A 221,011-nucleotide genomic window follows, 5' to 3' on the forward strand; every position below is an offset into this window, starting at 1 on the left:
CAGCCCGTCGCCGGCGTCGCTGCCCGGTCGTGTCACGATTTCCATGATTCGATGCTCCTTCCCGCTCGGCCTCTCCCCCGCGGGGAAGGCGAGACCAGTATCGAAGCCGGTCCGCCGCGAGGCGAGTTAATCGGTGAAAAAGCGCACGCTGATCTCGTTAACACGGCGTGCCCGGCAGTGGTGCCGCAGGGTCAACAGGCCGATGAGCGATCGGGGCCTACCGGGGCCTGGCGGCCGTCCCTAGCATCGGTTTCCCCACCACTTCCCTCGGCGGAACCCATGCCCACCACCCTCCCGATCGACACGCCCGACGGCACCTTCCGGGCCCACCTGTCCCGCCCCTCGACAATGCCCGCGCCGGTGGTGGTCGTGCTCCACGAGGTCTACGGCGTCAACGCCGACATGCGCGCGACGTGCGACGGGCTGGCCGAGCGCGGCTACCTGGCCGTGTGCCCGGACCTGCTGTGGCGGCTCGAACCCGGCGTGGACCTCACGGACCGCACCCCGGCCGAGCGGGACAAGGCGGTGTCGCTGTACCAGGCCTTCGACGTCGAGCAGGGCGTGGCCGACGTGCTGCGCACCCTGGAGGCAGCCCGCACGCTGCCCGGGGCAGACGGCCGCGTCGGGCTGCTGGGCTTTTGCCTCGGCGGCCTGCTGGCCCTGCTCACCACCTCACGCACGCGGGTCGATGCCGCGGTCGTGTACTACCCCGGCGGCGCGAACCGGTACCTCGACGACACAGCCCGCATCGACAGCCCGCTGCTCGTGCACCTCGCGCAGGACGACGAGTACATCCCGCTGCCGGCCCGCCAGGACATCTTCGACGCGCTGGAGCGGCGCCCGCGGGTCGAGACGTTCCTCTACCCGGAGTGCCGCCACGCGTTCGCGCGCCGCGGCGGCGAACACCGCGACGAGGCGGCGGCGGCACTCGCGCAGCAGCGCTCGGCGGCCTTCCTGGGGGCGTACCTGGCCTGATTCAGGTGACGTCCAGCCCGCCGTCGACGGTGATCACCTGCCCGGTGACCCAAGCGCCGGCGGGCGAGGCCAGCGTCGCGATCCACGCGGCCACCTCGTCCGGCGTGCCGCGGCGCGCGAGCGGGATGGTCGCGCGCTCCTGGGCCCGCACCTGCTCGGCCTGTTCCTCGCTCAGCTGCATGCGTTCGGTCAGGAAGTCGGTGTCGGTCGGGCCCGCGGCGACCGCGTTGACGCGGATGCCGTCCGGCGCGAACTCGAGCGCCCAGCACTTCGTCATCAGTTCGAGCGCTGCCTTGCTGCCCGCGTAGTGGGACAGCGCCGCCGCGGCCTTGTGGCCGAAGGTGCTCGAGACGTTGACGATGTGGCCCCGGCTGCGCTTGAGGTGCGGCAGCGCGGCGCGCGCGAGCAGCGACGGCCCCACGACGTTGTGTCGAAGATCTCGCGGATGCGCTCCGCGGTCGCGTCGGCCAGCGGCAGGATCGCGCCCGCGCCGGCGTTGTTGACGAGCACGTCGAGGCGGCCGTGCCGCTCGACGGTCTCCTGCACCGTGCGTTCGGCGTCTGCGGCGCGGCCGGCGTCGGCGACGATGAACCCGATGGCCGGATGGTCCGCCGCGGCGGCCTCCAGCGCGGCCTGGCGGCGTCCGGTGATGACCACGCGGGCGCCCTGCGCCGCGAAGCGCCGGGCGGTGGCCCGGCCGATGCCGGCGCCACCGCCGGTGATGAGGACCACGGGGGTGTCGGATGAGGACATGTCGAAGCTCCTTGAAAGGGGGAGCCAGTGTCGACCGCGAACACCCGCCGCATTGGTGCAATTCGGGAAACACGGCGAGCCCCGTCCCATGCCTTCCGCGCCGGAGGGGCGCTTCCTAGCATCGGGTCACCGTTTTCGAGAGGAGACTCCCATGCCGCACCAACCCTTCGCCCTGCCCGCCATCGCACTGCTCTCCGCGGTGCTCTGGACCACCGAACCCGCGACCGCCGCACCGCCCCCGCCGGCGGTCGACGCGCTGATGTCGAAGGCGCTCCCCAACCTGCCCGGCCAGGAGGTGCTGATGCTCACCGTGACGTACCCGCCCGGCGGCGCCGACCCCGTGCACCGCCACGACGCGCACGGCTTCATCTACGTGCTCGAAGGGTCCATCGTGATGGGCGTGAAGGGAGGCAAGGAGGTCACGCTGAAGCCGGGCGAGACCTTCTACGAGGGCCCGGCCGACCTGCACACCGTGGGCCGCAACGCCAGCACCACGAAGCCGGCGAAGTTCCTCGTGTTCCTCGTGAAGAAGCAGGGCGTGGACGCCGTGCTGCCGCCGAACTGACACGCCGGAGGGCCCCGCGATGAAACTCTTCTACATGACGGGGGCCGGTTCGCTCGCCAGCCACGTCGCGCTCGAATGGGCCGGCGCGGACTACGAGGCAGTGGCGCTGCGCCGCTCCGAACTCCAGGCACCCGCGTTCCTCGGCATCAACCCGATGGGCACGGTGCCCGTGCTGGCCGACGGCGACCTGCGGCTCACGGAAAGCATCGCCATCCTCGCGTTCATCGCCGATCGGCATCCGCGGGCCCGGCTCTGGGGCGGGGACGGCAGCGGCGCGCGCGCGCAGACGCTGCAGTGGCTCGCGTTCCTCAACGCCGAGGTGCACAAGGCCTACGGCCCGGTCTTCTACCCCGAACGCCACGGCTTCGGCCTGGTCCCCGACACCCTCGTGGCCGATGCCGGGCGGGAGCGCGTGCGCGAACTGCTGCAGCGCGTGGACGTGCAGCTGGACGGCCGCGAGTGGCTCACCGGCGAACGCACCTGCGCCGACGCGTACCTGTTCGTGATGCTGCGCTGGGCGCTCACCACGAAGGTGGGCCTGTCCGGCTTTCGGAACCTCGGCACGTACCTCCGGCGCCTGCACGACGACGCCGGCGTGCGCCGCGCGCTGTCGATGGAGGCGGGGCCGCGTCCCGTCGTGCCCGCCTCGCCGGCCGCCGCGGTCGCGCTGGTCGGCGAGGTCGTGGGCCCGGTCGAGTACCGCGAAGGCGAGGGCATGGCGATGGAGATCCGCCTCGGCGACGTGCAGATCCTCGCGGGGGAGGTCGACGTCGTGCTGACCTGGTCCGACGAACACTACCGCGGCCAGGCCGCCATGCCGGTCGAGAACTTCTCGCGCTACGTGAGCGCGGGTGCGATCCGCCTCTGACATCCAACGACAGGAGAACCCCATGGCCATCGGCACCGCACGCATCGGTCGCGACCGCTACCGCACCGACATCGACCTCGGCTCCCATCGCCTCGTGGCGGACGAACCCGCCGTGCTCGGCGGCCGGAACGACGGACCCGCGCCGTACGAGCTGCTGCTCGCGAGCCTCGGCGCCTGCACCGCGATCACGCTGCGCATGTACGCCGACCGCAAGGGCTGGCCCATGACGTCGGTGGAGGTCGAGCTGCAATGGCGGCGCGAGGAGGACGGTCCGCGCATCGTCCGCACGCTGCGGCCGCAGGGGCTCGACGCGCAGCAGCGCCAGCGCCTCGTCGACATCGCCGAGCGCACGCCGGTCACGCTCACGCTGATGGGTGGCGTGTCGATCGACACCTTCCTCGCCTGACGCGGGAGCCGTCCATGCCGACCAGCACCTTCTCGTTCGTCAACGGCCAGGGCCGGCGGCTCGCCGGCCGGCTCGAGATGCCCGAGCGCATCTGCCGCGGCTGGGCCGTGCTCGCGCACTGTTTCACGTGTGGCAAGGACAGCCGCTCGGCCGTCGCGATGGGCCGCGGGCTCGCAGCCCAGGGCATCGGCGTGCTGCGCTTCGACTTCTCCGGCATCGGGGACAGCGAGGGCGACGCCGACCAGTCGAGCTTCTCGCTGAACGTGGACGACCTCGTGCAGGCCGCCGCTGCCATGGCCGCGGCGGACATGCCGGTGGCGATGCTGATCGGCCACAGCCTCGGCGGCACCGCCGCGCTGGTGGCGGCCGCGCGCATCCCGTCCGTGCGCGCCGTGGCCACCGTGGGGGCGCCGTTCGACGCGGCCCACCTGCTGCGCCACGTGCCGGACGAGGCGCTGCGACGCATCGGCGCCGACGGCACGGGCCCCGTGCCGCTCGGCGGTTTCGAGGTGCGTGTCGGCCAGGCGTTCATCGACGACGTGCGCACGCACGACACCGAGCACCACCTCGCCGGACTGACGGTGCCGCTGCTCATCCTGCACAGCCCGGTGGACCAGGTGGTGGACATCGACAACGCGAGCCGCATCTTCCTCGCCGCGCGGCATTCGAAGAGCTTCATCTCGCTCGACAAGGCCGACCACCTGCTGCGCGACCGCGCCGACGCCGAACACGCCACGGCCGTGATCGCGGCGTGGGCCGGGCGCTACCTGCCCGAGCCCACTGCGCTGCCGGGCCGGGTGTTCGACGCCGAGGCGGAGGAGACCGGCCTGGGCAAGTTCCAGCTGGCCCTGCAGTCCGGCGGGTCGCGCTGGCTCGCCGACGAACCGACCGCCGTGGGCGGGCTGGGTTCGGGACCGACGCCATACAACCTGCTGTCGTCCGCGCTCGCGGCGTGCACGACGATGACACTTCGCCACTTCGCCGACCTCAAGGGCTGGCCGCTCGAGCGCGTGCGCACCGGGGTCGACCACCGCAAGGTCAAGGACCGCACGCCCCCTGACGAGTTCACGCGCCACATCCGCGTCGAAGGCGAACTGGACGCCAAGCAGCTGGCGGCCCTCGCCGACGTGGCAGCCCGCTGCCCCGTCCACCGCACCCTGGCCCAGGGCGCGACCTTCGCCGCGGTCACGCTGACCCGGGCCGACGGCCGCGGCGAAGGCTGAGGCCGTCAGGCCACGCCGGTGGTCATCGCGACGAGCACGTCCTCCGGGCGCACACCTTCCGGCGAATCGCCCTCCACGTAGGCGAAACGCACCACGCCGTCCGCGCCGACGACGTAGACCGCGGGAATGGGCAGCACCCACAGTCCGTTGCCGTTGAGCACCGGGATGTCGATGCCGTTCGCGGCATAGAGGTCCACCGCGTCGGGCGGCAGCGTGAACGCGATGCCGAAGCCGTTGGCGGCGGCCAGGTCCGGATCGCTGAGGAGGTCGAAGCCGAAGCATTCACCCTGCGGGTCGGGCTGCTGCGGCGACACCGCCACCAGCCTGAAGCCGAGCGCGGCCAGCGCGTCGCGCTGCCGGCGCCAGGCGCGCAGTTGCAGGTCGCAGGTCCGGCACCAGCCCCCGCGGAAGAACAGCATCACGACGGGACCGTCACGCCACAGGTCGGGGAGGCGCACCCGCCCGCCCTGGCGGTCGAGCACATGGCCCGAGGGCGCGCGGTCGCCCGTGCGTCGGGCGTGTTCGCCGACCCCGGTGGAACGCAGAAGTTCGGCGGCCCGGTCGAGACCGGGCCAGGGCATGCTGAGGAGCGTGGGCATCGGGGTTCCTGTCATTCGGACGGACGCTCGACCCCCGGCGCGCGGAAACCGATGCGCAGGTGGCTGTCGTCGCAGAAGGGTTTGTGTTCGCTCGCGCCGCAGCGGCACAGTTCCACCGCTCGCGTGCGTTCGACGATGCGGCCCGTGCCGGAAACGATTTCCAGGGATCCGGCGAGATGCAGCGGGCCATCGGCCAGGGGACGGACGGACACGGGCCCGTCGCGTTGCCCGAGCGCGGTGGTGTTCCCACTCGCGGGTTCGCTGGTGGCCTGGAAACCGTTGTGGCGGTGGCTGTTGTCGCAGAAGGGTTTGTTCTTCGACGCGCCGCAGCGGCACAGCGCGGCGCGGAAGCCCAGCGCGGTGTCGCCCAGTCGCATCGGCGCACGCACCTCGTACGGCCCGTTCTCGCGCAGCGTCACGAGGTTCACCGGCGGTGGCGGCTCCTCCGGCCCGCCATCGAAGCAGCGGTAGTGCAGTGCGCCCGACGGGCACTGGTGGATCACCGCGACGAGGCTCTCGACGGGCGTGGCGCCGGGATGGATCCACGGACCGTCGACGTTCGCGAGGAAGGTGGCCGGCGCACGCGTGACGCAGTAGCGCGCGTGGATGCACCGCGAGCCGTCGAAGCTCACCTCGACCTGGTCGCTTCGTGCGGTCTCCACGGGCGGCATGTCCGGGGGCGGGGTCGGCATCGTCACTCCTTTCGGTCGGGGCCGGGGGCATCGGCCGGGTGCACCACCGCGACGGACGATGGCGGGGTGGACAGGCGCTCGAGCACCGCCGGCGTCTGCTCACCGATCAGCATGCCGAGCAGGCCTACCAGCGCGATGGTGGGCGGCGCGGGCGACCGGATGCCGAACCAGGCATAGATCAGCCCGACCAGCACACCCAGCAGCAGCGACAGCAGGTAGGCGCGCATGGCGGTTCAGCGCCCGCCCAGCGCGTGGGCGCCTTCCTCGTTCACGAGCGCCTGGCGGACGCCCTCGTCGTCGTGCATGCGCACGAAGAACCGCGCGAGGTTGTGCAGGTCGCTGGTGTGCACCCCCTTGGCGCGGGCCCACCGCAGCAGCACGAACAGGTACGGGTCGGCGACGGACCGCTCGCCCACCAGCCACTCGCGGCCTTCGAGCTGGGCATCGAGCCGCTCCAGGTAGTCGCGGATGTGGCCGCGGGCCTTCGTCGCCAGCGCGTCGGCGGCACCGGCATCATCGAGAAAGCGGCCCGGCACGAAGATGGGCTTGAAGGCCTTGTGCACGTCCGAGTTCAGGAACGCGAGCCACCGCATCACGTCGGCACGGCCGCGCGGCGAACCGTCGCCCAGCAGGCCGGCCTCGGGGTGCAGGTCGCCGAGGTAGCCGAGGATCGCGACGTTTTCGGTGAGCGCGAACCCGTCGTCCATCAGCAGCGGCACCGTGCCGCCCGCGTTCATGGCGAGGTAGTCCGGCGACTTGATGCTGTCGCGGCTCATGCGCACGGCCTCGTACGGCCGCGCGATCCATTCGAGCACGATGTGCCCGGCGAGCGAACACGCGCCGGGGAAGTAGAACAGCTTCATGGGAACTCCAGAAGAGGAAGGGTGCCTCCGGACCCGGCGCATCGTCGTGTTGCTGATCGGCCTGTGCGGGGACGCCGCGCCGACGTGGGTTCGTCCCGTGCACGAACGGATGGAAAGTGCACGCCCGTGACAGCCGCCTCGACGACCTGACACCCGTCGTCTTCGTCGCGACGGGCCGGAGGCATGGAACAGGAACCGCCGGTCAGCCCACCTGCGTGGCGAGCCACGCCTGGAAGCGCGCCGCACCGAGGCGCGGCACCGACGTGGCGGCCGGCACCAGCGTGGCGTCGTCCAGCCGGGCGCCGAAGTACAGCGCGCCCTCGTCCGGCACCACGTGGCGCGGATCCTTCTTCGCGGCGAGGTACTGGCCCACGAGTTCGGCGAGGCGGAAGCGTTCCGGTCCGGCGATCTCGACGATGCCGTTGAACGGCGCCGCGACGGCGGCATCGAACATCGCGTCCGCCACGTCGTCCGACGAGATCGGCTGGATCAGCGCGGGCGACAGGCGCACCGACTGGCCTTCGGTCGCCGACTGCGCGATGCCGCCGGCGAACTCGAAGAACTGCGTCGAATGCACGATGGTGTACGGCACGTCCGAGGCCTTGATGAGGTCCTCCTGCGCCTGCTTCGCGCGGAAGTAGCCGCTGGCCTGCAGGCGTTCCGTGCCCACCACGGACAACGCGATGTGGTGGCGCACGCCCGCCTTCTTCTCGGCGGCGAGCAGGTTGCGGCCCGACGTCTGGAAGAAGGACATCACCGCGTCGTCCGCGAAGGACGGCGAGTTGGCGACGTCCACGACGACCTGGGCGCCGGCGAGGGCCGCATCGAGCCCCTCGCCGGTGATCGTGTTGATGCCGGTGTTGGGCGACCCGACGACGACCTCGTGGCCCGCCGCCTGCAGGCGGGCCACGAGCTTCGACCCGATGAGGCCGGTTCCGCCGATGACGACGACTTTCATGGTGAGACTCCTCGTGGAAGGTGGGCGATCAGGCCAGCTGGGCCTTGTCGAGGCCGAACGCGGAGTCCGAGCTGCCCGGCACCGTCTTGAACGCGATGTTGGCGCGGTTCCACGCATTGGCCGCCATCACGACGTACGTGAGGTCGGAGATCTCGGTCTCGGAGAGCTGGCCGCGGACACGTTCGAACAGCTCGTCGGGCACACCTTGCGCGGGCAGCTGGGTCAGGATCTCGGCCCAGGCCAGCGAGGCGCGCTCGCGCGGCACGAACAGCGTGGACTCGCGCCAGGCGGCCAGGTGGTGCAGGCGCAGTTCGCGTTCGCCGTTGATCCGGGCCGACTTGATGTGCATGTCGAGGCAGAACGCGCAGCCGTTGAGCTGGGCGACGCGGATGTCGACGAGGTTGCGGATCTTCTCTTCGATCGAGCAGCTCTTCAGCGCGGCGGAGAACTCGAGGAGCTTCTTCGTGAGTTCCGGGGACTGCTTCATGAAGTTGATGCGTTGGGTCATGGTGGACTCCTGGTTGGGTCGATGGGTTCGGACGTGGCGGTGCAGGACCGGCGTGATGAATCCTAGGGAGGCCGCCTCGTGCCCACTAGACGGCAACACATCAACTCAATGTTGCCCATGAATCACCGATGGTCCCTCGGCGATTGGTGTCCGCGGCTCAACGCAGTGGTCCGGGCGCGGGTCTGGTGACGCGAAGGCGCCCTGCCTACAGTCGTTGCACCCCATCGACCCCGGAGGAACACGCCATGACCGTTCGAATCGACCCCGTGCGCACCGCGTCCGCCACGTGCGGTCCGCAGTACCTGCCGCCGACGCCGCCGCTGGCCGACACGTTCCAGTGGCTGGAAGACGTCGCGCTCCTCGAGATGAGCCACGGCTACCGGGTTCACGGCGGTCTCATCGGCGGGGACGACTTCGCGCAGCGCCTGCGCGCACACCACGACCAGCCCGTCTCCCGGCTCGCGCGGTGGATCGTGGAACGGGAGGTGGTGGCCATCGACTGGCGCGGCGCGATCCTGCTGCCCGCGTTCCAGCTGTCGCGCGGCGACGACGGCATCCGCCCGGTGGTGTCCGGCGTGCTCGCCGAATTGCGCGGCGTGTTCGACGACGCCGAACTCGCGCAGTGGTTCATCCGCCGCAACACCTGGCTCGGCGACGCACGCCCCCTGGACCTGGTCGAGATCGACGAGGACGCGATCGTGGGCGCCGCACGGGCCGACCGGTTCGTGGCGGGCGGCTGAACGCTCCGCTCAAGTCTCGACGCGCACCGAACTCTCGATGCCCTGGCGGACCAGCTTCGCGTACGGGCAGATGCGTTCGGTCTCGCGCACGAGGCGTTCGGCGAGCGTGCGGTCGAGCCCCGGCAGGCGCACGACCAGTTCCGCGGTGAGGCTGTGCCGGCCATCCATCGGGTCGCAACCGAACGCGACGGTCACCGCCACCGACGCACCGTGGAGCTCGATGCCGTGACGTGCCGCCAGCAGGTTCACGGCGCCGTGGAAACACGCACCGTAGCCCGCGGCGAACAGCTGCTCGGGGTTCGTGCCGCCCCCGGGTCCGCCGAGCGCGGGAGGCAGGCGCAGTTCGAGGTCGAGCCCGCCATCCTCCGACCGCACGATGCCGGACGCGCGTCCGTGCGCCGCCTCGCCCCCGGTGACGTTCACCGTCGTGGTGTAGAGCGGCTGGAACTCGGTGCCGCGGTAGGTGTCCAGCAGCGTGGTGGGGGGTGGGCTCAGCTTGGCCATGTCTTCTCTTTCACAAGGCCGCCGGACACTGCAGGTCCAGCGCACGGATGGCCGTCGTCATGTGATCGACGAACACGCGGATGCGCGACGGCAGGTGCTGGCGGCTCAGGTAGCAGATGTAGTGACCGCTGTCGTCCGGCGCGTACTGCGGCATGCAAGACAGCAGCGCCCGGCTGCGCAGCAGCGCGCTGATCTGGTAGGCCGGCATCTGCGCGATGCCCTGCCCGCGCTGCACCGCCTGCAGGACGAGTTCGGCATCGTTGAACGTGAGGCGCGAGGCGGGCGAGACCTTGCGCGTCTCGCCCTGCACCTTGAACTCCCAGTCCCGCGCGCGGCCGGACGCCATGCGGTAGTTGATGCAGTCGTGGTGGACGAGGTCGTCGGGGGTCGCGGGCATGCCGCGCGCCTTCACGTAGTCCGGCGCGGCGCACACATGCATCTGCATCGGCACGATCTGGCGGGCGATCAACTGGCTGTCTTCCAGGCGGCCGTTGCGGAACGCCACGTCGACGCGGTCGGACGTGAAGTCGACCGCGGCGTCGCTCAGCGCGAGGTCCAGCGCGATGTCGGGGTAGCGTGCGTGGAAGCCCTGCAGCAGCGGCGCGACGACCTTGCGCCCGAAGCCGGCGGGTGCGCTGATGCGCAGCGGGCCGCGGGGCGGGCCGTCGCGCAGTTCGCGCAGGTCCTCCAGCGCCTGCGTGATCTGCGCGACGCCCGGATGGCACCGCGCATGGAACAGCTCGCCCTCCCGCGTGAGCGCGAGGCTGCGGGTGGTGCGGCTCAACAGCCGGGTGCCGAGCTGGGTCTCGAGTTTCTGGACACCGCGGCTGACGGCGGAGCGGCCGATGCCGAGCCGGTCACCCGCCTTGGCGAAGCTGCCTTCGGCGACCACGGTCATGAAGGCCACGACCCCGGCATAGCTCGTGGCGAAGCTGGACGCCACGGCGTCGGTCCGGATCGTGGAGGAGAGGGGCGGAGAAGAGGCCGTCATGGACGTTTCGTGCGTGTAGACCCATCAGACGTCCAGGACGCGGGCGTTGTGACAGCGCCGGCGAAAGAAGTCCCGCCGCACCCTCGGCGCCAGTGTCGCGGCGGTGGGGTGAGGCCGGTGTTGCCTTTGGCGCCGCGCACTGTTGACCGCCACGCACCAATCGCCCGATTGCTTCGCGCGGGTCAACACACCGGCGACGTTCCGAGGTCTGGTTGCCGCGAGGGGCCGTTCCTAACATGAATCTCGACACCCCCGCTCCGGACTGCAGGCCTTCGCGGGACCGTCAACCCCCTTCACTCAGGAATCGACCTCATGAACGCAATCGGCATCGAACCCACGGACGGCCCCGCACGCCGGACCCTGCTCATCGGCGGCGGCGCAGCCGCGCTCACCGCCGCCTCGACGGCCATGTCGCCGGCCCGCGCCGCGAAGGCCGGCGGCCCGGGCAAGCAGCAGCCGCAAGGCGGCTCGCCCTACGTCACGACGAAGGACGGCGTGCAGCTGTACGTCAAGGACTGGGGCCCGCGCGACGGCCAGCCCATCGTCTTCAGCCACGGCTGGCCGCTCAGCTCGGACAGCTGGGACGGGCAGATGAAGTTCCTCGCCGACCAGGGCTACCGCGTGGTCGCGCACGATCGCCGGGGCCACGGCCGCTCGAGCCAGCCGTGGGACGGCCACGACATGGACCACTATGCCGACGACCTCGCCGCGGTGGTCGACGCGCTGAAGCTGCCCCGCGCCATCCACGTGGGCTTCTCGACCGGTGGGGGCGAGGTCACGCGCTACATCGGGCGCCACGGCACGAAGCGGGTCGCCAAGGTCGTGCTGGTGTCGGCCGTGCCGCCGCTGATGGTCAAGGGCCCGACCAACCCGAACGGCGTGCCCGTCGAGGTGTTCGACGGCACGCGCACCGCGCTCGAGGCCAACCGCTCGCAGCTCTTCCGCGACATCCCGAGCGGCCCGTTCTACGGCTTCAACCGTCCGGGCGCGAAACCGTCGCAAGGCCTGATCGACAGCTGGTGGATGCAGGGCATGCAGGGCAGCCACAAGGCCACGTTCGATTCGATCAAGGCGTTCTCGGAGACCGACTTCCGCGACGACCTGAAGAAGTTCGACGTGCCGACGCTCGTGGTCCACGGCGACGACGACCAGATCGTGCCGATCGACGTGTCCGGCCGCCTGACCGCGACCCTCGTGAAAGGCGCGAAGCTGATCGTCTACCCCGGCGCACCGCACGGCCTCACGCAGACGCACATGGACCGCCTGAACGCGGACCTGCTCGCGTTCATCCGCGGCTGACGCCCCACCGGCGGCCGGACCGTCCGGCCGCCGCCTCGTTCCCCCATCCGAAGGATCCATCCCATGTTCCGCATCGTCATGTCCTCGCTCCTGGTGCTCCTGAGCCTCATCGCCATCGCCGGTCCGGCCCGCTCGGCCGGCCCCGCGGGTTCCCGTCCCACCGTGGTGCTCGTCCACGGCGCCTTCGCCGACGCGTCCAGCTGGAACGCCGTCGCCACCCGCCTGGTCCACGCCGGCTACCCCGTGGTCGCGGTGGCCAACCCCTTGCGCGGGGTGGCTCACGACGCGAGCTACACGGCACGCGTGCTCGACGCCATCCAGGGCCCCGTCGTGCTCGTGGGCCATTCGTACGGCGGTTCCGTGATCAGCACGGCCGCGGTCGACAAGCCGCAGGTCAAGGCCCTGGTGTTCGTTTCGGCCTTCGCACCCGAAGCGGGCGAAAGCGCCGCCACGCTGTCGAACAAGTTCCCGGGCAGCACGCTGGGCCAGGCCCTCGCCGCACCGGTGCCGCAGGAGGCCGGCGTGGCCGACCTCTACATCCGCACGGACAAGTTCTGGCAGCAGTTCGCCGCCGACGTGCCCCAGGCGGAGGCCGTGCTGATGGCCGTGGGCCAGCGCCCCATCACCGACGCGGCCCTCGGCGAGGCGAACACGGGCACGGCGTGGAAGACCGTGCCGTCCTGGTTCGTCTACGGCACCGGCGACCGCAACATCCCGCCCGCGGCGCTCGCGTGGATGGCCGAGCGCGCGCAGTCGAAGCGCACCGTCGCGATCCCCGGCGCGTCCCACGTGCCGCAGGTGAGCCACGCCCGCGAAGTGGCGGCCCTGATCGAGGCAGCCGCCCGCTGAAAGCCCATGCGCACCACCTCCTTCATTCCCGTGGACCTCCACCCACCGGAGGAAACCGCCCACGGCCTGCAGCAGACGCTCACGCTGGCCGGTCGCATCCTGCTGGCGTGGATCTTCCTCAGCTCCGGCCTGGAGAAGCTCGGCGCGCTGCAAGGCACCGCCGAGGCGATCGCCTCGACCGGGCTGCCGCTCGAGTTTCCGCTCGCGGTGCTCGTGGCGGTGTTCGAGGTGACGGCCGCCGCCGCCCTCGTGGTCGGCTGGTACACCCGCGCAGCGGCACTGGCGCTCGCGCTCTTCACCGTTGCCGCGAGCTTCCTCTTCCATGCGTACTGGCAGGTCCCGCCCGCGCAGCAGCACGTGCAGCAGCTGCTGTTCCTGAAGAACCTCGCCATCACCGGCGGGCTCCTGTCCGTGGGCGCCTTCGGCCCCGGCGGCTGGAGTGTCGACGCGCGGCGGGCCCGATAGCATGCCGGCCACCGCCCCCCTCGAACTCACGCCCGGACTGCCGGTGCGCGAGCTCTGCCAGCCGCGCCGCTACGTCGGCACGGTGGCCGACGTCGCGCCCAGCGGGCCGCACCGCGTGCTGCGCTTCTCGGTCGCCTGCTTCGACGGGCGTGCGCTGTGCCTCTGGGTGTCGTGCGCGGTGCTCGAAGGGGAGCGCGGGCGGCAGCTGTCCCGCGCGATCCACGGACCGCGCGGGAACCGGCTGGCGATCGGGTTTCGGGGCCGCTTCGGCGACCTCCTGCATCCCACGCGCCTGACCGCCGACATCCACGACGCCGACGACATCTGGGTGCACGCCGCGGACGACCTCGAATCGCCGCTTCCCTGACCCTTCTCCGATCGAACACCATGATCCAGCATCCGGCCTCGCGGCCGCGTCTTGCCGGCGCGCTGCTGTGCGCGTTCGCCGCCTCGGCCCAGGCCGGGGACCTCTGCCCACGCACTGGAGACCGTTCCGCGTGGTGTCCGTCCGCCGTGTTCGGCCAGGTCGGCCTGGGCCAGGATGTCGCCGCCGTGGTGGCCGGTGCCACGTGGGCCTGGCGCTGGACCCGCGCGTTCGACGTGGGCGAGGCAACCGGCCACTGGGAGGCGTCGTTCGGGCGCTGGGAGGGACTCGGTGCCAACGGCGGTTCCGCGTGGGTGACCCAGCTCGGCGTGACACCCGTGCTGCGCCTGCACCCGAAGGCCTGGGAGCACGGCCTGTTCGCCGAGGTCGGCATTGGCGTGAACCTGCTCGCGCCCGTCTACCGCAGCGAGGACAAGCAGTTCAGCACCGTTTTCAACTTCGGCGACCACCTCGCGGTGGGCCGGCGGTTCCCGAGCGGCGCCGAGCTGTCCCTGCGGATCCAGCACTTCTCCAACGCGGGGATCCGGCATCCGAACCCGGGCGAGAACTTCGTGCAGGTGCGGTATGCGTGGCCGCTCAACCGATCAGCAACGCCTCGTACTCGCCCCTGAACTGCTGCAGCGAACTCGCCACCACCGTCACCGCTCCGTCGACGAGGCCGCAGCGCCCGCTGCCGGGCAGCAGGCCGCAGAGGTTCTCGAGCGCGGCGAGGTCGGCGCGCACGCCGCGGCCGGTGTCGATGCGGTTGAGCAGCCGGGTGAGCTGGTAGGTGCCGCCCTTGCACGGGGGGCACTGGCCGCACGAGCCGTGCGAGAAGAAGTCGACGTACTCGGCGACCTTGCGGACGATGCTCGTGCCCTCGGACACGACGATCATCGCGCCGGTGCCCAGTCGCGAGCCGCGGGCGCGCACCGATTCGAAGTCGAGGGCGACGTCGAGGTGGTTTTTCGTGAGCAGCGTGTTCGACGGGCCGCCCGTGAACACCGCCTTGAACGCCCGGCCCATCAGCAAACCGCCGCCGTGGTCGAACACGAGCGCGTCGAGGCGGGTGCCCATCGGCAGTTCGTACAGGCCGGGACGCAGCACGTCGCCCGACAGCGAGTAGAGCTTGGTGCCGCTCGCGTCGCCCAGGCCCAGGTTCCGGTACCACGCGGCGCCGTGGCGCAGGATGCCGGGCACGTGGGCGAAGGTCTCGGTGTTGTTCACCAGGGTGGGTTTGCCGTGGACGCCACTCTGCGCGGGATAGGGCGGCTTGCGGCGCGGGAACGGGAAGCCGCCCTCGACCGTCGAGATCACCGCGGTCTCCTCGCCGCCGATGTAGAGGCCCGAGCTGGGGACGAGTTCCAGCGACAGCGAGCCCCCGATCGCGGCTTCGACCGGGGCGAGGTGCCCGAGGTCCCGCCATTGCCGCACGGCCTCGCCCACGGCGGCGATGGCCTGCTTCTCGTGGGGGTTGACGTACAGCACCACGTGGTTCGCCCCGGTGGCCACCGCCGCGATGAGCGCGCCTTCGATCACCGCGTGCGGCGTGTGTTCGAGCAGGAACCGGTCCTTGAACGTGCCGGGTTCGTCCTCGTTGCCGTTGCAGATCACGTACTTGTCCCCCGCGGGCCCGGCGGCCACCGGCGCCCACTTGCGGTGGGTGGGGAAACCGGCGCCGCCCATGCCGCGCAGGTCCGCGTCGGCGATCAGCGGGACGATGGCCCGCGGGTCGCGCGCGGCGTTGGCGAGTCCTTCGCCACCGCCCAGCGCGAGCCAGGCCGCGAGGTCGGCGCCGACCCGCGCCTCCGGTTTCATCAGCACCTGGTTCAACGTGGGGTCCATCGCATGCCCCTCAGCGAATGCCGCCGACGCCATGGGCCGGCATGCCGGCGCCCAGGCCGGCATCGGCGCCCAGGTCGAAGTGGGCGTAGGTGGGGAAAAGCTGGGGCGCCTTGACGTCGAGCGGCAGGCCCGCCAGCGTGAGTTCGCGCTGCCAGGCGTGCACGTGGCCGATGCCGGCCCGGCCCCACAGCGTGCCGCCGTCCGCCGGCTGCGCCGCGGCCGCGGCGCCGGCGCGGCGGCCCACGCTGACGATGTCGAGCAGCGCGTTGCCCATCAGCCGGTTGCGGCCGTGGATGCCGCCGGCGAGTTCGCCCACGGCGTAGAGGCCCGGCGTGCCGGTGGCGCCGTGCCGGTCGATGGCGACACCGCCGTTCTGGTAGTGCAGCGTGGGATACACGAGGAAGGGCTCTTGCGCCGCGTCGTGGCCGCACTTCTTCGCGAGGTGGCGGAGCGTCACGAGGCGCTTGGCCAGGATGCCGGGGTTCGCCTTTTCGAGCGACGGTGTGTCGAGGAAGACCCCGACCTGGCCACCCCGCTCGATGCCCCGGCCCTCCGCGCACTCGCGCAGGATCGCGGCGGCCACCACGTCGCGCGGCTGCAGTTCGTCGACGAAACGTTCGCCCTCGCCGTTGATCAGCGTGGCGCCGGCGGACCGCGCCGCCTCCGAGATCAGGCCGCCCGCGAGGTGGCGGGGGTACGCGATGCCGGTCGGGTGGTACTGGAACGAGTCGAGCTCGCGCAGGCGCGCGCCGATGCGGTAGGCCAGCACGAGGCCGTCGCCGGTGGCGCCGTAGTGGTTGGACGTGGGGAACTGGTTCAGGTGCAGCCGGCCGGCGCCGCCGGTGGCCATGATCACCGAACGCGCGCGGACCAAGACGAAGCAGCGCCACTCGAGGTTGTAGACCACGGCCCCGGCGCAGCGGCCATGGTCGTCGGACAGCAGCTCGACGACGGGGCAGCGGTTCCACAGCGTGATGCCCGGCTCCAGCTCGACCGCCTCGCGCAGCACCCGCATCATCTCGAGGCCGGTGTAGTCGCGGTACGAGAGGATGCGCGCGGCCGTCGCGCCGCCCGGCTTCTTCCGCAGCAGCTTGCCGCCCAGCGGCCGGTCGTCGTCCTCCAGGTCGAACATCATGCCCAGCTCGATGAGCCAGCGGATGACGGCGGGGCCATCCATCGCCATCTGGGCCACCAGCTCCGGCTCGCCGCAGAAGTGGCCGGCCCGCAGCGTGTCCTCGAAGTGGCGCTGGGGGCTGTCGTCCGCGCCCACCGCCGCCTGGATGCCCCCCTCGGCCATCACGGTGTTGCTGTCGCCCAGGCGCAGCTTCGTCGCGAGGATCACGCGCGCGCCGTCCTTCGCGGCCGTGAGCGCCGCCGCGCAGCCGCCGCCCCCGCCGCCGATGACGAGCACGTCGGTGGTCACCAGCTGGGCGCCGGCGATGTGGACGTCGTCGATCAGCGCGTTGGCCTGCAGGTGGGCCGCGAAGTCGGGTTGGCAGGGGTCGCCGCGGTTCACCCCGACGGCGAGGCTGACCCGCGCGCGCGGCCCGTGGTCGGGGTGGTAGCCCTTGAGCAGGTCGGGGACGGACACCTCGTCCGCGCGCTTCGGCGGGGTCGCGCCCACCTGCCAGCGCTGGCGCGCGAGGTCGTAGGGAATGCCGGAGGCCATGGTGCCGCCCGCTCAGACCGGCGGACGCGCACCGGGCGCGTCGAAGTCGATCGCCGGTTCGCCGCGTTCGATCTCCTGCAGCCGGCGCAGCAGGTCCGACGGGCGCAGCGAGCGCGAGGCGAGCATGCGCCGCACGAAGAGCCCGAGGTGGTTGGGCCGGATGTGTTCGGGACAGGCCAGCGTGCACAGGTTGCACATCACGCATTCGTCGAACACGTGGGCGGACGCGGCCATCTCGCCGGCCACGGCCTGGTTCACGCCGCGCTGCACGTCGAGCCCCTTCGGACAGGCGCGGTCGCAGCCGCCGCAGTGGCGGCAGTGCTCGGCCTCGGGGAACACCTCGCCGATGCGGGCGAGCGCGTCCCAGCTGTCGCCCAGCTCGTCCATGCGGTAGCGGTGGCGGGCGGCCGGGGTGAAGTACTCGAGGAAGGCGACCTGCATGCCCTCTTCCACGAGGGTCTCGCAGGCGAGCGCCGTGCGCACCTCGGAGTCCCCGGTGCGCCGCACCAGCACCCGGCACGAGCCGCAGACCCCCTGGCCCATGCAGCCCACGCCTTCGACCAGCGTCTGCCCCGCGGCCACCATGGCCTGCAGGATCGAACTGGTGGCCGGCACCTGCAGTGGGCAGCCTTCGACACTCAGCTGGACGATCGGATCGCTCATGCGCCCTCCCTCGTGATCACCAGAACCCGAGCACCTTCCACCACGCGCCACCGATGAAGGTGAAGACGAGCAGTTCCAGCACGCTCATGATGAAGCCGACGCGCCACCACACGCCCAGGGTCACGTAGCCGCTGCCGAACACGATCGGCGAGGTGCCGGTGGCGTAGTGGGTCAGCGTCATCATGATGGTGGAGCCAGCCACCATCATCAGCACGAAGAGGCCCACGTACTCGGGCGGCAGCAGGTGCACGCCCACGGTCAGGAAGGCGAGCATCATCGCGCTGACGTGGGCCGTGGTGCTGGCGAACAGGTAGTGCGAGTAGACGAAGGCCAGCACGAGGATGGCCGCGGTGCCGCCCCAGCCGATGCCGCTGGCGGCGATGGTGTCGCGCATGCCCTCGGAGAACCACTTGATGACCCCGAGCTTGTTCAGCTGCTCGGCCAGCATCACGAGGGCGCCGAACCAGATCAGCGTGTCCCAGGCCGCCTTCTCGGACAGCACGTCGTCCCAGTCGATGGTGCCGGTGATGATCAGCGCGAACACGCCGAGGAAGGCGACCACGGTGGGGTCGAGGTTCCAGGCCGGGCCGAAGATCATCTCCGGGACGTTCGCCCACAGCACCAGCAGCAGCCCGAAGGTGCCCATCATCACCTTCTCCTTCGGTGACACGGGGCCCATGCGCTTCAGTTCGCCGCGGGCGTAGTCGATGGCGTCGGGGGTCTGCTTGAGCTCCGGCGGCGACAGCAGGTAGATCACGAGCGGCATCGCCAGCAGGCACAGCAGGCCGGGCACCACCATGCACAGCGCCCAGGTGGTCCAGGTGAGGCTGATGTTCGAGTTGGTGGCCTTGGCCACGTAGTCGATCACCAGCGGGTTCGGGGCCGTGGCGGTGACGAACATGCCCGAGGTGATGGTGTTCGCGTGATAGTTCACCAGCGCCAGGTACGTGCCGACCTTGCCTTCGGTGCCCTTTTCGGGATCCGAGTCGAACGCGTTCGCGATCGACTTCATGATGGGGTGCACGATGCCGCCGCCGCGGGACGTGTTGCTGGGCGTGAACGGGGCCAGCACCAGGTCGCAGATGGCCAGGCCGTAGCCGATGCCCACCGTGCGCTTGCCCAGCACCGAGATGAACATCAGGCCCATGCGCTGGCCGAGGCCGGTCTTCTTGAGGCCGCGGGAGATCAGGATGGCCGCGACGATCAGCCAGATGAGCGGGCTGTCGAAGCTGCTGAGCGCGTCGGCGATCGCGCCCTTGGAGGTGTTGGACGTCACCTCCGCCAGCGAGACGATGACGATGGCCATCAGTGCCATCACGCCGATGGGCATCACCTTCAGGATGATGGCGACGATGGTGGTCAGGAAGATCGCGACCAGCGTCCACGCCTCGGGCTTGAGCCCCTCCGGCGCGGGGATCAGCAGCAGCACGACGAGCACCACCGTCGTGATGATGGCCGGGATCAGGCGGAAGGGCACCGCCCCGTTGAAGTAGCGGAACATCGCCGTCAGTTTCGCGAGCATCCGGGGCTCCTCTTCGCGCGTGGATGCCGGATCTTGCGACTTGCGGGAGGGTGCCGCAACTGCACCTTCGGGCAATTCCCGGGGGGCGGACACCCGTGCGGTCAGCGCCCCTTCGCCCGTGCGCCCAGCACGTTGAGGAGCCCGCCGGTCGCGATCGTCAGGATGCCCAGGACCGACAACGGGCCAGGCACCTCGCCGAAGAGGACGAAACCCAGCACCACGGCCCAGACGAGGTGGGTGTACGTGAACGGCGCCGCGGTGGCCGGGCTGATGTGCTCGAAGGCCTTGATGAGCAGGAAATGGCCGAGGCCGGTCGTGAGGCCGAGGCCCACCATCAGCGGCACGTGCCCCGGATCGGGCATCACCCAGCTCGGCTGCCAGGTGAAGGTCGTCACCACCAGGCCCACCGAACCGAGGATGAAGTGCGTGGTCAGCGGATGTTCCGCGCCGACGAAGCGGCGGGTCATGATCTGATAGAGGCTGTAGCACACCGCCGAACCCAGCGGGAACAGCATGCCGGCGTTCATCCCCGCACCGGGCCGGACGATCAGCAGGACCCCGGTGAAGCCGGCGAGCACGGCGATCCATGAACGCAGCGGCACACGCTCCTTCAGCAGCGGCGCGGACAAGGCCGTCACCAGCAGCGGCGCCAGGAAGTTGATGGCCGTGGCCTCGGCGAGGCGGATGTACTTCAGCCCGTTCATGAACAGGAAGGTCACGGCCACGAGCAGCAGGGCCCGCAGGACCTGCGCGACCGGCTGGGACGTCTTGACGAGGCGCAGCCCCATCGCCGGCCCGAACACCACGAGCATGAGGCCCGCGTGGGTGGCGTACCGAACCCACAGCAGTTCGGTCACGGGGTACGTGCCGGCCAGGTGCTTCGAGAGCGCGTCGTAGGTGGCGAAACACACCATCGCCGCCAGGACACACAGCGTGGCCCGCGTGCGGGGGGCGAGGCCCGCCGGGAGTGCCTCCGGCCGGCTGCTCACTGCCAGATCCTGTAGACCCAGAACGCCTCGTCGTCGCGCGTGCGCCGGCGCAGCTCGTCGGGTGCGAAGCCCGTGATGCGCTTCGATTCCCGGCACATGTGCGACTGGTCCGCGTACCCGGACTCCACCGCGAGCTCGGCCATGTTGACGGCCTGGTGCTGCGGCGCCGCGAGCCCGTCGAGGAAGGCCCGCTCCGCGCGGCTGATGCCCCGCAGCGAGCGCAGGGGCTGCCCGGTCCACTCCTTGATGCGCCGCTCGACCTGCCGCGCGCTGCGGCCGAGGCCGGACGTGGCGGCGCGCATGGCGATGGCCTGCGTCCAGTCGTGGTACCGGCGGCCCGGAGCGGACGTCTCGGGGCGAGCGGCCTGCCACAGCGGGTCGAGGAAGTCTTCGAGCAGGGCGACGCGCGTGTCGTCGTCCGGCGCGGCCAGCACGTCGCGGCACATCCGGCACCAGGCCTCGGGGAGCAACTCGTGCGCGTCGGCGAAGCGGTTGACGAGGTCGGCGGGTTGCACGCCCGTCAACGCGCGGAACGCATCGGGCATCAGCATGAGCATCATCCCGTGGCCAGGACCCGGGTTCCACGACAGCGAGGGCCGGTCGAACGGCCCCGCGACGACGATGCGCGAGAGCGGCGCGGCCACCGCGGGGCCACGCGGCGCGGCCGAGAACGGCTGCACGTGGCACTCGCCCTCGAAGAACCAGCTGATGCTGCACAGCGGCGTCAGCGGGAAGTAGTTGTACCGGGCCTCGTCGGGGAGGTCGATGCCGGTGGTATCGCGGCTGAAGACGGCCCGGACACAGGACGCCAGGGACACCCGGGGCAGCCAGAGACGATTCACCGCGTCGGACAGGGGCACGGAACGTTCCATGGTCGGAGTCTAGGGCCTCGTCCGGACCTCGCATGTCGAAAACGTTCAAGACGGCCGCCGCCGCACACGCCGAACATCGGCGGCATGGACACCCATGCCACCACCTCCATCGCGCCCCCGCCCTCCCGCGACGGCCGCCCGCCGGGCCCGTCCTCGCGGTGGTTCGGCCTGCCCCTGCTGGCCGAGCTCCAGCGGGACTACCTCGGGTTCACCAGCCAGCTCCGGGCGCAGTACGGCGACCTGAGCTACGCGCGGGTCGCCTTCGAACACGCCTACGACGTGTTCTCCCCGGAACTCGTGCGCGAACTGCTCGTGGCGAACGCGGACGGGCTGAAGCGCTGGGAGCGCGGCCTCGAGGTGTTCGAGCAGCTGATGGGGCAGAGCGTGCTCGTCACCGAAGGCGAGGTGTGGCAGCGCCAGCGGCGGATGCTGCAGCCCGGCTTCTCGCCCCGGCGCGTGGCCGGCTACGCCGCGCTGATGAGCGATGCGGCCGCGAAGGGCCTCGACGCGGCGCTGCCCGCCGCCTCGCCCGCAGGGCAGGTGGACATGGACAGGCTGTTCACGGGCCTGGCCATGGACGTCATCCTGCGCACGCTGTTCAGCAGCGAGGCGTCCGAAGAATCGGCCCGGGCCGTCGGCGCCGTCCAGGTGGCGAGCGAATTCGCGTTCCGGGAGATGTTCCACCCGATGACCCTGCCCGACTGGCTCCCGCTGCCGGGCAAGGCGGCCAAGCGCCGCGCGCTGCGCACGCTGAGGGACCTCGTCGACGGTCACATCGCCAGGCGGCGCGTCGCGGGAGCGGCGGAACACGACGACCTGCTCGGCATGCTGCTGTCGGCGCGCGAAGAGACGACGGGCGAGGGCCTGTCGGCGCAGGAGGTGCGCGACCAGTGCATGGTCACCTTCCAGGCGGGCCACGAGACCACCGCCACGGCGCTGCTGTGGTGGAGCCGCCTGATCGCCGGCGACGCCGAGGCGCTGGAGGGAGCCCGGCGAGAGGTCGACGAGGTGCTGCAAGGGGAGACGCCCAGCGCCGCCGACATGGCGCGGCTGCCGTGGCTCACCGCGACGCTGAAGGAGGCGATGCGCCTCTACCCGCCCGTCCCCGCGCTGATGTCGCGGCGGACCACGCGGGAGATCCAGCTCGGCGAGTGGCGCATCCCCAAGGGCGCGCTGGTGCGCGTGACGCCGTGGGTCATCCAGCGCGACGGCCGAAGCTTCGAACACCCGGACCGGTTCCTGCCGCAGCGCTTCGCCGCCCCGGACGACAAGGCCCCGCGCGGTGCGTGGCTGCCCTTCGGCACCGGACCGCGGGTGTGCATCGGCCAGCACTTCGCGATGCTGGAGATGACGGTGATCGCGGCGATGCTGCTGCAGCGCTACCAGCTGGGGCTGCCCCAGGGGGCGCCGGCGTGCGAGCCGGTGATGCACGTGACGCTGCGGCCCAGGAACGGGGTCACGCTGAACCTGCGCCGCCGCGGGCCGGCACGCACGGAACGACCATGACCTACCACTTCCAATGCCGATGCGGCCGCGTCCGCGGTCTGCTGAGCCGCCCGGAACTCGCGCTGCGAGGCCTCTGCTACTGCAAGGATTGCCGGGCCTACTCGAACCACCTCGGCACCTCGGCGAAGACACACGACGCCCACGGTGGCGCCGAGTTCATCGCGACCCAGGCCAGGCATGTCCGCCTGTGCGAGGGCACGCGGCACCTTGCGTGCCTGTCCCTTTCCGACAAAGGGCTCTTGCGCTGGTATGCGGCCTGCTGCACCACGCCGATCGGCAACACGCTGAGGAACTGGAAGGTTCCGTACGTCAGCCTGGTCCACACCTGCCTGAAACCCGATCCTGCCGCGTTCGAACGCACCTTCCCGCGGCTGCAGATGCGGGTGAACACGGGCAGTGCCCGGCAGGCGCCGCCCAGGCTCGCCTTCAGGACCTTCGTCTCGCTCGCGGGCTTCGTTCCGGGAATCGTCGTCAGCGGGCTCACCGGCGCCTACAAACCGAATCCGTTCTTCAAGCCGCCGGGCGAGCCGCTGGTTCCGGTGACCGTGCTCTCGACGCAGCAGCGAGACCGCGCCTACCGTGCCGCGTAGGCCCTTGATCCGTATGGGGAACTAGCGCTGCAGCGTGCCGAACGCGTAGCCCAGCTGCACCTGCGTCAGCGCCGCGGCCTGGTCGTCGCTGCGCAGGGTGCGGAACTGGCCCACGCCGGCCCGAATCCTCAGCCCTTCGGTCAGGGCCCATTGCGCCCATGCCTCGAGCTGGGCGACCGCCCCGCCGCCGACCGCGACCCCACCACCACCGGCCGCCCCGACCAGGCCTTCGGCGCCGAGGCGCAGCCCGCCCCACATCGGATCGCTCTGCACGCCGAGGCCGAACAGCCCGAAGGAATACGCCCCCGCCCGGCCGAGCGCGGCGCTGCCCGCCTGCGCGACACCGTAGACGCGCGGCGAGAAGTCGCGGGCCATCACGAAGGCGAGGTGGGTGACCGACTCCTCGGTGCCGTCCTTGAACCGCATTCTCGGGATGTGCATCACGCTGGCCCCGAGCTGTTGCACGCGCACCGTGCCGCCAGCATCCTCGCCGGACGGCAGGGGCACGCGGTCCAGCGGCAGCGCGAGCGCGGCACGCACGAACCGCGCGGTGTACTCGCCGGACGGCGCGTGCGTGACACCCGCGTCCAGCCGCACGGTCGGGCCCCACGGGGTGATCCAGCGCAGGTTCGGTCCGGCGCGCAGCAGCCAGCCGTTGCCGGTGTCGACGTTGCCGCCGCCACCCAGACCCAGGCCGGCCTGGACGCCCGCGCGCAGCCGCGGGGTTCCGAACACGGACCAGTCCTGCCCCACCTGGCCCAGCACTTCCATGTACCCGTCCACGCCCCCCTGCGCCGCACCGGCCGCCTCGATGCCCCACCAGCGCCCATCGGCACCGTACTGCCGGAGATCTGCGCCGGCCTTGCCGACCGCGCCGGTGTAGGGTTTCCCGGACCGGTCGCGGCTCGAGGCGCTCGGGCGTTCGCCACCGGCCGTCAGCGCGATCTCGTCGAAGCCCAGGCCCGTGCGCCGGTCGGCGTGGGCCGACCGGCCCGCGTCGCTGCTGGCATGCCCGGCGAAATCGAGGTACCGGCCCACCGTGACCGCGAGGCCCACGTCGCCCTTCACGTTGCCGCTGGGGAACCGGATCTGGGAGAACCCCACGCCGCCGTACCAGGCGCCGAACCGGGTGCGCAGGGACAGCTCGGGCCGCAGCATCAGCCCGCCGCCGAAGCGCATGTCCTCGCTCGACAGGCCGCCCCCGGCGCCGACGTAGAGGCCGGCGACGACGTTCGTTTCCTCCGAGAGGCGCCAGCGCCGTTGCCCGGTGAACCCCACCGTGAAGATCCCGCCATAGTTGCCCTTGGCCGTGCCGTACACGCCGGGCCCGATGGACCAGGCGTCGTCGATGGCCACCAGGTAGTTCAGGGACGCGAACGCCGTGTGGCCGCCATCGGGCATCACCATGGGGGTCCAGTTGAACTCCAGGGCGGCGGGGCGGACCTCGAGGTTCGATGGCGAGGGGACTGCTTCGGGGGCGGCCAGCGCAGCGGCGGGCAGCAGGGCCACCAGCGTGGCGATGCGACGGATCATTTCTTCGGGGACTTCTTCGGGACGGCCCCGGGGCGGGGATCGACGATTCTGCCGCCGCCCGGCGGGCGCTCGGGACATGGAAACGCCCGATGCGTGCGCAACGCACGAACTCCGCCGGCGCTTGACCCTCAAGCGGCTTGAGGTCCTACCGTGAGGTCCTGGGCGCGTTGCCCCGGAACAGGAGACACGGCATGAGACCTTGGAAGGTGGTGGTGGGTGCGGGAGCAGCATGTGCGGCGTGTTGCGCTGCGCCGCTGCTCGGGGGCGTGGCAGCCTGGGCACTGACCTGGAGCGCGGCGGCCACGGCGCTGGCGTCCCGGGCCGGCGGACTCACGACGCTGGCGGTCCTGCTGCTTGTCGGGGCTGGCCTGGGCGCGGGGTTCCTTGTGTGGCGCCGGCGGAAGCAGCGTGCCGCGGCGGCGAGCGCATGCGGCTGCCCGCCGGGCCGCTGCGGCGCCGCGGGCTAGCATGGCGGCATGACCGCGAAACTCTCCATCGGCTTCGTCGCCCGGCAGACCGGCTGCACGGTGCCCACCATCCGCTACTACGAGGAGATCGGCCTGCTGCCCCCGGCGGGCCGCACCGAGTCGGGACAGCGGCACTACGACGACGCGACGGTTCGCCGCCTCGCGTTCATCCGCCGGTGCCGCGACTTCGGGTTCTCGATCGAGCAGGTCCGCGAACTCGTGGGGCTGGTGGACCAGCCGGACCGGCCCTGCGTCGAGGCGCGCGATATCGCCGCGGGCCACCTGGCGCAGGTGCGCCGAAAGCTCGACGAGTTGAAGGCGCTGGAGGCGAGCCTCGCGGGTTTCGTGGTCAGTTGCGACACGGCGTGTGGGGGAGGAGCGGCCGTCGACTGCACGATCCTCGAGGCGTTGGCATGTCCTCCACCGGCGACCGACGTCGAACCGCGCGCCCGTTGCTGCGCGCCGACTTGACACACCCGGGGCCTGGCGGGGCTCACTCCGAATCCGAGATCGCCATCCGGCCGAAGGCGCAGAAGATCACGAAGTCCGAGTACCCGTGAGCCGATGAAAGCGTCTGCGTCGCGTTGTCCGCGATGTTGTCGTTCTGCACGAAGTGAACGCATTCGTGCAGGGCGACCACCATCTGCTTGCGTGTCCCCACGGGCCCCTCTGCGCCCGCCAGGTACCGCGGGTTGAAGAAGCAGCCGTCGGGGAAGGCCGCGGACGGTGCGGGCTCGCCGGGCTTTCTCGGCGTGGTCAACGTGAAGGCATGCGCTCCGTCGAATTCGGGCACCGGGCCTGCCGGGTCGTGGAACAGCGTGTTCGCCTGGGCCAGGTGCCGGACGGCGCGTTCGTAGACGTCGTCCACCACCCTCAGGAAATCGGCAATCGACTTCACGGCCTGGTTGGTCTGGCCCGGCAGCAGCGGGCTGTTCTTCGGAAACACCGGCAGGCCGAAGCAGGCCCACAAGGCATCGAACGACGGCATGATCCCGGGCGGCAGGGGCAGCGTCGGGTGCGCATGAAACTGCATCATCGCGCCCAGCCGCCGGCGAGCGAGGTTCACGAGGGCTGCCGCGCCGGGAGCCCGCGTCATCGCGACGCCCGCCGGAGACAGGTTCGACGGGGCCGACACCGGCGCGCCGATCAGGGCCGCCCGCGCGCCGGCAGGCGGCAGGGGGCCGTTCGGGCGGCGCCGGTCTCCTGGCACCGAGGCCACCGCCTTCGCCCGGGCCCCCGCGACGTGGACCACCGGCCGGCACTGCCGCTCCTTCTCGACCAAGGCCTTGTCGAGGGCGTCGATGGTCATCTTGCCGACGATGTCGTCGGCCTGCGTCTGGTAGCTGCGGTTGATGATGCGGCGCCTCTTCTTGAACGAATGCACCGCGGCGGCCGTGCTCGGGCCATACCGCTGCAGCCGCCGCTCTTCCGGGACGCAGCGCAGCCCGTCGATGACGAAGAGGGCGTCCTGCACCTTGTTCACGAAGGGCCCCACCGTGCCCTCGGTCAGATGAGCCCGGTCATGGAGCAGGCACTCCTGCAGGCGACGGTCGTCACGGAACATCTCGGATGCGAGGGACATGGCTTCCTCCGATGGGTCGAACCCACAGCACGCGCTGTCAGCGCCGAGGCGCGAGCACGCCAGGAAACTGTAGGCACGCCCGGCCGGCGAGGCATCCCCATTCGTGGGGGCGACTGAAGGGGGTACCGACGGAAAGCCAACGCGGCGAGCACGCACTGCAGACGCTGCATCCGCGAAGGCCGCACGGCCCCTCCGACGGTGGGGTGGCCGCGCGCGCGCCGGGGCGGACAATGGCGGCACCTTGAAGATCTCCCATCGCCTCGTCCTCGCCGCGCTCGGCCTCGTGCTGTCGACCGCAGTCCACTCGTCCCCGCTGGAAACACTCTACGAATCGCAGGACGCGGACGCGTTTTTCGCGTCGGCCGTCCCCGCGGCGGAAGCCGGCGACGCAGAGGCGCTGTTCCTGCTCGGCAAGGCCCACCACACGGGCCAGGGCACGCCGAGGGACCTCGAGCGTGCCGCCGGGTACTACCAGCGCGCGCGGCAGAAGGGTTCGGCCCGGGCGACCCACAACCTGGGCCTGATCGCGCTGGACGACGGCCACAAGACCGAGGCCATCACCCTGTTCCAGGAGGCCTTGAGCGCCGGCCTCAAGCTGCCCACGCTGCGCAACCTCGGCCGTGCGTACGCCCCGGACCACCCCAGCTACCGCGCGCTGCTGCAACGTCCCGTCGAGGCCGCCGGCCGGTCCGGCGATGCCTATGCCGAGGCCTACCGGCTGACGTCGTCGGTGAACGACGCGTTCGACGCGTCGTCCCAGTACTACCGCGCCTGGTTCTTCGCCCGCCACGCGATGCCGCGCGAACACGAGACCTTCGACCACGCGGCCCTGCGCGAACGCGCCGTGCGGTGGCTGCGCATCGGCATGGACGGTGACCTCGCGCCCGCCTGGACCAACTACGGCGTGCTGCTGATGGAGGAGGGCGATTTCGAGGCCGCGCGGCCCGCGCTCGAACGCGGCGCCGCGAAGGGCGTGCCCGTGGCCCATTACCACCTGTCGGGCATGGCACGCAACCGCGACGAGGCCCTGGACCACATGGAGCGCGCCGCGCTGCTGGGCCTGCGCCAGGCGCATCGGCCCGCGCAACAGCAGCTGCAGGACCGCTATCAGGACGAGACCGACCTCGACGTGCTCGCCCGGGCCGTGGAACGCATGGATGCGCTGCGCGAGAAATCCACCGAAACCTTCGTTCCCCGCTCACTGGCGCAGCGCCTCGCCTGGGGCCGGTTCGTCGCCGGTGTCGCGGCCACCGCTGGCGTGCTGCCCGACCGGCCCGTGCGGCTGCGGGCGTGCGGACTCGACCTCGTCCAGGTGTACGGCGACACGTTCAACCTGGGCGCGAACAGCGCGTGGCGGCTGGTCACCTACACCCGGTTCGACGAGGCCACGGAAACCGGCGTGACGGGCCGCGTGGACCCACGCGGCTGCGCGACGAGCGCCGGAGACCTGCCCCCCTCGGTGACCACGGCCTTGCGCGGCGGGGCCGTGCTCGCGCTGCATTTCGTGAACTTCACGCTGCCGCTGGCGGCCACGGTGGAACCGCGGCGGGTCGTGCTGAGCCTGGGGCCTGTGGACGGGCCGCGGCCGGAGTGACCGGCACGAGCCCGTCCGGGTCAGGCCGTCAGGGTTGACCGCGCGCCTCCAACACCCGCAATTTCTCGACCCATCAAGCAGGTGGTGCGACCGGCGATCACGTCACACTGCCCCGATGTCCCTCGCCGTCCTCCACAGCCGCGCCCTCGACGGCCTCGGTGCGCCTGAAGTCACGGTCGAGGTCCATCTTGCCAACGGCCTGCCGCTGTTCACGCTGGTGGGACTCGCCGACACCGAGGTGCGTGAAGCGCGTGAACGCGTGCGGGCCGCACTCATCAACTGTGGACTGACCTTCCCACACAACAAGCGCATCACCGTCAACCTCGCGCCGGCCGACCTGCCGAAAGAGTCGGGGCGGTTCGATCTGCCCATTGCGCTGGGCATCCTCGCCGCCAGCGGGCAGATCGATCTCAAGCGTACCGAGGCATTCGAGTTCGCGGGGGAGTTGTCGCTCGCGGGAGACCTGCGGCCCGTGCGCGGCGCGCTGGCGCTCGCCCTCGCGTTGCGGCGCGGCAGCGGGTCGGGGCGGGCGCTGGTGTTGCCGGTGGACTGCGCGCGCGAGGCCGCGCTGGTGGAGGGGCTCGTGATCCATGGGGCGCGCCATCTGCTCGATGTGGTCGAGGCGTTCCGGCCGGCACCGTCCGACACGTTCGTCGAGGCGCTCGCACGCGCCTCGCCGGAGCCCGTTGTTCCGACCGGCGCCATCCCCGACCTGCGCGAGGTCAAGGGCCAGGCCGGCGCCAAGCGGGCGCTGGAGATTGCCGCGGCCGGCCAGCACAGCCTGCTGATGGTGGGGCCGCCGGGCACCGGCAAGTCGATGCTCGCGTCGCGCTTCGCCGGCCTGCTGCCGCCCATGCCCATCGAGGCCGCGCTCGAATCCGCGGCGCTGCTGAGCCTGCACGGCAGCTTCACGGCCGAACGCTGGCGGCAGCGGCCGTTCAGGGCGCCGCATCACAGTGCGTCGTCGGCGGCGCTGGTCGGGGGCGGGTCACCGCCTCGGCCCGGGGAAATCTCCCTCGCCCACCACGGGGTTCTTTTTCTCGATGAGCTCGTCGAGCTTCGTCGCGATGCCTTGGAGGCACTGCGCGAGCCTCTGGAAACAGGCCGCATCGTGATCTCGCGCGCCGCGCGGCAGGCCGAGTACCCCGCGAGGTTCCAGCTCGTGGCGGCGATGAACCCTTGCCCTTGCGGGCACCACGGCAGTCCGCTGCGCTCCTGCCGCTGCACGCCGGATGCGGTGCAGCGCTACCAGTCGCGCCTGAGCGGTCCGCTGCTCGACCGCATCGACCTGCAGGTGGAGGTGACGGCGGTGCCGCCCGCGGCGCTGGCCGCGGCGCCCGACGGAGAGACCACCGCGACCATCGCGGCCCGGGTGGCGCTTGCGTTCGACGTGGCGGTGGCCCGGCAAGGCGTGCCGAACGCCCGGCTGGAAGGTGACGCGCTCGATGCCCACACGGCGCTGGATGACACGTCGTCCGCCTTCCTGCAGGCGGCCTCGGCGCGCCTGGGTTGGTCGGCACGCACGCACCACCGCGTGCTGCGCATCGCCCGCACCATCGCCGACCTGGCCGGCGAAGCCACGCTGCGCACGCCCCACCTCGCCGAGGCCATCCAGCACCGGCGCGTGCTCAGCGGCGCCTGACCTCCGCGGGCGGCACCAGCGAGCGCCCACCTCGGGTCAGCGACTGACCCGGTGCACGAACATCACACCGCGCAACAGGCCGGACAGCACCACCATGGACTTTCCATGGCCCGCACGACCGGCCCGCCAGCACGGAGCGAACGGTTTTCCGTTCCAATGCGTTTCAGACCGCACGGAAACCCGCCGCCATCGGCACTTCCCCCCAGGTCTGGAACCGTCTCCACCCTGACACAATGCACCGGTTCCGGCATTTTCCGGGCACGTTCCATGCATCGGAAGCCCCCGTCGCGGGCCTCCGCGCTGTTGTTCTTTCTTCCTCTCGTGAACCCGCCGTCCCACCGTTTCCTGACCGCGCTCCTGCTGTTGCCGATGCTCCTGCTGTTGCCGATGCTCCTGCTGCTGGCCGCGGGCACCGCACGCGCGCAGGGCACCGACACGCTGCGCAAGATCAAGGAGACGGGCACCATCAACCTCGGCCACCGCGAGTCGTCGGTGCCGTTCTCCTACTACGACGCGCGCCACCAGGTGGTGGGCTACTCGCACGACCTGATGCTCAAGGTGCTCGACGCCGTGAAGGCCGAGCTGGGCTTGCCCGCGCTGACCATCAAGCTCGTGCCGGTGACGGCGCAGAACCGCATCCCGCTCGTGCAGAACGGGGCCGTCGACCTGGAATGCGGGTCGACGAGCCACACCATCGAACGCGCGCGGCAGGTGGCGTTCTCGGTGTCGATCTTCGTGGTGGGCACGCGGCTGATGACGGGCCGCCACTCGGGCATCCGCGATTTCAACGACCTGCAGGGCCGCAAAGTCGTGATCACCGCCGGCACCACCTCCGATCGCCTGCTGCGCACGTTCAACGAACGCAACGGCGACCGCTTCACCATCGTCACGGCGAAGGACCATGGCGAGTCGTTCCGGCTGCTCGAGATGGGCCAGGTGGACGCCTTCATGCTCGACGACGCGCTGCTCTACGGTGAACGCGCCAAGGCGCAGAAGCCGGAGAACTGGGTGGTGGTGGGCACGCCGATGTCGTCGGAGGTGTACGGCTGCATGCTGCGGCGCGAGGACACCGAACTCAAGCAGATCGTCGACCGCGCGCTCACCCGCCTGATGACCACGGGCGAGGCCCTGCGCATCCACACGAAGTGGTTCCAGCGTCCCATCACGCCGAAGGGCCTCAACCTCAACTGGCCACCGTCGGACGACCTGCTGGAGCTCTACCGCGTGCCGACCGACAAGCCCCGGGGATGATGGACGAGACCCCCGCCGACACGGCGCCCCCTCCCGGCCCCTCCCTCGCCGGGTGGCCGGCCTTGCGCCGCCTGCTGCTCACGCTCGCGATCCTGTGCGTGGTGGTCGGATGCGGCTGGGCGGGCTTCACGGTGGCCGAGCGGCAGGGCATCGCCACGCTGCGCCAGGAATCGAACCACCGGCTCGACCTGTTCTCGTCGGCGGTGGAGGGCGTGATCAACCGGCTCGAGCACGTGCCGGCCACCATCCAGCTGAACCAGGACGTGCTGCAGCTGCTGCGCCACCCGCGCAACACGGGACAGCGCCGCGTCACCAGCGACTACCTGCGCCGCCTGAACGCCCACCTCGGCAGCATGTCGGTGTTCGTGCTCGACGACCGCGGCATCGTGCTCGCGTCCAGCAACGTCGACGTGCCCGACGACAGCCGCGTCGGCGAGGACCTGTCCTTCCGGCCGTACTTCCTCGAGGCGCTGTCGGGCCGCGTGGGGCGCCACTTCGCCATCGGCGTGCACGGCAACGAACCGGGCTACTTCGTCTCGCACCCCATCCGCGACGGCGCGCGCGTGGTGGGCGTGGCCACCATCAAGATCGGCCTGCACGCCATCGACAAGACCTGGGAGATGCTGTCGTCGCAGGCCGTGCTCGCCGACACCAACCAGGTCGTGATCATGTCGTCGCAGCCGGAGTGGCGCTACACCTCGCTCGCCGACCTGACCCTCGACCGGCGCGTGGACCTGCAGCTCTCTCGCCTCTACAACAACCGGCGCATCGACCGCTTCCCGCTCGTCGTGCAGCTGTCCGTCGACGAGGACAGCCAGGTGATCGAAGGCGTGCTGCCCGTGGGCCAGCCTCACCACCACCGCGCGCGCAACCCGGAGATGCTGGTGCTCGGCCGTTCGCTCGACGGCATGGACTGGCGCCTGATGACGTTCACGGACCTGCGTCCCACGCGCCGGCAGGCCGCGGTGTACGGCTTCATGTCGGCGGTGGCCGCGGCCTTCGTCGTGCTGCTGGCCCTCTACCTCGCGCAGCACCGCCGCATCCTGCGCCAGCGCCACCAGGCCAAGCGCATGCTGGAGGAGGTCAACGCCGCGCTCGAACAGAAGGTGGCCAGCCGCACGCAGGACCTCACCGATGCGAACGACCGCCTGCGCAAGGAGGTGGTGGAACGCGAGCGCGCCGAGCTGACGCTGCGCAACGCGCAGGGCGAGCTGGTGCACACCGCGAAGATGGCCATCCTCGGCCAGCTGGCCACCGGCATCACGCACGAGCTGACGCAGCCGCTCGGGGCCATCCGCACGCTCTCCGGCAACGCGTCCGAGTTCCTCAAGCGCGGCGACCTGAACTCGCTCTCGGGCAACCTCGGCATCATCGCGCGCATGGCCGACCAGATGGGCAACATCATCCAGCCGCTCAAGGGCTTCGCACGCAAGTCGTTGCCGGTCGCGGTGACCACCGACATCGCCCATGCGGTCGGCAACGCGCTGTTCCTCTACGGGCCGCGCATGCGCAAGGAGGAGGTCGACGTCGACAACCGCTGCGTCGCCGGCCAGCTGACCGCCTTCTGCGACCCGAACCGCCTGGAGCAGGTGCTGATCAACCTCGTGGGCAACGCCATCGACGCGATGGGCGGCGGGCCGCCGCGCACGCTGACGTTGCAGGCCTCGGCGCTTCCCGACGGCGTGCCGCCGCCCCACCTGCCCGCCGCCGCGTGCCCCACGGGCTGGGTGCGCGTGGACGTGCTCGACACCGGCACCGGCTTCGCCGGCGGCACGGCCGACCACCTCTTCGAACCGTTCTTCACCACGAAGGCCAATGGCCAGGGCCTCGGCCTGGGCCTCGTCATCTCCCGCGACATCGTCCGTGAATTCCACGGCGAGATCGAAGCCGCCGACCGCCCCGAGGGCGGCGCCCGATTCACCCTCTACCTGCCCACCGGCCCGGTGGACCCCGACCATGCTGCCTGACCTCTCCGTCCTCGTCGTCGAAGACGATCCCCACATGCAACTCGGCTGCGTGCAGGCGCTGCAGCTCGCCGGGCTTTCCGTGCGCGCCGTGGACTCGGCCGAAGCCGCCACGCCGCTGATCGCACCCAGCTTCCCCGGCGTCGTCGTCACCGACATGCGCCTGCCGCGTGCGGACGGACTCTCGCTCGTGCGCCACTGCCGCGAGCAGGTCGACGCCGAGCTGCCGGTCATCATGATCACCGGCCACGGCGACGTGAACCTCGCGGTGGAGGCGATGCGCAGCGGCGCGTACGACTTCATCCAGAAGCCCTTCTCGCCCGAGGTGCTGGTGGAGGTGGTGCGCCGCGCGCTCGAGAAGCGCGCCCTCACGCTCGAGGTCGCCGCGCTGCGCCAGGCGCTGTCCGACCGCAACGCCATCGAAGGCAAGCTGGTGGGCCGTTCGGCGCAGATCCAGAAGGTGCGTTCGCTCGTGTCCGAGGTGGCGAACTCGCCCGTCGACGTGCTGATCCACGGCGAGACCGGCACCGGCAAGGAACTCGTGGCCCAGGCCCTGCACGACCTGTCGTGCCGCAAGTCGCGGCCGTTCGTGGCGCTCAACTGCGGCGGCGTGCCCGACAACCTGCTCGACAGCGAACTCTTCGGCCACGAGGCCGGTGCCTTCACCGGCGCGCAGCGCCGCCGCATCGGCAAGATCGAGTACGCCGACGGCGGCACGCTCTTCCTCGACGAAGTCGAGAGCATGCCGATGGCGATGCAGATCAAGCTGCTGCGCGTGCTGCAGGAGCGCAAGATCGAGCGGCTCGGCTCGAACCAGAGCGTGCCGGTGGACGTGCGCGTGGTGGCCGCCACGAAGGACAACCTGCTGCAGCGGGCGCAGCAGAACACGTTCCGCGCCGACCTGTACTACCGGCTGAACGTGGTGAACATCGAGGTGCCGCCGCTGCGCGAACGCCGCGAGGACATCCCGCTGCTGATGGAGCACTTCATGCTGATGGCGTCGAGCCGCTACGGCCGGCCGCATCCGTCGGTGTCGGACGACCAGATGCACCGCCTGATGGCGCACGGCTGGCCGGGCAACGTGCGCGAGCTGCGCAACGTGGCCGACTGCGTGGTGCTGGGCATCGGAAAGGACGGCTTCGGCCTGGAGCCTAGCGCCGATGGGGCCGAGGGCGAGTCCGGGCATTCCCTCACCGAGATGGTGGAGGCCTTCGAACGCGCGCTGATCTCGGTGGAGTTGAGCCGCCACGGCGACAACATCGCCCACAGCGCGAAGGCGTTGCGCATGCCCAAGACCACGCTCAACGACAAGATCCGCAAGTACCGCCTCTTGTGAAAGAGGCCGCCGCCGGATTCCCGATCCGGCGGCCATGACGACCCACGGAATCTCGTGCAGGTTGTCACACCCGAGCAGCAGCCATGCTGCAGTGCCGCACCAGCAGCGGGCACACGGGTCATACCCGTTCTTCCTATGACGGCGGTCATGCCAGCCACGATGCTGCACCGCAATGGACGCAGCCATCTCCCCGCCACGGTGCGCGCCATACCGCGAATTTGAAACTGGCACGGTCGATGCAATTGGTTTCACGTGACGTGGACGAACCGGCCGGTCGGACACGCGCAGCCAGACCCCCATTCGACAACCGCTCGACCTCACAGGAGTACCTGCAGTGAAGTTCCGATGCTCGCCCCGCCTCATCGCACGCCTGGCCCCGCTGCCCGTGGCCATCGCGATGGCCTTCTCGCTGCCCAGCAGCAGCGCCCATGACGAAACCGGCCCGGAAATCTGGTCGGTGCGCATCACCTACACCAGCCCCGACGAACTGGGCAAGCTCACGAAGCTGCTCGACCACCCGTACGTCGACCAGAAGAAGCACGAGGTCACCGCCGAGGTGGGCCCGGACGAACTCGCCAGCCTGAAGGCCATGGGCGCCAACGTCACCATCGACGAGACCGAGACCGCGCGCATCCACGCGTTCGTGACCGGCCGCGCGAAGGACGCCGAGGACCGCAAGGGCATCCTCGGTTGGGTGGGCACGAAGAGCATCGCCAACGGCGCGCACGGCTGCTACCGCACGGTGGAGGAGGTCTACACGACCTTCGACGACCTCGTCGCGAAGTACCCGAAGCTGGCCAAGGTGCAGACGCTCGGCAAGAGCTGGATGGGCGAGCAGCAGGTCATCCCGCCGGTGGGCACCGCGATCCCGGACAACAGCAAGTCGTCGTTCGCGAACCTGCTGATCAAGTACCTGCCGCCGTCGATCGTCACGCGCTTCAACCTGAGCCTGTTCCCCGTCGACCCGAACCCCGTCAAGGTGATCGTCGTCGGCAACTTCGAGAAGCAGGACGCGAAGGCCGAGGCCCCGCCGAACATGGTGTGGACGGGCGGCATCCACGCGCGCGAGTACGCGCCGCAGGAAGTCGGCATGAAGTTCATCGAGTGGCTGCTCGACAACTACGGCAAGGACCCGAACGCCACGATGATGCTGGACACCAACCGGTACCACTTCATCGTGCACAACCCGGACGGCCGCAAGATCGCCGAGCAGGACATCTCGGCCCGCCAGCGCAAGAACACGAACTACGTGACCGCGGCCTGCACCAGCGTCACCGGCGGTGTCACCAACACCCTCAGCTCGGGCGTCGACCTGAACCGCAACTACCCGTTCGGCTGGGCCACCGGCGGCACGGGCGGCTCCGACGGCAACTCGTGCGGCGAAACCTTCCGCGGCACCGGCCCGGCCTCCGAGCCGGAGACCAAGGCCGTGCTGAACTACGTGCGTGGCACCTGGAACCAGGCGGCGTGCAAGTGGGAAGGTGGCGCGCTGCCCGACGGCCGCCCGAAGAACGCGACCTACTGCAACCCCGAGAACCGCGACAACGGCGGCGCGGGTGAGCTCGACTGGCAGACCGGCGCCGACATGAACTACGGCGGCGGCGTGTTCATCGACCTGCACAGCAACGCCCGCGCGGTGCTGTGGCCGTGGGGCGTGGAGCGCACCGAGAACAACAACAACACGCACACGCCGAACAACAAGGGCATGGCGGTCATCGCGCAGCGCCTCGCGTACCACAACAACTACTCGTCGCAGCAGCTCCTCAGCTACAACACCGAGGGCACGACGAAGGACGCCGTCTACGGCTACCTCGGCGCCCCGGCGTACACGGTGGAGATGGGCCGGTCCTTCTACGAGGACTGCGGCGTGTTCGAACGCGAGACGTACCCGGAGAACTTCAACGGCTTCCACTACCTGAGCCGCGTGCTGCGCCGTCCGTACCAGCTGCCGTTCGGCCCGGACACCGTCAACGTGGCCGTGGGCAAGGCCTCGGTGGCCGCCGGCGAGCAGGTGAGCGTCACCGCCACCGTCGACGACAACCGCTACCGCTACTCGAACGCCGGCCAGGCCAACATCCTGCCGCCGCCGTACCCGGTGGTCTACAACGTGAAGTCCGCGATGGCCTACATCGACACGATGCCGTGGGAGCCGGGCGCGAAGGGCATCCCGCTCACGCTCTCGTCGTCCGACCAGGCCAAGTCCGACTTCCCGGACGCGACGAAGACCGTGACCGGCACGATCGACACCACCGGCCTCTCGGCTGGCCGCCACATGGTGTTCGTGCAGGGCGTGAACGACGACGACAAGGCCGGTGCCGTGTCGGCGGCGTTCCTCGACGTCACGGCCCCCACGGCAGCACCCGCGGCCGACGGTGGTGGCGGTGGCTCGATGCGCCTCCTCGACCTCGTCGCGATGCTGCTCGGCGTCGTGGGCCTCGGTGCCGCCGCGCACCGCGCCCGCCGCAGCCGCCGTTGATGCAGGGCGAGACCCGCTCCGCAACGAACCCCATCGAACCCTCCGCGCGGGACACCGTCCCGTGTCCCCGCGCGGCCCAACTTTCCTGGAAGTCCATGATGCGATTCAAACCCCAACCGCTGGTCCTGGCCCTCACCGGCCTTGCGGTCCTGTCCTTCGCCGGCTGTGGTGGCGATGACGACGCGCCCGCCACCGTCACCCCGCCGCCGGCCACCGCCGAGTCGAGCCTCGAAGGTGTCGTCTTCGACGGCCTGCTCGCCAACGCGACCGTCTGCGTCGACCTGAACGAGAACCGCGACTGCGATGCCGGCGAACCGTCGGCCACGACGTCCGCCACGGGCACCTACAAGATCGAGAAGCTGACGGCCGCCCAGGCCACCGGCTTCACGGTGCTCGCGAAGGCCGTGGCCGGCACGACGACGAACGCCGACGCGCCCGTCACCGCCGCCTTCACGCTGGCAGCGCCGGCCGGCAAGGCCGCCACCATCAGCCCGTACACGACCCTGGTCGTGTCCGAGGTCGACGGTGGCCGTGCGCCGAACCGCGCCCAGGCCGAGGAGAACATCCTCAGCAACCTCGTCGGCACCGCCGGCGACGTGGGCGGCCTCACGCTCTACTCGAACTACGCGAGCGACGAGACCGTCGGCACCGTGGCCAAGCGCGACAAGATGGCCGGCCTCGGCCAGCTGCTGACCGTCGCGTTCGCGAAGACGGTCGCCACGTCGGGCCTCACCGGCAAGGAGGGCTTCGGCGCGCTGGGCCAGGCCGCCACGGGCTCGCTGCAGCAGGTGCTGTCGCAGGTCGCGGGCAAACTCGCCGCCGCCGACCGCGACACGCTGTCGGCCGCGCTGCAGGACAGCCTCGTGCCCACCGCGGCCCACCTCGCCGACGTCAAGAACGCCACGGCGAAGACGGCTGCCGCGCCGATCGAAGGCGCGTGGATCAAGACGACGGCGGTGGGTGCGGCCACGCAGAAGGAGTTGTTCCTGTTCGCGGGCGACGGCACCTTCGTGCACCAGATGCTGGACTCGGGCGTCGCGCTCAACACGGCGGACGTCACCACCACGCAGTTCGACAACGGTTTCGGCTACAAGTACGGCCGCTACACGTTCGTCGGCGGCGTGCTGACCACGAGCCTCCTCGAGGCCTCGGAAGCGTCCGGCCCGGGCAGCGGCACGCTGAACAACGTCACCGTCACCGGCAACACGCTGACGGCGGACGGCGGCGTGACGTTCGAACGCGTGACCGGCACGGACCCGCTCGTGGGCGGCTGGGTGCGCCCGAACGGCAGCAACGAGCCCGAGTTCCTGGTGATGTTCGGTGACGGCACCTACGTGCACAGCACCTTCTACTACCAGAACGACCCGCAGACCGGCACGGCGACCTTCTTCGAGACCGCCAAGTCCGCCGGCCTGCGCAAGGGCGCGTACGTGCGCGACACCGCCAACACGAGCGTCGTGAACTTCGGCGACACCACGGTGGTCTTCAACGGCGCGCTCGCGATCCCGAGCGCACCGGGCGTCGCCCACGTGCAGCCGGACGGCAGCCTGTCGATGACGGGCCTGCGCCTCGTCAAGCTCGGCACGGCCGACGGCGCGAAGGCCATCACCGGCCTGTCGGAAGCCACCCGCTCGCGTCTGTGGTCCGGCCGCTACTTCAGCCGCACCGTCAGCATCGGCGGCGTGAACCGCCTGCAGTACGTGTACGTGCGCGGCCCGAACGACGTGCTGACGTTCCTGCAGCCCACCGTGGCCGGCGGCACCGCGGCCTGCGACACGCACCCCGGCGGCACGCCCGCGCCCGACTTCACGTCGGTCGCACCCGGCGACGGCAAGCTCAAGCAGTTCGTCGTGGGCACCAGCACCGCCGCCACGGCCGGCTACGCGCAGCGCCGCCTGAACATCGGCCAGCCGGGCGCCGCCGTCACGTACACGCCGATCGCCAAACCCACCAACACCACCGCGCGTTGCGTGTGGCCCATCTGAGTTCGAACTCCTTTCCCTCACCATGATGAAAACGACCATGAAACGATCGACCCTCGCCCTCGCGGTGCTGTGCGCCGCCCTCGGCACGGCCCATGCGCAGGAGAACGACACCCTGAAGAAGATCAAGGACAGCGGCGCGGCCACGATGGGCGTGCGCGAGTCCTCCGGCGCGCTCTCGTACACGCTCGGCGACGGCAAGTACACGGGCTTCCACGTCGAGATCTGCAACAAGGTCTTCGCCGACGTGCAGAAGCAGCTGGGCCTGTCGAAGCTCGACATCAAGTACCAGCCGGTGACGTCGCAGAACCGCATCCCCCTCATGCAGAACGGCACGGTGGACCTCGAGTGCGGTTCGACGACCAACAACGCCAAGCGCCAGGAAGACGTGGCCTTCGCGCCCACGCTCTACGTGGAGGAGGTGCGCATCGCCGTGAAGGGTGCCTCGGGCATCACGAACATCGAGCAGCTCGCGGGCAAGACGGTGGCCACCACCACCGGCACCACCTCGGTGATGCTGCTCCGCAAGCACCGCCGCGCCAACGGCGTCGAGTTCAAGGAAGTGTTCGGCAAGGACCACGCCGACGCCTTCCTGCTGCTCGAGTCGGGCCGTGCCGATGCGTTCGTGATGGACGGCCAGATCCTCGCCGGCAACATCTCGCGCGCGAAGGCGCCGGGCGACTTCAAGATCGTGGGCGACGTGCTCTCCGTCGAACCCATCGCCATCATGTACCGCAAGAACGACGCGGGCTTCAAGAAGGCGGTGGACGACAGCGTGAAGGCGATGCTCAAGAGCGGCGAAGTGGCCAAGCTCTACGACAAGTGGTTCCTGCAGCCGATCCCGCCGAGCAACACGCGCGTCGGGCTGGCCGCCAGCGAAGCCACGAAGTCGGCGTGGGCGAATCCGAACGACAAGCCGGTCGAGGAATACAAGCAGTAAATCCTCGGCACACCGGACCGCTCCCGCGGTCCGGTGCTCAGGCCGGCGTCAGGTTGCGGCGCCGGCCTTCCCGTTTCCGGGTCAGATGAACCCGAGGTTCGCGTTGAAGTTCTTCAGGTTCGGGAACACGATGTTCAGGTCGGCATCGCTCACGCCGAACCACTTGCCGAGCGTGGCGCCGATCTGGTCCACCGACACGCCGGGCAGGAAACTGCCGGAACCCACCTCGTCGGGCTGGCTCAGGCCCACCTGCGGGAAGCGCCCGTAGATCTCCTTGCCCTTGACCGCACCGCCGTACACGAAGTGGTGCGCCCCCCAGCCGTGGTCGGTGCCGTCGCCGTTCGTGGTGAACGTGCGGCCGAAGTCGGAGCCCGTGAAAAGGGCGACCTTGTCGCGCATGCCGATGGCGGCGAGCGCGGTGTCGAAATAGCCGATGGCGTGCGACAGGCGCGCCATCAGGTCGGCCTGGCCGCGGTTCTGGTTGTCATGGGTGTCGAAACCGCCCATCGACACGAAGAAGACCTGGCGCGTGGCGCCGAGGCCCGCGCGCGCGCCGATGATGCGCGTGACGGTCTGCAGCTGCACCGCGAGGTCGTTGTTCGCGAGCGTGCGCGTGGACGGGCGCATGTACTGCGTGGGCGCCGCCACGGTCGAGGCGGCATACGCCGTCTGGAAGACGGCCTGCGCGTCGATGGAGCGCTTGGTGATCACCGACTGCTCGCGCGCCATCAGGTGCGTGGCGTTGGTCTGCGTGATGATGTTGCGGTAATTCGTGGCCGCCGCGGCGGAACCGAACAGCGTGCCGGTGAGGTTGCCGATGGCGGTGGCGCCGTTGCTGCCCACCTGGTACTGGAACACGTTCTGCCCGGTCATGAAGACGGCGTTGCCGCCGGCCGAGATGCTCGTGAACACCGTGTTGGTGTTGCCGCCGGCCACGAGGTCGCCGAAGCGGCCGCCCCAGCCGATGCGCGCGCCCTCGGGCCCGAGGGCCTGCCACATCGACTGCTGGTCGTTGTGCGAGAACAGCTTGGCCGGGCGCTTCTTCGTGGTGTTGCTCTGGTACTCGGCCTTCGTCATCGGCTGCACGAGCGGGCCGGCGTTGGCGATGATGCCCAGGCGCGCCTGGCCGAACAGCGATTGCATCTCCGTCATCGACGGGTGCAGCGCGAAGGTGCGGGCGTTGTTCTCGGCGAACGCGGTGAAGTTGGGCACCACGGGCAGCACGCCGCCCAGCGCGGCGGGCGATGCCGCGGCCGCCGCGGCATCGGGGGCGGTGCCCGCGGCGCGCAGCGCGATCGGGTCGGTGCCGGTGTTGCGCACGGTGGTGTACGTGTTCCACGACGCCGTGTCGGTGGGCAGCACCATGTTGGCGGAGTCGTTGCCGCCGTAGAGGAAGAGGCACACGATGGCCTTGTAGTCGGCCGTCTGTGCCGCGGCGGTGTTCATCGCCGCGAGGTTCATCGCGAACGGAACACCTGCCGGTCCGACGGAACCGGCGATGAGCGAGGCACGGCGCAGGAACTCCCGGCGGGATGCGTGGTTCATGGTCATGGCGGGTTCCTCGTCACTTCTGGATCAGGTAGTCGGGCGACGCCATCGCGAGCATGAAGGCGATGCGCACGCGGTCGGTCTTGTCGGCCGTCACGTCGGCGGCGTTGGTGGCGGTGGCCTTGCGGATCGTCCGGCCCTCGACGGACGCGACGATCTGCGCACGCAGCGCCTCGGGCATCTGGCCCGACATCAGCAGCAGGTTCACGCGGTCGACCAGCTTCGGCACGTCCTCGGCGAGTTCGATGAACGGCGCCCAGTTCGGCTGCACGTCGCGCGAGGCACTGACGGAGATCCAGCCGCGGATGTAGTTGAGGTAGCCGGCGACGGACACCTCGTTGGTCAGTTGCAGCTCCGGTGCCACGAGGCCGGCCTTCGCGGCGTCGCTGCCCGGCGGGGTGTAGCCGGGGCGGAAGAAGTTGAAGACGGTGGGCGAACGCAGCACGGTCTGGCCGAGGCGGGTCACCGGGTTGTCGGTGTCGTCGATGCCCGTGTAGTTGCCCTTGACCGACGTGGCCTTCGTGGCACGCAGCAGGCTCGAGAGGCGCAGCACGGGCTCGCGCACCTTGCCGGCCGAGTTGCTCATCGCGTCGTACGTGCGGGCCTCGGAATCGAGCAGCACGGCCGTGAACACGGCCTTCATGTCGCCGCGCACGCCCTGGCCGTTGTTGTTGAACGCGTTCGCCACGCGGTTCACATAGGCCGGGCTCGGGTTGCTGGTGACCAGGCGCTGGATCAGCAGCTTGCCGAGGAAGGGGCCGACGTTCGGGTGGTTGTAGAGGGTGTCGAGCGCGACCTTCAGGTCGGCCTCGGCATCCGCCTTCGCGGCCGCGGGGATGGTGACGCCCAGGAACTTCTTCTCGGACACCGAGTGGTAGTTCGCGTAGGCCTGCATCGGCATCCAGTCGCGGTCGGGGTTGGCGTTGCCACCGCCGAAACGCGAGTTGGTGCGATCGGCGAGGTTCGGGCCGGCATACCAGCTCCAGCCGGTGAACACCTTGGCCAGGCCCTGGATGTCCTCGTGCGTGTAGGTCTCGGTGGGCGTGCCGCCCTTGTACGTACCGTCGTTGTTCAGCTCATACAGGCCGATGGAGAACAGCTGCATGATCTCGCGAGCGTAGTTCTCGTCGGGCACACGGCCCTTGCCGTCCTCCTTCTGGTTGCGCAGCATCGTGAGGTACTGGCCCATCACCGGGTGCAGCGTCACGGCCTCGAGCAGGTCGCGGTAGTTGCCGAAGGCCTTCTCGCCCAGCATGTCGTAGAAGGTCGCCACACCGCGGATCTGGCCCGAGACGTTGGAGTCGGCGAAGGACACCACGAAGATCTGCGACAGCGCGAACGCCGCCCGCTGGCGAAGCTGGTCGGGCCCGGTCAGCGCCTGCGTCCAGAACGACTCGCGGAAGTGCGACTGCTGGAGCGTGGAATCGGTGCCCACGAACGTGGCCGCGACGGCGTCGAGGTAGTTGCGGTGCGGGGTCTGCGGCACCGCCAGCTGCTGGCGGACCCACGCGGCCTGGCCGTGCAGGCGGACCCAGTCGATGCTTTCCTGGTTCGGACCGAACGAGGCCTGCGTGAGGAACCTCGCCGAGGCCTCGGCCGTGGGCTGTTCCGCCGGCGGCAGCGCGGCCACCGTCTCGCCCGTGTCTTCCTTCGCGCCGCCGCAGGCGGCCAGCAGCACCAGCAGCGCGGACGCCGCGGCGACCCTCGCCCTGTTCCCCAGATTCTTCGGAAGTGTGTTCACTTCGTGCCCCCTCATGCAAATAACACCCGGATACGGGTGCTTTTGCACGCGAAAGGCGTACCACCGGCGGAACGGCCGTTTTGACGCGTCAGACCGTCAATCCACGGCAGGTGGCGTGTGTCCGGCCGCCAGTTCCTGCGAAGGAACGTGACGAAACCGGTCTGAGATGAGTCGGATTGTTTCGGATGTAAACGGGCCGGACGACCTCAGCGCAAGGACGCGAGCGCCCGCTCCACGCGGTCCACGTCCTGTCCGGTGCGGCGCGCGAAGTCGCGGACCTGGTCGTCGCCGATCTTGCCGACGTTGAAGTAGGCCGACTCGGGATGGGCCAGGTAGAAGCCGCTGACGCTGGCCGCCGGCGTCATGGCCCAGCTTTCGGTGAGGCCCATGCCGATCTCGTCGCACGCGAGCGCGCGGAACATGTCGCCCTTGACCGTGTGGTCGGGGCACGCGGGATAACCCGGAGCCGGGCGGATGCCACGGTACTTCTCGGCGATGAGGGCGTCGGTGTCGAGCTGTTCGTCGGGCGCGTAGCCCCAGAAATCGGTGCGCACGCGCTGGTGCAGGCGCTCGGCGAAGGCCTCGGCGAGGCGATCGGCCAGCGCCTTGAACATGATCGAGCTGTAGTCGTCGTTCGCGTCGAGGAACTGCTTCTCCTTCTTCTCGGCCCCGAGGCCCGCGGTGACCGCGAAGAGGCCCACGTAGTCGGCCTTGCCCGAGGACTTGGGCGCGACGAAGTCGGCGAGGCAGCGGTTCGGGCGCTTCACGCCGTCGACCACCGGCCGCACGGTCTGCATGCGCAGGCCGTGCCAGGTCATCAGCACCTCGCTGCGCGTGTCGTCGGTGTAGATCTCGATGTCGTCGTCGTTGACGGTGTTCGCGGGGTACAGGCCGATCACGCCGTTGGCGGTGAGCCAGCGGCCCTCGATGAGGCGCTTGAGCATCGCGCGCGCGTCGGCGAACACCTTCGTGGCGGCTTCGCCCACCACCTCGTCGGTGAGGATGGCGGGGTACGGGCCCGCGAGGTCCCAGGTCTGGAAGAACGGGCCCCAGTCGATGCTGTCGGCGAGTTCGGCGAGGTCGTAGTTGCGGAACACGCGGCGGCCGGTGAACTTCGGCTTGGCGGGTTCGAACGCGGCCCAGTCGACGGGGGCCTTGTTGGCGCGGGCCTCGTCGAGCGTGACCAGCGGCGTGGCCTTCTTGTTCGCGTGCAGGTCGCGCACGTGGTCGTAGTCGGACTTGAGGTCGGCGATGAACGCGGCGGCCTTCTCGTCGCTCAGCAGGTCGCTGCAGACGCCCACGCTGCGGCTGGCGTCGGGCACGTAGACCACGGGGCCGTCGTAGTGCGGCGAGATCTTCACGGCCGTGTGCACGCGGCTGGTGGTGGCGCCGCCGATCAGCAGTGGCATGCGGCGGTCGCGGAAGTACGGGTCGCGCTGCATCTCGCCGGCCACGTACTGCATCTCCTCGAGGCTCGGCGTGATGAGGCCGGACAGGCCGATGATGTCGGCGCCTTCTTCCTTCGCCTTCGCGAGGATGTCCTGGCACGGGACCATCACGCCCATGTTGACGACCTCGAAGTTGTTGCACTGCAGGACCACCGTGACGATGTTCTTGCCGATGTCGTGCACGTCGCCCTTGACGGTGGCGATGACGATCTTGCCCTTGGCCTTCGCCTCGCCGCCCGCATCGATCAGCTGGCGCTTCTCTTCCTCGATGTAGGGCAGCAGGTGGGCCACGGCCTGCTTCATCACGCGGGCGCTCTTGACCACCTGAGGCAGGAACATCTTGCCCTGGCCGAACAGGTCGCCGACGACGTTCATGCCGTCCATCAGCGGGCCTTCGATCACGTGCAGCGGGCGGCCGCCCTTCGCGACGATGGCCTGGTACACCTCCTCGGTGTCCTCGACGATGAAGTCGTTGATGCCGTGCACGAGGGCGTGGCTCAGGCGTTCGGCGACGGGCTTGGCGCGCCACGCGAACTTCGCGGAGTCGTCCTTCGCGGCGCCCTTGGCGGTCTCGGCGATCTCGATCAGGCGTTCGCTGGGGGTGAGCTTCTCCTCGCCGTCCTTGTAGTTCGGCTGACGGTTCAGCACCACGTCTTCCACACGCTCGCGCAGCACCGGGTCGAGGTTGTCGTAGACGCCCACCATGCCGGCGTTGACGATGCCCATGTCCATGCCCGCCTGGATGGCGTGGTACAGGAACACGGTGTGGATCGCCTCGCGCATCGGGTCGTTGCCGCGGAAGCTGAAGCTGACGTTCGACACGCCACCGCTCACCTTCGCGCCCGGCAGGTTCTGCTTGATCCAGCGCGTGGCCTCGATGAAGTCGACGGCGTAGTTGTCGTGTTCCTCGATGCCCGTGGCGATGGCGAAGATGTTCGGGTCGAAGATGATGTCTTCCGGCGGGAAGCCGATCTCGTCGACGAGGATGCGGTACGCGCGCTCGCAGATCTCGGTCTTGCGGGCGTAGGTGTCGGCCTGGCCCTTCTCGTCGAAGGCCATCACGACGGTGGCCGCGCCGTAGCGGCGGATCAGCTTGGCCTGCTCGCGGAACGGCGCCTCGCCTTCCTTCATCGAGATGGAGTTGACGATGCCCTTGCCCTGGATGCAGCGCAGGCCGGCCTCGATCACGTCCCACTTGGAACTGTCGATCATGATCGGCACGCGCGAGATCTCGGGCTCGCTGGCGATCAGGTTCAGGAAACGCACCATGGACGCCTTGGCGTCGAGCATGGCCTCGTCCATGTTGACGTCGATCACCTGCGCGCCGTTCTCGACCTGCTGGCGGGCCACGCTCAGCGCCTGCTCGAACTCGCCGTTGAGGATCATCCGGGCGAAGGCCTTGGACCCGGTGACGTTGGTGCGCTCGCCGATGTTGACGAACAGGGTGCCTTCGCCGATCAGCACGGGCTCCAGGCCCGACAGTTTCATCGGAGGGGGAACGGCAACGGCAGTGGAAGAGGTCACGGTGTGGGAGCGGGTGAGCTGGGGAACCAGGAGAGAGGGATTTTATCGGCAAGCCGCGTCCCGGGCTCGGTTACAAGGCACGATGCGGAAGACGTTCCAATGGCCCTCCCGGCCTCGATGCCGCCAGAAAGCACAAGACCATGATCCCCGCGACGCTCTCCCCGGTTTCACGACTCGCCCTGCTCTCCACCGTCGGCGCCACGCTCTGGCTCGCCGGCTGCCACTCCGCCCCGCGGAAGGTGCCCGACGCACCGCCGGCCGTCGAGGGCTCCGCCCCCGGCCCGGCCTACGGCAAGCCGGCGCCCGGCGCCGGCTGGTCGCCCACGCTGCAGACCGCCCGCGGCCAGCTCGAGAGCCGCCTGAAGGGCACCGGGGTCACCGTCGACCGGAGTACCGACAACCGCCTGTGGATCACGCTGCCCGGCGACCAGAGCTTCGAGGCCAACCGGTCGGCGCTGAAGCCCGCCGCGCGGTCGGCCCTGGACCAGGTGGCGGTGGTCACCGGCAAGATCCCCAACATGGACGTGCGCATCGTGGGCCACACCGACAGCAAGGGTTCGGTGGCCGCGAACAACGCGCTGTCGCTCGACCGGGCGGCCAGCACGCGCGACTGGCTCGTGGCGCGCGGCTTCTCGCCGGTGCGCATCGCGGTGGCCGGCCGGGGCGCGCAGGACCCCGTGGGGTCCAACGACACCGATGCCGGCCGCGCGGCCAACCGCCGCGTGGAGATCCTGATCGGGGAGCGGACGGCGGCTACGCCGCCGTCGCCAGCAGCTCGCTGAACAACCCGCCGTGCACGCAGCGCGGCTGGTACTTGCCCACGCGGCGCGCGATCTCGGCGATGTGGTCGGGCGTGGTGCCGCAGCAGCCGCCGGCGATGTTCAGGAACCCCGCCTGCGCGAACTCCTCCACGAGGCCGCCGGTGATCTCCGGGGTTTCGTCGAAGCCCGTCTCGCTCATCGGGTTGGGCAGGCCGGCGTTCGGGTAGCAGCTGATGAAGGTGTCACCGGCGGCCTTCGTCAGCTCCTCGATGTACGGGCGCATCAGCGCCGCGCCCAGCGCGCAGTTCAGGCCGATGGCGAGCGGGCGCGCGTGGCGCACGCTGTGCCAGAACGCGGTGACGGTCTGGCCCGACAGGATGCGGCCCGACGCGTCGGTCACGGTGCCCGAGATGATGACCGGCAGGCGTTCGCCCGTGTTTTCCATCAGCTCGTCGAGCGCGAAGATGGCGGCCTTGGCGTTGAGCGTGTCGAAGATGGTTTCGACGAGGAACACGTCGGCGCCGCCTTCCAGCAGGCCTTCGCCCTGCTCGTAATACGCGGCGCGCAGTTCCTCGAAGTGCACGTTGCGCGCGCCCGGGTCGTTCACGTCGGGGCTGATGCTGGCGGTGCGCGGCGTCGGGCCGAGGGCGCCGGCCACGAACCGCGGCTTGTCGGGCGTGCTGTACTTGTCGCAGGCCTCGCGCGCGATGCGCGCGGCCACCACGTTCATCTCGCGGGCCAGCGGCCCGAGGCCGTAGTCGTCCTGGGCCACCGACGTGGCGCCGAACGTGTTGGTCTCGATCAGGTCGGCGCCGGCGGCGAGGTACTGCTCGTGGATCTCGCGGATCACGTCGGGGCGCGTGAACTGCAGCAGTTCGTTGTTGCCCTTGAGGTCCTTCGGGTGGTCGGCGAACCGCGTGCCGCGGTAGTCGGCCTCGCCCAGCTTGTAGCGCTGGATCATGGTGCCCATCGCCCCGTCGAGGATGACGATGCGGTCTTTCATGATGCCGGGCATTGCGGCGGCGCGGGTGAAGGCGGGCAGTTTCATCCCGCCATTGTAGGGAACCGGCCCCGCCCGGCCGCCCGCCGGGGTCACTCCACCCCGCTGCCCGTCCCGCTCACGAGCACCGGGCTGCGGTAGCCGGCCGGCTTGTCGCCCACGGTCGCGCCCCCGTACAGCATGCCCTGCATCGCGTTGGTGAAGAAGTAGTACGGGAAGGGCATCGCGGGGCGGCTCGCCTCGTCGAGGCGGTCCGCCAGGGCCTTCGGCAGCTCGAAGTCGAGCGCGCCGAGGTTGGCGTCCAGTTGCTCGGGGCGGCTCGCGCCGACGATGACCGACGCCACGCCCGGCCGGTTCGCCACCCAGTTCAGCGCCACTTGCGCGGCGGGGCGATCGACCTCGCGGGCCACCTGCTCCAGTGCGTCGACGATGGCCCAGTTGCGCTCGTTCAGGTGCTGGAAGGCCGGGTTGCCGTTGTCCTTCATCGCGGCCAGGCGGCCGTCGGGGTTCGCGTCGCGGCGGTAGCGGCCCGACAGCAGGCCGCTCGCGAGCGGGCTCCACACGGTGATGCATGCCCAGCTCGGTGGCCACGCGCACGTGTTCGTGCTCGATGTTGCGCTCGACCAGCGAGTACTGCAGCTGCAGCGCCGACACCGGCTCGTACCCGCGCCACTCGGCGATCGTCTGCGCCCGCGCCGCGTACCACGCGGGCACGTCGGACAGGCCCACGTGGCGCACCTTGCCGCTGCGCACCAGGTCGTCCATCGTGCGCATCACCTCCTCGGCGGGCGTGATCTGGTCCCAGGCGTGCACGTAGTACACGTCGAGGTAGTCGGTGCCGAGGCGCTTCAGCGAGCCCTCCACCGCGCGCAGCAGGTTCTTGCGGCCGTTGCCGCCGCCGTTGGCATTGCGGTCCCCGAGGTTGAACGTGTACTTGCTGGCGAGCACCACCTGGTCACGGGCCTTCGCGTCGCGGACGAACTCGCCGAGCCAGGCCTCGCTGGTGCCGTTCGTGTAGACATCGGCCGTGTCGATGAAGTTGCCGCCGCGCGCGACGTACGTGTCGAAGATGCGGCGGGCCGCCTCCTTGTCCGACCCCCAGCCCCATTCGGTGCCGAAGGTCATCGCGCCGAGCGACAGGCGGCTCACGCGCAGGCCGGTGCGGCCGAGGGTGTAGTACGGGGTGCTGGCGGTGGTCATCGAAGGCTCCGGGTGGGGTGGGATGACGTGACTGTAGGCACCGGCTTTCCATCGATAAATGCCCATAATCTTCACGAACTCTGAAGAACGGCTTTGCAATGAAACTCACCCAGCTCGACGGCCTGGTGGCCTTCATCACGGTCGCGCAGCGACGCAGCTTCACGGAGGCGGCCGCGGCGCTGGAGGTCACGCCACCGGCCGTGAGCCAGGCGGTGCGGCAGCTCGAGACCCGGCTGGGCGTGCGGCTGCTGAACCGCACCACGCGCAGCGTGAGCCTCACCGAGGCCGGCGAGCGCTACCTCGGGCGCGTGGGGCCCGCGGTGGGCGAACTGCTGTCCGCCACCGACGACCTCGACGCGTGGCGCGGCGGGCCGAGCGGCCGGGTGCGCGTGAACGCGCCCCACATCGTCTACGAGACGCTGCTGCGCCCCGCCACCGCGTCGTTCCTGCAGGCCCACCCCGGCGCGCGGGTGGAGATGCGCATCGAGGACGGCTTCTCCGACATCGTGGAACAGGGCGGCGACCTGGGCGTGCGCCTCGGCGAATCGGTGCAGCGCGACATGGTGGCCGTGGCGCTGACGCCGAAGGAGCGCACCTGCATGGTCGCGTCACCCGCTTACGCGGCGCGGCACGGGCTGCCCGCCACGCTCGACGACCTGCGGCACCACGACTGCATCCGCTACCGCTTCCCGTCGAGCGGGGCCATCTACCGCTGGGAGGTGCGCCGCAACGGCCGGCTGGCCGAGGTGGAGGTGGACGGGCCGCTGACACTGTCGGACAGCCTGAACATGGCCCGCGCCGCGCTGGACGGCCTGGGCATCGCCTACACGTTCGAACGCCAGGTGGCCGGCGACCTCGCCGCGGGCCGGCTGCTGCCGGTGCTGCCGTCGGCATGGCACACCATGCCCGGCTTCCACTTCTACTACCCGAGCCGGCGCCAGATGCCGCCCACGGTGCGGGCGTTCATGGACCACTGCATCGCGTTCAATGCAGCGGCGTCGACAGTGAATCGTCGAACAGCGACGGGCGGAAGTCGAGGGCGCTCGGCCCCTCGTCCTTGATGGCCCAGAGGGTCAGCGCCTTCGCGGACATGGGCTTGGCGAACAGGAAGCCCTGCAGCTCGTCGCAGCCGAGCGTGCGCAGGATCTTCTGCTGCGCCTCGGTCTCCACGCCTTCGGCCACCACCTTCAGGCCGAGGGCCTGAGCGAGCTTGACGACGGCGTCGACGATGGCGCGGGCGTCCGCGCTCGATTCGAGGTCCATCACGAAGCTGCGGTCGATCTTCAGCTCCTCGGCCGCCAGCTGGCGCAGGTAGCTGAGGCTCGAGTAGCCCGTGCCGAAGTCGTCGATCGACAGGTGCACGCCGGCGGCCGAGAGGCGCTCGATCACCTGCAGCGTGGTGCGGGTGTCCTCCATCGCGGCGGACTCGGTGATCTCGCAGGTCAGCAGGCCGGGTTCGACGCGATGGCGGTGCAGCGCGTCGACGATGCGGTCGACGAGGTCTTCCTGGCGCAGCTGGTGCACCGACAGGTTGATGGCCACGCGCATGCGCAGGCCGCCGTCGCGCCAGGTGCGGATCTGCTTGCAGACGTCCTCGATCAGCCAGTTGCCCAGTGCGTTGATGAGGCCGAATTTCTCGGCGAGCGGGATGAAGATGTGCGGCCCGACCATGCCGCGCTGCGGGTGGTGCCACCGCATCAGCGCCTCGGCGCCGGTGATCTGGCCGCTGGGCGCATGGACCTTCGGCTGGTAGTACAGCTCGAGCTCGTGGTGCTGGATCGCACGGCGCAGGTCGCGCAGCAGGTCCACCTGCTCGCGCGCGCCGGCCACCATGCGAGGGTCGAACATGACCTGGTTGCCGCCGCCGTTGCGCTTGGCCGAGTGCATGGCCGCCGCGGCGTGGGGGATCAGCTTGGCCTGGTCGCCGTGGTCCGGGTACATCGCCACGCCCACCGAACACGACATCGTCAGCTCGCGCTGCTCCACCACGCAGGGCTCGTTGAGCGCCTTCATCAGCCGCGCGGCCATGGCCATCGCCTGCGACGGGTCGGGGTGGCCTTCGAGCACCATCAGGAACTCGTCGCCGCCGGCCCGGGCGACGATGTCGCGGGTGCCGGTGAGCGCGCGCAGGCGCTTGCCCATCTCGCACAGGACCGCGTCACCGGCGGCCTGGCCGAGCGACTCGTTGACCGTCTTCAGGCCGTCGAGGTTGATGAACAGCAGCGCCACGCGCTGGGACTGCCGGTCGGCGCGGGTGGTGGCGCGCAGCAGCCACGTCTCGAACATCGCGCGGTTGGGCAGGCCGGTGAGGGGGTCGGTCTGGGCCGCGATCTGCAGTTCCTCGCGGGCGCGGCGCAGCGCGGCCTTGAACTGCGACTCGAGGATCGACGACAGCAGCAGCAGCGCGATGAGGCTCGGCACCGCGAGGGTGGCGAGCGCGAAGAGGGTGTCGCCGCTGACGGTGCCGGCGGCGGCCGGGGACACCGCATCCCACGGCACCGCCACCCAGCGGGTCACGAGGAAGTCGGCGGCGACGATGGCCGTGCCGAGGGGCACCGCGGCGAGCGCCTGCCAGGCCAGCGTGTGGCGCGTGGCCGGCCGGCGGCATCGCGAGAAGACGTACCAGGCGAGGGCCACGCCCGCCACCAGCGGCACCGCGCCGGCGAGCCACGGGCCGGCGTCGTGCCAGTGCAGTCCCGGGTGCAGTTCGACGGCGCCCAGCAACAGCAGCGGCACCGCGCACAGGAAGGTGCCCAGCACCACCGCGCCGGCGATGCCCCGGGCGGGCCGCCGCAGCCGGTCCACGGCCAGCCCGATGCCCAGCAGCGAGCCGATGTAAGCGAGCACCAGCGTTCCGAACACCGACCAGGCGTGGAAGTGCATCACCGCCGGCAGGCCGCTGTGGGCCATCGCGATGAAATGTGCGGCGCACAGGCCCGTGGCCAGTGCCAGCGCCGCGCCAGCGAGCGCACGCATCGCCGTCGGGCGGTGGGCCGACAGCACGCCGCGGGACAGGTCCAGTGCGGCGTACGCGGCGAACAGCGCCAGCCCCCAGGACACCAACCACCATCCCGTGTTGAGGCTCCAATCGATCATTCCCGTTTGCATCTGGGCCTCGGAGTTCTTCTTTATCCGAGGGTCTTCGGCAGATCGCCGCCAGACTTGAGGGCGGATTGGCCGTCAGTGCAGGAAACCGATGTCCCGGCGTTTCCTCACCTCGGGCTTGACGCGGTGTTCGGCCTCCAGCTGGGACAGGAACTCGTCGGGCGTGAACACCTCGCCCAGCACGTCGACCTGGCGCTTGACACTCGCGAAGTCGCCCGCGGCCAGCGCGTCGAGCTGCTGCAGGCGGCGCGACTGCTCGGCCGTGAGCCGCCCGGCGTCCCCGTCGAGGGCCTCGGCCACGAACATCCGCTCGCGCTGCGCGGCCGTCATCGGCAGGAAGCGCACCTTGAACGTGAAGCGGCGCAGCGCCGCCTCGTCCAGTTCGTCGAACAGGTTCGTGGTGCAGATGAAGACGCCCGAGAAGCGCTCCATGCCCTGCAGCATCTCGTTGACCTCGGTGACCTCGTAGTTGCGCTCGGCCATGCGGCGGCTGCGCAGGAAGCTGTCGGCCTCGTCGAGCAGCAGCACGGCCTGCTCGGACTGGGCCTCCTCGAACATGCGGGCCATGTTCTGCTCGGTCTCGCCGACGAACTTGCTCGCGAGGTCGGACGCCTGCCGGATCATCAGCGGGCGCTGCAGCTGCTGGGCGATGTGTTCGGCCAGGGCCGTCTTGCCGGTGCCCGGCGGCCCGTGGAAACACAGCGTGCCGAAGCCCTTGCGGGACAGCGCCTCGACGATGCGCGGCACCTCGAAGCGCGACTCGGTGTTCAGCAGCGACAGGTCGTAGCGCGTGACCACACGCCGCGCGCCGCGCACGCTGGCCGAGCCGAGCGCCTTGTCGGCGTTGCCCAGCTGGCGTTCGATCAACTGCTCGATGGCGCCCGCCTCGGGGCCGTCGGACGTCAGCCGCGCGAACTTGACCGCCGTGCGCACCTGGGCCGGCGTGAGGCCGCGCCGTTCGGCGAGGCGCGCCGCGAAGCCGTCGGACACCTGCACCCCTTCGAGCGCGCGGGTGACGAGCGCCTCGCGGGCCCCGGGCGGCGGCGACTTCAGGTCGAGGTGGTACTGGAAGCGGCGGCGGAACGCGGGGTCGATCTGCTCGATGCGGTTGGTGACCCAGATGACCGGCACGGGGTTCGTCTCGAGGATCTGGTTCACCCACGCCTTGCCGCTGACACTGCCCGAGGGCATGCCGTCGCCGGTGTCCAGCCGCGCCATCAGCTGGGCGGCGTCCGTCGAGATGGGCGGGAAGACGTCCTCGACCTCGTCGAACAGCAGCGCCACCGTGGGGCTGCCCTTGAGGAACACCTGGCTGATCTGCAGCGAGCGGTAGCGGTCGCGGCCGCTCAGGCTGTTGCCGTCGCGGTCGGCGTACTCCACTTCATAGAGTTCCAGGCCGGCGGCCTGCGCGGCCACCTTCGCCAGTTCGGTCTTGCCGGTGCCCGGCGGACCATACAGCAGCACGTTGACCCCCGGCTCGCGGCGTGCCACGGCGTTGCGCAGCAGCGCGGTGAGCACCTTCTGGTCGTCGCCCACGTAGTGGAAGTCGTCGGGCGAAAGTTCGCTGCGCGAGGCGGGGCGGGTGAACACCGCCATCAAGTCGGACGGGCCTTCGTAGTGGCGCATCAGCACCGGGGGCAGCTGCTCGCTGACCTTCATCAGGTCGGCGAGGTCGGTGATGTTGTGCTCGGAGATCAGGTTCTCGACCATGCCCGTGCGCTCGAGCCGCGAGCCGGCCCGCAGCGCCTCGGCCACCTCCTGCTCGTTGACGCCGGCCACCGCGGCGATGGCGGCATAGGCCTCCTGGGCGTTGGACACCTTGAACTCGACGAGCAGCCCGCGCAGGTCGCGCTGGTAGCGGGCGAGCGTGCCGTACAGCAGCAGCGCGCGCTCGGCGGGGTTCAGCTGCAGCAGGCCGGCCAGCGCGTCGATGTTCTTCTCGACGAGCGTGGACTCCTTCTTCAGGCTGCGGTCGAGCCACTCGGCCGTGGTGCCGATGACGGCGAGCAGGTCCTTCGGGGCGTCCTTGATGTATTCGTCGATGTAGAAGAAGAGCGTGCCTTCCTCGTACGGCCCGCCCCAGCCGCCGTGGCGGGCCATGAAGGCGGCGTCGCTCAGGGCCTCGTGGCCCGTCCAGTGTTCGTTGCCACGGCAGCGCAACTTGAGGAACGCGCGCAGGCGCTCGAGCACGCTCACGGGCCACACGAGGTGCCTGGCGGTGAGCGACAGCAGGCTGTTCCAGTCCCGGCGCAGGTTGAAGCGCGCCGCGTGCCGGACCGTGAGGGTCAGCACGAACTGCGAGCACATGCGATCGAGGACCGGCGCCTCCTTCAGGCCGGGAGACAGCACGACACGGGCGTCGAAGCGAGAGGTGGCCATGGGGCAGCTCCGGGATCAACCGTCGGGGACATCTTGGCGCACCGCGCACCAAGGGGCAAGCCCCGATACCGCCGGGCCGCGCCCCGACCATAGCGCAAGGGCCCAATTCCACACGCGGGTCGCCCGCGCGCCTGTGTGGCAATTTCACGCGCCACGCGCGCGACGCACTTTCAGTGCAGGATCACGGGATGCTGCATCAGCGACGTGTACCGCTCGATGTAATCGTCCATCTCCTCTTCGGAGGGGGACGTCTCGATCAGCGCGGTCACCTCGTCCTTGAACGCCTCGGCCATCGCGCCCTCGATGAAGATCTCCTTGCGCGCGAACTTGTCGACGATCTCGAACCCGCCTCGCGAGAGCGGCTCGCCGCCGTGTTGCGCTTCTCCTTCGGGCAGGTCGAACTGCACGACGACGTAGTTGTCAGAGTTGTAGACCATCTGCATGGTGTGTTTCTCCTGGTGGCAACCGGTAGCTCGGGCCGGACATGCAGCTTTCAAGCCCGGAGCCGTCGTCAGGATGGATCCGTCGGCCGGCGCAGAAGTTCAAAGGTTTCGCCCTCCGGCTGGTTGGTCATGCGTGCGCGCACAGGCAGGTGGTGCAGCTGCGGGTCGAGCCAGACTTCCACCAGGGTGTCGTTGACCTTGCGAGGTTCGCGCACCAGCTTGATGGCGGACACCGAAACGCCCCCGATGGGCACGTTTTCGACGCCGATGGCCTTGAATGTCCACACATCGGCGTCACCACGGGCCCCGGTGACGTACATGCTGACGCGCTTGCCGGCGGTCACGCCCTTCGGATCGGCCGCGGCGATGGCGCCGATCTGCACCATCCAGGTGAGGCGGTCCTGGGTGCCGGGCACCAGGGTGTATTCGTTCGAAGGCCCCGAATAGGTGATCTTGCCGGCCGATCGCTGGAAGTTGGCGGCCATCACGGACTTCCCACGCCGCTCGTCGGTGAAACGCACCGGGGCGATGCCGGCATTGTCGAGGATGCCGGTGCTGTCCTGCGTCAGCACCTTGATGCCGGCCACGCGCCCTTCGAGGCGCGCGTGGTAGCGGTTGCCGTCGAGCAACTCCCAGCTGAGTTCACCGTTGCCGCTCCACGGGCCGCGGGTGATGGCATAGCGCAGCACGGTCGAGGGTGGAATTTTCGTGCGGTAGACCGGGGCGTCCGTGGCGGTGGGCTCGGTGATCTTGTGCGGTTCGGCCACGGGCTTCATGCCGGTGGCCCGTTTGGCCGGCGCCACCGGCGTGGCGGGTGTGTCGGCCACCGCCGGCGCGGGGGCAGGAGCGTCGACCACCCGCACCGCGACCGCAGGCGTGCGCGCCGGTGCGGGGGTTTCGGCGTGGGACAGGTTCACGCTGGCGAAGGCCACATGGGCGAGGATCACAGGCACCGACACCGGCAGCAGGCGGCGCCAGCGGGCGGGGGGAAGGGAAGGGGCGAGGTCGTCCATGCATCCACAATACGGGAAACCGAAGCCCTTGCCACGCCCCTCACCATGAAACTCGCCAGTTACAAGGATGGATCCCGCGACGGACAGCTCGTGGTCGTGTCCCGCGACCTCACGACGGCCCACTACGCCAATGGCATCGCGACCCGGCTCCAGCAGGTGCTCGACGACTGGAACTTCCTGTCGCCGCAACTGGAGGAGCTGTCGATCTCGCTGAACCACGGCCGCGCGCGCCACGCCTTCCCGTTCGACCCCGCGATGTGCACGGCGCCGCTGCCCCGGGCCTACCAGTGGGCCGACGGCTCGGCGTACCTGAACCACGTCGAGCTGGTGCGCAAGGCGCGCAACGCGGAGATGCCCGAGAACCTGAAGACGGACCCGCTGATGTACCAGGGCGGCAGCGACGACTTCCTCGGCCCCACCGACCTGATCCACGTGCCCAGCGAACGCATGGGCATCGACTTCGAGGCGGAGATCGCCGTGGTCACCGGCGACGTGACGATGGGCACGCCCGCCGACCGTGCCATCGACGCGGTGCGCCTCGTGATGCTCGTGAACGACGTGAGCCTGCGCCACCTCGTGCCCGGCGAACTCGCGAAGGGTTTCGGCTTCTTCCAGAGCAAGCCGTCCACCGCGTTCGGTCCGGTGGCGGTCACGCCCGACGAGCTGGGCGCCGCGTGGCAGGGCGGGCGCGTGCACCTCCCGGTGCACGTCGCCTGGAACGGCAAGCGCGTGGGCCTCGTGGACGCGGGCCCCGAGATGAGCTTCCACTTCGGCGAGCTGATCGCCCACATGGCCAAGACGCGGAACCTGCGCGCCGGCAGCATCGTGGGCAGCGGCACGGTCAGCAACGCGGACGCGTCGCGCGGCTATGCATGCATCGCCGAGCAGCGCGCCCGCGAGACCATCGCCCACGGCGAGCCGAAGACCGAGTTCATGCGCTTCGGCGACACGGTGCGCATCGAGGTGAAGGGGGCCGACGGCCAGTCGGTGTTCGGCGCCATCGACCAGGCCGTCGCCACCCCCGACTGACCCCGGCTACGCCGTGGCCTCGGCCACGATGGCGGCCACCGCGTCGAACGCCTCCTGCAGCTGGGCCTCGGTGTGCAGGCCGGTGATGAAGAAACGCAGGCGGGCCTGGTGCTTCGGCACCGCCGGGTACACGAGCGGGTGCGCGCAGAGGCCCCGCTGGTACAGCGCAAACGACGTGTGCAGCGTCAGGTCGCGTTCACCGAGGATCACCGGCAGGATCGGCGCGACGTCGGCGGTGCCGATGTCGAGCCCCGCGGCGCGGGCCAGCGACTGCGCCATCTGCACCTTGTCCTGCAGCGCCACCGAACGTTCCGGCTCGCGCTCGAGCACACCGAGGGCCGCCTCGGCCGCGGCCGCGCCCACCGGGGGCAGGGCCGCGCTGTAGACGTAGCCGGGGCAGTTGTAGCGCAGGAACTCCACCAGTTCGCCATTGCCCGCGATGTAGCCGCCGCAGCTCGCGAGGGTCTTCGACAGCGTGCCCATCCACAGGTCCACGTCGGCACGGTCCACGCCCGCGTGTTCACCGATGCCGCGGCCCGTGGCGCCCACGGTGCCGAGGGAATGGGCCTCGTCGACCATCAGGTAGAAGTCGTGGCGGCGCTTGAGCGCGGCGATCTCGCGCAGCGGGCACACGTCGCCGTCCATGCTGTAGGCGCCCTCGACCAGCACCAGCACCTTGCGGTACTTGGGTGCCTCGGTCTCGAGCAGCGCGGCCAGCGCCGCGACGTCGTTGTGCCGGAAGCTCATGCGCGTGGCCCCGGACAGGCGGATGCCCTCCAGCGCGCTCTGGTGCATGTAGGCGTCGTGCAGCACGAGGTCGCGCGGCTCGAACAGGAAGCCGATGGTGCTGGCGTTGGTGCCGAAGCCGCTGTTGAACGTCATCGCGGACTCGGTGCCGAGGAACCGCGCGATGCGCTCGTCGAGCGCGTCGTGCACCGCGGTCTGCCCGCACACCATGCGGCTGGCCGACGCCGAACTGCCGAAGCGGTCCAGCGCGCCGTGCGAAGCGGCCAGCACCTCGGGATGCTGCGTGAGGCCGAGGTAGTCGTAGCTCGAGAAGTTGACGACCGCGCGGCCGTCGACCTCGATCGAGGCCCCGTCGCTGCGGTCACGGCTCAGGAAAAACGTGCCGTCGCGCTGCGGCAGCAGCATCCGGGCGGCGTGTCCCCTCATCGCCGTCATGTCCTGGTTCCAACGGGTCCAACGTGCATTCTTGTAGAGATTCATCGCACGACCTTTTTGTGTCGAAAGAGTGCCTGGCAACATCGCCGCCCCGAGAATGCGTCACCTGGCGTGGCACGTCCTGCAGTCCGTGAAATATTTCGCGAACCATCCCGGACCGGGAACCCCGGAAAACCGGCGACACTCGAACGCGTCCATGTCCGAACTCCCGCACACCCTGAAGATCGCCACCGTCTGGCTGCTCGTCGGCCTCGGGGTGTTCCTCGCGTTCCAGGCGTTCGAGGGGCAGCAGCGCCGGGCCCGCTTCCAGACCACCGGTGACGTGGTCGAGATCCAGCGCGGTCCCGACGGCCACTACCACTGGCCCGGCACCATCAACGGCCACCGGGTCGAGTTCCTGATCGACACCGGTGCCACCGGCACGGCCGTGTCGGCCTCGCTCGCGCGGCAGCTCGGGCTCGTGGCACTCGGCGAGGTGCAGTCCAGCACCGCGGGCGGTGTCGTGACCGGCGAGGTGATGCGGGCCGACGTGGCGCTCAAGGGCGGCGTGCGGGTCGACGACCTGCGCATCGTCGCGCTGCCCGCCCTGGGTGACAACCCGCTGCTGGGCATGGACGTGCTGGGCCGCCTGCGCTGGCAGCAGCACGATGGTGTGCTCACCTTCGACCTCCGCGAACGCCGATGAAGCTCCTCCACCGACTGGTCCCCTGGCTGCTGGCCCTGCTGTTCGCCTTCACGGGCCCGGCCCGCGCCCAGTACACGCTGTGCCCGCCCGCCGCCAAACCGCCCACCGAGGAGCAGCAGGCCACGGGCCTTCGCGAGGCCCGCGACCGCGGCATGCTGTGGCGCGCCACGAAGGACGGCCGCACCTCGTGGCTCTACGGCACCATCCACGTGGGCCGCCTGGCCTGGGCCTTCCCCGGCCCCACCGTGCGCGACGCACTCGGCCGCAGCGACACGCTGGCCCTCGAGCTCGACCCGCAGGACCCGGCCGTGATGGTGAAGATGCAGCGGTACATGGCCCGCGACCCGAAGCTCACGCTGACCCCGGCCCTCGACCGCCGCCTGCGCGCGCAGCTGCAGAAGGCCTGCATGCCGCCGGCCCTGGCCGACCAGATGGCCCCCGAGATGCTCGGCGCCACGCTGACCGTGACGGCCGTGCGCCGCGAGGGCTTCGATGCGCTGTACGGCATCGACTTCTCGCTGGGCCAGGCGGCCCGCGCGCTCGGCAAGCCGGTGCAGTCGCTCGAGACGGTGGAGACGCAGCTCGGTGAATTGATCAGCGACAACGAGGACGACCTGCGCGCCAACATGGCGCAGATGCTCGACGACCTCGAGCAGGGCAACGTGATCCCGCAGATGCTGCGCCTCGCCCGCGCGTGGGAAGCCGGCCGCGACGAGGAGCTGGCGAACTACACCGAATGGTGCCGCTGCGTCGAGACACCGCGCGAGAAGGCCCGGCTGCGGCGCCTCATCGAGGGCCGCAACGCGGGCCTGGCCGACGGCATCGACCGGCTGCACGCGGGCGGCCAGTCGGTGTTCGCGGCGGTGGGCGGGCTCCACCTGGTCGGACCGGAAGGCCTCCCGGCCCTGATGGCCCGCCGCGGCTACACGGTCACCCGCGAGCCGCTGCCCCGCTGAACGCCGGTCAGTCGATCACCAGCTGGTAGGCGCCGGCCGACCCGCCGGTGTACTTCACGCGCACGTAGTACGTGGTCGTGACCGTGCCGGTGTTCTTGTACGACGTGGCGTCCAGCACGCCGAGGCCGGTGTTCGAGCTGCTGGCGAGGGTCGTGCCGCTGGCGCTCAGGATCGCCACGTCGAAGTTGGCCGCCGCGTTCGGCGTGAGCTTCGCGCCGAGCGTGCTGCCGGCCTTGATGGGCACGGCGAACACGTCCACGTCGCTCGTGGCCGACAGCGTCCCGGCGATCGTGTCGCCCTCACGGGCCGACTGGGCCGTGGCGACCGTGTTGTTCGGCTCGACGTCGGGCGTGCCGGCGGGCGGCGTCGAGCCGCCCGCGGCGTCCACTGCGGCGTTCGCGTCGACCAGCCCGCTGCCGCAGCCCGAGCACGTGGCCGGGAACGCGCGCGCGCTCGACTTCAGGCGGCTCGCGACCTCGTCGGGCGTCAGCGCCGGGTTGCGCGACAGCATCAGCGCCACCACCCCCGCCACGTGCGGCGAGGCCATCGACGTGCCCTGGTAGTACGCGTAGCTGTCGCTGCCCGGGCCGCGCGTGCCGCTGTTGAGCGTGGACAGGATGCCGTTCGCGGCGCCCGACGAGGTGTCCCCGCCCGGTGCGGCCACGCTGACCTTCGCGCCGTAGTTCGAGTACGACGCCCGCCCGCCGTTGCGATTCGTGGCCGCCACGGCGATCACGCCGTTGCAGCTGGCGGGCGAGAAGCCCGAGGCGTCCGCGTTGCTGTTGCCGGCGGCCACCACGACCACGGTGCCGCGCGAACGCGCGAGGTTCACGGCGTTCTGCGACGTGGTGTCGCACCCGCCCGAGCCGCCCAGCGAGAGGTTGATGACCCGCGCCGGCGTGGGGTTCGCCGGCACGCCGGAGACGCTGCCCCCGGCCGCCCACACGATGCCGTCGGCGATGTCGGACGTGTAGCCGCCGCAGCGCCCCAGCACCCGCACCGGCAGCACCTTGGCCCGGTACGCCACGCCCGCCACCCCGGTGCCGTTGTTGCTCACCGCCGCGATGGTGCCGGCGACGTGGGTGCCGTGCCAGCTGCTCGTGGTGTCGCGGATCGGGCTCAGGAACCCGCACGCGCCGGCCGTGGCGTAGTCGCCCGGGTCCTGCGCGTTGCTGTCGCGCGCATTGCCGTCGTTGGCGTTGCCGCTGTCCTTGATGAAGTCGTACCCGGGCAGCACGTTGGCGGCCAGGTCGGCGTGCGGGCGGTAGCCGGTGTCGATGACCGCGACCACCACGCCGGCACCGGTGGACTTGTCCCACGCGGAGGGCAGGTTGAGCCCGCCGCGGGCCTCGAAGTAGTGCCACTGCTGGCCGTACTGGGTGTCGTTGGGGGTCGCGAGGGCGTGGAGGATGCGGTCGGGTTCGGCGTACTCGACGCTGCTGTCGCTGCGGGCGATCTCGTTCGAGAGCCGCACGGCCTCGTCGCGGCCGACCCGCCCGTCCAGGCGCATCACGTGGGTGTCGAACGCGCCGACACGCACCCACTGCAGGCGGCGCCCGAACCGGGCCGCCGCGGCTTCGGCGCCGCGGTGCAGCCGGGTGCGCTCGGCGGCCGGGGCCGACCGCGCCGCGCCCGGCACGCCGGGGCGGTAGCGGATGATGAGGCGGTCGGTGCCGTCGTCGTCGGTGGCTCGGGCCGCATCGGCACCACCGGCGAAGGTCGCGCCCGGTGCGACAGCGGCGAGGGCCAGCGCGAGGCCGGCCAGGAGTCTGGAGGTTTGTCTCATGGTGTTGTCCTTGTGGGTTGAACGGCCCGTCGAGGGGCCTGGGGAGCCTGGGGGACGACCCGCCCTCCGGCAATCCGGCCTTGCCCGCTCCCCAGTTCCATCCCGCGCACCATCCGGGCAAGCGCGATTGCCCGACGCGCCACCGGGCGGGTACGATGACCCCAGCCCACGCGTCCGCAGGAGACCCCATGTCCGACACCCCCTCTTTCACCAACCTGGTTCCGGGGTTCGACTTCCTGCAGAACCTCGTCAAGAACGCCGGCTCGGCGATGCCCGCGATGGGCCAGTGGATCGCCCCCACGCTGAACCCCGAGGAACTCGACAAACGCATCGGCGAGCTGCGCACCGTGCAGTTCTGGCTCGAGCAGAACGCCCGCATGCTGGCCGCCACCATCCAGGCGCTGGAGGTGCAGCGCATGACGCTGTCCACGCTCAAGACCATGAACGTGCAGATGGGTGACCTGCGCGATTCGCTGCACGCACGCGCCACCGCCCCCGCACCGGAACCCGCGCCCGAGGCGCCGGCCGCCGAGCCGCCGGCCCCCGAGAAGAAGTCGAGGGCCAAGGCCAGCGCGCCGGAGCCCGGCGCGTCCATGGTCGACCCGGTGCAGTGGTGGGGCGCGCTCACGAAACAGTTCACCCAGCTCGCAACCACCGCGATGCAGGAACCGGCCGGCACGCCCGTGGGCGAACCGGCCAAGGCCGCGCCCGCCAAGGCGGCGCGCAAGACGACCTCCGGCGCCCCGGCGCGCAAGCGCGCGGCGCCGAAGCGCTGACGATGAAACTCTTCGCGCACGCCCACGCCACGCACCCCGACTGGCGCATGGGCCTCGCCCTGGCCGCCGCCCAGATCGACGCCCAGCGGGCGGACCCGTCCGGCACGCACATCGGCGCGCCCACGCTGGGCTGGGTCTACGTCACCGACCACTACGCGCCCCATGCGGCCGCACTGCTCGCCGAACTCGGCGAACGCTGGCCGGGGGTCTCATGGGTCGGCGGGGTCGGGGTCGGCGTCTGCGCGAATGGAGCGGAGTACATCGACGAACCGGCCCTCGTGCTGATGCTGTCCGACCTGCCGCGCGACCAGTTCCGCGTGTTCTCCGGCGCCCGGCCGCTCGGCGGGTTCCACGCCGCCACCGCGCAGGTCCATGCCGACCCGTCCACGCCCGACCTCGGCGAACTCATCCACGAGATGAGCCGGCGGGTGGACACCGGCTACCTCTTCGGCGGGCTGCCGTCGTCGCGCACCCGCAGCGTGCAGGTGGCCGACCGCGTGGTCGAAGGGGGCTTGTCCGGCGTGGCCTTCGGGCCGGGCGTGTCCCTGGTGTCGCGGGTGACGCAGGGGTGCCAGCCGGTCGGGCCGGTGCGTCACGTGACCGCGTCGGACCGCAACCTCGTGCTGGCCCTGGACGGCGAACCCGCGCTCGACGTGCTGCTGCGCGACCTGGGCGTCGACGCCTCGGAGCCGCGCGAGGCGCTGTCCCGGCTGCGCGAGACCCTGGTGGGCCTGAGCGACGGGCGTGACGACGCGCTCGCCCGACCGGGCCAGTTCGGAACCGACACCCGCGTGCGCCACCTGATCGGCATCGACCCGAAGGCGCGCGGCGTGGCCGTCGCCGACGAGATCGAGGCGGGCATGCAGCTCGCGTTCTGCCGCCGCGACGTGGAGGCCGCCCGCCGCGACCTCGTGCGCATCTGCAGCGAGATCCGCGAGGAGGTGGAGCCCGAGACGATGCCGCTCGCCGCGGCCCTCGCGCTGCACGCCGACGCAGCCGAACGCGGCACCCACCCGGCGCGCGGGATCGCCGGTGCGGTGTATGTCAGCTGCACCGGGCGCGGCGGCCCGCACTTCGGCGCGCCGTCGGCCGAACTGGCGCTGATCCGCCACGCGCTCGGTGACGTCCCGCTCGTGGGCTTCTTCGCCGCCGGCGAGATCGCCCGCCGCCACCTCTACGGCTACACGGGGGTGCTGACCGTCTTCACGAACGGGGCGCCCGCGTGACCGCGCCCCCGGCCGACCGCGCGCAGCACCTGGCCCGGGTGGTCGCGGCGCTCGAGCCCCTGCTGCCCGCCCACGCGCTGCTGTGGCAGCGCGAGGACACGGTGCCGTACGAGTGCGACGGCCTCACCGCCTACCGCCAGGTGCCGCTCGCCGTGGCCCTGCCCGAGACCGAGGACCAGGTGGCCGCGGTGCTCAAGGCCTGCCACGGGCTCGGCGTGCCGGTCGTGGCACGCGGCGCCGGCACCGGCCTGAGCGGCGGAGCACTGCCCCATGCGCTCGGGGTCACGCTGAGCCTCGCGCGGTTCAACCGCATCGTCGACGTGGACCCGGTGGCCCGCACGGCCGTCGTGCAGTGCGGCGTGCGCAACCTCGCCATCAGCGAGGCGGCCGCGCCCCACGGTCTCTACTACGCACCCGACCCCAGCAGCCAGATCGCCTGCACCATCGGCGGCAACGTGGCCGAGAACTCCGGCGGCGTGCACTGCCTGAAGTACGGGCTGACACTGCACAACGTGCTGCGCGTGCGCGGCTTCACGGCCGACGGCGAACTCGTCGAGTTCGGCTCCGGCGCCCTCGACTGCCCGGGCCTCGACCTGCTCACGCTGGTGGTGGGCAGCGAGGGCATGCTCGCGGTGATCACCGAGGTCACGGTCAAGCTCGTGCCCCGGCCGGTGGTGGCGCGCTGCATCATGGCGAGCTTCGACGACCTGCGGAAGGCCGGCGCCGCGGTCGCCAACGTGATCGCCGCCGGCATCATCCCCGCCGGACTCGAGATGATGGACAAGCCGATGACGGCCGCCGTGGAGGACTTCGTCCACGCCGGCTACGACCTCGACGCCGCAGCCATCCTGCTGTGCGAGAGCGACGGCACGCCCGAGGAGGTGGCCGAGGAGATCGACCGCATGCTCGAGGTGATGATCACCTCCGGCGCCACGCGGGCCGAGGTGAGCCGGGACGAGGCCCAGCGCCTGCGCTTCTGGAGCGGCCGCAAGAACGCGTTCCCGGCCAGCGGGCGCATGAGCCCCGACTACATGTGCATGGACTCCACCATCCCGCGGCACCGCCTGGCCGACATGCTGCAGGCCATCGCCGGCATGGAGACGAAGTACGGGCTGCGCTGCGCCAACGTGTTCCACGCGGGCGACGGCAACCTGCACCCGCTGATCCTGTACGACGCGAACGACCCCGACCAGCTGCACCGCTGCGAGCTGTTCGGCGCCGACATCCTCGAGACCAGCGTCGCGATGGGCGGCACGGTCACCGGCGAACACGGCGTCGGGGTGGAGAAGCTCTCGTCGATGTGCGTGCAGTTCTCCCCCGCCGAGCGGGAGCGCATGCTCGCGCTGAAGCACGCGTTCGACCCCGAGGGCCTGCTGAACCCCGGCAAGGTCATCCCCACGCTGAACCGCTGCGCCGAGTACGGGAAGATGCACGTGCGCCGCGGCCTGCTGGCGTTCGCCGAGATTCCCCGCTTCTGACCGTGCCGATCTCCCCCGAACTCTCCACCCTGGTCGACCGCGTGCGCGCTGCCCACGCGGACCGCACGCCCCTCGAGGTGCGCGGCGGCGGCACCAAGGCCTTCTACGGCGAAACCCCGTCGGGCCGGGTGCTCGACACCCGTGCGCACACGGGCATCGTGAGCTACCAGCCCACCGAACTCGTCGTGACCGTCGCCTCGGGCACGCGCCTGGCCGAGCTGGAAGCCACACTCGCCGAGAAGGGGCAGGGCCTCGCGTTCGAGCCGCCGGTGTTCGGGCCGGAGGCCACGGTGGGCGGCATGCTCGCGGCCGGCCTGTCGGGCCCGGCCCGGGCGTCGATGGGCGCGGTGCGCGACCACGTGCTCGGCGCCACGCTGCTCGACGGCAGCGGCGAACTCCTGCAGTTCGGCGGCGAGGTGATGAAGAATGTGGCGGGCTACGACGTCTCGCGGGTGCTGGCCGGGTCGCTCGGCACCCTGGGCGTCGTGATCGACGTCTCGCTCAAGGTGCTGCCGCTCGCGCCGGCCACCGCCACCGTGCGCTTCGCGATGGACGAGGCCACGGCCCTCGCGCGGCTGAATGAATGGGGCGGCCGGCCGCTGCCGCTCAATGCCAGCGCCTGGTGGGACGGCACGCTGCTGCTGCGCCTGCGCGGCGCGATGGCGGCAGTGCGCGCGGCCATCGCCCTGTTCAAGGACGCGGGCGGCGAGGTGCTCGAGGCGGGGGCCGGTGCGCCGTTCTGGGACGGGTTGCGCCACCAGACCGACGAGTTCTTCGCGAAGGCCCTGCTGGCGGTGGACCGGGGCGTGCCGCTGTGGCGGGTGTCCGTGCCGCAGACGGCGGCGCCGCTCGGGTTCTCCGGCGAGCAGCTGATCGAATGGCACGGCGGCCAGCGCTGGTGGTGCACCGCCACGCCGCCGGCCCAGGTGCGCCGCGCGGCCGCGGCCGCGGGTGGCCACGCCACGCTGTTCCGGGCGAAGGACAAGTCGCCCGGCGTGTTCACGCCGCTGTCGCCCGGGCTCGCCGCCATCCACCGGCGCATGAAACAGTCGTTCGACCCGGCCGGGATCTTCAATCCCGGGCGCCTGTACCCCGACCTCTAGATCATGCAGATCCACCTGTCCCCCGAGTTCCAGGGCACGGCCGAAGGCCGCGAGGCCGAGTCCATCGTCCGCAACTGCGTGCACTGCGGCTTCTGCACGGCCACCTGTCCCACCTACCAGCTGCTGGGCGACGAACTCGACGGCCCGCGTGGGCGCATCTACCTGATCAAGCAGGTGCTGGAGGGCGAACCGGTTTCGGCCGGCACCCAGCAGCACCTCGACCGCTGCCTGACCTGCCGCAACTGCGAGACCACCTGTCCGTCCGGCGTGCAGTACGGGAACCTGGTGGAGATCGGCCGGCAGGTGGTCGACCGGAAGGTGCCCCGGCCGGCGCGCGAGCGGGCGGTCCGGTGGCTGCTGAAGGAAGGCCTGACGTCGCGGTGGTTCGGGCCCGCGCTGCGCCTGGGCCGGGCGGTGCGCCCGCTGCTGCCCGAGGTGCTGCGGAACAAGGTGCCCGCCGCCGCCACGCCGGCCGGGCGCTGGCCCACGCGCGCCCACCCGCGCAAGGTGCTGCTGCTGGCCGGCTGCGTGCAGCCCGCGATGGCCCCGAACATCCACGGCGCCACGGCCCGGGTGCTCGACATGGCGGGCATCCAGTCGCTCGTCGCGCCGAAGGCGGGCTGCTGCGGCGCCATCCGCTCGCACCTCGGCGACACGGCCGGCGGGCTCGACGACATGCGCCGCAACATCGACGCCTGGTGGCCCCTGATCGACCAGGTCGAGGCGATCGTGATGAACGCGTCCGGGTGCGGGCTCACGGTGAAGGAGTACGGCCACGCGCTGGCCGGCGACCCGGCCTACGCCGACAAGGCCCGGCGCATCGCCGCGAAGACCCGCGACCTGAGCGAATTGCTGCCCGACCTGGTCCCGAAACTGAAGCCCCGGCTGCGCCAGGCGGCGTTGCGCCACTTCGTGTTCCACCCGCCCTGCACGCTGCAGCACGGGCAGCGGCTGCGGGGTGGCGTCGAAGCCCACATGCGGGAAATGGGTTTTAACGTGGACGTCGCACGGCAGGAGCCTCATCTCTGCTGCGGCTCCGCCGGCACCTATTCGGTGCTCCAGCCCGAACTGGCACTGAAACTGCGCGACCGGAAGCTTCAGCAGCTGGAGGCGAGCGGGCCGCAGGCGCTGCTGTCGGCGAACGTCGGATGCATCACCCACCTCCAGGGAGGCACCCATTTGCCGGTGCTGCACTGGGTGGAAGCGCTCGATGAAGCCCTGTTCAGGGTTTCCCCGCCTGGACCGTGACTCACTGATGACGTCAAGCCGAGTGTCGCATCACGCCAACGGTGACGCACCGATATCGTGACACGGCATTCAAGCTGCGCTCCAATGCGTTCTGTCGTGCTGTGAGGCAACCTCTTGCAACACGCCCTCCGGCCCCATCGATCATGGAAAGCCGATTGACCTCAAATAAGTTGGAATGCACACCATGAAAAAATCTCTGCTCGCACTTGCCGCGATCGCCGCTGTCAGCGGTTCCGCATTCGCTCAATCGTCGGTCACGATGTACGGCCAGATCGACCAAGGCGTCGGTCAACAATCTGAAACCGTCAAGAACCGCGAAGTTCTGGCCGGCTCGGCCAACCGCCTCGGCTTCCGCGGCGTGGAAGACCTCGGTGGCGGCCTGAAGGCCTTCTTCGAGTTCCAACACCGCTTCAGCGCCGACACCGGCGTTGCCAACTCCACGTTCTGGGATGGCAAGTCGTTCGTCGGCCTGCAAACCGCCTTCGGCAACGTGTACCTGGGCCGTGAGGACAACCCGGCTTACGCCCTGTCGCAATCCGCTGGTGACCCGTGGGGCACGGACACGGTGGCTCAGAACACCACGATCCTGAACGGCCGTGGCATCGGCACGAACCGCTACGCCAACTCGGTGAACTACCGTGGCACGTTCGGTGGCTTCACCGTCGGCGCCCAGATCGCCGAAGCTGACGGCTCCAAGCGTCAATCGACCGGTGAAGACCGTCCGTGGTCTGTCGCTGGCGTCTACACCGGCGGCCCGATCACCATCGGCTTCGGCTACGAAGACCCGGCCAACACCGACGCCTACTGGGCCACGGTCAACGGCGCCTGGGACTTCAAGGTCGTCAAGCTGATCGGCCTGTACGGCTGGGGCGAAACCGGCGTCGGCACCCCGACCCAAACCGGCGGCAACGTCGGTGGCGGCACGTCCCTCACCACCGTCAACAACGAGCGCAAGGCCTACATCATCGGCCTGACCGCCCCGATCGGCAACGGCGAGCTGAAGGCTTCGTACGGCCAGCTCGACAACAAGAACAAGGTCACGGGCGTGAAGTCGAAGCTCGACAAGCAATTCGGCCTGGGCTACCACTACGCCCTGTCGAAGCGCACGACGATCTACGCTGACTACGTCAACGAAGGCAACGACGCCGTCAAGGCCGCTGGCAGCAACCTGGAAAAGAACGGCTACGACTTCGGCATCAAGCACAAGTTCTAAGCTGGTCTTTCCTCGAGCCGCCCTGGCGGCTCGCGGTTGACGATGAACGCACGCCCGGGCAACCGGTCGTGCGTTTTTTCTTGCCCGCTCGCCGTTCAGGTCGCCATCTGTCGGCAGGCCTCGGCGCAGCGGCGACACGCCTCGGCGCATCGCTGGCAATGGTCCGCCGCATGGCGACCGCATTCCTGGCCGCACGCCTCGCACACCCGGGCGCACACCACGCACAGCGCCGGTGCGGACTCGCTGCCCCGCGCCAGGAAACCGGCCACCGTCTGGCACAGCGCGGCGCAGTCCATGTCGAGGGCGATGCAGCCCGCCATCATCTTCACGTCGGACTCCCCGAGGCAGGCCGCCGCGCAATGGTGGCAAGCGGTGGCGCAGGCGTTGCAGGCCTCGAGGCACGCCTGGTGGGTTTCACGGGACATGGCGAATCTCCTTTTCCCTTTTGCCGGCGGATCCCGGTACGGGTCGTCGGGCAATCGGCGTGCGCAGACGAAAAAAAGCGGCCCGGTTGCCCGGGCCGCTTTGCTGTCGGCGTGTGAACAGGGTGTCGATCAGCGCGGGCCCACCACCGGCAGCGGCGCACCCACTTCGTAGGCGCCCACGTCCGGGGCGCTGCCCGAGTAGCCGCTGTTGATGCCCGGGATCACGACACCCGCGTTCTCGGCGGCCGAGCCGGCCTTGAGGCGCAGATCCGGTGCCGCGTAGGTGCTCATCGCGTTGGACGGCACGGCCACCGTGCTGTTGAACACCGCGAGGCTCACCTGGGTGAAGTTCTTCTCGGTGGTCAGGTTGCGGAACTGCGTGAAGTCGCTGAACGCGGTGGCGCCGAAGCGGCCGGTGAACGAACCCACGGTGGTGCCGATGGCGTCGTAGTTCATGTTCGCGTTGCTGGTCACCAGGTCGGCGATCTGCAGGGCCTTGCCCGTGCCGTTGTTGTAGCCGCCGTACGAACCACCCGGGCCGCCGATGAACAGGTTGTTCCGGCTGTACAGGTTGTTCACCGGGGTGCCGGCGTAGACACCGATGGCATCGCCACCCTTGACCACCGTGTTGTGCAGGAGCACGTCACCGTAGCTGCCGCGGTAGAGCTTGAACGACACGTGGGCGATGTTGTACATCACGTTGCGGATGAAGTACGTCGGACCGCCCAGGCCCGGCTGCGACGACAGGCCGATGAACGCGTTCGTGATGCGGTTGCGCATGATGCGGCAGTTGTGGGCGCAGAAGTCGGCCTCCACCGCATCGTCCGCCGCGATCGACAGGTCGTTGTTCAGGATGTCGATGCTGTACTGGTCCACCGCCTCGTCGTCCTCGAGCAGCGAGATGTTGTCGCGGAAGCCGCTCACCTTGTTGTTCATGATCACGTGGCCCGGGCCCGTGAACTCGATGCCTTCGCCTGTGTTGGCGCCGTTGACGCCCAGGGCGGCCTCGGTCCACGGGGTGGTGCCGGTGATCACGTTGTCGGCGATGTAGGCGTTCTCGGCACGGCCGTAGGCCACCACACCACTGCCGCCACGCACCGACGCCACCGTCTTGATCGTGCTGCGGGTCAGGGCGAAATGGCTGGTGCTGTCGAAGCGCACGGCGCCGTTGACCGTCACCGCGTCGAGCATCACGTACTTGCGTCCGATGAAGTTCAGCTCGCCCGAGAACACGGCGCCCGAGGTGCCGCGGATCACGATGGGCTTGCCGGCGGCGCCGTCGCGGGACATCGTGAAGGCGCTGTAGTTGCCGGCGGCGAGCTGGATCACGTCGCCCGCGGCGGCCGAGGACAGCACGGAGGCGAGCGTCGACGGCGTCGCCGACTTGACCGGCGCGCCGGCCATCGCGGCCGGGACGGCGCGGGTGGCGGCCGTCACGGTGCGCGTGGTGCTGCCGCCGTCGGCGTCGACGAGCGACAGCTCGACTTCGTACGTGGTGGCGGGCTGCAGGTCGAAGATGCTGCCGGAGTGGCGGGTGTTCCACGAGAAGCCCGAGCTGCTGCCGGCCTGGATGCGGCGCAGCGGCATGCCGGTGGTCCAGGTGCTGGTGCCTTGCGGACGATAGCGCACGTTGACGACACCGCTGGCGTTCGCGTCACCCGTGAAGGCCCATTCGACCGTGAGGTTCTGGATCGTCGGGTACGGCGTGGTGATCGCGCCGGGGACCGACACGTCGGCCGCCTTGCCGGTGGACGGCGCGGGCGCCGGTGCGGGCGTCGGGGCCGGTGCCGGCGTGGGCGCGGGGGTCGGGGCGGGCGTGGGAGCCGGCGTCGGCGCGGGGGTGGGCGCGGGGGTGGGCGCGGGGGTGGGCGCCGGGGTCGGGGCCGGCGTGGGCGCAGGCGCCGGGGCCGGAACCGGGGCGGCCGTGCCCGCGAGCGTCGACACGTAGACGACGTTCGAGTGCGCGCTGACGTTGCCGGCGGCATCCACGGCACGGATGCGGAAGGCGTACTGGGTGCTCGCGGCCAGGCCGCTCGCGGTGAAGCTGGTCGACGTGTTCGTGCTGATCTGGACGAAGCTCGTGCAGGCGTTGGCGAGGCAACGCTCGACGCGGTAGCCGGTCACGGCGACGTTGTCGGTGCTGCCGGTCCACGACAGCGAGACCTGCGTGGCCGACAGGGCCTTGCCCGTCAGCGCCGACGGCGTCGACGGGGCGGTCTTGTCGGCGGCGAGCACGCTGTCGCCATCGGCCGGCAGGGCGGCCACGGCGAGCGACGTGGCGCTCGTGCGGCCCGATGCGTCCACGGCCGTCACGGTGTACGAATAGGCGACCCCCGGGGTCAGGCCGGTGTCGCTGAACCGGGTTTCCTCGGTTTCGGCGACTTCGACCTTGGCCGCGCAGTCCGCACCGGTGCAGCGCGACACGATGTACTTGGTGATCCCCTGGTCATCGCTGCTGGGCGACCAGGTCAGGTCGATGCGGGCGCCGGACACCACCGTGGCCACCAGGTTGGTGGGCGTGGTCGGATCCTGGGAATCGGCGACCGGAGCGGGCGAGGGCGAGGCGTTGTCGGCGGGGGCCGGGGCATCCGTCGCCACCTCGGCGCCGGAACCACCACCACCACAGGCCGTCAGCGCGATCACCGCGCTCATGACAGCCAGCTTGTTCAGGATTTCGTTGCGTTGAACCACTTGCAGTACCACCATCTTGAAGAAGAGCCCGAATTAGACGGGCCCCCACGAACAGGGGGGTAAGCACTTGCAAGAAAGGGATTGATACAAAACGGGCCGCGTGATACGGCGATCACGCGGCCCTGCAGTGGCAACAAGCCCCTACAACCCGCCGGAAACGACCGGCTGGCGCGGGTGCAGCATGTCAAGCCGGAGTCAAGACCGATCCGGCCAAACGGTCACCGGACGCGGCCTTCCTTCCAGGCGCCCAGCAACTTTTCGTAGTCAATCGTTTCGCCCTTGGGCTTCTCGTTGGCCAGTTTCTTCCACGGCGCGCCCTTGTCGCTCAGCCACTTGTTGGGATCGCCCTTCGCGTTGAGCTTCGGCGCGCACTGCGCCATGCCCGCGCGCTGCAGGCGGCCCATCACCTGGTCCATCTCCTCGGCGAGGTTGTCCATCGCGGCCTGCGGGGTCTTTTCACCCGTGACGGCCACGGCGACGTTCTTCCACCAGAGCTGCGCGAGCTTCGGGTAGTCGGGCACGTTGTTGCCGGTCGGGGTCCACGCCACCCGGGCCGGGCTGCGGTAGAACTCGATCAGGCCGCCGTACTTGGCCGCGTTCTTGGTGAAGTAGTCGTGGCGGATGTCGCTGTCGCGGATGAAGGTCAGGCCGACGACCGACTTCTTCGCCGACACGGTCTTGCTGGTCACGAACTGGGCGTAGAGCCAGGCGGCGGCCGTGCGGTTGGCGTCGTGGCCCTTGAAGAAGGTCCACGAGCCCACGTCCTGGTAGCCGTTCTGCATGCCCTGCTTCCAGTACGGACCGTTCGGGCCGGGGGCCATGCGCCACTTCGGCGTGCCGTCGGCGTTCACCACTGGCAGGCCCGGCTTGACCATGTCGGCCGTGAAGGCGGTGTACCAGAAGATCTGCTGGGCGATCTGGCCCTGCGCCGGCACCGGGCCGGACTCGCCGAAGGTCATGCCCGTGGCTTCCTTCGGGGCGTACTTCTTCATCCAGTCGACGTACTTGGTGAGTGCGTACACCGCGGCAGGCGAGTTGGTGGCGCCACCGCGCGAAACCGAGGCCCCGACCGGCGTGCACTTGTCGTCGGCGACGCGGATGCCCCATTCGTCCACCGGCAGGCCGTTCGGGATGCCCACGTCGGCGGTGCCGGCCATCGACAGCCACGCGTCGGTGAAGCGCCAGCCGAGCGACGGGTCCTTCTTGCCGTAGTCCATGTGGCCGTAGATGGGCTTGCCGTCGATGGTCTTCACGTCGTTGGTGAAGAACTCGGCGATGTCCTCGTAGGCGCTCCAGTTGAGCGGCACGCCCAGGTCGTAGCCGTACTTGGCCTTGAACTTGTCCTTCAGGTCCTTGCGGGCGAACAGGTCGGCGCGGAACCAGTAGAGGTTGGCGAACTGCTGGTCGGGCAGCTGGTACATCTTCTTGTCGGGCGCCGTGGTGAAGCTGCGGCCGATGAAGTCCTCGATGTCGATGCCCGGGTTGGTGAACTCCTTGCCCGCACCGGTCATGTAGTCGGTGAGGTTCATGATCTTGCCGTACCGGTAGTGCGTGCCGATCAGGTCGGAGTCGGAGATCCACCCGTCGTAGATGCTCTTGCCGGACTGCATCGAGGTCTGGAGCTTTTCAACGACGTCACCTTCCTGGATCAGGTCGTGCTTGACCTTGATGCCGGTGATTTCCTCGAACGCCTTCGCGAGCGTCTTCGACTCGTACTCGTGCGTGGTGATGGTCTCGGACACCACCGAGATCTCCTTCACGCCCTTGGCCTGGAGCTTCTTCGCGGCTTCGATGAACCACTTCATCTCGTCCGCCTGCTTCTCCTTGGACAGCGTGGACGGCTGGAACTCACTGTCGATCCACTTCTTGGCCTCGGCCTCGCCGGCCCAGGACGTCTGGCCGACGGCCAGCAGGGCCGCCGTGATGGCGGCGGCGCGGGCCACCCCGTTCAAGCGCAGTTTCATCTCATCTCTCCTCAGGACTTCCCATGGATCGAGCTGGCACGCGGCTGGGAAGGGTTGACCGGGTGCCTTTTCAAGGAAACGAACTAACCTTTGCGCATCACCAGCGCCAGCAGCGCCATCGACACGACGAAGCTGATCCACACCGACGGCTCCTGCTCGAGCCCGAACCAGCCCACCATCTTTTCGCCGAGGCCCACGAACACGAGGTTCACGTAGGCCGCGAGCAGCAGGCCGATGAACAGCCGGTCGCCGCGCGTGGTGGCCATCGGCAGCCACCCCTTGCGCAGCGTCGTGGGCGACTTGATCTCCCACACCGTCATGCCCACCAGCATCAGCACGATGCAGGTGAAGAACACCGCCACCGGCAGGGTCCACGCCATCCACTCGAACATGTCTCGGACTCCCGTTGTGTCAGACGCGGCCCATCGCGAACCCCTTCGCGATGTAGTGCCGAACGAACCAGATCACCACCGCGCCCGGCACGATGGTCAGCACCCCGGCCGCGGCGAGCACGCCCCAGTCCATGCCGGAGGCCGACACGGTGCGGGTCATCGTGGCCACGATGGGCTTGGCGTTCACGCTCGTGAGCGTGCGCGCCATCAGCAGTTCGACCCAGCTGAACATGAAGCAGAAGAACGCGGCCACGCCCACGCCGGCCTTGATCAGCGGGATGAAGATGGTGAGGAAGAATCGAGGGAACGAGTAGCCGTCGATGTACGCCGTCTCGTCGATCTCGCGCGGCACGCCGCTCATGAAGCCTTCGAGGATCCACACGGCCAGCGGCACGTTGAACAGCAGGTGGGCGAGCGCCACCGCGATGTGCGTGTCCATCATGCCGAGCGTGGTGTAGAGCTGGAAGAACGGCAGCAGGAACACCGCGGGCGGGGTCATGCGGTTCGTCAGCAGCCAGAAGAACACGTGCTTGTCGCCGAGGAAGCTGTAGCGCGAGAACGCATAGGCCGCGGGCAGCGCCACCAGCAGCGAGATCACCGTGTTGATGCCCACGTAGATCAGCGAGTTGATGTAGCCCGAGTACCAGCTCTCGTCGGTGAAGATCGTGCGGTAGTGCTGCAGCGTGAAGTCGTTCGGCCACAGGCTGAACGTGGAGAGGATCTCCTCGTTCGTCTTGAACGACATGTTCACCATCCAGTACACCGGCAGGATCGCGAACACCAGGTACAGCGCGAGGAAGAACACGCGCTTGCGGAACCGCTTATCCATGCTGCACCTCCGCGTCCGACGCCGTGCCAACGCGCTGCATCCAGTTGTAGAGGATGAAACACAGCAGCAGGATGATCAGGAAGTAGATGAGTGAAAACGCCGCCGCCGGCCCGAGGTCGAACTGGCCCACGGCCTTCTGCGTCAGGTACTGCGACAGGAACGTGGTGGCGTTGCCGGGCCCGCCGCCGGTGAGCACGAACGGCTCGGTGTAGATCATGAAGCTGTCCATGAACCGGAGCAGCACCGCGATCATCAGCACGCCGCGCAGCTTGGGCAGCTGGATGAAACGGAACACCGCGAACTTGCTCGCACCGTCGATGCGGGCGGCCTGGTAGTAGGCGTCGGGGATGGCCTGCAGTCCGGCGAAACACAGCAGCGCGACGAGCGGCGTCCAGTGCCACACGTCCATCACCAGCACCGTGAGCCACGCGTCGGCGGCCGAGCCGGTGTAGTTGTAGTCGAGGCCCAGCTTCGCGAGCGCCGCGCCCATCAGGCCGATGTCGGTGCGGCCGTAGATCTGCCAGATGGTGCCCACCACGTTCCATGGAATCAGCAGCGAGATGGCGACGATCACGAGCACCGCCGACGAACGCCAGCCGGTGGCCGGCATCGACAGCGCGAGCGCGATGCCGAGCGGGATCTCGACGGCCAGCACCGCGAGCGAGAAACCGATCTGGCGCAGCAGCGCGCCGTGAAGTTCTTCGTCGCGCATCACGGCGGCGAACCATTCGGTGCCGACGAACACGCGGCGTTCGGGCGAGATGATGTCCTGCACGGAGTAGTTGACGACGGTCATCAGCGGCAGCACCGCCGAGAACGCCACGCACAGCACCACGGGCAGCACCAGCAGCCAGGCTTTCTGGTTGACCGGCTTCATGCGATCAGCTCCTCGTTGCGGTTGTAGAAACAGGTGTGGGTGCCCAGCACGCCGAGCCAGGCGGTGTCGCCCACCTTCGGCGGGTCGGCATCGGGGCCGAGGCGCGCGCGCAGCACCACCTCGCCCGCCTTCGCGGTCACGAGCCAGTAGGTGCCCACGTCCTGCACCATCGACACGACCGCGGGCAACGCGCCCGGGGCGTCGGGCGTGGTGACGGTCACGTACTCGGGCCGCACGCCCAGCTTGAACTCGCCCGCCGAAGCGAGCGCCGCAGGCGCGGGGCCGGCGAGTGGCCGTCCGGCCACCTCGAGCCCGCCCGCCCAGCGCGCCGGCAGGAAGTTCATGCCGGGCGAGCCGATGAAGTGGCCCACGAAGGTGTGCGCGGGCCGCTCGAAGAGCGCGTCGGCCGAACCCACCTGCACCGCGCGGCCGCGGGTCATCACCACCACCTCCTCGGCGAAGGTGAGCGCCTCGACCTGGTCGTGGGTCACGTAGACGAGCGTGAGCTTGAGCTCATGGTGGATCTGCTTGAGCTTGCGCCGCAGCTGCCACTTCAGGTGCGGGTCGATCACGGTCAGCGGCTCGTCGAACAGCACGGCCGACACGTCCTCGCGCACGAGGCCGCGGCCGAGCGAGATCTTCTGCTTCGCGTCGGCGGCGAGGCCCGAGGCGCGGCGGTCGAGCTGGCCGCTCATCTCGAGCATCTCGGCGATCTTCCCCACCCGCTGGCGGATGCGTTCGGGCGCGACACCGCGGTTGCGCAGCGGGAACGCAAGGTTCTCCGCCACGGTCATCGTGTCGTAGATGACCGGGAACTGGAACACCTGCGCGATGTTGCGCTGCTGCGGCGTCTTGCCCGTCACATCGGCGCCGTCGAACGACACGGTGCCCTGCGACGGCGTCACGAGGCCCGAGATGATGTTGAGCAGCGTGGTCTTGCCGCAGCCGGAGGGGCCGAGCAGGGCGTAGGCACCGCCGTCGCGGAAGGTCATCTTCAGCGGCAGCAGCGCGTAGTCCTCGTCCCGCTGCGGGTTCGGGCGGTACGCGTGGGCGAGATCGAGGTCGATGCGGGCCATGTCAGGCGCTCCTCGCGGCCGGGGCGCGCAGCAGCGCGCCCGCGGGATCGAACACGTAGACCTGTGACGGGTTCACGTACAGCGTGATGCCCTCGCCCAGCTCGAAGCGGTGCACGCCGGTCAGCTGGGCGACGAGTTCGCCCTCGGCCGTCTCCACGTGCACGAAGGTGTCGGAGCCCGAGATCTCGGCCAGCTCCACCTTGCCGCGCAGCGCCAGGTCGCCGGGCCGTTCGACCACGCGCAGCGCGCTGGCCCGCAGGCCCACCGTCACGTCGGACGCGGCCAGCCCGGGCACGGGCGCCACTGCGCCCGAAGGCAACGTGACACCGCGGTCGTCCGCACGCGCGGGCACCAGGTTCATCGGCGGGTCGCTGAAGGCGCGTGCGACCCGGATCGACTTCGGCCGATGGAACACCTCGGCCGTGGGTCCGTACTGCAGCAGCTCGCCCGCATCCAGCACCGCGGTGTAGCCGCCCAGCAGCAGCGCCTCGGTGGGTTCGGTGGTGGCGTAGACCACGGTGGAGTCGCCCGCGGCGAAGAGGTGCGTGAGTTCCTCGCGCAGGCCCTCGCGCAGCTTGTAGTCGAGGTTCACGAGCGGTTCGTCGAGCAGCATCAGCGGCGCGTTCTTGGCGAGCGCCCGGGCGAGCGCCACGCGCTGCTGCTGGCCGCCGGAGAGTTCGGACGGCAGGCGCTGCAGGAACGGCGCGATGTGCAACCGCTCGGCGAGCGAACGCACGCGCGCGTCGATGCCATCCTCGCCGCGCAGCTTCAGCGGCGACGCGATGTTGTCGAACACGGTCATCGACGGGTAGTTGATGAACTGCTGGTACACCATTGCGACGTTGCGCTGGCGCACCGGCACGCCGGTGACGTCGACCCCGTCGACCCGCACGGTGCCCTCGCTCGGCTTGTCGAGCCCGGCCATCAGCCGCATCAGGGTGGTCTTGCCGGCCTGGGTCGCGCCCAGCAGCACCGTCACGGCGCGGGGCACGAGGCTCAGGTTCATCGGGTACAGGTAGGGCGTGGGCCCCACCTGCTTGCCGAGGTTTTCCAGGGTCAGTTGCATGTGGACTTCAGGAAGGGGAAATCAGGACGGCCACCGCGCCGCGAACCACTGCGCGACGCGGGTCCGCTGGTCGGGGGTCAGGTGCAGGCCGAGCTTGGAGCGGCGCCAGAGCACGTCGTCGGCGGACCGCGCCCATTCGTGTTCGTGCAGGTAGTCGAGCTCGGCCTCGTAGACGCCCGGGGCGATCTCCTCGCCGAGGCCGCCCGGCCGCACGAGGAAGTCGACGCGCGAACCGTAGGCGCGGGCGTAGCGGTGGCGCAGCGCGGCGGGCCACTCGGGGTGGCGGCGGCCCAGGGCCTCGTCGAAGCGGGCGAAGTCGGTGTCGGGGCGCACGGGCGGGCCGATCCATTCGGACAGGTCGCCGCCGGGCAGCGTGGCCGTCGCGGTCCACGGGCCGGCCGCCACGCCGAGGCTGCGGCACAGCGTGTCGGCAGCTTCCTCGGCCAGCTTGCGGAACGTGGTGATCTTGCCGCCCCACACGGTCAGCAGCGGCGCCGGGCCCGGTTCCAGGTCGAGCTGGTAGTCGCGCGTGACGGCCGAGGCATCGCTCGACTCGTCGCCCAGCAGCGGGCGCACGCCGGCGTAGGTCCATACGACATCGGCCGGGGTCACGGGTTTCGCGAAGTAGCGGCTCGCCTGCTCGCACAGGTAGGCGATCTCGGTGTCGTCGATGCGCGCCTGGCCCACCGGGCCGTGGTGCTCGACGTCGGTGGTGCCGATCAGCGTGAAGTCGCGCTCGTACGGGATCGCGAAGATGATGCGGCGGTCGGGGTTCTGGAAGATGTAGGCGTGGTCGTGCTCGAACAGCTTCGGCACGACGATGTGGCTGCCCTTCACGAGGCGCAGCGTCTTCGAGCCCGCGATGTGCGCATGGGCCTGCAGGAACTGCGCGGCCCACGGGCCGGCCGCGTTGACCAGCGCGCGCGCGCGCACGGTGCGGCGTTCGCCGCTCGCGTTGTCGAGGTCCACCGTCCAGGCGCCGTCGCCACGGCGGGCCTCGACGCAGCGCCAGCCGGTGAGCACCTGCGCACCACGCTGGGCGGCGTCGATGGCGTTGAGCACGACGAGGCGGGCGTCATCGACCCAGCCGTCGGAGTAGACGAAACCGCGGCGGAAGACGGGCTTGAGCGGCTGGCCGGCCACGTGGCGGCGCAGGTCGATGCTGCTGGAGCCGGGCAGCACCTCGCGCTTGGCGAGGTGGTCGTACAGGAACAGGCCGGCGCGGATCATCCACGCCGGGCGCATGCCCGGGTCGTGCGGCATCACGAAGCGCAGCGGCCACATGATGTGCGGCGCGCTGCGCAGCAGCACCTCGCGTTCGCCCAGCGCCTTGCGCACCAGCGAGAACTCGTAGTACTCGAGGTAGCGCAGGCCGCCGTGGATCAGCTTCGTGGAGGACGACGAGGTGTGGGCCGCGAGGTCGTCCTTCTCGCACAGCACGACCTTCAGCCCGCGGCCCGAAAGGTCACGGGCAATGCCGGCGCCATTGATGCCGCCGCCCACGACGAGCACGTCACAGTCGGTCAACGGTGGGTTCAAGCAGGCTCCTCGGGAGGGAAACGGTCGGAAGCGGTGACACCGCGAACGGGCTTGTGCGGTGGATCACGCTCGAACCCGGCCGGATGTTCGGTTTGGGTTCGTTTGTGTTCTTCTTTTTTCTTTTTAGCCCGAATGCGAACATCGCGCAAGGGTGGGAAACCACCTGAGGACACCTGCGCGTTTTGGGTACGCTCGCGTCTTCCGGAAACACCGAATCCGCCTTTCGCATGACCCCGAACCCCCGCCAGGCCCAGTTGATGGACGAGTTGCGCGCCCGCGGATCGATGTCGGTCGAGGCGCTCGCGGACCAGTTCGGCGTCACGCTGCAGACCGTGCGGCGCGACGTGAAGCTGCTCTCCGAGGCCGGGCTGCTCGCCCGCTTCCACGGCGGCGTGCGCCTGCCGAGCTCCACCACCGAGAACATCGCCTACCGCCAGCGCCAGCAGCTCAACGAGTCGGCCAAGCAGCGCATCGCGCGGGCCGTCGCGAAGTCGGTGCCCAACGGGTGTTCGCTGATCATCAACATCGGCACCACCACCGAGGCCATCGCGCGCGAGCTGCTGCACCACAAGGGCCTGCGTGTCATCACGAACAACCTGAACGTGGCGGCCATCCTGTCCGACAACCCCGACTGCGAGGTCATCGTCGCCGGCGGCGTGGTGCGCTCACGCGACCGCGGCATCGTGGGCGAGGTGACGGTCGACTTCATCAGCCAGTTCAAGGTCGACATCGGGCTGATCGGCATCTCGGGCATCGAGGCCGACGGCACGCTGCGCGACTTCGACTACCGCGAGGTGAAGGTGGCGCGCGCCATCCTCGAACACTCGCGCGAGGTGTGGCTCGCCACCGACCACAGCAAGTTCAACCGGCCCGCGATGGTGCAGCTCGCGCGCTTCGACGAGGTGGACATGCTGTTCACCGACGCCCCGCCCCCCGATCCCTTCCCGAAGCTGCTGGCCAACGCCGGCGTCCAGTGCGAGGTCGCCCGATGAAACACCTGCTCGCCCTCGACCAGGGCACCTCCAGCTCCCGCAGCATCGTGTTCGACGAGAACGGCCGCATCGTCGCGATGGCCCAGCGCGAGTTCCGGCAGATCTACCCGCAGCCGGGCTGGGTCGAACACGACCCGCGCGAGCTGTGGGAGACCCAGCTCGCCACCGCGAAGGAAGCGCTCGCGAAGGCCGGCCTCACGGCGCGCGACATCGCCTCGGTGGGCATCACGAACCAGCGCGAGACCACCGTGGTGTGGAACCGCCGCACCGGCGAGCCCATCCACAACGCCATCGTGTGGCAGGACCGCCGCGCCGAACCCACCTGCGCCGCGTTCCGCGAGCAGGGCCTCGAGCCGCTGTTCCGCGAACGCACCGGGCTCATCGTCGACGCGTACTTCTCGGGCACGAAGCTCAAGTGGATCCTCGACCACGTGGCCGGCTCGCGCGAGGCCGCGGCACGTGGCGAACTCGCCTTCGGCACCGTGGATTCGTGGCTGATGTGGCACCTGACGGGCGGGAAGCTGCACGCCACCGACGTCAGCAACGCGTCGCGCACGCTGATGCTGAACGTGCACGACAACACCTGGGACGACGAGTTGCTCGAGGTGCTCGACGTGCCGCGCGAGATGCTGCCGCAGGTGTTCCCGTCGAGCCACGTGTACGGCCACACCGAGGCGCACCTGTTCGGCGAATCGCTGCCCATCGGCGGCGTGGCGGGCGACCAGCAGAGCGCGCTCTTCGGGCAGGCCTGCTTCCGGGCCGGCCTCGCGAAGAACACCTACGGCACCGGCTGCTTCATGCTGATGCACACCGGCGGCAACTTCCAGCAGTCGGCCAACGGCCTGATCACCACGAGCGCGGCGCAGCCCACGGCCACGCCCGAGTTCGCCTTCGAGGGCAGCGTGTTCATCGGCGGCGCCGTGGTGCAGTGGCTGCGCGACGGCCTGCAGGCCATCAAGGGCAGCGGCGAGGTGCAGCGGCTCGCGGAATCGGTGCCCGACAGCGGCGGCGTGATGTTCGTGCCGGCCTTCACCGGCATGGGCGCGCCGTACTGGAAGGCCGATGCCCGCGGCGCCATCGTGGGGCTCACCCGCGGCAGCACCGTGGCCCACATCGCCCGCGCGGCGCTCGAGAGCATCGCGTTCCAGAGTGCGGCGCTGCTGACCGCGATGAGCCGCGACGCGGTCGCCGCCGGCGGCTCGCCCGTCAGCGAACTGCGCGTGGACGGCGGCGCCTGCGTCAACGACCTGCTGATGCAGTTCCAGGCCGACCTGCTGGGCATTCCCGTCGTGCGCCCGAAGGTGATCGAGACCACCGCGCTCGGCGCCGCTTACCTCGCGGGCCTGAGCAGCGGCGTGTGGCACAACCTCGACGAACTGGCCGCCCAGTGGCAGGTGGAGCGCCGCTTCCACCCGGTGATGGCCCGTTCCCGTGCCGAGGAGCTGATGGCGGGCTGGGAACACGCGGTGCGCCAGGCCACGCTCGAATGATCGGTGCAGGCTGCTGACAACACGTTGTCAGCAGCCCCCGCGCAGCATGACCCTCCCGACAACCCGAGGAGGTTTCCATGCAGCACCACACCAACGCCCACGCCGCTCATGCCATCCATGCCCTGCACTGGTTCGAGATCCCGGTGCTCGACCTGGACCGCGCCCAGGACTTCTACGAAACCGTGCTGGGCCTGCCGATGCGGCGCGAAGGCGAGGGCGCCCACTCGATGGCGCTCTTCCCGTTCGAAGGCCAGGGGGTCGGCGGCTGCCTGTCGGTGAGCTGCGACGGCCAGCCGCCCGCGCCGGCCGGCACCGTGGTGTACCTGTCCACGCCGTCGATCGACGAAGTGCTGTCGCGGGTGCCGCAGGCCGGCGGCCGGATCGCTGTCGAGAAGACCGCGCTGCCGGACGACTGGGGCTTCTGCGCCCACATCACCGACACCGAGGGCAACCGGGTCGGGCTCCACTCGCTCGCCTGAAGCGTGATCGGCGCCTCCCACTCATGGCCCGCTTGGCCTCCCCTGCTGGCCGCCGCACAATGGCGCGCCGGACCGTCCTCTTCCGCCCGCCACCCGTTGCCTGCCATGCGCCGTGCCGACCGACTGTTCCAGATCGTCCAGCTGATCCGCGGCCGGCGGCTCAGCACCGCCCAGTTCCTGGCCGAACGGCTGGAGGTGTCGGAGCGCACGGTGTACCGCGACGTGGCCGACCTGATGGCGCAGGGCGTGCCCATCGAGGGGGAAGCGGGCGTGGGCTACCGCATGCGTCCGGGCTTCGACCTGCCGCCGCTGATGTTCACGCATGAGGAAGCCCAGGCGCTGGTCGCGTCGGTGCGCATCGCGCAGCCCCGGCTCGACGAAGCGCTGGCCCGACAGGCCGAGGCCGCGTTGTCGAAGATCCTGGCCGTGCTGCCGGCGCCCGCGCGGGCCGCGGCCGAAAGCCTCGCGGTGTACGCGCCACCGGTGCACTTCGACACCCGCACGCGCGCCCGGCTCGAATCGCTGCGGCTGGCCACCGAGGCGCGCCGGTTCGTCCGCATCAAGTACCTCGACCTGAAGGAGCAGGAGAGCGAACGCACGCTGCGCCCGCTCGGGTGCTTCTACTGGGGCGCGGTGTGGACGCTGGCCGCGTGGTGCGAGCACCGCAACGCGTTCCGCAACTTCCGCATCGACCGCATCCAGCACCTGGAACTGCTCGACGAGACCTTCCGGGACGAACCCGGCAAGACCATGGCCGACCTGTTCCGCAGCATCGACGCCGAGATGCACGAGCGCGACACCGCCACCGACGCCTGAGCAGGGTGGAACGCGCGGTCCGCGGACGGGTTTCGCGGAAGGCCTAGAATCCGCGCCTTCCCTTTGCTGCCGGAGCCTGCCGTGGACCTCAAACTGCCGATCACGATCGTCGATGAACTGACCGAATCCGTCGTGAACTCCACCGGCACCCTGGACCTCGCCAGCGGCGAGATCCACAACGTGCAGTACGAGGACTACGACGTGAAGGCCCAGGGCCTGCCCGCGGAGGCGGAAGACTACGAGTTCACGTCCGGCCTGCTCACCAACGGCAAGCGCGACGTGGAGTTCCGCGTGGAAGTGGACGTGCTGAACGGGAAGTACTCGGTCACGCCGAGCGAGCTGCTGGAGCTCAAGGGGCGGGCGGCGAAGCTGTTCTCGACGAAATGAACGTCGGCGCCGCGCTCACAGCGGCGCGTTGAACCCCACTTCGAACTCGCCCAGGTCGAGTTGGCCGTCATGGTCGGCATCGAGTTGGTCGAACTTCTCGGCGAACACCGGGAACCGGGCCACCTCGGCGCGCGAGAGCTTGCCGTCGTGGTTGGCATCGGCCCGCGTGAAGACGGATTCGGCCGTGAGCCGCTCGCGCGGCGGGGCCGCCTGGGCCGAGGCGGCCATCACGAAACTGGCCAGCGTGACGCGGATCACCTGGCGCGCGGCTTCGCGGATCGACGGGTCGTCGCGGCGGGTGGTGCGGGGCATGGGTGTTTCCTTGTGTCGCGTGGAGAAGCCCCCATTCAACCCGCCCGGCGCCCGCCGGGCCAGACTTTTTGCCCGCCCTTGCCCGCCTTGCAAACTGTTGCGCGCCCCCGGGCGGGGGCGCGGCCCGGTCAGCCGCGGCGGGCCTTCACGGCCTCGCTCAGCACCTGAAGCACGCCGGTCGAGTCATCCCAGCCGATGCAGGCGTCGGTGATGCTCTGGCCGTAGGCGAGCTTCGACGGATCGTCCTTGCCGGCGCTGAACTTCTGCGCCCCGGCGTTGAGGTGGCTCTCGACCATCACGCCGAAGATGCGGCGCGACCCGCCACCCACCTGCGTGGCGATGTCGCGGGCCACGTCGATCTGGCGCTCGTGCTGCTTGCTGCTGTTGGCGTGCGAGCAGTCGACCATCAGCGACGGGCGCAGCTTCGCAGCCTCGAGGTCCTTGCAGGCGGCCTCGACGTGCACCGCGTCGTAGTTGGGCGTCTTGCCGCCGCGCAGGATCACGTGGCAGTCGGGGTTGCCGCTCGTCTCGACGATGGCGACCTGGCCGTTCTTGTGGACGGACAGGAAGTGGTGCGAGCGGGCCGCGGCCTGGATGGCATCGGTGGCGATGCGGATGTTGCCGTCGGTGCCATTCTTGAAGCCGATGGGCGCCGACAGGCCCGACGACAGCTCGCGGTGCACCTGGCTCTCGGTGGTGCGTGCGCCGATGGCGCCCCAGGAGATCAGGTCGCCGATGTACTGCGGCGAGATCACGTCGAGGAACTCGCTGCCGGCCGGCATGCCGAGCTTGTTGATCTCGGTGAGCAGCTGGCGGGCGATGCGCAGACCTTCGTCGATCTTGTAGCTCTCGTCGAGGTACGGGTCGTTGATCAGGCCCTTCCAGCCGACGGTGGTGCGGGGCTTCTCGAAGTACACGCGCATCACGATCTCGAGCGTGCCTTCGTACTTCTTGCGCTCGGCGAGCAGGCGGCGGGCGTATTCGACGGCGGCGACCGGGTCGTGGATGGAGCAGGGGCCCATGATCACGAGCAGGCGGTCATCGGTGCCCGCGATGATGTTCTTGATGCGCTGGCGAGTGTCCGCCACGAGCGTCTCGGCCGGCGTGCCGCGGATCGGGAAGAACCGCACCAGGTGTTCCGGCGGGGGCAGCGGGGTGACGTTGCGGATGCGTTCGTCGTCGGTCTGGCCGGTGCGGTCGGCCGGGGCCGTCCATCCTTCTGCGGCACTGGTGGCTTGGGCATTCATTCGAAAAGGCTCCTTGCTGGGTCGGTCGTCGTGGTGCGTCGGGATGTTCGGGCGAAAAAAAACCGCCGTGGATCCGGCGGTTTTTTGAGTCTGGTGCGTTTCTTCGGGCTACGCGCTTCTCTCTCCGCCGGATGTGGGCAAGATCCAAAAGAAGTAGCCGAAGTAAGAGGCGACGAGACGCATGGGCGTTAATGTAGCACGCAGGTGCTGAGGAAAGTCAAGCCGCTCTTCATGCTGTACCGCCGACGGTCATGCGGTCGATGCGCAGCGTGGGCTGGCCCACGCCCACCGGCACGCTCTGGCCTTCCTTGCCGCACACGCCCACGCCGGTGTCGAGCTTCATGTCGTTGCCGATCATGCTGACGCGGGTGAGGGCGTCGGGGCCGTTGCCGATGATGGTGGCGCCCTTGACGGGATACTGGATCTTGCCGTTCTCGACCCAGAAGGCCTCGGACGCCGAGAACACGAACTTGCCGCTCGTGATGTCGACCTGGCCGCCGCCGAAGTTCGTGGCGTACAGGCCGCGCTTGAGGCCGGAGATGATCTCTTCCTTCGTCTTGTCGCCGCCCAGCATGTACGTGTTGGTCATGCGCGGCATGGGCACGGCGGCGTAGCTTTCGCGGCGGCCGTTGCCGGTGGGTGCGACACCCATCAGGCGGGCGTTCATGGCGTCCTGGATGTAGCCCTTGAGGATGCCGTCCTCGATCAGCACGTTGCGCTGGCTCGCGTTGCCCTCGTCGTCGACGTTGAGCGAGCCGCGGCGGTCGGGGATGGTGCCGTCGTCGAGCACCGTGACCCCCTTGGCGGCCACGCGCTGGCCGATGCGGCCGCTGAACGCGCTGGAGCCCTTGCGGTTGAAGTCGCCCTCGAGGCCGTGGCCGATGGCCTCGTGCAGCAGCACGCCCGGCCAGCCCGGGCCGAGCACCACGCTCATCTCGCCGGCCTTGGCCGGGCGCGCCTCGAGGTTCGTGAGCGCCGCGTTGACCGCGTCGCTGACGTAGCGCTCGATGATGTCCTGCTGGAAGTAGCCGAGGCCGAAGCGGCCACCGCCGCCGCCCGAGCCGATCTCGCGGCGCACCTCGCCGGCGATGGTCTGCTCGGCGATCACGGTGACGGACAGGCGCACGAGCGGGCGCACGTCGGCCGCCAGGGTGCCGTCGGCACGGGCGATCAGCACCACGTCGTATTCGGCGGCCACGCCGGCCATGACCTGCTTGACCCGAGGGTCCTTCGCGCGGGCGAGTTTCTCGACCCGCTCCAGCAGCGCGACCTTCTGCGAGCTGTCGAGCGTGGCGATGGGGTCGGTGGGCGCGTACAGCACGCGGCTGCCGGCCACGCGCGGCGTGGACGGCACCTTGACGGTGGCGCTCTGGCCGGCCGCGGCGATGGTGCGCACCGTGCGGGCCGCGTCGAGCAGCGCCGCCTCGGAGATGTCGTCGGAGTACGCGAATGCCGTCTTCTCGCCGGCGACCGCCCGCACGCCCACACCCTGGTCGATGCCGAAGCTGCCGGACTTGACGATGCCTTCCTCGAGGCTCCAGCCCTCGCTGCGCGTGTACTGGAAGTACAGGTCCGCGTCGTCGATGCGGTGCGCCGCGATCGTGTCGAGGGCCTTCGCCACCGTCGCGTCCGTGAGGCCGAACGGGTCGAGCAGCAGGGACCTGGCGACCGCCAGACGTTCGAGGGTGGGTTCGCGGGAGATCATGGGCCGATTGTAGGAGCGGGTTTCCGTCTTGTGGCGACCGCCCGGAAACACCTTATTACCCGCGCGCTGTCAGCGGGATGGAGCGGTTCGTGCGTTGTGTCACGCATGCTGTCCCGTGTTTCGTCCGTCCCCGACCTCTCGAAAGGACCTTCGATGACCCGCTCCAAGACCCTCGCGGCCGGCGCCGCCCTCGTGTTCGCCACCCTCACGGCCCTGTCCGGCGCCGCCTCGGCCCATGACCGGTACGGGTACGACACCCGCAGCCAGTACCGCAGCGATCGCATCGACGCCCGCCAGTACCGGCAGGCCGCGGCCATCCGCCACGGCATCGTCACCGGCCAGCTGAACCGTCGCGAGGCCCAGCACCTGGTGCGCCAGCAGCGCGAGATCGACCGCGCCGAGGCGTGGGCGCAGGCCGACGGCCACGTGTCCTGGCGCGAGCGCGAACGCATCGAGGCCATGCAGGACCACGCCGGCCGCAGCATCCGCCGCGAACTGGGCGACCACCGCGGCTGGTAGGCGCGTCCTCAGCCGGCCTGCTTCAGTTCGAGCGCCCGGGCGTACAGCGCGTTGCGCGGGGCCCCGCTCAGCTCGGCCGCGAGTCCCACGGCCTGCTTGAGCGGCAGTTCGGCCATCAGCGTCTTCAGCATCGTGTCGTGGGCGGTGTCGCCGTCTTCCGGTGCCACCCCCGGCGCGAGCGCGTGCACCACCACGACGAACTCCCCCCGCGACCGGTTCGGATCGGCCGCGAGCCAGGCCGGTGCGTCCGCCGCGACCAGGGTCTCGACCGACTCGAACTGCTTCGTCAGCTCGCGGCACACCGACAGGCGCCGCGACGGCGCCACGTCGGCCAGCCCCTGCAGCAGCGCGGCGATGCGGTGCGGCGCCTCGAACAGCACCTGGGCCTCCGCGCGGGCGGCCACGGCCTTCAGCGCCAGCGCCCGTTCGTTGCCCTTCGGGGGCAGGAAGCCGGTGAACGCGAAACCGCGGGCCTCGGTGTCACCGGCCACGCACATCGCCGCGAGCGCGCTGCTCGCGCCGGGCACCGGCACCGCGCGGTAACCCGCCGCCTGGCAGGCCGCCACGAGGGCCGCCCCCGGGTCGCTGACGGCCGGCGTGCCGGCGTCGCTCACGTAGGCCACCCGTTCGCCGGCGGCCAGCCGGGCCAGCACGGTGGCCGCGGCCTCCCGTTCGTTGTGCTCGTGCAGCGCGATGAGCGGCTTGTCGAGCCCCAGGTGACGCAGCAGCGGGCTCGTGTGGCGGGTGTCCTCGCAGGCCACCGCATCGACCTTCCACAGGACGTGGATGGCCCTCAGTGTCAGGTCCGCGAGATTCCCGATGGGGGTCGCGACCACGTACAGGGTCGACGCCGGGTAGTGTTGGGTCCCGGCGGCGGCATCGGCGGCTTGCAACAACAGGGACGGGCGGGTCGGGGCATCCATGGCAGGTTTCACGACAAAGGAAGCGGGCGATGAGGGAGAGCGGCGGGCGCTCGACCACCTCGTCCGTCACGGGCTCCGGCTGGTGGCACGGAACTACCGGGTGGCGGCGGGGCCGCGCAGGCACGGCGGCGAAGTGGACCTCATCGTACGCGACCGCGACGGCACCCTGGTCTTCGTCGAGGTGCGGATGCGCCGCAACCCGCGGCACGGCGGTGCGGCCGCCAGCATCGGCGCGTCGAAACAGCGCCGGGTGCGGCTGGCCGCGCGCCATTACCTGCAGTCGTTCGCCACGCCGCCGCCGTGCCGCTTCGACGTCGTGGTGATCGACGGCGGCGCGCTGACGTGGCTGCAGGCTGCCTTCACCGACGAATGAGCCGGCCGCTCAGATCTCCTTGAGCAGCGTCTCCGCGATGCGCACGCTCAGCGCGGCGCCCGTCAGCGTCGGGTTCATGCACGAGCCCGACGGCATCACGCCGGTGCCGGCGATGAACAGGTTCGGGTGGTCGTGCGTGCGGCAATCGCGGTCCACCACCGAGTCCTTCGGGTCGTCGCCCATGATGGTGGTGCCCATGATGTGCTGGCGGTCCTGGTGGTTCGTGTCCATCTTCAGGATGTCGGCGTTCAGCAGGCCGGCCATGCGCGTCAGGTCCTTCACCGCGAAGTCGCGGCCGGCGTTCCAGTAGCCGTTGACGCTGTAGTAGATCTCGGGGACGGGCAGGCCGATGCCATCCTTGTGCGTCTTGCTGGGCACGATGCGGTTCTGCGGCAGCGCCTCGGTCTCCAGGTCCACCGCCACGTTCAGCGAACGCGCGGACTGGCGCCGGATCTCCGCGTCGAGCCGGCTGCCCAGCACGCCCTTGGCCAGCAGCGACGCCGCGATCTGCGAGGTGGGCACGGTGTTGCGGAACTTGGTCTTGTAGCTCGGGATGTCCTTGCGGAACGGGCCGTCGCGGTAGTTCAGGTACACCAGCAGTTCGGTGGGCCCCTGGCCCGGCCAGACGTCCTCGTTCATCATGACGTTCATGCTGATGCCGGTGTGGCCCATCAGGTTGCGCCCCACCTGGTCGGACGAATTGGCGATGCCGTTCGGATACTTCTCCGACGTCGACATCAGCAGCAGCTTCGGCCCCTCGATGGCGTAGGCGGCCAGCACGAAGTGGCGCGCGGTCAGCTGGTGCGAGGTGCCGTCGGGCTTCTTGTAGTGGATGCGGCGGATCTTGCCGTCGTCGCCCGCCTCGATGCGGTACACCACCGCGTTGTCGTACAGCTTCGCGCCGTGGCGCTCGGCCTCGTCGATGTGCATCGAGCCGTCGTACTTCGCGCCGATCGGACACACCGGGTTGCAGTTGTTGTTGCCGCCGCACACCGGCCGGTTGCCATACGGCCGTGTCGCGCGGCCATGGGGCTCGATCACCGGGTTGTAGCCGCCGGGGGCCAGCAGTTCGGCCGCGCGTTTCATGAAGTACGGCTCGTTCAGGCCTTTCATCGGGAACGGCTTGGAGCGCGGCGGCCAGGCCGCGCCGCCGTGGCCGCTCTCGTCCTGCCCGTCGATGCCCGACACCCCGAGCTCGGCCTCGGCCTCGCAGTAGTACGGCTCCAGCTCGTCGTAGCCGAGGGGCCAGTCGCGGCCGCGGCCATACAGCGTGCGGAGCTTGAAGTCGTTCGGGATCATGCGCCACAGCGCCGAGCCGAAGTGCCACGTGGTGCCCCCCACCACGCGCAGGTACTTGGTGGGATAGGGCACCGGACCCACCTGCTTCAGGTAGTCGCCGTACGTGGACGGGATGTGCGGCGGATTCGGGAACGGCGAGCCCGCGCCCTGCGCCTTCATGTTCGCGAGCGACAGCTTGACCGGCGCGTTGCGGAAGGTCTCGACGATGTCGGCGCGGCGCACGCGCGGGCCCGCCTCCATGATGATCACCGACTTGCCGGCCTTGGCCAGCCGGCTCGCGATCAGGCCACCCATCACCCCCGACCCGATCACGATCAGGTCGGCATCGAACTCTTGGCTGCTGCTCATGGCTTCTTTCCGGTGTCAGGGGTGTGTGTGGCGGCGGGCTTCTCGCCCCACGAGTCGGGACCGCCGCCGTACGACGGCACCACCAGCACGTCCTTCGTGGGGCGGTACATCAGGGCCTGCGCATAGGCCACCAGTTCGGTCTCGGCGTCGTCGCCGACGATGCCGAGGTACCACGCGGAAACGATCTGCGTGATCGTCTTGCGCAGCGGCTCGCCCAGGTCGGGGCGGTCCAGCAGTTCGTCGATGCCCGCGGCCCGGCTGTCGGACACGTAGCGCTGCAGCGCGGCCACCGCGTCGCCGAACCGCGGGTCCCGGCGCGCCAGCGCGGCCTGGAAACGGGTGGCGAGGCCTTCCTCGAGCGGCTGGCCGCCCGTCAGGAATTCGGAGAGGCGCAGGAACTCGGCCGGCGACGGCGAGGCCGCGGCGGCATCGGTCACGGCCAGCGAGGCGACCCCGCCGAGCGCGAGGGCCGAGCCCGCCACCGCGGCACTGCCGAGCAGCGTGCGGCGCGAGACGGGGAATCGGACGATCTGGGCGATGACCCGGGTCATGTCGGTCATGGACGGAACTCCAGGGAACCGCGGCGCGACTTCGCACGCACGCGGCGGATCACGAGACAGAGCAGCGCGACGAGCACCACCACGAGGCCAGGGACGATCAGTGGACGCACCTGGGCGAGGAAGGGCGGCGAGCCGCCCGCGCGCAGCACCCGCACGTCGCCGGCGCTCACCTTCACGGCCGGGTTGCCATAGCGGCCCAGCACGTAGTTGCTGACGTCGGCGATCTCCTGGTCGGTCAGGCGGTCGGTGTACGACGCCGCGTCGCCGAAGGCGGGCATGAAGTGGGCGCGGCCCGCCACCGTGCGGTCCACGCCGTGCAGGATGGTCGCGACGAGGTTGTCGGGCCGGTCGGCACCGGTGGCGGTGTTGTGGAACAGCGAGGGGTACTCGCGGTTGCCGGTGCCGCCGCCGTTCTCCTGGTGACACTGGGCACAGCTGCCGCTGAAGACGCGCCAGCCGGCATCGACACCCTCCTTGGCACCCCGCCAGTCGACCTCGGACTTCGACGCCGCGCCGAACCCGAAGCGCGGCGTGCCCTCGCCGCCGCCCACCGGCGGCGTCTGCTTGAGGTACACCGCGATGGCCTTCAGGTCCGGCTCCGGCAGGTGCTGCAGGCTGTGCTCCACCGCCTCGGCCATCGGGCCCGCGGCCTGGGCCTTGCCGGTCACGCGGCCGGTGCGCAGGTACTGCACGAGTTCGGCCTCGGTCCAGGCGCCGATGCCGTGCACCGGGTCCGACGTGATGTTCGGCGCGAACCAGGGGCCGACGGAGCCGCCCGACAGGAAGCCCTTGCCGTCCTGCTCGGCCATCAGCGCGTTGCGCGGCGTGTGGCACGTGCTGCAATGGGCCAGCGCCTGCGCGAGGTAGGCGCCGCGGTTCACCTCGTCCGTCTTCGACGGGTCGGGAACGAAGCGCTCGTCCTTCAGGAACAGGGCGTTCCAGGCGACCATCGACAGCCGGATGTTGAACGGGAAAGGCAGCGATGTCGCGGGAACCTTCTCGTCCACCGGCGCCACGCCGTGCATGAAGTACGCATAGAGCGCGGCCGTGTCGTCGTCGCTCAGCTGCGTGTAGGCCGTGTACGGCATCGCGGGGTAGAGGTGCGCGCCGTCCTTGCGGAGGCCCTGGCGCACGGCGCGGCGGAAGTCCTCCAGCGTGTAGTCGCCGATGCCGGCGGACTTCGACGGCGTGATGTTCGTCGCGACGATGTCGCCGAGGGGCGAGGCGATCGCGTAGCCGCCCGCGAACGGCTTGCCGCCCTTGGGCGCGGTGTGGCACGCCAGGCAGTCGGTCGCCACGGCCAGGCGGCCACCGGCCTCGATGCGCGCGGCGTCGGCCGCCGCGTCCTGCGCCCTGGCGCCCATCGCCCCTGCCACGAGCACGCCCGCCACCAGTGCCGCGCTCCATCCTGTCCTGCGAACCCGCATCTGCCGACCTCTTGCTTCCATGAGGGCGCGATTCTCGATTCGACGAGCGCACGAAGTGAGTGAGGTGTCACATGCCCCACCCGATTGCTCACGTTTACCCTGATTGCTCAACGTAAAGTTGTTGGATATGAGAGGCGCAGCCCATATGTGCGGAGGGCGCACGAACGCCCGGACACGATCTGACCGCGCGCACGGAACCAAGCGCACCCGCCCCATGTCTTAAACTCATGCTCATGCTTGAACAACGCATCCAGCAACAATTCTTCGACAGCGCCGACCTGAAGTACGCCGCGGCGGAAATCCTGTCGCGCCCCATCGCGGACGCGGTGAGCGCCGTCGTGGGCAGCATCACCGGTGGCGGCAAGGTCCTCGCCTGCGGCAACGGCGGCTCCGCCAGCGACGCACAGCACTTCGCCGCCGAGTTCATCGGCCGGTTCGAACGCGAACGGCCTGGGCTCGCCGCCATCGCGCTGACGGTCGACACGTCGATCCTCACCGCCATCGGCAACGACTACGACTTCAACCAGGTCTTCTCGAAGCAGGTGCAGGCCCTCGGCCAGCCCGGCGACGTGCTGCTCGCCATCACCACCAGCGGCAACTCCGCCAACGTGCTGGCCGCGGTCGAGGCCGCCCATGCCAAGGAAATGACCGTCATCGCGCTCACGGGGCGCGGAGGCGGCAAGATGAATCAACATTTGAGCGAGACCGACGTGCACATCTGCGTTCCTCACGAACGCACCGCACGCATCCAGGAGGTCCACATCCTCGCGCTTCACTGCCTGTGCGACGCCGTGGACCTGCAATTGCTCGGAGAACAGGAAAATACATGACGGGAACGTCGTTCCGCCTCGGCGCCATCGCCGCCACGCTCGCCATCGCCACCACCCTTTCCACCCTGTCCGGCTGTGCCGCCATCGTCGTCGGCGGTGCCGTCGTGGGCGGCACCCTCATGGCCACCGACCGCCGCAGCTCCGGCACCCAGGTCGATGACCAGACCATCGAGCTGAAGGCCGGCGGCCGCATCAAGGAAGCCATCGGCGACCGCGGCCACATCAACGTCACCAGCTACAACCGCATCGCGCTGATCACCGGCGAGGTGCCCACCGAGGCCGACCGGGTCGCCGTCGAACAGGCCATCGCCCGCATCGACAACGTGCGCTCCACGGTGAACGAGCTGATGGTCGGCTTCTCGAGTTCGCTCACGGCGCGCTCGAACGACACGCTCGTCTCCACGAAGGTCAAGGCCACGCTCGTGGACGCCGGCGACGTGTCCGCCAGCGCGTTCAAGATCGTCACCGAACGCAACATCGTCTACCTGATGGGCCGCGTGACCGAGGCCGAGGCCAGCCGCGCCGTCGACCTCACCAGCCGCATCAGCGGCGTGCAGAAGGTCGTGCGCGTGTTCGAGATCGTGACCCCCGCCGAGCTGGCAACGCTGCAGCCGCTCGGCCCGCCCACGAACACCGCCAAGCCGGCCAGCAACAAGCCCTGATGGACCCGGCGGGCGCCCGACGCTTCTCCCGGGGGACACCGTTCCGGTTCCCCCGCTGGCTGCTCGCCTGCGTCTTCGCGCTGCTGATCCCCGCCTACACGTTCGCCGCGGTGACCGACCCTCGGCCGCTCGCCGCGGCCACGGCGGATGCCGAGGCGGACGACGCCGCCCCCTCGGCCGTCGACCTCGCCGGCGAACACAGCGACTGCTCCGACGACGCGTCCGACCACGTCGCCGACACCGTCCCGCCCCAGGCCGTCCGCCCCGCGGACCCGCTGCGCCTGACCGTTCCCGGGACACCGCCCCGCGCGCGTTCCCTCGACACCCTCCTGCGGCCTCCCTCGGCCCTTCGCTGACCGGCCCCGCCGGTCACGCCCTCCTTCGCTCCCGCATCGGCCACCGGGCTCCGCCCGTGCGTGGCCGCCTCGCCGTGGCCCCCTCGCCCTGAACGCCCCCATCCATGGAAATCGCCTTACTCCTCGCCCTCATCCTCCTCAACGGCCTGTTCGCCATGTCCGAGATCGCCCTCGTCACGGCCCGGCGCACCCGGCTGCAGAAGGCCCTCGACGAGGGCGACCGCGCGGCGGCCGCCGCCGTGAAGCTCGGCGCCGACCCGACCCGCTTCCTGTCGACCATCCAGATCGGCATCACCTCCATCGGCGTGCTGAACGGCATCGTCGGCGAGGCGGCGCTCGCGGGGCCGCTGTCGGTCTGGCTCGCCAGCCTCGGCGTGCCGGCCGAGTGGGCCGGCTGGGCCGGCACCGGCCTCGTCGTCGTGCTGATCACGTACTTCTCGATCGTGCTCGGCGAGCTGGTGCCCAAGCGCCTCGGCCAGAGCCACCCCGAGGCCGTGGCCCGGCTCGTGGCCCGCCCCATCGACGCGCTGTCGCTCGCGACGAAGCCGTTCGTGAAGCTGCTGTCGGGCTCGACGCAGCTGCTGCTGCGCCTGCTGGGCGTCACCGACCGCAAGACCCCCGAGGTGACCGAGGAGGAGATCCACGCGGTGCTCGCCGAAGGCACGAGCGCCGGTGTCATCGAGTCGCACGAGCACACGATGGTGCGCAACGTGTTCCGCCTCGACGACCGCCAGATCGGTTCGCTGATGGTGCCGCGCGCCGACATCGTGTGCCTCGACACCACGCTCGAGTTCGAGGTGAACCACGCGCGCATCGAGTCGTCGGACCACAACCACTTCCCGGTGGTGCGCGGCGGCCTGCACGACATCGTGGGCGTCGCGAACGCCCGTCAGCTGCTGTCGCGCATGGTGCGCGGCGTGCCGCCCTCGCTCGAGGAGCAACTGCGTCCGCCGCTCTACGTGCCCGAGACCCTGACCGGCATGGAGCTGCTCGACAACTTCCGTTCGTCGGGCGTGCACATGGCCTTCGTGGTCGACGAGTACGGCGAGGTCAAGGGCCTCGTGACCCTGCAGGACCTGGTGGAAGCCATCACCGGCGAGTTCCAGCCCGCCGACGCAGCCGACGCGTGGGCGGTGCAGCGCGAGGATGGCTCGTGGCTGCTCGACGGCCACATCCCCGTGCCCGAGCTGAAGGACCGCCTGCAGCTCGACCGCGTGCCCGAGGAGGAACGCGGCCGTTACCACACGCTCAGCGGCCTGATGATGCTGCTGACGGGCCGCCTGCCGAAGGTGGCGGACACGGTCGATTGGGACGGCTGGCGCTTCGAGATCGTCGACATGGACGGCAAGACCATCGACAAGGTGCTGGCCACGCGCCTGCCGCCGGAGGAGGGCGCCGATGGCGACTGACCGCCTGCGCCGCGCCGCGGCCGTTGCCGCACTGGTGGGGCTCGGTGGCTGCGCCGACGGATACCCGAGCGAGGACCGATCCCTCACCAGTCCGCACGACATGGACAACCCCGAACGCCTGCGCGTGATGAACGAGATCGGCGGCGAAGCCCACCGCGCCCGCCGGTGGACGTACGCGCTGGAGAACGGCTGCACGCTGCGTGTCACCGCATGGCGCGGCCGCGAGCGCGGATCACCGCTGGACGTGGCGCTGTCCACGCCGGCCGCGGCCGAAGTGCGCTTCGACCGCGACGACGACACCTACGGCGTGCGCCTGCAGCCGGACGGCCCGACGCTGCTCGAGGCGAGGCGCTTCGGCACCGCCTCGCAGTTCCTGCTTCTGCTGCGCCTGGTGGCGCGAGACTGCGAGGTCAGGTCAGGCGGCGGATGAGGGAGGACGTGTCATTGCGTCCACCACCGAGCGCCTGCACATCGGCATAGAACTGGTCCACCAGCGCCGTGACCGGCAGCCGCGCCCCGTTGCGCTGCGCCTCGGCGAGCACGAGGCCCAGGTCCTTGCGCATCCAGTCGACCGCGAAGCCGAAGTCGAACTTGCCCTCGACCATCGTGGGGCCGCGGTTGTCCATCTGCCAGCTCTGGGCCGCGCCCTTGCCGATGACGTCGAGCACGGCCTTCATGTCGAGGCCGGCCTTCTGGCCGAACGCGATGGCTTCCGACAGGCCCTGCACGAGGCCGGCGATGCAGATCTGGTTGACCATCTTCGCGAGCTGGCCCGCACCGCTCTCGCCGAGCAGCGTGACGGCCTTCGAGAACGCGAGCGCGATCGGGCGCACCGTGTCGAAGGCCTTCGTGTCGCCGCCGCACATCACGGTCAGCGCGCCATTGATGGCGCCCAGGTTGCCGCCCGACACCGGCGCATCGATGAACTCGAAGCCGCGCTGGCGTGCGACGGCGGACAGCTCGCGCGCGACCTCGGCCGACGCCGTGGTGTGGTCCACGAAGATGCTGCCGGCGGCCATGCCCGCGAAGGCGCCGTCGGCGCCCGTGGTGACGTGGCGCAGGTCGTTGTCGTTGCCCACGCAGGCGAAGACGATGTCGGCGCCCGTGGCGGCGGCCTGCGGCGTGGCGGCGCTCTTGCCACCGTGCTCGGCCACCCATTGGGCGGACTTGGCGGCGGTGCGGTTGTAGACGGTCACCTGGTGGCCGGCGCGCGCGAGGTGGCCGGCCATCGGGTAGCCCATGACGCCGAGGCCCAGGAAGGCCACGCGGCGGGAAGGAACGGGATCGTAGGAGCGGGTGGTCATCAGACGATGGTCAGGTGTTCGGTGCCCGCGGCCAGGTCGGCGTTGCGGGCACGGTTGCTGTGGAGCTTGATCTGCAGGCGCAGGTCGTTGACGGAGTCGGCGTTGCGCAGCGCGTCCTCGTACGTGACGAGCTGGTTCTCGTACAGGTCGAACAGGGCCTGGTCGAAGGTCTGCATGCCCAGCTCGCGCGACTTCTTCATGATCTCCTTGATCTCGCTGACCTCGCCCTTGAAGATCAGGTCGGAGATGAGGGGGGTGTTCAGCAGGATCTCGACCGCGGCGATGCGGCCCTTGCCTTCCTGGCGCGGCAGCAGGCGCTGCGAGATCAGCGACTTCAGGTTCAGCGAGAGGTCCATCAGCAGCTGGGCGCGACGTTCCTCGGGGAAGAAGTTGATGATGCGGTCGAGGGCCTGGTTGGCGCTGTTGGCGTGCAGCGTGGCCATGCACAGGTGGCCCGTCTCGGCGAAGGCCACGGCGTGTTCCATCGTCTCGCGGTCGCGGATCTCACCCATCAGGATGACGTCGGGCGCCTGGCGCAGCGTGTTCTTCAGCGCCTGCTCCCAGCCCTCGGTGTCGAGGCCCACCTCGCGCTGCGTGACGATGCAGTTCTTGTGCGGGTGCACGAACTCGACCGGGTCCTCGATGGTGATGATGTGGCCATACGAGTTCTCGTTGCGGAAGTCCACCATCGCGGCGAGCGACGTGCTCTTGCCGGAGCCGGTGGCACCCACGAAGATCACGAGGCCGCGCTTGGTCATCGTGACGTCCTTGAGCACCTGCGGCAGGTTCAGCGCGTCGATGGTGGGCAGGGTCTGCGGGATGGTCCGCATCACGAGGCCGATGTTGCTCTGCTGCACGAAGGCGTTGACCCGGAAGCGGCCGATGCCCTGCGGCGAGATCGCGAAGTTGCATTCCTTCGTGCGCTCGAACTCGGCGGCCTGCTTGTCGTTCATCACCGCCCGCGCGAGCGCGATGGTGTGCTGCCCGGTGAGGGGTTGCGGCGACACCTTCGTCACCTTGCCGTCCACCTTGATGGCCGGCGGGAAGTCGGCGGTCAGGAAGAGGTCGGACCCGTTGCGCGACACCATCAGGCGCAGCAGGTCGTTGACGAATTTCGATGCCTGGTCTCTTTCCATGGTCGATTCCCTGAAGGGTCAAACGGTCTAGTTGCTGGACAGCAAGGCACTGAGGCGCGCGCTGACCTGGCGCAACCTCAGCGAGAGCCGGCGCGACAGCGAGGCCAGCAAGGCCAGGCCGAGGCGCGGTTCGTTGGTGATCATCTCATCGAGCCGCTGCGCGTCCACGACGGCGAGCGTGCACGGGGTGAGGGTGGTGCAGGCGGAGAAGCGCGCGCCGGCGTCGAGCAGCGACATCTCGCCGAGCATGTCGCCCGCACGCGCCTCGGCCAGCCGCGCGCGGCCGCCCCACGGCTGGATGCGGTCGACCGCGAGGGTGCCCTCGAGCACGATCAGCATGTAGTCGCCCTGCTCGTCCTGGCCGATGACCTCCTGGTCGGGCGGCACGGTGACGAAGTGCAGGTAGCGGCTCATGCGCTGCAGTTCCTCGGGGGACAGCGCGGCCACGTAGCGGTCGGCGCCCCACAGCTTCGCGAACAGCGGTTCGGCGGCGGCGCGATCGAGCGGCTTCGCGCCCACGTCGGGCGCCCGCGCGGCCCACGTGGCCAGCACCTGGCTTTCCTCGCCGCGGTCGACGAACTGGGTCGAGAAGAAGCCCGAGTCGGACGTGGCACTGTCGCGCGGCTGCACGGCCACCGCCTCGGCGGGGCCGCGCTTCAAACGGTCGAACAGTTTCTTCAGCGCCATCTCTCGATCCGATCACTGCAGTCGCACGTGGCGCGTCGTGGCGCGGGTCCGCCCCGGGGTCAGCCGGGGAAGTTCTCCGGCGACTTCGCCTTGCCGCGGGCTTCCGCGGGCGAGATGATGTTGCGGCGCACCAGGTCGACCAGGTTCTGGTCGAGCGTCTGCATGCCCACGCTGTTGCCGGTCTGGATGGACGAATACATCTGCGCGATCTTGTTCTCGCGGATCAGGTTCCGGATCGCGGGCGTGCCGAGCATGATCTCGTGCGCGGCCACGCGGCCGGTGCCGTCCTTGAGCTTGCACAGCGTCTGCGAGATCACCGCGACGAGCGACTCCGACAGCATCGCGCGCACCATGTCCTTCTCGGCCGCGGGGAACACGTCGACGATGCGGTCGACGGTCTTCGCGGCGCTGGACGTGTGCAGCGTGCCGAACACCAGGTGGCCCGTCTCGGCGGCGGTCAGCGCGAGGCGGATGGTCTCCAGGTCGCGCATTTCGCCCACGAGGATGGCGTCCGGGTCTTCACGAAGCGCGGAGCGCAGCGCGTTGGCGAAGCTCAGCGTGTGCGGGCCGACTTCGCGCTGGTTGACCAGGCACTTCTTCGATTCGTGCACGAACTCGATCGGGTCTTCCACGGTCAGCACGTGGCCGTACTCGTTTTCGTTGAGGTGGTTCACCATGCCCGCGAGCGTGGTGGACTTGCCCGAACCCGTGGGGCCGGTGACCAGCACGAGGCCGCGCGGCTTGAGCGACAGCTCGGCGAAGATCTTCGGCGCGTTGAGCTGCTCGAGCGTGAGGATCTTCGACGGAATGGTCCGGAACACCGCACCGGCGCCGCGGTTCTGGTTGAACGCGTTGACGCGGAAGCGGGCGAGACCCTGGATCTCGAACGAGAAGTCGACTTCGAGCGTTTCCTCGTAGGCCTTGCGCTGCGAGTCGTTCATGATGTCGTAGACCATCTCGTGCACCTGCTTGTGCTCGAGGGGGTCGACGTTGATGCGCCGCACGTCGCCGTGCACACGGATCATCGGCGGCAGACCGGCGGAGAGGTGAAGGTCGGAAGCCTTGTTCTTGACCGAAAACGCCAGCAGTTGGGTGATGTCCATGTGTCTTTCGGGGCCCGGGAAGGGTGGCAGCGGAATGCGGTCGCCCGTCCCGATGAGATAGGCTCGCGGGATTATGGCGACGATTGCAGCGAACATACAACAAGTGCACGAGCGCATCGCCCGGGCCTGTGCGGTGGCGCAACGCCCCGTGCAAAGCGTCACGTTGCTAACCGTAAGCAAAACTTACAGCCCGGATGCGGTCCGCGAGGCCATCGCGGCGGGCGAGCGGCGCTTCGGCGAGAACTACGTCCAGGAAGGCCTCGACAAGATCGGCGCCCTCATCGAGTTGCGCGGCGAGCTGGAGTGGCACCTGATCGGCCCGCTGCAGAGCAACAAGACGCGGGTGGTGGCCTCCCAGTTCGACTGGGTGCACACGGTCGACCGGCTGAAGATCGCCGAACGGCTGTCGGACCAGCGCCCGCCCGAACTGCCGCCGATGCAGGTGTGCCTGCAGGTCAACACGAGCGGCGAGGCGACCAAGAGCGGCCTGCTGCCGGCCGACCTGCCCGCCGCAGCGCGTGCGGTGGCGGCGCTGCCGCGGCTGCGGCTGCGCGGGCTGATGGCCATTCCCGAACCTTCGGACGACCCCGACGAACAGCGGGCGGCCCACCGGAAACTTCGCGAACTTCTCGAAACACTCCGGTCGGACGGACTCGACCTCGACACGCTGTCGATGGGCATGACGGCCGACCTGGAGGCGGCGATCCTGGAGGGGTCGACGATGGTGCGGGTGGGCACGGCCATCTTCGGGGCGCGGTCCTCCGCGATGTCTTGAATTTGGTCAGTAAATTGACCAAATCTTCTCGATTTGGTTAATATGTTGACCACATGACCACCCCGATCCTGACCTCGGTCCTCGATCGACAACTGCTCTTGCAGTTGGGCGACCGGCTGAAGCGCCTTCGCGAGGCGCAGGGAATGAGCTCGGTCGAAATGGCCCAGCGTGTGGGCATGACTCGAAACACACTGAGGGCCATCGAGTCGGGCGATCCCGCCCCCTCTTTCGGCAACTATCTGCGGGTCATGTCGATCCTCGGTGTCAGCGGCGATCTGGCGCTTGTGGCCGCCGCCACGATGCAACCCGCACCACCGGGCTCCGCGGCCGCGCGGTCTCGCCATGCACGCCCCGCTGTGCAGGTGTTGATCTCGACCGATTCCTCCCGCCACCAAGCCCAGGACCTCCAGAGTCTGGCCTTGCACGAACACGCCATATCACTGGTGCGGACGAACCCGGATCTGTTGAATCAAGCCCAGGAGACACTGCGCCAGTGGCTGATGAACTCCGCGGACTCCCGCTCCGTCGGGCTGTGGCGCGAGTGGGAGAACATCCTCGAGCACAGGCAATGGCGAAAGGCTCTGGGGCGCACCCGGCGCGCGCAGGAGCTTCGCCAGGCGTCACCGCTGGTCATGGTCCTCCCTGAAAAGACGCGTCAGGCCGTCCTGAAGGACGTGCGCGCCTTGAAGAACGGCGTCGTCCTGGGCGACGTCGACCACGGGGGTGGCACGTGACCCGCGCGGAACTCGAACACATCATTCGAGCAAGCGCCGACATCACCAGGGAATACGAATTCATGATCGTCGGCAGCCAGTCGATCCTCGGATCGAAGCCGAATCCGCCTGCCGTGTTCACCATGTCGGCGGAAGCAGACATTTACCCGCTGAATGCACCGGAGTTGGCTGACGAGATCGACGGAGCCATCGGCGAAGGTTCGAACTTCCACACCACGCACGGATACTACGCACAGGGTGTCGGGCCCGACACCGCCACGCTGCCGGAAGGCTGGCAGGCCAGGGTCTGCAGGGTGCAGAACGAGAACACCAATGGCTTCGTTGGCTACTGTCTCGACGTGCCGGACCTCTTCATGTCGAAGGCGTGGGCTGCTCGCGACAAGGATCGCGACTTCTGCGTCGCGCTGTTCGCACACCAATACGTGGCCCTCGACCAGGTGCTCGAGTTGGTCTCCCTCATGCCCCTCGATGGCAAGCAGCAGATGCAGCTTCGCGCACGCATTCGCCGATGGGCCAAAGTGGCAGAGGTGCCCTAGACACTCGCCTCCACGGGTGTCCACGGCGAACACACCCGCACGACCTCGGCCACCGTGCCCTGGGCCACGCCCGGGAACGCGAAGCCGACCCGGCGGGTCACCGATTGCAGTTCGGGCACGTCGCCCCGCACCACGACGCCGGGGCGCGCCCGGCCGCCGTGCAGCGGCGCGATCGTCACGCCCACGCCGGCGGCCACCAGCCCCATCGCCCACTCCTCGCTGCGCACGCGGGCCCGCACGTCGGGCACCACGTGGTGCTGGGTGAGCCCCGCGTGCCAGTGCGGCGCCAGTTCGCAATGCAGGCGGTCGACGAAGGCCGTGCCGTGCAGGTCGCGCAGGCTCACCTGTTCCTGCACCGCGAGCGGGTGGTCGGGCGGCACCGCGAGCACGTAGCGTTCGTCCCACAGCGGCACGAAGGTGTGGCCCGAGGGCACGCACGACTCCACCGTCAGCTCCACGTCGGCCGGCGACCCATCCCCGGCCGCAACGTCCTGTTCCAGCACCGTGAGTTCGAGCGGGACGAGTTCGCGGCGCAGGTGCCGCAGCAGCCGCGCGACGTGGGCGGTGTCGAGGGCCGGGTGGATGCGCAGCGCGAGGCGCGGCCGGCTGCCCGCATCCTGGAACGACTCGACGATGGCGGACGCGTCGGCCAGCAGCTTGCCGCCCTGGCGATACAGCCGCAGCCCCGCGGCGGTGGGCACGAGGCCCCGCGCCTGGCGCGTGAACAGCACGGTCCCCAGTTCCTCCTCCAACTGCGCGATGGCGTTCGAGATCGCCGGCTGGGTCACGTGGCACTGCCGGGCGGCGGCCACGGTGGAGCGGGTCTCGCAGGCGGCGCAGAAGTAGCGGAGGTTGCGGAGGTGCATGGCGGTCAGGGGCTCAGCGCGGGAAATTTCGGCAGGGTCTCGAGCACGTTTTCGTCGTGCGCGGGCACGATGCGGATCCCGGGGTGGCGCCGCGACAGCTGGTGCAGGTGCGCGATGACGGCGCGGTTGGCGGCCTCGTCGTGGTCCAGCGGCAGCAGGTGGCGCAGCAGCCACGAGCGGTCGGAGGCCTGGGTCACGCCCTCGATCGTCCACGTGACGTCGCCGGTGAAGAGGTACGTCGCGCCCGACGGCAGCCGCAGCAGCAGGCCCGTCTGGCCGGCGGTGTGCCCGCCCATCGGCAGCAGCACCACGCTGCCGTCGCCGAACACGTCGTGGCTGGCGGGGAAGCCGAGCCGCGCGGGCCCGTCGAAGCGCACGTCGTGCCACCGGGTCACGCCGGCGAACTGGCTCGCGAGGAAGGCCGGGGCGTGGCCGTGCGTCGCCCCCTCGCGCTCCTGCGGCGTGACCCACACCTCGGCATCGGGGAAGTCGGCCAGCCCGCTCACGTGGTCCCAGTGCATGTGCGACGGGATGATCGCGCGCACCTGCTTCGGGTCCCAGCCCGCGCGTTCCAGCTGGTCGACCACGGGCAGGTGCCCGGCCCGCTGGTACCCGAACATCACGCGGTGGCGCCAGGCATTGGCGGCGAACTGGGTGTCGACCTGGCGGCCGAGTCCGCTGTCGAACAGCAGCAGGCCCGACGGATGGCGCACGAGCACGGCCGACTGCGACGGCCGACGGTGGACCGTCCAGCGGCCGCGGCCCACGATCAGCGCCTCGGCGGCGCCGTCGGAGACGCCCGTCTGCAGCACGCTGAACGCGAGCCCCGCGGGCGGGTGGGCCGGCGGCAGCGGGTCCGCCAGGCCGGCCGGCTCGGGGCCGAGGGGCACGGGCGTGTCCACCGCGAACAGCGCCACGCCGCCGGCGACCAGCACCGCGGCGAGGGCGAGCAGCCCCCCGCCCAGGCGGCGGGGCCAGCGGCGGGGGCGGTTGGGGACGGGCAATGCGGCGGTGGCGGGCAGGGCCTGGTTCATCGGAGGGGTCCTCGGGTGGATGTGCCCGCAGCGTATTGAACCCCAATCGATATGGGAAATCGCATTTTCTTTGCGATCCCCCATGGTTTCTCTTATAGCTCAGGGCCGCTGGTACCGCCGCTCCTGCGTCACGCCGCCGTAGCCGTAGGCCGCGGCCCGCACGTCGGCCATCTGGACGTACGAGTGGTCGGCCACGCCGCCCAGCAGGCCGCCCATGGTCTCGTGCACCGCGGCGAGGTAGGCGGCCTTCTCGGCCTTCGTGTTGGTCTCGTCGGTGATGGTCACGAGCCAGTGGTAGCTGCGTTCGCCCGAGGCCGACAGCGGCGCCTTCGCGATGAACCAGCGGCGGGCGGGGATGAAGTCGACCACCACCGCGGTGAGCGCCGGGTCCTTGCCGAGCAGGCGGGCGGTGAGGTCGGTCGCGTGTTCGGCCACGCGCGCGGCGAGGGTGTCGTCGGGTTCGCCGGACAGCTGGATGTGCAGGTAGGGCATCTCGGAACTCCGTGGTGGTGAAGGGGACGGATTCACTGTAGGCTGGGGACATTCATCGAACAATCGGATTGATTCGATGGCATTGAGCGGAACATCGAATGAATGACCTCGACCCCCTGTGGCTGCGCAGCTTCGCCGCCATCGCCCGGCATGGCTCGGTGACGGCGGCGGCGCGCGAAGTCCACCGCACGCAGTCGGCCGTCAGCACGCACCTGCGCCAGCTCGAATCGTCGCTGGGCGTGGCCCTCGCCACGCGCAGCACGCGCGCGCTCGCGCTGACGCCCGAGGGCGAACGTTTCCTGCCGCACGCGAAGCAGCTGCTCGCGCTGCAGGACGCGGCACGCGCCGCGGTGACCGGCGCCGCACCACCGCGGCCCTGGCGCATCGGCATCAGCGAGTACTTCCTGCCCGCGCACCTGTCCGGGCTGATGGACCTGCTGCACGAGCACACGCAGCCGGCGCGCATCGAGCTGCTGTGGTCGAGTTCGCAGTCGCTGCGCGCGCTGTGGGCCGCGGGCGAGATGGACCTGGCCGTGATCACCAGCAACGAACCGCTGCCCGGCGCCCGGCTGCTGCGGCGCGAGCCGCTGTCGTGGGTGGCCGCGCCGCGTTTCACCGTGCCGCGCGACGACGCCGTGCCGCTCGTGCTGCTGGGGCCGGGCTGCCCGGTGCGCGAGATCGCGTTGCAGTCCCTGCAGCGCAACGGCCGGCCGCACCACGTGCAGCTGAGCTGTTCGGGCAGCCATGGCGCCGTGGCCGCGATCCGGGCGGGCTGGGGCCTCGGGTGCCTGAACGAATCGGCCATCCCCGGCGACCTGGTGCGCCCGCGGGGCTGGACGTCGCCGGGCAAGCTCTCGTTCTACCTGCAGGCGCGGCCCGGCCTGGAGGCCACGGCCACCGCGTTGAAGCGATGGGCCGGGTCTACACTTGCCGGATGAACACGATCGCATTCATTGGCGGTGGCAACATGGCCAGCGCCGTCATCGGCGGGCTGCTCAAGAGCGGCCGCTCCCCCGCGGACATCCTCGTGCTGGAGCCGAATGCCGACCAGCGGTCGGTGCTGCAGCGCGACCTGGGCGTGATCACGCTCGAAGCGCCGGGGTCGGTGCTGCAGCGGGCCGACGTCGCCGTCTGGGCCGTCAAGCCCCAGGTCTTCAAGGAGGCCGCGGCCCCGGTCGCCCAGCACCTCGGCAAGGCCCTGCAGTTCAGCGTGATGGCCGGCATCCGCAGCGACGCCATCGTGGCCGCGCTCGGCACCGAACGCGTGATCCGCGCGATGCCCAACACGCCCGCGCTGATCGGCCAGGGCATCGCGGGCCTGTACGCCCGGCCCGCCGTGACCCCGCAGGAGCGCAAGAACGCAGACAAGCTGCTGGCCCCCACCGGCCGCACCGTCTGGGTGGACCAGGAAGGCGACCTCGACGCCGTCACGGCGCTGTCGGGCTCCGGCCCCGCCTACGTCTTCTACTTCGTCGAGGCCATGGTGCAGGCCGCGGAAGAGATGGGCCTCACGGCCGAGCAGGGCAAGCAGCTCGCGCTCGCCACGTTCTCGGGTGCCTCGTCGCTGGCCCAGGCCTCGAGCGAACCCCCGTCGGTGCTGCGCGAACGCGTGACGTCCAAGGGTGGCACCACGTACGCCGCGCTCACGTCGATGGAATCGAGCGGCGTGAAGGCCGCGTTCGTGAAGGCGATGAAGGCGGCTCAGCGCCGCGCCGGCGAACTGGGCAACGAGTTCGGCTGAACCGCGGGCCGCTCGAGCACGCTGCGGTTGCGGCCCGCGTGCTTGCCGCGGTACAGCGCCTCGTCGGCGCGGGCCACGGCCTCGGCCAGGGTCTCGTCGGGGCGCCACTGGCTCACGCCCAGGGTCATCGTGACGGGCCGGTCGTCGGGCCACACGCCGTTTTCCATGGCCAGCCGCGCGCGTTCGGACACACGCATCGCCTCCTCCAGGCCCGTCTCGGGCAGCACGACGAGGAACTCCTCGCCGCCCCAGCGGGCCACGGTGTCGCGCTCGCGCACCACCGAGCGCAGCACGCCGGCCATCGCCATCAGCACCTGGTCGCCGGTCTCGTGGCCGCGGCCGTCGTTGATGCGCTTGAAGTGGTCCACGTCGCCCAGCACGAACGACAGCGGCGTGCCTTCCCGGCGCCCGCGCTGGATCTCGTAGTTCGCGACGTCGAGGATGCGCCGGCGGTTGGCGAGCCCCGTCAGCGAGTCCGTGGTGGCGAGCGCGCGCAGGTGGCCTTCCGCGACGCCCACCACGCCGAAGTACACGTGGGCGAGGTAGCCCAGCACGAAAAAGGTGCTGGCCATGTTGAAGAAGCGCACCCAGTCGAGCGCGCCCGCGGCGATGGGCTCCAGCGGCACCGTGCGCCGCGCGGAGATGTCGAGGGCCACGTAGAACACCGCCAGCAGCGTGCCGAGCAGCACGCGGGTGGTGTTCTGCCGCCCGGGGCTCACGAACATCACCGGGACCATCAGCAGCACGTAGTAGTGGAAGCCGCTGTCCCAGCCCAGCACGAGGGTGGCCAGCAGCGAATGGCCCGGAATGGCGACCCAGAGCAGCAGCACCGCGAGGCGGTTGTGCCGACCGCGCAGCAGGCCGTAGATCACGCCCCACAGCGCGGTGAAGGCGAGGTTGCCGAGGGCGAGGCGCGAAGCGCCCATGCCCTGGAACAGCAGCGCGAAGGTGCCGTGGATCGCCCCGGCCACCGGGGCGACACGTGTCAGCACCTGCCAGTACGAACGGCCTCGGAAAGCGATGGAGGCAAGGTGGCCGGCAGCCGGCGAACGCGAGAAGAGCATGAAGCCATCACGTTACAGACTGAAACAACCTGGCGCAAGATCAGCGGAAGGCCAAGTCCGCCAACACGCCTACAAACACCGAAAAACCCAGCCAGTGGTTGCGGGTGAACGCCCGGAAACACCCATCGCGACGGCGTTCCCGGATCAGCGACCAGTGCCAGACGACCTGCGCGGCGGCCCCCGCGAGCCCCGCCAGCGCCCAGGCGCCCAGGCCGGCGCGCCAGCCGGTCCAGCCCCAGATCGCGAGCGCGATCACGTAGAAGGACGTGACACCGATCACGTCGAAGCGGCCGAGCGTGATGGCCGAGGTCTTGATGCCGATCTTCAGGTCGTCGTCGCGGTCGACCATCGCGTATTCGGTGTCGTAGGCCAGCACCCAGAACAGGTTGCCGAGCAGCAGCCACCAGGCCTCGGCCGGCACCTCGCCGCGCACGGCCGCATAGGCCATCGGGATGCCGAAGCTGAACGCCACGCCCAGCACCGCCTGCGGCATCGACAGGAACCGCTTCGTGAACGGGTAGAAGATGCTGATGGCCAGTGCGGCGAAGCTCATCGCGATGGTGAGCCCGTTCGTGGTGAGCACGAGCGCGAAGGCCACCAGCGCCAGCGCGGCGCCGAACACGAGCGCCTCGCGCGTGCTGACGAGCCCGCTCGTCACGGGCCGCTGGGCCGTGCGCTTGACGTGTTTGTCGAAGTCGCGGTCGGCCACGTCGTTCACCGCGCAGCCGGCGCTGCGCATCAGGAAGGTGCCGAGCGTGAACACGGCCACCAGGTGCAGGCCGGGAAAGCCGCCGGCGGCGATCCACAGCGCCGCGAGCGTGGGCCACAGCAGCAGGTAGGTGCCCGCCGGACGGTCCCAGCGAATCAGGTTCAGGTACAGCGACAGGCGGGACGGCGCGGGGGTGGGGGCAGGGGCGGTCATGCTCATCACTGTCCTTTCGTTCAGCCTTCCAGCTGACGCTGGAACACCAGGCCCGCGTGCTCGCGCAGCGCGTGGAACTTGATCTTCGGCCAGTTGGCCTCGATGGCACGCAGTTCCGGCGCGTACTCGACCAGCACCGTGGGCGCGTCCACCGCGTCGTAGGCCACGCGATGCGAGTTGCCGTCGATGAAGCGCTTGAGTTCCTTGTCGCCGCCATCGGCCTCGTCGCAGGTCACCCAGCGGGCCACCTGGAAGCGGCTGGGCATGATGCGGGCCTTGACGCCGTACTCGTGCTCCAGGCGGTGGGCCACCACCTCGAACTGCAGTTGGCCGACCGCGCCCAGCAGCAGCATCGAGCTGGCGACGGGGCGGAACACCTGGATCGCACCTTCCTCGCCCAGCTGCGTGAGGCCGGCGCGCAGCTGCTTGCTGCGCAGCGGGTCGGCCACCTCGACGGTGCGGAACATTTCCGGCGCGAAGAAGGGCAGGCCGGTGAACTGCAGCGACTCGCCCTCGGTCAGCGTGTCGCCGAGCTGCAGCACGCCGTGGTTCGGGATGCCGATGATGTCGCCGGCGAAGGCCTCGTCGAGCAGCTCGCGGCGCTGGCTGAGGAAGCTCACCACGGTGTTGGGCCGCAGCTCCTTGCCCGACCGCACCACCTTCAGGCGCATGCCACGCTCGAAGTGGCCGCTGGCCACGCGCACGAACGCGATGCGGTCGCGGTGCGCGGGGTCCATGTTCGCCTGGATCTTGAAGACGACACCGGTGAACTTCTTTTCGTCGGGTGCCACCTCACGCTGCAGCGACGCGCGCGCGCCCGGCGCGGGCGCCAGGTCGACCAGCGCGTCGAGCACCTCGCGCACGCCGAAGTTGTTGACGGCCGAACCGAAGAACATGGGCGTCTGGCGGCCGGTCAGGAATGCCTCGCTGTCGAAGGCCGGGGCGGCGTCGGTCAGCAGCTCGATCTCGCCCTGGGCCTGCTCGTACGGCATGCCGAACCGTTCGGCGTAGGCCGGGTTGTCCAGGCCGTCGAGGATCTCGTCGTCGTTGTGGTTGCGGTCTTCGCCCGGCGTGAACACGCGCATGCGCTCCTCGCGCAGGTCCATCACGCCGTGGAAGGACTTGCCCATGCCCACCGGCCACGTGAACGGCACGACTTCCATGCCCAGTTCGCGCTCGATCTCGTCCATCAGCGCCAGCGGCTCCTGCACCTCGCGGTCCATCTTGTTGACGAACGTGAGGATGGGGGTGTTGCGCGCCCGGCAGACCTGCAGCAGGCGCCGCGTCTGCGGCTCCACGCCGTTGGCCGCGTCGATCACCATCAGCGCCGCGTCGACCGCCGTCAGCACGCGGTAGGTGTCTTCCGAGAAGTCCTGGTGGCCCGGGGTGTCGAGGAGGTTGATGACGCAGTCGCGGTACTCCATCTGCATCACGCTGGACGCCACCGAGATGCCGCGCTGCTTCTCGATCTCCATCCAGTCGGACGTGGCGTGGCGCGACGCCTTGCGCGCCTTCACGCTGCCGGCGATCTGGATCGCGCCCGAGAACAGCAGCAGCTTCTCCGTGAGCGTGGTCTTGCCCGCGTCAGGGTGGGAGATGATGGCGAAGGTGCGGCGGCGGCGCACCTGGGGCGTGAGTTCGGTCGACATGGAACGGGGACGCGTCAAAACCTTCGATTATCGCGGCCCGCGCGGGAAGCCCCTCCGGGCCTATAGTGCGGGCCGTGGTCATTCGCACAACTTCCCATCCCGATGCCTGAGCTGTACCCCGGGTTCGCCGCCGGCCTGAGCGCGCTGGGTGGCGCCCATCCGCTGCTGGTGGGCGTGCCCGCCGCCCTGCTGGTGCTGTGGTCGCTCGCGCGGTGGGCCGACGACACGTCGCCCACCGTCGTGCGGCGCTGCGCCGGCGTCGCGGTGGTGTTGCTCGGCCTCGGGCTGCTGCTGCGCCTGGGCCTCGCGCTGAACGAACCCCGGCCCATGCTCGCCTGGTGGCAATGGGGCATCGGCCTCCTCGTGCTGCCGCTGTTCATCAAGAGTGCCCGCCTGGGCGGCGTGGCCGCCATGCTGTTCTTCCTGTGCCTGGCCGCGGCGCTGGCCACCGGCGTGGCCTGGGTGGGCGACGTCCGCCTGGCCACCGGCGCCGCGCTGTGGGCCGGCCTCGTGGCCCTCGCCGCCGCGCTCGTGCTGAAGCGCGCGATCCCGCCCCCGCCCGCCCCGCCACCCGTCGAACCCCGGGTGCTGCAGCAGCGGCTCGACACCGACGAGGCCCGCGAGGGCGCCGACAAGTACACCCGCGAATGAACCGCGTCCCGGACGACCAGCTGTTCTCCCGGCGCCGCTTCCCGGTGCTGGGCGCGCGCGGCCGCGCGATGCTGCGCCACCTCGTCGACCACCCGAACGCCCCGGTCTTCCGCGACCTCAGCGGCCACCGCCTGAACTGGCTGGACGTCTGGCGCGCGCGGTGGCGCCACTGGCAGGTGATGACGGCGCAGACCCACTGGCCGGTGGACGCGGCCGACCCGCCGCCCTGGGCCGACGAGTGGGTGCGCCGGCTGGCCGCCACCGTGCCTGCCGCCAAGGGCCTCGCGGGCCGGCCGTGGGCCGGGATTCCGCTCGTCTCGCGGGCCGACCTGGCCTGCGCGCTGCACCTGCACACGCCCGCCGCGCTGCCGGTCGACCGGGTCATCTGTTTCTCCACCAGCGGCACCACCGGCCACCCGCTGAAGGTGCCGTCGCTGCCCTGCGTGGCGGCCGACTACCAGGCCTTCCACGCCCGGGCGCTGCGCCACTTCGGCGTCGAGCTGCAGGCCGGCGCGGGGCGGGTGGGCATCGTGCTGGCCGGGTTCCAGAAGCGCTGCTTCACCTACGTGTCGGTGAACCCGCTGCGCGGCGAATGCGGCCTCGCGAAGCTGAACCTTCACCCCGGCGACTGGAACGACCCGGCCGACCGCGCGAAGTACCTCGACGCGATGGCACCCGAGCTGATCTCGGGCGACCCGATCTCGCTCGCCGAACTGGCCCGCCTGGGCCTCGCCCACCGGCCGCGGGCGCTGCTGTCCACGTCGATGGCGCTGCACGACGGCCTGCGCCGCGCGCTCGAATGGCAGTTCCGCTGCCCGGTGCTCGACCTGTACTCGATGAACGAGGCCGGCCCCATCGGCGTGTTCGACCCGGCGGTGGACGGCTTCGTGCTGTTGCAACCGCACCTGCACGTCGAGATCGTCGACGAGGACGGCCGGCCCCAGCCCTACGGCACCACCGGCGAGATCGTGCTGAGCGGCGGCTTCAACCCCTGCCTGCCGCTGCTGCGCTACCGCACCGGCGACCGCGCGCGGCTCGAGATGAGCCCGCGCGGCCCCGTGCTGCGCGGGCTCGTGGGCCGCTCGCCGGTGCGCTACCGGTCGCCCGACGGGCACTGGGTCAACAACGTCGAGCTGAGCCAGGCGCTGGCGCCGTTCCCCCTTGCGCGGTTCGCGTTCCACCAGCAGGCCGACGGGGCCTTCGTGCTGCGCGTGGACGGCGCCGAACCGCTCGACGAACTCGCCCCGCGCCTGCGCGACGCGGTCGAGGAACGGTTCGGCGAGGCGCTGCCGTTGACGATCGAACCGCTGGAGGCCGACGACAAGCTGCGCCAGTACACGAGCGACCTGCCCGGGCACGCCCCGCATGCCGATGCTTGAGCTGGCCGCGAACGCCGCGGCGACGCTGTCGATCGGCCTGGCGGCCTTCAACCACGTGCTGACCTGGCCCGTGGGCATCGCGGGCTGCGTGCTCTTCGCGTTCGTCTTCCACGGCTCGCAGCTCTACGCCGATGCGCTGCTGCAGCTGTTCTTCATCGCGACCAGCGCAGCCGGATGGTGGCTCTGGCGACGCGGTGGCGAGGAGGTCCCCGTCTCGCGGTCCGCGCCCCGCAGCCTCGTGCTGATGGCCGGCGCGGCGGTGGCGGTCACGGCGGCCTACGGCCTGCTGCTGCACCGCTTCACCGACGCCTACGCCCCGTTCGCCGATTCGGCCGTGCTGGCCTTCAGCGTGGTCGCGCAGTTGCTGCTGATGCGGCGCCGCCTGGAGACCTGGGGCTTCTGGCTGCTGGTCAACACGGTGTCGGTGCCGCTGTTCGCGTCCCGCGGGCTGACGCTCACGGCCGGCCTCTACGCGGTCTACTGGTTCAACGCATGGTTCGGGGCCTGGCGCTGGTGGCGCGAATGGCAACGGGGGCGGGCCGCCCGATGAAGCCCTATCGCCTCGGCCTCGTCATCGGCAAGTTCGCGCCGCTGCACCTCGGGCACCTCGCGCTGATCGACCACGCCAGCTGCCTCAGCGACCGGGTGCTGGTGCTCAGCTGGTCCAACCCCGAGCTGCCGGGCTGCGGGCCGGACCTGCGGCGGCGCTGGCTCGCGGAATGCTGCCCGCAGCACGAGGTGGTCGTGTTCGACGGCGCCGGCGCGCCGCCGAACGACGCGCCCGGCGTCCAGCACCAGCAGCACCTCGCCGGGCTGTTGCGGCAGCTGGACCGCCGTCCCGACGCGATGTTCGCGAGCGAACCATACGTGTTCCCGTGCGCCGCGGTGCTGGCGGAGGCACAGGGCCAGCCGGTGCGGCCGGAGATGTTCGACCCGCGGCGACTGCAGGTGCCCGTCAGTGGCACCCGGGTGCGGGAGCGGCCGGGCGAGATGCTCCGGTGGCTGCCGCCTGCCGTCCGCGCGGACTTCGTCCCGCGGGTCGTGCTGCTGGGCGGGGAGTCGACCGGCAAGACGACGCTGGCCGCGGCCCTCGCCGCGCGGTTCGGCGGGGCGCCGGTCGCCGAGTACGGCCGCGAACGGTGGGAGGCCCAGGGCGGGCACCTGGACGAGGCCGACCTGCTCGCGATCGCCCGCGAACAGGTCCGCCGCGAGGACCTCGCCGCCCGGTCGGCCGATCCGGTGCTCGTGTGCGACACGTCCCCGCTCACGACGTTCGGCTACGCCCACTGGTCCCACGGTCGGGCCGCCCCGGCACTGGCCGGGTTGGCCGCGCGCCGCTACACGCTGTCGGTGCTGTGCGGCGACGAGATCCCGTTCGACCAGGACGGCACTCGGCGGGACGCCGATTTCCGCGCCCGCCAGCAGGCCTGGTACCGGGACCAACTGGCCGCGCGGGGCGACCGGCACCTCGAGGTGCACGGATCGGTCGCGGCCCGCGTTGAGGAAGTCGTGCGCGCACTCGCCGCGCGCTGACTTCCCCGACGCGCCCATGCAGAAACACATCGAGAAGCTCCAGATCCGCCGCCGCCTCGGCCAGCTGGGCCCCGGCCTCATCACGGGTGCCGCCGACGACGACCCGAGCGGCATCGCCACCTACTCGCAGGCCGGCGCGCAGTTCGGCTTCTCGATGCTGTGGACCATGGTGTTCACGCTGCCGCTGATGGTCGCCATCCAGGTGGTCAGCGCCCGCATCGGCTACGTCACCCGGCGCGGTCTCGCCGCCAACATCAAGGACCGTTTCCCCGCCTGGGTGCTGTTCGGCGTGGTGGGCCTGCTGCTCGTGGCCAACACGCTGAACCTCGCGGCCGACATCGCCGCGATGGCCGAGGCGCTGCGGCTGCTGGTGGGCGGTTCGGCCCACGTGTACGCGGTGACCTTCGGCCTCGCCTGCCTCGTGCTGCAGGTGTTCCTGCCGTACGCCACCTACGTGCGCTGGCTCAAGTGGCTGACCCTCGCGCTGCTGTCGTACGTGGCGGTGGCCTTCTCGTTGCGCCTGGACTGGTGGCACGTGGCCGGGTCCATCGTGCACCCGCAACTGCCGGCCGGCAACGAGATGCTGCTGATGGTCGTGGCCCTCTTCGGCACCACGATCAGCCCCTACCTGTTCTTCTGGCAGGCCTCGCAGGAGGTGGAGGACGCGGGCGGCACCGCGCCGCACACGCCCAGCGAGGTGCGCGGGCACCTGCGGCGCATCAAGGCCGACACCGTGATCGGCATGACCTTCTCGAACCTGATCGCGTTTTTCATCATCCTGACCACGGCCGCGACGCTGCACGCGTCCGGCGTGCACGACATCCAGACCTCCGCCCAGGCCGCCGACGCGCTGCGGCCGCTGGCCGGCGAGTTCGCCTACCTGCTGTTCAGCCTGGGCATCATCGGCACAGGCATGCTCGCGGTGCCGGTGCTCGCCGGTTCGGCGGCGTACGCCGTGGCCGAGGCCGCCGGCTGGCACGGCAGCCTGAACCTGCGGCTCGACAAGGGCGAGGGGCGGGGCTTCTACGGCGTGATCGCCGCGGCCACGATCGGCGGCGTGATCCTGTGCTTCACGCCCACCGACCCGGTCAAGGAGCTGTTCTGGTCGGCCGTGCTCAACGGCGTGATCGCCGTGCCCATCATGGTGGTGATGATGCTGCTGGCCACCCGCCGCGACACGATGGGCGAACACGTGATCGGCCGCCGCCTGCGCGCGATGGGCTGGCTGGCCACCGCGGCCATGGCCGCCACCGTGGCGGCGATGTTCGCCACGCTCTGACGGGCCGGCAAAACGAGGGAGAATCGCCGCATGAACGAAGACAAACCCGCACTGCCCGACCGCCTGTCGGTCGACCCGCGCAGCCCCCACCACGTCGCCGCCGTGTTCCAGCACGAGGTGGGCATCCGACTGAACGGCAAGGAACGCCACGACGTCGAGGAATACTGCATCAGCGAAGGCTGGGTGAAGGTCCCCGCCGGCCGCGCCCTCGACCGCAAGGGCCAGCCGCTGATGATGAAGGTCAAGGGCACGGTCGAGGCGTTCTACCGCTGAACGCCTTCCGCGCGGCCGCGGAAGGTGTGAAACCTTCTCAGCGCGGCCGCGTGCGCAACACCGCCACGATCGCGTCGAAGCGCTCGCGCTGGACCGGGGCCAGCCCCGACTGGCCCAGCAGCCGGGCGAAGCCGTCGTCGGCCCCCACCGTGCCCTCGGCCGCCGACTGGCGCGACTCCAGCGCCGCCTTCATCGCCCGCAGCTTCCACTCGCGGCGCGCGGCCTGGAAGGCCTCGGGCGAGGGCATGTCCAGCGCCATCTCCACCTGCAGCAGCCACTGGTCCACCGTGTCGGCGTCGACCGGTGCGGCGGAGCTCGCCCAGCGGTCGGCCAGCGCCCGTTCCCACAGGGTGGGCACGGCCGGCTGGGCGGACCAGGCCTCGTCGAGCGCGGGGGACGCGCCGTCGCGCTCGCGCTGCTCGCACAGCGCGTGGCGGGCCAGCACGGATTCCACCGTCACCTGCCACTTGCGCTGGGCGCTCGCGGCGAGGTGCGACTGGGCGATCTCGCGGGCGTTGCGCCAGGCCACGTCGATGCGGGGCACGTCCTGGCGAGGCACGTCGCCAGCCTGGCGCCACTGGGCGTCGACCTCGGACAGCGTGCGCTTGAGTTCGGCCGCGGGCGTGTCGGCGGTGAGGGCCGCCAGCCGCTCGACGAGCGCCTCGCGGGCCATCAGGTTGGCGCGCAGCACCTCGTCGCGGGCGTTGAAGACGGCCTCGCGCTGGGCGAACACGGCGTCGGTCCCGGCCTTGAAACGGGTCCACAGGCTGTTCTCGGCGCCCCGCGACAACGGCACCGACTTCGCGTGTTCCTGCCATTCGGCCTGCAGGTCGCGCACGCGCGGCACCAGGTCGCGGCCCTGGCCGCTGGCGCCTTCGGCCGCCAGGGCCTGGGCGCGGGCGATCAGCGATTCGCGGCCGCGTTCGGCCTCCTTGCGGGCGGCCTCCAGCGGCACCTCGATGCGGGCCAGCGCGGCGCGCCAGCGGGCGACCAGCGCCTCGCGCGACTTGTGGGGCACGGTGTGTTCGACCGGGCCCAGCTTGCGCCAGGCGGTCTGGAACGTGTCGAGCGCACGCACCTGTTCGCGCCAGCCGGTCTCCTCGGCCGCCGGCGTGGCTTCGAGCACGGCCAGCAGCGCCTCGCGGGCCGCGAGGTTGGCCTGGCGTTCGGCGTCGACCTTGGCCAGGGCTGCGGCCACCGGGCCGTAGGCCGTCTTCAGGGCGGCGTCGAACCGCTGCCACAGCGGCTGGCTGGACGGGCCGCCGGTGCGGTCGAGTTCCTTCCAGCGCTTGCGCAGCGCGTCGATGGTGTCGGCCTGCTGGCGCGGCGCGATCTTCGCGTCGGGCACCTCGGTGGCTGTGGCCAGCGCCTCGGCCTCGGCGACCAGGTCGTCGCGGGCGCGGGCGCCGCCCCATTGCTGCCAGCCCTTCAGGCGGCCGTGTTCGGCCCACAGGCCCTGCAGCCGGCCGCGCTGGGCGGGCGACACGAGGTCGTCGAGGGCGGTGAGTTGCTGGTGGGCCTCGGCGAGGTGCCCTTCGGCCAGCGCGGTCTCGGCCTGGGCCAGCAGGGTGTCGGCACGGGCGATGGCTTCGGGATCGGGTGCGGCCGGCTTCGGGCGCGGCGGCTTGTCCTTCTTTTTCTCGGGAGCGGGGGCCGCCGGGGCACCGCCCTGGCTGCGCCGCCAGACGGCGAAACGCTGCTCCAGCGCCTGGGCCACGCGGTCGTCGCCGATCGGCGGCTGCGTGCGCCAGCGGTCGGTGGCGAGGGCCACCGGGTCGGCCTTCACCGGCTCGGGAGCACCTTCACCCGGCGGTTCCGCCGCAACGTCGGCCGGCGGGGCGGGCTCCGCCACCGGCGCCTCGAACTGGGCCAGCAGCGCGAGGCGGGTCTCGATCTGCGCGGCGGTCAGCCGGCCGCCGCCGAGGGCCTCGACCAGCGCGGGGTCGTCGTGGCCCTGCGGCACACCGGCCTGCAGCGCGGCGGCGGCTTCGGCGGCGGCCGTCAGCACCGACTGGGTTTCGGCGCCCTGCGCCACGGCCAGCGACACGGTCTGCAGGCGTGCGACCGCCTCGCGCGCACCGGCGGTCCAGCGGGTCACGGCGGCCTCGCGTTCGGCGCGGTCGTGCATCAGCGCGGTGAGCTGGGTGGTGAGGGTGCCGAAGCGGGCGATGCTCTCGGGCGCGAGCAGGCTCGCGTCGAGAGCCTTCCAGTCGCGGTCCAGCGCCACGAGGCGGTTGGCGGGGATCACCGCTTCCTGCGCCAGGCCTTCGGCGCTGGCGAGCAGCGCGGCGGCGGCCTCGCGGGCCGAGCGCGTGGCGACGGCGGCGGCCAGGCGCTGCTTGGCGAGGCGGTAGACGCGGCGGTCGTGGGTGCGGAACTCGCGTTCGGCATCCTTCAGCGCGGCTTCGCCGGCCAGGGCCTCGATGGCCGCGACCTTGATGTCCACGGGGGCGCCATCCTCGCGGGCCAGCGCCAGCAGCGCGGCGTCGTCCCCGGAGGCCTGGCCCAGGCGGGCCGCCCATTCGGCGAGGCGCGCCTCGCGTGCCGCGGCCGTTTCGGCAGGCGCCGCCACGGGGGCCGGGGCGGGGGACGGGCGAACGGGGGCCTGCTCGGCGGCGGTTTTTTTCTTGAAGATCCAGTTCAGCATGGTCACGGGTCCTGCATCGGGGAACGGAACCGCACATTTCACCACGTTGGCGCCCGCTTGATCCGTTCGGGCGGTGGGCCAACAATGGCATCACCATGAAGCCACCGCATTTCCCGGTGTCCGCCGGCGCCCTCGCGCTGGGCATCGCGATCGGCCTCGCGCTGCCGCTGGCCGCGCCGCTGTGGCGGTCGGGCCCGACCGACGGCGAGTTGCCCGAGGGTTACGTGGGGGTGCTGGCCGCGCCGGAGGGCAGCACCGGCATCGTGGTGTCGGCCGCGCGCCATGGCCGCGTGCTCGACACGCGGCTGCCCGTGCCGGTGGGCATGCCCGACGGCCGCACGCTGTACCTGTGGGCCATCGAACCGACCGGCGCAGTGTCGCCCGTGGGGCCCGTGCCGCCGCAGGCGGCCGGGCGCATCCCGCTGTCCGACCCGGCCGAATCGGTGTTCGCCACGGCCGTGGGCTTCGGCGTCACGGTGGAGCGCACCGGCGAGTCGCCGGAGAGCCCCGCCGGCGCTTTCGTCTACCGCGGGGTGTGCGGCCGGCTGTGGCGGGCGGCGGCGCCCGCCGCCTGAAGGATCAGGCCAGCACCGCCGCGATGGCCACCGCGGTGGCCTCGACGTTGTGGGTGTTCAGGCCCGCCACGCACATGCGGCCCGAACGCACGAGGTACACGCCGTGTTCCTCGCGCAGGCGGTCCACCTGCTCGGCCGTGAGGCCGGTGTAGCTGAACATGCCGCGCTGGGTGATGAAGTAGCGGAAGTCGCGTCCCGGCAGCTTCGCCGACAACACCTCGTACAGCTTCTGCCGCATCGCGGCGATGCGCACGCGCATCGCGTCGAGTTCGCCGGCCCACTGCGCGTACAGCGCGGGCGTCTGCAGGACCTTGGCGACGATCTGGCCGCCGTGGGTCGGCGGGCTCGAGTAGTTCTTGCGGATGGTGGCCTTCAGCTGACCCAGCACCAGGTCGGCCTCGGCCTTGCTGGGGCACACCACGCTCAGGCCGCCGCAGCGTTCGCCGTACAGCGAGAAGCTCTTCGAGAACGAGCTGGCGCAGAAGAAGCTCACGCCGGCGCCGGCCAGCGCGCGGATCGCGAAGGCGTCCTGCTCGATGCCATCGCCGAAGCCCTGGTAGGCGATGTCGACGTACGGGATCAGCTTGCGGGCGGCGATGACCGGGATCAGGCGGTCCCACTGGGCGGGCGACAGGTCGACGCCGGTGGGGTTGTGGCAGCACGCGTGCAGCAGCACGATGCTCTTCTCCGGCAGCTGCTGCAGCGCGGCCAGCATCTCCTCGAACCGCACGCCGCCCGTGACCGGGTCGTAGTACGGGTAGGTGTTCACGGTGAAGCCGGCGCCCTCGAACATCGCGCGGTGGTTGTCCCACGTCGGGTCGCTGACCCACACGTTGGAATCGGGGAAGTAGCGCTTGAGGAAGTCGCCGCCGACCTTCAGGCCGCCCGAGCCGCCCAGGGTCTGGATGGTGGCGATGCGGCCGCTGGTGACGGCCTCGTGGTTCGCTCCGAACAGCAGGTGCTGCACGGCCTGGCGGTAGTTCGCCGCGCCCTCCATCGGCTGGTACGGGCGGGCGCCGAGGGTCTTGAGCATGCCGCTCTCGGCCTCGTTCACGGCCTTCATCACCGGCAGGCGGCCTTCGTCGTCGAAGTAGATGCCGATGCTCAGGTTGATCTTGTGGGCGCGCGGGTCGCGGCCGAAGGCCTCGTTGAGGGTGAGGATGGGGTCGCCCGCGTAGGCATCGACGTGCTCGAACATGAAATCGGCTCCTGCAAAGAAGCGTCGATTATGTGCCGAGGGCCTTTTCGATGTCGGCGGCGATCTCGCCCGGCTTGTCCATCGACCCGTAGCGCTTGATCACCTGCCCGTCGCGCCCGATCAGGAACTTCGTGAAGTTCCACTTGATGGCCTTCGTGCCGAGGATGCCCGGGGCTTCGGCCGTGAGCCACTTCCAGAGCGGGTGGGCGTCGTCGCCGTTGACGTCGACCTTGGCCATCATCGGGAAGCTGACGCCGTAGTTGACCTGGCAGAACGAGGCGATCTCGTCGTTGGTGCCGGGGTCCTGGTGGCCGAACTGGTTGCTCGGGAACCCCACCACGACGAGGCCCTGATCGCGGTACTGCGACCACAGCTTCTCGAGCCCCTCGAACTGCGGCGTGAAGCCGCAGGCGCTGGCGGTGTTGACCACGAGCAGCACCTTGCCGCGGTGGTCGGCGAGGGCGACCGGCTGTCCGCCGATCGTGGTGGCCTGGAAGTCGAACGCCGAGGTGGAAGCCGAAGCCATGCGCAATCCTTCAGGAAAGTGGGGGGCAGGGCCGGATCGTAGCTTGACGCGGCCCGGGCTTCCCGCCGAACATGACGGTCTCGCCCGCCGGAGAGCTGCCATGACCGAGCGCATCCCCCTGCGCTACACCGTCGCGTTGCTGGGGTTCAGCGACTTCGAGCACAGTGCGCTCGCCTCGTTCTTCCGCCTCGCCGAGGCCCGCACACCCGCCTACGAGGAAACGGGCTCGCTCGACACCGCCGACTTCGTCGTCGTCAACGCCGACCACGCCCCCACGGTGGCCGCCGTGCGCGACGCGGGCCGCCTGCGCGACGCCGTGCTGATCGGCGCCCAGGTCCCGCCCGACGCCGCGGCGCGCCTGCAGCGCCCCATCGCCCCCACGCACATCGTGCGCGAACTCGACGCGCTGCTCGAGCAGCGCCTGGCCCACCTCGACGTGAATGGCGGCCCCCCCGACTGGGTCGCCTCCGAACCCGGCCTGCTGGGCACGGCCGACACCTCGCGCCAGGGCAAGGACGTGCTGGTCGTCGACGACAGCCGCGTCGCGCTGCGTTTCATGCAGGTGCGCCTGCAGCGGCGCGGCTACCGGGTGCACGTGGCGCACACGCCGGAAGAGGCCCTGGAGAGGCTGGGCGCCCAGCCGTTCACGATGGTGTTCCTCGACGTGGCGCTCGGCCCCCGCGCCTCGATGGACGGCCTGGCGCTGTGCCAGCGCATCAAGCAGGGGCGCCTGCCGGCGGGCCACGACGTGCCGAAGGTCGTGATGGTCACCGGGCTGTCGAGTTCGAGCGACCGCGTGCGCGGCGAACTGGCCGGCTGCGACGTCTACCTCGCCAAGCCGCTGATGGAAGAAGACCTCGACGGGGCCCTGCGCGCGCTGGACCCGTCGTCGGCCACCGCGGCCTGAAATCCCCGGCGCGCAGGTCGCCAATTGCGAATGACTCGCATTTGCATGAGAATGGGTTCTCCGCAACGTCGCCTGGAGCCGTCCATGGACGCCCTGACCGAAGAACACCACATGCCGCAGGTCGAAGCCATGCTCGCCGGCACCCTCGCCCTGATGACCGGCTACAGCCAGTTCCTCCAGGCCGAGGCCAACCCGGCTCACCGCATCGGCATGGGCGAGAAGATCACCCGCAACCTCGCGATGCTGGCCGAACACCCGCAGCTGTCGCCCGACTGCCGCTGCGTGCTGTGGCAGCTGCACGAGCGCTGGGCCGTGATGTCCACCTGCACGCTGGACGCGGCCCCGCTGAACCTGGCGCCGCCGGAGGAGGCACTGGTGGCGCCGGCGAGCCGGACGTTGCAGTGAGTTGCGGTGGGTCCCGGCGTTCGCCGGGACGACGGCAATTCAGTGCTTGTCGCTGCGGGCGAGCGCCAGGAGGTGCTCGACTTCATCGCGGTGCACGACCGTGTTCCGCTTGTGCCACCGCCCGATGACCCACATGATGCCGGCCACCACGAGCCCGAACACCGTGATGGCGACGAAGGCCGAGAGCCCGAACTTCGTCATGCCGGCATAGAACGCGCCCAGCGCCAGGATGCAGGCCTGTTCGTTGAAGTTCTGCACCGCGATGGAACGCCCGGCGCCCATCAGGTTGTGCCCGCGGTGCTGCAGCAGCGCGTTCATGGGCACCACGAGGAAGCCGCCCAGCCCGCCCAGCAGGATCAGGAACGGCGCGGCCACCCACGGGCCGTCGATGAAGTTCAGCGCGATCACCAGCAGGCCCATGCCGATGCCCAGCGGGATCGTGGACGTGGCCTGGTCGAGCCGCATCTTCACGGAGGCCACCACGGCCCCGAGCGCCGTGCCCACCACCACCACCCCCACCAGCAACGAGGCCTGGGTGGTGTTGTAGCCGAGCGCGGCCGCGGCCCACGAGAACACGATGATGCGCAGGTTGCCGGCGACACCCCAGAACAGCGTGGTGGTGGCCAGGGAAATCTGGCCCAGCTTGTCGCTCCACAGGCGCGCGTTGCAGGCGGCGAAGTCGCGCACCAGACCCACCGGGCCGTGCGCCAGCGGCTGCAGCGGCGCGTCGGTGCGCGGGATGTAGAGGTTCAGGATGGCCGCGAGGATGTAGATGGCGATCAGCGTGGCGATGGCCGCCTCGGGTGCGGTGTCGATGCCGGTGTTGATCAGCGGCAGGTCGAGGCCCAGCAGGAAGGTGGAGAGCCGCACGCCCACGAGCTGGCCGCCGAGCAGGAGCCCGAGGATGATCGAGCCGATGGTCAGGCCCTCGATCCAGCCGTTGGCCTTCACGAGCTGCGAGTTGGGCAACAGTTCGGTGAGGATGCCGTACTTGGCCGGCGAGTAGGCCGCCGCGCCCAGCCCCACCACGGTGTAGGCGAGCAGCGGGTGAACCCCGACCAGCATCATCCCGCAGCCGACGAGCTTCACGAGGTTCGAATAGAACATCACCTTGCCCTTCGGTATCGCGTCCGCGAACGCGCCGACGAACGGGGCGAGGATCACGTAGAAGAGCGCGAACATGGGGCCGAGGGCGGGCGTCATCCAGGCCGGCGCCCCGGTGGTCTTCAGCAGTTCGATCGCGGCGACCAGCAACGCCTGATCCGCCAGCGAGCTGAAGAACTGCGCCGACATGATGGTGTAGAAACCTTTTTTCATTCGCTCGTGCTGATTCGCCTCGAAGGCTGCCGGGTGTTCCGGTCGATTGTCATGCGGCGGCCGGTCCGCGGGTCCTGGTCCCCCTGCGGCGGCGTTATAGCACGGGCATCCCGCGGCCCACCCACGCGGGACGGCGACAGCGCTGGCAGAATCGACCGCATGCCCCGTCCCATCGAAGCGCTGATCCACACCGACGCCCTGGCGCACAACCTGGTCCGGGCCCGTCGGATGGCGCCCGACGCGAAGGTCTGGGCCGTCGTGAAGGCCGACGCCTACGGCCACCGCATCGCCCATGCCTTCGAGGGTCTGCGCGGTGCCGACGGCTTCGCGCTGCTCGACATCGCCGAGGCCGAACAGCTCCGCAGGCTCGGCTGGCGCGGCCCCATCCTGCTGCTCGAAGGCTGCTTCGACGCCCGGGACCTGGAGGCCTGCTCCCGCCTGAACCTGTGGCACGTGGTGCACCACGAGGCCCAGATCGACTGGCTGGCCCTCCACAAGACCACCTGGCCGCACCACGTGTTCCTGAAGATGAACACCGGCCTGAACCGCCTCGGCTTCACGCCGGCAGCCTTCCGCTCGGCCTGGCTGCGGCTGTCGGGCCTGACGCAGGTGGACGAGATCTCGCTGATGACCCACTTCGCCGAGGCCGACGGCCCGCGCGGGGTGGACCACCAGGTGGCCGCCTTCGAGGCCGCCACCCACGACCTGCCCGGCGAACGGTCGCTGTGCAACAGCGCAGCCACGCTGCGCGAGTCGCCCGCGCGCCCGAACGTGCGCGGCGACTGGGTGCGCCCCGGCATCATGTTGTACGGCGCCTCGCCCGACCACCCCGAGCACGGCATCGCCCACTGGGACCTCCAGCCCACGATGACCCTGCGCACCCGCCTGATCGCCACCCAGGACCTGAAACCGGGCGACGCGGTGGGCTACGGCGGCGCGTTCGTCGCCGACACCCCGATGCGCATCGGCGTGGCCGCCTGCGGCTATGCCGACGGCTACCCGCGCTCGGCCCCCGCCGGCACCCCGGTGCTGGTCGACGGCCGGCGCACGCGCCTGGCCGGGCGGGTGTCGATGGACATGGTCACCGTCGACCTGACGGGCCTGCCCGACGTCGGCCCCGGCTCGGAAGTCACGCTGTGGGGCCGCGGCCCCGGCGGCGTGGTGCTGCCCATCGACGAGGTGGCCCACCCCGCCGGCACCGTGGGCTACGAGCTGATGTGCGCCGTGGCGCCCCGGGTGCCGGTGAGCGCGGTGCCGTGATCGCCATCGACCCGGCCGAGGTGGAGTTCACCGCCATCCGGGCACAGGGGGCGGGCGGGCAGAACGTCAACAAGGTCTCGAGTGCGGTGCACCTGCGCTTCGACATCCGGGCGTCCTCGCTGCCCGAACCCGTGAAGGAACGCCTGCTCGCCCTCAACGACCAGCGCATCACCGCCGACGGCGTGGTGGTCATCAAGGCACAGACGTCCCGCAGCCAGGACATGAACAAGCAGGACGCCCTGGCCCGGCTCACCGAACTGGTGGCCAGTGTCGAGAAGGTGCCGCGCGTGCGGCGGGCGACGAAGCCCACCTACGGCTCGAAACAGCGACGCCTCGAAGGCAAGAGCCAGCGGTCCCAGGTGAAAGCGGGCCGCGGCAAGGTGAGGGAGTGACGGCGGCGGCGACAATGCCCGGATGGCCAAGGACAAATCGATCTACACCTGCACCGACTGCGGTGCCACGAGCCCCAAGTGGCTCGGCAAGTGCCCCGGCTGCGGCGCCTGGAACACGCTGACCGAGTCGGTCGCCGAATCCCCCTCGAAACACCGCTACCAGTCGCTCGCCGCGGCGCAGCCGGTCACCACGCTCTCCGAGATCGAGGCCACCGACGTCGACCGCCAGCCCACCGGCATCGACGAACTCGACCGCGTGCTGGGCGGCGGCATCGTGGCGGGCGGCGTGGTGCTGATCGGCGGCGATCCCGGCATCGGCAAGTCCACGCTGCTGCTGCAGGCGCTCGACACCCTCTCGAAGACGGTGCGCACGCTGTACGTCACGGGCGAGGAATCGGGCGCCCAGGTGGCGCTGCGCTCGCGCCGCCTCGGGCTCGACGGCTCGCAGGTGCGGGTCATCGCCGAGATCCAGCTGGAGAAGATCTCCGCCACCATCGCGGCCGAGCAGCCCGCCGTGTGCGTGATCGACTCCATCCAGACGATGTACAGCGACCAGCTCACCTCCGCCCCCGGCTCGGTGGCCCAGGTGCGCGAATGCGCGGCCCAGCTCACGCGCATCGCGAAGAGTTCGGGCACGGCCATCATCCTCGTGGGCCACGTCACCAAGGAAGGGGCGCTGGCCGGCCCCCGCGTGCTGGAGCACATCGTCGACACCGTGCTCTATTTCGAGGGCGACACCCATTCCAGCTTCCGCCTCGTGCGCGCCATCAAGAACCGCTTCGGCGCGGTCAACGAGATCGGCGTGTTCGCGATGACCGAGAAGGGCTTGAAGGGCGTGGCCAACCCGAGCGCCATCTTCCTGTCCACCCATGGCGACCCCGTCCCGGGCGCCTGCGTGCTCGTCACGCTCGAGGGCACCCGGCCCATGCTCGTGGAGGTGCAGGCCCTGGTCGACAGCGGCGGCCCCAGCCCCCGGCGCCTGAGCGTGGGCCTCGACCGCGACCGGCTCGCGATGATGCTGGCCGTGATGCACCGCCACGCCGGCATCGCCTGCATGGACCAGGACGTGTTCGTCAATGCGGTGGGCGGCGTGCGCATCAGCGAACCGGCGGGCGACCTCGCCGTGATGCTGTCCATCCAGAGCAGCCTGCGCGGCAAGCCGCTGCCCCGGGGGTTCTTCGCCTTCGGCGAGGTGGGCCTGGCCGGGGAGGTGCGGCCGGCCCCCCGCGGCCAGGAGCGCCTGAAGGAAGCCGCCAAGCTCGGCTTCAGCGTCGCGGTGGTGCCGAAGGCCAACGTGCCCAAGAAGCCCATCGAGGGCCTGACCATCTACCCGGTGGAGCGGATCGAGGAGGCGGTGGACCGGGTGCGCGAACTTTGACGTGACCGGCGCCGGGGAAGGGAACCCGGATGACCGGAAACGTGTCGGACGAGATGCGAGTTGTTATCATTCACAACCGGCGTCACGCCGAACCTCCAGTCCCGTCATGCCTTCTCCCCGCCTTTCCGACCTGCCCAACGGTGCCAGCGGCACCGTGGTCGCCGTCAACGCCGGCACCACGCAGGGTGTCGATGCCTCCACCCTGAACCGCCTCGGCGAACTGGGTTTCCTGCCCGGCGAACAGGTGCAGCTGCTGCGCCGCGGCCCGGGCGGCCGCGAGCCGCTCGCGGTGCAGGTGGGTGAAACGCTGTTCGCGCTGCGGCTCGTCGAGGCCCAATGCGTGGAGGTGTCGGTGCCATGACGACCGAAACCCTCCACACCCCGCTGCGCGTCGCCCTCGTCGGCAACCCCAATTGCGGCAAGACCGCGCTGTTCAACCTGCTGACCGGCGCGCGCCAGAAGGTCGCCAACTACGCCGGCGTGACCGTCGAGCGCAAGGTCGGCACCACGAAGCTGCCGAACGGCCGCACCGTCTCGGTCGTCGACCTGCCGGGCGCCTACAGCCTCACGCCGGCCACGCCCGACGAGCAGATCACCCGCGACATCGTCATGGGCCAGCGCCCCGGCGAACCCGCGCCCGATGCCATCGTCGCGGTGGTGGACGCCACCAACCTGCCGATGAACCTGCGCCTGGTGCTCGAGCTGAAGCGCCTCGGCCGGCCCATGATCGTCTCCATCAACATGATGGACGTGGCCCGCAAGCGCGGCCTCGCCATCGACGTCGCCCGCCTGTCGGCCGAACTGGGCGTGCCCGTGGTCGAGACGGTGGCGGTGCAGAGCCACGGCCACGCCGCGCTGCTGAGCCAGCTCGAGCAGCAGGCCTCCTGGCCCACGCCCACCGCGGCCGACCAGCCCGGCTCGTACGCCGACCTGCAGCCCGAGGTGCGCCGACTGCTCGCGCTCGTGGCGCCGGGCGCCCGCCAGTTCAAGCGCTTCAACCACCGCATCGACGCCGTCGTGATGCACCCGGTGTGGGGCATCGCGCTGCTGGCCGTGCTGCTGTTCCTGATGTTCCAGGCGGTGTTCAGCTGGGCCGCGGTCCCGATGGACGCCATCGAGGGCAGCATGAAGTGGCTGGGCGACCAGGTCACCCACCTGATGGCCGAAGGCCCGCTGCGCAGCCTGATCGTCGACGGCATCATCGCCGGCGCGGGCGGGGTGCTGGTGTTCCTCCCGCAGATCCTGATCCTCTTCCTGTTCATCCTCGTGCTGGAAGACTCGGGCTACCTGCCACGTGCCGCGTTCCTGCTCGACACGCTGATGGGCAAGGTGGGCCTCTCCGGCCGCGCGTTCATCCCGCTGCTGTCGAGCTTCGCGTGCGCCATCCCCGGCATCATGGCCGCCCGCACCATCCCGAACTGGCGCGACCGCCTCGCCACCATCATGATCGCGCCGCTGATGACGTGCTCGGCGCGGCTGCCGGTGTACGCGCTGCTGATCGCCTCGTTCGTGCCCGTGCGCGACGTGGGCATCTTCAACCTGCAGGGCCTCACGCTGTTCGGCCTGTACGTGGCCGGCGTGGTGTCGGCCATGGCCGTCGCCTGGGTGCTCAAGCGCTTCCGCAAGAGTGCCAACTACCAGCCGCTGATGCTCGAGCTGCCGCCGTACCGCTGGCCCAACCTGCGCAACCTGGTGATCGGCCTCTGGGAACGCGCCACCATCTTCCTGCGCCGCGTGGGCAGCATCATCTTCGCGCTGATCGTGCTGCTGTGGTTCCTGTCGAACTACCCGGCCCCGCCCGAAGGCGCCACCGAACCGCCCATCGAGTACAGCTACGCCGGCCAGCTGGGCCGCGGCCTCGAGACGGTGTTCAAGCCCATCGGCTTCAACTGGCAGATCTCCATCGCCCTCGTGCCGGGCCTCGCGGCCCGCGAGGTGGCGGTGGGCGCGCTCGGCACGGTGTACGCACTGTCGGGCGACGAGGAAGCGGTGACGCAGTCGCTGCACGAGGTGATCCAGAAGACCTGGTCGCTCGCCACCGCCTTCTCGCTGATCGCCTGGTTCGTCTTCGCGCCGCAGTGCCTCGCCACCCTCGCCGTGGTGCGGCGTGAAACCAACTCCTGGAGGTACCCGCTCATCATGGCGGGCTACCTCTTCGGCCTGGCCTACCTGGCCTCGTTCGTGACGTACCACGTCACGCTGTGGCTCACGGCCTAGCGGCCGGCGCCCCCTCCTGGAAGGAACGGACATGCAGGACCTCCTCGTCGGATTGATCGTCGCCGCGTGCGCGGTGTATGCGGCCTGGGTCCTGATGCCCGCGTCCTGGCGCCGCGCCACGGCGGCGCGGCTGGCCGGCGGCCCGCTGCCGTCCGCCCTGCGCGCGCGGTTCCAGCGGCTGTCGAAGTCGGCCCCGGGCTGCGGGTGCGACGGCTGCGATGCAGGCACACCCCCGGGCGTGCCGAAGAAGGGCGCCGGCGAACAGCCCATCCAGTTCGTCCGCAAGCTGCCCCGCTGATCCTGGCTGCGGGCATCCCGTACGTCCGGCGCGCCCGGCGGGCCCTAACATCGGCCCCATGAATCGTTACGTCGGTTGGATCCTCGCCGCGATCTTCGTGGCCTTCGGGTGGCGCGTGTACGGCTGGCCCGGTGTCGCCATGGCCGCCACGGTGGTGGTGTTCTGGCTGCTGCTGCAGTTCAACCGCACCCTGCGGGTGATGCAGAACGCCGGCCGGGCGCCGGTCGGGCTCGTGCCGAGCGGCGTCATGCTCAACGCGAAGCTCAAGCCCGGCATGACCATGATGGACATCCTGCAGGTCACGAAGAGCCTCGGCAAGGAGCGCCCCGACCTTCCCGACACCTGGGAATGGCACGACCAGGGCGGTGTCACCGTGACCGTCACGCTCCCCGGCGGGAAGCTGCAATCGTGGCATCTGACTCGACCAGAATCGTCGGGCGGAAACGAAGATTCGGGCGGAAGCGCCGCAAGTCCGTAAAATCACGGGTTTTCTTGTTTCACCCGAATCTCAGGAGCCTTGCCATGTCGATGGCCGATCGCGACGGAAAAATCTGGATGGACGGGCAACTGGTCGACTGGCGCGACGCCAAGATCCATGTGCTCACCCACACCCTGCACTACGGCTGCGGCGCCTTCGAAGGCGTCCGGGCGTACAACACGGTGAACGGCACGGCGATCTTCCGCCTGCGCGAGCACACCGAACGCCTCTTCAACAGCGCCAAGATCCTGCGCATGAAGATCCCCTTCACGCTGGAGCAGGTCATGCAGGCCCAGCTCGACGTGGTGCGCGAGAACAAGCTCGAGAGCTGCTACCTCCGCCCGCTGGTCTGGATCGGTGACGAGAAGCTGGGCGTGTCGCCCAAGGGCAACAAGATCCACCTGATGGTGGCGGCCTGGGCCTGGGGCGCGTACCTCGGCGAGGAAGGCCTCAAGCGCGGCATCCGCGTGAAGACGAGCAGCTACACCCGCCACCACGTCAACATCACGATGACGCAGGCGAAGGCCGTCAGCAACTACTCGAACTCCATCCTCGCGAACATGGAAGCCACCGAGGACGGCTACGACGAAGCGCTGCTGCTCGACTCCGCCGGCTTCGTGAGCGAAGGCGCGGGCGAGAACATCTTCATCATCAAGAACGGCGTGGTCTACACGCCCGACCTGTCGGCCGGCGCCCTCAACGGCATCACCCGCAACACCATCCTCGCGATCTGCGCCGACCTGGGCCTGAAGCTCGTGGAAAAGCGCATCACCCGCGACGAGGTCTACATCGCCGACGAAGCGTTCTTCACCGGCACCGCCGCCGAAGTGACGCCCATCCGCGAACTCGACCGCATCGAGATCGGCATCGGCTCGCGCGGCCCCATCACCGAGAAGATCCAGAGCGCCTTCTTCGACATCGTCAACGGCCGCAACGCCAAGTACGGCGAGTGGCTGTCCAAGGTCTGATCGCCATGAGCAAGAACCCCACCGCCAACCAGCCGCCCGTCGAACTGGTCGCGTCCGACCTGATGGGCCCGGGCGTGGTCGCCTGCCCGAACCCGAAGATGACCCTGTGGAGCACCCACCCCAAGGTCTACATCGACGTGGTCACGGCCGGCGAGGGCAAGTGCCCGTACTGCAGCACGGTGTACCGCCTGAAGGCGGGCGAAGTCGTCCACGGCCACCACTGAGATGACCCGCTCGCTGATCATCGCGCCGCAGTGGATCGGCGACGCGGTGATGTCCGAGCCGCTGTGCGCCCGCCTCGCGGCGCGTGGCGAACGCCTCACGGTGGCAGCGCTGCCGTGGGTCGCCCCCGTCTACCACGCGATGCCGCAGGTGGACGAGGTCGTCGAGCTGCCGTTCGCACACGGCCGGCTCGACTGGTCGGGCCGCCGCCAGGTGGCCGCCACGCTGCGCGGCCGGTTCGACACGGCCTACGTGCTGCCCAACTCCATCAAGTCGGCCTTGATTCCCTGGTTCGCCGGCATCCCGCGCCGCGTGGGCTACCAGGGGGAGGGCCGGCCGGTGCTGCTGAACCAGCGCTTCCCGAACCCGGGCGGACGCCCGCCCATGGTCGCGTTCTACAGCGGCCTGGCCGGCAGCCCGCCGGCCGAGGCCGAACGGCCGAAACTCTCCTTCGATGAAGCCCGGCTCGCCACGGTCACCGCCGCGGTCGGGCTGTCACCGCGCGCCTACTTCGCCTTCGCTCCCGGCGCCGAATACGGCCCGGCCAAGTGCTGGCCCGCCAGCCACTACGCCGAACTCGCCCGCTCGCTCCATGCCCGCCACGGCCAGCCCGTGATCCTGCTCGGGTCCGGCAAGGAAGGCGCGCTGTGCGAGGAGATCGCGAGGGCCGCTCCGGGCGCCTGCCAGGTGCTGGCCGGCAAGACCAGGCTGATCGACGCGATGGCCCTGATCGCCGCCGCCCGCGGCGTGGTCAGCAACGACTCGGGCCTGATGCACGTGGCCGCCGCCTTCGGCATTCCCCAGGTGGCCGCGTTCGGCTCCACCAGCCCCGAACACACGCCGCCGCTGAACCCGCGCGCGCGGGTGCTGTGGCTGAAGGAAGAACTGCAGCTCGACTGCGCCCCCTGCTTCGAGCGCACCTGCCGCTTCGGGCACACGCGGTGCCTCACCGAGATGTCGCCGCAACGCGTCGAAGCGGCACTGGAAGACACACTGGCCGGCTAGAGTTCGCCTTGAGAGGCATCCCGCCGGCGCCGGACCCGGCCCCCTTCGTACAATGGCGGCTTCCTTCGAGAGCCACCATGTCCCGCGCGCAAGAATTCATCCTCACGCTGTCCTGTCGCGATGCCAAAGGCATCGTCTACGCCGTGTCGGGCCTGCTGTACCAGGCCGGCTGCAACATCCTCGACTCGCAGCAGTTCGGCGACCTCCCCACCGGGGACGACGGCGCCGCCACCGGCCTGTTCTTCATGCGCGTGCACTTCGAGGCGCCGGCCCACCTCGCCAACGCCGCCACGCTCGACTCGCTGTTCACCAGCGTGCGCGAGCAGTTCGGCCTCAACGCCCAGTTCCACAGCGTGGCGCGCCGCCCGCGCCTGCTGCTGATGGTGAGCCAGCACGGGCACTGCCTCAACGACCTGCTGTACCGCTGGCACTCGGGCCAGCTCGAGGTGGACATCCCCGCCATCGTCTCGAACCACCCGACGTTCGCCGAACTGGCCGACCGCTACGGCATCCCGTTCCACCACTTCCCGCTCGCCGCGGGCGCCTCGCCCGAGGCCAAGCGCATGCAGGAACGCGAGGTCGAGACGCTGGTGACGCAGCACGAGGTGGACCTGGTGGTGCTCGCACGCTACATGCAGATCCTGAGCCCCGAGTTCTGCGGCTTCCTGCGCGGGCGGGCCATCAACATCCACCACAGCTTCCTGCCGAGCTTCAAGGGCGCGAAGCCGTACTTCCAGGCCCACGACCGCGGCGTCAAGCTGATCGGGGCCACCGCGCACTACGTGACGCCCGACCTCGACGAAGGCCCCATCATCGAACAGGACGTGGCGCGCGTGAACCACGCGCTGAGCGCGCAGGACATCACCGCGGTGGGCCGCGACGTCGAGTGCATGGTGCTCGCCCGCGCCGTGCGCTGGCACGTCGAGCACCGCGTGCTGCTCAACGGCCAGAAGACCGTCGTCTTCCACTAGGACATCATGGCCCGCCCCAAACCCCCCGACGCCGCGCTGCTCGCCTCGCCCGACGACATCGAGCACCAGTTCTACGACGCGCTGCAACGCGGCGACATCGAGCGGCTGATGGCCGTGTGGTGCGACGACGACGACATCACGTGCGTGCACCCGGGCGGTCCGCGGGTCATCGGCCACGCGGCCATCCGCGCCGCGTTCGAGGCCATGTTCTCGAACGGCGTGGTCGACGCCCATCCGGAGAAGGTGCGCCGCCAGCAGGGCCCGATGAGCGCGATCCACAGCGTGCTCGAGCGCATCCAGCTGCTGACCGAGGACGGCCCGCAAGTGGGCTGGGTGATCGCCACCAACGTGTACGTCAAGACGGACCTGGGCTGGCGGCTCGCCGCCCACCACGCCAGTCCGGGCACCGAAACGGAACTGCCCGAGATCGGCGAGGCGCCCTCCGTCCTGCACTGAGAGGCTCCCGTGGACAACTACCGCTCACCCGCGTGGCTCGCCGGCGACGGGGAGCTCGGGGGGCACCTGCAGACCATCTGGCCGGCGCTGTTCTCCACGCGCTACCAGGGGCCGCGCCCCGTCTTCCAGCGTGAACGCTGGACCACGCCCGACGGCGACTTCATCGACGTCGACCGCCAGGAGTTGCCCGGCGTCTCACCCGGCACCCCGCCCATCGCGCGGCCGCTGCTCGTGCTGTTCCACGGCCTGGAAGGTTCGTCGGCCAGCCACTACGCCCAGGCCTTCGCGAACTGGTCGCGCGAGAACGGCTGGCGCTTCGCCGTGCCGCACTTCCGTGGCTGCTCGGGCGAGATGAACCTCGCGCCGCGGGCTTACCACTCGGGTGACTACGAGGAGATCGGCTGGATCCTCGACCGCATGCGTGCCGAACACGCCGGCCCGATCGTCGCGGTGGGCGTCTCGCTCGGTGGCAACGCGCTGCTGCGCTGGACGGAGGAGGCGGGAACGGAAGCCTCGCGCAACGTGTCGGCCGTGGCCGGCATCTCGGCCCCGCTCGACCTCGCCGCCGGCGGCGCGGCCATCGGCCGCGGCGTGAACCGCCAGATCTACACGCGCATGTTCCTGAAGACGATGCTGCCGAAGGCGCTGCGCAAGGCCGCGCAGTTCCCGAAGCTGCTGGACGTGCGCACGCTGCGCCAGGTGCGCGACCTCTACCAGTTCGACAACGTCTTCACCGCGCCGCTGCACGGCTTCCGCAACACCGAGGACTACTGGGCGCGGGGCTCGGCCAAGCCGCACCTGCACCGCATCCGCGTGCCGGCGCTCGTGGTCAACGCGCTCAACGACCCGTTCGTGCCGGGGCATTCGCTGCCGCAGCGTGGCGAGGTGGGCGCGTTCGTCACGCTCTGGCAGCCGAAACATGGCGGCCACGTCGGCTTCCCGCGCGGCCGCTGGCCGGGCCACGTGCTGACCTTGCCGGAGCAGGTGATGGGGTGGTTGTCCGGCCATGTGGCGGTGGCCGCGTCCGCGGGCCAGAATGATCCCTCCGTCCCCCCACCAGGAGTTTCGTGATGGACGACATCGTCAAGGCAGCCCTGAAGAAGTGGCCCAACGTCCCCGACTGCTACGGCTGGCTCGCGCTGGACGCGCGCGGCGACTGGTACATGCGTGACGACCGCATCCAGGCCGCCGGCCCGTTCCCACGGGTCAAGGGCAGCCGCATCGTCCACGACAAGCTGCGCGAATTCATCGAACGCAACTACGAGGCCGACGAGGCCGGTGCCTGGTTCTTCCAGAACGGCCCGCAGCGCGTCTACGTCGAACTCGAGGCCGCGCCCCACGTCTGGCGGCTGCACGCCGTGCCGGGCCGCGCGCCCACGCTGCGCAGCCATGCCGGCCGCGATGCGGTGTACGAAGGTGCGTGGCTCGACGAACACGACCGCCTGTTCGTCGCCACCGACATCGGCCTCGGCATCGTGCACACGCTCGACATGGAAACGGCCGCCGACGCGGTGGAGCAGGGGCACTGGTCGCCCGAGACCTCCACCGTCGCCGCACTGGCCGAACGGTTCGGGCACACGCTGAGTCCGCAGGCGGAGCAAAGCGAACGGGTGCGATAGACGCGCATAAAAAAACCGGCCCTCACGGGGCCGGTCTTCCTGGTGACGAACCGCGCGCTTACTGCGCCGCGGACGCCGCCGCCGAAGCGGCATCGGCAGCCACCGGCGCCTTCGGCTCGGCGAACTTGCCACCACCCTGATTCGCCAGGTGAACCACGGCGCGGGCGATCTCGAAGTCGCTGAAGTCGCCGCCACCTTGCGGCGACATGGCGCCCTTGCCCTTGAGGGCGCTGTGCAGCAGACCGTCGAAGCCTTGCGCGAGGCGCGGGCCCCAGGCCGCGGCGTCGCCGATCTTCGGCGCACCGGCCGCGCCGGTGGCGTGGCAGGCGGCGCACTGGGCCGTGAAGACCTGCTCCCCGGTCTTCAGCGTGGAGAGGTCGGAAGCGTCCTTCACCTCGGGCGCGCCGGCCACCGGGGCGATGCGCTTCGCGATGGCTTCGGCCGACATGCCGTCGCTGCCCGCGGCGGGCTTGTTCTCGGCGGCCACGTAGTTGGCCAGCAGGATGATGCCGATGATCGGCACGAGGAAGGCGAATACCACGGCCCAGATGAGCTGCTTCGGCGTCTTGATGGGCCCTTCGTGCGGGGCGTCGTGATCAGATGTCATGTGGACTTCGGCCATGGATTCCTCGACTGCGGGGGATAACCTTGCGCGGGGTGCGTAACCTCGGATTATATGGCGGCCAACCGCCGCCTTGGGAAAGCGTGCCGCGCACTGTTAGAATCGCCGTCTTCGCGTCCGTAGCTCAATGGATAGAGTACTGCCCTCCGAAGGCAGGGGTTGCTGGTTCGATCCCAGCCGGACGCGCCATCTCCCGGAAAAGAATTCGGGGCTCTTAGCTCAGTTGGTAGAGCAGCGGACTCTTAATCCGTAGGTCGAGTGTTCGAGTCACTCAGGGCCCACCACTTCTTCTGAAGAAGCGAAGCCTCCGTCGGCAACGACGGAGGCTTTCTGCTTTCTGCTTTCTGCTTTCAATCCGCCTCCTCCGCGACCTGCATCACGCTTCGCCACGGCGGGTCATCCTCCGGACGACCGTGCACGGTAGGATGCCTCCCAACAAAAATGACGGGGGGAGGGCCTCGTGATCATCGGGATCGACCTGGGAACCACCAACAGCCTGGTGGCGGTCTGGAAAGACGGGCAGTCGGAGCTGATCCGCAACGGTCTGGGCGACGCGCTCACGCCGTCCTGCGTGAGCCTCGACGACGACGGCACGGTGCTGGTCGGCAAGGCCGCGCGCGAGCGGTTGCAGACGCATCCGGACCGCAGCGCGGCGCTCTTCAAGCGGCACATGGGCAGCAACAAGACGCTGCGCCTGGGCAAGCGCGACTTCCGTCCGGAGGAGCTCTCCGCGCTGATCCTCAAGTCGCTGAAAGCCGATGCCGAGGCGGCGCTCGGTGAACCGGTGACCGAAGCGGTCATCACGGTGCCGGCCTACTTCTCCGACGCGCAGCGCAAGGCCACGCGCGCCGCCGGCCAGCTGGCCGGCCTCAAGGTGGACCGGCTGCTGAACGAACCCACCGCGGCGGCGCTCGCCTACGGCATGCACCTGCGCGGCGAGGAAGCGCGCTTCCTCGTCTTCGACCTCGGCGGCGGCACGTTCGACGTGTCCATCCTCGAGCTGTTCGAGGGCGTGATGGAGGTGCGGGCGTCCGCGGGCGACAACTTCCTCGGCGGCGAGGACTTCGTCACGCGCCTGGTCGACCTGTTCTTCGAACGCCTGTCGCTGCCCGAGAAGCTGCGCAAGGACGAGCGCTTCATGCAGCGCGTGCGCGCGTCGGCCGAGACCGCGAAACGCGAACTCAGCTCGTCACCGAAGGCCGCGATGCGGGTCGGGCACGACCAGGCCGAGCACGTGCTGGAGCTCGACGACGCGCTGCTGGAACAGGCCTGCGCGCCGTTGCTCAAGCGCCTGCGCGCGCCCATCGAACGCGCGCTGCGCGACGCCAACCTGCGCAGCAGCGAGCTCGACAACGTGGTGCTCGCGGGCGGTGCGACCCGCATGCCCATCGTGCGCCGCCTCGTGACGATGATGTTCGGCCGCTTCCCCGCCGTGGACCTCAACCCCGACGAGGTGGTGGCGCTGGGCGCGGCCGTGCAGGCCGGCCTGCTGGCCCGCGACGCCGCGCTGAACGAGGTCGTGATGACCGACGTGTCGCCGTACTCGCTCGGCGTGGAAGTGGGCATGCGGCTGGGGCCCGCCAACGTGTCGCAGGGCCACTTCGACCCGGTCATCGAACGCAACAGCCCCGTGCCCATCAGCCGGGTCAAGCAGTACGTGCCCCTGGCCGAAGGCCAGGCCGGGCTCGACCTGCAGATCTACCAGGGCGAGGCACGGCTCGTGCGCGACAACATCCACCTGGGCACCCTGAAGGTGCCGCTGCCGCGCGGGCCGATCCACGAGAGCGCCGTCGACGTGCGCTTCACGTACGACGTCAACGGCCTGCTGCAGGTGGAGGCCACCGTGGGGAAGACGGGGCACACGGCGAGCCTGCTGATCGAAGGCAACCCGGGCCTGCTGTCGGAGCCCGAGATCGCGACCCTGCTCGCCTCGTTGGCCGAACTGAAGATCCACCCCCGGGACCGCCTGGAGAACCGCACGCTGATGGCCCGCGCCGAGCGGCTCTACGAGCAGTACCGCGGTGACGACCGGCAGCGCCTCGGCATGGAGATCCTCAAGTTCGAGCAGCTGCTCGCCACGCAGGACCCCCGCGCCATCGCGCCGGGGCGCCGTGAGTTCGAGGCCCTGATCGACCACCTCGACCGGCACAGCGTCCTCGACGGCGGCCCGGCCTGAGGGCGGCGGACATGCCCTACGTGCCCTCCAGCGTCCGCGCGCTCGGTCTCGACGCGGACGCCGACGAACGTGCCATCCGCCGGGCCTACGCCCAACGGCTGAAGCAGATCGACCCGGCGGCCGACCCCGCCGGCTTCCAGACGCTGCGGGAACACTACGAGGCCGCGCTCGTGTGGGTGAAGCACCGGGCCCGGCACGACGAACTCGCCGAGGTCACCGACGACGGCGGTGCACCACCGCCAGTCGAACTCGCGGATCCGCCGCCTCCGGAGGTCCCCGACGAACCCGCGGCGCCCCAGGCCCCGCCCGGCCAGGAAACAGGCGACCAGGTGTTCGCGGTCTTCGCCGAACGGGCCGCCGCCGGCTTCGAGGACGAGGCGGCGGCGCAAGCCGCGCTGGAACAGGCGCTGGCGGACGATCGCCTCGTCCACCTCGAGGCCCGCACCTGGTTCGAGTGGCGCGTGGTCTGCCTGCTCCTCGACGGCTGGCGTCCGGGCCACGAGTTCCTCTTCGGGCCCGCATGCGCCTGCTTCCATTGGGAAGAGGAGCGCCGCCGCCTCGGCATGTTCGGCCAGGCGGGCGGCCTGCTCGACGCGGCCATCACCGAGAAGCTCACGTTCTTCCGGCAGCCGGCCTACCACTTCGACGTGCAGCGCAAGGCCATCCGCCGGTTGCGGGACAGCAGCCGGCCGTCGACGCGCACGCTGAAGGACGAGATGCCGATGGTCCACATGCTGGTGCAGCGGTATCCGCACTGGCTGCGGCTCATCACGTCGCAGGAGAACATCCGCAACTGGCACCAGTGGTTCGAGGAACTGCCGGCGGCAGAGCGCGACGCCGTGAAGGCGACGGGGGGTTCACCCGCCGCGGCGCCCAGCGAGTCGGGCAGTTCCGTGCCGTGGTACCTGATCCTGCTGCTCGCGTTCCTCGTGATCAAGGTCCTGTCGATGCTGGGCGGATCGTCGCCGCCCCGCTACACCGCGCCCCCCATCACGCACAGCGCACCCGCGGCCCCCGCGTTCTCCCCCGACGGAAAATTCCTGGCGCCCGCATGGCCCGCGACACGGGAGCCGCTGTACAGGCCCGAAGACCTCGTGCAGCCGCCACCCCCACCCCCGCCGGCGAAGAAGCCCGCGACCCGCCCCGAAGCGCCAGCGAAGCTGACGCTGGACGTGCCCCGCAACCGCGTGGAGGAGGAGATGGCCCGGGTGCACGAGATGAGGCTGGGCAAGACGCCGCGCCCCCCGCCACCGGCCTTCCCGCCGACGGACCTCCGGACGTTCCCCACGCACCTGCCCGAGATGGAGCCGCTCCTCCGGCCGCCGCGCACGCTCACCGACGGCAAGGCGGACCTCAGCGGTGGCGGCCGGACCCCACCCTCGGAATCCAGTACGCCAGCTGACCCGCCGCCGCCAGCGCAATGAGCCCCGTGGCGGCGATGCCCGCGCCGAGCGACAGCGTGGCCGCCAGGAACGACAGCAGCGCCGGCCCGCACGAGGACCCGATGTCGGCCATCAGCCGCCACACGCCGAGGAAGTGCGCGCGGCCGGGCCGCGGCGAATGGTCGGCGCCGAGGGTCATCACCATGCCCGAGCCGATGCCGTTGCCGAAACCGAGCACGCCGGCGGCGATCAGCAGCGTCATCGCGCCCTGCGTGAACGGCATCGCCAGCAGGGCCGCGGCCATCGTGACCATCGCCGGCACCGCCACCCAGCGGCGGCCCTTGAGGTCCATCACCTTGCCGGCCGGGTAGAACACGAGCATGTCGATGCCGCCCGCGAGGCCGTAGATCAGCGAGGCCACCGACGGCTCGAGCCCGAGGTGGTCGGCCCACAGCGGGATGATGGCCTGCCGGCTCGCCCGCACCGCGCTCACGAGCATGATGCCGATGCCCAGCGTGACGAAGACGTGGCGGTGGTCGCGCATCGTGGACCACAGCGTGGGCGCCTGCACCACCGGGGCGTCGGTGGCGGGCAGGGCGTGGCTGTCCTCGAGGTCGGGGATGCGCGCGGCGACCAGCCCCGCCAGCACCAGCGCGACGATGCCCACCCCGTACGCGCCCACGAGGCCGAACGTGTGGATCGCGGCCGCCGCGACGAACGGGCCGATGAACAGGCCGATGCGCATCACCCCGCCGAGCGTGGACAGCGCCCGCGCGCGGAACTCGGGCGGCACGGCCTCGGTGAGGTAGCTCTGGCGGGCCAGGCTGAACACGGCCTGCGACATGCCGATCATGAAACTCGCGACGAGGAACACGCCCAGGTGGTCCGTCCACCCGCACAGCGCCATCGCGATGGCGCACCAGACCGCCGCGGCCACGATGGCCCAGCGTTCGCCGCGGCGCATCGTGATGATCGACGCGGGGATGTTGCTCACCATCGAGCCGATGCCGATCAGCATCACGACCAGGGCGGCCACCGGCACCGAGGCGCCCAGGTCGCGGGCCGTGAGCGGAATCACGGGCAGGATGGCCCCTTCACCGATGCCGAACAGCAGCGAGGGCCCGAAGGCCGGGAGCGCGATGCGGCGCAGGGAGAACGAGGGGTCGGAGGAGGCCACGGGGTCGGGAAGGTCGCGATGCGGGCGCCGGTCGTGCGCCGCGTGACGTCCATTGTCCGGCGTCGGCCCGAACCCTGCCGGCGGTGGGTCTTGCGCAACGCCTCCCCCTGTTTGCGGAGGCCACAAACCCGGCACGGCTGCTAGAGTTCAGAAAGCCCTGGCAGCACCAGAAACGGGGCACATCAGGGGGAACTGATGGGCATGTGTTCCGCATGTGGCCGCCCGCGGCCCGACAGCGAGCGATTCTGTCCGCACTGCCAGCCGGCCTTGGCGGCAGGGGCGGTGCCCTCCATGCCCCCGTCGGTCCGTCCTGCGGAATCCCGGAAGCAGGCCACCATCCTCTTCTGCGACGTGTGCGGCTCCACCGCCAGCATCCAGCACCTCGACGTCGAGGAAGCCCGCGACTACCTGCTGCAAGCCACGCAGCTGATGTGCGACGCCGTGGCGGCCTACGGCGGCAACGTGTTCCGCATCGACGGCGACGGCGTGCTGGTCGTGTTCGGCGCGCCGCTGGGCCAGGAGGACCAGGCCCAGCGCGCCTGCCTCGCCGCCGCCGAGATCCAGCGGCGCGCGGCCGCGCGGTCGGCCACCGGCCGCCCGCTCGTCACCCGCGCCGGCATCAATTCGGGCGAGGTCATCGTGTGGCGCGACCCCGGCTCGAACACCGACCGGGTCGACGGCAAGAGCATCCACCTCGCCAAGCGCCTGCAGGAGTTCGCCCGGCCCGGCACCGTCGTGCTGAGCGGCGCGACGCACCGGTTGCTGGCCGGACAGGTCGACGACACGCCCCTCGGCACCCACGAGCTGCGCGACGTGGGCAAGATCGCGCTGTTCGAGCTGTGTGGCACGGCGCAGCATTCGGCCGTCGACCCGCTGGCCCGCCGCCGCCAGCTGGGGCCCTTGGTGGGCCGCCAGCACGCGCTCGACACGCTGGCCCAGGTCGAACGGCAGGTGCGGGCCGGCCGCCTGCGGGTCATCGGCCTGCGGGGCGAGGCCGGCATCGGCAAGTCGCGCGTGGCCTCCGAGTACGCGCAGGCGCTGCGCGACGCCGGCTTCCGGGACCACTGGGTGTGCGGCCGCGCCTACACCACCCACCTGCCGTACGCTGTCATCGCCGAGCTGCTGCACACGCTGATGGGCGTGCCCGACACCGACCCCGCGCACCAGCGCGACGCCGTGCGGGCCATCGTCGCGGGCTGGCCCGCGGACCGGCGCCTGCACTGGGCCGCCGCGGCCGACCTGCTCGACATCGGCGAGCACGACGCGAGCCTCGACGCGATGCCGCCCGCGCAACGCCTGCGCAACATCGTCGAGACCGTGGTCGCCCTCGCGGTCGAACGGGCCGCCGAAGCGCCGCTGCTGATCGTCATCGACGACATCTACCTGGCCGACCGCGAGAGCCTGCGCCTGCTCGAGTCCCTCGCCCGCCGGGTGGAACACCACCGGGTGCTGCTGTGCGCCACCTACCGGCAGGACTTCGTCCACCGCTGGGGTTCCGCGCCGTGGTTCAGCGAACACTGGATCGGGCCGCTCGAGTCCGGCGACATGGTGGACCTCGCCCACGCGCTGCTCGGCGCGGACGCGCGGCTCGGGCCCGTGGTCGACGCCCTCGTCGAACGGGCCGACGGCAACCCGTTCTTCCTCGAGCAGATGGCCATGACCCTCGTCGACGACGGCACGCTCGTCGGCGCGCCCGGCGACTACCACCTGGGCGCCGCCGGCGCCGAGGTGCGTCTGCCGGCCTCGATCGCCGCGGTGATCGGCGCGCGGGTCGACCGCCTGCCCGCCGCGGCGCAGGGCGCCCTCGAGGCCGCGGCCATCGTCGCGCGGCCCATCACCGGGCCGGTGGTGGGTGCGATGCTCGGCATGCCCGCCGACGAGGCGGAGCTGTGCCTCGCCGCCGCGCAGTCGTCCGGCCTGCTGGTGGCGCAGCCGCCGGCCGATCCCGGGGCCTTCCAGCGCTTCGAGTTCCGCCACGCCCTCGTGCAGGACGCCGTCATGGCGACACTGACCCGGCCGCGGCGCAAGGCCCTGCACCGCGCCGCATTCGACGCACTGGCCCGCCACTTCGCCGACCAGCTCGCCGAACAGGCCGCCGTGCTCGCGCACCACGCCTACGACGGCGAAGCCTGGGCCCAGGCCGCGGGCTTCGCGCTGCGGGCGATGGCCCGCGCCATCGCCTGTTCCGCCTACCGCGATGCGCTGCGCCTGTTCACGCAGGGCCTGGACGCCTCGCGCCGCATCGACGACACGACGGGGCGCCTCGCGAGCGAACTCTCGCTGCGCATGAAGGTGCTCGGCGCGCAGCTGCCGCTCGGCCAGACCGACGACATCGTCACCAACCTCGAGCGTGCCGAGGCCATCACGCAGGAACTCGGCGACACGCGCCGCCAGGCCGGCGTGCTGCTGCAGCTCGCGGTGGTGCTGTGGATCAGCGGCTCGTACCGGCACGGCCTCGAGGTGGCGAGCCGCGCCGCGGACACGGCCGCCACCGCCGGCAGCCCGAGCGTGCGCATGGCGGCGATGCAGGCCCGCCTGCTGCTGCATCACGCGCTGGGCCTGTACGACCAGGTGGTCTTCATCGCCCGCCAGATCGAACGCGAGTTCGGCAACGACCAGGGGATGCGCCAGATCATGCCGGGCTGGGCCGTGGTGGCGAACGTGAACCTGCGCACCTTCCTCGCCGACGTGCTGTGGCGCATGGGCCGGCTCGACGAGGCCCAGGCGTCGTGCGACGAGGCCTACCGTGAGCTCGCGTCGCAGGACCACGCCTTCTCGCGCGTGCTGGTCGACTTCGTGCAGGCCGAGGTGTGGATGGCCCAGGACCGCCACGCCGACGCCCTGCTGCTGCTGCGCTCGACGCTGATCTCGTGCCAGTCCAACGACCTCACGAGCATGCTGCCGCCGGTGCTCGCGATCCTCGCCGGCTGCATGGCCGTGTGCGGCCAGCCGGCCGAGGCCGTGACGCTGCTCGAGGACGCCATCGAAGGCAAGCTGCCCGACACGGGCGGCCGCTACAACGCGTACTACTTCCCCAAGTACCTCGCGATCGCGCTCGCACGGGCGAACCGCCTGGACGAGGCGGTGGTCGCCGCGCAACAGGCGAGGGCAGCGGCCGCGAACTTCGAGCAGGCGGGCCACGAGGCCGACGCCCTCGTGATCCTGGCCGAGATCGAGGCCGACGCCGGCCACCTGCGCGAGGCCCATGCGCACTTCGACGCGGCCCTGTCGCTCGTGCGCTCGCGCGGCATCGTGGCGCTCGAGCGGCGCTGCGAGACCGGGCTCGAGCGCACCGCGGTGCTCGAACACCACCTGGCCCACACCGACCACTTCCACGGGAGCGACGATGGCGAATGACGGTCTTCTCCGGCGCATCGGGTACGGCGTCGTCAGCGCGCTCGTGCACCAGCCGGCGCTGCTGCGCTGGGCCGGCGCGGCGATCCGGCGCTCGCCGTTCCTCGAGGGCACGCTGCCCATCGTCGTGCGCGGCACAGCCGCGCGCCGCGTGTTCACGCGGGCGGCCAGCTACTCGAACACGTCGCACGCGCCGAACCTCGTCGCGGGCGAGTTCCTGATCGGCCTGGAAAGCGGCCCGCGGCACGAGGCGGAACGCGAACTCGCCACCCGCCTGCTCGCGACGCCGGACGCCTGCGGAGACAGTGCCGCCCAGGCGGCCCACGCGCGGGCGACGAACCTGCCGCCCTCGTTCGACCTGATCGACGACTACCTCACCCACGTGGCGTGGGCCGGCATGCGGCCCATCTTCCGCGGAGCCGCCGTGGACCTCGAGGAGGCCCCCGCCACGCCCCAGGCGTGGCAGGCGTTCTTCCGCGAGATGCGCTACCCCGGCGCCCACCTGATCGTCGGCGGCCTGGCATCGCGCGCCGTGCAGCTGCGCGCGGAGGTCCACGCGAACGCGTTGCGCCAGCGCGTGCGACGCCACGCCGCCGCGCTGTCCACCGCCTGGGGGCTGCCGAACGACACGCTGCTCGAACGCACCGCGGTCGGCCTGATGTGGGTCGGCCACCCGGCCACGGTGCAGGCCGGTGCGCTGGTGATGCAGGAGCTGCTGCAGCGGCCCGAGGTGTACGGCCCGCTGCACGACCAGGCCCGGCAACTCGACGCGGCGGCCTTCCGCCTCGAGGTGCGCAAGCACGTGATCGAGGCGCTGCGCTTCCGGCCGCCGTTCCCGCTGCTGCTGCGGGACGTGCCGCGCGACACCGCGTACGCGCTCGACGGGGACCGCCGCGTGGCCACCGCCGCAGGCGCGCGGGTCACGCTGATGAGCCCCGCCGCGATGTTCGATCCGGAGGGCAGGGACCCGAAAGCCGTTTGCCCGTTCCATGCCGGCCGGACGGACTTCCCGTCCGGCCCCTACCACCTCGTCTTCGGGCACGGCTCGCGCCACTGCATCGCACAGGACCACGTCGTGGAGATCCTCACGTCGGCCCTCGCCGGGCTGCTCGCGCTGGAGCGGCTCACGTGGGCCGACCTCGCGTGGCGGCGGATGCGCTACGACGGTCCCATCATCAGCCGCATGCGGCTCAAGGTCCGCTGACGCGGCCCCAAGGAAAGGCGCCGATGGTCCGCCATCAAATGCTCTGCATCGTGGCCCCGGTCTCCGCCGGCCAGGCCGACCAGGTGGCTCGCGACCTGGACCCCACCCGCACCACCCCGCTCGGCGACGACTGCAGGGCGCTCTGCGAAACCCTGGGTTTCGTCCACTTCGCCTGCCTCGCCGTGCTGCCGCCGATCGACGGGCGACCCTCGCTGCTGCTGGAGCTGGCCGTCGACCCGGGCCTCGGCCCCGACGCGGTGGTGGACGCCCTCGTGCGCAAGGGCACGCACCTGCTCTGCCGCCTCTTCGACCTCCCGGCGGACCCCGAGGCCCTGCGCAGCTGGCTGTCCAGGCACCTGAGCCCGGCCGACGGCGGCTACATCGGCGTGCGCGACCGGTCGGTGTCTCAGATCCGCGCGGAGGCGAAGCTGTTCGTCGCGGTGCGCACGGCGGTGGCATCGGCACGCACCGGGCTGCTGCGGCAGCAGGAGCCGCCCACGAGCCAGCGACTGGCCCACGCGGCCCGCGGGGTCGTCCAGCATCCCGACCACGCCTTCGCGACCACCCCGTCGCCACGCAGCTTCTGGCGGTCGACGGACCTGTCGACCCCCCTGCGCGTGGCGCTCATCCTGCTGAAGCTGGTCCTGCCCGCGCTGCTCGTGGCGATGTTGCTGGCGGGGGTGCTCGCCACGATCGGCAGCACGGCCATCGCGGCCGGCAGCCTCGTGGTCGGAACGAAAACGGTGCTGGGCCCGCCGGTGTTCCTGTCCTTCGACCGGTATGCCGATTGGGCGCTCGGGTACGTGATCGTCTCGCTCGTGGTGCTGTACGCCGTCACCGCCGCGCTGCGGGCCGGGGTGATCCCCATCGCGAGCGGTTTCCTGGTGGCCGCCGTCGCGCTGTTCGGCTTCCTCGTGCTGCCGTGGGTCCTGCCGGGTTCCGGGGGCTACCTCGACAAGCTGTGGCACTTCGGGGGCGCCATCGGCATCCTCTCGGCCTGGGGCGTCGGGGTGCTGCTGTACGTGGCCGGGGTGGTGCTCGGCGCCCTGGTCCTGGCGGCCGCGGCCCTGCTCGTGGTGCCGCCGCACCTCGGGCCGCCGGTGCTGCTGCCCGTGACGGCCGCGCTGCTGGCGGCGGAGGCCCTCGTGCTGGACGCGCTGCTGGGCTGGCTCGCGCACGGAGAACCCGCCCGGCATGTCCTCGCCCTGGAGGCGCTGGGGCAGGCCGGGCCCCGGGCCCACACGGCCGTGCTGCTCCTGCTGACGCTGTTCCTCGTGATCGCCGCCGTCGTGCTGCGTGTCGTGTGGGTCGGACTGAGCCGCGCGGGCAAGCGCCTGGACGGCTTCAACAAGGTGACGCCGCACGAGACCCCGGCCGTGCAGCAGACGCATCCCAGCATCGAGGCCTGCGAAGCGTCGCTCGCCACCAAGGTGGGCCACATGATCAGCGTGACCGACGTGCGGTCCCGGCTGCACGGCACGGCGCTGCGCCTGCTGATGCGCTTCATCATGTTCCTCGGCGAGTCGTGGTTCACCGAGGCGCGGCTCGGCAACGCCGAGGGCATCAAGTTCGGCCACTGGCACCTCATCGACGGAGGCCGCCGGCTGATCTTCTGCAGCAACTTCGACGGCGAGTTCGGCGCCTACCTCGACGAATTCATCCTCGGCGCCTCCGACGGCATCAACCTCACCTGGCGCTGGACCGAACTGCGCACGCGCGACCCCGCCGCGGAGGGCCAGCCCGGGGTGACCCGCGCACGGCGCTTCCCGCCCACGCGGTGGTTCGCGTTCGGCGGCTGCAAGCACGAGCAGTGGTTCAAGGCCTATGCCCGCGACAGCATGGTGCCGCACCTGTTCCGCTACGAGGCCTACAACCACTCCAACCAGGACATCACCCGCGCCACGCGCCTGCGCGACGCACTGGCGGCCCCGTCGCCAGACCTGCTGCAGGACGACCGGATCATGCGGGCCGCCGAATCATGAACACGCCCCCACGCCAGACCGTCCCCGACCTGCAGGCCCACGCCGGCGACATCCAGGCCATCCTCGGGTCGGGCTTCATGCCGCTGCGCCACGGGGCCTACCGGCTGTACCAGGTGACCGACCGCGGCGCCGCCCGTCGGTGGCTGCGCGCCGTGGTGGACAGCGGCCTCGTCAAGGCGGTCAGCCAGCTCGGCCGCGACGACGCCAACCTCGACCGGCCGCACCATCACGACGAGATCGCGATGCTCGCCTTCTCCCATGCGGGGCTGGCCGCGCTCGGACTCGTCGCGAGCGGTGACTTTCCGTTCCCGACGCCGTTCGTGCGCGGCCCGCGCGCCGGCCGCTGGCCCGACGACGTGCACGTGCTGCTCGCCCACTACCAGGACCGTGCGGGCACGGGCCACCCCCTGCTGAACCCCGAGGCCTCGTCCGGCCTGGCGCTGCGGCAGGAGGTCCTGACCTGCCCGAGCTACATCGGCCCCGGCGGCCGGTCCACCGAACCGTTCGGCTTCCGCGACGGCGTGGCGCAGCCGCAGATCGACGGCCTGCGGCGCCGTCCGCGGGAGGCCTCGGGGCCACTGGCCGGCGACCACCTCGTGGCCCCGGGCGAGTTCATCCTCGGCCACCGCAACGAATACGGCGAACTCGCCTACTGCCCCGACGTCGCCGGCTGGAACCCCGACGGCGGCGGGCGTTTCGCGATGAACGGCAGCTACCTCGCCGTGCAGCAGATCGTGCAGCACGTGCAGCGCTTTCGCGATTTCGAGGCGGCGCAGCCGCCCACCCGGCCTGGCGCGCCCACGCTGACCGAGCAGATGGTGGGCCGCCACAAGGACGGCAAGCCGCTGGTCGCGTGCCCCGTCCCGCACGCCCACGACGACCCCGCGCACGACCACTTCCGCTACCGCGTCGAGGACTTCGACGGCCTGCAGTGCCCGCGCGGCGCGCACGTGCGCCGCGCGAACCCGCGCGACATGCTGGGCTGGGACGTCGAGTCGGGCATCGCCACCGCGAAGCTGCACCGCCTGCTGCGCCGCGGCCGCGTCTACGCCGGCCCGTCGAACGCCGCGGACCTGCCCACGCCCGAGGGCGACCCGGGACCGGCCGAGGGCCTGTTCTTCATGGCCCTGAACGCCGACCTCGAGCGGCAGTTCGAACTCGTCGAGTCGCGCTGGCTCGTCAACCGCCGTTTCGCCGACCTGGCGGACGAGGACGACTTCGCCGGCTCGAAGCCGAAGGTCCGCGCCTTCACCGCACAGGGCCTGCCCACCGGGCAGCGGCACGACGGCCTCTCGCCGTTCACCACGCTGGTGGGCACGGGCTACTTCTTCGTGCCCTCGCTGCGCGCACTGGACTTCATGGCCAGGGACTGATCGGCGCAGGTCTCCCGGACGCAGCCCCGCAGCCAGCGGTGCGCCGGATCACCGTCGAGCCGTGGGTGCCAGAGCAGCGAGACCGTGATCTCCGGCACGGCCAGCGGCAGCGCGAAACTGGAGAGCCCCGACCGCAGCCCCGCCGTGTGGCGATCGGGGACGGTGGCCACGAGGTCGGTGGCGCGGGCCAGCGACAGCGCGGACGCGAAGCCGGCCACGGTCGCGGCGACATCCCGCACCCGGCCCGCCGCGGCCAGGGCCTCGTCGACCGGTCCCCTCCGGTCCGGCGTGCCGCGCACGATCGCGACGTGGCGGGCGGCGAGGTAGCGCTCCGGCGTGACCCGGCCCTTGGCCAGCGGATGCCCGGCGCGCACCACCCCGACGAAACGGTCCCGGAACAGCGCCTGCGTCCGCAGCTCGGGGCCCGCCGAGCGACCCACGACACCCGTCTCCAGGTCGGCCGAACCATCGCGCAGCGGCGTGCTGTCCTTGTCGGGCTTCGGCAGGAAACGCAGGCGCACCCCCGGCGCCTCGGCGGCCAGCCGGGCCAGCAGCGCGGGGCCGAAGGTGTCGACGAACCCTTCGCTGCTCCGCAGCGTGAACGTGCGCTCGAGGCGGGCGGGGTCGACCGGGGCGGCCGGGCGCAGCGCCGCCTCGGCCTCGGCCACGAGGCAGCCCACCTGCTCGCGGAGTTCGATCGCCCGGGGGGAGGGCACGAGCCCGCGCCCCGCCCGCACCAGCAGCGGGTCGCCGGTGGTCTCGCGCAGCCGCGCGAGCGCCCGGCTCATGGCCGACGGGCTCAGCCGCAGCCGGCGCGCGGCGCGGGCGACGCTGCCTTCGGCCAGCAGCACATCGAGGGTGAACAGCAGGTTGAGGTCGGGGCGTGACATGGCGTCTCGTGCAGGTATTCAATGCACATGATGCGCCTTCCGCCATGTCACGTCCGCACCTATCGTCGGTTCAACACCGCTCCCAGGACCACGACATGGACGAATCGACCCCCTCCACCCCCCGCGGGATCCTGGCCGCGCTGGCGCTCTGCATGCTGCTGCCCGCGCTCGGCACCAGCATCGCCAACGTCGCGCTGCCGACCCTGGCGGGCACGTTCGGCGCGACGTTCGAGCAGGTCCGGTGGGTGGTGCTCGCGTACCTGCTCTCGGCCACCGCGCTGATCGTCGGGGCCGGCCGGCTGGGTGACCGGCTGGGGCGGCGGCGCCTGCTGCTCGCGGGCATCGGCGTGTTCACCGCGGCGTCGGCGCTGGCCGGCGCGGCGCCGGGCCTCGGCCTGCTGGTGGCGGCCCGGGCACTGCAGGGCCTGGGCGCGGCCGCGATGATGGCGCTGACGCTGGCCTTCGTCGCCGGCGTCGTGCCAAAGGCGCAGGCCGGCCGGGCGATGGGGCTGCTCGGGTCGGTGAGTGCGGCGGGCACCGCGCTCGGGCCGGCCGCCGGCGGGCTGCTGATCGCGCACGCCGGCTGGCCGGCGGTCTTCCTCGTGGGGGTGCCGCTGGGCGGGCTGGCGTTCGGCCTCGTCTGGCGCCATCTGCCGGCCGACCCGCCCCCGGCCGGATCACCTGGAACGCCCTGGCCGATGCTGCGTGACCCGACGCTCCTCGGCCGCCTGCTGCCGAACCTGCTGGTCGCCTCGGTGGTGATGGCGACGCTCGTCGTCGGCCCCTTCCACCTCGCCGAGGCCTTCGGCCTCGATGCCGCCCGGGTCGGCCTCGCGATGTCCGTGGGACCGGTGGTCGCCGCGCTGGCCGGGGCCCCCTCGGGCCGACTGGTGGACCGCTTCGGCGCCCCGCGCATGGCCCGCGCCGGCCTCGCCACGCTGCTGGCCGGGTGCCTGGGGCTGGGCCTGGCGCCGGAAACCTTCGGCCTCGCCGGCTACCTCGTGCCCCTGGCCGTCGTCACGGCCGGCTACGCGCTCTTCCAGGCGGGCAACCAGACCGCCGTGATGGCGGACGCGCCCGGGGCGCAACGGGGCACGGTCTCGGGCCTGCTGAACCTCTCGCGCCAGCTGGGGTTCATCGCCGGCACCGCCGCACTCGGCGCGGTGTTCGCGGCCACCGGCCTGCGAACGACCTTCGCCGTGGCCGCGGTGCTGGCGGCCACGGCGCTGGCGATCACTGCGAGAACAGGATCGGGTACAGCGACAGCACCAGCAGCCCGGCCGCCACGAGGTTGAACACGCGCACGCTGCGCGGGTTCTGCAGCACGCGGCGCATGCCCACGCCGAACACGGCCCACGCGGCCACGCAGGGGCCGCCCACCAGCCCGAACACCACGGCGAGGGCGGCGGCGTCGGCAAGGCCGAAGGCCGCGGGCAGGTACGTGGTCACGGCGCTCACCGCCATCACCCAGCCCTTCGGGTTGATCCACTGGAAGGCCGCGGCGCCGAGGAAGGTCATGGGGCGGGACGTGGAGGCACCGCCCGAGTCCGTCGCCATCGGCTGGGCGCGGGCGAGCCGCCACGCGAGCCACAGCAGATAGGCCGCGCCCGCGTACTTCAGCACCGTCTGGAGCACGGGCACCGTGGTGAACACGGCATGCAGGCCGAGGCCGACCCCGAGCACCATGAAGGCGAAGCCGAGGACGATGCCGGCGAGGTGGGGCAGCGAACGCACGAGGCCGTGGTTCAGGCCCGAGGCCAGGATCATCATGTTGTTCGGCCCCGGCGTGATCGAGGAGATCGCCGCGAAGGCGCAGAAGGCGAGCCACTGGTCGAAGGACATTCCGCGCAGCATACCCCTCGCGCTCAAGGCGCGCCGGCGCGCGCCCCGGACTCGATCGCACCCCGCACAGCCGCCAGCAGCGCCTGGCCCGCGAACGGCTTGAGCAGGCAGCTGGCGGCGCCCGCCTGGCGCGCCTGTTCGTGCGCGGCGGCGTTGTCGAAGGCCGTCACCATCACGACGGGCAGGCGGAACGACTTCGTTTTCATCCAGTGCATCAGCTCCAGCCCGGAGATCCCGGGCAGCCGCAGGTCCAGCACGAGGCAGGCCGCGTGCGGCGGCGGGACCGCGCCGACCGACGTCTGGAAGGCCTCGGCGGAAGCGAAGTGGCGCACGTCGAAGCCCGCGACGGACAACACCCTCGCCAGCGCCGCGCGCATGCCGTCGTCGTCTTCGACGAGCAAGATCAGGTTGCCTGCAGGTTCCACGGCGCCCCCCTCACGAGGCGGCGGCGGAGCACCCGATCCGCTGCCGTGACGTGATCTTCAGCCGCGCGCGCCGTCCGTGCTACTGGCCTTTGGTGAAGCGTGCATTGCCCGTTGGTGCAGGACGCCATCGGACAGGTCGAGCAGCGGCGCGCATTCCGAATCGCCCGTCGCCAGCGACTCCGGGGCCGCCGGGAAAACGAGCCGGAAGACGGCACCACCGCTGGCCTGGTTGCCGGCCCCGATGCGCCCGCCGTGCGCCTCGACGATGCCGCGGGCGATGGAGAGCCCGAGCCCGCAGCCCTGGGCCTTCGTCGTGAAGAACGGTTCGAAGAGGCGCGGCACGTCGGCCTCGGAAATGCCATGGCCGTTGTCGGAGACGGTGAGCTCGATGCGGTCGCCCGTCACCCGCACGGTGCGGATGTCGATGCGGCGCACGAGGCCCGCGATGTCCGACGTGGCGTCCATCGCGTTGACCGCGAGGTTGAGCACGACCTGCTGGAGCTGCACCGTGTCACCCGTCACCGCGACGGGACCGGCGTCGAGCTGCAGGTCCAGCGCGACCCCCTGGTGGGCCAGCGCCGACGACATGAAGCGGCGCACGTCGAGCACGATCTGGTTGAGGTCGACGCGGCCGCTGGCCGCGGGCCGCTTGCCGATCATCGAGCGGGTCTGCCGCACGATGCCGCTCGCACGCTGCGCGTCCAGCCGGATGTCGGCGATGACCTCGCGCAACTCGTTCCCCGGGGACTGGCCGCCCTCCAGCATCATCTCGGCGGCGTCGGCGTTGCTGAGGATGGCCCCGAGCGGCTGGTTGATCTCGTGGGCGATCGATGCCGTGAGTTCACCGACCGTCGCGAGCCGCATCGCGTGGTACAGCTCGGCCCGGTACGTCTGCGCCTCGAGTTCGGCCTCGCGCCGCCATCGCCGCTGCAGCAGCAGGCCGACGATCAGCAGCGCCTGCAGGCCGATCACCGTGAACACGACGGCGGAGATCCACGGGAAGCGGGAGCCGTCGGCCACCGCGAGCACGTGCGACAGCACCGCGGTGGCCACGAGCACCCCGCCGCACACGAGCACGAAACGCAACTCGCCCGCGGCCACGGCGGACCCGGCCGGGCGGGCGGGGGAGGGGATGTCGATGCTCACGGGACGGAAGCCGCGTGCGGCGCGTGGCGGTCAGGCGACCTGGGGCATCAGCTGCAGCTGTTCGGTCACGTGCACGAGCTCGGCCACCGACTTGCAATGCATCTTTTCCATCAGGCGCGCGCGATGGGCCTTGATGGTGCGCTCGGCGCTGCCGAGTTCGAAGGCAATGGTCTTGTTGAGCTTGCCGCGCACGACGCCGGCCAGCACCTCCCGCTCGCGGGAGGTCAGTGTCTCGTAGCGCGACTGGACCTGCTGCCGCTGGTCGCGTTCGGCGAGCAGTTCGACGCCGCGGCGCATGGCCCGCTGCACCGCGCCCAGCAGCACGTCGCGCGGCGCCGGCTTCGACAGGAAGTCGACCGCACCGCCGCGCATGGCCTGCACGCACATGGGCAGGTCGCCGTTGCCGGTCAGGAAGATGATGGGCAGCACGGCGCCGCGGCGTGCCAGCGACTCCTGCAGGTCGAGGCCCGTGGGGCCCGGCATGCGGACGTCGAGGAGCAGGCAGCCCCGCAGGCGGTCGGGCCGGTCCAGCAGGAACTCGCCCGCGGAACCATACGTGCGCACCTCGAAGCCGGCGAGCTGCAGCACGCGGCGGATCGCGTTTCGAAGGGACTCGTCGTCGTCCACCACGTGGACCGCGGCTTCGGATCGCTCGGGAACGATCGTCTCGTGGTCGCCGCTCGACGTCCAGCTGGATTCGGTCGACGCCATCGTCAAGTGTCCCATGCAACACCTCCCCTATACAGGAATGGACAGGGCCCCGTTACCCTGTCGAAAGGCGTCTCTACTGCATGGCCAAGACGCCCGCTGAGAACGTTCACTGAATCGAGTGAACGAGACTACTTCAAACTCGTCACGATGTGTGACATGGCCGGAAAGCCCGACTGCCGTCATGGACGTGACATGCACGGACGTGCGCTTTACGCTACATCACCGCAACTGCACGGCGATGCACCTCACGGATTCAGCGGCACCAGCGCCGCCACCGACCGGGCGTCGCGCGTTTTCACCCACCGCTCCCGCGCGCGCTGCAGCGGCCCGAGCAGGGCCCGCGACGCCGCCTCCGCGCCGTCGCCCGCACGGGCGTACAGCGCGAGGCGCAAGGCGGCCAGGGCCGTCGACAGCTCCGTGTCGCCCTGCGCCACGGCCCATGACGACACCGTGCCGCCGAGATGGCGGGACCAGTGCAACAGCGCAGCGTCCGCCTGCAGCGCCTTCCCCGCGCGCAACGCCTGCGCCACCGCAGCGAAGGCCACGGCCTCGCTCGCCGCGTGCGCCGCGCGTCGCGCCGCCCGGCGTTCACGCCATGCCGGCAGGTGGCGCGCGAGCCGGCGCCATCCCCACGACACGGCGCCCAGCACCACCAGCCCGATCACCGCCGCCTCCACCACGTCCGCCACCCGCCACCGCCGTGGCGGTTTCACCACGGCAGCCGCGGGAGCGGACGCCGCCTCCGGCGCGATGGCGTTGCCCGCGGCCACCCCCGCCTGCACGGTCACGACCCGCTCGGGCGCCTCGGCCGTGCGCGAGCGGTTCGCCTGCGCGTCGAACCAGCCGATGCGCACCGCCGGCAGCGTGTAGGTGCCGGGCTTCTCGAAGACGTAGGTGATGCGGTCGGTGCGGTGGCCACCGAGGAACTCGCCGCGCGGCCCGCTGTCGTCGCCCAGCACGGGATCGGCCGCGAACACGCGCACGCCGGCCGGTGCCTCCGCATGGGGCGGCGGAATCATCATCGCCTGCGTCTGCGCGGCCGAGGTGTCGAGCGTGCGCACGAGGGCATCGCCCACGTGCAGCGGTGTGCCGTCGGGGCGGTCGAATTGCTGGCGGATGGTCACGCGCGCCACCGGCATCAAGGCCCCGCCCGCGGCACTGGCCGCGGCCGCCGCGCCGGGCGGCAGCTTCGCGATGATCTTGAACGGCGGCAGCGCGACGGTGCCGTGCTGCGGCTTGCCGTCGTCGCCGCCGTACGTGAAGGTGATCCTGGCCGGCGGCAGCGTGAAGTCGCCGGCCTGCTGCGCGGCGAAGACGTAGGTCTTCTCGATGCTTGCGTACGTGACCCCGCCGATCGTCTCGGTGGCGTTCTGCCCGCTCTCGTCCGGCATCGTCACGATGGCCCCGGACACTGCGAGCGGCGGGAAGGGCGGGGCCGACGTGAAGTAGTTCGGGGTCATCACCTTCACGTGCACGTGCACCTGCTGGCCCACGAGCACCGGCTGCTTCTCCTGCAGGCGAACCGTCACCCGCGGGGACGCGGCCCACGCGGCGCCCTGCAGCAGGAGCAGCAGCACGAGCCCCCACCGCGTCATGGCGACTTGTCCTTCGCCGAGCGCTGCTGCAGCGCGAACTTGCGCGCGAGCAACTGGGTGGGGGTGGTCTGGATCGCGCGCATCCACGTGTCGGCGGTCTGCTTCGACGCCATCTGCACCTGCTGCTTGCCGGCCTTGCCCTTGTCGTCGAACTGGATCTGGTCGGGCTTCAGGTTCGGGTCCTCGGCCTGGTCGTCGTCCTTTTTCGGGTCCGGCTTCGGCGGGATCAGCCCGCGCACGAGGGCGAGGTTGGCCGTCGCCTCGGGCCACTGCGGGCGACGCGCCAGCGCCTGCGTGTAGCGCGCGGCCGCGGCCTCGTAGCGCCCCTGCCACGCGAGCGCGTTGCCCTGGTTGAAGTCGCTCTCGGGCGAATCGACCCGCGCGAAGCTCTGCTCGGCCTCGGCGAAGCGGCCCGCGCGGTACAGCGCGGTGCCGCGCCACATCGGGTCGGCGAAGTGTTCGGCCGCCGCGGCGTAGTCGCCCCGCTCGAACGCGCGGCGGCCCTGCTGGTCGGGGGTGAGCCACAGGTCGATGAAGTGCCAGCCGCGCGCACCGCCCTGCGCCCAGGCGGGGTCCGCGGGCGCCTGCAGCACCACGCCCAGCAGCAGCGCACTCACCCAGCGAACCGTCCAGCCCTTGCGGAACCACAACGCGGCCAGCAGCACGATGGGGATCGTGAACCACCAGCCCTGGTCCTTCCAGCGTGTGGCGGTCCCGGTGTCCTTCCGTGCCAGGTGCGACTGCACGCGCCGCTGCACCCAGGCCACGTCGTCGTCGCCGTCGGGCGTGAACGTGGCGAGGGGCACGCCGGTCGCCGCCTTGAAGGCCTGCAGGCCGGCCACGTCCATGCGCGCGAAGACACGCTGGCCGTGGTCCTCCTGGAAACCGCTGGCACCGCTGCGCAGCGGGCCGCCCTGTTCGGTGCCGATCGCGAGCACCAGCGGCTGGCTGCCGGTGCCGTCCACCTGCGCCTTGAACGCCGCGGTGGCCGCGGGTTCGATGCCGTCGGTGAGGAACAGGATGGTGCCGGGCACGGACTCCTTCGCGAGGGCCGCGTCGATGGCCTTCAGCGCCTGCACGGTGTCGCGGCCGGGCCGCGGCATGATCCCCGTCTCCAGCGCATCGACGAAGGTCTGCAGCAGCTTGCTGTCGTCGGTCAGCGGCAGCACGAGGTGGGTGGACCCGGCGTAGGCGTAGAGCGCGGTGCGCCCGCCCTGGCGGTGCGACAGCAGCGCCTTGACCTTGAGCTTCGCGCGTTCGAGCCGGGTGGGGGACACGTCGATCGCGTCCATGGTGCGCGACAGGTCGATCGCGATGGCGAGCGGCGCCTTGTCCTCGACGAACGGCGGGCGCTCCTGCTCCCACGTGGGCCCGGCCACCGCCACGGCGCCGAGCGCGATCAGCAGCGCCGTCAGGTGCACCGGCCGCAGCCGCCAACGCCGCCGGCGTTCGATCACCAGCGCGTCGAGCAGGTGCGGCGCGATGCTGCCTCGCCAGCGGCGGCGCACGTTGTCGCGCCAGCCCACCACCCACACCAGCAGGCCGGCGGGCACCAGCGCCCACAGCCACACCGGGCGCAGGAAATGGAAGGCCGCCATCGCGGGGTCCACGTGGTCGGCGAGCCAGGCGGCGAGCGTGTCCATCACGCGGTCTTCCGCGCGACCTGCCAGCCGCGGCGCAACGTCGAGAACACCGCCATCAGCAGCTGGTAGGCCACCACCAGCGCCACGGCCGCACCCAGCGGCCACATGAAGAGTTCACGCTTCGGCCGCCACGACTGCGTCTCCTCGTCGTGCGGCGTGATCTGGTCGAGGGTCGCGTAGATGGCCTCGAGCTGCTGCTGGTCCGCGCCGAAGAAGTAGCGGCCGCCCGTGGCCGCGGCGGTCTTCTTCAGCGTCTCGAGGTCCACCTTGTCCTCGCCGGTGGCCGACGGGTTGCCGATGCCCACCGTGTGCACGACCACGCCGCGGTCCTTCGCGATCTCGGCCGCGCGCTCGGGCGGCATCCTGCTCGCCGTGTCGTTGCCGTCGGTGAGCGCGATCATCACCTTCTGCTTCGCCTTGCTTTCGTCGAACATCTTGATGCCGAGTCCGATGGCGTCGCCGAACGCGGTGCGCGGCCCGGCCATGCCCGGCAGCGCCTCGCCGATCATCGACTGCACCAGCGCGTGGTCCATCGTGAACGGGGCCTGGGGGTAGGGCGAGTCGCCGAAGACGATCAGGCCGATGCGGTCGCCGGACCGGCGCCGCACGAACTCGCTCACCACCTGCTTCACGGCCGCCACGCGGGTGACGAGCCGCCCGCCGGGGTCGCGGAAGTCGCGCGTGTCCATCGACTGCGACAGGTCCAGCGCCAGCAGCAGGTCGCGCGCGGGCAGCACCTTGCGGATCGGCGGCTCCACGTACTGGGGCCGCGCGAGCGCGAGCACCACCAGCGCCCACAGCAGCGGCGCCAGCAGCCACTGCAGCCAGTTGCGTCGCGGGGTCACGGCGCCGGGCGCGGGCCGCAGGCCGGCGGCCTCGGCCACCTCGCCGAAGAAGGGCAGGCGCACCGAGGCGCTCTCCTCGCGGTAGGGCTTGAGCAGCAGCCACACGAGCAGCGGCAGCGGCAGCACGGCCAGCAGCCACGGGTGTTCAAGCTGGTACACGGCGGTCTCCGCGGGTCACGCGGTGGTGGGTGATCCAGTGGCGGGCGGCCGACACCATCGCGCGGGCCTCGTCGGGCGGCACGGCGGCGAGGCCGGCTGGGGCGCGGTACTGCAGGTCGTCGAGCAGGCGCGCGAGCGCGGGATCGGCGCCGCCTCGCGCATGGGCGGCCACGAAGCCGGTCCACGCGGGGCCGCTCAGCGCCGCGGTGCGTTCCCGCGGCCACGCCACCAGCGCGCAGCGCTTGAGCAGCGGCGGCACCGCGGCCAGCTGCGCGGCGGGATCGGACGACAGCCGCGCCAGTTCGGCGAGGGCCTCGCGGCGGTAGCGATTCACGTGCCAGCGGTGAACGACGTGCCACACCAGCCACAGCAACGCGATCGCCAGCACCCCGGCGAGCACGGCCCAGCCCGCCGTCTGCGGGGTCCACGGCACCGGCGGAGGCACGGCCAGGTCCGCGAGGTGACCGAGCGCCTCGCGCGCCTGTGGCGTGACGCCCGACGCGGCGGACGCCGGTGCGGCCGGGTTCGCGACGGTGTGCACGAGCTCGCTCATCGGGACCCTCGCCGCGACGGCGTGTCGATGCGCCCGAGCAGCCGGCGCAGCTGCGGCGCCGTCTCCTCCGCGGCCGACAGCGGCAGCACCGGCACGCCGATGCCCTGCTGCCACGCCCGCAGCGCCGAGCCCTGCGCCTCGACGAAGGCCTCGATGCCGCGCCGGTGCGGCTCGCGCCCGAACCCCAGTTCCACCTGCAGGTCGCCGTCGCTCACCACCATCTCGCCGGACGCGGGCAGGTTGCCGAGGAACGGGTCGTGCACCAGCACCGCCAGCACGTCGTTGTGGGCGGCGAGCCGCAGCAGCAGGTCGCGCGTGCGTTCGCCGTGCCCGTCGAAGTCGCTGACGACCACGACGAGGTGGTCGTGGTGGGCGACGCGCGCGGCGCGGTCCAGCACGTCGTCGAGCCGCGCGCCGCCGCGGCCCGGTGGTGCGTCGGCGCGCAACAGGCCGTTGCGGCGGGCCACTTCGCCCAGCAGGTGCAGCACCGCGTCGCGGCTGCGTTTCGGCTTCAGCTCGGTCAGGTCCTGGTCGCCGAACACGAACCCGCCCACGCGGTCGCCGTCGGCAAGCACCCGCCATGCGACGAGCGCGGCCACCTCGGCGGCCACCACGGACTTCATCGCCCGCTGCGAACCGAAGAACATGTTCTGCCGCTGGTCCACGAGCAGCAGCACCGGGCGGTCCTTCTCCTCGCTGTAGACACGCACGTGCGGCCGGCCGGTGCGTGCGGTGACACGCCAGTCCATCGTGCGGATGTCGTCGCCGGGCAGGTACGGGCGCAGCTCCTCGAACGCGAGGCCGCGGCCGCGCACCTTCGAGGCGTGGCGGCCGGCGAGCAGGCTGTGCACGGGCTGGCGCGGGCGGAAGTGGAAGTCGCGCACCTCGTGCTCGAGCCGCGCGAGGCCCGCGGCATCGACGTGCACGCCGGGTGTCGGCGCGGGCGTGTCGGAGGCCCGCTGGCGCGAGGTGCGGGCGCGTGCGGCGGCATCGGGGCGCATGGCCGCGTCCTCAGGCCACCGCGACCTTCTGCACGAGCCGCTCGATCACCGCATCGGCGGAGACCTGCGCGGCGTGCGCCTCGTAGCTGAGGATCAGCCGGTGGCGGAACACGTCGTGCACGACGGCCTGCACGTTCTCCGGCGTCACGAACGTGGCGCCGTGCAGCCAGGCATGCGCCCGCGCCACCTTGTCGAGGCCGATCGCCCCGCGCGGGCTCACGCCCACCTGGATCCACGACGCGAGATCGGGGTCGAGCGCCTTCGGATCGCGCGTGGCCTGCACGAGCGCGACGATGTAGCGCTCCACCGCCTCGCCCACCTCGATGCCGTGCACCTCGGCCCGGGCCGCGAACACGGCGTCCGCCGCGAGCCGGCTGCCACCGGCCGCCTTGGCCTTTCCCTCCGCGGCTTCCTCCGCGCGGGCCAGCCGCACGATCTTCGCTTCGGCATCGCCCTGGGGGTAGCCCACGCTGACGTGCATCAGGAAGCGGTCCATCTGCGCCTCGGGCAGCGGGTAGGTGCCTTCCTGCTCGATCGGGTTCTGCGTCGCCATCACCAGGAACAGCGGGGGCAGCTTGTGCGTGGTGCCGCCCACCGTGACCTGGCGCTCCTCCATCGCCTCCAGCAGCGCGGCCTGCACCTTCGCGGGCGATCGGTTCACCTCGTCGGCGAGCACGAGGTTCGCGAACAGCGGCCCCGCCTGGAAGCGGAACTCGCCCTTGCCGCCTTCGCTGAAGTAGACCTCGGAGCCGGTGATGTCGGCCGGCAGCAGGTCGGGGGTGAACTGGATGCGGGAGAACTTCGCGTCCAGGTGGTTCGACAGACTCTTGATGGCGCGGGTCTTCGCGAGGCCCGGCAGGCCCTCGACGAGCAGGTGGCCGTCGGCCAGCAGGCCGAGCAGCAGCCGCTCGACCATCGCGGACTGGCCGATGACGGATTCGCCGAGCTGCGTCTGCAGCGTCAGCAGGGATTCACGTGCGCCCATGGGATGTCCTCAACGTGCCTGCCCGCCGAACCAGCGGTAGTAAGGGTTCGTGCCGTCGGCCCGCATCACCGTGTTCATCTCCTGCGCCCAGCCGCGGCGGTCGCCGATGTAGGCGGCGAGGCCTGCGCGGTAGAAGGCCATCAGCGTCGCGCGTTCGGCCTTCACCGCGTCGCCGAACGCGGCGTCGCCGCCCTGCAGCGGGGGTTCGGTCTGCAGCTCGACGAGATTCGACAGCGTCATCGGGAACTCCTCGCGGCGCACCCACGGGGCGTACTCGATGGCGGGCCGGTCGTCGGTGACCGCCGGCACGTCGCCCGCGTACCGCACGAGGCCCTCGCGGCCGGTCACCCACGTGGCGAGCAGCGCCTCGGGCGACGCGACCCCCACCGCGCCGAGGGCCTGCGCCACGGCCGGTTCGGTGAACCGCTGGCGGATGCGCGGCAGGTCCAGCTCGATCGGGTCCATCGATCCGACGAGCAGCATCTCGTGCAGCTCGGTGGTCCACAAGGTGGCGTGCGGGAACACCGCGAGGAAACTCTGCACCAGCGCGCGGGTGTCCGCGTCGTTCTGCGTGGGCAGCGGCAGCCATTGCGCCACGAGGCCGCCCGGCTGCAGCCGGCTCGCCGCCAGCGCGTAGAACTCGGTGGCGTACAGGTTGACGACGCCCGCGGCCGACGGCGGCGGCGGCTCCAGCGTGATCAGGTCGTGGCGCTGCGGGTTGCCGAGCAGCTCGTGGCGGCCGTCGCGCACGCGGATCGTCAACCGCGGGTCGCTCGCCAGGTCGAAGTTGCCGGAGAAGCCCGGCACCGCCCGCACCACCGCCGGCAGCAGCTCCACCACCTCGCGCCGTTCGAGGCCGGGCCACGCGAGCAGCGAGCCGCCCGTGATGCCGGTGCCCAGGCCGATCACGAGGGCCGACTTCGGCTCGCCGCGGTGCACGATGAGGGGCAGCAGCGCCTGCAGCCGCATGTAGCGCAGCGAGGTCATGGTGTCACCCGAGTTCGACACCCCCTGGATGTAGAGGCGACGGAAGGTGCGCTGGCCGGCGGTCTGCTCGATCACGGCGACGGTGCCGCCCCGGCTCTCCTCGTACGCGACGAGCTTGCCGCCGCGGGCCTCCGCCAGCAGCGTGGCCAGGCGGTCGGGCGGGGCCAGCACCGCGGTCACCAGCGTGGCGAGGGCCAGCGCCGGCACGGCGAACCGCAGCCGCCCCTGGGACTGCCGCGACGCCACCACGCCGAGCGCGGCCGCCGCGACCGCCAGCACGGCCAGCGTGCGCACGAGGCCCAGCGCGGGCACCAGTGCAAAACCCACGAGCAGCGTGCCGGCGATGCCACCCACCGTGTTCAGCGCGACGACACGCCCCACGCCCGAGCCGATGCGGCCCGGGCCCACCGCGAGGCGCAGTGCGTACGGGAAGGCCGCGCCCAGCAGCAGCGTGGGCACGAACACGATGGCGAGCGCCGCCACGGCGAACCGCGCGCTCATCGCGGTGAGCGGCGCATCGCCGCCCACGGCGCGGGCCGCGGCCGACTGCCACGCCGGCAGCCAGGCACCGAGGCTCACCACCTCGACGAGGGCGACCAGCCCGGCCGACGCGACCAGCAGGCCGAACACCGCCCAGGGCTGGCGAGAGCGGTCCGCAGGGCGTGCAGCGAGCGCGCTGCCGATCACGAGGCCCGCGAGGTAGGTGGCGAGCACGATCGCGAACGCGTACGCGCGCGTGCTCATGAATTGAACGATGGCCTGGGACCAGACCACCTCGTAGCCGAGGGCGAGCCCCCCGGCCACCGCATAGAGGGCCAGCGCCGTGCGCGAGCCCGCAGGCTCATCGGCCACGGCGCTCGGCGTGGCGGCCGGACCGCGGTCGAGCATCCATGCGCAGGCCGCCACCGCGACGTTCGCGAGTGCCGCCGCGAGCGCCGTGCCCTGCACGCCGAGCCACGGGATCAGCACGAACGGCGCGAGCAGCGCGCCCGCGATGGCGCCGGCCGTGTTGGCCGCGTAGAGCCGGCCGCCGGTGGTGGCCACGCGGCCTTCACCCGGATCGGCCGCGCGCAGCAGCACGGGCAGCGTGCCACCCATCAGGAACGCGGGCGCGGCCACCAGCACCAGCGGCAGCGCCCAGGCAAGCGGCCCCACCGCCGACTGCAACGACACGAACCACGGCGCCGCCTGCGACAGCAGCACCGTGGTGGCGATCGCGAGCGCCGCGATCCCGAGCTCCAGCGCGGCGCACAGCCGCAGCGGGCGCGCGACCCGGTCGGCGAACCGGCCGAGCCACCACCCACCGGCGGCCAGGCCCGCGAAAAACGCGCTCACCGCGATGCTGACCGCGTGGACCTCTACCCCCACCACCAGGGAGAGCTGCTTGATCCACAACACCTGGTAGACGAGGGCGGCGGCGCCCGAGGCCGCGAGCAGCCCGGCGAACACACCCGCCGTCACCACGTCACGGACCCCGACGCGCGCGCCGAGGGTTGGAGCCTGCAGTTGTGCGGTCACCACCGTGGCGTCCTCGTCACTTCGGACTCGGACTGCGCTTCTTCATCTCGGCGATCTTGCGCTTCACGTCCGCCGCGATCTGGTCGACCGAGAAGCTCGCCGGGTCCTGGCTGGGCGGGTACTGCACGAAGGTCTCGAGGAAAGCCGCCGATCGCATCACGCCCTGCACCGTCAGGTACGCGTTGTCGGTCATCCAGGCGTAGTACTGGTCGGAGACGATGTCGGCCCGCTCGTACGGGTCCATCCGAAGGTTGTAGATTTTCGGCAATCGCAGGCACGTGAACGGGTTGGCCCACACCTGCATGCCACCCGGCAGGCGCTGTTCGCAGAAAACGAACTTCCAGTTGTCCACCCGGGTGGCCACCAGTTCGCCGTCGTCGTTGAAGTAGAAGAACTCGCTTCGTGCGCTCTTCGGTGCCTTGCCGGTGATGTAGTCGAGCTGGTTGTAGCCGTCGAGGTGCACCTTGAAGTTCGTGCCGCCGAGACCCGTGCCCTTGAGCAGGCGGTCCTTGACGGTCGTGTCACCCGCCGCCGCGAGCAGCGTCGGGAACCAGTCGAGCCCCGAGAACATGCCATTGGCGACCTCGCCCGGCTTGACGTGGCCCGGCCATCGCACCATCGCCGGCACGCGGAATGCGCCTTCCCAGTTGGTGTCCTTCTCGCTGCGGAACGGTGTGGTTGCCGCGTCGGGCCACGAGAACTGGTTCGGTCCGTTGTCGGTCGTGAAGACGACGATGGTGTTGTCGGCGATCTTCAGGTCGTCGAGGGTCTGAAGCAGCTTGCCGACGTTGTTGTCCATCTCGATCATGCCGTCGGCGTACTCGTTGCCGGGCATGCCCGCCTGGCCCCGCATCGACTCACGCACGTGCGTGAAGATGTGCATGCGTGTGAAGTTCATCCACGTGAAGAAGGGCTTGCCGGCCTGTGCCTGCTTCTTGATGAACTCGATCGCGGCGCCGGTGGTCTCGTCGTCGATGGTCTCCATCCGCTTCTTGTTCAGCGGGCCGGTGTCCTCGATCTTGCCGTCGGCCGAAGCCCGCAGCACCCCGCGCGGCTTGTACGCCTTGACGAACGCGGGGTCGTCCTTCGGCCAGTACGGGCGCTCGGGTTCCTCCTCGGCGTTCAGGTGATACAGGTTGCCGAAGAACTCGTCGAAGCCGTGTTTGGTGGGCAGGTACTCGTCACGGTCGCCGAGGTGGTTCTTGCCATACTGGCCGGTCGCATAGCCTTGCGCCTTCAGCGCCTGCGCGATGGTCGCGTCGCGGGCCTGCAGCCCCACGGCCGCACCCGGCATGCCTACCTTCGACAGGCCGGTGCGGTACGGCGACTGGCCGGTGATGAACGACGAGCGGCCGGCGGTGCAGCTGTTCTCGGCGTAGTAGTCCGTGAAGATCAGCCCTTCCTTCGCGATGCGGTCGATGTGCGGGGTCTTGTAGCCCACCACGCCGAGGCTGTACGCACTGAGGTTCGTCTGCCCCACATCGTCGCCGAAGATCACGAGAATGTTGGGCTTCTTTGTCTGGGCGTGCGCCGGCAGATGCACCGACACCGCCACGACCGCCGACAACACGGCCGAGCCGATGAAGCGGGCCGCGCGAAACACATGGATTGCCATCGATTTCTCCTGGAGGTGATGGACGGTCGAGCATCGAGACATGCCGTGGCCCGGAACAGCGGCCACGGCCGGTGCTTGCGGGCTACTTCTTCGCCGGCCCCTTGCCGAGGCGCTGCTCGATCTGCTCGTTGATCTTCTGCTGCACCGCGTTGATGCCGAACTCGGCCGGCAACTGGCTGGGCGGGTACTCGAGGTAGGTCTGCAGGTGGGCGATCGCGCGGGTCTGCGCCTCGATCGTCAGGTAGACGTTCTTGGTCTGGAAGTCGTAGTACTGGTCGGACACGACGTCCGCTCGCTCGTACGGGTCCATGCGCAGGTTGAAGAGCTTGGGCAGGCGCAGGCAGGTGAACGGGTTCGCCCACACCTGCATGCCCCCTGGCGCGCGCTGTTCGCAGAACACCGCCTTCCAGTTGCCGGCCCGCATCGCCACCAGTTCGGCGTCGTCGTTGAAGTAGAAGAACTCCTCCCGCGCGCCCTTCTGGCTCTTGCCCGTCAGCAGGTCGAGCTGGTTGTAGCCGTCGAGATGGATCTTGCCGCTCTTGCCACCGATCGTGGCGCCCTTCAGCAGCCGCTCCTTGACCGTGGTGTCACCCGCCGCCGCGAGCAGGGTCGGGAACCAGTCGAGCCCGGAGAACAATTCCGACGACACCTCACCCGGCTTGATCTTGCCCGGCCAGCGGACCATGGCCGGCACGCGGAACGCGCCTTCCCAATTGGTGTCCTTTTCACTGCGGAACGGTGTGGTCGCGGCATCCGGCCAGCTGAACTGGTTCGGACCGTTGTCGGTCGTGAAGATGACGATGGTGTTGTCGGCGATCTTGAGGTCGTCCACCGCCTTCAGCAGCTTGCCGACGTTGTTGTCCATCTCGATCATGCCGTCGGCGTACTCGTTGCCGGGCATGCCGCTCTGGCCACGCATCGATTCACGCACGTGGGTGAACAGGTGCATGCGCGTGAAGTTCATCCAGGTGAAGAACGGCTTGCCGGCGGCGGCCTGCTTCTTCATGTACTCGATCGCGGCGCCGGTGGTCTCGTCGTCGATCGTTTCCATCCGCTTCCTGTTGAGCGGGCCGGTGTCTTCGATCTTGCCGTCGGCCGAGGCCCGGAGGACCCCGCGCGGAGTGAAGTTCTTGACGAAGGGGTCGGCCTTGTCCTTCGGCCAGTACGGGCGCTCGGGCTCCTCCTCCGCGTTGAGGTGGTACAGGTTGCCGAGGAATTCGTCGAAGCCGTGTTTGGTCGGCAGATACTCGTCGCGGTCGCCGAGGTGGTTCTTTCCGAATTGACCCGTCGCGTAGCCCTGCGCCTTCAGGGCCTCGGCGATCGTGATGTCGCGCGCCTGCAGGCCGACAGCCGCGCCAGGCAGCCCTACCTTGGAGAGCCCGGTGCGCTTGGGCGTCTGTCCGGTGATGAAGGTGGACCGGCCGGCGGTGCAGCTGTTTTCGGCGTAGTAATCCGTGAACCGCATGCCTTCGTGGGCAATGCGGTCGATGTTCGGCGTCTTGTAGCCGACGACCCCCTGGCCGTAGACGCTCAGGTTGGTCTGGCCGACATCGTCTCCGAAGATCACGAGGATGTTGGGCTTCTTGCCCTGGGCCTGCGACACCCCCGGCAAGGCGACCGCACAGGCCGCCAGCAGCAGGGCTCCGACGCGAAGGCGCCGCGAGAACGACAATTTCATGAGGTGGCTCCTTGGTGATGGAAGGATCCGGTCACTTGACCGGCGGATAGATCTGCGTCCAGTCGTTCTTCATGCTGACCAGCGTCCAGCCCTTGGCGACCGCCTCGTCCCAGGCCTTGTCGAGCGTGCCGATGTGGCTCTTCCGGTCGTAGGCGAACTCGCGCTCGGCGTCGTCGTGGTGGACGATCACGGCGAGCCGCCGGCCTGGCCCCTGCGTCGTGAACTGCAGCATCTGCAGGTCACCGTCGGAATTGCCCACCGCGAGGATGGGCCGGCGGCCGATCTGGCGGTAGATGCCGACCGGCTTCGTGGGGCCGTCGTTCATCTCCATGCCCGGCTGGCGCACGAGCTTCAGCTGGCCACCGGCGGGTTCGAACTTGAGCGGCGTGAACGAGCCCACCACCTGCTCCGGCGGGATGCCGTACACGGCCTCGCTCCAGGGCCGCATGAACTCGTGGCTGCCCCCCGAGACGATGAACGTCTTGAATCCCCGGGACCGCAGGAAGTTGAGCAACTCGAGCTGCGGTTGGTACACCATCTCGGTGTAGAGCCGCTGCGTCTTCGGATGGCGGGCCTGAGCGAGCCAGGCCCGGATGAGCTGGTCGTACTCGTCGACACTCGCCCCCGCGTCCGCTGCCAGCAGCACCTCGAACAGGGCTTTCTGGTTCGCGAACGCCGCGGCATGGTCCCCGGCGGCCAGCGCCTTGTACGCCGGGTTGTCGTTCCACTCGGGGTGCCGTGGCGCCGCCGCCTTCACCCGCTCCAGCATGAAGACGAACTGGAAGTACAGCGGCTGCTCGGCCCACAGCGTGCCGTCGTTGTCGAACACCGCGATGCGTTCTTCCTTCGGCACGAACGACTTGCTGCCTTCGCGCGAGACGTCGGCGACGAAGTCGGTGATGGCCGCTTTCGCCGGGCCGTCGCGCCACGACGGCAGCGGGTCTCCGGCGGGCGCCTTGGCCCCCGGGCCGGCGCAGCCCGCGATGGCGATCAGGGCTACGGTGGCGACGCCGAAGGCGCGGCGGGTCCAGTTCGAAGTCATGCGCCGTCTCCTTTTCCACCGCGGCTGGCGGACCGGGCGGCCCAGGCCGAATCGTCCATTACCAGTCGGAAGCCCAGGTGAGACATGCTCGTGTACGGGTCGGTGCCGCGGCGGGCGCTCGGCCGGTAGCTCATGCAGAAGGCCTCGTTGCAGAGGAACGAGCCGCCGCGCGTGACCCGCTTCGGCGCGCCCACGGGCACACCCGGGTCGGCCGGATCCCAGCTCGACTCGGGGCCGGTGGGATCGACCTGGGCCTGGCCGGACTGCACGACGCGCGCGAACTGGTCGGCGCGGTACCAGTCGGCCACCCATTGCCAGGCGTTGCCGGTCATGTCGGAGAGGCCGTAGCCGTTGGTGGGGAAGGTGCCGACCCGCGACGTGCCGAGCGCGCCGCCGGCCTTCGGGCTCACGACGGGGAAGGTCGCGGCCTGCTGCCCCTGCCACACGTTGGCCATCTGCTGGTTGCCCGGCGCGAAGTCATCGCCCCACGCGTAGGTGGCCTGCGAGAGCCCGCCGCGCGCGGCGAACTCCCATTCGGCTTCGGTGGGCAGGCGTTTGCCCGCCCACTTCGCGTAGGCCTGCGCGTCTTCGAAGCTCACCTGCACGACCGGGTGGTCGTCGAGGCCCTCGATGGAACTGCCCGGGCCACGCGGGTGCTTCCAGTCGGCGCCGGGCACGTACGACCACCAGCGCGAGTAGTCGCGGTAGTCGGGCACGGGCGCGGTGGTGCCGGTGAACACCATGCCGCCGGCGATCAGCGCCGAGTCGGGCGGGCGCGGCGTGCCGGCCGGCACCTGCGGCGCGATGGTCTCCCACTCGGGCTTGCGCTCGGCGGTGCTGACGTAGCCGGTGGCTTCGGTGAACTGGCGGAACTGCGCGTTGGTGACGTGGTGGCGGTCCATCCAGAACGCCTTCACGCGGGCCGTGTGCGCGGGCTTCTCGTTGGCTTGCGCGAGTTTGTGGTCGCTGCCCATCAGGAACTCGCCGCCGGGCACGCGCACCATGTCGAGCGGCCCGGCCACGCCGTCGCCCACGACGACCTGGAACTTCGCGGCCGGTGCCGCGCGGCTGCCGGCCCACCACGTGACGCCGGCGTAGCCGGCCGCGGCGAGCACCACGGCGCTCGCGACCGCCGCCACGAGGCCACGGCCCGGAAGCCGCATCGGTGCCGGGGCCTCCGCCTGCATCGGCAGGGCGAGGGCCGCTGCGGCGGCGGCCCGTCGGATCGTGCGTGGACGCTTCGCGTTGGTCATGGGACCGGACTCCTGCGGGTGAGGTGCCGACGCAGTCTTTCACCCACCGCTGGTAGCGTCTATTGCACTTTGGTGCATTCGTTCGCGGTGGCGGTTCCAGGCGTCGCGCGGTGGTTTGGCACAATGCCCCGAACCCGGGCCCCCGACGCATGACCGAGACTTCCCGCCACGCACCGCCGACCCTGACCCGCTCGCTCGCCGCCTCGTGCGTGGTGACGCTCGCGCTGCTGCTGGCCGCGTGTGCCTCCGGTCCGGGCAAGGCCCCGTCGGGCCGCGACGGCCCCGAGGCCCGCCCGCCCTCCGGCCTGTCGGACGTGCCCGATGCGCAGCCCCGCGTGGAGCCCATCCGCAGCGGCGGACCGAACAAGCCCTACGAGGTGCTCGGCAAGGACTACTCGCCGATGCGCGAGGACGGTGAACTGACCGAACGCGGCCTCGCGTCCTGGTACGGCAAGAAGTTCCACGGCCGCAAGACCGCGAGCGGCGAGACGTACAACATGTACGCGATGACGGCCGCGCACAAGACGATGCCGATCCCGAGCTACGCCCGCGTGCGCAACCCGAAGAACGGCCGCGAGATCATCGTGCGCGTGAACGACCGCGGGCCCTTCCACGCAGGCCGCGTGATCGACCTCAGCTACACCGCGGCGCTCAAGCTCGGCGTGCTCAACGGTGTCGCGCCGGTGGAGGTGGAGCGCATCACCTTCGAGCAGATCCGCACCGGCAGCTGGCAGCGCGGCAACACCGCGCCCGCGGCGCCCGCGCCGGAACCCGAACCCGTGGTCGTGGCCACGGCACCGGTCGCGCCGCCGCCCGTGGTTCCCGCGCCGGCCACGGTGCCGGACACCCCCCCCACGGTGGCCGCCACCGTCGCGGCGCAAGGCTTCTGGGTGCAGCTCGGGGCGTTCAAGCAGCGCGACGGCGCCGAGCAGTTCCAGCGCCGCGTGTCCGACGAACTCGACTGGCTCGCGCCGCAGCTCGCGGTGTTCAGCGAGCCGTCGATGTACCGCCTCCAGGCCGGGCCCTACCCGAGCCGCAGCGAGGCGCAGGGCACGGCGGACCGCATCCGCAGCGTGCTGCAGCTCGTGCCGGTGATCGTCGAGAAGCGCCGGTAGCGCGCGGCGTCACTCTTCCTCTTCGCCCCCACCTGCGTCGTCTTCGTCGGCCGGCTTCTTCGCCTTGGCATCGAGGCTCGCCTCGAGCGGCTCCAGGCCTTCGAGGAAGTGGTCCGTGTCGACGGTCTTCGCGACGCGGAAGGACGGCGGGAACAGGGCCGCCTGGTACAGCTCGCTGCTGGTGCTCTCCGACCGCTGCCAGTTGCCCCACAGCGTGAGGCCCAGCCCCACGACGAAGGCAGCGGCCGCGAACGCCCGCGTGACGAGCGGCCGGTGCGGCTCGACGGCCTGCAGGTGGAAGTAGAGGGCGGCGGCGGCCACCGCCGTCTCCAGCACGTACGAATGGCCGGTGAGCCACGGCCAGGAGAAGGCGAACGCGGCGAGGGTCATCAGCCCGTCGAGCAGCTGCCACACGATGGCCGCGGTCAGCAGCACGCGCACGTGCCACGCGAAGTGCCCCTGGCGCGTGAAGAGCTTCGACAGCAGCGTCCATGCGCCACACCACGCGAACAGCAGCGCCACGCCGCTCATCACGTCGCGGGCGAGGGTGCGCGGCAGGGGCTCGGGGTCGCTCGCGAGGTACGTGGCGAACACGAGCAGCAGCAGGTTGACCAGCACCAGCCACGCGATGGACGTGACCCGCTGGGCCAGCACGCGCGTGTGGCGCAGCGGCACCTCGGCCGGCAGCGGGTGTTCGGCCAGGCGCAGCCGCAGGTGCGAGCGGCCCACCACGATGCTGGACGGCGCCGCGGCGGCCTGCCAGCGTTCACCGGCAGCGAGCCGCTGCGAACCGATGCCGACGCCGTTGACCGTGTCGCCGACGGTCAGGTACACGCCGTCGTCGTTCGCGTTCACCTGGAAATGGTGGCCGGCCACGTGCGGGTCGTCGAGCACCAGGTCGTTGTCGAGCGAACGGCCCACGCGCAGCGGCCACGACAGCACCTTCTGGGCATGGCGGACCGACCCGTCGCGGTCCAGGATCTCGATCAGTGCGAGCGCGCCCATCCGTAGGCCTCCAGGTAATGGCGGGTGAGTTTCATCGCGTTCGCGTAGTTCACGCCCTGCACGTCGAAGCGGCCTTGCACGCCCGCCTTGGACTGGTCGAGCGTGGCGACGAGCACCGACACGTCGTACAGCTTCGGCAGCTTCTTGTACGCGCGCAGGCACACGACGGCGCGCAGCGGGAGGCCGTCGCGGTCGACGTAGTCCTCGTGGCACTGGGGCTTGGTCTGGTGTTCCGACGACAGGCGCTGGAAGCTCTCGTTGCGGAAGCTCTGGCTGTAGCGTTTCGCGAAGCGCAGGCTGCCGAGCTTGCTGCCGTCGTAGCTCTCGTGGCCGGTGCGCAGCGAGCCGGTGTTGAACTCGCCGACGAAGATGCGGGTGTCCATCGCGCAGTCGGAGCGTTCGAAGTCGAGGCCGCCGGTGCGCGAGGTCTCGCTGCGGCCCCAGCAGCGCATGAAGCGGTCCACCGGCACGGGCACGGTGTAGCGCGGGTGGGTGCCGGTCTTCCAGCCCTGGCGGATGAAGCGGTCGGTCAGCAGCGCCTGGTGCGTCATCAGCTGGTCGCCCACAATGGGCCACACCGGCGCGGTGATGGGCGCGGCGTCGCGCCCGCGCTGCAGCAGCACGCTCGCGAACTCGGCCGGCACGAGGAAACTCACCTGTTCGCCGTCCACGCGCCGCGCGACGTTGACCCCGATCACGCGGCCTTCCTGGTCGAGCGCGGGGCCGCCGCTCATGCCCGCGCTGAGCGAGCCGGCGAAGAAGATCTGCGGGTAGAAGCTGCGTTCGGCCAGGCCGTTGTAGTTGCCCTCGATGACCGCGAAGCCCACGTCGAGCGGGTTGCCGAGCGAGTACATGCGTTCGCCCTGGCCCAGCGGCTTGCCGGCGGCGCGGAACGACAGCGCGTCGAACGGTTCCGAACGCGGCACGGCCTTCAGCAGCGCCAGGTCGTGCAGCACGTCGAGCATCAGCAGCTGCACGGCGGCCTCGCGGCCGTCGGCGGTGACGTAGACGAGGTCATAGCGGTCGGGCTTGAGCGCCGCCTGGCTCACCACGTGGTAATTCGTGACGATGTGCCCCTGGTCGGACACGAAGAAGCCGGACCCGACCGAGGCCTGGCTCGCCTGGCCCTTCAGCACGGTGCGGATCTGCACGAGCTGCGACCGGGCCTGTTCATAGACCTTGCGGGCCGACAGCGAGACGGCCGGCGCGGCATCCTCCGCGGGCTGCGCGGGCAAGGGCGCCGTCTGGGCCAGCGCAGGCGCGGACCACAGCAGCCCGGCCGCGAGCGCCACGGCACTCCACCATGGGGACTTGTTCATGGCGGACGATTCTAGGGGCGGCCCTTCCCGCCGGTGGGTATGCTGGGCCTTTCGCCAACGATCCCGATGGAGCGCCGCATGCTGAGACCCGAAGTCACCCCCGAGACCCTGATGTCGCGCCAGGCCGGCACGCTGCCGGGCCAGTTCGACCTGCGCGTCACCTCGGTCACCGAGGGCCGCCTGACCGCCGAGATGCTGGTGCAGCCGTGGATGCTCGCCCCCAACGGCTTCCTGCACGCCGCCTCGGTCATCGTGCTGGCCGACAGCTGCGCGGGCTACGCCACCATCGCCCACCTGCCGGCCGGCGCCCGCAGCTTCACCACCATCGAGCTCAAGAGCAACTTCTTCGGCACCGCGCGGCAAGGGCTGCTGCACTGCGAGGCCACGGCCGAACACACCGGCCGCAGCACCCAGGTGTGGTCGTCGACGGTGACGGGGCCGGACGGGAAGAAGATCGCGCTCTTCCGCTGCACGCAGATGGTGCTCGTCTGAGGCAAAAAAAAGCCCACCTCGGGAGAGGCGGGCTTTCGAAAAGTCCTCGAAAGGACGTCGTTGGGAACGTTCCAGCCTGTCGCCCTTGTTCTTTGTGCGCTTGTTCGAATTGTTCGCAAGGCGGGCGATTCAGGCTGTGGAGCAAAGGCCTCCAAAGACCCGTGTGACAGCACGGGTTGAATCGTACGGGGGGGTCCTGGGGGGACCCATCCCTAATAGGAGGGACGTTTTTCACCGGCCCGCATCGTGGAACGGGCAGAAATGTTCCTTCACAATCAAGGGCTTGCGCGTGCCGATGGGCCAAAGCGGGGACCTGTCCGGTGACACCCCCTTTTGGGGGATGCGACCCCATCCGCGCGACAATGGTCCATGGTCACCCCCCCACCCCGTTCCCCGGCGCGCCCCGCGCCCCGGCCGCTCGACGAACGCGAGATCGACGAACTCCAGGCCCTGCTCGACCGGGTCCCCGCCCCCCTCGAGCCGCTCGACGTGACGATGCTCGACGGCTACCTGTGCGGCGTGCTGCTGCAGCCGCAGCGGGTGCCCGAGGCCGACTGGCTCGCCCACGTCACCGACGTCGAGCGCGGCCGGCCGCTGCCGCCGAAGTTCGACCCCACGCGGCTGCACCAGCTGGTGAAGCGCCGCGCCGGTGAACTGAACGCGGCGATCGTGGCGCGCCAGTGGTTCGACCCGTGGGTGTTCGAGCTGGAGTCGGACGAGGAGGGCGACGAGCCCGAGGACGATGACGACGGCTTCGGCGAAGCCCCGCCCGAGGTCGACGCCGTCTACCCGTGGGTGGCCGGGTTCGCCGCCGCGGTGGACCGGTTCCCCTGGCTGATGCAGCTCGACGCGCAGCGCCTCACGGAGCCGCTGGCCCTCGTGTTCCAGCACCTGGACGCCGACGACCTCGAGGACGCCGACGACCTGCTGGCGGAGATCGAGACGATGGAGCCGCCCGCCGACCTCACCGAGGCCGTCGAGACGCTGGTGCGTGCGACGCTGCTGCTCGCCGACATCAGCCGGCCGCAGCAGGCGAACGTGCCGCCGCGGAGCCCGCGGCCACCGGCCCGCCGCCCGCCGCCGCGCCGCTGAACCAGCGGGCCGCGTGCAGGCCGAGGCCGGTCGCCACGCTCGCGAACCGGTCGCCGCGCACCCCCTCCGCCGCCGGGAACGACGCGGCGATGCGCTCGGACAGCAGGCGCAGGCCGGTGGAGCCGCCGGTGAAGTACAGCGCGTCGATGCGCTCGGGCGCGAGGCCCGCCTGGGCCACGGTGTCGCGTGCGGCCTGCACGATGCGGTCGACGTCGCTGTCGAGCGCCGACGCCGCGGCCTGCTCGGTGAGCCGCACCGACAGGCGGTTCTCGACGACACCGAGGTCGATGTCCGTGTCGCCACCCAGGGCCACCGCGATCTTCGCGTCCTCCGCCCGTGCGGCCAGCTCGTGGCCCAGGCGTTCCGTCACCACCGTCATCAGTCGCTTGTGGTGCACCGGGTTGCCGTAGAACGGGCGCATGTTGCGCAGCTCGGCCACGCGCTGCGGCGTGTAGACGGTGTTGATCAGGTGCCACGTGGCGAGGTCGAAGTAGACGGTGCTGGGCACCTCCTTCGGCGGCGCGCCGTTGATGCTCGGGCCGAAGGCGCCGTGGCCGAACTCGCGCAGGATGCTCGCGAGTTCGACGCGCCGGTCGAAGTCGGTGCCGGCCACGTGCACGCCGTGGTTCGCGAGGATGTCGGCGCGGCGGTCGAGGTGGCGCGCGCGCTCGGGACCCACGCGCACCACGGAGAAGTCGGACGTGCCGCCGCCGATGTCGGCCACCAGCACCAGCCGCTCGGAGTCCACGCGGCTCTCGAAGTCGAAGGCCGCGGCGAGGGGCTCGTACTGGAAGTGCACGTCCTCGAAGCCGACGCTGCGCGCGGCCGCCTCGAGCGTGGCCTGGGCCTGGGCATCGCGCGCCGGGTCGTCGTCGACGAAAAACACCGGCCGGCCCAGCACGGCTTGCCGGATGGGACCGCCGGCCTCGCGTTCGGCGAGGGTCTTCAGGTGGCGCAGGTAGCCCGCGATGATGTCGAGGTACTTCACGCCGCGGCCGCCACCCACGTCGGTGGTCTGGTCGACGAAGTTGCTGCCGAGGATGCTTTTCATCGACCGCATCAGGCGGCCGTCGATGCCGTCGACGTACGCGGCCTGGGCCGCGCGGCCGAACGCGCGTGGCGGGCCGTCCTTGTCGTCGCGGCCCTCGGTGAAGTAGAAGACGGCCGTGGGCATCGTTCGGTGCCCGGGCTCCAGCTCGACGAGGCGCATGCCGTCCGCGGCCGGAATGGCGATGGCCGAGTTGGAGGTGCCGAAGTCGATGGCGCAGTACATGGGGGAGGGGTGGTCAAACAGCGGGGGGCGCGATTGTACGGGGCTCCCGTGAAAGGCCGTACGATGCGCGGGCCGATCGATCCCACCGGAGTTCACCGATGAACCGCCTCCTCGCCCCGTGGTGCCTCGCCGCCGCGCTCGTGACCACCACCCCGTGGGCCCTCGCCGCCGACAGCGGCAGCGGCTCCGACGCCCTCGCGACCGCCCGTGAACTCGTCGCGGCCAAGCGCTTCGACGCCGCCATCGAGTCGCTGCGCGAGGTCAACGACACCGGCAGCGCCGACTGGCAGAACCTGATGGGCTACAGCCTGCGCCGCAGCAAGACGCCGGACGTGGCGGCTGCGCAGAAGCACTACGACACGGCGCTGCGCATCGACCCGAACCACCGCGGGGCGCTCGCCTACTCGGGCGAACTGGCGCTGATGAAGGGCGACCTGCCCACCGCCGAGCAGCGGCTGGCCCGGCTCGACAAGGTCTGCGCCCGCAAGTGCAGCGAGTACCTCGACCTCGAGGACGCGGTGAAGCGCTACAAGGTCAACGGCAAGTACGTGGGCTGGTAGGCCCGCGCACCCGCCGCTCGACACCAGGTCACGTCACTTGGCGATCATGCCCAGCGGCACGTTCATCGGCTGGTCGTTGACCTTGAGCAAACCGCCTTCGAACGCGGCCTTCGACACCACCGCCTGGCCTTCGCGCACCACGTAGCCCTTTGCGACGAAGTCGTCGAGGGCCGCGTTGATCATCGCCATGGTCCGGGCCACGGTCTCGTCGGCCGGCGCGACACCGGCGTTGGCCTGCGTGGCCACGACCTTCTTCACCACCTGCTCGATCCAGCCGTCCTCCACCTTGAACGTGGCGGCACCGTAGCCCTTGGTGCCCAGCAGCGCGGGCAGCGGCAGCGCGGCGTCGGCTTCCGTGACACCCTTCGTGCCCAGGCGGTACGACAGCTCCGCGGTCTTGCCGCCCAGGCGCACGGCCAGGCGGTCGAGGCCGTACTCGGGGTTGTGCACCAGCAGGGTGGCGAGGCCCTTCTGCAGGTCGGCGGCCAGCGCCGCGGCTTCGCGCATGGCGGCCTCTTCGCCGGGCTTGTGGCAGCTGAACGAGGACTGCATCGCGCGGTTGAGCAGCTCCTGGTAGGTGGCGCCGTGCAGGCGGCTCAGCGAGACCTGCATGTCGATCTGCTCGATCGCGAAGTCGTCGACGCGGCCCGACATGCCCATCTTGCTGACGGCCGACCACAGGCCCTGGGCGTCGACCTTCGCCTCGGAGTCGAACACGAGCTTCTCGAAGCGCACGTCCACCACCTTGCCGCCGGCCGGCGCCAGCGCGAACGCGATGTTGTCGATGCCGCCGGTGCTGCGCCCCGGCGCGAGCAGCAGCGAGGCGTCGGGCTGCGGCGACACCTCGCCCTGCAGCGCGATGCGGCCCACGCGCAACGTGCCGTTGGCCTGCTCGGAAGCGAAGTTGACGCTGAGCCCGGGGGCCTCGAACACGTACGATCCGCCGGCGCCCAGGCCGCCCGTCAGGCTGCCGCGCGCGGTGGCCTTCAGGCCCTGCCAGTCGATGTCGCCCTTGCCCGCCTCGGCGTACTTGAACGGCGGGCTGGTCAGTTCGGAGACATAGGTGCCGCCGAAGCCCAGGACGGTGTGCACCTGGACGAACGGCTTGTCGCCGAAGAGGCGCGCCAGCTGCGCGGCGGCCTCGGGCGGCAGCACGAATTCGGTGTCGATGGTGGCGAGGCCCAGGCCCTTGCCGCCGGGCAGCGGGCCGTGACGCACCTGGTCGCGCCAGGTGATCTGCAGCGGCTTGCCTGCGGGCGCGCCGTCGACGGCCGGCTGCAGCGCGGGGGCGTCGAGGCTCGGAGTGCAGCCGATGTCGAGGGTCACCGTGTGGACGGAGCTGAAGAGGCCCTTGCTGACGCTGTTCTCGACCACCTTGATGCCGGGGAAGGGCGCGAGGAGCGCCGCCGTCTGCGACTGGAGCTCGCGGGTCACCTTGCCGCCCGACCAGGCCGCGAAGCCCACGCCGCCGCCGGCCACCACCGCCACGAGCGCGACCGCGCCCACCACTGCCTTGTTCATCGTCTCTCCCTGCTGATCTGATCGTGTTCGTCCGTCCGGGCCCGATGGCCGGCGGTGCGGCAGTGTAAGAGCGCCCCCCGCGGAACACGGGTGGCGCAAGTCACACGCGGGCCCCCGCTAACGGGGGATGCCGCAGAACGTGAAGGCCACGTCGGGCCGGCGGCCGTCGAGCAGTTCCGCGAGCGCGAGGCCCGAACCCGCGCCGTGGGTCCAGCCGAGCGTGCCGTGGCCCGCGTTGACCCAGAGGTTCGCGAGGCGGGTGCGCCCGATCAAGGGACGGTTGTCGGGGGTGCTCGGGCGCAGGCCCGCCCAGAAGTGCGGCTCCGAGCGGTCGGCCACGCCCGGGAACAGCACCTCGTAGCGATCGACGAGCTGCTGGCAGCGCACGCGCGCGGTCGGGCTGTCCAGGCCGGTGTCGTAGCCGGCCATCTCGGCGGTGCCGGCGATGCGCACGTGGTCGCCGAGCCGGCTGATGGCGATCTTGTAGGCGTCGTCGATCAGGCTCACGACACTCGCCTCCTGCGGGCGCTTCAACCGCAGCGTGGCCGAGTAGCCCTTGGTCGGGTAGATGTCGAGGTCGAGGCCCAGCGGGCGCAGCACGGGCGCCGTGAAGCTGCCGAGGGCCGCGATGTACGCGTCGGCCGTCAGCGTGCGCCGGTCGCCGGTGGCCCGTTCGGTGACGCGCACAGCGGTGGCACGGTCGCCGTCACGGTCGATCCCGGCGATGTCGTGGCCGTGGAAGAAGGTGACGCCCCGGTCCGCACACAGGCGGGCGAGCGCCTGCGTGAACACCCGCGCGTCGCCCGACTCGTCGGTGGGCGTGTAGGTGCCGCCGCACAGGCCCGGCACGTGGCGCAGCGCGGGCTCCACCTGCAGCACCTCGGTGCGGTCGAGCACGCGGCGGTCCACGCCGTGGCTGCGCATCAGCCGGGACGCGGCCGCGCCGGTGACGAAGTCGTGTTCGGAGGTGAAGAGGTGCAGGATGCCGCGCTCGAGGCGGTGGAACGAGATGCCGGTCTCGGCCACCATCGCCTTCAGCGCCTCGTGGCTGTACCGGCCGAGCGCGACGAGTTCGCCCACGTTGCGCCGGAACGCGGGCATCGTGCATTGCGTGAGGAACCGCAGGCCCCACCGCCACTGGTACCAGTCGAGCTGCGGGCGGAACAGCAGCGGGGCGTCGTCGCGGGCCAGCCACTTGAGCACCTTCATCGGCGCGGCCGGATGGGCCCAGGGCTCGCAGAAGCTGACCGAGACCTGGGCGCCGTTGGCGAAGCTGGTCTCGAGTGCGGCGCCGGGCTGGCGGTCGACCACCACCACCTCGTGGCCGCGCTGAAGCAGGTGCCAGGCGGTGCTCACGCCGATGATGCCCGCCCCGAGGACGACGACCTTCATGGCGTGCCCGTTCGTGCCGGCACGGCGGCCGGTCCGCGGCGAAGGTGACGCCGCGGCCTATCGCGGAGCAGGGAGCGGGGGATCAGCGCGCGCCCGAATGTCGGTGGGCATCGGCCGGCGCCCGCCGGGGCATCGCGCTGCGGGCGGGCGGCGAGGCGTTGCCCGACATCCACAGGTTGGCCGCATCGACGCTGTGGGCGCGCGTGAACGGCGCCAGCCCGACGTCCTCGGCGCCGAGCAGCAGCGCGCCGGCCACCGCCGCTGCGGCCGTGCCGGAAGTGAGGAGTTGTCGGGGCGTGATGTGCATGGCGATCTCCCGCGGCCCGGATGTTTCGGGGGCCAGCCATGAAGTTACGCTGCCACCCTGGCGCTCGCCATCCCCATTCGGGACGAGTTCGTGTAGGACAACGCCGACAGACACGCAATTGGCGGGATCCCTGCCTCTGTTCATTTCTTTGCCCTCGCGGTCGCCCTTGCACACTGAAGGCGAACCACAGGGACCAACACGATGAACTTCATGCCACGCTGGGCCTGGCTGCAACAGGCCGTCCGCACCACCCCCCGCACCCGCGACGACGCCGATGCCGCGGACATGGGCACGGCATTCGGCCTCGACGCGAGCTTCCGCGACGAACCCGAGGTGCGCCAGGAACCGCCGCCGTGGTCGGCCGCCCCCCGCCTGTCTCGCCACACCGGGCTGCCGCGCCGCGATTGACCTGAACGACTCCGTCCAGATGTGAACCCTTGCGTTCACACCGTGGACGGTCCGGCCATACAATTCCCGGATGGCCAAGGTTTCTTTCCGTGAACAGGTGTTGCGCGTCCGCGAGGATGCGATCGTGTCGTCGGTGAACCGGCTGCTCGCGGAAAAGGGGTTCGAGGCGATGACCGTGGACGAGGTCGCCGCCGACGTGGGCATCGCGAAGGCCAGCCTCTACAAGCACTTCCCGTCGAAGGAACTGCTGGCCGCCGCGGCCATGGTCAAGGTGCTGGAGCGTGCGCTCGCCTTCCTCGAAACCACCGCCAAGGCAAGCCCGGAGCTGCCGCCGGTCGACCGCCTGAAGGCCGTGGTGCGGTGGTGCCTCGAGGTGCAGCTGGCCGGCGAGATGCCGTCGCTGCCGTCGCAGAACTCCGCGCTGCGCACCACCCTCATGGGCCACACGCCGTACCTCGACCGCCTGATGACGGTCAGCGAAACGCTCGGCGAATGGATCGTCGCGGCCCAGGCGGCCGGCGACGTGGACGCCACGCTGCCCGCCGAGGTCGTGCTCTACACGCTGTTCGCCCGCGCCTGCGATCCGGTGCTGGGCGTGCTGAAGGCCGGCGGCCAGTACACCGACGAGCAGGTCATCGACCTGCTCGTGCGCACCTGCTTCGGAGGCTTGGCCGCGCGCTGAGGTTCGTGGGTTCGTTCAGCGCACCAGCAGCACGGGCGTGTCGCAGTGGCCGAGCACCTTGACGGCCACCGACCCCATCAGCAGCGACGCCACGGCCCCGTGCCCGCGCGAGCCCATGATGAGCAGGTCGAACTTGCCCTGCTTCGCGACCTTGCCGATCACGTCGGCCGCATGGCCCACCTTGCTGACGAAGTCGGCGTTCAGCGACTGCTTCTTGAAGAACGAGCGGATGGGCTTGAACACACGCTCGGCCTCCTCGTCGTAGTAGGAGTCGAGCAGTTCCTTGCTGACGCTGGACGCGGCCCGCGCCGGCACCGCGGCCACGGCGTGCAGCACCACGTACTCCTGGTGGCCCTCGATGAACTCGGGGTGCGAGGCCAGGTAGTCGAGCACCCGGCGGGTGTAGGGGCTGCCGTCGGCGGCGATCAGGATCTTCATGGGCTCTCCGGGAGGTGTCTCAGGAGAATCGAGTGTTGCACACCCGCGCGGCCCGGACCCCGACCCGCGTCAAGTCCCGTCAGGGCACCTCGACGACGAAGCCTTCCTGGAACCCCTCCTGCTCGCCCTTGCCGCGGTAGCCCAGCGTGTTCGCCACGACACGGCACGAGAACGGCCGGCCCTCCGACTCGCCCGACACGACGTAGTCGTTCGGGCAGTGGAGGTGACCGTGCATCCACACCTGGGCCGCGGGCAGGAAGTCGTCCATCGCGTTGCAGAACCCGGCCGTGCCCGGCGTGAGTCCGTAGCGCGGGTCGGCGCTGCGCAACGACGGGGCGAAGTGCGTGACGACCACGGTGGTGCCGTCGAACGGCACGGCCAGCGCCTGCCGCAGCCAGGCCTGGCAGTCGAGGGAGAGTTCGCGGATGTCCTCGGCCAGCATCTGTTCGCCATCGCGCAGCGTCGTGTACTTGCGCAGGTAGAAGTTCGCGGCGCGGAAGGCCTTCTCGCGGGCCTGCAGCTGCTTCGTGACGGTGGTTTCGGACACAGCCAGCGCGTCGAAGTCGCTCCACAGCGTGGTGCCCACGAAACGCACCGGCCCGATCTCGATCACCTCGCGGTCCAGCCACTCGATGCCGAGGTGCTCGCATGTCTGCCGCAGGCGGCGCTTCGCGGGCTCGAACTCCAGCGAGTCGTACTCGTGGTTGCCGGGCACGTACAGCACGCGCGGCCACTGGTCGCCGAAGCGTTTCGGGGAGAAGCGGCCGAGGCCGAAGTCGTCGGTGGTCAGATCGGACCCCGCCTGGTACGAGCCGATGTCGCCGGCCAGCACGAGCACGTCGACATCGGTGCCCGGCTGCGGCACGAAGTCGGGGTAACGCTCGAGGTGCAGGTCGGAGAGGAGTTGGATGCGCATCGGCCTATTTTCCCCGGGCCGCGATGCCCAGGCAGGCGATCAGCTGGTCGCGCAGCGCGTGCTGGCCGGCGGGCACGGCGAGGCCGACGCCCACGGCCAGTTCGTCGCCCTCGGCCAGCGTGCGGTACACCACCCCCGCACGCCGCAGGCCCGCGAAGGAGGAGGGCAGCAGCGCCAGCCCGCGCCCGTGCGCCACCTCGGCGAGCAGCACGTGGTGGTCGGCCGGTTCCTTGAGCCAGCGCGGCACGAACCGGTGCCGCGTGAAGACGTGCTGGCAGTGGTCGAAGAATGCGGGCTGGCGCGCCCGCTCGAACCAGAAGACGGGTTCGCCGCCCAGGTCGTCGAGCCGGACGACCTTGCGGCGGGCCAGCCGGTGGGCCGAGGACATCGCCACCCGCATCGGCAGGCGATCGAGTTCCAGCACGTCCAGGCCCGCCGCCTCGGTGGGCAGGGCGATGACGGCCGCCTTCAGCTTGCCGCCCCGCAGTTGCCGCACGAGCCGGGGCGACGTCTCGGACACCGTGGACACGGCGGTGCCGGGATGGGCTGCCTCGATGCGGTCACGCAGCCCGGCGAACCAGGCCGGCTCGACGGCGGTGGTCAGGCCGAGCCGCAGCGTGGCCGGCAGCTCCGGGCGGGCGAGGCTCGCCTCGGCGTCGCGCAGCAGCTTCGCCACGCCGCGTGCGTAGGGCAGCAGCGTGCGGCCTGCCTCGGTGAGGCTCACCCCCGTCGTGCCCCGGTCGAACAGGCGCGTGCCCAGGCGCTCCTCGAGTTCGCGGATGGCCCGGCTCAGCGGGGGCTGCGAAAGGTGCAGGGTCTCGGCGGCCTGGCGGAAGCTCAGCGTGTCGGCGACCGCGAGGAAGAGGGCGAGCGAGCGGGAATCCAGGCGGGAGGACATATCAAAAAGGTATCACGAACCCGGTCATTCACGGCGGGCGGCGGTGTTCCTACAGTGGCCCTCATCGCAACCCAGGAGCCTTCGATGACCCCCCACCTCTCCCATGACCGCTACCAGCGCGGCGCCGCCCGGCTCGCCGACGTGGACGGCCCGGCCGGCCTCGCCGTGGTCGAAGGCCTCGCGAAGTCCTTCCCCGATTTCGCCCGCTACATCGTGGAATTCCCGTTCGGGGACATCTATGCCCGCGAGGGCCTGGGGCTGCGCGAGCGCGAACTCGCAACGGTGGCCGCGCTGTGTGCGCTGGGCAACGCGCCACCCCAGCTGCGCGTGCACGTGCACGCGGCGCTGCACGTCGGGTGCACCCCGGTGGAGGTGGTCGAGGTGGTGATGCAGATGGCGGTGTACGCCGGCTTCCCCGCCGCGCTCAACGGCCTGGCCGTGGTGCGCGAGGTGTTCGCCGAAGCCGGCATCCCGCTGCCGCTGGCCTGACGGCCAGGGCGACGTCAGCGCCTCAGGTGGCGCCGTGGCACTGCTTGAACTTCTTGCCGCTGCCGCACGGGCACGGGTCGTTGCGGCCCACCTTGGGCGTCTCGCGGCGCACCTGCTCGACGTGGTAGCGCTGGTCGCGCGTGAGGTCGGACAGGTCGGCGACCGTGACCACCAGCTCCTCGATGGCGTCGTCGAGCGTGGCGAGCGGGAACTCCTTGTCGAGCACTGCCACCACCTCGCGCTCCTCGTCGGTCTCGGTGGGCAGGTGGCGGTACAGGCGGGCGAGGGCGGACATCACCGCGTCGTCGGGCATCTCGGAGAGGTCCGGGAAGCTCAAGGCGGCGTGCTGGAAGCCGGCGACCCACGGCATCAGCGGCTGCGACACCTCGGGCAGGCCGGCCAGCGGGTCGACCTCGCCCTCGGGCACCGGCTCGCGCGGGTGTTCCTCGTCGAATTCGAGCACCAGCGGGTTGAACCACCCGTCTTCCACGATCGCGTGGTTCAGGGCGTTGTAGCGGCGCACGACCAGCGCCGAGACGCGGTCGCGCCAGGCGGTGTCGACGTCGTCGGGCAGCGGCTGGCCGTCGAAGTCGAACACGAAGGGCAGCCACACGGCCGGTTCGAGCAGCACGGGCTGCACGAGGATGCCGCACAGGAAGCCGTCGAGCATCACGGCGTCGACCGGCGTCAGGGGCTGCGGCGTTTCGAGCAGCAGGTCGTCGAGTTCGGCGAACTCTTCGTCGGTCAGGTCGTGGGCGGTGGTGGCGACAACGGGCGGGGGCATGGCGGATCTTCTCGGTCGGGACAACGGCCCCCATTGTCTTACGAAGCCGGGCGCCCGGACACCAGCAACTGCGCCGCCTCCACCAGCCGCGACCGGAGCCACTGGTGCGCAGGGTCGTCGTCATGGCGCAGGTGCCACAGCATCTCGACGTGGATGCGGGCCAGGCGCAGCGGCAGCGGCCGCTCCACCACGGCCGACCGGTAGCCGGTGGCGTCGACGAACGAGGCGGGCAACACGGTCAGCAGATCGCTCTGGGCCACCACCCGGCCGGCGGTGAAGAACTGGTTGACGGTCAGCACGATGCGCCGGGACCGGCCGGCGGCGATCAGCGCCTGGTCGACGAACCCGTGCGGCCGCCCCGAAAAGCTCACCAGCAGGTGGTGGGCCTCGCAGAACCGGTCCAGCGTGAGAGGCTCCTTGGCGAGCGGGTGGTCGCGGCGCATCACGCAGACGTACTCGCTCTGGTGCAGCCGCCGGTGGCGCAGCGAGGCGTCGTCGCCCTGGGCGACCAGCGCGGCCACCGCCTCCGGGAAGTAGCCCACCGCCACGTCGACCTCGTCGCGCTCCAGCAGACCGCGCGGGTCGCGGGTGGTCAGCGGCAGCACCCGCAGGTTGACCTGGGCCTGGGATTGTTCGATCTCGGCGATCACCGACGGCAGCAAGGTGGCCGCCGAGGCATCGGCCGTGGCGATGCGGAAGTTGGCGCTGGCGGTGCGCGGATCGAATTCCTGGGGCTCGAAGGCGTCCCGCAGCCGGGCCAGCGCCACCCGCACCTGGGGCCACAGGCGCTCGGCGTACGGGGTGGGCCGCACCCCGTGCGCCTCGCGTGTGAGCAAGTCCTCGCCTACGGTTTCCCTGAAGCGTTTCAAGGCATTGCTCACCGCCGGCTGGGTCAGCGCGAGCCGGTCGGCGGCCCGCGTGATGCTGCGTTCGGCCATCACGGCATCGAACACGCGGAGCAGGTTCAGATCGAGGGTCAGGAAGTTCATCGCAGATATGAGCGCTGTGTATATCAATCCTTCACAGATTCAATTGGCGCAACCCTAGGGGAAACCCCTAATATTCGTCCCATGCGCTGACCGAAGTCGGTCGGCCACACAAACAAGGAGTTCATCATGAGCACCACCACCACGATCAATCTGCAAGTCGCCCAACAACGTACCGCCCCGCGTGGCGCCACCTGGCTCGGCAACGCCTTCGCCAGCCTGTTCAACTCGTTCCGTGCCGCCCCGGCCGAGCGCAACGCCGCCCGTGACATCCGCCGCGCCCGTGAACTGGCCGCCGAATGGAGCCGCCGCGACCCGCGCAGCGCCGCTGACCTGACGGCCGCGATCGACCGCTTCGAGCAGCAACAAGGCCAGTGAGGCCCTGGGGTCGACCCCACCTGGGGTCGGCGACAGCTGTCCATCCAGCGCCCGAGGCCGTAATCTCGGGGCCAGACGGAATCAGCCATGAGCGCCACGACCCCCTTCATCTCCCACGGCCAGCCGGCCTCTTCCGGCTGGACCGGACGTTCGGCCGCACCGGCGGGTGATCCCCGGGGCAGTTCCGAATGGTTCGCTGCCCCGCCCGCCACCAGCCACGTGCTGTCGGCCCGCGTGACGGCGGACGCGCCGAAGGACGCCGAAGGGTGGGCCCGCCGCCTGGTGGGCCACCTTCTCGACGACCCGGCGCCGCGATGAACCCCGCGCTGAAGGCGGCTCCCGACTGGGAAGCCGCCGCGCAGACCCTCATCGACGGCTGCAGCGCCCTCGCGAGCGACGACCAGCGGGTCCGGTTCCTGGACCACGTCTGCCGTTCGCTCGGCGACCGCCTCTACCCCGCCTTCCTCCAGCTGCTGTGCCTCGTCAACGACCGGGCCGACGCCGACGCGCGCCGGTCCGTCGCGCAGACGCTGGTCCACGCACTCTCCACCGGCCGACTGCCGTCCGGGCGGCTGGATGCCTGGGGTGGCCACGGCCTCGCGGCCGGCACCGCTACGTCGGGCAACAGCCGCAGCCTGGGCCCGATCGAGTACCTGTGCGCGTGGCACGCCCAGCAGAGCGGCCCGTCGCCGCTGCCGGCCACCGCGTTCGACACCGCCACGCGTTCGGTGATCGCACTGGTGTCGTCCGACCCGCGCGCGAAAGCCCTCTACTGCAGCAAGCTGCGCCAGGACATCGACGACCCGCTCGGCGGCTCGCTCACCCGGTCGACCCGGGCCGCGCTGACCGCGCTGGTCTCCGAATGGGAGACGGGCGGTTCACCCGAGGCCGTGGTGGGCAGCCTGCGCGCCGCGCTCCACGGCTCCCCGTTCGGCACCCTCGGCGACGCCCGCGGGCGCTGGCTCGGGGCGTAACACCTCCCGCACCCACGCCGCGGCCGCGCGGCGCCGCGCCGCCAGCGGCCGCATGCGCACCGCACGCCAGGCCGGCGCGGCCACCTCGAAGTGGCTGGACCACACCCCCTCGTAGAACCGCTCGCCGCGGTGATCGAACCCGAGCGCCCGCAGGCACAGGTGCACCGAGCGGTGGCCGGGATGGCACACCGCGTGCACCCGCGCGCGACCGAGCCGGTCGAACGCGTGGTCCAGCAGCAACGCCCCGCCTTCCAGCGAGAGCCCCGAGCCCCACACCTCGGGCACGAGGCGGCACCCGAGTTCCACCTCGTCGGGGTCCGCCGGCATCGGCATCAGGTTGAACCAGCCGACGAACCGCGGACGGGGCGCGCACATGCGGGCCAGCGCCTCGGGCGACAGCACCTCGGCGGCCTCGGCATAGTCCGCATCGCCCGGCGACAGGTCGACCGCCCAGTGTTCCGCGGCCCAGAGGCCGAGGCCGGGGCGGGTGGCGCAGTAGACCGCCAGCCGCTCGAGGAACATCGCCGTCCAGCGCGGGTCGTCGAACGGGCGGTCGTCGATCAGCAACGCGCGCACGCGCGGGTCCCGGTGCATGTCCACGAGCCGGTCGCGGTCGCCGGCCGTGAAGGGCCGCAGGCGCAGGCGCCCCTCGGAGGTCGGTGCGGCGCTCATCCCGAAAACAGCGCCCGCAGCGTGCGCAACACGATCGCGGGGCGCGACTGCACGTCGGCGATCAGCTGTTGCACCATCGACGCGGTCATCAGCATCAGCACCGCCGTCGACGCCCAGGTCTTGATCGACATCGACAGCGAGAACACGTTGAGCTGCTGCGCGAACCGGTTCACGAGGCCGAGCACACCGTCGATCGCGAACAGCACCACGAGCGACGGCGCGGCGATCAGCAGCGCGAGCAGCATCAGCCGGCCGAACTCGGCTTCGAACGCGCCGGCCCCGGCCGCCTTCAGCGCCGGAAGCTTCGAGAGCACCGGCCACAGCACGTAGCTGTCGAGCAGCGTGCCCATCAGCAACAGCAGGCCGCCGGAGAACATGAAGACGAAGTTCGCGAGGCGCCCGAGGAAGGCGCCGGTGAGCGGGGTCTGCTGGCCCGACATCGGGTCGGTCACCTGGGCCGTGGTGGCGCCGATCTTCGTGTCGATCAAGGCACCTGCCGCCTCGAAGGCCCACAGCACCGAGCCGAACAGGAAGCCGATGCCGGCACCGAGGAAGGCCTCCTTGCCGAACAGCGGCAGCCACTGCACCTGCATGACCTGCGCGTTCGTCGCGGCGGGCTGCAGCGCCAGCGCGAGCACGCCGAAGGCCACGTAGATCGCGTTGCGCACGGTGGCCGGGATCAGGTCGCCGGTGAAGATGGGCAGCACGAGGAAGGCCACCGCGATGCGGGTGGTCGACAGCGCGAGCAGCAGCGCCTGGTCGGACAGCTTCGCGATCTGGGCGAACGACTCCATCGTGTCAGCGCCTCACCATGCCCGAGAACTCGGAGAAGATGCGGTCGCTGAAGTGCACCAGCGTGCCGCCGAGCAGCGACGACGTGACGAGGATCACCAGCACGATCGCGAAGAACTTGGCCGCATACTGGAAGGTCTGTTCCTGCAGTTGCGTGGCCGCCTGCACGAACGCGATCAGCAGGCCCACGAGCGCGGCCACCAGCACGGCCGGCGCCGACAGCACGAGCACGAGCCACAGCGCCTGCTGCGTGAGCTGCATCGCCTCGGTGTTGAACATCATCGCGCGGCCCCGTTCACTGGTAGGTGAGCACGAGGCCGTGCGTGAGCTTGACCCAGCCGTCGATCAGCACGAACAGCAGCAGCTTGAACGGCAGCGACACGGTGGTGGGCGACAGCATCATCATCCCCATCGCCATCAGGATGTTCGACACGATGAGGTCGACCACCAGGAACGGCAGGAAGATCAGGAAGCCGATCTGGAACGCGGTCGCGAGTTCGGTCACCGTGAAGGCCGGCACGATCACGATGAAGTCGCGGTCGGTGAGCACGGCGGCCTTGTCCGCGGGCAGCGCCTTCTGCGCCGTCTTCAGGAAAAACGCCCGTTCGCGCGGCTGCGCGTGTTTCACCATGAACTCGCGCAGCGGCTCCTTCGCCGCATCGGCCGCGGCCAGCATGCCGCTCGTGCTCGTGTAGGCGTTGGGCACCGCCGTGGCGCGATCGGCCATCTGCTGCCCCACCGGGTACATCACGTACACCGACAGCACGAGCGCGAGGCCGTTGAGCACCACGTTGGGCGGCACCTGCTGCAGCCCGAGCGCGTTGCGCAGCAGGCTCAGCACCACGACGATCTTCGTGAAGGACGTGACCATCACGGCCGCATACGGCGCGAGCGCCAGCAGCACGACGGTGATGAGGGCCGACGACGGGGAGAACTGGGTGAGGTCCATGAAGGGCGGCGGGAATCAGGCGAGCGAGATGTCGGGTTCGATGGGGGCGGGCTCGAAGGTGCACAGCACCTCCTGCACCTGCACGCCGAAGCCCGAGCCCACGGGAATGAGCTGCCCCGCGGCGAGCGGCTGCAGGTCGTGCAGCGGCGAGGCCTGCAGCACGATGGCGCCGGGCCCCGACAGCGTGGGCGTGTCGAGCAGCGGCGGCCGGCCACCGGCCCGCCAGCCGAAGAGGTCGTGCGGACGGGCCATCACCGGCTGCGCGAAGCGCACGGCGGCGAGGTCGTTGGCCGGGTGGTCGCCGTCGTCGCCGGTGGCGGTGACGCCCAGGCGCCCGCGTGTCTCGTGCAGCCGCGCGAGGAAGGCGCCGCCCTGGCCGCTGACCGGCTGCAGGCAGCCGTGCCAAGTCGACGAGAACGAGGCCGGCAGCAGCAGCACCGCGCCGGGTTCGAGGTTGCGCAGGTCCTCGGCGGACAGCGGCAGCGTATCGAGCAGCAGCTCGCACACCACGGGCCGCCACGTCCAGCCGGCCAGCGCCTCCGGCGGCGGCACGCGCCGCGCGGCCAGCGCGGTGAGCGGCAGGTGCACGTCGACCCCGATCTCCTCGTTCGACAGCACGGCGTGCTGGTTGAACATCAGCGATTCGCCGAACGCGTCGGTGGCGCCGGACACCGGCTCCGGCAGCAGGCCGGCCCCCAGCCAGTCCTCCAGCACGGGGAGCCAGGCCTCGGCCGCGGCGAGCGCACGGGCCGCCTCGAACAGCGCGCGGCCGGGCGCCGGTTCCACGGCGGGCAGGCTCAGGCCCACGACGCTGTCGGGCAAGCGGGCACGGAACAACAGGCGCACCGGCATCACGACACCTTCCCCGTGAACATCAGGCGGCTCAGCTCGAGCACCGAACGCGCCTGCAGCTTCGTCATCGCGTTCTTGCGGTGCAGTTCGACCGTCTTGATGCTGATGCCCAGCAGGTCGGCGATCACCTTGTTGAGCTTGCCCTTGACCACCCAGTCGATCACCTCGCGCTCGCGCGCGGTCAGGCGCGCCATGCGCGTCGAGAACTCGGCGTCGGCCGGGGCCGCGCCCGGCGCGTCCGGCTCACCCTCCACCGGCTCGAAAGCCAGCGCCAGCGCGGACTCCAGGGCCTCGTCCGCGAACGGCTTCTCGATGAAGGTCACCGCGCCCTTGCGCATGGCCTCCACCGCGAGCGGCACGTCGCCGTGACCGGTCATGTAGACGACGGGGATGCGCACGCCGCGGCGGCGCAGCGTGTCGTGCACCTCGAGGCCGGACATCGCGGGCATGCGCACGTCCAGCAGCAGGCAGGCGCCGGGCCGCGGCGCGGCGAGCACCTCGAGCGCGCGGTGCGGATCGTCGAAACACTCCACGTCGTACCCGGCCCCTTCCAGCCACCACACGGCGGACTGCAGGAACTCGGTGTTGTCGTCGACGATGTAGACGGTGCGGGCGTTCATGGGGTCTTCTCCTTCTTGATCGCGGAAACCTCGTTCGCGGACATCAGCGGCAGCGCGGCGTGGAACGACGTGCCCGGGCCGTCGTTCCGCGTGAACCACAACCGCCCCTGGTGCAGTTCGACGAACGAGCGGCAGATGTTCAAGCCGATGCCGGTGCCGGTGGGTTTGGTGGACACGAACGGCACGAAGAGCGTCTGCTCGGCCTCCTCGCTGATGCCGCTGCCGCTGTCGCACACGGTGGCCTCGACCTGCGAGCCCTCGACGCGCACGGACAGGTCGAGCCGGCGCGTGCCGGGGGCGTTGCCACGCATCGCGTCGATCGCGTTGCGCATCAGGTTGACGAACAGCTGCTGCAGCATCGTCTCGTCGGCGAGGATCCACAGCGGCTCGGCCGGTGCCTGCAGGTCGACCCGCACGCCTTCGCGTTCGGTCTCCCAGTCGAGCAGGCCCACGCAGGCGCGCAGCAGCGCGGCCACGTCGATGGGCGTGCGCTTCGGCGTGTGCGAGTGCGTGTACTCGCGGATGCGGGCGATCACGCGGGACGCGAACAGCACCTGCTCGGTGGCGCGCTGCAGCGCCTGCAGCAGGCCGTTGCGCCCGTCGGCGTCGAGGTCGCCGCGCTGCAGCCGCATCACCGAGCCGCGCAGCAGGTTCGCCGCCGCGCCGATCGGCTGGTTGATCTCGTGGGCGAGCGTCGTGGCCATCTCGCCGATGGACAGCAGCCGCGACGTGAACAGCAGCTGCTCGCGGTCCTCCAGGTGGCGCTGGCGCGCCTGCGCCTCGCCGTGGCGGTCGTCGAGGCGCAGCACCACACGACCGTCGTCCAGCGCGATGCGGCGGGCTTCGAGCGGACGGCCTTCGCAGGCGACGGTGCGCACGGCGGCGTCGCCGTCGAGCAGCGCCTGCAGGCCGCCGAGGCGGCGGCACAGGTCGGCGACGGAGTCGTCGCGGCCGCCCGCGAGGCGTTCGAACGACGGCGCGCGCCACAGCACGCGGCCCTGCGCGAGGTCGAGGGTGGCGGCGCACACGCCCAGGGCGTCGAGCGTCTCAGGCGACATGGCCGATCTCCGGTCGCACCGCGGTCCGTGCCGTCCACGGCCGCGTGCCGACGGCCACGCGCAGGCTCCACTGCGGCTCCAGCGCGCGCCACAGGCGCGTGGTGTCGCGCACGCGCACGCACACCTGCGCCCCGGCGCCGGCCGAAAGGGCCTGGCTGCCGAGGCACACGGCCACGTCGCGCGCCGCCTCGTCACCCGGACGCGGCGCGAGGTGGTGCTGGTGATCGGCGGACCGGGACTTCACGAGGTGCGCGCACCACCAGGTCTCGGGCACCGGCACACGCGCCCACCACAGCTCGCCGCCCAGGCGCAGCGCGCGGCCGCCCGTGGGCAGCGGCCACAGCACGTCCACGTGGGCCGGGGTCTTCGGTCCGGGCAGCAGCGTGGACGGTGTGACCAGCACGACCCGCCGCTGGCGGCGCAGTTCGCCGAGCACCTCGTCGGCGACCGGCGACTCGCCGGTCAGCTGCTGCAGCCGCGCGACGATGCGCGCGTACAGCGTGGCGTCGCCGCTCGTGGCGGGCAGCGGCGTGATCACGGGCTCGGACGCCTCGGCAGGAGGCTCGTCGTCCTCGCGCCCCTCGCCTCCGCCGTCCTCGTCGGCATCGGCGTCGAGGGCCAGGCGCCCCCGCTCCACCGCGGGCGACGCGTCCGTGCGGGTGCGGAACTCGGGGACCGCCACATGCAGCAGCGAGGCCACGGCCACCGTGGCCGGCAGGTCGGCCGGCAGGGGGGCGGCTCCGGCGTCGGCGGGTGCGCCGGCCTCGACGGCCGCCTCGTGGCGCGGGGCCGCGTTCGCCTCCACGGTCGCGGGTGCGGGTCCGTCCGGGCGCGGCGTGCCCTGCACCGCCTGCGCCATCAGCGCGAGGGTCGGGGACGTGTACTCGTGCCCGCCATCGACCTGCGCCTCGGGCAGGGTCGTGGCCGCCTCCGGCGCGATGCCGAGCGCGGCCACGCCGTTCGTGCGCGGGTCGCCCAGGCCGCCCGATTGCGCGCCGAGGGTCAGCGCCTCCAGCGGGCTCTTCGGTGTCTCCTGCGGCGGCAGCTCGGGCAGTTCGAGCAGCGCACGCATCGCCACCGGGGAGATCGACAGGTCGCTCATGCGTGGGGTCCGGTCCGGCGGTCAGCGGCCCGTGTCGTCGCGGCCGTCCACGCGCACGTGCGACACGCCGCGCGCGCCCAGCCGGCGCTGCAGCTGCGGCAGGTGGCGGTCGAGCAGCGCGGCGTGTTCGGCCCCGGTGACGACGGCGACGGTCACGCCGCCAGGCCCGAGCGCCTGCACGTCGACCGACGACAGCCAGCGCGGCGCCGCCGGGTCGATCACCTGGAAGCGCGTGGCCTCGCCCGGCGCCACGGCGGGCGCCTGCAGCTGCCGGGCCCAGGCGGCCTGAGACGGGTCGGGCAAGGCCGCCACGACGGACGGGGCCGGTTCGACCACGGTCGCGCGCAGCGGCGCGGCGGGGTGGGCGTCGGCGCGTTCGAGCGGGGTGAGGCCCGTGTCGTCCTCGGCCGGCTCGGCGCGCGGCACCTCGAACACCGTGGGCGGCAGGACCCCCGCGGCCTCCGGCCTCGACTCACGCGCCTCGAGCAGCTGCTCGAACGCCTCGCGTTCCCGCTTCGGCGCGGGGCGCTGCGGCGGGCGTTCGGCCGGCCGGGAGGAACTGGTGTCGGAGGAAGGGGCAGACGGTTTCATCGCGAAGTCCGGGCGAGCGGGTGGAAGGGGGTGCCGCGGCGGGTGTCCTCGGCTTCGGATTCGGCCGCGCGTTCGCGGGACAGGCCCACCGCGGCGCGGCTGCGGGCGAGGGCGTCCGACACGGCATCGCGCCGCACCTGTTCGCGCTGCCATTCGCCCTGGCGTTCGCGCAGCGCGGACAGTTCGTCCGCGAGCGTTTCCTGGCGGTCGATCAGGTCGTACTCGGCGCGGTCGCGGTTGTCGTCGAGGTCTTCGCGGAACGCGGCATCGAGCGCCTGGAAGCGGGGCAGCGACGCCGCGCCTTCGCCGACGCGGTGCAGCGCGTGCCGCCGCACCCGCTCGCGTTCGGCCTCGATGCGCCGGGCCTGCGCCTCGACTTCGGCCCGGGCCTCGTCGCACGCGCGGCGCTGCGCGAACACGCGGCGCTCGGCCGCCTCGGCGCGGGCCTGGCGCAGGCGCTGCAGCTGGGCGAGGTCGGCCGGGGAGCCGAGGGTGCGGTCGGAGGTCTTCATCGAACGGCGCTCACGTGGCCAGGGCCTGCAGCTGGGCGAGGGTGGTGTCGTACGCGGACGCCTCGTCGGCCGGCTGGCGCAGCAGCGCGTGGATGGCCGGCAGCTTCGCGATGGCCTCGTCGGCGAGGGTGTCGCTGCCCGCCTTGTACTCGCCCACCTGCAGCAGGAACCGCACCTCGGCGTGTTTGGCCATCAGCGCGCGCACGTGGCCGGCGGCCTCGCGGTGCGCGGGCGTGGCCACGCGCGTGAAGGTGCGGCTCACGCTCGCCAGCACGTCGATGGCGGGGTAGTGGTTCGCCTGGCCGAGCTGGCGCGAGAGCACCAGGTGGCCGTCGAGGATGGACCGTACTTCCTCGGCCACCGGATCGGCGCTGTCCTCGTCCTCCAGCAGCACCGTGTAGAAGGCCGTGATGCTGCCGCGGCCGTCGTTGCCGGCACGTTCGAACAGGCGCGGCAGTTCGGCGAACACCGACGGCGGGAAGCCGCGGCGCACCGGCGGTTCGCCGATCGACAGGCCGATCTCGCGCAGCGCGCGGGCGTGCCGCGTGACCGAGTCCATCAGCAGCATGACGCGGGCGCCGCGCGCGCGGAAGCCTTCGGCGATGGCCGTGGCCGCGAGCGCCGCGCGGGCGCGTTCCATCGCCGGCCGGTCGGACGTGGAGACGATCAGCACCGAGCGCGCGAGGCCCTCGGGCCCGAGGCTGTCCTCGATGAACTCGCGCACCTCGCGCCCGCGTTCGCCGATCAACGCGATCACGTTGACGTCCGCCGTGGCCTGGCGTGCGAGCATGCCCAGCAGCGTGGACTTGCCGCCACCCGCCGCCGCGAACACCCCGAGTCGCTGGCCCACGCCCACGGTCAGCAGGCTGTCGACGGCGCGGATGCCGGTGACGAAGGTCTCGCCGATGGCCGGCCGGTCGAGCGCGGGCGGCGCCTCGGCGTGCAGCGGCGCGGTGTCGAGGCCCGCGGGCAGCGGGCGCCCGTCGAGCGGGTGGCCGAAGGCGTCGAGCACGCGGCCCTTGAGGCCGTCCCCCACGAGCATCGATCCGCCGTCGTGCATCACCTCCACCTCGGCGTCGAGCGTGACGCCGTGCAGCGGCGCGAGCGGCACCAGCAGCGCGTGGCCGTCGGCGAACCCCACCACCTCGGCGGGCACCGCCGCGCCGGACGCCGGGTCGACGATGCGGCACTGCTGGCCGATGCGCGCGGGGATGCCGGTCACGCGCAGCATCGTGCCGAACGCCTGCACGACCCGCCCGCGCTGGTGCACGGGGCGGGCCTTCTGCAGCATGTGCAGCGACTGGCGCAGGTGTTCGTCGAACGAGGCGATGGTCATCAGGCCGTCTCGGTGTCGCGTTCGATGTCGCGTTCGGGCAGGCCCAGCGCGCGGCCGATGGCGGCCAGCTGCGAATCGAGGCTCACCACGTGCTGGCCGGTCACGCTGTCGATCACGCAGTCGAAGGCCCCCAGCGTCTCGTCGGCCCGCACGTCGGCGGACAGGCCCAGCTTCGCGAGGCGTTCGCGCGTGGCCTCCATGGCCTCGGGGCCCACGCGCACGCGGGTGGACCGCTGCGGCAGCAGCTCGATCACGGCCTGCTCGACGAGCTTCGGCACCACCTCCGACGCGCCGAGCGACGAGGCGAGCTTCTGCACCACGGCCAGCGCCAGCGCACCCACCGCGTCGCGCGCGGCCTGCTGCTGCACCTGCTGGTCGCGCGTGATGCGGGCAACGACCTCGGTCAGGCGTTCGGCCGCGACCCGTTCGCCGTCGCGCCGGCCCTGTTCGAAGCCGGCCTCCTGCGCCTGGGCCAGCGCCTGGGCCACGCGCGCGCGCTCGTGTTCGAGCAGGGACGTGAGCGCCTGGGCGCACTGGATGGCCGACGTGAAGTCGCCCACCTCCGCGGCCGGCACCACGAGCCGGTTGGTGGCCACCTGCAGCGAGCGGCGGCCATGCAGCACGGTGTAGCGGCTCATCGCACGGCCTCCGAATCCTTGCCCGCGATGCCGAGCGCCAGCCGCACGAGCCGCAGCGCCACGGACACCGGCACGGCCCGCGCGTCGGCGGCGGTCGACCGCAGGTCGAGCACGCGGTGCACCGTGGCCTGCACGCGCGGGTCGGCGACGCTCGCCACCAGCAGCGTGCCACCCCAGGCGTGCAGCGTGTCGCGTTCGGCGCGCGCGTCCTGCGGCCAGGTGGGGGCCTGCATCGGCAGGCCCGGCACCGCGAGCACCTGCTCCAGCGCGTCGGCGCCCACCAGCGCGCGCACGCGGATCAGCAGACCGGCGTCGAGGCACACGCGCAGCGCCGGCGCGGCGAACAGCGCGCCGCACAGCAGCGCCAGCCGCTCCAGTTCGGCCGGCGTGCCCACGGCCCAGCCGGGCACCGCGGACAGCGTCTCCCACGTGAACGACGGCAACGTCCCGGCCTCGTCGCCCCACACTTCATCGAACCAGGTGGCCACGCGCACGTTCCAGGCGCGCGTGCGCCGCGCCTCGTCGGGCGTGACCACGGGCCGCAGCGCGAGGGTGGTGTCAGCCGCGCGCCGCATCGACACCTCCACGATCGTTCTGCACCAGCACCAGCGCCTCGCCGCGCCCGGCCTGCCGGCGGCGCCAGCCCCACACGCCCGCGCTGCCCAGCAGCAGCAGGCCGCCGAAGCCCGCGACCGCCTGCAGCGACGTGGACAGCGGGTCGGTGGCCAGCCCCGGGCGTGGCGCCGGCACGGTCTCGGCCGGGAACAGCGCGACGGTGACGTTGTCGTAGGGCAGACCCTCGACCCCGTTGACCACCAGCGCCTTCATCTGGTTGACTTGCCCCGTGAGGTCACGCCCCGCGCGGTGCTTGATGAACACCGAGGCCGAGGCCGGGTGGGGTTTGTCGGTGAGCGGGTCCTTCTCGGGCACTGCGAGGTGCACGCGTGCGACCACGACCCCGTCGATGGTCTGCAGCGTGTTCGCGAGTTCCTGCGACAGCGCGTAGGTCAGCCGCGCACGCTCCTCGACCGGCGACGACACGAACCCCTCCTTCTTGAACACCTGGCCCACGCTGTCGAAGTTGCCGCGCGGGTAGCCATTGGCATGCAGCAGTTCGATGGCGCGCCCGAAGTCGGCCGACGGCGACGTGATCGCGAAGTTGGCCGCGTCGCGGTGTTCCTTGCGGGCGTCGATGCCGGCGCCCTGCAGCAGCGCGACCATCTCGTTGGCCTGCCGTTCCGAGACCTGGCCGTAGAGTTCCTGGCGCATGCAGCCGGCGAGCAGCAACGCGGCACCGAACACGGCCAGGCGGCGGAGGAATGTGTCGAGGCGCATGGTCGGTCAGGACTGCTGGCGGAAGAGCTGCTGCAGGCCATCGGACGCGCGGTTGGCCACGTTCGAGGTCAGCTGGCAATGGAACATGAACTCCTGGCAACGCACCGACAGCATCACCATCTCGCCGGGCGTCATCGCGCTGCCGGCCGACACGGCGCGGGTCGCGAATTCCGAGAGCGACGCGGCCTCGTTGTTGACGTACTCGAGCGGCCTGGCCATGGCCTGCAGCGCCTCGTTCGGGGCACGCACGGGCTGGCCCTCGAGCCGGCTCTGCGACGCGGACAGCGCATGCTCGAAGCGGCCCAGGTCCGTGAAGGACAGGCCGTAGCCGGCCTGCAGGCCGGCGCCGGACATCGCGGACACCGGCCCCGGGCCGGCGACACCGCCGCCCAGGCCGAGCACCGGGCTCGCGGCCACCATCGAAGGATCGACGTTCATCGCGGCCTCCCGCTCACTGCTTGCGGGCCATCGTCTCGAGCGCGCTGCCGACGCTGGAGAGCGCGGTGTGCGAGCTGTTCGACAGGAAGCTCATCTTGAGCGACTCGGCCGACAGCGCCGTGATGGCCGCGGGCTTGTCGTTGCCGTTGCTGATGTCCTCGGACATCGATTCGATGGAGGTCGCGGTCTTGTCGAGCGTCTGGCCCCAGGCCTCGGCCATCGCCTCGAACCAGTTGTCGGACTTGCCCTGCTTGCTGCTGTTGGTGGAGGGGGCCGCGGCGACCATCGAGAGGGGGTTGATCGTGTTGCTCATGGGAGATCTCCTGCTGGGTTTCGTGGGAGGGAGGGGAGGGTCAGAAGCGCAGCGTCGAGATGACGCCGTCCTTGTCGAGCAGGACTTCCTGCTCGGTGATCGAGGCGAGGCGGTGGCCGCTCGGCAGCAGCGCCCCGACGAAATAGCGCGTGCCGTCGACGGTCACGACGTAGGGAGAGTCGCCCGGCACGATGGAGGCGACCCGCTTGCCGGGGTCGTCCGCCACCGGCGCGTTGTCGGGCGGGGCGGCGGGGCGTTCGTTCTCGACGGCGAGGCCGCGCAGGCCGGGCACGTCGCGCCGCGCGCTGGCCTCGGCGCGGGCCAGTTGCGACAGGTCGGCCACGCGCGTGGCGACACGCACCACCCCCACGTCGGCGAGCGACGTGGCCGGGGTGGTCTCGGCCACCACGCCGTTCATGCGGAACACCTCGCGCACCGCGGCCGCCAGTTGTTCGGCGACCCGCACCTCGACCACGGGCGACAGGTCGGCGCCGGCCAGCTGCGCGTCGAGGCGCTGGCGGTCCGCGAACGTCAGCACGTCGCCGGTCACGCGGAGGCCTTCGCCCGCCGCCGCCACGCGCAGGCCGCGGAACTCGGGCACGGCCAGCAGGCGTTCCAGCCGCTGCGACGGGCTCTCGGCCACCACCTTCGGCGGCGTGACGAGGCTCGCGAACGCGAGCAGGCCCGTGGCGACGAGCGCCAGCGCGCCACCGCCGATCGCCAGCCACGCCTCGAGGCGGCGGCGCGGGCGGGGCACGACGGCAGGGGCCGGTGCCTCGGGAGCAGGGGCTTCGGCCGGCGCGGCCGGCGGCTGCGGCGACAGCGCGAGGGCCAGCGCGTCGTCCCACCGGACGCCGTCCTCGGCGCCCACGGCCAGCACGGTGTCGCCCAGACGCACCGGCGCATAGAGCGGCCAGTCGGCGAACGCCGGCGCCACGAGCAGCATCCCGTTGAACTCGACCTCACCGGCCAGCACCTCGAGCCGCACGTCGTACGGCCGCACGTGCAGGCGCACGCGCTGCTGCGCGACACGCGGGTCGCGCAACACGACCTGGCAGCCCGCCGCGTCGAGGCTGCCCACGTCCACGCGGCCGCCGGCGGCCAGCGCGATGCGCGCGCCGGCCTGCGGCCCCGTGAGGACGCGCAGCTCGAGCGGCGACGGGTTCATCGGCGCGCTCCGGTGGAGGCCACCACACTGCCGCGCGGGCACCACGTGGGCGTGCAGGCGCCCGACGACTCACCCGGAACGGGCGGCGGCGGGGCGGCGGGCGCCGGGGCCGACGGCACCGCGGGCGGCGGGGTCACGGGTGCCGGCCCCATCGCCGCCGACCGGCGCTGCGACAGGCGCGGCGAGATCAGGAACATGCGTTCGGTGCGGCCACCGCTCTCGCGCTGCGTCTTGAACAGGTGGCCGATGACGGGGATGTCGCCCAGCAGCGGGATCTTCTCGACGCCGCTGTCCGAGGCCTCGCGCGTCAGGCCGCCGATCAGCAGGCTTTCGCCCTCGTAGATCAGCGCCTGCGTGTTGATCGACGAACGCGCCACGATCGGCAGCGCGTCCACGCGCTCCGACGACAGCGAACCGTCCTCCAGGTTCACGAGCAGCTTGATGCGCACGCCCTGCGTGTCCTTGAAGACGTGGGGCGTCACCCGCAGCAGCGTGCCGGCCGACACGTTGAAGAGGTCCACCTCCTCGCGCCCGGCCACGCGCACGTAGAAGGTCTGGCTGCTGTCGAACACGGCCTCGACGTTGGAGAGGGTCACCACCTGCGGGCTCGAGACGACCTTGGCCGCGCCTTCGGTCTGCAGCGCGCTGATGCGGGCGACGAACTGCTGCGCGTTGCCGAGCACCGCGGAGATCACGCCGCCCTGCGCGATGGGCGTGATGGCGGAGCCGACGATCGAGCCGCCCGGCTGCAGCAGCAGGTCCGACGCGTCGCCCTTGCCGAACAGCACCGAGCTCTTCTCGATGTTGCCGCGCCAGTTGATGCCGAGCTCGCGCATCTTGTCGGTGTTGATGTCGATGATCGTGGCCTCGATCTCGAGCGACTGCGGCTCGACGTCGAGCGACTGCACGAGCTGCTCGTAGTACGGCAGCCGTTCCGGCGCATCCCGCACGATGATCGCGTTGAGCCGCGTGTCGGCCTCGATGCGCACCTGCTGCAGGTCGCCCAGCACGAGCCCGTTGCCACCCACGGCGCCGCCGGCCGCCGCGCCGCCGTACGCGGCCATCAGCACGTCGGCCGTGCCGGGCTGCGCGTTCGCGTCGGGCAGGCCCAGCACCGGCTGGTTGGGGTTGCGGCCGAGGCCCTGGCCCTTGAGCTTCGGCTGCGTCGGACGCAGCAGCTGCTCCTGCTGGCCGAGCATCGCGGGGCTGCGCGGCGACGAGGTCACGAGCGAACGCACGATGCTCGCGACCCCCGGCACGATGATCTGGCGCCCCGAGAACGCCACCGTGACGTCGTGCGCCCACGCGTAGCGCAGGTAGAAGACCTTGAAGCCCATCGGCGGCTGCACGACCTGGCTCACCTGGCTCGCGCGGGTGAGTTCCTCCACCTGCTCGATGAAGCGGCGCGTGCCGCTCGCGATCACCGCGCCGTCACGCGTGGTGCGCAGCGTGTTGCGCGCGTCGGCGAGGCGCATCTCGCCGGCCGCGCGCAGCACCTTGTCGGCCACGGCCGGCGTGGTGGGCAGCGTGCGCGCGCCCATCTCGCCCGCGGTGTAGACGTGCATCACGGCGCCGTCGTAGTACATGACGAGGCCGAACGCCCGCGAGATGCTGCGCGCGATGCCCTCGGCCTCGCCGTTGAAGGTGCCGTTGACGGCGCCCTTGACGGCGGGCGACACCGACACGGGCACGTCGATCAGCCCGAACAGGTCCTGCAGGAACGCGGCGATGGGTTGCTCGCGCGCGGCGAGCTGCACCTTGCGGTCGGCGTACGGCGGGGGCGCGGCCAGGGCCGCGGTGGCGCAGACGGACACCAGCAGCACGGCGGCCAGGCGGCGGAACGACGGGAAGACGGGGGCAAAGGAAGGCATCGCGGGATCTCGTGGAGAGCGGTGGGGCGGACCCCGGTCAGGCGGCTTCGAGCAGCGCCGTGGCGGGCGCACCGACACGGTCGGCGACGTCCAGGCGCAACGACGGCATCAGCTCGTGGTACGACAGCACCGGCACGTCGAAGCAGTCGAGTTCGATCAGCTTGCGCACGTGGCGGCGGAGGTCGACGGTGGTCACGACGGCGGCCACCCCATGGGTCTCGACGCTCTGGCGGATCAGGTCGATCACCTGGCGCGCCACCTGCGGGTCGATGGCCAGCTGCTGGACACCACCGTTGGTGCGCAGCGCCTGGCGCAGCAGCTCCTCCAGGTCGGGCAGCAGCAGCGTCGCCCGCAGCAGGCCGTCGGGTGCGTAGCGGTGGCTGATGTGGCGCTTGAGCGCGATGCGCGCGAACTCGGCGAGCGTGAACACGTCCTTCTCGCGCTGGCCCGCCTCGGCGAGCGCCTCGAGCATGTCGCGCATGTGGCGCACCGAGACCTCCTCCTCGACGAGGCGGCGGAAGATGTCGGCCAGGCGCTGCATCGGGATCACGCGCAGCACTTCCTTCACGGCCTCGGGGTAATCGAGCGAGGCCCGCGTCAGCAGCGCGCTGGCCTCCTGGATGCCGAGGAACAGCATGGTGTGGCGGCGCAGCGCCTCGCGCACGGCACCGGCCAGTTCCGCCGGCACGTCGCCCTGCGGCACCTCGCCGCGGGCCACCGGCACTTCGAAGGCGTGCAGCTGCCAGCCGTCGCCCCCGTCGGCACGCGCGTGGATGCTGATGCGCGGCAGCGCGAGGCCCAGCGACAGCTGGAAGTGCTCCAGCACCGCCTCGAGCGACCGCGTGAGCGCGGCGCCCTGGTCGTTGCCCAGCGCGCGCGGCGGCAGCTCGAGCAGCAGCGGCACGGCGGGGTGGGGCGTGGGCAGCGCGGTGGCGAGCACGCCCGGGGGCGCTTCCTTGCGCTTGACGACGGCCTCGAACGCCGGCCCGGAGGCCTTTGCCATGCGCTGGCGCAGCACCGGCGTCATCAGCGCGCCGCCACCGCCCAGCACCACCGCCATCACGAGGAACGTCACCGCCGGGAAGCCCGGCACCAGCGCGAACAGGGCGCAGATGCCGCCGGCCACCAGCAGCACGCGAGGCTTCGCGGTGAACTGCTTGCGCATCGCGTCGCCCAGGTGCTTGTCCTCGGCGTCCGACGTGCGCGTGACGATCAGGCCGGCCGACATCGCCGCGAGCAGCGCGGGAATCTGCGAGACCATGCCGTCGCCGATCGTCAGCACGGAGTACTTCGTCATCGCATGGCCCATGTCCATGCCCTGCTGCAGCACACCCACCGCGAGGCCGCCGAGCAGGTTGATCACGATGATGACGATGCCCGCGATGGCATCACCCTTGACGAACTTCATCGCGCCGTCGAGGTTGCCGTGCAGCTTGCTTTCCATCTCCAGCTCACGGCGCTTGCGCTTGGCCTCGTCCTTGTCGATGAGGCCCGAGCGCAGGTCGGAGTCGATGGACAGCTGCTTGCCCGGCATCGCGTCGAGCGAGAACCGCGCGGCCACCTCGGCGACCCGCTCCGCGCCCTTCGCGATCACGATGAACTGCACCACCGTGATGATCAGGAACACCACCAGGCCCACGACGAGGTTGCCGCCGGCCACCGTCTTGCCGAAGGTGTCGATGATGTGGCCCGCGTCGCCGTGCAGCAGGATCATCCGCGTGGTGGCGATGGCGAGCGAGAGGCGGAACAGCGTGCTCACGAGCAACACGCTCGGGAACACCGAAAACTCGAGCGGCGAGCCGATGTAGATCGCCATCAGCAGCAGCATCACGCCCATCGCGAGGTTCACGGCGACGAGCAGGTCGATGACGAACAGCGGCAGCGGCAACACCATCAGCGCCACGATGGCGATGACACCGGCCACGAGCACGAGGTCGCTGTAACGCGAGAGCGTCCCCTCGGGGCGCAGCGACGCGGACTGGAAATACGCGGAAAGGCTCATCCCGGTGCTCCCGTCAGAGCATCGGGCGCGCCGGCGCCGGGGTGGCACCGGCGTCGCGCAGGCTCAGCAGCGCGCGGTAATGCGCCATCACGTCGCGCACGTAGCCCTGCGTCTCCTTGTACGGCGGCACCTGGCGGCCGTACTTCTCGACGGCGCCTTCGCCGGCGTTGTACGCGGCGATCACGAGCGTGAGGTTGTTGTCGAAGCGCCGCTGCAGCGTCTTGAGGTACGCCGAGCTGACCTCGAGGCTGATCTTCGGGTCGTGCAGCTGCGCCTTCGGGGACGTGACCCCGAAGCGGCGCGCCGTGGCCGGCATCACCTGCATCAGGCCCAGCGCCCCGGCGTGCGACACGGCGTCCGGGTTGTGGCGCGACTCGACGTGGGCGATGGCGTGCAGCAGCAGCGGGTCGATGCGGAAGCGCGCGGCGACGTCGCTGATTTGCGGCACGAGCGACAGTGCGCGGGCCGACGCCTCGCGGCTCACGCCCCGGATCGGGCGGCCGGCCACGGGCGCGGACGACCGGATGACCGAGGCCGTCGGTGCGGCGACCGGCGGCGACGCCCGGACCGGTTCCGGCAAGGCGGCCTCCGGCGTCCGGACCGCCGGCCGGTCGTACAGCCAGAGCTGTTCGGCGTACCGGGACGTGTCGGGGGAACGCGGTGCCACGGCCGTCGACGTTCCTTCATCCGTCACGCAAAATTCGCGAGCGAGCGCAAACTTGGTGGCCACCGTGGGGGCCTGCAGCGCGGCTGCCATCCCCCCGGGTCCACAGGCCTGGACCGCCGGGCTGAACATTGCAATCACCGCAACAACTACCGTGAATAGGGGGGACGTCGTTGCGTCTCCCGGGTTGATCCATCCGCCGAACATCGGAACTCCCTTGGGGGTTTTGCCCTCCCGAACCGCACTGCGTCGGTTTCGATGCCGGGATGTTGCAGGGCCGAACCGTCCGATTCGTGACGTGGATCACGACCGTTTGTAAGTCGACGTTACGAGCCGGCTGTCACAAACGGAGGGGGCCCAATAAAGGGGCGAGACCTGTCATCGATGTAAGCGGGCGTTACGCCTCAAACTAGGGGTGGGGGTGGCCGGGCGCGCTTTTCGGGCACGCTTTGCGCGTTTTTGAACAGCCCAGGACCCCCATGGCCGACAGCAACGACGGTGGCGACAAGACCGAAAAGCCGACCGAGAAACGGCTGAAGGACGCGCGCAAGAAAGGCGACGTCCCGAAAAGCAAGGAGATCACGAGCACGTTGACGCTGCTCGTGTGGCTGGCGCTCGGCGCCCTCGCGATCCCCCTCGTGGGGCAGCGCGTGGTCGCGCTGACCGACCGCGTGATCGACGCCGTCGTGCAGCCGTTTTCGTTTTCGGCCCCGGCGATGGGGTGGCTTGCGCTCGAGACGGTGCTGTGGGCCACCGGGTTGCTGCTCGTGCCGGTGATCGTGGTCGGGTTGCTCGTCGAGTTCCTGCAGGCCGGCCCGGTGTTCGCGATGGACAAGCTCAAGCCGAAGGCCGAGCACCTGAACCCCGCGGCCGGGATCAAGCGGATGTTCAGCATGGACAACGTCGTCGAGGTGCTGAAGGCCGTCGCGAAGACCGCGCTGCTGTTCGCGATCGGCTGGCTCGTGCTGCGTTCGCTGATGCCGCAGTTCGCGCTGCTGTCGACCGCGCCCCCCGGCGCGATCGGCGATGCGATCTGGGCGCTGAGCCTGCGGCTGCTCGCATGGACGCTCGGGGTCTTCGCGCTCGTCAGCGTGCTCGACATCGTCTGGCAGCGCCACAGCTTCACGAAGAAGAACCGCATGAGCCTGCGCGACATCCGGCAGGAGATGAAGGAATCCGAAGGCGACCCGCACATCAAGGCCCACCGCCGCCAGACCCACCAGGAGTGGTCGCAGCGCAATGCCGCGAACGCCGCAGCGCAGGCCAACGTGCTGCTCGTGAACCCGACCCACGTCGCCATCGCGATCGACTACGACCGCGAGACCTGCCCCGTGCCCACGATCTCGGCCAAGGGCGAGGACGACACGGCGCGTGCGATGCGCGAAGCCGCCGAGGCGGCGGGCGTGCCGATCGTGCGCAACATCCCGCTCGCCCGCGACCTGCTCGCGCGCGGCGAGGAGGGCGAGGTGATCCCGCGCGACACGTTCGAGGTGATGGCCGAGGTCATCCTGTGGGCGCGCGAGGTGCGCGAGCAGGTCGAGTCCCACCACGACCCGCTGAAGACACGGCCCCGCGAACCCGGTGCCCGGGCGCGGCGCAAGGCGCCCGGCGAAGACCTCACGCGATACCCCGACGACATGCGCCCCGACGCCCCCTCGGGTGCACCCTAGCCAGGGTCGGCGACAGATCGACGGGGCGGCCCGCGGCCCCTAAGGTGCGGACTTCGCCCAGGAGTCCCCACCATGTCCGCGATCAGCAGCACCCGTTCGTCCCCCGCCGGTCCCTCGACCTCGGCCGACACCCCGCCGTCGTCGGTGCGCATCGACCGGGGCGACACGCTCTCGGGCCTGGCCCGCGAACACGGCACCACGGTGCAGGCGCTGCTCGACGCGAACCCGCAGATCCGCAACCCGGACCTGATCATCGCCGGCGAACGCCTGAACCTGCCCGGCCGCGGTACCACGCGCCCGCAAGGTCCCGCCGCTGAAAGCGGCGCGACGCTCGCGCAGCTCGGCCGCCAGCTGGGCAGCGATGCGGGCGGCTGGATGGCCATCGCCCGCGGCGAGACCGGCCAGCGCGAGATCGCGGGCAGCCGCCACAACGCGCGCATCGTCGAGTACCACCAGACCACTTCGCTGCGGTCGCGGTCCGACGAGACGCCCTGGTGCGCCTCGTTCGTCAACTGGTCGCTGGAGAAGGCCGGCCACCGCGGTACCGACAGCGCCGCGGCCATCAGCTGGGCGTCATGGGGCGATCGGGTCAACGGCCTCGGCAACGCCCACAACGGCGACGTGGTCGTCATCCGCAACAAGGCCTCGGGTCAGAACCATGTGGGCTTTTTTGTGTCCGGTGGTGACGGCCGGGTCACCCTCCTGGGGGGCAACCAGAGCAACCAGGTGAAGGAGTCGAGCTTCGGTCTCGGCACCTATGACATCGTGGCCGTGCGCCGCCCTCCGGCCCACCCCTGAATCCCGTCGCGGCAGGGATGCCGCGCTCCGTCCTCCCTCGGTCAACCCCTAGGTTGCAAGCCACCCGGGTGTGGCATTTGTCACGGACGGTGGGGAAGAATGCTCAGCCGTTCCCCGACCGAGCCATGGACAACTTCTCGTCGCAACTCCTCAGCACGCTGCTCGCACTGGCCTTCGTGGGCCTGCTCGCGTGGGTGAGCCTCGCGATGCTCAAGCGGCTCCAGCAGGGCCGCCTGCTTCCCGGTTCCCGCCCCGACGCCGACGAGCTGCGTTTCGTGCGCGCCTTGCCCGTGGGTGCGAAGGAGCGCGTCGTGGTCATGCAGTACCGCGGCGAGGAATGGGTGCTCGGCGTGACGGGAGGCGGCATCTCGCTGCTGTCGCGCGAACCCCTGCGCGCCACGTCGTCCGACGAGGTGGCTCATCCAGTGAGCCCGCGCGCATGAACACGCCCCACGTCCGCTTCGACTTCACCGCTGGGGCGCACCCTAGCTATCGCACGCACCAGCTTACGAAAGAAGGACCCTCCGCCTTTAATTCATTCCGTCGACTCTGCAGTACGCGATCGGCAACGGTGGCGAGTGAGTTGCAGGGGGGCCCCGCAACGTCGGGCGCCTCATATCAACGGAATTGAACTGAACAGGAGAGAAACATGTCTGGAGCTCTGAACAGCGTGGTGGGTGGTCTGGGTGGCGGCCAAGGCGGCGGCCTCCTCAGCAGCATCGGCGGCATCGTCGGTGGCATCTTCGGCGGCCCGATCGGCGCGGCCATCGGCGGTGCGATCGGGAATCTGGTCCAGGACGCCGTCGGCCAGGCCGCGAACAACACCGTCGACCACCTGCAGAAGGAAAGCGGCATGCCGCCATTCCTCGCGAAGGAAGTCAAGAACGCGATCAAGGAAGCCATCGCCGAGTCCAAGGACAAGAACGTCTCGCCGGATGCCAAGCACTGCGTCGACAACGACAAGGGCGTGCAGGACTGGTGCAAGGACTTCATCGACGAGCTCACCAAGACGATGATCAAGAACGTCAAGGACGAACTCGACAAGAAGGACGGCTGCGGCCAGTCCAGCGAAGGTGGCTCGAAGCAAGGCGCCAAGTCGTGGCTGCAGGCCCTGGCCGAAGGCATGGGCAAGACCCTGGGCCAGAAGGCCTCGAAGATGGTCGAGCTGTCCCAGAAGATGGGTGACCTGTCCGACAAGCAGGCTGCCAATGCCACCAAGGCCGCCGACGGCGCCAAGAACGAAACCTCGGCCGAGCAGAAGCAGGCCGACGCCCAGCAGGCCCAGGCCGATGCCGCGGCATTCACCAAGACCCAGACCGAACTCCAAGGCGTGTCGCAGGAGTTCAGCCTGTTGCAAAGCGCGTTCTCGAACGCCCTCAAGTCCATCGGCGAAGGTCTCAGCCAGATGGGCCGCAAGGGCTGACGTTGCCGCGATCGCCCCGGTGCCTTCGGGCACCACGGCATCGGCGCCACCAGGCGCCGGTGCCTTTTTCGTTTCATTCGGCAGTCAGAAAGGAACTCTTCGCCATGAACAAGCTTCAACGCATGTCCGCCATCGCAGGCCTCGCACTCGCCGTCTGTGCCCTGGTCGGTTGTGGCGGAGGTGGTGGCGGAGACCCGGCCGTCGACACGACGCCGCCGCCGGCCGGTGGCGGCAACGCCGTCAACCCTGGCTTGACCGGATCCATCTACATGACCCCGGTCGCCTCTCTGGACCTGCTGCGCGTCGACGCCGCAACGGGCGCCAGCACACCGGTGGTGCGGGCCCCCAGCAACAAGCACCTGCTCTACGTCTCGCCGGACGGCAGCCGTTACGCCCAGGTGGTCCACGACAGCGTGGTGGGCCAGGAGAACTCCGAGTACATGGTGCTCGAGGTCTACGACACCGCCACGAAGAATCGCCTGTTCAAGCTCGAATTCGATGGCTTCGCCAACAACTTCGGGTTCTCGCCCGACAACCGCTTCCTGGCCGCCATCCGCTACCCCAACCGCGTGGGCGAACTGAACCTGGCCGAGTCCGGGCTGGCCATCCTCGACCTCGCCGATCCCGCGAACCCCACGACGGTCGTCAACTTCTCGCGCACCGGCAAGAACGTGGTGTTCGGCTACGACTGGCTTCCCAACAACCAGTTCGTCTACCTGCGCGGTGACCGCAGCATCGTGACCGGCAGCGCCCTGGTGGCCGGCGGCAACGAGACGGTGAAGGGCACCGTCGACGTGCCGGCCGGACTCTTCATCGGCCGCACCATCAATGCCAGCCCCGACGGCACCCAGCTCCTCGTGAACTTCAACTGGGAAGACGGTGTCACGCAGTTCGACGTGTGGGTGACGGCCGCCGACGGGAGCGGCTCGCAACGGTTCTCGACCGGCAAGTACGGCGGTGGGGCATCCTGGTCGCCCGACGGCAAGTACATCGTGCTGTCCACCGACGCGGGGTTCTACTCGCAGGGAGGCGCCAGCACCGCCTACTGCAAGCGCTGGTACGCACCGTCCACGGCCCGCAACGTGTACGAGGGCAGCCCCGAGTCGCGCCAGGTCCAGTACCTCGAAAGCGGCAAGGCGGCCGTGATGCCGTGCCGTGCCGGCGCGACCTACCTGAACTGAGCGGCAATCGAGTTTCCGCCCCCACGCCCGTGTGCCTCATGGCGGGGTGAAGTGGCGGCGGCGATGACGGAGGGGACCGTCCGGCGCTGAAGCCTTCCCGGCCCTGCCACGGTGCCGCGAAGCGGCACCTCGCGCAGCAGCGACCTGCGTCGCCGATTTTTTTGTGTCGCCCATGTCAAAGGTCCCGTTCGCCATGAAGAACCACAGCGACTGCCAACGCCCGGCCGCCATCCGACGGCGAGCTGACGCGCCCCCCTTCTCGCCATCCAACCCTCCATGAACAAACTTCAATGCATGTCCGCCATCGCAGGCCTGGGACTGGCCGTCAGTGTCTTGCTGGGATGCGGTGGAGGCGGGGGCGGCGAACCGGTGGGCGGTCCGGGAGGCGGTGGCGGCGTGACAACCGGCGCCGGGCTGAACCCGGGCCTGACAGGCTCATTCTGGCTGCGGCCCACCGACACCCCGTCCTACCGCCGCATCAACGCGAACACCGGCGTCGAATCGACGGTCATCACACGCGACGCCGCCAACCAGTCCATCACGTTCTCGCCCGACGGCACGCGCTACGCGGTGTCGTGGCACGACACCGAAACCGGCGTGGAGAACTCCGACTACATGAGCGTGGAGGTGCGCGACACCGCCACGAAGGCCGTCGTGTCCGAGTTCCTGCTCGAGGGCTACACCACCGCCTTCCGATTCTCGAAGGACAACCGCTACCTGGCGATGGTGCAGTACCCCGACCTCGCGGCGAACAACACACTCTCGCGCAGCGGCCTGCTGATCGTCGACCTCGCCACGCCGGCCGACCCGAAGCTCGCCGTGGACTTCTCGAACACCGGCACCGCCGTCGTCTACGACTTCGACTGGCTGTCCGCCGACGCGTACGTCTACACCCGCGGCGACCGCAAGGTGATCACCGGATCGGCCTCGGCGAACGGCCGCAACGAACGCGAACTGGGCACGTTGGCCGTGCCGGCGGGCTTCAGCTTGCGTCGTTCGCTGGCCGCGAGTCCCGACGGCCAGCAGCTGGCCATCCAGCTGGGCTGGAACGACGGCGGCATCACGAAGTTCGACATCTGGATCGCAAGCCTCGACGGCACGCGGGTCGAGCGCTTCTCCAACGGCGACTTCGGTGAGAACGCCGGCTGGTCTCCCGACGGCAGATACCTCGTGCTGCGCACCAACGCCGGCGCCGTGTCCATCCCGGGCATCGGCACCGGCTACTGCAAGCGCTGGTACGCCGCGGCCACCGACCGCAACGTCGACGAGGACAGCCCGGGTTCGCGGCCGGTGCAGTACGTGAGCGGCGGCGCGGCGAAGCCGCTGGAGTGTTTCTCGACCGTCAGCTACCTGCAGTGATCGGCACGTTCGGCGTCCGCCGCCCAGGTGCCGCGCCGCGGCACCCGGACAAGGTGACGGCCTCGTCGAGCGAACGTGGCTGGAAGCAAGGCGCCAAGTCGTGGCTGCAGGCCCTGGCCGAAGGCATGGGCAAGACCCTGGGCCAGAAGGCTTCGCTACGATGAGCGACCGGCAAGGCACCTTCGAGCCCGCGCCATGAGACTGCCCTTCCAGCGCCACCCGCTGCTGCGCCGGGTCGAGGCCGAACCGCCCCCGTGGGCTTCGGGCCTCGGCGACTCCGAACTCGCAGCCCTTCGGGCCAGCCGCTCCCGCCGGCTCGCCCGGCTGGGCGAGCTGCTGCGGCCCGCGGGCATCGACCTCGGCGGTGAGCCGCTGGCCGCGGTGCAGGCCCTCGATCACTGGACCCGAACCACCTGGCCCGGCCTGATCCGCCGCGCCTGGGTGCGGCCCGGCACCGAGCCGTGGACCGGCTGGCAGCGGGCCACCGGCGAGCAGGCCGCGGCGTACACCCACGCGGTGGACGTGGCCGTGGCCCTCGGCGAACTGGCCCTGCGCGCCGCGCCGTCCTTCGCGTGGGGCGTGGACCGGTACGACGACCACGTGGCCGACGGCGGCCCCTTCGTCGGCCGCGCCGTGCTGCTCGACCCCACCTTGCCCGACGACGCGGCAGCCCCGCCCGTGTGTTCGCCCATCGACCTCGTGGTCATGCGCTTCGAGGCCACGGGCCATCGCGACTTCCCCGATCCGCCGTTCGTGGAGGGGTTGCGCCCCGTGTGGTGGCGCGACCACCGCAGCCTCTACGCGGGGCCCGGCGCGCTCGAATCGACGGTCCCGTGAAACACTGGTTCGACTGGCTGGCGCGGCGCGGGATCCCTCCGCGGTCCCGGCTGCGGGAGCGCCTGCACGGCTACCCGTCCCACGACACGCCCCACGCCGGCCCGTCGTTCCGCTGGACCGATGCCCAGGCCCGCGAGAACCTGTCGCACCTGCTCGCGGTTCGCGAGCAGCGCCTCGCCCACCTCGTCACCTGGCTCGACGCCGAGGGCATCGACGCGCGGCCGGTGCTGGACGGCGGCGAATGGAAGCCCGTGCTCGAGGCCCTGCACCGGTGGGCCAACGACACCTGGCCCGCCGCGCACGACCCGCGCATCGGCAGCCATGGCGTGTGGGACCGCACCTCGTACCGCGGCGACGAAGTCGTGTACGCGCTGACCTTCGACCTCGCGCTGCTGATCGGCGAAGCGGTGATCCGGCGCGACCCGCGCTACCGCTGGGATGTGAACTTCGACGAGGTGGACGGCCGCGACGGCATGGCGAGCTACCGCCGCGTGGTGCTGTGCGCCGACGACCCCGATTCGCCCCGCGGGGCGCCCTGGACCGAGGACGTCGAGGGCCTGGTCGTGCACCGCTACCTGCACCCGACGTGGGTGTCGGACCGTCTGCTCAACAGCTGGGCACAGCTGGTGCAGGAGTGCCTGGACCGGACGGCCGACCCGCGCTGAAACCGCACCCGGGCGTCACGCGGTGGGCGTGCCCACCGACTGCTGCTCACGCCGCACCTGGCCCAGCCCGTCCTGCACGAGCGACAGCGCGATCATCCACGCGACGACGCCCAGCAGCACGTACTTCGTGAGCCCCGGGCCGATCGAGAACGGCGCGTTCCAGATCGCATGGCACACCACTGCCGTCACGAACAGGCCGAGGAAACGCCGTTCCGCGAGCAGGGTGCCGTGGTACGACAGGGCGCCCTTCACGCGCCACAGCGCACCGGCGGTGATCGCCGTCCACACCACGTGCCCGAACGGGGAGAGGCCGCCGCGCAGCAGGATGATGTTGTCCATCGCGCCGAAGCCGCCCTTGACCAGCTGCACGAAGGCGTACCCCGCGGATTCGAAGGCCGCGAAGCCCGCGCCCACGGCGGCACCGAACAGCAGCCCGTTGAGCGTGTAGCGGTAGCGCACCGAACTCAGCGACCGCGTGGCGAACACGACGGCGGCCAGCTTGCCGGTCTCCTCGATGAGCCCGGCCGCCGAAGCGCCGATCAGGCTGCTCACGTCCTTGCCCAGCTTGAACAGCACGAGCGAGATGACCAGCGACCACGCACCGCCCAGCAGCACCAGCTTCGCCACCAGCAGCAGCGAGACGTTGCGCGGTGCGTTCAGCTCGTAGAACAGCAGCACCACCGTCATCGGCACGACGAACGAGCCGATGACCATCGTGCCCGGCACGAGGTTGTCGTTGGCGAAGTAGCGGTAGCCGGCCCAGAACATCACGAACAGGAAGGCCGACAGCAGGAACAGGCGCGCGAACATCCACGGCCGGGGCCAGTCGCACGAGACGTCGGTGACGAGCGGCGTGGTGCGCAGCGTGCCGGCCATCAGGTGGTCCTCGATCTCGGCCGGGGTGCGGCGCTTGAAGACCTCGTCGAACAGCGCGCCGATGCTGAAGCCGCGCACCGCCGGCAGGCCCGCGAGGCCGGCCACCGAACGCGCGGTGGCGCCGAGGGCGTCGTCGTGGTCGCTGTCGTGCTGGCTGGGCGCACGCACCGGCAGCGCGGGCAGGGCCGCGCCGCAGTCGCCGCAGAAGCGCGCCAGCGGCGCATTGGTGTGCGTGCAGGCGGGGCACACGCGTTCGGGTGCGGCGACAGCAGCCGGCCGCACCACGGGCGGGGCGGCCTCGCGCAATTCGCTGTGCCAGCCTGCACGGCGGATGTCCTGCTGCAGGCGCAGCGCCTCGGCGCGGTCGGCGGTGCGCGCCAGCACCGGCCGCGGATGCGACCACAGCGCGGCGAGGTCGTCGGCCGTGCGGCGCGTGACCGTGGCGAGGTGGGCGAGGGCCGCGTCGCGCAGCGCCTCGGGCAGGTCGGCCGGCGTGTTGACCAGCACCAGTTCGCAAGGGGCGTTCATGGTGTTCACCTCGTCTGCTGCGCGTAGCGGAACATCGCGGCCCGGCCGTCCGCGAACATCACGATGGTGGCGTCGTCGGGGCCGCGGGTCTCGGGGTTCAGCGTGGCGTTCTGGAAGACGTGGACCACCACGCCCTGCTCGTTGTGCCGGGCGGCCGGCGTGCCCACCATGACCTCGGCCTCGGCGGGCGTGCGGCCCCGCAGCGCCGCCTCGAACGCGGCACGGGGCAACGGCAGCGGGAGGCGGGCGACGGCGCCGCCTGCGGCGGGTTCGGTCGCCGGCGCGCCGCGGCGCTTCAGCGGCTGGACCGGAGGAGCGGGTTCGGGCGCCGCCTCACGCGGTGCGGGCGCAGGAGCCTCCGGTGCGGGCCGCCCGCCACGCTGCTGCTGCGCCTCGATCGCGACGAGCACGGTCAGCACCGCGATGAGGGGTGCCGCGATGGCCGCCGCGATGGACCACCGCCGCTGCGCCTGCCGGAAGGCGTTCAGGCTCGGCCAGCCGCCGCGCCGCCACGCGAGTTCGCGGCCGTGGAACAGCAGCCAGAGGCTCACGAGCTGGCCCAGGCCGGGGATCAGCGCCAGCAGGCCGATCCACACGCGGTTGCCCACGGCCCAGAACGGCGCGATCACGAAGCCGGCCCAGCTCAGCCCTCGAACGCCGTCGGGCAGCTCGACGCGGCGCGCGAGGTCGGTGAACTCGGGCGGGGTGATGGCGGCGATGCGCTCCTTGAGCTGTGCGATCACCGTGCCCACCGGGGTCCAGTCGATCAGGCCTTCGGTCCACGCCAGCGCGTCGGCCGGCAAGGTGCCTTCGGCGAGGAACCGTTCGGTTTCCTCGAAGGTGTAGGGGCCGGCCGCGCGGGTGCCGTGCCGGATGAGCAGGTTCGCCATTCGTCGTTGTCCTCTCCCTGGGTCCCGTGGCCGCTGTGTGTCGGTCTCGCGGGACGAGGGCAGTCTACGGCAGCGCCTCGACAGGGCCATCCCCAAAAGGTGTGCGGTGGTGACCGGGTGCCTGGGGTGCGCCCCAGCTAGGGTGCTTCACAGCTATCGCACGTCCCATCTGGCAGGGAAGGGCCGCTCCGGCTGAAATCCCATCCGCAGCACATCCCCCCTCGTCCAACAATCTTTTCAAGGGAGAGCCTCATGACCATCCAGGCCCAGTACAACGCCAGCATCGCCATCGGCGGCTGCCAGCCGCCGCGTTGCGCCGACCCGTCGAACCCGACCAACGCCAGCACGTCGATGCAGGGTGGCAAGGCTGTGTTCGAGAACGACAACTACCGCATCACCGCCGACGACAACAACACCGTCAACATCTTCAACAAGAAGACCGGCGAAACGTACGAAGCGTGGGGCGACCCCCACATGAACATCGACGGCAAGCACGAGTTCGACTTCTGGGGCACCACCTCCTTCCAGCTGGAAGACGGCACCAAGGTGACGATCAACACCACCCCGTGGGACAAGGACCCGAACGCCACGCTGTCGTCGAAGGTCACCATCACGAACGGCGACTACGGCGTGCAGATCAGCGGCGTGGACAGCAACACCACGGGCGACCTGAAGATCGACGAAGCCAAGGGCTGGGGCCGCACGCTCGACGCCGTGGTGAGCGACGGCAACACGCTGCACGAGAATCCGGCCGGCAAGGGCTTCGTGGCCGTGGACGACTGTGGCCGTGTCCGCAAGGTGGACCAGCAGTACATCAACGAGACCGACCTGAAGAAGGGCGGCGCGCTGGTGGACAAGCACAAGGACGCCTTCGCGCGCCTCAGCTCGCTGATCAGCATCTTCTTCCACGGCGGCTTCTGCAACGGCTCGAACCCGAAGCCGCCGCACGACGACGGCGGCAACGACTGCCGCCCGCGGCCGCGCCCGCGGCCCGGGTGCCGCGACGACGACCTGTTCACGATCATGCCGGTGCGCCCGCGTGAGCCGTCGCCGATGTTCCCGGACCTCTCGATCCGGCTGTCGCTGACGCTCACGCGCTTCTGACACGGCGAGGGCGAACGCCCCGGGGAGACACACCGGCCCTCGCGGGCCGGCCCGAATGCAAAAGGCCTCGCAGCGATGCGAGGCCTTCTGTCTTGGGAAGCGGCAGACCGTCAGGCGGCCAGGCGCTTCTCCAGGTCCGCCTTCGTGGCGGTCAGTTCGGCCGGCAGGTGGTAGGCCAGCTGCTGGAACAGCTCGGCGTGCAGGCCGAGTTCGTCGCGCCACGCGGCCTTGTCGATGCCGGTGACCTGGTCGAACTGGGCCTTCGTGAAGTCGAGGCCGGTCCAGGTCAGGTCTTCGTAGCGCGGGGTCACGCCGAAGAGGTTCTCCTCGCCCTGGCCCTTGCCTTCCACGCGGTCCAGCATCCACTTCAGCACGCGCATGTTGTCGCCGTAGCCCGGCCACACGAACTTGCCGTCGGCGCCCTTGCGGAACCAGTTGACGCAGTAGATCTTCGGCAGCTTCGCGCCCGACTTCTCGAGCTTGGCGCCGAGGTTCAGCCAGTGCTGGAAGTAGTCGCTCATGTTGTAGCCCATGAACGGCAGCATCGCGAACGGGTCGCGGCGCACCACGCCCTGCTGGCCCGCGGCGGCGGCGGTGGTTTCCGAACCCATCGTGGCGGCCATGTAGACGCCTTCGTTCCAGGTGCGGGCCTCGGTCACGAGCGGCACCGTGGTGGAACGGCGGCCACCGAAGATGAACGCGTCGATGGGCACGCCGGCGGGGTTGTCCCACTCGGCATCGAGCGCCGGGTTGTTCAGCGCGCCGACGGTGAAGCGGGCGTTCGGGTGCGCGGCCTTGGCGCCGGTTTCCTTCGCGATCTGCGGCGTCCAGTCCTTGCCTTGCCAGTCGATGGCGTGGGCCGGAGGCGTGTCGGTCATGCCTTCCCACCAGACGTCGCCATCGTCGGTCAGCGCCACGTTCGTGAAGATCACGTCGCGGTTCAGGCTGGCCATGCAGTTGGCGTTGGTCAGGCTGTTGGTGCCCGGGGCCACGCCGAAGTAGCCGGCTTCGGGGTTGATGGCGTACAGGCGGCCGTCGGCACCCGGCTTGATCCAGGCGATGTCGTCGCCGATGGTGGTGACCTTCCAGCCGTCGAAGCCGGCGGGCGGGATCAGCATCGCGAAGTTGGTCTTGCCGCAGGCGCTCGGGAAGGCGGCCGCGACGTGGTGCTTCTTGCCTTCGGGCGAGGTGACACCCAGCACCAGCATGTGTTCGGCGAGCCAGCCCTGGTCACGGCCCATCGTGGAAGCGATGCGCAGCGCGAAGCACTTCTTGCCCAGCAGCGCGTTGCCGCCGTAGCCCGAGCCGTAGCTCCAGATTTCCTGGGTCTCGGGGTAGTGGACGATGTACTTCGTGGTGTTGCAGGGCCAGCTGACGTCCTTCTGGCCGGCTTCCAGCGGGGCGCCCACGGTGTGCACGCAGGGGACGAAGTGGCCTTCGGCGCCCAGCACCTCGAGCACGGCCTTGCCCATGCGGGTCATGATCTTCATGTTGACGGCCACGTACGGGCTGTCGGACAGCTCCACGCCGATGTGGGCGATGGGCGAGCCGAGCGGGCCCATGCTGAACGGCACGACATACAGCGTGCGGCCGCGCATCGCGCCCTTGAAGAGCGCCTTGTCGCCGGTCTGCAGCAGCTCGCGCATCTCGGCCGGGGCCATCCAGTTGTTCGTGGGGCCGGCGTCTTCCTTCTTGGCGGAGCAGATGAAGGTGCGGTCTTCCACGCGGGCGACGTCGCTCGGGCTGCTCTGGGCGAGGTAGCTGTTCGGGCGCAGCTCGGGGTTGAGCTTCTTGAACGTGCCGGCGGCCACCAGCTGGGCGCACAGGCGGTCGTACTCCTCGGTGCTGCCGTCGCACCAGTACACGTCCTTCGCCTCGGTCAACGCCGCGACGTCGGCCACCCACGAGATCAGGCGGTTGTTCTTCACGTAGGCAGGGACGTTCAAGCGCAGCCCTTCCAGCTTCGGTTGGTTCATGGTGCTTCCAATCATCAAAGTTAAAAACGGAATCGGGCGAGCCTCGCGCCGGCCTGCGTGCGCAGGCCTCGTTGGGGGGCTCGCCCCATGCCGCTTTTGTCCATCTCGTCGGCCTTCCGGCCGAAGGGTGAGGGCCGGGAATCGGGTCGGACGGAGTCATTCGAGGGATAAACGAACGACCGTCAACTCATTGTGTTGCCATTGTCCGGCGAGGGGCCTCACCGTGCATCGGGGGGTCATGCAACGTTTGCATGACCCCATGTCACCGGGCGTCAGAGGCGTCCAAGGGGTGAAAGAGGCACTCCACGATGTGGAATTTCCGGACAAATGAGGGCCCGGCGCCGGATGAAGTGGACGGCCGTGCAGTGAAAACCACTAGGGCGAAATCGTTGCCCGGACGCGACGGCGCGGGCGAACCGCAGACCGGCTCAGCGGGTCAGCGGGAGCGCGGCCCCCATCGCGGCGAACAGGCCGCCGCAGACGCGGTTGAAGGTGCGGCCGGTGCGTTCCAGCCACGGCCGCACGCGGTGCGCCAGGCGGGCCAGCAGGACCTCGACCACCGCCTCGATGCCGGCAAAGGTGCCGGCCAGGATGGCGAACTGCAGCAGCAGGTCGCGGGCGGGGTCGATGAACTGCGGCAGGAAGGCGCCGTAGAACAGCAGCACCTTCGGGTTGGAGACGGCGGAGAAGAGGCCCTGGCGGAACAGCACGCGCCCGCGGTGGTCCAGCGCCTCGCCACCCGTGGCGGCGTCGAGCTTCAGCGGCGGCGCGCGCCAGAGCTGGATGCCGAGCCACACGAGGTAGGCGCCGCCCACGACCTTCAGCACGGTGAGCGCGCCCGAGGCCGTCTGCAGCAGCGCGCCGATGCCCAGCATCGACAGCGCGATCAGCCCGATGAAACCCACCGCGCCGCCGGCCACCGTGAACAGGGTGCGGCGGTGGCCGTGCAGCGCGCCGTGCGTCAGCACCAGCAGGCTGTTGGGCCCGGGCGTGAGCGACAGGCCGAGGACGGCCAGGAGGTAGATCAGCCAGGTGTGGAGCGCCATGCCCGGCAGTCTACGGCCCGGATCAGGTCACCGGGGCCGGGTTGAACAGCACGAGCGCGTTGTGCAGCTTCCACTGCTCGGCGTATGTCTGCTTGCGGCCGCTGGCCACGTCGAGCATCAGGCGGAACATCTCCCAGCCCACGTCCTCGATGGTGGCCTCGCCGTCGGCGATGCGGCCGGCGTTGATGTCCATCAGGTCGTGCCAGCGGCGGGCGAGGTCGGAGCGCGTGGCCACCTTGATGACCGGGCACTCGGCCAGGCCGTACGGCGTGCCGCGGCCCGTGGTGAACACGTGCAGGTTCATGCCGGCGGCCAGCTGCAGCGTGCCGCAGATGAAGTCGCTGGCCGGCGTGGCGGCGTAGATCAGGCCACGCTGCTTGAGCTTGTCGCCCGGGGACAGCACGCCCGAGATCGGCGACGAGCCGCTCTTGACGATGGAGCCCATGGCCTTCTCGACGATGTTCGAGAGGCCGCCCTTCTTGTTGCCGGGCGTGGTGTTGGCACTGCGGTCCACGCGGCCCTTGTTCAGGTACGCGTCGTACCAGGCCATCTCGCGGATCATCGCGTCGGCCACCTCGGGGGTGGTGGCGCGCGAGGTGAGCTGGTCGATGCCGTCGCGCACCTCGGTCACTTCCGAGAACATCACGGTGGCGCCGGCGCGCACCAGCAGGTCGGTGCAGAAGCCCACGGCGGGGTTGGCGGTGACGCCCGAGAACGCGTCGCTGCCGCCGCACTGCACGCCCACGACCAGTTCGCTGGCGGGCACGGTCTCGCGGCGGCGCTTGTTCAGGCGCTCCAGGTGGAACTTGGCGGACTCGAGCACCGAATCGATCATCGACAGGAAGCCGACGTGTTCGTTGTCCTGCAGGCAGACGACGTCGAGGTCTTCCGCTTCCTCTTCACCGCGCTTGTCGACGATGGGAATGGTGCCGGGGGGCATCAGGCGCTCGGGCTGCAGCTTCTCGCAGCCGAGGCTCACCACCATCACCTCGCCGCCGAAGTTCGGGTTGAGGCTGATGTTGCGCACGGTGCGGATCGGGATGATCGCGTCGGGCGCGTCGATGGCCACGCCGCAGCCGTACGTGTGCTCGAGGCCCACCACGTCGTCGACGTTCGGGTACAGCGGCAGCAGTTCCTTCTTGATGCGGGCCACGGCGAAGTCGACGACCCCGGCCACGCACTGCACGGTGGTGGTGATGGCGAGGATGTTGCGCGTGCCCACCGAACCGTCGGCGTTGCGGAAGCCCTCGAAGGTGTAGCCCTCGAGCGGCGGCATCGCGGGCGGCTTGACGGTGGCGATGGGCAGGTTGTCCAGCTCGCGGGCGCCGGGCATCACCAGGATCTTCTCGTGCACCCAGCTGCCGGCCGGAATGGCCTTGGCCGCGTAGCCGATGGCCACGTTGTAGCGGCGCACGACACCCCCTTCGGGCAGGTCTTCGAGGGCCACCTTGTGGCCTTGCGGCACGTGGTCCTTCAGCACCAGGCCGCTCGGCAGCACGGTGCCGGCCGGCAGGCCGCCGTCGTTGGCGACGATGGCGACGTTGTCCGCGTCGTGCATGCGGATCGTGTGGGGAGGGCGGGCGACGGGCTGGTCCATGGCGTACGGCTCGGTCAAACAGAGGTGAAGCAGTGTTGTAAGTTGTCGTACAACAGAATATCGATGGTCGGGTTTCCGGGGTCGGCTGTCAAGGAACCGACACAACGGACAACGCCCGTCCCAGTGTCGTCGGACACCGGGACGGGCGCTTCGGCAAGCGGCGAAAGCCTTATGCCGAGGTGTACGCCGTCTTCACCGTGGTGAAGAACTCGGCGGCGTACTTGCCCTGCTCGCGCGGGCCGTAGCTCGAACCCTTGCGGCCGCCGAACGGCACGTGGTAGTCCACACCCGCCGTCGGCAGGTTGACCATCACCATGCCGGCCTGCGCGTGGCGCTTGAAGTGCGTGGCGTGCTTGAGCGACGTCGTCGCGATGCCCGAGGCGAGGCCGAACGGGGTGTCGTTCGCCAGGTGCAGCGCTTCGTCGTAGTTCTTGACCTTCTGCACGCTGACCACCGGGCCGAAGATCTCCTCGGTGTTGATGCGCATCGTGGGGGCCGTGTCGGCGAACAGCGCCGGGGCCATGAAGTAGCCGGGCTGGCCGTCGACGTTCGTCGGGATGGCCTGGCCGCCGGTGACGAGGCGAGCGCCTTCGTCCTGGCCGATCTTCACGTACTCGAGGTTCTGCGCCAGCTGGCGGTCGTCCACGACCGGGCCGATGTCGGTGCCGGCCTTGCGGGCGTCGTCGACCTTCAGCGTCTTGATGCGTTCGGCCACGGCGGCCACGAACTTGTCGTGGATGCCTTCGGTGACGATCACGCGCGACGAGGCCGTGCAACGCTGGCCGGTCGAGAAGAAGCCGCTGTCCACCGCGCAGTTGACGGCGACCGCGAGGTCGGCGTCGTCCAGCACGACGAACGGGTTCTTGCCGCCCATCTCCAGCTGGAACTTCGCGAAGCGCGACACGCACGCCGCCGCGACACGCTGGCCCGTGCCCACCGAGCCGGTGAAGCTGATGGCGTTGACGCGCTTGTCCTCGAGCATCGTGGCGCCCACTTCGGTGCCGCGGCCCATCACGAGGTTGAACACGCCGGCCGGGATGCCGCTGCGCGAGATGATCTCGGCGAGCGCCCAGGCCGAACCGGGAACCAGCTCGGCCGGCTTGAACACCACGGCGTTGCCGTGGGCGAGGGCCGGGGCGATCTTCCACGCGGGAATCGCGATCGGGAAGTTCCACGGCGTGATCAGGCCGACCACACCGACCGGCTCACGCGTCACTTCCACGCCCACGCCCGGGCGCACCGAACCGAGCACCTCACCGGCCTGGCGCAGGGCCTCGCCGGCGAAGAACTTGAAGATGTTGCCGGCGCGGGTCACTTCGCCGATGGCTTCGGGCAGGCGCTTGCCTTCCTCGCGGGCCAGCAGGTCGCCGAGCTCGGCCTTGCGGGCGAGGATCTCGGAACCGATGGCGTCGAGCGCGTCGAAACGCTGCTGCGGGGTGCTGAGGCCCCAGCCGGCGGCGGCGGTTTCGGCCGCGGCGATGGCCGTCTTCGTCTGCGCGGCGTCGGCGAGCGCGTACTCGCCGATCAGGTCACGCGTGTCCGACGGGTTGATGTTGCGGGTGGCGCGGGGTCCGTCGACCCACTCGCCACCGATGAGGTTCTGTTTCATCGGCGGGTCTCCGTGAACGGATTACTGGGGACCGAGCTTGGCGATCAGGGCGCGCAGGTCCTCGACTTCCGTCGGCTTGAGGTCCGAGATCGGGGGACGCACCGGGCCGGCCGAGTGGCCGATGATGGTGGCGCCGGCCTTCACGATGCTCACGGCGTAGCCATGGCCGCGGTTGCGGATCTCGAGGTAGGGCAGGAAGAAGTCCTTGATCAGGCGGTCGGTCGTCGCGATGTCGCCCTTGGCGTACGCGTTGTAGAACTCCATCGCGGTCTTCGGGATGAAGTTGAAGACAGCCGACGAGTACACCGGCACGCCGAGCGCGCGGTAGGCGTGTGCGAAGACTTCGGCGGTGGGCAGGCCGCCCAGGTACGAGAAGCGGTCGCCGAGGCGCTGGCGGATCGACACCATCAGCTCGATGTCGCCCACGCCGTCCTTGTAGCCGATCAGGTTCGGGCACTGCTCGGCCAGCTGTTCCAGCGAGGCGGGCGAGAGGCGCATGCCGGCGCGGTTGTAGACGATCACGCCGATCTTCACGGAGGCGCAGACGGCCTTCACGTGGGCGATCAGGCCTTCTTGCGAAGCTTCGGTCAGGTAGTGCGGCAGCAGCAGGATGCCTTGTGCGCCGGCCTTCTCGGCGGCCTGGGCATACTGGATCGCGAGCGTGGTGCCACCACCGGCGCCGGCCACGATGGGCGTGTCGCCCTTGCAGGTTTCCACGGCGGTGCGGACCACTTCCGTGAACTCACCCGGTTCGAGCGAGAAGAACTCACCCGTGCCGCCGGCGGCGAACAGCACCGTGGCGCCGTAGGGCATCAGCCATTCGAGGCGCTTCGTGTACGCGGCCTTGTTGAACTGGAGGTTCGCGTCGAAGTCGGTCAGCGGGAAGGACAGCAGACCGGACGAAAGGGCTTGTTTCAGCTCTTGGGGGTTCATGGAGACTCCGAGTGAGGATGCCCACTCATGGCGGGCGGGGCAGTGCGACGTCCGCACGTTGTATGTCATCGTACAACTAACCACCGGAAACGCAAGCATCGGAAGTGCTGGTTAACCCTGATATGCGGGGAGAACCGTGCTGGAGATGATGCCCATTCCTTCCGTTTGTTGTCTGACAACTGACGACAAACGCGTTTGCCGCTCGTCCTGGAGAGTTATTCGATGTCCGCTCGCCGTTCCTTCCTCGCCCACGCCGCCGCCATCGCCGCCGGCCTCGCCGTGGTGTCCACCCCGTCGTTCGCCCAGGACACCTGGCCCTCGAAACCCATCAAGCTCGTGGTGCCCTTCGCCCCGGGCGGCACGTCGGACATCCTGGCCCGCCACGTCGCGGCCCAGTTGCAGGTCGCGCTGAAGCAGACGGTGATCGTCGAGAACAAGGCCGGCGCCGGCGGCGTGATCGGCGCCGACAGCGTGGCCAAGTCGCCGAACGACGGCTACACGATCCTGCTCGGCACGGTCGCGTCGCACGCGATCAACCCGGCGCTGTCGGCCAAGATCCCGTACAACGCCTCGAAGGACTTCGCCCCGATCATCCGCCTCGGCAGCATCGCCAACGTGCTGATCGTGACCGCCACCGAACCGTCGAAGACCGCGAAGGAACTGATCGGCCGCGCCAAGGCCAAGCCCGGCTCGTACGCGTTCGCGTCGGCGGGGCAGGGCACGTCGCAGCACATGTCGGGTGAAACGCTCAAGGTGCTCGCCGGCATCGACATCCTCCACGTGCCCTACAAGGGCAGCGGCCCCGCCATCCAGGACGTGATCGCCGGCCAGGTGCCGATGAGCTTCGAGACCGTGACCGTCGCCCTGCCGCACATCCAGGCCGGCAAGGTGCGGGCCCTGGCCGTCACGTCGGCCAAGCGCACCCCCACGCTGCCCGACGTGCCCACGCTGCAGGAAGCCGGCGTGGCCGGGTTCGACGTGGTGAGCTGGCAGGGCCTCTTCGCCCCGGCCGGCACCGCGCCGGCGATCGTCGAGCGCCTGAACAGCGAGCTGCAGAAGATCCTCGCGACCACCGAGACCAAGGCCAAGATGTACACGCTGGGCCTCGAGTACGCACCCAACACGCCGAAGCAGTTCGGCGACTACCAGGTGGCCGAGCAGGCGAAGTGGGTCAAGATCGTCAAGGCCGGCAACGTGAAGATCGACTGACCATGAGCACCCGCCCCCGCGTCCTGCAGCACGGCCGCCTGCTGCCCGAACTGGAACAGGAACTGGCCGCCGACTGCGACCTGACCCTGCTGCCCCCGGTGGCCGAACGCGCCGCGTTCCTCGCGGCCCGCGGCCCCGAGTTCACCGGCCTCGTCACGTCGGGCGCCTTCGGGGCCGACGCGGCGCTGATCGGCGCACTGCCGTCGCTGAAGGTGATCTCGAGCTTCGGCGTGGGCACCGACGCCCTCGACCTCGCCGAGGCCGCGCGCCGCGGCATCGCGGTGGGCAACACCCCCGACGTGCTGAACGACTGCGTGGCCGACCTCGCGAT

214 protein-coding genes, 2 tRNA genes and 3 pseudogenes (2 of these 219 cut by a window edge) are annotated in these 221,011 nt (G+C 70.6%); 103 read left to right on the plus strand and 116 right to left on the minus strand.

Annotated features, from left to right (window positions below; translation table 11 throughout):
- Window positions 1–45: the 5' end (the start) of a LysR family transcriptional regulator gene (locus A4W93_RS27745; protein ID WP_085753691.1), read on the minus strand. Its footprint begins 972 nt before the window's first position; the window shows 45 of its 1,017 coding nt (coding positions 1–45); it begins with the start codon at window positions 43–45; its stop codon lies beyond the left edge, outside the window.
- Between the two features lie 234 nt (window positions 46–279).
- Between A4W93_RS27745 and A4W93_RS27750 the strand changes: the two genes are divergently transcribed.
- Window positions 280–975, plus strand: coding sequence for a dienelactone hydrolase family protein (locus tag A4W93_RS27750; protein WP_085753692.1), 696 nt, complete (start codon window positions 280–282; stop codon window positions 973–975).
- Window position 976: 1 nt separating this feature from the next.
- Here A4W93_RS27750 and A4W93_RS30820 read toward each other — a convergent pair.
- Window positions 977–1,818: pseudogene (locus A4W93_RS30820) on the minus strand (SDR family NAD(P)-dependent oxidoreductase).
- A gap of 61 nt (window positions 1,819–1,879) precedes the next feature.
- On the opposite strand from A4W93_RS30820, the gene A4W93_RS27760 reads away from it, so the two are divergent.
- The 4 genes from A4W93_RS27760 to A4W93_RS27775 are packed head-to-tail and all read left to right on the plus strand — an operon-like array spanning window position 1,880 to window position 4,790.
- On the plus strand, window positions 1,880–2,293 hold the full coding sequence (locus tag A4W93_RS27760) for a cupin domain-containing protein (RefSeq protein WP_085753693.1): 414 nt from the start codon (window positions 1,880–1,882) through the stop codon (window positions 2,291–2,293).
- Window positions 2,294–2,312: 19 nt separating this feature from the next.
- Window positions 2,313–3,161: a glutathione S-transferase family protein gene (locus tag A4W93_RS27765; RefSeq protein WP_085753694.1), complete on the plus strand. Its 849-nt coding sequence runs from the start codon at window positions 2,313–2,315 to the stop codon at window positions 3,159–3,161.
- A gap of 22 nt (window positions 3,162–3,183) precedes the next feature.
- Window positions 3,184–3,567: an OsmC family protein gene (locus tag A4W93_RS27770; protein WP_085753695.1), complete on the plus strand. Its 384-nt coding sequence runs from the start codon at window positions 3,184–3,186 to the stop codon at window positions 3,565–3,567.
- Between the two features lie 14 nt (window positions 3,568–3,581).
- Window positions 3,582–4,790, plus strand: a complete 1,209-nt coding sequence (locus A4W93_RS27775; protein WP_085753696.1) for a bifunctional alpha/beta hydrolase/OsmC family protein — start codon at window positions 3,582–3,584, stop codon at window positions 4,788–4,790.
- A gap of 5 nt (window positions 4,791–4,795) precedes the next feature.
- Here the strand turns inward: A4W93_RS27775 and A4W93_RS27780 are convergent, their stop codons facing one another.
- The 6 genes and pseudogenes from A4W93_RS27780 to A4W93_RS27805 all read right to left on the minus strand — a co-directional run bounded on the left by A4W93_RS27780 (window position 4,796) and on the right by A4W93_RS27805 (window position 8,410).
- Complete coding sequence (locus A4W93_RS27780) at window positions 4,796–5,389, minus strand: peroxiredoxin-like family protein (RefSeq protein WP_157782239.1); 594 nt, start codon at window positions 5,387–5,389, stop codon at window positions 4,796–4,798.
- Between the two features lie 11 nt (window positions 5,390–5,400).
- Window positions 5,401–6,081: a CDGSH iron-sulfur domain-containing protein gene (locus A4W93_RS27785; protein ID WP_218919174.1), complete on the minus strand. Its 681-nt coding sequence runs from the start codon at window positions 6,079–6,081 to the stop codon at window positions 5,401–5,403.
- A gap of 68 nt (window positions 6,082–6,149) precedes the next feature.
- Window positions 6,150–6,308 (minus strand): annotated as a pseudogene (locus A4W93_RS27790) (DUF1427 family protein); the annotation flags it as partial.
- 6 nt (window positions 6,309–6,314) lie between these two features.
- Complete coding sequence (locus A4W93_RS27795) at window positions 6,315–6,944, minus strand: glutathione S-transferase family protein (protein ID WP_085753698.1); 630 nt, start codon at window positions 6,942–6,944, stop codon at window positions 6,315–6,317.
- A gap of 202 nt (window positions 6,945–7,146) precedes the next feature.
- The gene (locus A4W93_RS27800) at window positions 7,147–7,902 is read right to left on the minus strand and encodes an SDR family oxidoreductase (RefSeq protein WP_085753699.1); all 756 of its coding nucleotides are present in this window, start codon (window positions 7,900–7,902) and stop codon (window positions 7,147–7,149) included.
- A gap of 28 nt (window positions 7,903–7,930) precedes the next feature.
- Window positions 7,931–8,410: a carboxymuconolactone decarboxylase family protein gene (locus tag A4W93_RS27805; protein ID WP_085753700.1), complete on the minus strand. Its 480-nt coding sequence runs from the start codon at window positions 8,408–8,410 to the stop codon at window positions 7,931–7,933.
- 245 nt (window positions 8,411–8,655) lie between these two features.
- On the opposite strand from A4W93_RS27805, the gene A4W93_RS27810 reads away from it, so the two are divergent.
- Window positions 8,656–9,150 (plus strand): DUF2384 domain-containing protein, encoded by a 495-nt coding sequence (locus A4W93_RS27810; protein WP_085753701.1) that lies wholly within the window; start codon window positions 8,656–8,658, stop codon window positions 9,148–9,150.
- 9 nt (window positions 9,151–9,159) lie between these two features.
- Here the strand turns inward: A4W93_RS27810 and A4W93_RS27815 are convergent, their stop codons facing one another.
- Complete coding sequence (locus A4W93_RS27815; RefSeq protein WP_085753702.1) at window positions 9,160–9,654, minus strand: Ohr family peroxiredoxin; 495 nt, start codon at window positions 9,652–9,654, stop codon at window positions 9,160–9,162.
- 10 nt (window positions 9,655–9,664) lie between these two features.
- Window positions 9,665–10,645, minus strand: coding sequence for a LysR family transcriptional regulator (locus A4W93_RS27820; RefSeq protein ID WP_085753703.1), 981 nt, complete (start codon window positions 10,643–10,645; stop codon window positions 9,665–9,667).
- 312 nt (window positions 10,646–10,957) lie between these two features.
- Here A4W93_RS27820 and A4W93_RS27825 point away from each other — a divergent pair, with 312 nt between their 5' ends.
- The 5 genes from A4W93_RS27825 (at window position 10,958) to A4W93_RS27845 (ending at window position 14,254) form a co-directional block, all read left to right on the plus strand.
- Window positions 10,958–11,944 carry an alpha/beta fold hydrolase gene (locus A4W93_RS27825; protein WP_085753704.1) on the plus strand — a complete coding sequence of 329 codons (987 nt, stop codon included), beginning with the start codon at window positions 10,958–10,960 and terminating at the stop codon, window positions 11,942–11,944.
- A 63-nt stretch (window positions 11,945–12,007) separates the two neighbouring features.
- Window positions 12,008–12,793, plus strand: coding sequence for an alpha/beta fold hydrolase (locus A4W93_RS27830; RefSeq protein WP_085753705.1), 786 nt, complete (start codon window positions 12,008–12,010; stop codon window positions 12,791–12,793).
- A 6-nt stretch (window positions 12,794–12,799) separates the two neighbouring features.
- On the plus strand, window positions 12,800–13,258 hold the full coding sequence (locus A4W93_RS27835) for a DoxX family protein (RefSeq protein ID WP_085753706.1): 459 nt from the start codon (window positions 12,800–12,802) through the stop codon (window positions 13,256–13,258).
- A gap of 1 nt (window position 13,259) precedes the next feature.
- Window positions 13,260–13,625: a hypothetical protein gene (locus A4W93_RS27840; protein WP_085753707.1), complete on the plus strand. Its 366-nt coding sequence runs from the start codon at window positions 13,260–13,262 to the stop codon at window positions 13,623–13,625.
- Between the two features lie 20 nt (window positions 13,626–13,645).
- On the plus strand, window positions 13,646–14,254 hold the full coding sequence (locus tag A4W93_RS27845; protein ID WP_085753708.1) for an acyloxyacyl hydrolase: 609 nt from the start codon (window positions 13,646–13,648) through the stop codon (window positions 14,252–14,254).
- On the opposite strand, the gene A4W93_RS27850 is transcribed toward A4W93_RS27845, so the two are convergent.
- The 6 genes from A4W93_RS27850 to A4W93_RS27875 all read right to left on the minus strand — a co-directional run bounded on the left by A4W93_RS27850 (window position 14,220) and on the right by A4W93_RS27875 (window position 21,182).
- Entirely contained in the window at window positions 14,220–15,467 is a 1,248-nt protein-coding gene (locus A4W93_RS27850; RefSeq protein WP_085753709.1) for a complex I 51 kDa subunit family protein, read from the minus strand. The two genes, A4W93_RS27845 and A4W93_RS27850, sit on opposite strands and share 35 nt — an antisense overlap.
- Before the next feature lie 10 nt (window positions 15,468–15,477).
- On the minus strand, window positions 15,478–17,136 hold the full coding sequence (locus A4W93_RS27855) for an FAD-binding protein (protein WP_085753710.1): 1,659 nt from the start codon (window positions 17,134–17,136) through the stop codon (window positions 15,478–15,480).
- Between the two features lie 12 nt (window positions 17,137–17,148).
- On the minus strand, window positions 17,149–17,787 hold the full coding sequence (locus A4W93_RS27860; RefSeq protein WP_085754354.1) for a 4Fe-4S dicluster domain-containing protein: 639 nt from the start codon (window positions 17,785–17,787) through the stop codon (window positions 17,149–17,151).
- 28 nt (window positions 17,788–17,815) lie between these two features.
- Window positions 17,816–19,321 (minus strand): DASS family sodium-coupled anion symporter, encoded by a 1,506-nt coding sequence (locus A4W93_RS27865; protein WP_085753711.1) that lies wholly within the window; start codon window positions 19,319–19,321, stop codon window positions 17,816–17,818.
- 101 nt (window positions 19,322–19,422) lie between these two features.
- Complete coding sequence (locus A4W93_RS27870) at window positions 19,423–20,310, minus strand: DMT family transporter (protein WP_085753712.1); 888 nt, start codon at window positions 20,308–20,310, stop codon at window positions 19,423–19,425.
- Window positions 20,307–21,182: an AraC family transcriptional regulator gene (locus A4W93_RS27875; protein WP_085753713.1), complete on the minus strand. Its 876-nt coding sequence runs from the start codon at window positions 21,180–21,182 to the stop codon at window positions 20,307–20,309. The genes A4W93_RS27870 and A4W93_RS27875 overlap by 4 nt, the downstream gene beginning before the upstream one ends.
- Window positions 21,183–21,266: 84 nt before the next feature.
- On the opposite strand from A4W93_RS27875, the gene A4W93_RS27880 reads away from it, so the two are divergent.
- Together A4W93_RS27880 and A4W93_RS27885 are read left to right on the plus strand one after the other, a co-directional pair.
- Window positions 21,267–22,688 carry a cytochrome P450 gene (locus A4W93_RS27880; protein ID WP_085753714.1) on the plus strand — a complete coding sequence of 474 codons (1,422 nt, stop codon included), beginning with the start codon at window positions 21,267–21,269 and terminating at the stop codon, window positions 22,686–22,688.
- On the plus strand, window positions 22,685–23,278 hold the full coding sequence (locus tag A4W93_RS27885) for a DUF6151 family protein (protein ID WP_085753715.1): 594 nt from the start codon (window positions 22,685–22,687) through the stop codon (window positions 23,276–23,278). The genes A4W93_RS27880 and A4W93_RS27885 overlap by 4 nt, the downstream gene beginning before the upstream one ends.
- A gap of 21 nt (window positions 23,279–23,299) precedes the next feature.
- Here the strand turns inward: A4W93_RS27885 and A4W93_RS27890 are convergent, their stop codons facing one another.
- Window positions 23,300–24,811, minus strand: coding sequence for a hypothetical protein (locus A4W93_RS27890; protein WP_085753716.1), 1,512 nt, complete (start codon window positions 24,809–24,811; stop codon window positions 23,300–23,302).
- 476 nt (window positions 24,812–25,287) lie between these two features.
- Here A4W93_RS27890 and A4W93_RS27895 point away from each other — a divergent pair, with 476 nt between their 5' ends.
- A complete protein-coding gene (locus A4W93_RS27895; RefSeq protein WP_085753717.1) occupies window positions 25,288–25,749 on the plus strand; it encodes a MerR family transcriptional regulator in 462 nt (153 codons plus the stop codon).
- Between the two features lie 22 nt (window positions 25,750–25,771).
- Here A4W93_RS27895 and A4W93_RS29950 read toward each other — a convergent pair whose 3' ends face one another.
- Window positions 25,772–26,860 (minus strand): peptidoglycan-binding domain-containing protein, encoded by a 1,089-nt coding sequence (locus A4W93_RS29950; protein ID WP_099960005.1) that lies wholly within the window; start codon window positions 26,858–26,860, stop codon window positions 25,772–25,774.
- 241 nt (window positions 26,861–27,101) lie between these two features.
- Here A4W93_RS29950 and A4W93_RS27905 point away from each other — a divergent pair, with 241 nt between their 5' ends.
- From A4W93_RS27905 to A4W93_RS27940, 8 genes are all read left to right on the plus strand, one after another.
- Window positions 27,102–28,454: an SEL1-like repeat protein gene (locus A4W93_RS27905; protein WP_085753718.1), complete on the plus strand. Its 1,353-nt coding sequence runs from the start codon at window positions 27,102–27,104 to the stop codon at window positions 28,452–28,454.
- Window positions 28,455–28,569: 115 nt separating this feature from the next.
- On the plus strand, window positions 28,570–30,096 hold the full coding sequence (locus tag A4W93_RS27910) for a YifB family Mg chelatase-like AAA ATPase (protein WP_085753719.1): 1,527 nt from the start codon (window positions 28,570–28,572) through the stop codon (window positions 30,094–30,096).
- Window positions 30,097–30,465: 369 nt separating this feature from the next.
- A complete protein-coding gene (locus A4W93_RS27915) occupies window positions 30,466–31,347 on the plus strand; it encodes a transporter substrate-binding domain-containing protein (RefSeq protein WP_085754355.1) in 882 nt (293 codons plus the stop codon).
- Complete coding sequence (locus A4W93_RS27920; protein ID WP_099960007.1) at window positions 31,344–33,314, plus strand: ATP-binding protein; 1,971 nt, start codon at window positions 31,344–31,346, stop codon at window positions 33,312–33,314. The genes A4W93_RS27915 and A4W93_RS27920 overlap by 4 nt, the downstream gene beginning before the upstream one ends.
- A complete protein-coding gene (locus A4W93_RS27925) occupies window positions 33,304–34,647 on the plus strand; it encodes a sigma-54-dependent transcriptional regulator (RefSeq protein ID WP_085753720.1) in 1,344 nt (447 codons plus the stop codon). Before A4W93_RS27920 ends, A4W93_RS27925 begins: the two co-directional genes overlap by 11 nt.
- A gap of 334 nt (window positions 34,648–34,981) precedes the next feature.
- On the plus strand, window positions 34,982–37,123 hold the full coding sequence (locus A4W93_RS27930; RefSeq protein WP_085753721.1) for a M14 family zinc carboxypeptidase: 2,142 nt from the start codon (window positions 34,982–34,984) through the stop codon (window positions 37,121–37,123).
- A gap of 95 nt (window positions 37,124–37,218) precedes the next feature.
- Window positions 37,219–39,108, plus strand: a complete 1,890-nt coding sequence (locus A4W93_RS27935) for a hypothetical protein (RefSeq protein ID WP_085753722.1) — start codon at window positions 37,219–37,221, stop codon at window positions 39,106–39,108.
- A gap of 37 nt (window positions 39,109–39,145) precedes the next feature.
- The gene (locus A4W93_RS27940; RefSeq protein WP_085753723.1) at window positions 39,146–40,045 is read left to right on the plus strand and encodes an amino acid ABC transporter substrate-binding protein; all 900 of its coding nucleotides are present in this window, start codon (window positions 39,146–39,148) and stop codon (window positions 40,043–40,045) included.
- 81 nt (window positions 40,046–40,126) lie between these two features.
- Here the strand turns inward: A4W93_RS27940 and A4W93_RS27945 are convergent, their stop codons facing one another.
- From A4W93_RS27945 to metH, 3 genes are all read right to left on the minus strand, one after another.
- Window positions 40,127–41,596 carry a DUF1501 domain-containing protein gene (locus A4W93_RS27945; protein WP_085753724.1) on the minus strand — a complete coding sequence of 490 codons (1,470 nt, stop codon included), beginning with the start codon at window positions 41,594–41,596 and terminating at the stop codon, window positions 40,127–40,129.
- Between the two features lie 13 nt (window positions 41,597–41,609).
- Window positions 41,610–43,334 carry a DUF1800 domain-containing protein gene (locus A4W93_RS27950; RefSeq protein WP_237357639.1) on the minus strand — a complete coding sequence of 575 codons (1,725 nt, stop codon included), beginning with the start codon at window positions 43,332–43,334 and terminating at the stop codon, window positions 41,610–41,612.
- A 206-nt stretch (window positions 43,335–43,540) separates the two neighbouring features.
- Window positions 43,541–46,306 (minus strand): methionine synthase, encoded by a 2,766-nt coding sequence (gene metH, locus A4W93_RS27955; RefSeq protein ID WP_407081697.1) that lies wholly within the window; start codon window positions 46,304–46,306, stop codon window positions 43,541–43,543.
- Window positions 46,307–46,446: 140 nt separating this feature from the next.
- On the opposite strand from metH, the gene A4W93_RS27960 reads away from it, so the two are divergent.
- Window positions 46,447–47,088 carry an OmpA family protein gene (locus A4W93_RS27960; RefSeq protein ID WP_085753727.1) on the plus strand — a complete coding sequence of 214 codons (642 nt, stop codon included), beginning with the start codon at window positions 46,447–46,449 and terminating at the stop codon, window positions 47,086–47,088.
- Here A4W93_RS27960 and A4W93_RS27965 read toward each other — a convergent pair.
- From A4W93_RS27965 to A4W93_RS30590, 3 genes and pseudogenes are all read right to left on the minus strand, one after another.
- Window positions 47,060–48,115 (minus strand): homocysteine S-methyltransferase family protein, encoded by a 1,056-nt coding sequence (locus A4W93_RS27965; protein WP_085753728.1) that lies wholly within the window; start codon window positions 48,113–48,115, stop codon window positions 47,060–47,062. The genes A4W93_RS27960 and A4W93_RS27965 overlap by 29 nt on opposite strands.
- A 44-nt stretch (window positions 48,116–48,159) precedes the next feature.
- Window positions 48,160–48,630 (minus strand): aldo/keto reductase, encoded by a 471-nt coding sequence (locus A4W93_RS30585; RefSeq protein ID WP_250644873.1) that lies wholly within the window; start codon window positions 48,628–48,630, stop codon window positions 48,160–48,162.
- A 67-nt stretch (window positions 48,631–48,697) separates the two neighbouring features.
- A pseudogene (locus A4W93_RS30590) lies at window positions 48,698–49,333 on the minus strand (aldo/keto reductase); the annotation flags it as partial.
- Window positions 49,334–49,365: 32 nt separating this feature from the next.
- On the opposite strand from A4W93_RS30590, the gene A4W93_RS27975 reads away from it, so the two are divergent.
- Window positions 49,366–50,328 carry a LysR family transcriptional regulator gene (locus tag A4W93_RS27975; protein ID WP_085753729.1) on the plus strand — a complete coding sequence of 321 codons (963 nt, stop codon included), beginning with the start codon at window positions 49,366–49,368 and terminating at the stop codon, window positions 50,326–50,328.
- Here A4W93_RS27975 and A4W93_RS27980 read toward each other — a convergent pair.
- The 4 genes from A4W93_RS27980 to A4W93_RS27995 form a co-directional block, all read right to left on the minus strand.
- Window positions 50,252–52,363: a putative bifunctional diguanylate cyclase/phosphodiesterase gene (locus tag A4W93_RS27980; RefSeq protein WP_169726596.1), complete on the minus strand. Its 2,112-nt coding sequence runs from the start codon at window positions 52,361–52,363 to the stop codon at window positions 50,252–50,254. The two genes, A4W93_RS27975 and A4W93_RS27980, sit on opposite strands and share 77 nt — an antisense overlap.
- Window positions 52,364–52,447: 84 nt before the next feature.
- Entirely contained in the window at window positions 52,448–54,751 is a 2,304-nt protein-coding gene (locus tag A4W93_RS27985; protein WP_085753731.1) for an ATP-binding protein, read from the minus strand.
- Window positions 54,752–54,921: 170 nt separating this feature from the next.
- Window positions 54,922–55,194, minus strand: a complete 273-nt coding sequence (locus A4W93_RS27990) for a BTH_I0359 family protein (protein ID WP_085753732.1) — start codon at window positions 55,192–55,194, stop codon at window positions 54,922–54,924.
- A 68-nt stretch (window positions 55,195–55,262) separates the two neighbouring features.
- Window positions 55,263–56,207 carry a DUF3108 domain-containing protein gene (locus A4W93_RS27995; RefSeq protein WP_085753733.1) on the minus strand — a complete coding sequence of 315 codons (945 nt, stop codon included), beginning with the start codon at window positions 56,205–56,207 and terminating at the stop codon, window positions 55,263–55,265.
- A gap of 45 nt (window positions 56,208–56,252) precedes the next feature.
- Here A4W93_RS27995 and A4W93_RS28000 point away from each other — a divergent pair, with 45 nt between their 5' ends.
- Window positions 56,253–57,236 (plus strand): fumarylacetoacetate hydrolase family protein, encoded by a 984-nt coding sequence (locus tag A4W93_RS28000; protein ID WP_085753734.1) that lies wholly within the window; start codon window positions 56,253–56,255, stop codon window positions 57,234–57,236.
- A 6-nt stretch (window positions 57,237–57,242) separates the two neighbouring features.
- On the opposite strand, the gene A4W93_RS28005 is transcribed toward A4W93_RS28000, so the two are convergent.
- The gene (locus A4W93_RS28005) at window positions 57,243–58,409 is read right to left on the minus strand and encodes an aminotransferase class I/II-fold pyridoxal phosphate-dependent enzyme (RefSeq protein WP_157782241.1); all 1,167 of its coding nucleotides are present in this window, start codon (window positions 58,407–58,409) and stop codon (window positions 57,243–57,245) included.
- A 205-nt stretch (window positions 58,410–58,614) separates the two neighbouring features.
- Here A4W93_RS28005 and A4W93_RS28010 point away from each other — a divergent pair, with 205 nt between their 5' ends.
- On the plus strand, window positions 58,615–59,103 hold the full coding sequence (locus A4W93_RS28010) for a retropepsin-like aspartic protease family protein (RefSeq protein WP_157782242.1): 489 nt from the start codon (window positions 58,615–58,617) through the stop codon (window positions 59,101–59,103).
- Complete coding sequence (locus A4W93_RS28015) at window positions 59,100–60,059, plus strand: TraB/GumN family protein (RefSeq protein ID WP_085753737.1); 960 nt, start codon at window positions 59,100–59,102, stop codon at window positions 60,057–60,059. Before A4W93_RS28010 ends, A4W93_RS28015 begins: the two co-directional genes overlap by 4 nt.
- A 7-nt stretch (window positions 60,060–60,066) precedes the next feature.
- Here the strand turns inward: A4W93_RS28015 and A4W93_RS28020 are convergent, their stop codons facing one another.
- Window positions 60,067–61,845, minus strand: a complete 1,779-nt coding sequence (locus tag A4W93_RS28020) for a S8 family peptidase (protein ID WP_085753738.1) — start codon at window positions 61,843–61,845, stop codon at window positions 60,067–60,069.
- Window positions 61,846–62,033: 188 nt separating this feature from the next.
- Here A4W93_RS28020 and A4W93_RS28025 point away from each other — a divergent pair, with 188 nt between their 5' ends.
- The 6 genes from A4W93_RS28025 to A4W93_RS28050 all read left to right on the plus strand — a co-directional run bounded on the left by A4W93_RS28025 (window position 62,034) and on the right by A4W93_RS28050 (window position 68,889).
- Window positions 62,034–62,621: a PhaM family polyhydroxyalkanoate granule multifunctional regulatory protein gene (locus A4W93_RS28025; RefSeq protein WP_085753739.1), complete on the plus strand. Its 588-nt coding sequence runs from the start codon at window positions 62,034–62,036 to the stop codon at window positions 62,619–62,621.
- Window positions 62,622–62,623: 2 nt separating this feature from the next.
- The gene (locus A4W93_RS28030) at window positions 62,624–63,847 is read left to right on the plus strand and encodes an FIST signal transduction protein (RefSeq protein ID WP_085753740.1); all 1,224 of its coding nucleotides are present in this window, start codon (window positions 62,624–62,626) and stop codon (window positions 63,845–63,847) included.
- Window positions 63,844–65,325: an FAD-linked oxidase C-terminal domain-containing protein gene (locus tag A4W93_RS28035; protein ID WP_085753741.1), complete on the plus strand. Its 1,482-nt coding sequence runs from the start codon at window positions 63,844–63,846 to the stop codon at window positions 65,323–65,325. Before A4W93_RS28030 ends, A4W93_RS28035 begins: the two co-directional genes overlap by 4 nt.
- On the plus strand, window positions 65,322–66,428 hold the full coding sequence (gene glcE, locus A4W93_RS28040; protein WP_407081721.1) for a glycolate oxidase subunit GlcE: 1,107 nt from the start codon (window positions 65,322–65,324) through the stop codon (window positions 66,426–66,428). The genes A4W93_RS28035 and glcE overlap by 4 nt, the downstream gene beginning before the upstream one ends.
- A 3-nt stretch (window positions 66,429–66,431) precedes the next feature.
- On the plus strand, window positions 66,432–67,676 hold the full coding sequence (glcF, locus tag A4W93_RS28045) for a glycolate oxidase subunit GlcF (protein WP_085753742.1): 1,245 nt from the start codon (window positions 66,432–66,434) through the stop codon (window positions 67,674–67,676).
- Between the two features lie 184 nt (window positions 67,677–67,860).
- On the plus strand, window positions 67,861–68,889 hold the full coding sequence (locus tag A4W93_RS28050; RefSeq protein ID WP_157782243.1) for a porin: 1,029 nt from the start codon (window positions 67,861–67,863) through the stop codon (window positions 68,887–68,889).
- 95 nt (window positions 68,890–68,984) lie between these two features.
- Here the strand turns inward: A4W93_RS28050 and A4W93_RS28055 are convergent, their stop codons facing one another.
- From A4W93_RS28055 to glpD, 9 genes are all read right to left on the minus strand, one after another.
- Window positions 68,985–69,314, minus strand: coding sequence for a four-helix bundle copper-binding protein (locus A4W93_RS28055; protein ID WP_085753744.1), 330 nt, complete (start codon window positions 69,312–69,314; stop codon window positions 68,985–68,987).
- 129 nt (window positions 69,315–69,443) lie between these two features.
- Window positions 69,444–71,966, minus strand: coding sequence for a fibronectin type III domain-containing protein (locus A4W93_RS30255; protein WP_179951339.1), 2,523 nt, complete (start codon window positions 71,964–71,966; stop codon window positions 69,444–69,446).
- A gap of 257 nt (window positions 71,967–72,223) precedes the next feature.
- Complete coding sequence (locus A4W93_RS28075; protein WP_085753745.1) at window positions 72,224–73,969, minus strand: ABC transporter substrate-binding protein; 1,746 nt, start codon at window positions 73,967–73,969, stop codon at window positions 72,224–72,226.
- An 83-nt stretch (window positions 73,970–74,052) separates the two neighbouring features.
- Entirely contained in the window at window positions 74,053–74,361 is a 309-nt protein-coding gene (locus tag A4W93_RS28080) for a DUF2160 domain-containing protein (RefSeq protein WP_085753746.1), read from the minus strand.
- A 19-nt stretch (window positions 74,362–74,380) separates the two neighbouring features.
- Window positions 74,381–75,190 (minus strand): carbohydrate ABC transporter permease, encoded by an 810-nt coding sequence (locus A4W93_RS28085; protein WP_085753747.1) that lies wholly within the window; start codon window positions 75,188–75,190, stop codon window positions 74,381–74,383.
- Entirely contained in the window at window positions 75,183–76,067 is an 885-nt protein-coding gene (locus A4W93_RS28090; RefSeq protein WP_085753748.1) for a carbohydrate ABC transporter permease, read from the minus strand. Before A4W93_RS28090 ends, A4W93_RS28085 begins: the two co-directional genes overlap by 8 nt.
- Window positions 76,064–77,143: an ABC transporter ATP-binding protein gene (locus A4W93_RS28095; RefSeq protein WP_085753749.1), complete on the minus strand. Its 1,080-nt coding sequence runs from the start codon at window positions 77,141–77,143 to the stop codon at window positions 76,064–76,066. The genes A4W93_RS28090 and A4W93_RS28095 overlap by 4 nt, the downstream gene beginning before the upstream one ends.
- A gap of 1 nt (window position 77,144) precedes the next feature.
- Entirely contained in the window at window positions 77,145–78,209 is a 1,065-nt protein-coding gene (locus tag A4W93_RS28100; protein ID WP_085753750.1) for an ABC transporter ATP-binding protein, read from the minus strand.
- Window positions 78,210–78,230: 21 nt separating this feature from the next.
- Window positions 78,231–79,748 (minus strand): glycerol-3-phosphate dehydrogenase, encoded by a 1,518-nt coding sequence (gene glpD, locus A4W93_RS28105; RefSeq protein ID WP_099960008.1) that lies wholly within the window; start codon window positions 79,746–79,748, stop codon window positions 78,231–78,233.
- 227 nt (window positions 79,749–79,975) lie between these two features.
- Between glpD and A4W93_RS28110 the strand changes: the two genes are divergently transcribed.
- The 5 genes from A4W93_RS28110 (at window position 79,976) to A4W93_RS28130 (ending at window position 83,912) form a co-directional block, all read left to right on the plus strand.
- Entirely contained in the window at window positions 79,976–80,740 is a 765-nt protein-coding gene (locus A4W93_RS28110) for a DeoR/GlpR family DNA-binding transcription regulator (RefSeq protein WP_085753752.1), read from the plus strand.
- Window positions 80,737–82,230, plus strand: coding sequence for a glycerol kinase GlpK (gene glpK / locus A4W93_RS28115; RefSeq protein ID WP_085753753.1), 1,494 nt, complete (start codon window positions 80,737–80,739; stop codon window positions 82,228–82,230). The genes A4W93_RS28110 and glpK overlap by 4 nt, the downstream gene beginning before the upstream one ends.
- Before the next feature lie 77 nt (window positions 82,231–82,307).
- Complete coding sequence (locus tag A4W93_RS28120; protein WP_085753754.1) at window positions 82,308–82,709, plus strand: VOC family protein; 402 nt, start codon at window positions 82,308–82,310, stop codon at window positions 82,707–82,709.
- Between the two features lie 105 nt (window positions 82,710–82,814).
- On the plus strand, window positions 82,815–83,525 hold the full coding sequence (locus A4W93_RS28125) for a helix-turn-helix transcriptional regulator (RefSeq protein WP_085753755.1): 711 nt from the start codon (window positions 82,815–82,817) through the stop codon (window positions 83,523–83,525).
- 81 nt (window positions 83,526–83,606) lie between these two features.
- The gene (locus A4W93_RS28130) at window positions 83,607–83,912 is read left to right on the plus strand and encodes a hypothetical protein (protein ID WP_085753756.1); all 306 of its coding nucleotides are present in this window, start codon (window positions 83,607–83,609) and stop codon (window positions 83,910–83,912) included.
- 15 nt (window positions 83,913–83,927) lie between these two features.
- Here A4W93_RS28130 and A4W93_RS28135 read toward each other — a convergent pair whose 3' ends face one another.
- From A4W93_RS28135 to tldD, 3 genes are all read right to left on the minus strand, one after another.
- Window positions 83,928–84,224, minus strand: coding sequence for an EF-hand domain-containing protein (locus A4W93_RS28135; RefSeq protein WP_085754360.1), 297 nt, complete (start codon window positions 84,222–84,224; stop codon window positions 83,928–83,930).
- A gap of 128 nt (window positions 84,225–84,352) precedes the next feature.
- The gene (locus tag A4W93_RS28140) at window positions 84,353–85,471 is read right to left on the minus strand and encodes a 3-deoxy-7-phosphoheptulonate synthase (RefSeq protein ID WP_085753757.1); all 1,119 of its coding nucleotides are present in this window, start codon (window positions 85,469–85,471) and stop codon (window positions 84,353–84,355) included.
- A gap of 229 nt (window positions 85,472–85,700) precedes the next feature.
- Window positions 85,701–87,176, minus strand: coding sequence for a metalloprotease TldD (tldD, locus tag A4W93_RS28145; RefSeq protein WP_085753758.1), 1,476 nt, complete (start codon window positions 87,174–87,176; stop codon window positions 85,701–85,703).
- Between the two features lie 153 nt (window positions 87,177–87,329).
- Here tldD and A4W93_RS28150 point away from each other — a divergent pair, with 153 nt between their 5' ends.
- Window positions 87,330–87,695, plus strand: coding sequence for a hypothetical protein (locus tag A4W93_RS28150; protein WP_085753759.1), 366 nt, complete (start codon window positions 87,330–87,332; stop codon window positions 87,693–87,695).
- Window positions 87,696–87,703: 8 nt separating this feature from the next.
- Here A4W93_RS28150 and rsmI read toward each other — a convergent pair whose 3' ends face one another.
- Window positions 87,704–88,618, minus strand: coding sequence for a 16S rRNA (cytidine(1402)-2'-O)-methyltransferase (rsmI, locus tag A4W93_RS28155; protein WP_085753760.1), 915 nt, complete (start codon window positions 88,616–88,618; stop codon window positions 87,704–87,706).
- On the opposite strand from rsmI, the gene A4W93_RS28160 reads away from it, so the two are divergent.
- Window positions 88,617–88,991: a YraN family protein gene (locus tag A4W93_RS28160; protein ID WP_085753761.1), complete on the plus strand. Its 375-nt coding sequence runs from the start codon at window positions 88,617–88,619 to the stop codon at window positions 88,989–88,991. The two genes, rsmI and A4W93_RS28160, sit on opposite strands and share 2 nt — an antisense overlap.
- Window positions 88,992–89,000: 9 nt before the next feature.
- On the opposite strand, the gene A4W93_RS28165 is transcribed toward A4W93_RS28160, so the two are convergent.
- The 3 genes from A4W93_RS28165 to A4W93_RS28175 are packed head-to-tail and all read right to left on the minus strand — an operon-like array spanning window position 89,001 to window position 92,625.
- Window positions 89,001–90,638, minus strand: coding sequence for a GMC family oxidoreductase (locus A4W93_RS28165; RefSeq protein ID WP_085753762.1), 1,638 nt, complete (start codon window positions 90,636–90,638; stop codon window positions 89,001–89,003).
- Window positions 90,635–91,198, minus strand: coding sequence for a sugar dehydrogenase complex small subunit (locus A4W93_RS28170; RefSeq protein WP_085753763.1), 564 nt, complete (start codon window positions 91,196–91,198; stop codon window positions 90,635–90,637). Before A4W93_RS28170 ends, A4W93_RS28165 begins: the two co-directional genes overlap by 4 nt.
- Window positions 91,195–92,625, minus strand: coding sequence for a cytochrome c (locus tag A4W93_RS28175; protein WP_085753764.1), 1,431 nt, complete (start codon window positions 92,623–92,625; stop codon window positions 91,195–91,197). Before A4W93_RS28175 ends, A4W93_RS28170 begins: the two co-directional genes overlap by 4 nt.
- Before the next feature lie 233 nt (window positions 92,626–92,858).
- On the opposite strand from A4W93_RS28175, the gene A4W93_RS28180 reads away from it, so the two are divergent.
- The 5 genes from A4W93_RS28180 to A4W93_RS28200 all read left to right on the plus strand — a co-directional run bounded on the left by A4W93_RS28180 (window position 92,859) and on the right by A4W93_RS28200 (window position 96,312).
- On the plus strand, window positions 92,859–93,455 hold the full coding sequence (locus A4W93_RS28180; RefSeq protein ID WP_085754361.1) for a phosphoheptose isomerase: 597 nt from the start codon (window positions 92,859–92,861) through the stop codon (window positions 93,453–93,455).
- Window positions 93,452–94,117 (plus strand): BON domain-containing protein, encoded by a 666-nt coding sequence (locus A4W93_RS28185; RefSeq protein WP_085753765.1) that lies wholly within the window; start codon window positions 93,452–93,454, stop codon window positions 94,115–94,117. Before A4W93_RS28180 ends, A4W93_RS28185 begins: the two co-directional genes overlap by 4 nt.
- Window positions 94,117–94,473, plus strand: coding sequence for a hypothetical protein (locus A4W93_RS28190; protein WP_085753766.1), 357 nt, complete (start codon window positions 94,117–94,119; stop codon window positions 94,471–94,473). Before A4W93_RS28185 ends, A4W93_RS28190 begins: the two co-directional genes overlap by 1 nt.
- 104 nt (window positions 94,474–94,577) lie before the next feature.
- Complete coding sequence (locus tag A4W93_RS28195) at window positions 94,578–95,882, plus strand: hemolysin family protein (RefSeq protein ID WP_085753767.1); 1,305 nt, start codon at window positions 94,578–94,580, stop codon at window positions 95,880–95,882.
- Entirely contained in the window at window positions 95,872–96,312 is a 441-nt protein-coding gene (locus A4W93_RS28200; RefSeq protein WP_085753768.1) for a hypothetical protein, read from the plus strand. The genes A4W93_RS28195 and A4W93_RS28200 overlap by 11 nt, the downstream gene beginning before the upstream one ends.
- Here the strand turns inward: A4W93_RS28200 and A4W93_RS28205 are convergent.
- From A4W93_RS28205 to A4W93_RS28220, 4 genes are read right to left on the minus strand one after another with little or no spacing between them, the layout of a single operon-like run.
- On the minus strand, window positions 96,293–97,186 hold the full coding sequence (locus A4W93_RS28205; RefSeq protein ID WP_085753769.1) for an NAD(P)-dependent oxidoreductase: 894 nt from the start codon (window positions 97,184–97,186) through the stop codon (window positions 96,293–96,295). The two genes, A4W93_RS28200 and A4W93_RS28205, sit on opposite strands and share 20 nt — an antisense overlap.
- Complete coding sequence (locus A4W93_RS28210; RefSeq protein ID WP_085753770.1) at window positions 97,186–98,322, minus strand: PilT/PilU family type 4a pilus ATPase; 1,137 nt, start codon at window positions 98,320–98,322, stop codon at window positions 97,186–97,188. Before A4W93_RS28210 ends, A4W93_RS28205 begins: the two co-directional genes overlap by 1 nt.
- A 27-nt stretch (window positions 98,323–98,349) precedes the next feature.
- Window positions 98,350–99,009 carry a cyclic nucleotide-binding domain-containing protein gene (locus tag A4W93_RS28215; RefSeq protein WP_085753771.1) on the minus strand — a complete coding sequence of 220 codons (660 nt, stop codon included), beginning with the start codon at window positions 99,007–99,009 and terminating at the stop codon, window positions 98,350–98,352.
- 59 nt (window positions 99,010–99,068) lie between these two features.
- Complete coding sequence (locus tag A4W93_RS28220; protein ID WP_085753772.1) at window positions 99,069–100,112, minus strand: type IV pilus twitching motility protein PilT; 1,044 nt, start codon at window positions 100,110–100,112, stop codon at window positions 99,069–99,071.
- A gap of 73 nt (window positions 100,113–100,185) precedes the next feature.
- On the opposite strand from A4W93_RS28220, the gene A4W93_RS28225 reads away from it, so the two are divergent.
- From A4W93_RS28225 to A4W93_RS28235, 3 genes are read left to right on the plus strand one after another with little or no spacing between them, the layout of a single operon-like run.
- A complete protein-coding gene (locus tag A4W93_RS28225) occupies window positions 100,186–100,887 on the plus strand; it encodes a YggS family pyridoxal phosphate-dependent enzyme (protein ID WP_085753773.1) in 702 nt (233 codons plus the stop codon).
- Window positions 100,888–100,940: 53 nt separating this feature from the next.
- Window positions 100,941–101,621 (plus strand): helix-turn-helix transcriptional regulator, encoded by a 681-nt coding sequence (locus A4W93_RS28230; RefSeq protein WP_099960009.1) that lies wholly within the window; start codon window positions 100,941–100,943, stop codon window positions 101,619–101,621.
- Entirely contained in the window at window positions 101,618–102,157 is a 540-nt protein-coding gene (locus A4W93_RS28235; protein WP_099960010.1) for a DUF6036 family nucleotidyltransferase, read from the plus strand. Before A4W93_RS28230 ends, A4W93_RS28235 begins: the two co-directional genes overlap by 4 nt.
- Here A4W93_RS28235 and A4W93_RS28240 read toward each other — a convergent pair.
- From A4W93_RS28240 to A4W93_RS28250, 3 genes are all read right to left on the minus strand, one after another.
- Window positions 102,154–103,023, minus strand: a complete 870-nt coding sequence (locus A4W93_RS28240; RefSeq protein WP_085753775.1) for a LysR family transcriptional regulator — start codon at window positions 103,021–103,023, stop codon at window positions 102,154–102,156. The genes A4W93_RS28235 and A4W93_RS28240 overlap by 4 nt on opposite strands.
- Window positions 103,024–103,028: 5 nt before the next feature.
- The gene (locus A4W93_RS28245; protein ID WP_085753776.1) at window positions 103,029–104,057 is read right to left on the minus strand and encodes an MBL fold metallo-hydrolase; all 1,029 of its coding nucleotides are present in this window, start codon (window positions 104,055–104,057) and stop codon (window positions 103,029–103,031) included.
- A 99-nt stretch (window positions 104,058–104,156) separates the two neighbouring features.
- The gene (locus tag A4W93_RS28250; RefSeq protein WP_085753777.1) at window positions 104,157–104,549 is read right to left on the minus strand and encodes a tautomerase family protein; all 393 of its coding nucleotides are present in this window, start codon (window positions 104,547–104,549) and stop codon (window positions 104,157–104,159) included.
- Window positions 104,550–104,647: 98 nt separating this feature from the next.
- Between A4W93_RS28250 and A4W93_RS28255 the strand changes: the two genes are divergently transcribed.
- A complete protein-coding gene (locus A4W93_RS28255) occupies window positions 104,648–105,487 on the plus strand; it encodes a LysR family transcriptional regulator (protein ID WP_085753778.1) in 840 nt (279 codons plus the stop codon).
- Window positions 105,484–106,290: a pyrroline-5-carboxylate reductase gene (proC, locus tag A4W93_RS28260; protein ID WP_085753779.1), complete on the plus strand. Its 807-nt coding sequence runs from the start codon at window positions 105,484–105,486 to the stop codon at window positions 106,288–106,290. Before A4W93_RS28255 ends, proC begins: the two co-directional genes overlap by 4 nt.
- On the opposite strand, the gene A4W93_RS28265 is transcribed toward proC, so the two are convergent.
- Genes A4W93_RS28265 through A4W93_RS28275 form a run of 3 tightly spaced genes read right to left on the minus strand, consistent with a single transcriptional unit; the run spans window position 106,251 to window position 109,925 of the window.
- Window positions 106,251–107,354, minus strand: a complete 1,104-nt coding sequence (locus A4W93_RS28265; protein ID WP_085753780.1) for a GGDEF domain-containing protein — start codon at window positions 107,352–107,354, stop codon at window positions 106,251–106,253. The genes proC and A4W93_RS28265 overlap by 40 nt on opposite strands.
- 40 nt (window positions 107,355–107,394) lie before the next feature.
- Complete coding sequence (gene ubiA / locus A4W93_RS28270; RefSeq protein ID WP_085753781.1) at window positions 107,395–108,282, minus strand: 4-hydroxybenzoate octaprenyltransferase; 888 nt, start codon at window positions 108,280–108,282, stop codon at window positions 107,395–107,397.
- 14 nt (window positions 108,283–108,296) lie between these two features.
- The gene (locus A4W93_RS28275; RefSeq protein WP_085753782.1) at window positions 108,297–109,925 is read right to left on the minus strand and encodes a peptide chain release factor 3; all 1,629 of its coding nucleotides are present in this window, start codon (window positions 109,923–109,925) and stop codon (window positions 108,297–108,299) included.
- Between the two features lie 102 nt (window positions 109,926–110,027).
- On the opposite strand from A4W93_RS28275, the gene A4W93_RS28280 reads away from it, so the two are divergent.
- From A4W93_RS28280 to A4W93_RS28305, 6 genes are read left to right on the plus strand one after another with little or no spacing between them, the layout of a single operon-like run.
- Window positions 110,028–110,576, plus strand: a complete 549-nt coding sequence (locus A4W93_RS28280) for a hypothetical protein (RefSeq protein ID WP_085753783.1) — start codon at window positions 110,028–110,030, stop codon at window positions 110,574–110,576.
- Window positions 110,573–111,955, plus strand: a complete 1,383-nt coding sequence (locus tag A4W93_RS28285; protein WP_085753784.1) for an AMP-binding protein — start codon at window positions 110,573–110,575, stop codon at window positions 111,953–111,955. The genes A4W93_RS28280 and A4W93_RS28285 overlap by 4 nt, the downstream gene beginning before the upstream one ends.
- Window positions 111,942–112,505 (plus strand): nicotinamide riboside transporter PnuC, encoded by a 564-nt coding sequence (gene pnuC, locus A4W93_RS28290; protein ID WP_085753785.1) that lies wholly within the window; start codon window positions 111,942–111,944, stop codon window positions 112,503–112,505. The genes A4W93_RS28285 and pnuC overlap by 14 nt, the downstream gene beginning before the upstream one ends.
- Window positions 112,502–113,488 carry an AAA family ATPase gene (locus A4W93_RS28295; protein ID WP_085753786.1) on the plus strand — a complete coding sequence of 329 codons (987 nt, stop codon included), beginning with the start codon at window positions 112,502–112,504 and terminating at the stop codon, window positions 113,486–113,488. The genes pnuC and A4W93_RS28295 overlap by 4 nt, the downstream gene beginning before the upstream one ends.
- 16 nt (window positions 113,489–113,504) lie before the next feature.
- On the plus strand, window positions 113,505–114,767 hold the full coding sequence (locus A4W93_RS28300; protein ID WP_085753787.1) for an NRAMP family divalent metal transporter: 1,263 nt from the start codon (window positions 113,505–113,507) through the stop codon (window positions 114,765–114,767).
- 30 nt (window positions 114,768–114,797) lie between these two features.
- A complete protein-coding gene (locus A4W93_RS28305) occupies window positions 114,798–115,040 on the plus strand; it encodes a DUF3297 family protein (protein ID WP_085753788.1) in 243 nt (80 codons plus the stop codon).
- A gap of 37 nt (window positions 115,041–115,077) precedes the next feature.
- Here A4W93_RS28305 and A4W93_RS28310 read toward each other — a convergent pair whose 3' ends face one another.
- On the minus strand, window positions 115,078–117,687 hold the full coding sequence (locus A4W93_RS28310) for a DUF349 domain-containing protein (protein WP_085753789.1): 2,610 nt from the start codon (window positions 117,685–117,687) through the stop codon (window positions 115,078–115,080).
- 95 nt (window positions 117,688–117,782) lie between these two features.
- Here A4W93_RS28310 and A4W93_RS28315 point away from each other — a divergent pair, with 95 nt between their 5' ends.
- Window positions 117,783–118,262 (plus strand): anti-sigma factor domain-containing protein, encoded by a 480-nt coding sequence (locus A4W93_RS28315; protein ID WP_237357640.1) that lies wholly within the window; start codon window positions 117,783–117,785, stop codon window positions 118,260–118,262.
- Between the two features lie 4 nt (window positions 118,263–118,266).
- On the opposite strand, the gene A4W93_RS28320 is transcribed toward A4W93_RS28315, so the two are convergent.
- A complete protein-coding gene (locus A4W93_RS28320; RefSeq protein WP_085753791.1) occupies window positions 118,267–119,460 on the minus strand; it encodes an amino acid aminotransferase in 1,194 nt (397 codons plus the stop codon).
- Between the two features lie 28 nt (window positions 119,461–119,488).
- Window positions 119,489–119,986: a glutathione peroxidase gene (locus tag A4W93_RS28325; RefSeq protein WP_085753792.1), complete on the minus strand. Its 498-nt coding sequence runs from the start codon at window positions 119,984–119,986 to the stop codon at window positions 119,489–119,491.
- A gap of 100 nt (window positions 119,987–120,086) precedes the next feature.
- On the opposite strand from A4W93_RS28325, the gene A4W93_RS28330 reads away from it, so the two are divergent.
- Window positions 120,087–120,893 (plus strand): response regulator, encoded by an 807-nt coding sequence (locus A4W93_RS28330; protein ID WP_085753793.1) that lies wholly within the window; start codon window positions 120,087–120,089, stop codon window positions 120,891–120,893.
- An 84-nt stretch (window positions 120,894–120,977) separates the two neighbouring features.
- Complete coding sequence (locus A4W93_RS28335) at window positions 120,978–121,298, plus strand: hypothetical protein (RefSeq protein ID WP_085753794.1); 321 nt, start codon at window positions 120,978–120,980, stop codon at window positions 121,296–121,298.
- 39 nt (window positions 121,299–121,337) lie between these two features.
- Here A4W93_RS28335 and lplT read toward each other — a convergent pair whose 3' ends face one another.
- Window positions 121,338–122,615, minus strand: a complete 1,278-nt coding sequence (gene lplT / locus A4W93_RS28340; protein ID WP_085753795.1) for a lysophospholipid transporter LplT — start codon at window positions 122,613–122,615, stop codon at window positions 121,338–121,340.
- Window positions 122,616–122,774: 159 nt separating this feature from the next.
- On the opposite strand from lplT, the gene alr reads away from it, so the two are divergent.
- From alr to A4W93_RS28410, 14 genes are all read left to right on the plus strand, one after another.
- Entirely contained in the window at window positions 122,775–123,875 is a 1,101-nt protein-coding gene (gene alr, locus A4W93_RS28345) for an alanine racemase (RefSeq protein ID WP_085753796.1), read from the plus strand.
- On the plus strand, window positions 123,872–124,267 hold the full coding sequence (gene arfB, locus A4W93_RS28350) for an alternative ribosome rescue aminoacyl-tRNA hydrolase ArfB (RefSeq protein WP_085754362.1): 396 nt from the start codon (window positions 123,872–123,874) through the stop codon (window positions 124,265–124,267). The genes alr and arfB overlap by 4 nt, the downstream gene beginning before the upstream one ends.
- Before the next feature lie 22 nt (window positions 124,268–124,289).
- Complete coding sequence (gene radA / locus A4W93_RS28355; protein ID WP_085753797.1) at window positions 124,290–125,645, plus strand: DNA repair protein RadA; 1,356 nt, start codon at window positions 124,290–124,292, stop codon at window positions 125,643–125,645.
- A gap of 106 nt (window positions 125,646–125,751) precedes the next feature.
- Window positions 125,752–126,006: a FeoA family protein gene (locus tag A4W93_RS28360; protein WP_085753798.1), complete on the plus strand. Its 255-nt coding sequence runs from the start codon at window positions 125,752–125,754 to the stop codon at window positions 126,004–126,006.
- Window positions 126,003–127,862: a ferrous iron transporter B gene (feoB, locus tag A4W93_RS28365; protein ID WP_085753799.1), complete on the plus strand. Its 1,860-nt coding sequence runs from the start codon at window positions 126,003–126,005 to the stop codon at window positions 127,860–127,862. Before A4W93_RS28360 ends, feoB begins: the two co-directional genes overlap by 4 nt.
- Before the next feature lie 31 nt (window positions 127,863–127,893).
- Entirely contained in the window at window positions 127,894–128,160 is a 267-nt protein-coding gene (locus A4W93_RS28370; RefSeq protein WP_085753800.1) for a DUF6587 family protein, read from the plus strand.
- Window positions 128,161–128,218: 58 nt separating this feature from the next.
- Window positions 128,219–128,638, plus strand: coding sequence for a hypothetical protein (locus A4W93_RS28375; RefSeq protein WP_085753801.1), 420 nt, complete (start codon window positions 128,219–128,221; stop codon window positions 128,636–128,638).
- Between the two features lie 44 nt (window positions 128,639–128,682).
- Window positions 128,683–129,606: a branched-chain amino acid transaminase gene (locus tag A4W93_RS28380; protein ID WP_085753802.1), complete on the plus strand. Its 924-nt coding sequence runs from the start codon at window positions 128,683–128,685 to the stop codon at window positions 129,604–129,606.
- Between the two features lie 5 nt (window positions 129,607–129,611).
- Window positions 129,612–129,830: a zinc-finger domain-containing protein gene (locus A4W93_RS28385; protein WP_085753803.1), complete on the plus strand. Its 219-nt coding sequence runs from the start codon at window positions 129,612–129,614 to the stop codon at window positions 129,828–129,830.
- Window position 129,831: 1 nt separating this feature from the next.
- Window positions 129,832–130,833: a lipopolysaccharide heptosyltransferase II gene (waaF, locus tag A4W93_RS28390; protein WP_085753804.1), complete on the plus strand. Its 1,002-nt coding sequence runs from the start codon at window positions 129,832–129,834 to the stop codon at window positions 130,831–130,833.
- Between the two features lie 77 nt (window positions 130,834–130,910).
- Window positions 130,911–131,804 carry a formyltetrahydrofolate deformylase gene (gene purU, locus A4W93_RS28395; RefSeq protein WP_085753805.1) on the plus strand — a complete coding sequence of 298 codons (894 nt, stop codon included), beginning with the start codon at window positions 130,911–130,913 and terminating at the stop codon, window positions 131,802–131,804.
- A 6-nt stretch (window positions 131,805–131,810) separates the two neighbouring features.
- A complete protein-coding gene (locus A4W93_RS28400) occupies window positions 131,811–132,260 on the plus strand; it encodes a YybH family protein (RefSeq protein ID WP_085753806.1) in 450 nt (149 codons plus the stop codon).
- Window positions 132,261–132,269: 9 nt separating this feature from the next.
- The gene (locus A4W93_RS28405) at window positions 132,270–133,331 is read left to right on the plus strand and encodes a YheT family hydrolase (protein WP_085753807.1); all 1,062 of its coding nucleotides are present in this window, start codon (window positions 132,270–132,272) and stop codon (window positions 133,329–133,331) included.
- A complete protein-coding gene (locus A4W93_RS28410; protein WP_085753808.1) occupies window positions 133,331–133,879 on the plus strand; it encodes a DUF2946 family protein in 549 nt (182 codons plus the stop codon). The genes A4W93_RS28405 and A4W93_RS28410 overlap by 1 nt, the downstream gene beginning before the upstream one ends.
- Window positions 133,880–133,937: 58 nt before the next feature.
- Here A4W93_RS28410 and A4W93_RS28415 read toward each other — a convergent pair whose 3' ends face one another.
- On the minus strand, window positions 133,938–134,486 hold the full coding sequence (locus A4W93_RS28415) for a c-type cytochrome (RefSeq protein WP_237357641.1): 549 nt from the start codon (window positions 134,484–134,486) through the stop codon (window positions 133,938–133,940).
- A 128-nt stretch (window positions 134,487–134,614) separates the two neighbouring features.
- On the opposite strand from A4W93_RS28415, the gene A4W93_RS28420 reads away from it, so the two are divergent.
- The 4 genes from A4W93_RS28420 (at window position 134,615) to A4W93_RS28435 (ending at window position 138,101) form a co-directional block, all read left to right on the plus strand.
- A tRNA-Arg gene (locus A4W93_RS28420) sits at window positions 134,615–134,690 on the plus strand.
- 19 nt (window positions 134,691–134,709) lie between these two features.
- Window positions 134,710–134,785 (plus strand) — tRNA-Lys (locus tag A4W93_RS28425).
- Between the two features lie 176 nt (window positions 134,786–134,961).
- Window positions 134,962–136,677: an Hsp70 family protein gene (locus A4W93_RS28430; protein WP_085753810.1), complete on the plus strand. Its 1,716-nt coding sequence runs from the start codon at window positions 134,962–134,964 to the stop codon at window positions 136,675–136,677.
- Window positions 136,678–136,688: 11 nt separating this feature from the next.
- Complete coding sequence (locus A4W93_RS28435) at window positions 136,689–138,101, plus strand: hypothetical protein (RefSeq protein ID WP_085753811.1); 1,413 nt, start codon at window positions 136,689–136,691, stop codon at window positions 138,099–138,101.
- Here A4W93_RS28435 and A4W93_RS28440 read toward each other — a convergent pair.
- Complete coding sequence (locus tag A4W93_RS28440; protein WP_085753812.1) at window positions 138,031–139,236, minus strand: MFS transporter; 1,206 nt, start codon at window positions 139,234–139,236, stop codon at window positions 138,031–138,033. The two genes, A4W93_RS28435 and A4W93_RS28440, sit on opposite strands and share 71 nt — an antisense overlap.
- A gap of 291 nt (window positions 139,237–139,527) precedes the next feature.
- Between A4W93_RS28440 and A4W93_RS28445 the strand changes: the two genes are divergently transcribed.
- From A4W93_RS28445 to A4W93_RS28460, 4 genes are read left to right on the plus strand one after another with little or no spacing between them, the layout of a single operon-like run.
- A complete protein-coding gene (locus tag A4W93_RS28445) occupies window positions 139,528–142,593 on the plus strand; it encodes an ATP-binding protein (RefSeq protein ID WP_169726597.1) in 3,066 nt (1,021 codons plus the stop codon).
- A complete protein-coding gene (locus A4W93_RS28450; protein ID WP_085753814.1) occupies window positions 142,583–143,794 on the plus strand; it encodes a cytochrome P450 family protein in 1,212 nt (403 codons plus the stop codon). The genes A4W93_RS28445 and A4W93_RS28450 overlap by 11 nt, the downstream gene beginning before the upstream one ends.
- Before the next feature lie 23 nt (window positions 143,795–143,817).
- Complete coding sequence (locus tag A4W93_RS28455; RefSeq protein WP_157131794.1) at window positions 143,818–145,776, plus strand: hypothetical protein; 1,959 nt, start codon at window positions 143,818–143,820, stop codon at window positions 145,774–145,776.
- Window positions 145,773–147,149 (plus strand): Dyp-type peroxidase, encoded by a 1,377-nt coding sequence (locus tag A4W93_RS28460; protein WP_085753816.1) that lies wholly within the window; start codon window positions 145,773–145,775, stop codon window positions 147,147–147,149. Before A4W93_RS28455 ends, A4W93_RS28460 begins: the two co-directional genes overlap by 4 nt.
- Here the strand turns inward: A4W93_RS28460 and A4W93_RS28465 are convergent.
- Window positions 147,098–148,039, minus strand: coding sequence for a LysR family transcriptional regulator (locus tag A4W93_RS28465; protein WP_085753817.1), 942 nt, complete (start codon window positions 148,037–148,039; stop codon window positions 147,098–147,100). The genes A4W93_RS28460 and A4W93_RS28465 overlap by 52 nt on opposite strands.
- Window positions 148,040–148,134: 95 nt before the next feature.
- Here A4W93_RS28465 and A4W93_RS28470 point away from each other — a divergent pair, with 95 nt between their 5' ends.
- Window positions 148,135–149,334, plus strand: a complete 1,200-nt coding sequence (locus A4W93_RS28470) for an MFS transporter (protein ID WP_157131795.1) — start codon at window positions 148,135–148,137, stop codon at window positions 149,332–149,334.
- Here the strand turns inward: A4W93_RS28470 and A4W93_RS28475 are convergent.
- The 15 genes from A4W93_RS28475 to A4W93_RS28545 all read right to left on the minus strand — a co-directional run bounded on the left by A4W93_RS28475 (window position 149,273) and on the right by A4W93_RS28545 (window position 166,947).
- Complete coding sequence (locus tag A4W93_RS28475) at window positions 149,273–149,881, minus strand: LysE family translocator (RefSeq protein ID WP_099960114.1); 609 nt, start codon at window positions 149,879–149,881, stop codon at window positions 149,273–149,275. The two genes, A4W93_RS28470 and A4W93_RS28475, sit on opposite strands and share 62 nt — an antisense overlap.
- Window positions 149,882–149,904: 23 nt before the next feature.
- Window positions 149,905–150,282, minus strand: a complete 378-nt coding sequence (locus A4W93_RS28480) for a response regulator transcription factor (RefSeq protein ID WP_085753819.1) — start codon at window positions 150,280–150,282, stop codon at window positions 149,905–149,907.
- A gap of 81 nt (window positions 150,283–150,363) precedes the next feature.
- The gene (locus A4W93_RS28485) at window positions 150,364–151,452 is read right to left on the minus strand and encodes a sensor histidine kinase (protein WP_085753820.1); all 1,089 of its coding nucleotides are present in this window, start codon (window positions 151,450–151,452) and stop codon (window positions 150,364–150,366) included.
- A 30-nt stretch (window positions 151,453–151,482) separates the two neighbouring features.
- Entirely contained in the window at window positions 151,483–152,178 is a 696-nt protein-coding gene (locus A4W93_RS28490) for a response regulator transcription factor (protein WP_237357642.1), read from the minus strand.
- Window positions 152,179–152,408: 230 nt separating this feature from the next.
- Window positions 152,409–153,758 carry a BatD family protein gene (locus A4W93_RS28495; protein ID WP_085753822.1) on the minus strand — a complete coding sequence of 450 codons (1,350 nt, stop codon included), beginning with the start codon at window positions 153,756–153,758 and terminating at the stop codon, window positions 152,409–152,411.
- Window positions 153,755–155,401 (minus strand): VWA domain-containing protein, encoded by a 1,647-nt coding sequence (locus tag A4W93_RS28500; protein ID WP_085753823.1) that lies wholly within the window; start codon window positions 155,399–155,401, stop codon window positions 153,755–153,757. The genes A4W93_RS28495 and A4W93_RS28500 overlap by 4 nt, the downstream gene beginning before the upstream one ends.
- A complete protein-coding gene (locus A4W93_RS28505; RefSeq protein WP_085753824.1) occupies window positions 155,401–156,405 on the minus strand; it encodes a vWA domain-containing protein in 1,005 nt (334 codons plus the stop codon). Before A4W93_RS28505 ends, A4W93_RS28500 begins: the two co-directional genes overlap by 1 nt.
- The gene (locus A4W93_RS28510; protein ID WP_085753825.1) at window positions 156,392–156,958 is read right to left on the minus strand and encodes a DUF4381 domain-containing protein; all 567 of its coding nucleotides are present in this window, start codon (window positions 156,956–156,958) and stop codon (window positions 156,392–156,394) included. Before A4W93_RS28510 ends, A4W93_RS28505 begins: the two co-directional genes overlap by 14 nt.
- The gene (locus A4W93_RS28515; protein WP_085753826.1) at window positions 156,955–157,959 is read right to left on the minus strand and encodes a DUF58 domain-containing protein; all 1,005 of its coding nucleotides are present in this window, start codon (window positions 157,957–157,959) and stop codon (window positions 156,955–156,957) included. The genes A4W93_RS28510 and A4W93_RS28515 overlap by 4 nt, the downstream gene beginning before the upstream one ends.
- Before the next feature lie 10 nt (window positions 157,960–157,969).
- Entirely contained in the window at window positions 157,970–158,944 is a 975-nt protein-coding gene (locus A4W93_RS28520; protein WP_085753827.1) for an AAA family ATPase, read from the minus strand.
- Window positions 158,945–158,953: 9 nt separating this feature from the next.
- Complete coding sequence (locus A4W93_RS28525) at window positions 158,954–161,395, minus strand: fused MFS/spermidine synthase (protein ID WP_237357831.1); 2,442 nt, start codon at window positions 161,393–161,395, stop codon at window positions 158,954–158,956.
- A 70-nt stretch (window positions 161,396–161,465) separates the two neighbouring features.
- Window positions 161,466–163,064, minus strand: coding sequence for an arylsulfatase (locus A4W93_RS28530; protein WP_085753828.1), 1,599 nt, complete (start codon window positions 163,062–163,064; stop codon window positions 161,466–161,468).
- Window positions 163,065–163,146: 82 nt separating this feature from the next.
- A complete protein-coding gene (locus A4W93_RS28535; protein WP_085753829.1) occupies window positions 163,147–164,742 on the minus strand; it encodes an arylsulfatase in 1,596 nt (531 codons plus the stop codon).
- A gap of 31 nt (window positions 164,743–164,773) precedes the next feature.
- Window positions 164,774–165,784, minus strand: coding sequence for an HAD family hydrolase (locus tag A4W93_RS28540; RefSeq protein WP_085753830.1), 1,011 nt, complete (start codon window positions 165,782–165,784; stop codon window positions 164,774–164,776).
- A complete protein-coding gene (locus A4W93_RS28545) occupies window positions 165,781–166,947 on the minus strand; it encodes a formylglycine-generating enzyme family protein (protein WP_169726620.1) in 1,167 nt (388 codons plus the stop codon). The genes A4W93_RS28540 and A4W93_RS28545 overlap by 4 nt, the downstream gene beginning before the upstream one ends.
- Window positions 166,948–167,186: 239 nt before the next feature.
- On the opposite strand from A4W93_RS28545, the gene A4W93_RS28550 reads away from it, so the two are divergent.
- Window positions 167,187–168,152, plus strand: coding sequence for a septal ring lytic transglycosylase RlpA family protein (locus tag A4W93_RS28550; RefSeq protein WP_085753831.1), 966 nt, complete (start codon window positions 167,187–167,189; stop codon window positions 168,150–168,152).
- Window positions 168,153–168,161: 9 nt separating this feature from the next.
- Here the strand turns inward: A4W93_RS28550 and A4W93_RS28555 are convergent, their stop codons facing one another.
- Entirely contained in the window at window positions 168,162–169,157 is a 996-nt protein-coding gene (locus A4W93_RS28555; protein ID WP_085753832.1) for an FHA domain-containing protein, read from the minus strand.
- Window positions 169,139–170,476 (minus strand): S1 family peptidase, encoded by a 1,338-nt coding sequence (locus tag A4W93_RS28560; RefSeq protein ID WP_085753833.1) that lies wholly within the window; start codon window positions 170,474–170,476, stop codon window positions 169,139–169,141. The genes A4W93_RS28555 and A4W93_RS28560 overlap by 19 nt, the downstream gene beginning before the upstream one ends.
- A gap of 78 nt (window positions 170,477–170,554) precedes the next feature.
- Between A4W93_RS28560 and A4W93_RS28565 the strand changes: the two genes are divergently transcribed.
- Both A4W93_RS28565 and A4W93_RS28570 read left to right on the plus strand, forming a co-directional pair.
- Window positions 170,555–170,968: a PaaI family thioesterase gene (locus A4W93_RS28565; protein WP_085754366.1), complete on the plus strand. Its 414-nt coding sequence runs from the start codon at window positions 170,555–170,557 to the stop codon at window positions 170,966–170,968.
- A gap of 369 nt (window positions 170,969–171,337) precedes the next feature.
- Complete coding sequence (locus tag A4W93_RS28570) at window positions 171,338–172,060, plus strand: YecA/YgfB family protein (protein ID WP_085753834.1); 723 nt, start codon at window positions 171,338–171,340, stop codon at window positions 172,058–172,060.
- Here the strand turns inward: A4W93_RS28570 and A4W93_RS28575 are convergent.
- Window positions 171,984–173,333 carry an Hsp70 family protein gene (locus A4W93_RS28575; RefSeq protein WP_085753835.1) on the minus strand — a complete coding sequence of 450 codons (1,350 nt, stop codon included), beginning with the start codon at window positions 173,331–173,333 and terminating at the stop codon, window positions 171,984–171,986. The genes A4W93_RS28570 and A4W93_RS28575 overlap by 77 nt on opposite strands.
- Before the next feature lie 98 nt (window positions 173,334–173,431).
- On the opposite strand from A4W93_RS28575, the gene A4W93_RS28580 reads away from it, so the two are divergent.
- Complete coding sequence (locus A4W93_RS28580; protein ID WP_085753836.1) at window positions 173,432–173,893, plus strand: tetratricopeptide repeat protein; 462 nt, start codon at window positions 173,432–173,434, stop codon at window positions 173,891–173,893.
- 33 nt (window positions 173,894–173,926) lie between these two features.
- On the opposite strand, the gene A4W93_RS28585 is transcribed toward A4W93_RS28580, so the two are convergent.
- The 3 genes from A4W93_RS28585 to A4W93_RS28595 form a co-directional block, all read right to left on the minus strand.
- The gene (locus tag A4W93_RS28585; RefSeq protein ID WP_085753837.1) at window positions 173,927–175,414 is read right to left on the minus strand and encodes a YdgA family protein; all 1,488 of its coding nucleotides are present in this window, start codon (window positions 175,412–175,414) and stop codon (window positions 173,927–173,929) included.
- Between the two features lie 117 nt (window positions 175,415–175,531).
- The gene (locus A4W93_RS28590; protein ID WP_085753838.1) at window positions 175,532–176,806 is read right to left on the minus strand and encodes a D-amino acid dehydrogenase; all 1,275 of its coding nucleotides are present in this window, start codon (window positions 176,804–176,806) and stop codon (window positions 175,532–175,534) included.
- A gap of 82 nt (window positions 176,807–176,888) precedes the next feature.
- A complete protein-coding gene (locus tag A4W93_RS28595) occupies window positions 176,889–177,113 on the minus strand; it encodes a hypothetical protein (protein WP_085753839.1) in 225 nt (74 codons plus the stop codon).
- A gap of 210 nt (window positions 177,114–177,323) precedes the next feature.
- Here A4W93_RS28595 and A4W93_RS28600 point away from each other — a divergent pair, with 210 nt between their 5' ends.
- Window positions 177,324–177,521, plus strand: a complete 198-nt coding sequence (locus A4W93_RS28600) for a hypothetical protein (protein ID WP_169726599.1) — start codon at window positions 177,324–177,326, stop codon at window positions 177,519–177,521.
- A gap of 70 nt (window positions 177,522–177,591) precedes the next feature.
- The gene (locus A4W93_RS28605; RefSeq protein WP_085753841.1) at window positions 177,592–178,203 is read left to right on the plus strand and encodes a TetR/AcrR family transcriptional regulator; all 612 of its coding nucleotides are present in this window, start codon (window positions 177,592–177,594) and stop codon (window positions 178,201–178,203) included.
- A 15-nt stretch (window positions 178,204–178,218) separates the two neighbouring features.
- Here the strand turns inward: A4W93_RS28605 and A4W93_RS28610 are convergent, their stop codons facing one another.
- From A4W93_RS28610 to A4W93_RS28620, 3 genes are all read right to left on the minus strand, one after another.
- A complete protein-coding gene (locus A4W93_RS28610) occupies window positions 178,219–178,641 on the minus strand; it encodes a universal stress protein (RefSeq protein WP_085753842.1) in 423 nt (140 codons plus the stop codon).
- Window positions 178,642–178,720: 79 nt separating this feature from the next.
- On the minus strand, window positions 178,721–179,557 hold the full coding sequence (locus A4W93_RS28615) for a metallophosphoesterase (protein ID WP_085753843.1): 837 nt from the start codon (window positions 179,555–179,557) through the stop codon (window positions 178,721–178,723).
- Window positions 179,558–179,561: 4 nt separating this feature from the next.
- The gene (locus tag A4W93_RS28620) at window positions 179,562–180,455 is read right to left on the minus strand and encodes a LysR family transcriptional regulator (protein WP_085753844.1); all 894 of its coding nucleotides are present in this window, start codon (window positions 180,453–180,455) and stop codon (window positions 179,562–179,564) included.
- Window positions 180,456–180,539: 84 nt separating this feature from the next.
- On the opposite strand from A4W93_RS28620, the gene A4W93_RS28625 reads away from it, so the two are divergent.
- On the plus strand, window positions 180,540–180,944 hold the full coding sequence (locus A4W93_RS28625; protein ID WP_085753845.1) for a carboxymuconolactone decarboxylase family protein: 405 nt from the start codon (window positions 180,540–180,542) through the stop codon (window positions 180,942–180,944).
- 22 nt (window positions 180,945–180,966) lie between these two features.
- On the opposite strand, the gene A4W93_RS28630 is transcribed toward A4W93_RS28625, so the two are convergent.
- Window positions 180,967–181,728, minus strand: coding sequence for a YecA/YgfB family protein (locus tag A4W93_RS28630; protein ID WP_085753846.1), 762 nt, complete (start codon window positions 181,726–181,728; stop codon window positions 180,967–180,969).
- 38 nt (window positions 181,729–181,766) lie between these two features.
- Entirely contained in the window at window positions 181,767–182,717 is a 951-nt protein-coding gene (locus A4W93_RS28635) for a LysR family transcriptional regulator (protein WP_085753847.1), read from the minus strand.
- Window positions 182,718–182,843: 126 nt separating this feature from the next.
- On the opposite strand from A4W93_RS28635, the gene A4W93_RS28640 reads away from it, so the two are divergent.
- The 3 genes from A4W93_RS28640 to A4W93_RS28650 all read left to right on the plus strand — a co-directional run bounded on the left by A4W93_RS28640 (window position 182,844) and on the right by A4W93_RS28650 (window position 184,066).
- Entirely contained in the window at window positions 182,844–183,092 is a 249-nt protein-coding gene (locus A4W93_RS28640; RefSeq protein WP_085753848.1) for a hypothetical protein, read from the plus strand.
- A gap of 87 nt (window positions 183,093–183,179) precedes the next feature.
- Window positions 183,180–183,410, plus strand: a complete 231-nt coding sequence (locus A4W93_RS28645; RefSeq protein WP_085753849.1) for a hypothetical protein — start codon at window positions 183,180–183,182, stop codon at window positions 183,408–183,410.
- Window positions 183,407–184,066, plus strand: a complete 660-nt coding sequence (locus A4W93_RS28650; protein ID WP_085753850.1) for a hypothetical protein — start codon at window positions 183,407–183,409, stop codon at window positions 184,064–184,066. The genes A4W93_RS28645 and A4W93_RS28650 overlap by 4 nt, the downstream gene beginning before the upstream one ends.
- Here the strand turns inward: A4W93_RS28650 and A4W93_RS28655 are convergent.
- From A4W93_RS28655 to A4W93_RS28750, 20 genes are read right to left on the minus strand one after another with little or no spacing between them, the layout of a single operon-like run.
- Window positions 183,971–184,738 (minus strand): GNAT family N-acetyltransferase, encoded by a 768-nt coding sequence (locus A4W93_RS28655; RefSeq protein ID WP_085753851.1) that lies wholly within the window; start codon window positions 184,736–184,738, stop codon window positions 183,971–183,973. The two genes, A4W93_RS28650 and A4W93_RS28655, sit on opposite strands and share 96 nt — an antisense overlap.
- Window positions 184,735–185,532 carry a type III secretion system export apparatus subunit SctT gene (gene sctT, locus A4W93_RS28660; protein ID WP_085753852.1) on the minus strand — a complete coding sequence of 266 codons (798 nt, stop codon included), beginning with the start codon at window positions 185,530–185,532 and terminating at the stop codon, window positions 184,735–184,737. The genes A4W93_RS28655 and sctT overlap by 4 nt, the downstream gene beginning before the upstream one ends.
- 4 nt (window positions 185,533–185,536) lie before the next feature.
- Window positions 185,537–185,812 (minus strand): type III secretion system export apparatus subunit SctS, encoded by a 276-nt coding sequence (gene sctS / locus A4W93_RS28665; RefSeq protein ID WP_269466973.1) that lies wholly within the window; start codon window positions 185,810–185,812, stop codon window positions 185,537–185,539.
- A gap of 13 nt (window positions 185,813–185,825) precedes the next feature.
- Window positions 185,826–186,479 (minus strand): type III secretion system export apparatus subunit SctR, encoded by a 654-nt coding sequence (sctR, locus tag A4W93_RS28670; protein ID WP_085753853.1) that lies wholly within the window; start codon window positions 186,477–186,479, stop codon window positions 185,826–185,828.
- Between the two features lie 15 nt (window positions 186,480–186,494).
- Window positions 186,495–187,331: a hypothetical protein gene (locus A4W93_RS28675; protein ID WP_085753854.1), complete on the minus strand. Its 837-nt coding sequence runs from the start codon at window positions 187,329–187,331 to the stop codon at window positions 186,495–186,497.
- Complete coding sequence (locus A4W93_RS28680; RefSeq protein WP_085753855.1) at window positions 187,331–187,951, minus strand: response regulator transcription factor; 621 nt, start codon at window positions 187,949–187,951, stop codon at window positions 187,331–187,333. Before A4W93_RS28680 ends, A4W93_RS28675 begins: the two co-directional genes overlap by 1 nt.
- Window positions 187,948–189,009 carry a sensor histidine kinase gene (locus A4W93_RS28685; RefSeq protein ID WP_085753856.1) on the minus strand — a complete coding sequence of 354 codons (1,062 nt, stop codon included), beginning with the start codon at window positions 189,007–189,009 and terminating at the stop codon, window positions 187,948–187,950. Before A4W93_RS28685 ends, A4W93_RS28680 begins: the two co-directional genes overlap by 4 nt.
- Window positions 188,999–190,111: a hypothetical protein gene (locus A4W93_RS28690; RefSeq protein ID WP_085753857.1), complete on the minus strand. Its 1,113-nt coding sequence runs from the start codon at window positions 190,109–190,111 to the stop codon at window positions 188,999–189,001. Before A4W93_RS28690 ends, A4W93_RS28685 begins: the two co-directional genes overlap by 11 nt.
- 21 nt (window positions 190,112–190,132) lie before the next feature.
- Window positions 190,133–190,702, minus strand: a complete 570-nt coding sequence (locus tag A4W93_RS28695; protein ID WP_085753858.1) for a hypothetical protein — start codon at window positions 190,700–190,702, stop codon at window positions 190,133–190,135.
- Window positions 190,699–191,214, minus strand: coding sequence for a hypothetical protein (locus A4W93_RS28700; RefSeq protein WP_085753859.1), 516 nt, complete (start codon window positions 191,212–191,214; stop codon window positions 190,699–190,701). The genes A4W93_RS28695 and A4W93_RS28700 overlap by 4 nt, the downstream gene beginning before the upstream one ends.
- 10 nt (window positions 191,215–191,224) lie before the next feature.
- Window positions 191,225–192,550, minus strand: coding sequence for a FliI/YscN family ATPase (locus A4W93_RS28705; protein ID WP_085753860.1), 1,326 nt, complete (start codon window positions 192,548–192,550; stop codon window positions 191,225–191,227).
- Complete coding sequence (locus tag A4W93_RS28710; RefSeq protein WP_085753861.1) at window positions 192,550–193,188, minus strand: FliH/SctL family protein; 639 nt, start codon at window positions 193,186–193,188, stop codon at window positions 192,550–192,552. The genes A4W93_RS28705 and A4W93_RS28710 overlap by 1 nt, the downstream gene beginning before the upstream one ends.
- Window positions 193,185–193,763 carry a hypothetical protein gene (locus A4W93_RS28715; RefSeq protein ID WP_085753862.1) on the minus strand — a complete coding sequence of 193 codons (579 nt, stop codon included), beginning with the start codon at window positions 193,761–193,763 and terminating at the stop codon, window positions 193,185–193,187. Before A4W93_RS28715 ends, A4W93_RS28710 begins: the two co-directional genes overlap by 4 nt.
- Window positions 193,747–194,523, minus strand: coding sequence for a type III secretion system inner membrane ring lipoprotein SctJ (sctJ, locus tag A4W93_RS28720; RefSeq protein WP_085753863.1), 777 nt, complete (start codon window positions 194,521–194,523; stop codon window positions 193,747–193,749). The genes A4W93_RS28715 and sctJ overlap by 17 nt, the downstream gene beginning before the upstream one ends.
- Before the next feature lie 6 nt (window positions 194,524–194,529).
- The gene (locus tag A4W93_RS28725; RefSeq protein ID WP_237357643.1) at window positions 194,530–194,961 is read right to left on the minus strand and encodes a hypothetical protein; all 432 of its coding nucleotides are present in this window, start codon (window positions 194,959–194,961) and stop codon (window positions 194,530–194,532) included.
- A gap of 13 nt (window positions 194,962–194,974) precedes the next feature.
- Entirely contained in the window at window positions 194,975–195,274 is a 300-nt protein-coding gene (locus tag A4W93_RS28730; RefSeq protein ID WP_085753864.1) for a hypothetical protein, read from the minus strand.
- A 40-nt stretch (window positions 195,275–195,314) separates the two neighbouring features.
- On the minus strand, window positions 195,315–196,442 hold the full coding sequence (locus tag A4W93_RS28735) for a SctD/MshK family protein (protein ID WP_085753865.1): 1,128 nt from the start codon (window positions 196,440–196,442) through the stop codon (window positions 195,315–195,317).
- The gene (sctC, locus tag A4W93_RS28740) at window positions 196,439–198,313 is read right to left on the minus strand and encodes a type III secretion system outer membrane ring subunit SctC (protein WP_085753866.1); all 1,875 of its coding nucleotides are present in this window, start codon (window positions 198,311–198,313) and stop codon (window positions 196,439–196,441) included. The genes A4W93_RS28735 and sctC overlap by 4 nt, the downstream gene beginning before the upstream one ends.
- 37 nt (window positions 198,314–198,350) lie before the next feature.
- On the minus strand, window positions 198,351–200,315 hold the full coding sequence (locus A4W93_RS28745) for an FHIPEP family type III secretion protein (protein ID WP_085753867.1): 1,965 nt from the start codon (window positions 200,313–200,315) through the stop codon (window positions 198,351–198,353).
- Window positions 200,316–200,328: 13 nt separating this feature from the next.
- Window positions 200,329–200,982, minus strand: coding sequence for a lytic transglycosylase domain-containing protein (locus tag A4W93_RS28750; RefSeq protein WP_157131796.1), 654 nt, complete (start codon window positions 200,980–200,982; stop codon window positions 200,329–200,331).
- A gap of 476 nt (window positions 200,983–201,458) precedes the next feature.
- Between A4W93_RS28750 and sctU the strand changes: the two genes are divergently transcribed.
- From sctU to A4W93_RS28790, 8 genes are all read left to right on the plus strand, one after another.
- Entirely contained in the window at window positions 201,459–202,649 is a 1,191-nt protein-coding gene (gene sctU, locus A4W93_RS28755) for a type III secretion system export apparatus subunit SctU (protein WP_085753869.1), read from the plus strand.
- A 72-nt stretch (window positions 202,650–202,721) separates the two neighbouring features.
- Window positions 202,722–203,447 (plus strand): C40 family peptidase, encoded by a 726-nt coding sequence (locus A4W93_RS28760; RefSeq protein ID WP_085753870.1) that lies wholly within the window; start codon window positions 202,722–202,724, stop codon window positions 203,445–203,447.
- A gap of 125 nt (window positions 203,448–203,572) precedes the next feature.
- On the plus strand, window positions 203,573–203,890 hold the full coding sequence (locus A4W93_RS28765; protein WP_157782244.1) for a FliO/MopB family protein: 318 nt from the start codon (window positions 203,573–203,575) through the stop codon (window positions 203,888–203,890).
- A 206-nt stretch (window positions 203,891–204,096) separates the two neighbouring features.
- Window positions 204,097–204,870: a hypothetical protein gene (locus tag A4W93_RS28770; RefSeq protein WP_157131797.1), complete on the plus strand. Its 774-nt coding sequence runs from the start codon at window positions 204,097–204,099 to the stop codon at window positions 204,868–204,870.
- Between the two features lie 104 nt (window positions 204,871–204,974).
- Entirely contained in the window at window positions 204,975–206,051 is a 1,077-nt protein-coding gene (locus tag A4W93_RS28775) for a PD40 domain-containing protein (protein ID WP_085753873.1), read from the plus strand.
- A 294-nt stretch (window positions 206,052–206,345) separates the two neighbouring features.
- Window positions 206,346–207,410, plus strand: coding sequence for a WD40 repeat domain-containing protein (locus tag A4W93_RS28780; RefSeq protein ID WP_157131817.1), 1,065 nt, complete (start codon window positions 206,346–206,348; stop codon window positions 207,408–207,410).
- A 195-nt stretch (window positions 207,411–207,605) separates the two neighbouring features.
- Entirely contained in the window at window positions 207,606–208,247 is a 642-nt protein-coding gene (locus tag A4W93_RS28785) for a hypothetical protein (RefSeq protein WP_085753875.1), read from the plus strand.
- Window positions 208,244–208,912: a hypothetical protein gene (locus A4W93_RS28790; protein ID WP_085753876.1), complete on the plus strand. Its 669-nt coding sequence runs from the start codon at window positions 208,244–208,246 to the stop codon at window positions 208,910–208,912. The genes A4W93_RS28785 and A4W93_RS28790 overlap by 4 nt, the downstream gene beginning before the upstream one ends.
- A 15-nt stretch (window positions 208,913–208,927) precedes the next feature.
- On the opposite strand, the gene A4W93_RS28795 is transcribed toward A4W93_RS28790, so the two are convergent.
- Both A4W93_RS28795 and A4W93_RS28800 read right to left on the minus strand, forming a co-directional pair.
- Complete coding sequence (locus tag A4W93_RS28795) at window positions 208,928–210,316, minus strand: PrsW family glutamic-type intramembrane protease (protein ID WP_157131798.1); 1,389 nt, start codon at window positions 210,314–210,316, stop codon at window positions 208,928–208,930.
- A gap of 5 nt (window positions 210,317–210,321) precedes the next feature.
- On the minus strand, window positions 210,322–211,206 hold the full coding sequence (locus tag A4W93_RS28800) for a DUF4339 domain-containing protein (RefSeq protein WP_169726600.1): 885 nt from the start codon (window positions 211,204–211,206) through the stop codon (window positions 210,322–210,324).
- 252 nt (window positions 211,207–211,458) lie between these two features.
- On the opposite strand from A4W93_RS28800, the gene A4W93_RS28805 reads away from it, so the two are divergent.
- Window positions 211,459–212,310, plus strand: coding sequence for a DUF1521 domain-containing protein (locus tag A4W93_RS28805; protein WP_085753879.1), 852 nt, complete (start codon window positions 211,459–211,461; stop codon window positions 212,308–212,310).
- 110 nt (window positions 212,311–212,420) lie between these two features.
- Here the strand turns inward: A4W93_RS28805 and A4W93_RS28810 are convergent, their stop codons facing one another.
- The 5 genes from A4W93_RS28810 to kdgD all read right to left on the minus strand — a co-directional run bounded on the left by A4W93_RS28810 (window position 212,421) and on the right by kdgD (window position 219,471).
- A complete protein-coding gene (locus A4W93_RS28810; protein WP_085753880.1) occupies window positions 212,421–214,286 on the minus strand; it encodes a phosphoenolpyruvate carboxykinase (GTP) in 1,866 nt (621 codons plus the stop codon).
- A gap of 428 nt (window positions 214,287–214,714) precedes the next feature.
- Window positions 214,715–215,332 carry a LysE family translocator gene (locus A4W93_RS28815; protein WP_085753881.1) on the minus strand — a complete coding sequence of 206 codons (618 nt, stop codon included), beginning with the start codon at window positions 215,330–215,332 and terminating at the stop codon, window positions 214,715–214,717.
- Window positions 215,333–215,354: 22 nt separating this feature from the next.
- Complete coding sequence (garD, locus tag A4W93_RS28820; protein WP_085753882.1) at window positions 215,355–216,929, minus strand: galactarate dehydratase; 1,575 nt, start codon at window positions 216,927–216,929, stop codon at window positions 215,355–215,357.
- A gap of 169 nt (window positions 216,930–217,098) precedes the next feature.
- Window positions 217,099–218,538, minus strand: a complete 1,440-nt coding sequence (locus A4W93_RS28825) for an aldehyde dehydrogenase family protein (protein WP_085753883.1) — start codon at window positions 218,536–218,538, stop codon at window positions 217,099–217,101.
- A 21-nt stretch (window positions 218,539–218,559) separates the two neighbouring features.
- Window positions 218,560–219,471, minus strand: a complete 912-nt coding sequence (gene kdgD / locus A4W93_RS28830; protein WP_085753884.1) for a 5-dehydro-4-deoxyglucarate dehydratase — start codon at window positions 219,469–219,471, stop codon at window positions 218,560–218,562.
- A 222-nt stretch (window positions 219,472–219,693) separates the two neighbouring features.
- On the opposite strand from kdgD, the gene A4W93_RS28835 reads away from it, so the two are divergent.
- Both A4W93_RS28835 and A4W93_RS28840 read left to right on the plus strand, forming a co-directional pair.
- Entirely contained in the window at window positions 219,694–220,680 is a 987-nt protein-coding gene (locus A4W93_RS28835; RefSeq protein ID WP_085753885.1) for a Bug family tripartite tricarboxylate transporter substrate binding protein, read from the plus strand.
- A 2-nt stretch (window positions 220,681–220,682) separates the two neighbouring features.
- Window positions 220,683–221,011: the 5' portion of a 2-hydroxyacid dehydrogenase gene (locus tag A4W93_RS28840; RefSeq protein ID WP_085753886.1), read on the plus strand. Its footprint extends 616 nt past the window's final position; only the first 329 of its 945 coding nucleotides appear in the window; it begins with the start codon at window positions 220,683–220,685; the stop codon falls past the right edge of the window.

This window comes from Piscinibacter gummiphilus (assembly GCF_002116905.1).
GTDB classification, from domain to species: domain Bacteria; phylum Pseudomonadota; class Gammaproteobacteria; order Burkholderiales; family Burkholderiaceae_C; genus Rhizobacter; species Rhizobacter gummiphilus.

Coding starts and splice junctions, on each gene's coding strand:
- purU (WP_085753805.1), top strand. CDS start 130,911: ATGTCCCGCGCGCAAGAATTCATCCTCACGCTGTCCTGTCGCGATGCC.
- A4W93_RS27885 (WP_085753715.1), top strand. CDS start 22,685: ATGACCTACCACTTCCAATGCCGATGCGGCCGCGTCCGCGGTCTGCTG.
- ubiA (WP_085753781.1), bottom strand. CDS start 108,282: ATGAGCATGACCGCCCCTGCCCCCACCCCCGCGCCGTCCCGCCTGTCG.
- sctR (WP_085753853.1), bottom strand. CDS start 186,479: ATGGACCTCACCCAGTTCTCCCCGTCGTCGGCCCTCATCACCGTCGTG.
- A4W93_RS27975 (WP_085753729.1), top strand. CDS start 49,366: ATGAAACTCACCCAGCTCGACGGCCTGGTGGCCTTCATCACGGTCGCG.
- A4W93_RS28205 (WP_085753769.1), bottom strand. CDS start 97,186: ATGACCACCCGCTCCTACGATCCCGTTCCTTCCCGCCGCGTGGCCTTC.
- A4W93_RS28360 (WP_085753798.1), top strand. CDS start 125,752: ATGCCTTCTCCCCGCCTTTCCGACCTGCCCAACGGTGCCAGCGGCACC.
- sctS (WP_269466973.1), bottom strand. CDS start 185,812: ATGATGTTCAACACCGAGGCGATGCAGCTCACGCAGCAGGCGCTGTGG.
- A4W93_RS28015 (WP_085753737.1), top strand. CDS start 59,100: ATGAAGCTCCTCCACCGACTGGTCCCCTGGCTGCTGGCCCTGCTGTTC.
- A4W93_RS28785 (WP_085753875.1), top strand. CDS start 207,606: ATGAGACTGCCCTTCCAGCGCCACCCGCTGCTGCGCCGGGTCGAGGCC.
- A4W93_RS28370 (WP_085753800.1), top strand. CDS start 127,894: ATGCAGGACCTCCTCGTCGGATTGATCGTCGCCGCGTGCGCGGTGTAT.
- A4W93_RS28610 (WP_085753842.1), bottom strand. CDS start 178,641: ATGAAGATCCTGATCGCCGCCGACGGCAGCCCCTACACCCGCCGGGTG.
- A4W93_RS27945 (WP_085753724.1), bottom strand. CDS start 41,596: ATGACCATGAACCACGCATCCCGCCGGGAGTTCCTGCGCCGTGCCTCG.
- A4W93_RS28695 (WP_085753858.1), bottom strand. CDS start 190,702: ATGAAACCGTCTGCCCCTTCCTCCGACACCAGTTCCTCCCGGCCGGCC.
- A4W93_RS28620 (WP_085753844.1), bottom strand. CDS start 180,455: ATGTCCTCCCGCCTGGATTCCCGCTCGCTCGCCCTCTTCCTCGCGGTC.
- A4W93_RS28450 (WP_085753814.1), top strand. CDS start 142,583: ATGGCGAATGACGGTCTTCTCCGGCGCATCGGGTACGGCGTCGTCAGC.
- A4W93_RS28280 (WP_085753783.1), top strand. CDS start 110,028: ATGCCTGAGCTGTACCCCGGGTTCGCCGCCGGCCTGAGCGCGCTGGGT.
- A4W93_RS28030 (WP_085753740.1), top strand. CDS start 62,624: ATGAAACTCTTCGCGCACGCCCACGCCACGCACCCCGACTGGCGCATG.
- A4W93_RS28810 (WP_085753880.1), bottom strand. CDS start 214,286: ATGAACCAACCGAAGCTGGAAGGGCTGCGCTTGAACGTCCCTGCCTAC.
- A4W93_RS28535 (WP_085753829.1), bottom strand. CDS start 164,742: ATGAAATTGTCGTTCTCGCGGCGCCTTCGCGTCGGAGCCCTGCTGCTG.
- A4W93_RS28170 (WP_085753763.1), bottom strand. CDS start 91,198: ATGACCGACATGACCCGGGTCATCGCCCAGATCGTCCGATTCCCCGTC.
- feoB (WP_085753799.1), top strand. CDS start 126,003: ATGACGACCGAAACCCTCCACACCCCGCTGCGCGTCGCCCTCGTCGGC.
- glcF (WP_085753742.1), top strand. CDS start 66,432: ATGCAGATCCACCTGTCCCCCGAGTTCCAGGGCACGGCCGAAGGCCGC.
- A4W93_RS28265 (WP_085753780.1), bottom strand. CDS start 107,354: ATGCTCTTCTCGCGTTCGCCGGCTGCCGGCCACCTTGCCTCCATCGCT.
- A4W93_RS28550 (WP_085753831.1), top strand. CDS start 167,187: ATGACCGAGACTTCCCGCCACGCACCGCCGACCCTGACCCGCTCGCTC.
- A4W93_RS28285 (WP_085753784.1), top strand. CDS start 110,573: ATGAACCGCGTCCCGGACGACCAGCTGTTCTCCCGGCGCCGCTTCCCG.
- A4W93_RS28500 (WP_085753823.1), bottom strand. CDS start 155,401: ATGGACACGCTCGCCGCCTGGCTCGCCGACCACGTGGACCCCGCGATG.
- A4W93_RS28435 (WP_085753811.1), top strand. CDS start 136,689: ATGCCCTACGTGCCCTCCAGCGTCCGCGCGCTCGGTCTCGACGCGGAC.
- A4W93_RS28605 (WP_085753841.1), top strand. CDS start 177,592: ATGGCCAAGGTTTCTTTCCGTGAACAGGTGTTGCGCGTCCGCGAGGAT.
- A4W93_RS28580 (WP_085753836.1), top strand. CDS start 173,432: ATGAACCGCCTCCTCGCCCCGTGGTGCCTCGCCGCCGCGCTCGTGACC.
- sctJ (WP_085753863.1), bottom strand. CDS start 194,523: ATGCGCCTCGACACATTCCTCCGCCGCCTGGCCGTGTTCGGTGCCGCG.
- A4W93_RS28690 (WP_085753857.1), bottom strand. CDS start 190,111: ATGAGCGACCTGTCGATCTCCCCGGTGGCGATGCGTGCGCTGCTCGAA.
- A4W93_RS27980 (WP_169726596.1), bottom strand. CDS start 52,363: ATGATCGATTGGAGCCTCAACACGGGATGGTGGTTGGTGTCCTGGGGG.
- A4W93_RS28600 (WP_169726599.1), top strand. CDS start 177,324: ATGCCACGCTGGGCCTGGCTGCAACAGGCCGTCCGCACCACCCCCCGC.
- A4W93_RS28640 (WP_085753848.1), top strand. CDS start 182,844: ATGAGCACCACCACCACGATCAATCTGCAAGTCGCCCAACAACGTACC.
- sctT (WP_085753852.1), bottom strand. CDS start 185,532: ATGGAGTCGTTCGCCCAGATCGCGAAGCTGTCCGACCAGGCGCTGCTG.
- A4W93_RS27840 (WP_085753707.1), top strand. CDS start 13,260: ATGCCGGCCACCGCCCCCCTCGAACTCACGCCCGGACTGCCGGTGCGC.
- A4W93_RS27890 (WP_085753716.1), bottom strand. CDS start 24,811: ATGATCCGTCGCATCGCCACGCTGGTGGCCCTGCTGCCCGCCGCTGCG.
- A4W93_RS28095 (WP_085753749.1), bottom strand. CDS start 77,143: ATGGCCCGCATCGACCTCGATCTCGCCCACGCGTACCGCCCGAACCCG.
- A4W93_RS28745 (WP_085753867.1), bottom strand. CDS start 200,315: ATGAGCCTTTCCGCGTATTTCCAGTCCGCGTCGCTGCGCCCCGAGGGG.
- A4W93_RS28650 (WP_085753850.1), top strand. CDS start 183,407: ATGAACCCCGCGCTGAAGGCGGCTCCCGACTGGGAAGCCGCCGCGCAG.
- A4W93_RS28335 (WP_085753794.1), top strand. CDS start 120,978: ATGGACGCCCTGACCGAAGAACACCACATGCCGCAGGTCGAAGCCATG.
- A4W93_RS28220 (WP_085753772.1), bottom strand. CDS start 100,112: ATGGACATCACCCAACTGCTGGCGTTTTCGGTCAAGAACAAGGCTTCC.
- A4W93_RS28010 (WP_157782242.1), top strand. CDS start 58,615: ATGTCCGAACTCCCGCACACCCTGAAGATCGCCACCGTCTGGCTGCTC.
- A4W93_RS28050 (WP_157782243.1), top strand. CDS start 67,861: ATGAAAAAATCTCTGCTCGCACTTGCCGCGATCGCCGCTGTCAGCGGT.
- A4W93_RS27780 (WP_157782239.1), bottom strand. CDS start 5,389: ATGCCCACGCTCCTCAGCATGCCCTGGCCCGGTCTCGACCGGGCCGCC.
- A4W93_RS28295 (WP_085753786.1), top strand. CDS start 112,502: ATGAAGCCCTATCGCCTCGGCCTCGTCATCGGCAAGTTCGCGCCGCTG.
- A4W93_RS28245 (WP_085753776.1), bottom strand. CDS start 104,057: ATGAACCAGGCCCTGCCCGCCACCGCCGCATTGCCCGTCCCCAACCGC.
- A4W93_RS27765 (WP_085753694.1), top strand. CDS start 2,313: ATGAAACTCTTCTACATGACGGGGGCCGGTTCGCTCGCCAGCCACGTC.
- glpK (WP_085753753.1), top strand. CDS start 80,737: ATGAAACACCTGCTCGCCCTCGACCAGGGCACCTCCAGCTCCCGCAGC.
- A4W93_RS28495 (WP_085753822.1), bottom strand. CDS start 153,758: ATGACGCGGTGGGGGCTCGTGCTGCTGCTCCTGCTGCAGGGCGCCGCG.
- radA (WP_085753797.1), top strand. CDS start 124,290: ATGGCCAAGGACAAATCGATCTACACCTGCACCGACTGCGGTGCCACG.
- A4W93_RS28590 (WP_085753838.1), bottom strand. CDS start 176,806: ATGAAGGTCGTCGTCCTCGGGGCGGGCATCATCGGCGTGAGCACCGCC.
- A4W93_RS28250 (WP_085753777.1), bottom strand. CDS start 104,549: ATGCCCTACCTGCACATCCAGCTGTCCGGCGAACCCGACGACACCCTC.
- A4W93_RS28835 (WP_085753885.1), top strand. CDS start 219,694: ATGTCCGCTCGCCGTTCCTTCCTCGCCCACGCCGCCGCCATCGCCGCC.
- A4W93_RS27795 (WP_085753698.1), bottom strand. CDS start 6,944: ATGAAGCTGTTCTACTTCCCCGGCGCGTGTTCGCTCGCCGGGCACATC.
- A4W93_RS28675 (WP_085753854.1), bottom strand. CDS start 187,331: ATGCCGGTGCGCCTGTTGTTCCGTGCCCGCTTGCCCGACAGCGTCGTG.
- A4W93_RS28090 (WP_085753748.1), bottom strand. CDS start 76,067: ATGAAGCCGGTCAACCAGAAAGCCTGGCTGCTGGTGCTGCCCGTGGTG.
- A4W93_RS28375 (WP_085753801.1), top strand. CDS start 128,219: ATGAATCGTTACGTCGGTTGGATCCTCGCCGCGATCTTCGTGGCCTTC.
- A4W93_RS28230 (WP_099960009.1), top strand. CDS start 100,941: ATGACCACCCCGATCCTGACCTCGGTCCTCGATCGACAACTGCTCTTG.
- rsmI (WP_085753760.1), bottom strand. CDS start 88,618: ATGGATGCCCCGACCCGCCCGTCCCTGTTGTTGCAAGCCGCCGATGCC.
- pnuC (WP_085753785.1), top strand. CDS start 111,942: ATGCCGATGCTTGAGCTGGCCGCGAACGCCGCGGCGACGCTGTCGATC.
- A4W93_RS28135 (WP_085754360.1), bottom strand. CDS start 84,224: ATGCCCCGCACCACCCGCCGCGACGACCCGTCGATCCGCGAAGCCGCG.
- A4W93_RS27875 (WP_085753713.1), bottom strand. CDS start 21,182: ATGGAACGTTCCGTGCCCCTGTCCGACGCGGTGAATCGTCTCTGGCTG.
- A4W93_RS28195 (WP_085753767.1), top strand. CDS start 94,578: ATGGAAATCGCCTTACTCCTCGCCCTCATCCTCCTCAACGGCCTGTTC.
- A4W93_RS28680 (WP_085753855.1), bottom strand. CDS start 187,951: ATGAACGCCCGCACCGTCTACATCGTCGACGACAACACCGAGTTCCTG.
- A4W93_RS28805 (WP_085753879.1), top strand. CDS start 211,459: ATGACCATCCAGGCCCAGTACAACGCCAGCATCGCCATCGGCGGCTGC.
- A4W93_RS28455 (WP_157131794.1), top strand. CDS start 143,818: ATGGTCCGCCATCAAATGCTCTGCATCGTGGCCCCGGTCTCCGCCGGC.
- A4W93_RS28165 (WP_085753762.1), bottom strand. CDS start 90,638: ATGAGCAGCAGCCAAGAGTTCGATGCCGACCTGATCGTGATCGGGTCG.
- garD (WP_085753882.1), bottom strand. CDS start 216,929: ATGGACCAGCCCGTCGCCCGCCCTCCCCACACGATCCGCATGCACGAC.
- A4W93_RS28490 (WP_237357642.1), bottom strand. CDS start 152,178: ATGGGACACTTGACGATGGCGTCGACCGAATCCAGCTGGACGTCGAGC.
- A4W93_RS28710 (WP_085753861.1), bottom strand. CDS start 193,188: ATGAGCCGCTACACCGTGCTGCATGGCCGCCGCTCGCTGCAGGTGGCC.
- lplT (WP_085753795.1), bottom strand. CDS start 122,615: ATGAAAAAAGGTTTCTACACCATCATGTCGGCGCAGTTCTTCAGCTCG.
- A4W93_RS27800 (WP_085753699.1), bottom strand. CDS start 7,902: ATGAAAGTCGTCGTCATCGGCGGAACCGGCCTCATCGGGTCGAAGCTC.
- A4W93_RS28540 (WP_085753830.1), bottom strand. CDS start 165,784: ATGACTTCGAACTGGACCCGCCGCGCCTTCGGCGTCGCCACCGTAGCC.
- A4W93_RS28025 (WP_085753739.1), top strand. CDS start 62,034: ATGTCCGACACCCCCTCTTTCACCAACCTGGTTCCGGGGTTCGACTTC.
- A4W93_RS28685 (WP_085753856.1), bottom strand. CDS start 189,009: ATGTCGCCTGAGACGCTCGACGCCCTGGGCGTGTGCGCCGCCACCCTC.
- A4W93_RS28510 (WP_085753825.1), bottom strand. CDS start 156,958: ATGAGCGAGCTCGTGCACACCGTCGCGAACCCGGCCGCACCGGCGTCC.
- A4W93_RS28775 (WP_085753873.1), top strand. CDS start 204,975: ATGAACAAGCTTCAACGCATGTCCGCCATCGCAGGCCTCGCACTCGCC.
- proC (WP_085753779.1), top strand. CDS start 105,484: ATGAACACGATCGCATTCATTGGCGGTGGCAACATGGCCAGCGCCGTC.
- A4W93_RS27760 (WP_085753693.1), top strand. CDS start 1,880: ATGCCGCACCAACCCTTCGCCCTGCCCGCCATCGCACTGCTCTCCGCG.
- A4W93_RS27960 (WP_085753727.1), top strand. CDS start 46,447: ATGATCCCCGCGACGCTCTCCCCGGTTTCACGACTCGCCCTGCTCTCC.
- A4W93_RS28200 (WP_085753768.1), top strand. CDS start 95,872: ATGGCGACTGACCGCCTGCGCCGCGCCGCGGCCGTTGCCGCACTGGTG.
- A4W93_RS28515 (WP_085753826.1), bottom strand. CDS start 157,959: ATGCGCCCCGATGCCGCCGCACGCGCCCGCACCTCGCGCCAGCGGGCC.
- A4W93_RS28210 (WP_085753770.1), bottom strand. CDS start 98,322: ATGGAAAGAGACCAGGCATCGAAATTCGTCAACGACCTGCTGCGCCTG.
- A4W93_RS28555 (WP_085753832.1), bottom strand. CDS start 169,157: ATGGGCGCGCTCGCACTGATCGAGATCCTGGACCGCGACGGGTCGGTC.
- A4W93_RS28180 (WP_085754361.1), top strand. CDS start 92,859: ATGCTTGAACAACGCATCCAGCAACAATTCTTCGACAGCGCCGACCTG.
- A4W93_RS28445 (WP_169726597.1), top strand. CDS start 139,528: ATGCCCCCGTCGGTCCGTCCTGCGGAATCCCGGAAGCAGGCCACCATC.
- A4W93_RS28125 (WP_085753755.1), top strand. CDS start 82,815: ATGCGCCGTGCCGACCGACTGTTCCAGATCGTCCAGCTGATCCGCGGC.
- A4W93_RS28760 (WP_085753870.1), top strand. CDS start 202,722: ATGTCCGCGATCAGCAGCACCCGTTCGTCCCCCGCCGGTCCCTCGACC.
- A4W93_RS27915 (WP_085754355.1), top strand. CDS start 30,466: ATGCTCCTGCTGTTGCCGATGCTCCTGCTGCTGGCCGCGGGCACCGCA.
- A4W93_RS28190 (WP_085753766.1), top strand. CDS start 94,117: ATGGACCCGGCGGGCGCCCGACGCTTCTCCCGGGGGACACCGTTCCGG.
- A4W93_RS28470 (WP_157131795.1), top strand. CDS start 148,135: ATGGACGAATCGACCCCCTCCACCCCCCGCGGGATCCTGGCCGCGCTG.
- A4W93_RS27845 (WP_085753708.1), top strand. CDS start 13,646: ATGATCCAGCATCCGGCCTCGCGGCCGCGTCTTGCCGGCGCGCTGCTG.
- A4W93_RS28615 (WP_085753843.1), bottom strand. CDS start 179,557: ATGCGCATCCAACTCCTCTCCGACCTGCACCTCGAGCGTTACCCCGAC.
- A4W93_RS27985 (WP_085753731.1), bottom strand. CDS start 54,751: ATGGCCACCTCTCGCTTCGACGCCCGTGTCGTGCTGTCTCCCGGCCTG.
- A4W93_RS28825 (WP_085753883.1), bottom strand. CDS start 218,538: ATGAAACAGAACCTCATCGGTGGCGAGTGGGTCGACGGACCCCGCGCC.
- A4W93_RS28415 (WP_237357641.1), bottom strand. CDS start 134,486: ATGACATCTGATCACGACGCCCCGCACGAAGGGCCCATCAAGACGCCG.
- sctU (WP_085753869.1), top strand. CDS start 201,459: ATGGCCGACAGCAACGACGGTGGCGACAAGACCGAAAAGCCGACCGAG.
- A4W93_RS28310 (WP_085753789.1), bottom strand. CDS start 117,687: ATGCTGAACTGGATCTTCAAGAAAAAAACCGCCGCCGAGCAGGCCCCC.
- A4W93_RS28795 (WP_157131798.1), bottom strand. CDS start 210,316: ATGAACGCCCCTTGCGAACTGGTGCTGGTCAACACGCCGGCCGACCTG.
- A4W93_RS27815 (WP_085753702.1), bottom strand. CDS start 9,654: ATGGCCAAGCTGAGCCCACCCCCCACCACGCTGCTGGACACCTACCGC.
- A4W93_RS27820 (WP_085753703.1), bottom strand. CDS start 10,645: ATGACGGCCTCTTCTCCGCCCCTCTCCTCCACGATCCGGACCGACGCC.
- A4W93_RS28150 (WP_085753759.1), top strand. CDS start 87,330: ATGACCCGCTCCAAGACCCTCGCGGCCGGCGCCGCCCTCGTGTTCGCC.
- A4W93_RS28655 (WP_085753851.1), bottom strand. CDS start 184,738: ATGAGCGCCGCACCGACCTCCGAGGGGCGCCTGCGCCTGCGGCCCTTC.
- A4W93_RS28730 (WP_085753864.1), bottom strand. CDS start 195,274: ATGAGCAACACGATCAACCCCCTCTCGATGGTCGCCGCGGCCCCCTCC.
- A4W93_RS28765 (WP_157782244.1), top strand. CDS start 203,573: ATGGACAACTTCTCGTCGCAACTCCTCAGCACGCTGCTCGCACTGGCC.
- A4W93_RS28715 (WP_085753862.1), bottom strand. CDS start 193,763: ATGCGGCGCGCGGCTGACACCACCCTCGCGCTGCGGCCCGTGGTCACG.
- A4W93_RS28120 (WP_085753754.1), top strand. CDS start 82,308: ATGCAGCACCACACCAACGCCCACGCCGCTCATGCCATCCATGCCCTG.
- A4W93_RS27895 (WP_085753717.1), top strand. CDS start 25,288: ATGACCGCGAAACTCTCCATCGGCTTCGTCGCCCGGCAGACCGGCTGC.
- A4W93_RS28410 (WP_085753808.1), top strand. CDS start 133,331: ATGGACGACATCGTCAAGGCAGCCCTGAAGAAGTGGCCCAACGTCCCC.
- A4W93_RS28800 (WP_169726600.1), bottom strand. CDS start 211,206: ATGGCGAACCTGCTCATCCGGCACGGCACCCGCGCGGCCGGCCCCTAC.
- A4W93_RS28570 (WP_085753834.1), top strand. CDS start 171,338: ATGGTCACCCCCCCACCCCGTTCCCCGGCGCGCCCCGCGCCCCGGCCG.
- A4W93_RS28305 (WP_085753788.1), top strand. CDS start 114,798: ATGAACGAAGACAAACCCGCACTGCCCGACCGCCTGTCGGTCGACCCG.
- A4W93_RS28320 (WP_085753791.1), bottom strand. CDS start 119,460: ATGTTCGAGCACGTCGATGCCTACGCGGGCGACCCCATCCTCACCCTC.
- A4W93_RS28645 (WP_085753849.1), top strand. CDS start 183,180: ATGAGCGCCACGACCCCCTTCATCTCCCACGGCCAGCCGGCCTCTTCC.
- A4W93_RS28000 (WP_085753734.1), top strand. CDS start 56,253: ATGAAACTCGCCAGTTACAAGGATGGATCCCGCGACGGACAGCTCGTG.
- A4W93_RS28635 (WP_085753847.1), bottom strand. CDS start 182,717: ATGAACTTCCTGACCCTCGATCTGAACCTGCTCCGCGTGTTCGATGCC.
- A4W93_RS28565 (WP_085754366.1), top strand. CDS start 170,555: ATGCTGAGACCCGAAGTCACCCCCGAGACCCTGATGTCGCGCCAGGCC.
- A4W93_RS27810 (WP_085753701.1), top strand. CDS start 8,656: ATGACCGTTCGAATCGACCCCGTGCGCACCGCGTCCGCCACGTGCGGT.
- A4W93_RS28110 (WP_085753752.1), top strand. CDS start 79,976: ATGACCCCGAACCCCCGCCAGGCCCAGTTGATGGACGAGTTGCGCGCC.
- A4W93_RS27910 (WP_085753719.1), top strand. CDS start 28,570: ATGTCCCTCGCCGTCCTCCACAGCCGCGCCCTCGACGGCCTCGGTGCG.
- A4W93_RS28185 (WP_085753765.1), top strand. CDS start 93,452: ATGACGGGAACGTCGTTCCGCCTCGGCGCCATCGCCGCCACGCTCGCC.
- A4W93_RS27855 (WP_085753710.1), bottom strand. CDS start 17,136: ATGGCCTCCGGCATTCCCTACGACCTCGCGCGCCAGCGCTGGCAGGTG.
- A4W93_RS28630 (WP_085753846.1), bottom strand. CDS start 181,728: ATGCCCCCGCCCGTTGTCGCCACCACCGCCCACGACCTGACCGACGAA.
- A4W93_RS27785 (WP_218919174.1), bottom strand. CDS start 6,081: ATGCCGACCCCGCCCCCGGACATGCCGCCCGTGGAGACCGCACGAAGC.
- A4W93_RS27990 (WP_085753732.1), bottom strand. CDS start 55,194: ATGCAGATGGTCTACAACTCTGACAACTACGTCGTCGTGCAGTTCGAC.
- A4W93_RS28475 (WP_099960114.1), bottom strand. CDS start 149,881: ATGTCCTTCGACCAGTGGCTCGCCTTCTGCGCCTTCGCGGCGATCTCC.
- A4W93_RS27940 (WP_085753723.1), top strand. CDS start 39,146: ATGAAACGATCGACCCTCGCCCTCGCGGTGCTGTGCGCCGCCCTCGGC.
- A4W93_RS27830 (WP_085753705.1), top strand. CDS start 12,008: ATGTTCCGCATCGTCATGTCCTCGCTCCTGGTGCTCCTGAGCCTCATC.
- A4W93_RS27835 (WP_085753706.1), top strand. CDS start 12,800: ATGCGCACCACCTCCTTCATTCCCGTGGACCTCCACCCACCGGAGGAA.
- A4W93_RS27880 (WP_085753714.1), top strand. CDS start 21,267: ATGGACACCCATGCCACCACCTCCATCGCGCCCCCGCCCTCCCGCGAC.
- A4W93_RS28625 (WP_085753845.1), top strand. CDS start 180,540: ATGACCCCCCACCTCTCCCATGACCGCTACCAGCGCGGCGCCGCCCGG.
- A4W93_RS27865 (WP_085753711.1), bottom strand. CDS start 19,321: ATGCTCGCGAAACTGACGGCGATGTTCCGCTACTTCAACGGGGCGGTG.
- waaF (WP_085753804.1), top strand. CDS start 129,832: ATGACCCGCTCGCTGATCATCGCGCCGCAGTGGATCGGCGACGCGGTG.
- A4W93_RS28215 (WP_085753771.1), bottom strand. CDS start 99,009: ATGGCGCTGAAGAAACTGTTCGACCGTTTGAAGCGCGGCCCCGCCGAG.
- A4W93_RS28460 (WP_085753816.1), top strand. CDS start 145,773: ATGAACACGCCCCCACGCCAGACCGTCCCCGACCTGCAGGCCCACGCC.
- A4W93_RS27850 (WP_085753709.1), bottom strand. CDS start 15,467: ATGGACCCCACGTTGAACCAGGTGCTGATGAAACCGGAGGCGCGGGTC.
- A4W93_RS27935 (WP_085753722.1), top strand. CDS start 37,219: ATGATGCGATTCAAACCCCAACCGCTGGTCCTGGCCCTCACCGGCCTT.
- A4W93_RS28530 (WP_085753828.1), bottom strand. CDS start 163,064: ATGGCAATCCATGTGTTTCGCGCGGCCCGCTTCATCGGCTCGGCCGTG.
- A4W93_RS28770 (WP_157131797.1), top strand. CDS start 204,097: ATGTCTGGAGCTCTGAACAGCGTGGTGGGTGGTCTGGGTGGCGGCCAA.
- A4W93_RS28380 (WP_085753802.1), top strand. CDS start 128,683: ATGTCGATGGCCGATCGCGACGGAAAAATCTGGATGGACGGGCAACTG.
- A4W93_RS28385 (WP_085753803.1), top strand. CDS start 129,612: ATGAGCAAGAACCCCACCGCCAACCAGCCGCCCGTCGAACTGGTCGCG.
- A4W93_RS28175 (WP_085753764.1), bottom strand. CDS start 92,625: ATGCGGGTTCGCAGGACAGGATGGAGCGCGGCACTGGTGGCGGGCGTG.
- A4W93_RS28465 (WP_085753817.1), bottom strand. CDS start 148,039: ATGTCACGCCCCGACCTCAACCTGCTGTTCACCCTCGATGTGCTGCTG.
- A4W93_RS28315 (WP_237357640.1), top strand. CDS start 117,783: ATGAAGCCACCGCATTTCCCGGTGTCCGCCGGCGCCCTCGCGCTGGGC.
- A4W93_RS28255 (WP_085753778.1), top strand. CDS start 104,648: ATGAATGACCTCGACCCCCTGTGGCTGCGCAGCTTCGCCGCCATCGCC.
- A4W93_RS27965 (WP_085753728.1), bottom strand. CDS start 48,115: ATGAAACTGCCCGCCTTCACCCGCGCCGCCGCAATGCCCGGCATCATG.
- alr (WP_085753796.1), top strand. CDS start 122,775: ATGCCCCGTCCCATCGAAGCGCTGATCCACACCGACGCCCTGGCGCAC.
- A4W93_RS28400 (WP_085753806.1), top strand. CDS start 131,811: ATGGCCCGCCCCAAACCCCCCGACGCCGCGCTGCTCGCCTCGCCCGAC.
- A4W93_RS28585 (WP_085753837.1), bottom strand. CDS start 175,414: ATGAACAAGGCAGTGGTGGGCGCGGTCGCGCTCGTGGCGGTGGTGGCC.
- A4W93_RS28240 (WP_085753775.1), bottom strand. CDS start 103,023: ATGCACCTCCGCAACCTCCGCTACTTCTGCGCCGCCTGCGAGACCCGC.
- A4W93_RS27995 (WP_085753733.1), bottom strand. CDS start 56,207: ATGGACGACCTCGCCCCTTCCCTTCCCCCCGCCCGCTGGCGCCGCCTG.
- A4W93_RS28780 (WP_157131817.1), top strand. CDS start 206,346: ATGTCCGCCATCGCAGGCCTGGGACTGGCCGTCAGTGTCTTGCTGGGA.
- A4W93_RS28545 (WP_169726620.1), bottom strand. CDS start 166,947: ATGCGGCTTCCGGGCCGTGGCCTCGTGGCGGCGGTCGCGAGCGCCGTG.
- A4W93_RS28725 (WP_237357643.1), bottom strand. CDS start 194,961: ATGAACGTCGATCCTTCGATGGTGGCCGCGAGCCCGGTGCTCGGCCTG.
- A4W93_RS27770 (WP_085753695.1), top strand. CDS start 3,184: ATGGCCATCGGCACCGCACGCATCGGTCGCGACCGCTACCGCACCGAC.
- A4W93_RS28330 (WP_085753793.1), top strand. CDS start 120,087: ATGACCGAGCGCATCCCCCTGCGCTACACCGTCGCGTTGCTGGGGTTC.
- A4W93_RS28300 (WP_085753787.1), top strand. CDS start 113,505: ATGCAGAAACACATCGAGAAGCTCCAGATCCGCCGCCGCCTCGGCCAG.
- A4W93_RS28080 (WP_085753746.1), bottom strand. CDS start 74,361: ATGTTCGAGTGGATGGCGTGGACCCTGCCGGTGGCGGTGTTCTTCACC.
- A4W93_RS27825 (WP_085753704.1), top strand. CDS start 10,958: ATGAACGCAATCGGCATCGAACCCACGGACGGCCCCGCACGCCGGACC.
- A4W93_RS27805 (WP_085753700.1), bottom strand. CDS start 8,410: ATGACCCAACGCATCAACTTCATGAAGCAGTCCCCGGAACTCACGAAG.
- A4W93_RS28020 (WP_085753738.1), bottom strand. CDS start 61,845: ATGAGACAAACCTCCAGACTCCTGGCCGGCCTCGCGCTGGCCCTCGCC.
- A4W93_RS28225 (WP_085753773.1), top strand. CDS start 100,186: ATGGCGACGATTGCAGCGAACATACAACAAGTGCACGAGCGCATCGCC.
- A4W93_RS28325 (WP_085753792.1), bottom strand. CDS start 119,986: ATGGCTTCGGCTTCCACCTCGGCGTTCGACTTCCAGGCCACCACGATC.
- tldD (WP_085753758.1), bottom strand. CDS start 87,176: ATGATCTCCCGCGAACCCACCCTCGAACGTCTGGCGGTCGCCAGGTCC.
- A4W93_RS28160 (WP_085753761.1), top strand. CDS start 88,617: ATGGCAGGTTTCACGACAAAGGAAGCGGGCGATGAGGGAGAGCGGCGG.
- A4W93_RS28055 (WP_085753744.1), bottom strand. CDS start 69,314: ATGTCCCGTGAAACCCACCAGGCGTGCCTCGAGGCCTGCAACGCCTGC.
- A4W93_RS27775 (WP_085753696.1), top strand. CDS start 3,582: ATGCCGACCAGCACCTTCTCGTTCGTCAACGGCCAGGGCCGGCGGCTC.
- A4W93_RS27750 (WP_085753692.1), top strand. CDS start 280: ATGCCCACCACCCTCCCGATCGACACGCCCGACGGCACCTTCCGGGCC.
- A4W93_RS27920 (WP_099960007.1), top strand. CDS start 31,344: ATGATGGACGAGACCCCCGCCGACACGGCGCCCCCTCCCGGCCCCTCC.
- A4W93_RS27925 (WP_085753720.1), top strand. CDS start 33,304: ATGCTGCCTGACCTCTCCGTCCTCGTCGTCGAAGACGATCCCCACATG.
- A4W93_RS28005 (WP_157782241.1), bottom strand. CDS start 58,409: ATGAGGGGACACGCCGCCCGGATGCTGCTGCCGCAGCGCGACGGCACG.
- A4W93_RS28575 (WP_085753835.1), bottom strand. CDS start 173,333: ATGTACTGCGCCATCGACTTCGGCACCTCCAACTCGGCCATCGCCATT.
- A4W93_RS28085 (WP_085753747.1), bottom strand. CDS start 75,190: ATGGATAAGCGGTTCCGCAAGCGCGTGTTCTTCCTCGCGCTGTACCTG.
- A4W93_RS28100 (WP_085753750.1), bottom strand. CDS start 78,209: ATGCAACTGACCCTGGAAAACCTCGGCAAGCAGGTGGGGCCCACGCCC.
- A4W93_RS28735 (WP_085753865.1), bottom strand. CDS start 196,442: ATGAACCCGTCGCCGCTCGAGCTGCGCGTCCTCACGGGGCCGCAGGCC.
- A4W93_RS28815 (WP_085753881.1), bottom strand. CDS start 215,332: ATGGCGCTCCACACCTGGCTGATCTACCTCCTGGCCGTCCTCGGCCTG.
- A4W93_RS28700 (WP_085753859.1), bottom strand. CDS start 191,214: ATGAAGACCTCCGACCGCACCCTCGGCTCCCCGGCCGACCTCGCCCAG.
- A4W93_RS28275 (WP_085753782.1), bottom strand. CDS start 109,925: ATGTCGACCGAACTCACGCCCCAGGTGCGCCGCCGCCGCACCTTCGCC.
- A4W93_RS28075 (WP_085753745.1), bottom strand. CDS start 73,969: ATGAAACTGCGCTTGAACGGGGTGGCCCGCGCCGCCGCCATCACGGCG.
- A4W93_RS28560 (WP_085753833.1), bottom strand. CDS start 170,476: ATGAACAAGTCCCCATGGTGGAGTGCCGTGGCGCTCGCGGCCGGGCTG.
- A4W93_RS28140 (WP_085753757.1), bottom strand. CDS start 85,471: ATGAATGCCCAAGCCACCAGTGCCGCAGAAGGATGGACGGCCCCGGCC.
- A4W93_RS28705 (WP_085753860.1), bottom strand. CDS start 192,550: ATGACCATCGCCTCGTTCGACGAACACCTGCGCCAGTCGCTGCACATG.
- kdgD (WP_085753884.1), bottom strand. CDS start 219,471: ATGAACCCCCAAGAGCTGAAACAAGCCCTTTCGTCCGGTCTGCTGTCC.
- A4W93_RS28520 (WP_085753827.1), bottom strand. CDS start 158,944: ATGGGCGCACGTGAATCCCTGCTGACGCTGCAGACGCAGCTCGGCGAA.
- A4W93_RS28595 (WP_085753839.1), bottom strand. CDS start 177,113: ATGCACATCACGCCCCGACAACTCCTCACTTCCGGCACGGCCGCAGCG.
- sctC (WP_085753866.1), bottom strand. CDS start 198,313: ATGCCTTCCTTTGCCCCCGTCTTCCCGTCGTTCCGCCGCCTGGCCGCC.
- A4W93_RS29950 (WP_099960005.1), bottom strand. CDS start 26,860: ATGTCCCTCGCATCCGAGATGTTCCGTGACGACCGTCGCCTGCAGGAG.
- A4W93_RS30255 (WP_179951339.1), bottom strand. CDS start 71,966: ATGAGCGCGGTGATCGCGCTGACGGCCTGTGGTGGTGGTGGTTCCGGC.